Source organism: Bifidobacterium boum (assembly GCF_000741535.1).
Lineage (GTDB): Bacteria > Actinomycetota > Actinomycetes > Actinomycetales > Bifidobacteriaceae > Bifidobacterium > Bifidobacterium boum.
Genome location: NZ_JGYQ01000016.1, coordinates 288,358 through 495,453, shown reverse-complemented (window position 1 = coordinate 495,453; position 207,096 = coordinate 288,358). Strand labels below are relative to the sequence as shown.

The window sequence follows — 207,096 nt, the reverse complement described above, 5'->3', positions numbered from 1 at the left end:
ACAGACGCTGCGGGATCAGCGGTTGACGAGCACGTGGACGCCCAAGTGTGGCTCAACTATGACGGGCATCCCGCCCGCTTGTATAAGGCGCAGTCGGTCAACAAGCCGGTGCGGTTGCCTCATGCGGGGTCGGTCGACTCCCCACAATTCACACCATCGGATTTCGGCTGGAACGGCTGGCAGGAAGGCAACTACTGGTTCGACATCGTTGTTCCCCAACAAGGGAGTATGGCTGCCGGCGTGAACACCGAAGATCGGCAGGCGTCCGAAAGTTTCCGTGTCGGTTCCCGTGCGCCGGGTGCGCCGACAAAACATGTGGACGATGGGGTGAGTGCCGACGGCATGGTCAATCGCACGCGGATCGTCACAGGCACCGGGCGTGGCGGTTGGAAACTGAACATCACCGACACCATCACGGCGAACGGAGTGCCATACCAGATTGACGACTATCGGATCAGTGATTTGACTGACGGTACGGACCATACCGGCGAGTTCACCATCACGTGGGATAAGGACGCGCATACGGTCAGCGCGAGCCGGAAAGACAACCAAAGCATGCTTCCGCTTGACCACGCGTTCGAATTCTCCTTCGCCGTCACCGTCAACACGCCGGGGCACAACATCGTCAATGATGTGGCAGCCGTCCAATGGAACGAAGAACCCGAGCAGACCACGCAACCACAGCAGTTCCCCACATGGAAACCGCAACCGGACACCGTGTGGATGCTGCGCGGTGATGACGGCGGCTGGGATGCTGTCATCGACCCTGACCACAGCAATGCTGTCGGGGCTGCCGGACGTTCGCTGCTGGACGGTGACATGGTAGCCGCGGCGACCAACGCGGTGCTTCCCGCCCATCTCATCGAAGCGCCACAACGGTTGGAGCTGACCGTCGGCTGGTCGCAGGCGGATTACCTGTTCGACCCTTCAGCAGCGTCAGAAATCCGCGTGTATGCCGCCGACACCCCACAAGAACGTACTTCCGGAGTGTTTGACATTGCCCGCCGCGGCAAAGACGTGACCGGCGAATTCACCATCCGGGTCAACGATGGCACGGCGACCGCCGTGGCATCACAAGCCTACCGGCAGTCAGTGAAAGGACTGGGCACGCACCGCCAGCTCACCCTGGTCGTTCCCGGTCGCATCAACCTGGCCAATGGCGGGGGCGCAGTTCAAACACGCAAAGATTACCAAGCCAAAGACGGGCAGGCGGTGGAACTGTGCTCCAGCACGCAAGGCAAATCATTCATCGCTCAAGGCACGCATACGGTCAACGACCATACCGTGGAAGCGAACCGTCCACCGTTATGCGCGATTGTGCCGCCAGCCGCCAAACGTGTACTCGCCCACTCCTCGCAGACAGGAGCCCGCACACCGATCAACCAGGCCAAAGTGATGCCGGGGCAGCGTGTCACCTACGAGCTGACGGCGGATATTACGGCACGAACCGGTTTGGGGTATCGCCTTGACAGCGTGACCGTCACTGACGAATACGACCGGTATTTCGAACCGGACGAATACAGCATCCTTGTCCGCGACCGCCGCTCCGACACGGTATTCGGACGTCAGCATTACACCGTGCACTGGAATCGCGAACAACATCGTTTCCACATCGTATTCAACCGTTCGGCAATCAACCAGGCGTGGAACGACACGCGAACCTTGCCGAATCTCTTGGTGGAGTTCACCGGCACGGTGGCGGACAATGCCCCGGCGAAGCGCCTCATAGGCAATCAATGGACGCTCGGACTGAACAACAGTATGACCCCGTCGAACCGGGTTGTCATCGAGCCGCCGAGTATCGTACCGGAGAAAACCGTCACCCAAGCCGACGCAGGTATCGCCATCGACGGACGGACCGCATTGCTGGGCGACACCATCTACTACCGTGTCACGCTCGACGCATCCGCGTTGCAGTCCAGCGCCTACACGGTCCAACGGCTCGGAATCATCGACGACTATGACGAACGCTACCTTGCGCTTGACCTTGACCGGGTCGCTGTGACCGACGAACGCGGCAACGACCGTACCGGCGCCTTCAACATCCAAGACCGGGACGGCGTGCTGTACGCGTTCTTCGCCACTGTAGATACCACCGACCCGGCCACCGGACGCGTCATCGCCGCACGACAGCCGGATGACCTGAAAGCCTACGCATCCGCCTCACTCGACCCCCACACCGACCCGGCTATCGACCAGCATGTTCTGGGGCAGCGTTATGAACTCGTGCTACCGATGACCGTCATCGCGGTCGAAGACGGCGTCCACGTGCAGAACACCGCCACCCAGGTCACCGGAACCACGCGTACAAACACCCGGACGGTGGTCAACCCGCTCAAACCGGTGAACCCGGCGAAAGACGTGACTATCGCCATGCACGGGGACAGCGCCAACGGCACCGACATCCCGTTGCACACCACCTTCCTGTACCGCCTCGATTCCTCAGACCTGCCCGCCAATCGTGCCTACGATGTCGACTCGTGGAACATCGACGACGACTATGACGAGTTGCACGACGTATACCTCGGCCAGTGGGCTCTCGCCGCCCGCCATGACATGAGCATCGACGGCAAGCCTGTGCAAGCGGGGGAGCTTATCGAACGCCATACCAACATCGATTTGGTCTCCAACGACCGGAATGATGACGATGCCGGGAGCGGCCTCGACTCCTCATTGCTCACCGTTGAAGATGCCGGCGGACGGCTGCATATCGAGTTGACCGAACGGGGCAAACACGTGCTCGGCGGTCGCAATCAGGCCGGCGCGTGGACGCTGTTCATCCAAATGCAGCGTATTCTGCCCGCAGAGCGCATCACCAACGGGTTCGCGGAAACTCTCAACGGCATCACCCGCGAATCCAACGAGGTGTGGACACGCACCGCACTCGAACGAGGCGCAATCGAACTGGTGAAATTCGACGAGACATCAGGAGAGCGTGACGGTGACCGGGATACCATGGAGCGTGCGCTCGCCATCACCCAAGACAAGACGAGGCTCGTGTTCCGCATCCGCAATATCGGCGACATGCCGGTAACCGGATTGCGTTTGCATGACACCGTCACTGTCGGTGACGCCACGGTGGACGCCTGGCAATATCCAGAACACTGGGATGAGCTTGTCCTCAAGCCGGGTGAATCCGTCGATGTCACTGCGATGCTGTCAGCAGTCACGGGCCGTCACACCGACAGGGCGACAGTAACCGCGTCGACGGTGGTGACATGCCCGCTTGTCGACGACAATCCCTTCGACAACCAGCCGGCGGTCAGACAAGACGGCGTATGCCGTGGCGAAACAGTCAACGCCGCTGATACGTGGCACGGCTACCGGCCAACATTGGCGCAAACCGGCAGCCCGATCATCGCATTGCTGACCGCCACGGGCATGCTGGTGGCCGCGGCTGCGGTGATCCGGATGTCGGGCGCTACCCGTCGCCGACAGCAGTAGTCGCAATCCTCATCATGGCGTGCCGCGACAAGACGGGACGACACGCTTGCCTGTCTGCGGCATGTCATGGTGTGGGATATCCGCATACCGGCCGGGCTTGCGACGCTACACTGGTCGCCAACGGTCGTTGTACGGGAGTCCAGACTCTTACGGCGGCTTTACCAGAGCCGGGCGTGCATCCTGTGGAAGAAAGAGACACGTGCCCGGCGGTGTCCAACAGTCCAGGGAAGGCATTCCAATGAGCGAATTGGTCAAAGTCACATCAGAACACGCGCCTGCCGCATTGGGTGCGTACAGTCAAGCCGTCAAAGCCAACGGCTTCGTGTTCGCATCCGGCCAGCTGGGTCTTGACCCGGCCACCGGCAAGCTGGCGGGGGACACCGCTGGCGAGCAGGCGGCACAAGCGTTGAAGAACATCGCCCATGTGCTTGAGGCGGCGGGGACTGATACCGCGCATGTGGTGCGTGCCACCATCTACATGAAGCACGTTGAGGACTTCCACGAAATCGATGCCGCCTATGCCGAGGTGTTCGACGGCGATATCAAGCCGGCTCGCGTCGCATTCGGCGGCAACGATCTGCCGGCGGGCGCGCTGGTGGAGATTGACGCCATCGCGGCACTCTGACACGCCGACATCGTACGGCATCACGGTGGTTGTCCCCGCAATTCGCGCCGGGACGCTACGGTGGTGCCGTACGTTCATACGAGATGACACACGGCGGGCATGAGTTCGCCGTGGCTGTCAGCCGCATACGCCAGAACACCGGAATACAGGAGCATCGGACACCATCGTGGCTACTGATTTTGAACCCTCATCGCACGCCGCCGTCAGCGAGAGTGCAACCAATCCTACGGTGAACCCGGATACGAACGGGTTGCAAAGCCCCGACACCCAGCTTGAACGGAATATGGAATCACGTCATCTGACGATGATTTCACTGGGCGGTGTCATCGGCACCGGCCTGTTCCTCAGCTCCGGCTACACCATTCATCAGGCGGGGCCACTCGGTGCCATCCTCGCCTATCTCATCGGTTCGGTTCTTGTCTACTGCGTGATGCTTTCGCTCGGGGAGCTATCGGTCGCCATGCCGTATGCCGGCAGCTTCCACTTGTATGCGCGCCGGTTCATTGGACCGGGCACCGCGTTCACCATCGCCATCCTGTACTGGTTGAACTGGGCGGTGGCGCTTGCCTCTGAATTCACCGCGGCCGGCCTGCTCATGCAACGGTGGTTCCCGCATTCACCCGCATGGGTGTGGAGCGCGCTGTTCATCGCCGTCGTATTCACGCTGAACATCCTGTCCGTCAGATTGTACGGTGAGTCGGAGTTCTGGTTCGCCAGCATCAAGGTGGTCGCCATTATCGCGTTCATTGCGATCGGTTTGCTCGCCATATTCGGCATCATCCCCATCAGGGGGTATACCCACGCGCCGTTGTTCTCAAACTACTATTGTTCCGGCTGGTTCCCCAACGGGATTATGCCGGTATTCTCCACGCTTCTGACCGTCGTGTTCGCTTTCTCCGGCACGGAAGTCGTCGGCGTGGCCGCAGGGGAGACCAAAAACCCGGATCGGGCGATTCCGAAAGCGGTACACACCACGGTGTTGCGTCTGGCGATTTTCTTCATCGGCTCGATCGCCGTCATGGCCGCGCTGATCCCTTGGAAACAGTCCGGCGTGGACGCCAGCCCGTTCGTGCTTGTGTTCCAGAGCATCGGCATGCCGTTCGCCGGGGACGTGATGAACTTCGTCGTACTGACCGCCGTACTGTCCGCGGCGAACTCCGGATTGTACGTCTGCTCGCGCATGGTGTGGTCGCTGGCCAAAGAGCATATGATTCCGTCGATCCTGGCGAAAACCAATTTCCACGGTGTCCCCGTATTCGCCGTACTGGTCAGTCTTGCAGGCGGTCTGCTCGCCCTGCTGTCCAGCGTGGTCGCCGCCTCGACAGTGTACTTGGCGCTGGTCGCGATTTCCGGCTTGGCGACACTGGTAGTGTGGATGTCAGTGGCGATATGTCATATCCTCTTCCGGCGTGAACTCAAACGTTCCGGCAGGTCCGTCGACTCGCTTGCCTATCATGCGCCCGGCTATCCGGCGGTTCCGATCATCGCGATCATCATGTGCCTGTTCGCGTTGGTCCTGGTGGTCGCCGACCCGGCGCAACGCTCCACGCTGCTGTACATGATCCCCTTCGTCGCCTTGTGCTACGGCGTGTATTACCTGCGTGAACGGCTGAAACACAACAGACGGCACGATGAGGGCACGCCCGTCACCGTTTGAGCTTGTCTGCCTGTTATGGCGGCGACAACGCCGGCACTTGGCCAATACCCTCGCTAGACTTTGAAGAATGAATCCAGAAGCGCTCAGTGAACTGATTTCCCGTATTGCCCATGATCTGGTCGCCGCCGGCGAGGCTGGCACCCTGACCGAGGATCTCATCCCGCCGGTCGAAAAATTCGCGGTCATGCGTCCCAAGGACCGCAGCCACGGCGACTGGGCATCGAACGCTGCCATGCAACTGGCCAAGAAGGCCGGCATGAAGCCGCGTGATTTGGCGGAACTGTTTGCCGCACGCCTGCAATCCGCCGACGGGGTCGCCGCCGTCGAGGTCGCCGGCCCCGGCTTCATCAATATCACGCTTGATTCCGCGTCCGCCGCGGCGGTCGTGGACGCCGTACTCGAACAAGGTGCGCAGTTCGGTCGTAACAACCACCTGTCCGGACAGACCCTCAACCTCGAATTCGTGTCCGCAAACCCCACCGGCCCAATCCATATCGGCGGCACCCGCTGGGCGGCGGTCGGCGACTCTATGGCCCGCGTGCTCGAAGCCAACGGTGCCAAAGTCGTGCGCGAATACTATTTCAATGACCACGGCGAGCAGATCAACCGTTTCGCCAAATCCTTGGTCGCCGCAGCCCACGGTGAACAAACCCCTGCTGACGGCTACAAGGGCGCGTACATCGATGAAATCGCGCAGCGTGTCATCGACGAAGCGAAAGCCGACGGCATCGATATCCTCGCCCTGCCGCGAGTCGACGGCGGCAAGAACGCTGATGGTGAGCCCCTCGGCGAAGGCGACTCCGAACAACGCGAAGAGTTCCGCAAGCGAGCGGTCCCGATGATGTTCGCTGAAATCCAGGAATCCATGAAGAATTTCCGCGTACATTTCGACGTGTGGTTCCATGAGAACAGCCTGTACCAGGACGGTGAAGTCGAGCGCGCCATCGCCAAGCTGCGTGAGCAAGGCGACATTTTCGAAAAAGACGGCGCCACTTGGTTCGCATCCACGAAGCATGGCGACGACAAGGACCGTGTCATCATCAAATCCGATGGCAATTACGCGTATTTCGCCGCCGATATCGCCTATTACTACAACAAGCGTCACCGCGCAACCGACCCGGCTGACGTGGCCATTTACATGCTGGGCGCCGACCATCACGGCTATATCGGCCGCATGATGGCCATGTGCGCCGCTTTCGGCGACAAGCCGGGCGTCAATATGCAGATTCTCATCGGTCAGCTGGTCAACGTGATGAAGGACGGCAAAGCCGTACGCATGTCCAAGCGCGCCGGCAACGTCGTCACCATCGACGATTTGGTCGACGCGATCGGTGTGGACGCCTCCCGCTACTCGCTCGCCCGCACCGACTACAACACGAGCGTGGATATCGACCTCAACCTTCTGGCCTCCCACAGCAACGACAACCCGGTGTACTACGTGCAGTACGCGCACGCCCGCAGCTGCAACGTGGACCGCAATGCGGCCGAGGCGCAGATCGACCCGACTGTCGCCGACCTTGCCCTGCTGGACACTGAAGCCGACGGCGAAGTGCTCGCCGCGCTCGCCCAATGGCCTGCCGCGCTCGCCCAAGCCGGCGACCTGCGCGCCCCGCACCGCATCGCCCACTACCTCGAGGATCTCGCTGCCGCCTACCACAAGTGGTACAACGTCGAACGCGTCGTACCGATGCCGCTGACCGACCTCGAAGAACGCAAGCCCGAAGCCGAACGTGAAGCGCTGCGTATCGCCAAGAACCCCGAACCGGCACGCGCCGCCGCACGCTTGAAGCTCAACGACGCCGTCCGAACCGTCATTGCCGCTGGCCTCGACCTGCTCGGCGTCAGCGCACCGGAGAAGATGTGAAATGAACGAAACCAGCACACCAAACGCCGCCAACACCCCGTTGAGCCAGGTATGGCCGGCCGGCTGCTCGATTGACAGCACCGGCGCCTTGACCTTCCACGGCCGCAGCGCGCAATCCCTGCTCGACGAATTCGGCTCCCCGCTGTACGTGATGGACACCGACGACATCGACACCCGTGCACGTCATTTCCTGCATGCTGCAGCCACCGCATTCTCCAATTCCACCACGCACGTGAGCTTCGCCGCGAAAGCGTTCATGTCCAAGGAAGTACTGCGCCTGGTCACCAAAGCCGGCATGCTGGTCGACACCTGCACCATGGGGGAAATGCGGATCGCCCTCGCTGCAGGTGTTCCCGGACGCCGCCTCGTACTGCACGGCAACAACAAGTCAGATGAGGAAATCGAGCTCGCCATCCGCGAAGGCTTCGCGAAAATCGTGGTCGATTCCCCGGACGAACCGGCGCGCATCGCCCGCATCGCCCACCGTCTGGGCAAAACCGCACGCGTCATGCTACGCGTGACCACCGGCATTCACGCCGGCGGCCACGAATACATTTCCACCTCCCACGAGGACCAGAAATTCGGCATGGCGCTCCTGCCAGCAGGAACCGACCCGTCCACGCTCAGCGTGCTCGACGATCTGATCGCACAGGAAAGCAAGCCTTCGCAAACCCCCGAACCCGCTGCACGCCGTCAAGACACGCATACCGTGGGACACAACGGCCAGCGTGACCTGCAATACGATATGCGCTCGCCCTACGACCTTGACGCATCCGGCATCAGCAAACAGGACGCCGCGCTCGCTGACGCGATGGATCTGGTCGCCCGCGGCCCGGCGCTCGCCGTACTCAAGGAGCTGTACCGGTATCCCGGCGATCTGGAACTCGTCGGCATCCATTCGCATATCGGCTCGCAGATCCACGACGCGAACGCGTTCATCGAAGCGGCCAAACGCATGATGCTGTTGCGCAAGACCTTCTATGCGACCGACGCCTACACGCTGCCGGAAGTTGACTTGGGCGGCGGCTACTCGGTCGCGTACACCGAGGATGAAGACTCGATGGACATCGATGTGGAGCTGGGGCGTCTAGCTTCAGCGGTCACCACAATCAACCGTGCGCTCGGCATGCCAATGCCGGTGATTTCCTTCGAACCGGGCCGCTGGATTGTCGCACCCACCTGCGTGACCCTGTACCGGGTCGGCGCCATCAAGCATGTCGGCCTGCCGGACGGCACCACCGCGAAGGACGGTTCGCCGATCAGCGAGCGCACCTACGTGTCGGTGGACGGCGGTATGAGCGATAACATCCGTCCGGCGTTGTATGACGCGGATTACACGGCACGGCTGGCGAATCGTCAGGGGAGCGCCGACACCATGCTGTCGCGTGTGGTCGGTATCCACTGCGAGTCCGGCGATATTCTCGTGCATGAATGCCGGTTGCCGGCTGATCTTCAGCGTGGTGATATTCTCGCGGTCCCGGTGACGGGCGCGTATGGCCGTACGATGGCCAGCAATTACAACCAGGCGTTGTTCCCTGCGGTGGTTGCGGTCAGTTCGTCCGGGGCGCATGTGATGCTTCGTCGTCAGACTATCGATGATTTGCTCGGCTACGATTTGGGCTGACATTGGATCGTCATCGGGAGTGTATGAGGGCCGTATCGACCGTGGAGGTCGGTGCGGCCCTCGTCGCAATTGCGGTTCGTGAACGGTATCCGGCTGCGGTGTGAGCGACGGGTCGCATGGCACGCATATTCCGCAAAACGTCAGCTTGTCCCGGTACCATGGGCAAGGATGATGACGACGCATCGCGGCCCCGCCGGCATCTGGTGCAGTAGCTGCGAGCTCACGGGAAGGATCCACTGTGGTACAAGACAATCAAGCCCCCATTCGCATTGCGTTGCTTGGTGCGGGAACCGTCGGCTCGCAGACCGCGCGTCTGCTGGTCGAACAGCATGACGAGCTGGTTCACCGCATTGGCCGCGACTATAAGATCGTCGGCATCGCCACACTTGATCCGGTCAGCGATCCGTGGATCGACCAGTCTCTGCTCACCCGCGACACCGCGGAACTGTGCACTCGTGCGGATATCGTCATCGAGCTGATTGGTGGTATTGAGCCGGCGCGCACCTTCGTACTCAAGGCCATCGAATCTGGCGCCTCGGTCGTCACCGCCAATAAGGCGCTGCTCGCCAAGCATGGCCCGGAAATCTACAAGGTCGCCCAAGAGCATGGCGTCGATATCTTCTTCGAGGCTGCGGTCGGCGGCGCCATCCCGATCGTGCGCCCGCTGCGTGAATCTTTCGCCGGCGACAAGATCAACAGCATGCTGGGTATCGTCAACGGTACGACGAATTACATTCTTGACGAGATGACCACGAAGGGCTTGGACTTTGATATTGCGCTGCGTGAGGCCCAGGAGAAGGGCTACGCGGAGGCGGATCCGACCGGTGATATCGAAGGCTATGACGCGGCGAATAAGGCTGCCATTATGGCGACGCTCGCCTTCCACACCCAGGTTGGTATTGACGACGTGTCTGTTGAAGGCATCACCAAGATCACCGCGGCTGATATCGCTTCGGCAGCGGCCGAACACAAGGTCATCAAGCTGCTTGCGGTGGTTGATCATACTGATGCCGGCGTGTCTGCACGCGTCTATCCGGCGCTGATTGATGAGAATCATCCGCTCGCCTCCGTGCATGGCAGCTTCAACGCCGTGTTCATCAAGGCGAAGGAAGCCGACGACATCATGCTGTACGGCCGTGGTGCGGGCGGCGCTCCGACCGCTTCCGCGGTGGTCGGCGACGTGGTGATGGCCGCACGTAATATCGTGTCCGGCACCACCGCAACCGGTATCCAGACGTACAACACACTGCCGCTCGCTCCTGCGGACGCGTCGAAGGCCGCGTTCGCCGTGCGCTTCCTGATCCACGACAAGCCGGGTGTACTCGCCTCGATCGCTGAGGAATTCGCGAATCATGGCATTTCCATCAACGGCGTGAACCAGGATCTTCAGCCCACCCAGCATGATCCGGGCTATTCGGGTGAGCTTCAGCAGTTGCGTATCGTCACCCACTTGTGTGATGAAGTCACATTGCGCAAGACCGTGGACGCCGTGTGCAAGCTGGAATGCGTTTCCGGCGAACCGTCCATCCTGCGCGTGCTCGACTGAGTCCGCTGTTGTTGTCAACATACAGAACCAGTGCCGGCTGACCGTGTGATGCCACGTCAGCCGGCATTCACTACCTAACGCAATACGTCGCACCATCGACGTCACACAATCGTCGGGCGGCAGCAGTCATGCCGCCCGTGGAAGGACCGCAATGAACCCCGTAGCCAAGTCTGTCCATGTGAAAGTGCCCGCGACCAGCGCGAATCTGGGCTCCGGGTTTGACACCATCGGTCTGGCGCTCGACTATTACGATGAGCTGACTTTCACGCTGAGTGGTGACCCGGACAATCACAGTGTCACCGTGCTGATCGACGGCGAAGGTGAGGATACGCTGCCGCGTGACGAAACCAATCTGGTGGTCTCCACATTCCGTAAAGCCTGCAACACGTTCGGGCTTGACCGTCTCGGGTTCACACTTGAGGCGCACAATCGTATCCCGCAGGCGCGTGGTATGGGATCGTCCGCTGAGGCGATCGTCGCCGGCATTTCCGCCGCCGCGGCGTTCGCACATGACGGTGAACTCAACCGTGACGCGATTTTTGAACTGGCGGCAACCATTGAGGGCCACCCGGACAACGTCGCTCCAGCGGTGTACGGCGGCTTGACGGTATCGTGGGATTATCAGACGCCGGAAGGTGTCGGATCGACCCGCGTATCTGGCGGTGAACCGCTGTCCGGCGGATTCCACACCGTGAACTATCCGGTCAGCGAGCGCATCCACGCCTCCGTGTTCGTGCCGGATTATGAGCTGTCCACGGAAAAAGCGCGCCAAGCGTTGCCGGCATCGGTGCCGTATCATGATGCGATTTTCAACGTGTCCCGTGTCGGTTTGTTGCCTGGCGCGATGAACCCGGGCGTGCTACATGGCGGACTTGACGCGAACGCCGTTCTGTTCTGTGCCACCCAGGATCGGCTGCATCAGCCGTATCGCAAAGATTTGATGACCCCATCGTGGGAGCTTATCGAGACGCTGCGCGAATGCGGGTATGCGGCGGCGGTGTCCGGTGCTGGCCCGTGCGTACTGGTGTTGCATGACGGTGACGCCCGGGAAGACATCGAGCGCGCTGCCGCTGAGCAGTTGGCGTCCGGGCATTGGCGCGTCCTGCATCTGACGGTCAACACCACCGGCGTGGCCGTGGAGCGAGGCTGAACCACTGTGTTGAGGGTCGCCTGCGGTGGTTTCCAAGCCGCGGTGTTCCTGTATGCCAATCCGGAAGGTTGAAGCTATGACGATATCGATGATTCTGGCATCCCAGTCCAGACCGCGGCGTGATGTGCTGTATGCCGCCGGAATTTGCCCAACCATCAAAGTTTCGCATGTTGACGAGCCTGCCGCGCTCGAACAGGCCGCACAACAGGCTGGCGTCCCGGTCGAACGGCTTGATGTCGGCCATCGGGTCGCCATTCTCGCCCATGCGAAAGCGAACGCGGTCTATGAAGCGTATCGAGCGGTCGCTGACACGTCGAAAGCGGCGAGGGGCGAGCGGGTGATCGCGTACCCGCTTGAATCCGAACAGGTGCGTGCGCAACGTCGTGCGGATGAAGAACTCTCCGCTAACGCTGCGGCAGCCCCTGCCGCATCCGGCTCATCTGACGTGGGCGCGGGTCAACCGGCTTCGGTGGTCTCAAGCGCCATCACCCGCGATTTCTCCGGTGTCACTCCGCCTACCCGCGTCGAACCGATCGGCAAGCCGGTGAAGGGCAACTAGGGGTTGAACGGTTCCGGTCCCGGCCCGTTGATCGTCGGCTGCGACTCGATGTTCCTGTTCGATGGTGAATGCTATGGCAAACCGCATGATGAAGCCACGGCACGGGAACGCCTTCGCCGTATGCGTGGGCGCAGCGGGGAGCTGTGGACCGGCCACTGCATCATCGATTTCGCCACTGGGCGTGCCATCCAGGATGCCAGCCGTGCGATCGTGTATTTCGGTGAGTACACCGATGAGGACATCGACCGGTATATCGCCACCGGCGAGCCGCTGGAAGTCGCCGGATCGTTCACGCTGGAGGGTTTCGGCGGCGCGTTCATCGACCGGATCGACGGCGACCCGCATGGCGTCATCGGTATCAGTCTGCCGTTATTGCGCCGGCTGGTCAGCAAACTCGGTATGCGCTGGACTGACCTGTGGAATGTGGAACCGCACGCCCCGAATCCTGAGGAGCAGGATAAGCATCCGGACAGCGTGCTCCCGCCGCTTGAGAACGTGCACCAACCGGGTGACGGCTGGGTGTCTTGCGCGTGCGGACGCCGGCATTGGGGTACGCACGGAGCGGCCGGCATTCTGCTGGCTCGCAGGAACGCCGACGGTGAAGTCACGCATGTGGCCATGCAGCATCGCGCCCAGTGGAGTGCGGAAGGCGGCACGTGGGGTATTCCGGGTGGCGCTATCGCCGATAATGAAACCCCGATTGAAGGGGCATTGCGCGAGAGCTTCGAGGAAGCCAACATCACCCCGCAGGATATCGAGGTGGTCGGCTCCTACCGTGAGGATCACGGCCCGTGGGCGTACACCACGGTGTTCGCGTTCGAAAAGCCCGGCCATGAGGTGCGTTTGCGGGCGAACGACGATGAGAGCATGGAAATCGCATGGGTGCCGGTCGGTGAGGTGCCGAACCGTAAGCTCCTGACTGCCATGCGCACCGACTGGCAGCGTTTCGCCGATCGTCTGCACGGGCTCGCCGCCGCCAACCGCGCCCGCTGAGCTCGTACCCTCCCCGCCCCTGCTTCTACCGACGCTGAGACATCCCTGAGCGTCGGCAGACGGTTTGGTTTTCTGTTTCTGCCGATGCTGACGGTGCTCTCAGCGTCGGCAGAAGGTTGAGACTGTGCCGGTGCCGACGGTGGTTCATCAACTGGTTACGGAAATGCGGGTCGTAGCGTAGACGGTTTGTGAGAATGGACGATCAGCTTCGCGCGGGACGGAAACTCGGGCGGATCAGGACAGCAGCGCGGCGACGATGGCGATGAATATCGGACTGGTCAGCGTGCTCAGCAGAATGCCGTCGCGCGCGAAGGTGAGACCCACATTGTAGCGGGCCGCATAGTTGTACACGTTCTGACCGGTCGGCAACGCGGCAAGCACCACGCACGCGTACAGGGTCGCGCCGCGGAAGCCCATTACGTAGTACGACAGCAGGAACGCGATCACCGGCATGATGACGTTCTTGAGCACGGCGACGGTGACGGTCGCCGGCACGTCGCTCTTGTTCTGCATCGGCTTGGTGCCGTGCAACGACATGCCGAAGGCCATGAGGATCATCGGCACCGCGGACTGCCCGATCATGTTGATCGGGTCGAAAATGAAGTCGGGGATGATGAAATACCCGGTTTTCGCGGTGATCGCTGAAACGATGATGCCGCCGAGCGATCCGATGAGCAGCGGCTGGTGCAACGGCTGCGACAGGATACGCTTCATGGATACTTCGCCCTTGGTGGTCACATCCAGCACGGTCAACGCCACGGGCGTGAAAATCGCCTGCTGCATGACCAGAATCGGAGCGACAAGCGCCGGATTGCCGAGAATATACGTGGCGATCGGCAGGCCGATATTGTTCGAATTGAGATACAGCGAGTTGAGCGCTCCGATGGTCGCGTCCGCGGCTTTCATGTGGAAGACCAGCCGGTTGAGGATCAGGAACACCAGCCCGACAAGCATGGCGGAGAAGAACGCGACGATAATCGACGAGTGGAAAATCGCGAAAATCTTCTCTTTGGACAGAATCGCGAACATGAGGCAAGGGCTGGAAATAAAGAAGCTGAACCTGTTGAGCACCATTTGCGCGCTCGACCCGCCGATCTGCATGCGGGCGGCCACATACCCGACTGCGATGACGATGCCGATCACGCAGAATCCTTCCATGGCGCTCAGTAAACCTGGCATTCCCACCTCTCCTCGTCTTGGTGCCGTTGCGGCTTCACCGCTCGAATGTGAACACGTGTGTGAAATCACAGCAGGCTGTGTCGGCCGCTTGCTGCGACGTGTGCCCATGCGTTTGGCATGGTATGCGCTGTCGGCGACGATATGACGGCCGGCGTTGTACTCACCAGTATCGTGCGTGAGCGCACGGGGCGTGTCCGCGGTCTCGCATCACGGTCAGCCGCATGACAAGCGGCGATACGGGTCGGGCTGACGAAAGGGCCTGTGTGAAAGAACCTGAGATATGGCGTGCCGGCATCCACGATATCTGCGATGATGGAACGCAACAGGCGGACAGCACCGGCCGCAGCGTGGATTGCGGCGTCCCGTCAACGATTGTGGAGGATGATATGGCAGTGACGGCACAACACCAGCAGCATGATAATGAACGGATGCGTGAGGATGTCGAACGCATCTTCACCGATATCATGAACCAGTATTCCGTCAGCGACGATGAAGGCCCGCTGACCGACCAGGTGGAAACCTACCTGAATCAGCTGCCTCATCTGACGGTCCGTCGGCACGGTGACACGGTTGTCGCTTCGACTGATTTGGGTCGTGAACGCCGGGTGATTCTCGCCGGGCATTTGGACACGGTTCCGGTTATCGACAATTTTCCGCCGCGCTGGCTTGAGCCGGGCGACCCGCTGATCCGGGAGGATATCGCGGCGGCGTATCCGGGGGAGCGGGTGATGTGGGGCCGTGGCGCCACTGATATGAAAGCGTCCGACGCGGTGCTGTTGTATTTGGCGGCGAATGTGACGAATCCGAAATACGACTTGACGTACGTGTTCTACGACCATGAGGAGGTGACCGCCGACAAGAACGGTTTGCGCAAAGTCGTGGAAAGCCATCCTGACTGGATTCGAGGCGATTTCGCGGTGATCGGCGAACCGACCGACTGTGGTATCGAAGGCGGGTGCAATGGGACGATCCGTTTCGACGTGATCACCCATGGTGTGGCCGCGCACTCCGCCCGCGCATGGATGGGATCGAACGCCATCCACAAGGCGGCTCCGATCCTCAATGCGCTCAACGCATACAAGCCGCAGGACGTGACCGTGGACGGGCTGGTGTACCGTGAGGGCGTGAACGCCACCCTGATTTCCGGCGGCAAAGGCACGAATGTGATTCCCGACGAATGCCGGGTCCATGTCAACTATCGTTTCGCCCCCGACAAAACCATCGCCCAGGCGAAGGCCTTGATGATGGGTGAAGATGCGGGCGCGCAACTCGGTAACGGCGAGCATGAGGCGACCGGCGGTATGTTCGCCGGGTTCGGCATTGAAATGAAAGATGAGTCGCCGAGCGCACGTCCGGGGATGGACGCGCCGCTTGCGGTGTCCCTTGCCGCGCTGGTCAAGGATCGCACGGGGCGCGACCCGCAGGCGAAACTCGGCTGGACGGATGTCGCACGGTTCGCTCAGCTCGGTATCCCCGCCGTCAACCTTGGTGCGGGCAGTCCGCTGCTCGCCCATAAGCATGATGAGCAGGTCGCGGCAAGTGAGCTGACGCGCATGGCGTCCATCCTGCTGGATTGGCTGGCATAATCGCCGCTGGCGGCCGCAATGGCGCCTGTTGGTGCCGCTGTGTGCGCACACGGGTTTTTTGTGTCATACTTGAGGGTGGCGGTTCTGCAGCAACCGTCAAGCGTTCGACGGCGTCGATCCCCTCGCACGTTCGGCTATGGTGGCCGCGGCGAGGCTGGTGTCCGCAGTCGCGCAGCGAGACTTTTGTATGCATTGTCCCCGTATAGGCGCGAATGGTGCGCGGCCGCGGTGAGAGCGCGGTGTGACCACTGTGCGGGACTGGAAAAAGGCGATATGGCTGCGGCATGTCGCAAGGAGCATTGTGCCCAGAACAGAAGAACAGGGTGCCGCGAACGATTCTGGTGAATCGCGCGAATCCCAGCAGCAGAATACGATCAATCTCGCTCCTGCAGACGCTACGACGCCTGCGTCTGAGACGGTTCCGGTCCGTCGGCGCCGTGGCGGTCGTCGCGTGGTCCGCGGCGCGGGTGCGGCGGGGGCTGACCTCGCGCTGAAGGTCGAAGAGCATCCCAAGCCGTTGTTTGAGGCGCCGGTCTTGCAGCCGGCACCCGTACTTGAACCGGTCGGCAAGCCTGATACCGTGAGCGCAACCGTTGATGCGAGCGGCACGCAAGAATCCGCTGCGCCGCAGCGTACCCGTCGTCGCGCTTCGCGCACGGAGACATCCTCAACCGGTACGACGCGGACACGCCGTCGTTCTCGTATCGCCGTATCCGACGAGCCGGCTGAGCCGGTCGCGGCAAGTGGCGCGCACCCTCGCAATCATGGCGTCGGCGACGCGGAAACCCCTGAAGAACGCGTCCAGGATGCGCTGGATTTGCTGTCCCACGAGCATGGGGACATGTCCGGGGACAACCATACGCGCCATCGCGCCAAGCCGATGACCTCGCTGCTGTTCCAAGAGCCGGTGCTGCCCACCCGCTCCGCGAAGGAACCCGAGCCTGAAGATGAACCGTCCGACACGGATGCCAACCATGGCGAGCGCCGCGATGACCGTGCCGGCGAGCGTGAGCCGCGTCGTTCCCGTCGTTCCCGTTCCCGTCGTTCCCGTTCCCGCGGCGAAGATGATGCCGAACGCTACGACGAACGCTACGACCGCAATGCCGGACGTTCCGATGATGCGCAGGAGCATGACAGCGAGACTGCGGAATCTGCCGGCCGTGAGCGTGATGAGCCGCGCCGCGGCCGCCGGTCCCGTCGTTTGAACGCACAGGAGCGTCGTGCCGCCGCCGAGGTCGAACAGATTGAAGAGGACCTTGAATACGATGACATCGCCTACACGCCGATCGCTGAGGTGATGTCCGGTAATCGTGCCGCTGACAGTGCATCCGTCGATGATGATGAATCTTCGGAAGAGACCACTCGTACGCGTCGCCGTCGCCGTCGTGCCGCACACGAGGAGGCGGATGACGACGACGAGCAGATTCTCGAAGTGCGTCGTCGTCACCGCGATGAGGATGATGATACGACCGTCACCCGTCGCCGTCGTCGCCGTCGTTCCGGTAAAGGCGTGGAGGAAACCGAGGAGCCGGTACGTCGTTCCCGCAAACAGCAGTACATCGACGAAATCACCGATGTCGAGGGGTCCACGCGTCTTGAAGCCAAGAAGCAGCGTCGTCGTGACAATCGTCGTGAGCGTAGCCGTCAGAACCAGATCATGGAGCAGGATTTCCTTGCTCGCCGTGAACATGTCGAACGGCTGATGGTGGTGCGAGAACGCGGCCACCATACGCAGATTTCCGTGATTGAGGACAACGTGCTGGTCGAGCATTACGTGTCTGATATCCAGGAGGTCGCGACCGTCGGCAATATCTATCTTGGCCGCGTGCAGAACGTGCTGCCGAGTATGGAGGCGGCGTTCGTGAATATCGGCCAGCCGCGCAACGGCGTCCTGTACGCCGGCGAGGTCAACTGGGATACCACGAGGCTCGAAGGCCAGCCGCGTCGTATCGAGTTGGCGTTCAAGTCAGGCGATCCGGTGCTCGTGCAGGTCACCAAGGATCCGATCGGCCATAAGGGTGCCCGTCTGACCTCTCAGGTCACGCTCGCCGGCCGGTTCCTCGTCCTCGTGCCGTCCGGCGGCATGACTGGCGTCAGCCGCAAGCTGCCTGACCGTGAGCGCGCACGCCTGAAGTCCATCGTTTCGAAGATCGCCCCAAAGGATATGGGCGTGATTATCCGTACCGCCGCCGAAGGCGCATCCGAGGAGGCGATTGAGAAGGATCTCGAGGCGTTGCGCCGCCAGTGGGACAAGATCTGTGAAAAGCGCGACCTGTACTTGCATGGCAAACGGCCGAAACTGCTGCAGGGCGAGCCGGATGTCGCCATCCGCGTGGTGCGTGACATCTTCAACGACGACTTCTCCCAGATGATTGTCGAAGGCGACCGCGTGTACGAGCGGATCGAGGAATATCTCGACACCATGGCACCGGACCTGCGCGACAAGCTCGTCAAGTGGGATCCCGAGGAGCATGGCGGTAAGGACGTGTTCGACAAGTGGCAGATCGACTCCCAGCTGCGCAAGGGCATGGAACGCCAGGTCTACTTGCCGTCCGGCGGTTCGATCGTCATCGACCGCACTGAGGCGATGACCACGATCGACGTGAATACCGGCCGGTTCATCGGTAAAGGCAAGAGCCTTGAAGAGACGGTCACCCGGTGCAATCTGGAGGCGTCCGAGGAAATCGCCCGCCAGCTGCGACTGCGTGATATCGGTGGCATGATCATGATCGATTACGTCGATATGGTGATGCCGGCGAACCGTGACCTGGTGCTGCGCCGTCTGGTTGAATGCTTGGCGCGTGACCGCACGAAGCATCAGGTGGCCGAAGTCACGTCGCTGGGTTTGGTGCAGATGACCCGCAAGCGTATCGGCCAGGGGCTTGTCGAAGCGTTCTCCGAGGAATGCCCCACCTGCAAGGGCCGTGGCTTCATCATCCATGATGAGCCCACGGTGTCCGCCGATTACGATGACCCGTATGCGATGAAGGGCGGCGACCCGTTCGTCAAAACCAACAAGCATGGGCATGGTACGCCGGAAGTGCAGGCGCCGAAGGGGTCGAGCCCGGCGGTCAAAGCCAAACTCGCGCAGATCGCCGCCGCGGCGGTTGCCGCGAATAATGCTGAAAGCGTTGAAGACGCCGCACATGATGAGGATGCGCATGAGCGACTTGGCTCTGATGCGGAGCATGCAGCAGGCCGATCTGTCGACGCTGACGAAGCGCGCTGAATACCGCTCCGGACACCGCGAATGCCGGTGTCCGGAGCGGACACGCGCGGGTCCGCCGACTTGACGGATGTACGCGGGTCGGTGTAATTTCGATAGTTGGTGTCTGGCCGGAGGCTCGAACGTGCTGGGCAGTAAGCTTTCCACAACATAAGGAACGGAATATGTACGCGATTGTGAAGGCCGGTGGCCATCAGGAAAAGGTCGAGGTCGGTGACGTCATCCTGGTCAACCGTCTCGATGCGAAGCAGGGCGATACCGTGGAGTTCCCGGTCGCGCTCGTAGTCGACGGCTCCAAGGTCACCCTTGCCGCCAAGGATCTTGCCAAGGTCTCCGTGAAGGGCGAAGTCGTGAACGACGAGGCCAAGGGCCCGAAGATCAACATCATGAAGTACAAGAACAAGACTGGTGTGACCCGTCGTAAGGGCCATCGTCAGAAGCTCAGCCTCGTCAAGATCACTGAGATCGCCTGAGCGTTCTTGAGGACCGAAAGGAATTAGATCATGGCACATAAGAAGGGTGCTTCCAGCTCACGTAACGGGCGCGATTCGCAGCCCCAATACCTCGGTGTGAAGAAGTTCGGCGGCGAGTCCGTGCTCGCCGGCAACATCCTGGTCCGCCAGCGCGGCACCAAGTTCCATCCCGGCCAGAACGTCGGCATGGGCAAGGATCACACCCTGTTCGCGCTCAAGGACGGCAACGTGAAGTTCGGTGTCCGTCGTGACCGCAAGGTTGTTGATATCGTCACCGCCTGACGATGTCTTGAGAAAGCCGCGCCCGTTGTCGGACGCGGCTTTTTTATTGCCCGGCTCAGCTTCGGGCGTATTGCCCGCCTGCCGCCTGAGGTTATCGTCCGATGGCGGTATCCTTGACTATCCCATGAATTTCCCGTCCGTCTTATGCGTTCATCGGCGGTCGGACGACGTAAGGTGACACTATGACAGATTTTGTTGATCGGGTGACCGTCCATGTCAAGGGCGGTGACGGGGGCAATGGCTCCGCCGGTATCCGACGCGAGAAGTACAAGCCGCTTGCCGGTCCGAACGGCGGTAACGGCGGTGACGGCGGTTCCGTGGTGTTTGTGGCTGACGTCAACGCGAACAGCCTGCTGGACTACCGGTTCATTCCGCATCGTACAGCCGGCAACGGCACGATGGGTTTGGGCGATACCAAAGACGGTTCCAAAGGTCAGGATCTGATTCTGCCCGTGCCGGTGGGCACAATGATTTTCACCGCCAAGGGAGCCAAAGGCCAATCCAAGCGTCCCGGCGAGCTGCTGGCTGATCTGCGTCACGCCGGTGACCGGTATGTCGCCGCTTCAGGCGGTGCCGGTGGTCTCGGCAATGCCGCGTTGGCGAACCGTACACGCCGTGCTCCCGGGTTCGCGCTGCTCGGCGAACCGGGTGAGGAGCGCGACGTCGTGCTTGAACTCAAGTCCATCGCCGATGTCGCGTTGGTGGGCTTCCCATCGGCGGGCAAATCCAGCCTGGTCGCGGCGATGAGCGCCGCGAAACCGAAGATCGCGGATTACCCGTTCACCACGCTCGTACCGAATCTCGGCGTGGTGATGGCCGGCGACTACCGGTACACCATCGCCGACGTGCCGGGACTGATTCCGGGCGCGTCCCAAGGCAAGGGTCTGGGTCTTGAATTCCTGCGCCATATTGAACGCACGGAAATCATCGTGCATGTGATCGACTGCGCTACGTTGGAACCGGATCGCGACCCGGTGTCCGATTATCATGCGCTTGAACATGAGCTCGCGCAATACGCGGACAAGCTTGAGCTTCCGGTCGGTGCGATCCCGATTCCTGAACGTCCGCGCATCATCGTGCTCAACAAGGTTGATGTGCCGGAAGCCAAGGAGCTTGCGGAATTCGTGCGCCCGGAGTTCGAACGGATGGGGCTTCGCGTGTTCGAAGTGTCCACCGCCTCGCATGCCGGGCTCAAGGAACTCGGGTATGCGCTCGGCGAGGAAGTCGCCCGTATGCGTAAGGAGGTCGCCCGCCGCGAGCAGGAGCAGCAGGAGGAGCGCGTCGTCATCAAGCCGCTCGAGCGTAAAGGCCGCAGGCGTATCCCGGCTGCCGCCGAACCTGATTTCAAGGTCGAGCGCGAAACGAACCGCAACGGTGACGTGTGGTATACGGTCACCGGAACCAAGCCGGAACGTTGGGTTATGCAAACGAACTTCGACAATGATGAGGCTGTCGGCTATTTGGCTGACCGTCTGGCCAAACTGGGTGTCGAGGATGAGCTTCGCCGTCAGGGTGCGCATGCCGGTGACGAGGTGCGCATCGGTAGGGGAGAGCGGGCAGTCGCCTTCGATTGGGATCCGACCATTGCGGCTGGCGCGGAGATGCTGGACGGCTCCCAGTTGGGTTCGCGCGGCAAGGATCTGCGTCTTGAGGCGAACGACCCGCGTGCCCAGCGTCGTACGAACGCTGAACGTCGTCGTGAATACCATGAGATGATGGACGCTCGCGCAGCCGTGCGTGAAGCCATGATGGCGGAACGCAAAGCAGGCCACTGGGCTGATCCGAGTGTGGACGACGACCGTCACGATCGCCAGAGCCTGTTCGGCCGCGGCGATGCTCCCCAAGGCGAGGGAGACGACGAGGCGGGTCGGCAGAACGGTCAGGAAGCAGGCGAGTGATGACGCAGCCCACGCACGAGAAGGTCAGGCGGGCCATTGCGCAAGCGCAGACGGTGGTGGTCAAAGTCGGTTCAAGTTCGTTGACCATGCCGTCCGGGCATCTTGACCCGGCCAAGCTTGATGCGCTGGTATCGGCGTTGGCGTGTGCCCGTGTACAGGGCGCCCGCATCGTTCTCGTGTCGTCGGGCGCTATCGCCGCCGGATTCGGGCCGCTCGGCTTCGAACAGCGTCCGTCGGATATCGCTACGCAGCAGGCGTGCGCTTCAGTCGGCCAAGGCTTGCTGATGGCCCGCTATGAGGTGTCGTTCAGCCGTTTCGGCATCCGGGTGGGGCAGATTCTCATCACCGCCGAGGATACGATTCGTGTGACGCAATACCATAACGCGCAACGCACGTTGGATCGTCTGCTCGACCTGGGGGTGGTGCCGATCGTCAATGAGAACGACGCGCTAGCCAATAACGAGATCCGTTTCGGAGACAATGACCGCCTGTCCGCACTCGTGGCGAATATCGTGCGTGCGGACGCGCTCGTCCTGCTCACCGATGTGGATGCGCTGTATACCGCGCCTCCCAGCCATCCGGATTCCAAGAAAATCGTGTTCGTTCCTGATGTTGAGCGTGCCTTGGATGAGGTGAAAGTCGCTGATAGCACGTCCGGTGTGGGCACCGGCGGCATGATCACCAAACTCGAAGCCGCGCATATGGCCGCGGTGTCCGGCATTCCGACCGTCTTGACCTGCGCGTCGAATGCCGGCCCCGCCCTGATGGGCGATCCGGTGGGTACCGCTTTCGCCCCGGTCAAACGCCGCGGCTCGTCGCGTCGCCTGTGGATCAAGTTCGCATCCCATCCGCGTGGCGTGCTGGTTGCGGATGCGGGGGCGGCCAAGGCGATTCGCGCCGGACAGGCCAGCCTGCTCAGCGCCGGCGTGGTTGAGGTGCGCGGCGAATTTTCCGCCGGCGACCCCGTATGGGTGGATGACGAATCCGGCAAGCATATCGCCAAAGGCCTGTCTGGATATGATTCCGAGGAAATCCCACGAATGCTCGGCCGCAACACTGTACAATTGCGCCGATTCTTTGGCGATGATTACGCGCATCCGCTCGTGCATCGGGATAATCTCGTCCTGCTGTGACTGCGTGTCGCAGCCGTGAAGCTTTTCGCCCGTGGCGATTACAGTAGAACCCATGACTATGGCTGACTGGCAGAAGCTGAGCGACCGCGTCAACAATGTCGCCCCAAGCGCAACCCTCGCTGTCGATTCGAAGGCGAAGGCGATGAAAGCGCAGGGCGTCGACATCGTGGCATACGGCGCTGGCGAGCCGAATTTTCCCACTCCCGACTACATCGTTGACGCCGCCGCGGCCGCATGCCGCGACCCGAAGAACCACCGGTACACTCCGACGGCAGGTTTGCCTGAACTGCGTGAGGCGATCGCCAAGAAGACGCTGCGTGACTCCGGCTATGAGGTTGCCCCTGACCAAGTCGTGGTCACCAATGGAGGCAAGCAGTCCGTGTACGAGGTCTTCCAGCTGCTGCTCAACCCTGGCGATGAGGTGATTATCCCCGCGCCGTACTGGACCAGCTACCCGGAAGTGGTCAAACTCGCCGGAGGCAAGCCTGTCCCGGTGTTTTCGGGCGCCGACCGGGGCTTCGAACCGGATATCGACCAGATTGAAGCCGCACGCACGGAGCACACGAAAGCCATTATTCTCACGTCGCCGTCCAACCCGACCGGCGCCGTCTGGAGCCGTGAAACCATCAAGGCGATCGGCGAGTGGGCTGTGGAACACCACGTGTGGGTTGTTTCCGACGAGATTTACGAGCATCTCAACTATGACGGCGTGAAAACCGCGTATGTCGGTGCCGAAGTGCCTGAAGTGCGCAATCAACTGCTGGTGCTCAACGGCGTGGCCAAAACGTATGCGATGACCGGCTGGCGTGTCGGCTGGACGATTGCGCCTGCCGAGGTCGCCAAAGCCCAGATCAAGCTGCAAAGCCATATGACGTCCAATGTGGCGAACGTGTCCCAGCGTGCGGCGCTTGCCGCTGTCGCGGGTGACCTGTCCGCCGTGGCGGCGATGCGTGAAGCGTTCGATAAGCGTCGTCAGGCCATCGTCACGGCGCTCAACGAAATTCCGGGTGTGCACTGTCCGATGCCGACCGGCGCGTTCTACGCGTTCGCGAATATCGAGGAGCTGCTGGGCAAGCCGTTGGGTGCCAATGGGTCCATCGCCCATACGTCGCAGGAATTCGCCGCGCTGCTGCTTGACGAAGGCCATGTGGCTGCGGTGCCCGGCGAAGCGTTCGGCGCTCCCGGATATCTGCGTTTCTCCTACGCGCTTTCGGATGAGGATCTCGCCAAAGGGATGCGGTATTTCAAGGAGTGGATCGGCTGATTCAGTCAGCTGAACCGGGTTGTGGTGCCCGGCCGTGGCGTGGGCTGCGGCCGGGCACCGGTCGTTCGCCCCGGTGTGTCGCGCGTTCCGGATGCGCCGATAGGCGTCGAATCCGTGTGGTGTGCGGGCTGCGCGACACACTGGTTTGCCGCGATATAACGCGTGTTGCGCGACCCGATTGGACGAAATCGACGATACCCGCTAAGATGGCCTCTTGGCGGTTTTGCTCAGTCCCGTCGTTTCGATAGAATGAGCAGAGTTCACCTAGGGATGTGGCGCAATTGGTAGCGCAACGGTCTCCAAAACCGTAGGTTGTGGGTTCGAGTCCCGCCGTCCCTGCCAGTTTTTTTGAATGTTCAATAGCCGAGCGAAGGATGGAAATGGCCAAGGCACGAAACGACAAGCCGCGCAAGCCCAATATTTTCATGCGGATTGGCTTGTACATCAAGCAGACATTCAATGAGCTTCGCAAGGTCGTAACCCCTACGGGCAAGGAACTGCTTTCCTGGTCGTTCGCGGTGTTCGTGTTCGTGCTGATCCTGATGGCGCTGGTCACCGCGATGGACTTCGGCTTGGGCAAGCTTGTGCTGCTCATTTTCGGCTGATCCATTGATACGAAGATTAAGTGAGCCACGAAGGTTAAGTAAGCATGGATGATGAAGTAAATCTCGAGAATCTGGATTCGTTGCCAGATGTGGTTTCCGATGAGGATGCCGCTAACGGTGACATTCCTGTCGCACAGCAGGTTCCTGCACCTCAGGCGGATCATCAGGCTGATGAGGCTGAAAAGACGGCCGCCGCTCCCGCGGACGAAGCACTGCAAGGGAACAGCCCGGCTGAAGCGGATGGGGCTGTCGAGACTGATACTGAGGCTCCTACTGAAGATGCCGGTACGAAAGCTGTCGAGGAATTCTCCAAGAGTCTGCGCACTTTGGACGGCAAATGGTATGTCCTGCACACGTATTCAGGCTATGAGAAGCGTGTGAAGACGAATATCGAGTCCCGCGTGCAGAGCTTCGGTCTTGAAGACCAGATCTTCCAGGTGGAAGTGCCGATGGAAGAGGTTGAAAAGCATACGGAAAAGGGCAAGAAGGTCATCACCCGCGTCCGTGTGCCGGGCTATGTGCTGATTCGCATGTGGCCGGACGAGAATGCCCGTCGTATCGTGCGCGAAACCGAGGGTGTAACCGGCTTTGTCGGCCCGACCAAGGAGCCGGCTCCGCTGTCCCGTCAGGAAGTCGTGCAGATGATGGCTCCGATGATCGCTTCCGAAGCGCTCAAGGCAGCCGGTGACAAGCCTGCCGCGGCCAAGAAGCGCAAGCTCGAAGTCTCCTACGCCATCGGTGATCAGGTTACGGTTACGGACGGCCCGTTCGCGACCATGCCGGCCGTGGTGTCCGACATTGAGCCGACCACGCAGAAGCTCACCGTGCTCGTATCCATCTTCGGTCGCGATACGCCGGTCGAGCTTGGTTTCGGCCAGGTTGAGAAGATCAGCTGATTATCGTATACGTGCAAGCGATGGCGGCGATGCCTTATGGTGTCGCCGCCATCGTCGTATTACGGCAACCATCGCCGTTCCGTGTCCGCTGATGCTGGCGTGGCGTCGTTGACGATGTCGAGGCGAGTGAGCATAATAGTGCTGTTTGTGTCTGGAGGGGAGACCCGCTAGCACAGCACAGCAATACCAGTTGCGGGAGGAGACCGCGCCTCGCGTGCGGCGACCGTACATACCGCTTCACAGAAAGAAGAACCAGACAATGGCTCCTAAGAAGAAAGTCACAGCGCTGATCAAGCTTCAGATCCAGGCTGGCAAGGCGAACCCCGCCCCGCCGCTGGGTCCGGCTCTGGGCTCGCATGGCGTCAACATCATGGACTTCTGCAAGGCCTACAACGCGGCCACGCAGGACAAGATGGGCCAGGTCGTCCCTGTCGAGATCACCGTTTACGAAGATCGTTCCTTCACCTTCATCCTCAAGACCCCGCCGGCCGCAGCCCTGCTGAAGAAGGCTGCCGGTATCGACAAGGGCACCGATAACCCGCTGACCCACAAGGTTGGTTCGGTCACCAAGGCACAGGTCCGCGAAATCGCTGAGATCAAGATGCCTGATCTGTCCGCTCGCGACGTCGAGGCCGGCATGAAGATCATCGCAGGTACCGCCCGTTCCATGGGCATCACGGTCACCGACTGAGAGGAGAAGGACAGATGGCTAAGAAGCACTCCAAGAAGTACCGCGAAGCGGCCGAGAAGGTCGATCGCAACAACCTGTACACCGCTCCTGAGGCGATCGCTCTGCTCAAGAGCATGCCGAAGCGTGGTTTCGATGAGACCATCGAAGCCGTGTACCGTCTTAACGTGGACCCGCGCAAGGCCGACCAGCTGGTGCGTGGCGTCGTCAACCTGCCGAACGGCACTGGTAAGACCGCCAAGGTACTCGTGTTCGCCCGTGGCCCGAAGGCCACCGAGGCCACCGAGGCCGGCGCTGACATCGTCGGCGATGACGATCTCGTGCAGAAGGTGCAGGACGGCTTCCTCGATTTCGATGCCGTCGTGGCCACCCCGGACATGATGGGCAAGGTCGGCCGCCTCGGCCGTATCCTCGGCCCGCGTGGCCTCATGCCGAACCCGAAGACCGGCACCGTGACCATGGACGTCACCAAGGCCGTCAAGGATATCAAGGGCGGCAAGATCGAGTTCCGTGTGGACAAGCACGGCAACCTGTCCTTCCTCATCGGCAAGATGTCCTTCGACGAGAAGGCTCTTGACGAGAACTTCAAGGCAGTGGCCGACGAGATCAAGCGTCTCAAGCCGTCCACCGTGAAGGGCCGCTACATCACCAAGGCGACCATCACCTCCACGATGGGCCCCGGCATCCCGCTGGATACTGCGGCGCTCGCCTGATTTCTGGTTCCGTCCGTTAATTCGAGCCTAGGGCGGAACGAGAACGCACAAGCCCCATGGGCACCATATACCGGTGTCCATGGGGCTTTCCCTTTTACTCCGCGTCTTGGAGTATGGGGTATTGGCGGTCGGCCATACGTGCCCGTGGCAGAATCGCGGGGGCTGGTCGTTGCCTGCAGTGCTGTTCCATCCTGTCTGTGCCGTTTCGTTCTGTATGCTGCGACATGCGCAGCAGGGCGTACCGTGCCGGAACTCGGTGGAACGGTGCGGTATCCGGCATCTGGTGTATGCCCGGGCATACACCAGACGGACGTTCTGGCACGCGGAGGGACGAAAACCGTCCATTCCGCATGTGGTGTATGCCACGGCATGCACAATCCGGTGCATCCGTCACCGCGATGTCTGTCGGACCGCACTGCTGCGGGAGAACTCCGCGAATTCCATGATTCGTGGCTGTTCTCCCGCGTTCTGCGGGGGAGATCGCTGCAATTCCGTGCCCCTGCGGATAATCTCCCAACGGAAACGTTGGAATTCCGCGGTTGTTGAATTCGCCCCCGGAAACCGATATCGGGAGAACACCGCTGGATTCGTGTATCCACGCTAAAACTCCCATGGCAATGCGGGAGTTTTCTCGCCGATAGCCGGTTTGTGGGAATTTGCCCGGGAGTTCATCGGGACGCAGGCCCCTACGGCATCAAGTCCCTCGGCGCCCAAGGCTGCCCCGTGCTGCGTGGTACTATGCCCCCGTCATCACACCTACCGCTCACCGTTGTCACGCCACATGCCCGCGTCACGCAGACGCCCCAACGTGATCGCGGTTGACAGGATGTACGCTTCACGCGTGTCGGTCGCGTCCCAGCCGCAGATTTCCGTGGCGCGTTTGAGTCGGTAGCGCACAGTGTTGGGATGCACGCTCAAGGCTCGCGCGGTCGCGTCAAGCGAAGCGCCGGAATCAAGGAAAATACTGACGGTGAGCAGGGTGGGGTCATCCGGATTGTCACCTTTCAGAGCCTCATAAATCGATCCGATCAGCTCATCGCGCGCATCCTCATCACCCATTAGCGCCCGCTCCGGCAGCAGATCCTCAGTGCGCATCGGCTGCGGTACGTCCCGCGTGCATGCACGCATGGCGAACAGCGCATTGATGACGGCCTGGATGGCGTGTGATGCGCCGGATGCGTTCTGCCGCGTAGGGCCAAGACAAATGGGTTCAGCCGGGTCAAAACAAGTTTTCGCAATACCGGCAACCTGGTCGGGACTTGTCTCGTCGTCCACTCGTACAAGGGCAATAAGATGCCCGTCATGCTCGCCGATAAGGCAATCCTGTGGCGTGCCGTCCTGACGGGCGGGAAGCGACGTACGGATGGATGCCGCACATACGGACACGTCATGCTGCGCGGGTGTGCCGGCGATACTGCAGCATATGAAACTGCCCGGCCAGCCGAGCAGATGCATCAGGGACACGATCCGCTCGTCGTCGATACCTTCAGCCAGACAGGCGAATACGATGGATTCGAGCAGTGTCCGCGCGTCAGTAGGGCCGGGGGACAGCGTGTGTGGCGAATCCTTGTGAGCGTCGGCCGTATCGGCCACGGTATTGGATGCAGACCGGCCTGCCGCTGCGGTATGGGCGCGGTCAAGCACGTCATCGCCGAGCATAGCGGCGAGCCGTACCATAAGCAGGTCGAGCAGATCCTTGCGTTCGCCGCCCGAACCGGCATGTACGGAAGATGAGACCATGGGGTCCAGCCTAGTTCCGTGCCTTCACCGTGTCACGGGCAGGTTCACCGCCAGTGGTGGCGTGTCTGGACTCCTGCTCGACAGCGGTGCCGCCGACGCGGCGTGATTCACGCCAGTAGGTCAGCAGCAGGAAGCAGAACACGAAGGTGACCGGCAGCATATGGCGTTCGAAATTATTGGCCGGCGAGGTGACCATCACGCCCATGAGCAGCAGCAGCGGCATATGCCAGGCGAGCGTGCGCCACCGCCGGCGCAGGACTTCAGCCGCGCCGATAAGCAAGGTGACAATGACATAGAAATTGCCGTGCGTAACCCATCCGAGTACGGGGATGTTGCTCCAATCGCGGGCGAATTTTGCGATGTCATGCCGCCATTGCTGCTGCCATTTCCCGATCCACGCGGTATTGTCCACATAGTCGCTGGTCACGTAATAGTCCATGGACACGTAAGGCAGGTCCGCAACGTCGAAATACCCGAAACATTCGGCAAGGAACGCGTCCAACGCGATGACGGGATTGGCTCGTACAATCTGCCACCATGCGCTGTTGAAATCAGCCATATCCTCTTTGGTGACCGACCTCCACTTGTAACTGACTTTTTTGGATTGGATACCTGAGGATTTCACCGGGTCGGCGTCCTGCTGGAAGTAGGATTCCCCCATTTGGTCGAGATTGAAAATCGGGGCGAGTTTGGCCGCCGCGTCCTTGGGGATGCCGGTCGGATTGAGTTTGGCGACACGCGCGATCTGCTGCAATTGGATGCCGCGGCTCTCAATCGGATCACCGTTGATGACGCTGCCGGAAGCGACTAGCATCATCAGTCCGCCATGCATAATCACGGCTGGCAGCAGCAGGATGGCGATATAGGTTTTCCACCGTTTGCGATCGGCGACAAGCATGATGATGGTCTGCGCGAGCAGAATATACCACGCGTATTTCGCGCTGATCAGCATAACGCAGGCGCTGACGATACCGGCGATGAACGTGTTGCGCGGCAGCCGCCGGGGTTTCCCATCCTGCGTGGCGCGGGTCATATGCAGCTGGTAGACGATGCCGAACCACCAGACGAACGCGAACGCGAACAATGGTGATTTGGTCAGGCTGATGGTGGCGAACACCGGAATCGGGCACACCAGGAAGAACAGGATGGTCAGTACGCGGGGCCATACGCCGGCACGCGTGGCGGCATGTGGATAGTCTTGCGCAGTGCTGTCAGGCTCGCTTGGTGGTATGTCAGCCTTGGTATCATCCGCAATCCACGGCAGGTTGAAGAAACGATGCATGGTCGCCGCACAGCAGAATACGGCGAACAGGAACTGGAGTGCGGACAGCAGCACATAGCCGGCGTCATTCGAACCGGTGAAATAGCGTGACGCGGCGGCGACCGCCCCATAGACCACGGTGAGTACGAGATTATGCTGGTCGGTCAGATACGTCGGGTTTTGCGGCCACAGGTAGTGCGCGGTCGGGTAGATATCCATCGGGACGAAAGCGAAGAACCCAGTGTACGGCTGTTGCAAGCCGGTCCACTGGTTCCACGCCCAACTGAATTCGCGGGTCTGCGAGCGGATATCCGCGCCGAACGCGGACAACAGGGTGGTCGGCACCCATAGCCATCCGATGAACAGGATCAGCGCCAAACCAAGCCAACTGCTCGTGCATCGCATGATGATGCGCGGGGCGGCTATACGTATAGTACGCCAACCACGTGCGACGATTGTGGCGACACGGGTTGATGCGAAACGGTGCCAGCCGCGCGCCATCGCCCGCAGCAGGGTGCCTAGACGTTGGAACCGGCGGCGTGAGCCGAGAGTACGGAGCGCAGTTGCGATACGGCGCAATGGGGTGTGTATTGCCGGCGGCAGTGGCGGCAACCCGCCTCCCACGCGGACCAAGGCCAGCAGAATCAGTGTGTAGATGCCTGCGGCGACGAGGAAAAACAGGGTGTTGGTGCCCTTCCAGTCGGCGATACCGCCGCCGAACCAGTAGCATGGGCCGACTGCTGTGCAAAAACTCAACCACAGCACGGCGAGTACGGCGAGCGCCAATCGGGCGATATGCCCGACGCGTTCCAGGTGTCGATGCTGGGCGCCGCGGGATGAGCGAGATGAATGGGTACGGCTGTTGCCGTGCGCGATGCTGGGCGAAACCGACTGGTCGGGCTGCGCGTGCGGCGTGGTCTGGTTTGTCGTGGTTCGCGTGGCTTCAGTCATGCTTGAGCATTGTAGTCTGATGCAAGGAGTCGTCCGGAGTGGTTCGACGGTGGGGGAGGACTTGGCTGGGGCTGGGGCTGGGTGCTGTTGTGTGAGGATTGGTTCACAAACCGGCATCGCGGATACCGGTTCGCGGTTCCAGCCGTCTGTCGTGTGGACCATCCGGCGCGTACATCCGCGGTTTCGATCGTATCGGCGTTAGGCTGGGAGTCATGGAGTTTGATAAACAGGGGACGATTCCACGCATGCCGCGGACCGAGCAGGAGTCTGACCGGCTGATCGCATTGGCCGAGGTGGATTCGACGAACACGCTTGCCGGCGAGATGCTCGCCGATGGGCGGATCGGGGGCGACCCGGCGGATGACGGGAAGATCACGGTGATTGCGGCGGACTACCAGACCGGCGGGCACGGACGGCTTGGGCGTGCGTGGGTGAACCGGCCGGGAGAGTCGTTCACGGTGTCGTTCGTCACGGTGATGCCTCGGCAGGTGGTCGCTGACGAGACCGTCAACGGATGGCTGCCGACATTGGCGGGATTGGCCTCCTTGGACGCAATCAGAAGTACCGTCCGCGCTTGCGGTGCCAGTCCGCGTCGGCAGGATTGCTCGCTGGCCATCAAATGGCCGAATGACATCTTCTGCCATGGTTTGAAGCTTGGCGGGATTCTCGTCCAGCTGGTGCCGCTTGACACGCAGCGTGTGGGCGTGATCATCGGCATCGGTATCAATCTTGCGTTGCGCGCGGAAAGCCTGCCGACCCCGCAATCCACCTCGCTGCAACTGCATGTCGATCCGTTGCCGGACGCGCAGGTGGTGCGCGATATGCTCGCGGCGGACCTGACAGCCGGCCTGCGAAATCGGATCGCACAGTTTGTTCAGGACAGCCACGGGTATGCCGGCCAGTTGCTTGACGAGACCGAGCGGTTGAGTTGGACGCTCGGCCGGCGTGTCCAAGCGCGATTGGTTGGCGGCGACGCGCTTGAGGGGCGTGCCGTGCGCATCAATCCTGACGCTTCGCTTGCCATCGTGGATGATGACGGTGCCAAACATACGGTCACGACCGGTGACGTCGGCGTGCTCGCCTGAGCGCGTCCGACGCGTTCATTGACGGATTCGCGGATACTGCGGAACATGCAGAAGGCCGCCGCCCACAATCATGGGACGGCGGCCTTCCGCTATCGACTGGTGCGACTAGTGCGTACGGTCGTTATTTGGCGTTATTCGACGTTCGTCGTCGTTACTTCGCATCACGGGCGATGTATGAGGACAGCCCGCTGACGGCTGCGGAGGCGACAACTGCCTTGAGCAGGTCACCGCCGGCGAAGCCGAGCGAGGCGAGCGCCACAGCGCTCAGGGGAACATGCGTGAGCATCGCCTGGATGCTTACACCGAAGGCGTACACGACAACCACGCAGCCGACCAGCGAGGCGCCGAAATACCTCACGGCGGTCAGCCAGTAGGCGCGTGCACCCGTGCTGCGTGCCTTGCCCTTGAGCAGGGACGTGACGATGGCACCCGGCAGGAAGCCGAACAGGAAGCCGGCACTCGGGCCGACCAGCGCCAGCGTGGACATGCCGCCAGAGAACACAGGCAGGCCGGCGGCTCCGGCGAGCAGATACAACACGACCGCGCCGCCGGCTTCGCGCCAATCAAGACTCAAGGCGGCGAGCATGAGCACGAAGGTCTGCAAGGTGATGGCGACCGGCGTGCCGGGAATCGGAATGCGCCCGGCGGCTGCTGCAGCCCACAGGAGCAGTGCGAACAGCAGGGACACGCCTGCTGATTGCAGCAGGCGGCGTGCGGTGGTCGAAGTCGTGACGGAAACCGTGGCTGATGGTGTGGTAGGTGATGACATGGAAGCCCTTTCTTTCCAATGCGCCCTGACTGGGCGTGCAGGGCATCATTGTATGGGCGCGGTTGTGCGTCTCCATGTCGTCCAAGTATCGCCTCGGTTGCGTTACAGACGCAACAATGGCGGAATACCGCCGAAAATCGCAAGCCAACTTACGGTGACGTTTGTGGAGGGTTACAAAAAGATCGCGGATTCTTTGTCGTCCATGCCCCCGTCCCGCTCAAGCTTCGCGTCATAGCTTGGAAAGCATGGTCAATACTGTCAGCAAACTTCTGGTGGCGAACCGCGGCGAAATCGCGCTGCGCGTCGTGCGCACCGCCCGGGAAATGGGCATTCGCACGGTCGCTGTGTACGCCGAACAGGATCGTGACGAACAATACGTCCAGATGGCGGATGAGGCGTATCTGCTGCCCGGCGACACCTACCGTGACACGTATCTCAACGAGGATCTGCTGATCGGCATCCTGCACAGGAGCGGTGCCGACGCGGTGCACCCCGGCTACGGGTTCCTCTCTGAAGTCCCGTCATTCGCAACCAAGGTGCGTGAGACCGGAGCCGTCTGGGTCGGTCCCGATCCGAAAGCCCTGGTTGATCTGGGTGACAAGATCACGGCCCGCCGGGTTGCCGCCCGCGCGAAAGTCCCGCCGGTCCCCGGTATTTCCGAACCGGTGCGTGACATGCGTGAGCTGCTTGATTTCGCGCAGACGCACGGCTATCCGATTATGATGAAGCGCACGGATGGCGGTGGCGGCCGCGGCATCACCATCGTGCACAACGATGACGAGCTGCGCAGCTTCTATTTGAGTCATGACGCGCTCCAAGGCGGTGATTTGGACGAGTATTTTGTCGAACGGTTCATCGACAAGGCGCGTCATGTGGAAACCCAGTGCGGGCGGGACAGCCACGGCGATTTCGTCGTGTATTCGACGCGTGACTGCTCGGTGCAGCGCCGGAACCAGAAACTCGTCGAAGAAGCTCCCGCCCCCTTCCTGCCCCCGAAAGCGCTTGAAGCGTTGGAACGCTACTCTCGCGGCCTGTTCGAGGCGGTGGATTACGTTGGGCTTGGCACTTGCGAGTTCATGCTCACCGAGCAAGGCAAAGTGTATTTCCTGGAAGTCAACCCGCGGTTGCAGGTCGAGCATACGGTCAGTGAGCAGGTATGCGGATTGGATTTGGTGCGCGAACAGCTGACCATCGCTGCAGGCGGGCATCTGACCCACCCGGAGAGCATCCGCGGACATAGCTTCGAGCTGCGCATCACCTGTGAGGACCCTGCGACGAACCTGACACCGAGTTCAGGCACGCTCACCGGATTGCAATGGCCGGCCGGTCCGGGAATCCGCGTGGATTCCGGAGTCAAGGCGGGGGACACGATCTCGCCGAAATTCGATTCCCTGATGGGCAAGCTCGTCGTCACCGCGCAGAATCGCGCGACTGCGGTCGCCCGCGTGCGACGGGCGCTCGGCGAGCTGCGTATTGAAGGCGTGCCGTCGCCGGTGAGCCTGTTCGAGCAGATCTTCGACGATCCTGAGTTCACTGCCGAACAGCATCCGTTCAGCGTATCCACCAAATGGCTGGAGCGCAAGTATCTCAACCGTGAGCCGGCGGCCGCCGGTGCCGGTCAGCCCGCTTCACTCGCCGGCGCTTCCAGCGAAAAGCCTGCCGCCAGCGATTCCTTCTTCATCGAAGTCAATGACAAGCGGGTCAAACTCACTGTCCCCCAGACGATTGTCGATGGGCTGACGGGTGCCGCCCGCGTGCGGTCCGCGCGGCGTGCCACCCAGCCGTTGCGCGGTCAAGGCTTGCACGATATCGGCAAGCCGAAGGTGGATGACGGGGCGAAAAGCGGCATCATCTCCTCGCCGATGCAGGCGATCGTCACCCGCGTCAACGTGGCGGAAGACCAGAGCGTCACCAAGGGCGACCTGTTGGTCGTGCTTGAATCCATGAAGATGGAGAACTACGTGTACGCGCCGGTCAACGGCACGGTCAAGAAAATCTGCGTCGGTCCCGCGGACGGTGTTGACGGCGGGCAGACGCTTGTCGAGCTTGATATCCACGCCGCCGAAGGCGCACAAGCGGCATCCGCGGCATCGGCGGGCGAAGGCCAGGGCACGGAAGGAGACCGGCAATGACCAGTACCATCAGCGCACCGCAATCATCAGTGCAGCCGGCGAACACCACGGCGCAAGACGCGACCCAGCCGATCCGCCCGGCGGTGGGACGGGCCGCCGAACTTGCGCGCACCGCCGAAGAGCATGCTCGCGAACGCCAGCATGCGAAAGGCAAAGGCACGGCTCGCGAGCGCCTCGACCTGCTGTTCGACGCGGACAGCTTCCAGGAAATCGGCCGGTTTGTCGGCGGCGACATCAACAAGGGGGTGGCGGGTTCGGCCGTTATCACCGGGTTCGGCAAAGTGTATGGCCGCACGGTCGCCGTGTACGCGCAGGATTTTTCCGTGCGCGGCGGCACACTCGGCGTGGCCGAGGGCGAGAAGATCTGCCATCTCATGGATATGGCGATCAGCCTCAAAGTGCCGATTGTCGCGCTCATCGACTCTGGTGGCGCGCGCATCCAGGAGGGTGTTGCGGCGCTGAGCCAGTATGGTCGGATCTTCAAGAAAACCTGCGAGGCAAGCGGTTTCGTCCCGCAGATCTCGATCATTCTCGGCCCGTGCGCAGGCGGCGCCGTGTATTGCCCGGCGCTGACCGATCTGATCATCATGACGCGCGAGAACTCCGACATGTTCGTCACCGGTCCGAACGTGGTCAAAGCATCCACCGGTGAGATGATCAGTATGGCGGATTTGGGCGGCGGCTACGTGCATAACGTGGTTTCCGGCGTTGCCCACTATCTTGGTGAGGATGAGGCGGATGCGATCGACTACGCGCGCACCGTGCTCGCGTACCTGCCGTCGAACTGCCAGTCGGAGCCTCCCGTGTTCGCCTACGCGTCCACCCACGCCGACCAGGCGGCCGCCGCACGTATCGCTTCCATCGTGCCGGATAACGACCGTCAACCGTATGACATGCTTGATGTCATCCACTGTATCGTCGACTATGGCGAGTTCGTGCAGGTGCAGGAACTGTACGCGAAATCCGCGGTGGTCGGTTTCGCCTGCATTGAAGGCCATCCGGTCGGTATCGTCGCCAACCAGCCGAATGTGCTCGCCGGCATCCTCGATGTCGAGTCCTCCGAGAAGGTCGCGCGTTTCGTGCGGTTGTGCGACGCGTTCAACTTGCCGGTCGTTACGCTTGTGGACACGCCGGGATACAAACCGGGCAGCGACCAGGAGCATGCGGGTATCATCCGCCGCGGCGCGAAAGTGATTTACGCGTACGCGAATGCACAAGTGCCGATGGTGACGGTGATCCTGCGCAAGGCCTTCGGCGGCGCATACATCGTCATGGGTTCCAAGGCGATCGGCGCGGATGTGAACCTCGCCTGGCCGTCCAGCCAGATTGCGGTGCTCGGTGCCCAGGGCGCGGTCAACATCATCCACCGCAAGGACCTACAGAAAGCCAAGGAACGCGGGCAGGACGTGGAGGCGCTGCGCGCCAAGTACGTCGCCGACTATCAGACCACGACCGTCAACGCGAATCTTGCGATGGAAACCGGGCAGATCGACGCGATGATCGACCCCGAGCAGACCAGGGACGCGATCGCCGGGGTCCTGCGCACTTTCGCCGGCAAGCGTCGCTTCCGGCCGGTGGAGAAGCATCACGGCAATCAGCCGATGTAAGCGCTTCCAACCGTCAAGCTCATCAATCAGCAACACACGAATCGAACGGAAACCCGTAAAGGAATAACAATGACCAGTACGAAACCATTCCTGTCCAGACTTGTCGACGAACCGCATGCCGTGGTGTTCGGCGGGCAGTCCACACCGTGGACGATGGCGCTCGCCGACGCGATGGGCGACCCGACTCTCGCCGCGGACCTGCGCACCCAAGTCCTTGCCGCAGACCGTCTGCTCACCCCCGTGGCCGCCGATCTGCTCGCCGTGACCGGAAAACCAATCGACGTGTTCGGATTCAAACCGTCCGGTGCTTCGCTCGGTGTCGCCGCCGACGCGTCGGTGAGCGTCGAAGGCATTGCGCTTACCCAACTTGCAGCCATTATGGACGCCGTGCATCTGGGATACAATCCCGTTTCGCAACCGATGGCGCTGCTCGGCCACTCGCAGGGTGTTATCGGTGTGCATATGGCGCGTGAATTGCAGCATGCCGGTTCGCTCGAAGCCGCCCAAGAGCCGATTGATGAGATTCTCGCCATCGCACGCCTCATCGGTGTCGCCGGCACGCGCCAGGCCCGTTTGCTAGGCCTGCATGCCAAACTGGAAGGCGCCACCCCGATGCTGTCGGTCAAGGGGGCGAACCGCAAACAGACTGAAACGCTGATTGCGCGTATCCCGGCCACCCGCGGGCCGATCTCCATCGCCGTGGAGAACGCCCCCGACCATCAGGTCCTGTCCGGATACCCGGAGGATCTGGCGCTGTTCGCGCTCGCCGCAGGCAAGGAGCATCGCAAGCAGGCGCGTCTGCGCGAGCAGAAGGTACGCGGTGGTTCTGTGTTCGATCCGACGCTCGAATACCTTGACGTGACGCTGCCGTTCCATTCCCCGCTTATGGCTGAGGCCGTCGACCAGACGGTCGCGTGGGCGCAGGCGTGCGGCTTCGATGGGTTGCGTGCCCGTGAGCTTGCCGAAGAGGTGCTGATCAATCATGTGGATTGGACTGCCCGTGTACGCAAACTGCTTGCGTCCACCGACCCGTCCGCATTGTGGATCATCGATATGGGGCCGGGTACGACCGCCGGCAAACTGGTCGCCGCACTCGCCCAAGGCAGCGGTGCCGGCGTGGTCGAGGCGGCCAGCTCCGCCGATCGGGCGGCGCTGTCTACACTGACCGGCGAGCCTGAACGTCTGCAGAACTGGAATGTGTATCGTCCGCGTGTCATCCACACGCCAGCCGGCGACCGCATCGCCACGAAATTCAGCGAGCTGACCGGCAAGCCGCCGATTCTGCTGGCCGGCATGACCCCGACCACCGTGGACCCGCAGATTGTCGCAGCCGCGGCGAACGCCGGATACTGGGCCGAACTCGCCGGTGGCGGTCAGGTGACCGCCGAGGTGCTTAACCAGCATCTGTCCGAGCTGGAAGATGAGCTCGAAGAAGGCCGCACGGTCGAATTCAACGCGATGTTCATGGACCGCTACCTGTGGAACCTCCAGTTCGGCACGCAGCGCCTGGTGCCGAAGAAGCGTGCCTCCGGCGCTCCGATCGACGGCGTGGTCGTGTCCGCGGGCATCCCGGAATTCGACGAAGCCAAGCAGCTCATCGCATCCCTGCGGGCGGACGGCCTTCCGTATGTGGCGTTCAAGCCTGGCACCGTCGATCAGATCCGCCAGGTGGTGCGCATCGCGAAGGCGGTCGCCCCGGTCACCATCATCGCCGAAGTCGAAGGCGGTTCCGCCGGCGGTCACCATTCCTGGGAGTCGCTGGATGATTTGCTGCTCGACACGTACGCTGACGTGCGCGGCTGCGAGAACCTCGTGCTGGTCGCCGGCGGCGGCATCGGTACGCCTGAACGCGCTGCGGATTACATTTCCGGCGAATGGTCCCGCGCTTACGGCGAGCCGGACATGCCGGTGGATGGTGTGCTCGTCGGCACTGCCGTCATGACCGCCAAGGAGGCGCACACCAGCCCGCAGGTCAAGCGTATGCTCGTCGAAACCCCCGGCATCACACTCGAACAGGGCGGCGACGATCCGTTCGCCCCGCGTGGCGAACGCTGGGTGCCGTCCGGCAAGGTGGTCGGCGGTGTCAGCTCCGGCTTGAGCCATTTGCATGCGGATATCTACGAGCTGGAGAACGCGTCAGCCCGTTGCGGCCGTCTGCTGGTCGAGATGATGAAGCACCCCGAGCAGATTGAGCCTCGCCGCGCCGAAATCATCGACGCGCTTGACAAGACCGCGAAACCGTATTTCGGCGACGTTGCTTCGATGACCTACCGCCAGTGGGCGCAGCGGTTCGCTGATCTGTCCTTCCCCTGGGCCGACCCGACCTATGCAGACCGCTACCTGCACCTGCTGCAGCGCATCGAGGCCCGCGTTCGTGACCAGGAATCCGGCGAGTTCACGCCGTTGTTCGCCGTGCGCGCCGATGTGGAATCCGACCCGCAGCAGGCGCTGAACCGGCTGGGGGAGCGCTACCCGCAGATTAACACGCTTGAAGTCGAGCCGACCGATGCCGCATGGTTCATCACTTTGGTCAACGAATACCCCAAGCCGATGCCGTTCGTCCCAGTGATCGACAACGACCTGCTGCGTTGGTGGGGACGCGACCAATTGTGGCAGTCCGAAGATCCGCGCTACAGTGCGGACGCCGTGCGCATCATCCCCGGCCCGATCTCGGTGGCCGGCATCACGACCATCGACGAGCCGGTCGCCGATATTCTCGGACGTTTCGAACACGCCGCGCTGGAACGCACGCAAGCCTTGGCGGCGCAGTCGGACGAGCCGGCTGTCAACGCCCTCGGCACGCTCGCCGGAGCAGGTGACGTGCAGGCGTACGTGCGCAGCTGCCCGAACATTTCTTGGATCGGCCACGTGACCGGCAATCCCGCATATGGAACGGCTGCGGATGACGCAAACTACCGTATCGACGAAGTCGGCACGGACGGTGACAACACGCTGCTGGATCTGGACATCCACCTCGACACCTTCTGGGACAAGGATCCCGACGGCGGGCTCGGCAAGCACGCGGTGCGCGACATCGTGATTCCACTGATCGTGAGCGACGCGGATCGCGGTCGTCTGCCGGTCGTGGACCGCGAGCGTCTGCCCGAACATGTGTACGCGATGCTGGCCGCGGTCGCCGGTATCGGCAACACCGCAATCACTGGGGACCGGCTTACCGCAATGCCCGAAGTCACGCCGGCAGACGATACCGAGCGCTACCCCTTCGGCCAAGCGCACACCCAGTACACGCTATCCGCGAATCTTGGCGTCGACCATGAGGCTGCGACCGCCGGGATTATGCCGGGGGATCTTAACGCTTCGCGTATCGCCCCCGACGCGCTGGTAGGCCCGGCATGGCCGGCGATCTACGCGGCGCTCGGCTCGGTGAGCGTCAACGGCTACCCGGTCATCGAAGGCCTGCTCAATGCGGTCCATCTTGACCATCTCATCGAACTGCAAGTGCCCGAACGTGAGTTGCTGCGTCACACTGGCGAGCAGATCAGCCTGACCAGCTGGGCGGACCCGTACGCCGAATCCGCCTCCGGGCGCGTGGTTACCATCCATGTGACGCACACCGCCGCCGACGGCACGGTACTTGCCCATGAGACCGAACGCTTCGCCATCCGCGGCCGCGCCTACAGCGACGAGCTGCCTGTCGAAGCGCCTGATTATGGCGAATATCTCACCTACCGGGATCATCCGTCTCATACCCCGAATGAGGATGACGCGAAGGACCAGGCCGGCGAGTCCACCGAAGCGACCCCGCGCCGCCTGCTGCGTCGCGTCACCGTCCGAGCCCCGCATGAAATGACCGCATTCGCACGGACTTCAGGCGATTTCAACCCGATTCACACCTCCGTGCGCGGCGCTGCCATCAGCGGCCTGGACGCTCCGCTCGTGCACGGCATGTGGCTGTCCGCCACCGCCCAGCATGTGGTGCAGGCGAGCGATGACAAGGGCATGCATTACGAAATCGCCGGCTGGACCTACAACATGTACGGCATGGTCCAGTTGGACGACCAAGTGGAGATCACCGTCGAACGTGTCGGCCATATCCGTCATGGCGGGCTGCTGCTCGAAGTCACCTGCCGCATCGACGGCCAGCTAGTTTCGCGCGGCACCGCCGCCACCCGCCCGCTCGTGTCCGCCTTCGCCTACCCGGGCCAGGGCATCCAAAAGCAGGGCATGGCTCTGGATGAGCGTGCGAAATCACCGGCCGCCCGCGAAGTGTGGGAACGCGCCGACGCGCTGACCCGAAGCAAACTCGGCTTCTCAATCCTTGCTGTTGTGCGTGACAACCCCAAGGAACTGACCGCCAACGGCGTCACTTACCGGCACCCCGACGGGCTGCTCAACCTCACCCAGTTCACCCAGGTCGCGCTCGCCACGGTCGCATTCGCACAGACCGCACGTCTGCGCGAAGCCGGTTGCGATTTGTGGCCGTCCTACTTTGCCGGCCATTCGCTCGGCGAGTACAACGCGCTGAGTTCCTTCGCGGGCATCATCCCGTTGGAAACCGTGCTCGAACTCGTGTTCCACCGTGGTTCCACGATGCACCATCTCATCGAGCGCGACGAACAGGGACGCTCCAACTATCGCATGGGCGCGCTGCGGCCGAACCAGTTCGGCGTCGGCGATGACGGCGTCGAAGAGTACGTCGAAAGCATCGCCAAGCAGTCCGGCGAATTCCTGCAAATCGTCAACTACAACCTTGCAGGCCAGCAGTACGCAATCGCTGGCACAATCGCCGGGCTCAAGGCACTGAAGGCGGATGCCGCCCGCCGCGTGGCGGAATACGGCGGCAAGCCGGCCTTCATGCTCGTTCCCGGTATCGATGTGCCGTTCCACTCGAGGCTGTTGCGCAAGGGCGTGCCCGAATTCCGCGACAAGCTTGACGCACTCCTGCCGCAGTACATCGACTACCAGCGTCTGGTCGGACGGTACATTCCGAACCTTGTGGCCGTGCCGTTCGAAATGACACGCGATTTCGCGCGCAAGATCCTCGACGTCGTGCCGTCCGAACGCATCAAGGCCGCGCTCGACGACCCGCAGGTGTGGGATTCTTACGCCGCCGACGAGCAGAAACTCGGCCGCCTGCTGCTGACCGAACTGCTGTCTTGGCAGTTCGCCAGCCCGGTGCGATGGATCGAAACGCAGGACCTCATGTTCCGCGCGACCGCACACGACGGGCTTGGCGTGGAGGAATATGTCGAGGTCGGTCTGGGCAACGCCCCGACGCTCGCGAACCTCGGTACGAAGACCTTGCGTCTGCCGCAGTACACCGGCCGTCATGTGACCGTGTACAACGTGGGGCGCGACGAGGGCCGGATGTACATGACCGATACCGATCCGCTCGTTGAGGTTGAGGACGAGGAGGATAGCGCCGCCGCGTCCGCCGCACCCGCTGCTGCTCCTGCGGCTCCCACCGTCGCGGCGACGCAGACCACACCGGCTGCTGCCTCTGCGGCCCCTGCTCCTGCTGCCCCCGCAGCCGCATCCGGCGAACGGCCGGCGGATATCCCATTCCATGCCTCCGACGCCATCGCAGCGCTGCTCGCCTACGCGGGCAAAATCCGCCCCGACCAGATCGGCGACAACGACACGACCGACACGCTCACCAACGGCGTCTCCTCCAGGCGCAACCAGCTGCTCATGGATATCAGCTCCGAACTCGGCGTGGCCAGCGTCGATGGCGCCGCCGAAGCTCCGGTTTCCGCACTGAACAAGCTGGTCGACAAGGTCGCCCCGAATTACAAGCCCTTCGGCCAGGTGCTTGCGGACATCGTACGCGACCGCATCCGCCACCTGTTCGGTGCAGCCGGCATCAAGCAGGCCCAGGTCGAACAGCGGGTGACCAATACGTGGCAGCTCGGCGAAGGCTGGGCGTCCCACGTGCTCGTCGCTCTCGTGCTCGGCACGCGTGATGGGGCGTCCTCGCGCGGCGGGGATCTGGCGACTCTCGGTACCGAAGACGCACAGAATCAGGCTGCTGCCAACGCGCTGATTGATACGGCGGTCCAGCAGGTGGCCGCAAGCCGCAACATCACGGTCGCGCTGCCGTCCGCTTCCGGCGTCGCCTCGGGTGCGGTGGTCGATTCCGCCGCGCTTGACGCCTTCGCCCAGCAGGTCACCGGTTCCACCGGCGTACTCGCCTCCACCGCACGCTACGTGCTTGACCGGCTCGGCTTGAACACCCCGGCCGCCCAGCCGGAAGACAACGAGGACGCGGCGGTGGTCCAAGCCGTCGCCGCCGAACTCGGCTCCGACTGGCCCAAGCAGGTCGAACCGCGCTTCGACGCCCGTAAGGCCATCGAATTCGACGACCGTTGGGCAACCGCCCGCGAGGACCTCGCCCGCCTGTACTACAACGACGACCGGTCGGTCGCGGAGCGGGACTTCACCGGCGCCGGCGACGCGGTATGCAAGCAAGCCAAGTGGTTCGCAGACAAGGCCGAACGCGAGGACAACCGCGATCTCGCCGCGATATACGACACCATCGCCACCCAAGCGCTCGCCGACCCGAAGACCGACCCTGCGGCATCCCGCTTCGCCGGAGATATCGCCGTCGTCACCGGTGTCGCCCCGCGTTCCATCGCAGCCCAAGTCGTGTGCGGCCTGCTCGCCGGAGGCGCGACTGTCGTCGCCACCTCGCATAGCTTCAAACCGTCCGTCAAACAGTGGGCGAAGCAGGCATACCGTACGTATGCCGCCGCGGGAGCCCGCCTGTGGCTCGTCCCCGCGAACCTGTCCAGCTACCGTGATGTCGATGCGCTGGTCGATTGGGTCGGCCATGAGCAGAAGAAGACATCCGGCGCTACGACCACGGTGATCAAACCGGCGTATGAGCCCACCCTGTTCTTCCCGTTCGCCGCCCCTCCGGTTCATGGCACCATGGCCGATTCCGGCGAACTGTTCGAATCGCAGGCGCGCCTCATGCTGTGGGGCGTGGAACGCGCGATCACCGGTTTCGCGGTCATCGGCTCGGACACCGACGTGCAGCACCGGCTTCACGTGATTCTGCCCGGTTCGCCGAATCGCGGCATTTTCGGCGGCGACGGCGCCTACGGCGAAGTCAAGAGCGCGTTCGACGCGATCGTCAACCGCGCCCACGCCGAACGCGTGTGGTCCGGCCGCGTCACCTTCGCCCATCCGAAGATCGGCTGGGTGCGTGGAACCGGTTTGATGGGCGGCAACGACCCGCTTGTCGAAGTGGTCGAACGCCACGGTTTGAAGACCTATTCGACCGCGCAGATCGCCGTCAAGCTCCTCGAACTGTCCACGAAGGAAGCCCGCGAACAAGCCAAGATCGCACCGCTGGATGTGGATCTGACCGGAGGCTTGGGCGGCGAGCCCATCGATATCAGCGCTTTGCGCCGTGAGGCCATGGAAGATGCGGCACGCGCCGAATCGCAAGCCTCCGACAACAGCCGGAACGCGGCAACCACCGCCACGGCGATCATCAAGGCCCTGCCGACGCCGCGCGTACCCCGCCAGCCTGACATCAATCTCGACGACTGGAGCAATGTCACCGCGCGTCCTGAAGACGAAATCGTCATCGTTTCCGTCGGCGAACTTGGCCCGTGGGGTTCCGGTCGCACCCGTGCCCAGGCGGAGCTCGGCATCCACCCCGACGGCAGCGTTGACTTGTCCGCGGGCGCTGTGCTCGAACTCGCGTGGAATATGGGCTTGCTCACTTGGCAAGACAGTCCGAAAGCCGGCTGGTATGACACCGACGGCAATCTGGTTCCCGAAGAGGATATCGCTGAACGGTACCATGACGAGGTCGTGGCGCGCAGCGGTGTCCGACCGTTCGAAGACGGCATGGGCTCCGACTACCTTCGTGACGGCGAGCGAGGCGGCAATGACGAGGAAGAGGCTGAAATCTTCCTCGACCATGATGTCGAATTCTCCGTACCCACCGAGGATATGGCCCGTGAATACGTCAAGCTTGACGAAGCGCACACCAGCATCCGCGAAGATACTGAAGCAGGCGAATGGGTGGTCACCCGCCATGCCGGCTCGATGATTCGCGTGCCGCGTCGCGCAACCATGACCCGAACGGTCGGCGGCCAGTTCCCCAAGGGCTTCGACCCGCTCAAGTGGGGCATCCCCGCTTCGATGGTCGGTGCGGTGGACCCGATCGCCCTGTGGAACATCGTCACCGCGGTGGACGCCTACCTGTCCGCAGGCTTCACGCCAACGGAGATCCTGCAGGCCGTACACCCCTCCATGGTCGCGGACACGCAAGGCACCGGTTTCGGCGGTATGCAGTCGATGCGCAAGCTGTACCTCGATCGCTTCCTCAACCATGAGATTCCGACCGACATCCTCCAGGAGGCGTTGCCGAATGTGGTCGCCGCCCATGTGATGCAGTCGTACATCGGCGGGTACGGCAATATCATTCAGCCGGTCTCTGCCTGCGCGACCGCTGCGGTCTCCGTTGAGGAAGGCGCCGACAAAATCGCGCTCGGCAAGGCTGATTTTGTGGTCGCCGGCGCCATCGACGACATCGGTGTTGAATCCGTCATCGGTTTCGGCAACATGAACGCCACCGCGAACGCCCAAGAGATGTACGCCAAGGGTATTGACTCGCGCTTCTTCTCCCGCGCGAATGACCGTCGTCGCGGCGGTTTTGTCGAATCGCAGGGCGGCGGCACGATTCTGCTGACCCGCGGCGATATCGCGCTCAAGCTCGGCCTGCCGGTCGCCGGTGTTGTCGGATTCATCCACTCCTACGCTGATGGTGCGCACACCTCGATCCCCGCTCCGGGGCTGGGTGCGCTCGCCGCCGGCATGGGCGGCCGTGATTCCAAGCTGGTGCATGATTTGGCGCGGCTTGGTGTCACCCCGGACGATATCGCCGTGGTTTCCAAGCACGACACGTCCACGAACGCGAACGATCCGAATGAGTCCGAGCTGCACAACACGCTTGCGCACGCCATCGGCCGTACCGAAGGCAACCCGCTGCTCGTCATCTCCCAGAAGAGCCTGACGGGCCATGCGAAGGGCGGCGCCTGCGTGTTCCAGATCAACGGCCTGACCCAGCTGTTCCGCACGGGCATCGTCCCGGCGAACGCTGCGCTCGACTGCGTCGATCCGAAGCTCAAGCGTGACGATTTCATGGTCTGGCCGACCATCCCCATCAAGGTCGGCCCGGTCAAGGCGGGATTGGCGACATCCCTCGGTTTCGGCCATGTCGGCGGTTTCGTGGCGATTGTCAGCCCCGGCGCCTTCGAAGCCGCGGTCGCTCACACCGCAGGCGATGAAGCGCTCCAGGCGTGGCGCAAGCGCGCGAACAGCCGTCTGGCTGCAGGCCATCGTCGTCTGGAAGAAGGCATGATGGGCCATGCCGCGCTCTACGAGCCAATCGACGAGCGCCACTTCCGCAAGGACGGCCACGGCTACGACGCGCATGAGGTCGAGAAGGCGATGTTGCTCGATCCGAACGCCCGCCTTGGCGCTGACGGCTACTATGCAGCCTGATCGTCTAAGATGCTGAGCCGGCAGGAATCCGGCACATGATGCTGCGTCTGCCGACGCTGAGAAGCTTCTCAGCGTCGGCAGACGCAGCATGCGTGTATGTAATGGTCAATCTCGACTGAGATGATGACATGAATGGCTGTTTTGCATCCGGCAGATGGCGACGGGAAAGGAAACGCGTTGAGCGACCAGATTGATGATTCAGGCATGGCCTCCGGCGACCAGCCGGAACACACCGAACAGTCCGGCCCACCGGCCTCGATACCGCAACCCACGCCAGTCAACACGAACGGCGCGCACGCCGTCCAAGCCTCGCACTATCAGCGGGTTGCGCAGCAGGGGTACGCTTCGCCTCAACCACTGGTTCAGCCAGCTCAGCCAATCCAGCCGCAAGGATATTCGTTCCAACCATCGGCCAAGCCAAGCTACCAGCCTTACCGGCAGATTCCGCCGTACCGGCCGTATCACACCTATCCGCAGCCTGTGCTCCCACCTCGACAGGCCCCAAGCGGTAGCGCAAACGCTGCGATGCGAGGTGTTCCTTATCCGTATCCTCCGGTTCCGCTGATACCGCAGGTCCCGGTGTATCCGTCGGCGCCATACCAAACCGGAACGTACTTGCCGCAAGCTATGCCGCAATCCCGGCGGCCCGCATGGAAGCCTCAGCGCGTACTCACCTACGCCCAGCAGGTGCGTCGTGCGGTTGGCCGCGAGGCGCGGCTTGTGCTGTTCTATTGCGTCGTGATGACGGCGGTCGCGCTGGTCGCCCAGATGACCATCGCCACGGTAATGATCCTTCAGGGCACTCCGGAATCGGCGATTGACGGTGATGCCTTCATCAATCGGATATCCGGTGCCGTCAGCCTGATCGCCCTGGTCGGATGCGCGATCTACCTGGCCCTCATGCGTTCGCGCGACCCGTTATGGCACGGGTTGCCGCGCGAACTGTGGCTGGAGCTCGCTGGCCGTGGGCAGCGCGCGCATCGCACGATGACCCCTGTTGTCTTCCTTATTTCCATCATGCTGATTTTGGGGGCCTCCGACGTCTACTCGTTTGTTCTTGAGCCGGCGCTTGACTGGCTGTCCGGACTGTTCGGGGCGAAACCTGACACGGCGATGGACAGCATCGACGCGTCGATGGGCACGCTCGCCATGGTCCTGTATGCCGGGTTCTTCGGCCCGATTATGGAGGAGCTGCTGTTCCGCGGCTTGGTGATGCCGGCGCTCGCCCGCTACGGCAAAGTGTTTTCGATCGTCACGAGCGCAGTGCTGTTCGGCTTTTTCCACACGGATTTGCTGCAAGGCGCATACGCGATTCTCGTCGGTCTGGTGTTGGGCTATATCGCTACTGAATATGGGCTGGTGTGGTCGATCGCGCTGCATATCACCAATAATTTCGTGTTTTCCGACCTGTTGTCCCGCCTCTTGGCGGTGATGCCGCAAACCGCGCAGAATGTTGTCGGCTTCGGGCTGTATATCCTTGTCGGAATCGGCTCCCTGCTGTATCTCATCCTGCGGCGTGGCAAGATCCGCGAATACATGCAGACCAACCGCAGCCTCAAGGGCACGCTCGCCGCATGCTGGAGCTCACCGTGGTTTCTCGTGTTTCTGGGATTGTCGTTCGTGTTCGCATGCGTCAACGGGTTTACGACGGCATGATGCAGGCTCGGGGCGGCGCAGTGACAGGGGTGGAATCGGGTGATTTGGACGGTATCGTGGGGCTCGGCCATGATGTCGTGGCATTGGATGCTTTCGCCGAGCAGCTTGAGGAGCCCGGCGGGGGCATGCGCCGCCTGTTCTCGCCGCGTGAGTTGCGGCAAAGCGCGCTGCGTGGCCGGCTGAAAGCCGATGGTGAGGGCGTGCATCTTGCCGCACGGTGGGCCGGCAAGGAAGCGGTGATCAAAGCGTGGTGCGAGGCGCTGGGGGAGTGCGCCCCGCTTCCGTACACCGTGGACACCATCCCGTGGGCGGGTATCGAGATTCTTGATGATGCGCGTGGCGTGCCGCATGTCGTTCTTGCGGATGCGGTCGCTCGAGCGTTGGAAGATTCCCTGGATCAAGCCACTGATGGGTCTGCCGGGCGGGGGCGCGCTGCCGGACGGGGAAGCGCACGGTATCGTTGGCATATTTCGTTGAGCCATGATGGGCCGGTCGCTTCAGCGGTTGCCGTATTGATCACCGACCGGGTGTAAGACATTCAGCCGTGCCCGGCTTGGGGCAGCGCCGATGCCGGCGCACTCGATGCGTGGAATCGAGGTGATCGCGGGCAGTCCGGAGCGTCGCATCGTCAGAATCGAACCGGTTTGATATACTGGAGTCACTTCGGGCCTGAACGTGCAGGCCTGCCGGATGAGACATAGGAGTTTCACATGGAAGCCACATATCGCGATCCCGTATTCGCCGAACGGCTCGCCCCGCGCCGCGCAGAACTTGAACAACTCTTCCACTCGTTGTACGGGGATTCCCCTGAATTCGACCATTTCGAACAGGTCATGGCCCAAGCGCACGCCGACCGGCCAGCCGACCTCAAACGCCTCGACGCTGCCCGTGAACACGATCCGCAATGGTACCGTCGCGGCGACATGTTCGGCATGACCATGTACACCGACCTGTTCGCCGGCAAACTCACCGATCTCGCCAAGCATATCGACTATCTCAAAGAACAGCACCTGACCTACCTGCATCTCATGCCGCTGCTGACCATGCCCCACCCGGACAACGACGGCGGCTACGCCATCGAGGATTTCGACACCGTCGACCCATCCATCGGCACCAATCAGGACCTCGCCGACCTCACCGCGAAACTGCGCGAAGCCGGCATCAGCCTGTGCCTTGATTTCGTCATGAACCACACCGCGTCCACCCATCGCTGGGCGAAAGCCGCGCAGGCCGGCGACCCCGAATACCAGGACTACTACTTCTGCTATGATGACCGCACCATCCCCGACCAGTATGATGCCGTCGTCCCGCAGGTCTTCCCGACCGCCGCCCCCGGCAACTTCACGTGGAACGAGCAGATGGGCAAATGGGTCATGACCCAGTTTTACCCGTTCCAATGGGACCTCAACTATCGCAATCCCAAGGTCTTCGTCGCCATGATGTCCAGCCTGCTGCATCTGGCCAACCTCGGCGTCGAAGTCTTCCGCATCGACGCCGTGCCGTACATCTGGAAGCAGCTGGGCACCAACTGCCGCAACCTGCCGCAAGTCCACACCATCGTGCGCATGATGCGCATCATGTCCGAAATCGTCTGCCCCGCCGTCGTGTTCAAAGGCGAGGTCGTCATGGCCCCCAAGGAGCTCGCCGCCTACTTCGGCACTCCCGAAAAGCCCGAATGCCACATGCTGTACAACGTGTCCGTCATGGTCAACTTGTGGAGCGCGCTCGCCAACGGCGACACCCGGCTGCTCAAAACCCAGATCGACAAGCTCGATGCCCTGCCCGACAACTGCTGGTTCGTCAACTACCTACGCTGCCATGACGATATCGGCTGGGGCCTGGACGAGGACGTGGAACGCCAGTTGGGCATCGACCCGCTCAAGCACAAGGAATTCCTTTACCACTTCTACGAGGGCATGGTGCCCGGCAGCTGGTCGATGGGCGAGCTGTACAACTACGATCCGGCGTCCGGTGACGCGCGCAGCTGCGGCACCACGGCGAGTCTGTGCGGTATTGAGCGTGCGCTGATCACGCATGACCGGCCGCTGTATGAGCGCTCGATCCAGCGTGACCTGCTCATGCACCACGCGATGGGCTTCCTTCGCGGGTTCCCTATGCTCAACTGCGGTGATGAGATCGGCCAGCTCAACGGCTGGGGTTACAAGGAAGATCCCGATCGTGTCGCCGACAGCCGCAATCTGCACCGCAGCAAGTTCAACTGGAAGAACGCCGCGAACCGCGATGTTCCGGGAACGCTGCCCAATCGGCTGTGGGAAGGCATGGCGGATGTGCGGGCGATGCGCTCGGATCCGTGTTTCGCGCCTGACGCCTGGGTGACCACGTGGGATGCGCATGATGACGGTATTCTCGCGATGGTCCGGCAGTCAGGCGGGCGCACCCTGCTCGGCGTGTTCAATTTCGCGAACCGTGACGCCACGGCGACGCTTGATAGCATCGAAGGCGTGAGTCTGCCGCGTACGGTGGCGCTCAAGCCGTACGAGTGGAAGATCGAGGCCTGCTGACGCGTATGGTGTCGGCTTCGGCGTACCGTCGCGTGCGGGCGAATGCGTTGCGCGACGGCACGCCCGCCCTCGGTGTCCCCATGGGCGCTGACACGGTTGCGGCATCGTCACGGTGTCGTGTATACTAGCTCAAGTTGCGTTGTCTGCTTGCCGATGGCTTGCAGATGCTGCGATGCGCGGATGTAGCTCAATGGTAGAGCCTCAGTCTTCCAAACTGATTACGCGGGTTCGATTCCCGTCATCCGCTCCACTGGCCCTGGAATCCCGGGGCTTTTTCGTTCTCTGCGTCGCCGCCCTCAACCTGCTGACGCTAAGCAGGCTGGTGGCGTCGCCGGTTTGTGTGGCTTCCTGATCCGGCATTCCGGCACCTGCCTCGGTGTAGTCGGGGAGGGCAGGTCTTAATATCTCGCGTTCGGATGTCGATTCGACGAGTTGTCCAGAAAAAAGTCGGAAAAACTCGCGTCTGGCACCTGATTTCGTGAGAAAATGAGATCCAGCAAGGTGGTCGAAGCGATGACCCATCTTGAAAATCTAGCAATATCAACGGTTTTGAGGTGACGGCAGTCTCGTGCGTCACGCGGGAAATCTGAAAGAATCGGGAAGGGGCACGGCTGGCGAGAGATATTCGGACTGTTTTCTCAATATCTCGCCCACGCACGCCGATTCGCGCAGATGTCGAGATTTGGTCTGTCCTGATTGACTGACGATGGACGGGTTACACGGATCGATGCCCGGCCCGGATTCGTGCGCATCGATCCGGCATACGGCATACTAGAGTGCGGCATACTAGAGTGGAGGGCAAACCGAGCATGTGGCCGTGGCGTCGCATGTCCGAGACAAGCGAGGCGATGCATGGCACAGACTGGTACACGGCACGACACCGATACGACCGGGACGGCGGCCGACACCGCCGGCGAGTCCAACATCGCCACTGAAATCGTGCAGGGCAAAATCGAGCGTGTGGACGTCTCCAAGCATCCTGAACCCACCATCCCCGACAGCGACCTGTCGCTCGCGGATATCGAGCGCAGCCGCTCGCACCCGGTGCAGTGGGCGGTGTTTGCCGTCCTGCTGCTGTTTGCCGTCATCGTGCCGTATGGTATCGGCCGCGATATCGCGGTTCGTGACACCCAGCGTCTGATCGCTGTTACCGGCAGATTATCCGTGCAGGGCGTCATGTTCATTTCATGGCTGGTGACGGTGTTGGCACTCACCGGTCTTGGCATGCTTATTGTTGATACCCGCCGCTGGTTGTGGCGACTGGTGTTCGTCGTTGGTGTCGTCGCCGAGCAGCTTGTGGCCGGCTTATGCTTGCTGCGCTTCAATTTCTGGTATTCGACGTATGTGGTGTTCGGCCCGGCGGCGCCGCTGGCGAACGCGGCGAATTTGGGCATTATGGCGGCGGGTGCCGCAGTGGCGGTGTATGCGGTGGTGTTTGTCGGTCTGCTGATTGTGGTGCGTAAGGATTCGCCGCTCAATGTGCTGACCCGCAGCTGGGCGTCGTTCACTTTGTTTTTTGTCATTGAAGTGGCGGCGTTGTGTATCGTCATGTTCGGTGGTTTGCTTCAAGCGGTCTGAGCGCTGATGGCGCTGTGACAGTGTTTGGCGTGGCGCCTGCCTGTTTTTCCACGTCTCGGGTTATACTTGTGATTTGGCGTGTTTCGCCCGCGGATAGAGAGCGCTCCGGCATTGGGCCGGCGGCACCGCGCAACGAGATCCAAGGAGGAAGCCGTGGCACTTACGGCTCAGGACAAGCAGGAAATCATCAGCAAGTACGCGACGCACGAAGGCGACACCGGTTCCCCGGAGGTCCAGGTTGCACTGCTGACCAAGCGTATCGCGGATCTGACCGAGCACCTCAAGACCCACAAGCATGATCACCATTCGCGTCGTGGTCTGCTGCTTATGGTCGGTGATCGTCGTCGTCTGCTTGATTACCTCAAGCGCGAAGACATCAACCGTTACCGTTCATTGATTGAGCGTCTCGGCCTGCGTCGATAGAAGACTTCCGCCCGCGTCATCGTACGCGGGCGCTTGCATATCTTGATCCCGAAGGGATTTGCGCTCAGCCTCGCGGTGGCCGGCGGCATGGCTGCACTGCCATCGCGGGTTGAGGCGCGCAGAGGCGCCTGGAAGTGGCGGAAGGCTCGCATGGGATGCGAAGCCGCGGACGAAAAGTCAACGAATAAGTGAATAATGGGACTGACGTTCTGACACGAGGAAAACGAGGGAAACGCGGCCAGGTTTGCCGCGTGATACGCACGGCCTGCGTCAGGTCAGCATTGGTTTAGGTAGATAGAAAAACAAACAAAAGGAGGAACCCTTGGAGGGTCCCGAAATCAAGGCCGTAGAGGCTGTTATCGATAATGGTTCATTTGGCAAGCGCACGTTGCGTTTCGAGACGGGTCGTCTCGCCCAGCAGGCGGATGGTGCTGTAGCCGCCTATCTTGATGATGATTCGATGGTGCTGTCCACCACCACGGCCGGTTCCAGCCCGAAGGAGAACTACGACTTCTTCCCGCTGACCGTTGATGTGGAAGAGAAGATGTATGCCGCGGGCAAGATCCCGGGCTCGTTCTTCCGCCGTGAGGGCCGTCCGAGCTCCGAGGCGATTCTCGCCTGCCGTATCATCGACCGCCCGCTGCGCCCGCTGTTCCCGCACACGCTGCGCAACGAGGTGCAGGTCGTGGAGACCGTACTCGCCGTCAACCCTGACGACGCCTACGATGTGCTCGCGCTGAACGCTGCGTCCGCGTCCACCATGATTTCCGGCCTGCCATTTGAAGGCCCGGTTTCCGGCGTGCGTCTGGCCCTGATCGACGGCCAGTGGGTCGCCTTCCCGCGTTGGAGCGAACGTGAGCGCGCGGTCTTCGAGATCGTCGTCGCCGGCCGCGTGGTCGAGAACGGTGATGTCGCGATCGCTATGATCGAGGCCGGTGCCGGCAAGAACGCTTGGCATCTCATCTATGATGAGGGTCAGACCAAGCCGGATGAAGAAGTCGTCGCCGGCGGTCTTGAGGCGGCCAAGCCGTTCATCAAGACGATTTGCGAAGCACAGAACGAGCTCAAGGCCAAGGCTCCGAAGCCGGCCAAGGAGTTCCAGCTGTTCCCGGAGTACACCGAAGACCTGTACAACCGCATTGATGAAATCTCCCACGCCGAGCTTGATGAAGCCTTGTCCATCGCGGAAAAGCTGCCTCGTCAGGAGCGTATCCACGAAATCAAGGAGCAGGTGCGCGAGCAGCTGGCCAACGAGTTCACCGACATGGATGACGCCGAGAAGGAGAAGGAGCTCGGCAACGCGTTCAAGGAGCTGCAGCGCCAGATTGTACGCCGCCGCATCCTGACGCAGGATTATCGCATCGACGGCCGCGGCCTGCGCGATATCCGCACCCTGTCCGCCGAGGTGGACATTGTGCCGCGCGTACATGGTTCCGCCCTCTTCCAGCGCGGCGAAACCCAGATTCTGGGCGTCACCACGCTCGGCATGCTCAAGATGGAGCAGCAGATTGACGCGTTGAGCGGCCCGCAGTTCAAGCGTTACATGCACAATTATGAGATGCCGCCGTATTCGACCGGTGAGACCGGCCGTGTCGGCTCCCCGAAGCGCCGCGAAATCGGCCATGGTGCCCTCGCCGAGAAGGCGCTTGTGCCGGTGCTGCCGAGCCGCGAAGAGTTCCCCTACGCCATCCGTCAGGTCTCCGAGGCCATTGGTTCCAACGGTTCGACGTCCATGGGTTCCGTGTGCGCCTCCACCCTGTCGCTGCTGTCCGCCGGCGTGCCGCTGAAGGCCCCGGTCGCGGGCATCGCGATGGGTTTGGTCTCCGGCGATGTCGACGGCCAGCACATTTACAAGACGCTGACTGATATTCTGGGTGCCGAGGACGCGTTCGGCGATATGGACTTCAAGGTGGCTGGTACCTCCGAGTTCATCACCGCGTTGCAGCTGGATACCAAGCTCGACGGTATCCCGGCTGACGTGCTCGCCGCTGCGCTGCAGCAGGCGAAGGAAGCCCGCGCCACGATTCTCGACCTGATCAACGAGTGCATCGACGGCCCGGCCGAGATGAGCCCGTTCGCTCCGCGTATCATCACCACCAAGGTGCCGGTCGAGAAGATCGGTGAGGTGATCGGCCCGAAGGGCAAGATGATCAACCAGATCCAGGAGGAAACCGGCGCCGAAATCACTATCGAGGACGACGGCACCGTCTACATCTCCTCCGAGGGTGGCGAGGCTGCCGAGAAGGCGAAGGGCATCATCGATTCCATCGCCAACCCGCATGTCCCCGAACCGGGCGAAGTGTACAACGGCAAGGTCGTCAAGACCACCAGCTTCGGTGCGTTCGTGAACCTGACCCCGGGCACCGACGGCCTGCTGCACATCTCCCAGGTGCGTAACCTCGCCAACGGCGAGCGTATCGACGCCGTCGAGGACGTGCTCAAGGAAGGCGACACCGTTGAGGTCGTCGTACAGGGCGTGGATGATCGCGGCAAGATCTCTCTGGCCATCCCGGGCTTTGAAGATCAGGAGTCTTCGGCCCCGCGTTCCGCCGGCCGTGGCCGTGACGAGCGTCGCGGTGGCGGGCGTGGCCGTCGTGACGACGGTGACGATCGCGGGTATCGCGGTGGCCGTCGTTCCCGTGACGATCGCGATGAGCGTGACGATGAGTATGATGATCGTCCGCGTCGTGGCCGTCGTGCTGAGCGTGACGATCGTGACGACCGGTATGATGACGACCGCCGTCCGTCCCGCCGCAGCCGTGACGACCGCTATGACGATGATGACCGTCCGGCTCGCCGTAGCCGTGATGAGCGTGATGATGAGTATGATGATCGTCCGCGTCGTGGTCGTCGTGCTGAGCGTTCCGACCGTGAGGATCGTGGCGGCCGCGGCTATCGTGGTAGCCGTCGTGATGACCGTAACCCGCGCTATGCGGCGGACGATCACTATGACGAGTATCGCGCCGACCGCGAGGAGCGTCATGAGCGTCCGCGCCGCCGTGTGCGCCGCGACTTCGATCCGTTCGAGGAGGACTGATCGCCTGTCGGACGTGTCACCGGTAGCAGGGTGACCGTCCGGCTGGATTGAAGCTGATCGGGCCGTCGGGAGTGTTCCCGGCGGCCCTGTTGCATATCTGCCCGCGTTGTCGCCGCAAGTGCGCGGAAAGCTTACATACTGCGGTTTTCATGATGGTACAAGCCTTCTGAGATACTGGACATGCGGGACAGTCCTGCCGGGATCATGACGATTCTCGGGATTTCAAAGGAGAGAACGATGGTGTGGATCATCATTGCCGTCATCGTGCTGCTGATCATTGTGTGGATGATTAGCGCCTACAACAATCTGGTCACCCTGCGCAACCGGGTCAAGAACGGCTGGGCGCAGATTGATGTCCAGCTCAAGCAGCGTGCCGATCTGGTGCCGAATCTGGTGGAAACTGTCAAAGGGTATGCCACCCACGAGTCCCAAGTGTTCACGCAGGTCACTGAGGCCCGTGCGAAAGCCGTGGCCGTGGCTTCCGACAAGCAGGCGAGCACGGCGGACCGTATCGCCGCGGAAAACAATCTGACGCGCGCCCTGTTCAACTTGCAGGCGACCGCCGAAGCGTATCCGCAGCTTCAGGCGAACCAGAACTTCATGGATTTGCAGCGCCAGTTGCAGGAACTTGAACAGAAGATCGCGTATGCACGCCAGTTCTACAACGATGTCGTGCTCAAGTTCAACAACGCGATCGAGACTTTCCCGAGCAATATCGTGGCCGGCCTGTTCCACTTCGAGCAGGCGGAATACTTCCAGGTGGATGATGCCTCGAGGCAGGCTCCGCAAGTGAAGTTCTGAGCTGGTACTGTCCGTGCTGTTCGTCGTAGGGGAGTGAACCGTGAAGCATCAGACTGCCATATGGGTAAAGGCGATTATCGCAGGGATCGCCGCGACTTTGGTGTGCGCGTTCGCCATCGTCATGTTCTCGCCGCACGGCGACTCCCCGGATTTGTCGTATCGCAGCGCGGACTACCGGGTCAAGGTGCTGGCCAACGGTGATTTGAAGATCACCGAGCATATCGACGTCAAACTCAACGATCGTGGCAAGCCGTGGCGTCAGCTGTATCAGCGCTACAAGCTCGACCTGTCCCAACTCACCGCCATCACTGACATCAGCGTACGGAACACGACCAGCGGCGTCACATACACCCAGACCGATCCGGTTATTCCTGGCTCAGACACCAACGGCATGTGGGATTCCACGTACGCGAACCACTGGTATATCGCGCGTGTCTATGGTGATGATCTGGAATCCTATGATGCGTCCGAGACGCCGTCATGGGGTACGGTCGAGCTCGGCTGGAATATTCCGGCCATCAGTGAAGCCGACAGCCTTGGTTTCGACATCTCCATGACCTTCCAAGGGGTCAGCACCGCCTATGATGACGTGGCCGCGTTCCAGTGGGAGCCGGTCGGCACCACCAACCAGGTGCCGATTGGCAAACTCACCGGCACGGTCACCTTCCCCAAGGGGGTCACCGCGAAGAACTCGTGGGCGTGGCTGCACTATGAAGGCACGTCAACCACATCACGTGACGCTGACGGCTCGCTCAAGTTCACCGCATACAACGTGAAATCCGGCGATTATCTCGATCTGGTGTCCATGTTCGACGTGTCGAAAACCTCAGGCGTCGCACGCCATGAGACCGGCGAGTATAAAGACATCCTCATGGCGCATGAGAACAAGCTGGAACAAGCGTGGAAGGAAAGCCAACGCGTCAAAGCAAGAACGCTGGTGGCCGAAGTGACGATTGCCATCGCCTTGGTCGCGTGGCTGATCATCTCCACGGTGTTCAGCAGACGCAAGGCCGCCTGCCCCAAGGATGTCGTCTATCGGCATGACCCGCCGGATATGAGCCCGAATAACGCCGCGCAACTCAACGGCGTACTTGACGACGCGGACGAGCAGACAAACGCGCGCGCCCTGTCCGCAACCATGCTGTCTCTGGCGTCGAAACACGCGATCCGTATTCTGCCAGGCAGCAGTGAAGCGTACAACGGCGTCAACATCGCCAACGCTGATCCTCACGCGCTGTCCGCTGCGATTGCCGCATCCCCGGTTGTGCAAGGTATGGCGTCCGGTACGAGTGACGACGTGACCATCGTCATCGAACCGGCAAGCGACCTGCCTGGCACGCGTGCACAGATGAACCTGTGCGATTCTGAGGATGCACTGCTTGATTTCCTGCAAACCGTGGGGCACCATCTCAACAGCCGGGTGTTCGACATGAGCCGGCTGCGTGAATCCATCGGCGATTGGAAGTCTGGTGCACGCAAACAGGAGTCGATGATTGACCGGTTCGACGGCGAATTCGCTGCGCTCGGCGCCACGACGTCCAACGGGCGCGGCACGATTGCCGCCGCCGTGTGCTCGGTGCTGTACGGGCTGGCGTGCATGGCGCTGTTCACCGACAATCTGGCCATGCAGCTCGCGTTGATCCTGCCAGTGGCGTTCTGCATGATTGTATGCCTGAATCTGAAGCGCAGTGTCGGATTGAGCGACACCGGCAGGGCGCTCGCGGTGCAAGTGGAAGGCTTGAAGCAGTATCTCAACGATTTCAGCGATTTCAAGGATCGCGGCGTATTGGATTTGGTCCTGTGGGACCGGTATCTCGTGTATGCCGCGGCGTTTGGCATGTCCGAACAGGTGATGCGTCAGCTGGTGAAGGTCGTTCCTGAATTGTCTGACCCGGCGTGGCTTGATGACAACGCTTCCGATTCGCTGTTGTACTGGATGTACCGTCCGATGTACTGGAATACGGGCTTTGGCTCGACGAGTGCGGGGGCGTTGGGTGGTGCGGCTGCCGGAGCATCGTTCATCCCGTCGTCGTTCGCGGATTTGGGCACACAACTGGACGCTGGCTTCGCGCAAGTCCAGGATGCGGTGGAAACGGTATTGCATCCTGTGGATTCGTCCGGCGGCGGCCTGTCGGGCGGCAGCTTCTCCGGTGGCGGCGGCTTCGGCGGCGGAGGCGGCGGAGCCGGCGGCGGGAGCTTCGGCGGCCGGTAATCCGCTGATGGGGCGTTTATCGGTAACGTGCGCGTGTTCGTGGAGTGAAATCCACGTCCGCCCGTAGGCTTGAGCTGACCGCGTCGGACCGGCGTCGATGAATCGTCGCCGAGGCCGGTCCGATTGTTGAAAGGTTGTCTGGCAAGCCGCCTGCCATGAGGGTATGCGGTGTCCGTGAAGGAGGATTCATGACGTTGTATCGCGACCTGGGACCGTTCCATACCACTGCCATCGGGCATGGCGAGATGCCGTTGACCATTGAGAACAACCGCGGGCATGCAGTCGGCATCAAGACGCTGCACGCTTCCTTGGATGCCGGCTGCCGCCATATCGACACCGCATGGGCATATTACACGCCCGGCGAGGAGGAGCAGACCGGCGAGAAGCTGGTGCGCGAGGCACTTGACACGTGGAATGGCCCGCGTGACGAAGTGCTGGTCGCTACCAAGGTGGGGTTGCGTCGCGCGTGGGATGGCGACAAGCCTATTTGGCCGCGTGACGGCAAGCCGGAGCATCTCATCGAATACGGCAAGCAGTCGGCGCAGGCACTCGGCGTGGATGCGATCGACCTGCTGTATCTGCACCGCCACGACCCTGAAGTCCCGTACGAGGAGTCCTGCGAAGGCATCAAGGCGTTGCTCGACCAGGGTGTGGCCAAGTGGGCGGGCGTGTCGAATGTCACCATCGAACAGTTGGATATCGCCCGCCGCGTGTTGGGAGACAAGCTGGTCGCCGTGCAAAACCAGTATTCCCCGATTCACTTGGAAACGCAGGACACGCTTGAGTACTGCGCGAAGCTCGGTCTCGCCTTCGTGTGCTGGAGTCCGCTCGGCGGGTATCGTCACCCGTATGACGAGCATCTGTTCGACCCGTTCCGTAAGGTCGCCGCGAAGCATGGGGTCAGCTACCAGCGGGTGGTGCTCGCATGGGAGCTTGCCAAGGGCGACCACATGTTCGTGATTCCGGGGGCGCATCGACCCGAAACCATCCTTGACTCGCTCAAGGCCGATGAGCTCGAGCTCAGCCCTGAAGAACTCGCTTATCTCGGCTGAGCCGGTTTCCTTCCACCTGCCGTCTTTCACAAACTGGTTACGCTGAGAGGCTTCTCAGCGTAACCAGTTTGAGTATGAGCACGCTCAAGCACGTGTCATCGCGGCGGGATTGTTATGCTATGCGGTGATGAATGAACAGATGACGACCATACAGACCGATTCGATCGCAATCGCAGACACAGCAACCTCCCGCCATACCCGCCGACGCCCCGAAGTGCTGGCGCCGGCCGGCAACCTGCGTAGCCTGAAAACCGCGGTCGATTTCGGTGCGGACGCCGTATACTGCGGCGGCAAGGCTTTCGGCATGCGTTCGGCGCCGAAGAATTTCACGCTCGAGGATTTCGAGGAGGGTGCGCGGTACGCTCACAAGCATGGCGCTCGCGTGTACGTGACCTGCAATATTCTGCCGCATAACGATGAGGTCGCGGCCATGCGCGAATACATTGGCCAGCTCGCTGAGGTCGGGGTTGACGCGCTGATCGTCACCGATATCGGCATCATGATGGATGCCCGCCGTATCGCCCCGAAACTCGAATTGCACGTGTCCACGCAGGCCGGCGTCACCAATTACGGCGCCGCGAACGCGCTGTACGAGTTGGGCGCAAAGCGTGTGGTGCTCGCCCGTGAACTTGACTTGGATGCGGTCCGTGACATCCGCGCGAACACGCCGGATGATCTCGATATCGAATGCTTCGTGCACGGTTCGATGTGCATGGCTTTCTCCGGGCGTTGCCTCCTGTCGAATTATCTGACCGGGCGCAGCGGCAACCACGGGGATTGCGCACAGCCCTGCCGCTGGAAATACCATGTGGTCGAGGAGAAGCGTCCAGGACGGTTCTTCCCGGTTGAAGAGAACGGCGAGGGGACGTTCCTGTTCAATTCGCAGGATATGAACATGCTCGGCCATCTTGACGACCTCATCGACGCGGGGGCTACCAGCCTGAAAATCGAGGGTCGTGCGAAAAGCGCGTACTATGTGGCCGCAGTCACGAACGCCTACAAGACGGCAGTAGATGCGTATATGGTCCAACGCGGGTTCGAGGACGGGCAAGGCCACACGTTGCGGCCGTTCGCCGACCGGGTCCGCCGCACGCCGGCAGGCCAGCCCGCGTTGCTGGGCGACGCCGCGCGCCTGCCCGGTGACGCGCCGCATGTTGTACTGCCACAGTGGGTGTTGGACGAGCCGTACAAGGTCTCGCACCGCGAATACAGCACGGGCTTCTACTACCCGGAGCATCAGGTCGGGCAGAATACGGATCGCGGCGGGTATTTCCGTGATTGGATCGTCGTGGGCGAAGTGATTTCGTATGACGCTACAACACGACGGGTCACGCTGATGAGCCGCAACAAAATCGAGGCGGGGCAGGAAGTCGAGTTCCTGATGCCTGGTCGCGAACCGTTGCGCATGACCGTGCCGGCGGGCGGGTTCCTTGACGCGGACGGCCATTGGGTCGAATCGGTGAACAACCCCGCCCACGTGTTCTCCATGCCGTGCCCCGAACCGGTCACCGTGAACGCCGCAATCCGTTCCCGCGCCCGAAACCGCACGCTGAAAGCCGAATAGCCGAGGCTGGCGGGCCGGCTCGGTTTCAGGCGGGGCAGGAAACGTGGCGTATGCCGGATTGTGTATACCGCGGCATACATCGCACGCTTCACGGGTGGTATTTTCCATCCCTCCACGCTGAACCGTCCGGTTGCGTATGCCATGACATACGTAAGTCGTCGCATGCCATGACACCATGCCGCTTGACACCGAGGCTCGACGGGTCGCGTATGTTCCGACATGCGAAACTTGACAGAACCGGATAGAACCGGGCAGAATCGGGCAAAGCGTCTCGGCCCGGCAGAGAATCGGCGGTACCGGCAGATGGCGGTTGCACGGCATGCCGCTAGGATAGGCCGTATGAACGAACCTGCGAACATCGTGGACAGTAACGCCATCTCGCCGATCGACGAATCCGGCAATCCGATTCCCGTCACCATTCCCGTCATCCTTGCGCCCGGTATTACCGTGACGTACACGACCCGGTTGGGCGGGGTCAGCCAAGGCGATTACGCGGCGTGCAATCTGGGCGGCAAATCCGGAGACGACCCCGAGCGTGTGCTGGCCAACCGGATGGCGTTGCGTGCGGCGGTCGGGGCGGACCTATCGCTGATCAGCCAGGTGCATTCCGGGGATGCGGTGGATGTCGATGGTTCCTTCACCATCAACACGCCCTTCGGATTCGATGTATCCGGCACTGTGCGTGATAACGGTGCGGCATCCGGGGGTGCCGGTGCGAATGAGGGCATGCGCGTGGTCGCCGCCGATGGTCAGGTGACCTCGCGTCCCGGCATCGCACTCGGTATTTTTGCGGCGGATTGTCTGCCTGTCCTTATGGCTGACCCGGTTTCCGGCATTATCGCGGGCGCGCATTGCGGCCGGCGCGGATTGGAGCGCGACATCATCGCCCACACCATCGATCTCATGTGTGCCAAGGGGGCCGAACGCTCCCGTATTGTCGCCACGCTCGGCCCGTGCATCTGCGGCGACTGCTATGAGGTGGGCGGCGATATCGCCGACGCGTTCGATGCGCAATTCCCCGGCACCTACACGCTCACTCGCTTTGGCGGGCCAGGCATCGATATCGCCGCCGCTGCCCGTCAATGCCTGGACAAGGCTGGTGTCAGCGCCGACCGCATCATCGATTCGCGTCCCCGCGTCGCCGCCGCAACGCAATATCTTGCGCAGGATCAGGAGTTACGCGACTTGTGCCGCATTGACAACGAGGGCGATCCGGAGCTTGATGAGCGGGTCGGTGCCATCAAGCACAGCTTGTGCACGGTGGAGAACCCGCTGTGGTATTCGCATCGTCGCGCCACGCTCGCCAAGAAATCCCATGAGGGCCGCATGCTCGCCCTGATCTCGCGTCAGGCCTGACCGTCTGGTGTCCAAACCAGCCTGATCGGGCACCGAAATCCATCGTATGGAAAGGATACCGACTATACAGAAGAGCCGGCTCAAACACAATGGCGGCAAGAACCGCATGATTCCAACGTTCTGTTCCGTCCGTCCCCGTCTTCTGACCGTCTGATTCTTCGGTATCCTTTCCACACGGTGCGTTTCACCCGCCGATATCTTCGCCGTGGAGCTCCGCGCACCCTTGCCCGCGCACCTCTGCGCCCCCGCCCGCCACTGCGTAAAAATCCGCCGATTCGGTGCAGAAACCCGCCCGCATCATGACATCCGGGCATGGTTGCGTTTACGGTGGGGCGTATGTGTGAAGAGAGCCAAGAATCCCGGTACGCTCAGGAGCCTGTCCAGCAGACTCAAGCCCCCGTTGCCCAGCCTGAACCCCATGCCGCCCGTCCTGCCCCGGTCCCCGTGGTTGCGGTCGTGCTTGCCGCGGGTTTCGGCACCCGTTTCGATGTGCGTAACCCCAAGCAGCTGGTCGCCGTCGCCAACAAGCCGGTGGTGTGCTGGAGTATTGAGGCGTTCGAATACAATCCTCGGATTACGGATATCATCGTGGTGACGAACCCGCAGGTGCGTGGCGAGGTTGAGCGTCTTGTAGATGAGGCCGGGTATGAGAAGGTTCGCACCATTATTGACGGTGGTGCCGAGCGTGTGGACAGTACGGAAAGCGCGTTGCAGATGCTCGCCGATTTCGGTATCCCGCAGGATGCGAAAGTGCTGATTCACGATTCGGTGCGTCCGTTCGTCGAGCGTTCCTCCATTGACGGTTGCATTGACGCGTTGGATGAGTTTGATGCGGCCACGGTGGCGATCCCCTCTACGGACACGATTGTGGTCACTGAGGATTTGGGCGACCGCAAGGTGGTGCACGCGGTTCCTGACCGCGGCAATATGTTCCGCGCCCAAACCCCGCAGGCGTTCCGTTTTGCGACGATTCGTCACGCCTATGAGCTGGCGTCGCAGGATCCTGATTTCCATCCGACCGATGACACGCGCGTGGTTGTGGATTATCTGCCGGATACGCGGGTTGCGATTGTCGCCGGCAGTGAGAGCAATATGAAGATCACGACACATGATGATCTGGATATGATCAAGCGGTTCGCGTTTGAGGCTACGCGTCAGCGTGCGGCTGATCGTGTCCACGGCATGACGTCCGCACCCTCGGAGGTGCCTGACACGTCCGAATCGGGATTGGACTGAGCATCACTGCGGTGCGCCGTAGTGTGCGGCTAGACTGGATGGTATGAAGCAGATCAACGTGGTCATGTCCGGGTTCGCACCCTACGAGGGGATTGATATCAACCCGTGTCTTGAGGTGTTGCGTGCGTTGGAACGTGATGGGATTGACGCGCTGTCCGAGCATGACGAGAGCTTCGCCGATGTGCAGGTGCAGATTCACACGGTGATGCTGCCGGTGAGCTTCGCCAAAGCGTGGCCGATGCTGTTGGAAACCATCGACCGCACGCACCCGGATATCGTGATTGCCACTGGTCTCAAACGTGCGGCACGTGGCATGCAGTTGGAGCGTTGCGCTACGAATCTGATGGATGCGGCGAAGCCTGATGCCGATAATCGTCGTCCGCGGCGTATGCCGATTGATCCGCAGGGGCCGGCGGCCTATTGGACGCGTCTGCCGTTGCGCTCGATTTTGAAAGCGTTCGCCGGGCATGGGATTGCTGCGACGTTGAGTTCGGATGCCGGCACGTATGTGTGTAATTCGTTGTTCTATAACCTGCTGAATTGGGCGGTGACCAGGGATCATGTCATCGGCGGGTTTTTGAATTTTCCGACGGTCAATGAGCAACCGCACCCTCAGCATGGGCTTCCGCTCGCCCAACAGATTGCGGCGGCGCGTGATGTTGTTCATGAGACGGTTCGGTATTATCTTCAGCCGTCCTCGGGGGAGATGCTGCTCGGCTGAGTGGTGCCGTGGCACTGCCGTTGACCCCGCCGGAGCGCTTCCGAAACGGCTGGTGGAACGGGTGATTCGGCAACTGCCCGACACAACTGTGAGAATTGGGTGACAGCTCCGTGTGCCGTCCATTTTTTGCGATAAAGTTCAATCGGTTGTGTGTTGCGGCGCGTGCGCGCCGTGGGCGAAAGGAAAAGACATGGTGGATCGGTTCCCGATTGTGTTGCGCGGGTACGACAAAGAGAAAGTCGATGAGGCTATCGAAGCGTCGCAGGAGTCGCTGAAGCGTCTTCGCGAGCAGGTCAAGTCGAGCGATGACACGATTTTGCAGCTGCAAGCCCAGTTGCAGGAAGAAAAGAACAACGTCAAGAAGGCGTCGAGGGGTAATTCGTTCGCATCGCTTGGCGCAAACGCCCAGCAGATGCTCGCTTCCGCCGAGCAGACCAGCCAGGAGCTGCTGAACCGTGCCAAGCAGGATGCCGCGGCGACTCGCGCGTCCGCCCAGGCTCAGGCTGAAACCCTGCTGAATAACGCGAAACTTGATGCCAAGCACATCACGGAGGAAGCGAAGGCGAAGGCGAAGGCCACGTTGGATAAAGCGAATTCCGACGCGACCACCATCACCACGAATGCGAAAGAGGAAGCCGCCCAATTGCGTGCCGAAACCGCGAAGGCGGTCACTGAGCAGCGTGACACGGTCAAGCTTGAGCTGACGAACGCTCGTGAAGAGCATAAGAAGCGTATGGCTTCCGATTTGGCCAAGCAGAACCGTGAGATTTCCGACATGAAGGCCGACGCCACGCAGAAGATCGCCGAGCAGCGTAAAGCTGCGAACGAGGAGATCACGCATTTGAAGAGCGAGGCGAACGACCAGATTGAGAAGGCGCTCGCCGAAGCGAATAAGAAGCTTGCCGATGTGCGTGAGCAGGCGTCCCGCACGATGACTGAGGCGCAGCGCAAGGCCGGTGAAATCACGGATGCCGCCAAGGCGAAGGCGCAGGAGATTTCCGATCAGGCTGAGGTGCATCGCACGCAGACGATGAGCCAGGTTGATGCGGAGGCTGAGCAGATTCGCGCGGATATCGCCGCCCAGCAGGATGATGCGACCAAGAAGGTCAATGAGCTGCTGGATAATCTTGAGGAGCGTCGTACTGCCGCCAAGCAGGAGGCGAGTGAGCTGATTGGCAAGGCCAAGAAGACTCGCGAGGAAGCTGACGCGTACGCTGATCAGAAGCGGAAGGAAGCTGATGAGCAGGCTGCGCAGATTCTGAAGAAGGCTACTGAGGACGCTGAGAAGCAGATTGAGGAGCGTCGTCAGGCGGCGAAGAGCGAGCTGGATGGCTTGCAGAAGCATATTGCTGAGCTTCAGCAGCGTGAATCCAATATCACGCAGCGTGTGACCGAGTTGCGTTCGATGTTTGCCAACGCGTTCTCCGGATTCAATTTCGGTGGTACGCCGCAGGCTGAAAACGCTGACGTGTCGGTGACCGACGTGGTGGCTGATGATGAGAATGCGCAGCAGGCGGCTCAAGGCCAGCAGCTGTCCGGGAACACGCAACAGGCGCAGTTGCCGGCTTCCGCGGGCGATGCCGAGGATGGCAAGGCAAACAACTGATTGCTGAACCTGATATGATGCCTTCGGAAGATCCGTTGGCATCGCCGATTGCGGCGCGTAGATGACGGGCCGCAAGACGCGACACTTGGGGAGGGGCGTCGGGATTCCGGCGCTCCTCCCGTCGTATGTGCGGCACCGCCGTGGCGCGTATAGCCGCCGCGGGGCGCACGACGCACCAGGTCACGCCAGGATTAGCGACAGCCTGTATGGCAGGCGACTACGAGATAAAGGATTGGTATGGAACAGATCACACCGTTGAGCGGTGAAGCGTTGGATAATCTGCGTCATGAATTCGATGCGAGCGCGCAGAATCGTCTCGCGATGAACGCGGTCACTGCGGCCGGCATTCAGGATGTCGCACGCAACTATGATCGTGCGCGTCGTCTGCAGCGCCGTTTTTCCACGACCGTTGACAATGGGACGGTCACGCATCAGGATCGTTCGGGCCGCTGCTGGCTGTTCAGCTCGCTGAATGTCGCTCGCTTCATCGCCAAGAAGAATCTGGGGCTCAAGGAGTTTGAGTTCTCTCAGAATTACGCCATGTATTACGACAAGCTTGAGCGTGTCAATTACTTCTTGAAGGATGTGGCGGCGCTGGTACGTGCCGGCGAACCATCGGATTCCCGTCTTATGCAGCATCTGTTGAACGATGTGATGGGCGATGGCGGCCAGTGGACCATGGCGATGAACGTGTACAAGAAGTATGGCGCTGTTCCTAAGGATCTGTTCCCGGAGACCGCGTCTTCAAAGAACACGGGCGAGATGAACACGCAGCTGCGCGCGCTCCTGCATACCGCGGTCGCGCATATGTACGCGAATAAGGCGCAGATTGATGAGATTATCGCGCAAACGACGGCTGCTGGCCATCGTATGCTGACGATTCATCTTGGCGAGCCGCCGGAGAGCTTCGATTGGGAGTGGACCGACGAGGACGGCAACTTCCATCGTGATGGTGAGATCACGCCGGTTGATTTCTGGAAGAAGTACGTGGATGCCGGCTTGGAGGATTACGTGTGTCTGGTGGACGATCCTCGTGTCGAGCACCCGAAGGGCCGCAAGATCGGTATCGAGCATCTGGGTAATGTGGCCGGCGGCGACCCAACTGAGTATCTCAACGTGCCGAACGAGTTCATGAAGGATTGCGTGCGTCGGATTCTGACCGAGCAGGGCATTCCGGTGTGGTTTGGCGCGGACTGCCATCCGATGATGGACCGCGAGTCGGGTGCTTGGGCGACTGACTTGTTCGAGTATGGCCGCGTGTACAACGTGGATTTCGATATGAATAAGCAAGATCGCGTGCGGTTCGCTGATTCCGCGATGAATCATGCGATGGCGTTTGTCGGCGTGGATGTTGCCGATGATGGCACGACGACCCGTCGTTGGCGTGTCGAGAACTCGTGGGGCGACAAGATCGCCGATAAGGGCTATTTCACGATGAGCGACGACTGGTTCACTGAGTACGTGTACGAGGTGGCCGTGCCGCGTACGATGCTGCCGGCTGAATATCAGGCCGCGTTGGACGAGCCCGCCATCATGCTTCCCGCGTGGGATCCGATGGGCGCCCTCGCCGACTGACCCGCCCAACCCGTCTACGCACACCGCCCCAGCGCCTCCAGTTTGTGTGTTTTCCCAAACTGTCTACGCTGGGGCGTCTGTCAACCTCTGCTTCTACCGACGCTGAGTGGCCTGTGAGTGTCGGTAGAAGGTTGTGGTTCTGTTTCTGCCGACGCTGACGGGCCTCTCAGCGTCGGCAGAAGGTGGGGAGTACCGCGAAATGGGGTCGTTGCGTTTCCAGCATGCAATCACGGTGCCGGTTAGCTCCGCGCCTTGCGATAGGGTGAATAGTCCATGTCCCAAATGTCGAAAGGAGAGATGATGGCTGGTCTTCGTGGTCCTGATAGTGCTGAGGATGAGCGCCGATTCGGCGATGCCGCCGTACTCCCCGAGACTGTGGATGTCAATATTCGTCAGCTTGACCCGATTCCCGCCCCGCGCGCGTTTTTGCGCGAGCTGCCGCTGACTGACGATGCGCGCGACCTCGTGTTGCGTTCGCGTCAGGAAATCCGCGATATCATGCATGGCCGTGACGACCGGCTGCTCGTACTCGTCGGCCCCTGTTCGATTCACGACCCCAAAGCCGCGCATGAGTATGCGACCAAACTCGCCGCCGTCAACCGCGAACTGAACGATCGTCTGCTGATTGTCATGCGCGTGTATTTTGAAAAGCCGCGCACAACAATCGGTTGGAAGGGCCTGATTAACGATCCTGATTTGGATGGCCAGTTCAATATCCGTAAGGGTATGTGGCTGGCGCGTAAGGTGTTGACCGACGTGCTGAGCCTTGGCCTGCCTGCGGCTACCGAATGGCTTGACCCGATTACCCCGCAGTATTTGTGTGATTTGATCAGCTGGGGTGCGATCGGCGCTCGCAATACGGAAAGCCAAGTGCATCGCGAGCTGGCGAGCGGTCTGTCCATGCCGATCGGCTTCAAGAATTCCACGGACGGTTCCATCAAGGCTGCCGCGGATTCCTGTTATACCGCGGGCTTTGAGCATCATTTCCTGTCGATTAATCTTGACGGCCGTGTGATTTCGGCTGAAACGAAGGGCAATCCGGACTGCCATGTGGTGTTGCGCGGCTCGAGCCACGGTCCGAATTATGATCCGCAGTCGGTTGCCGCGGCGCTTGAAGCGCTGAAAGCTTCGAAGGCGACTGGTGTCAGCGAGGCCGGCGTGGTCATTGATGCCGCTCACGGTAATTGCGGCAAGGACGAGGTCCGTGAAGCCGAGGTGATTGAGAATATCGCCGGGCGTATCGCGCAAAGTGAGCCGGGTATTTTCGGCGTCATGATGGAAAGCTTCCTTAAGGGCGGCCATCAGAAGCCGGCGCCGCTCGACCAGCTGGTATACGGCCAGTCCGTCACGGATGCTTGCGTGCCGTGGGATCGTACTGAACAGTTGCTGTATATGCTTGCTGACGCGGTTACTGCGCGTCGTGCTGTGAACCGGTAGAGGTTATACGGGCCGGTCGATGCCCGGCGTCGGGTGCCGTCTTGCCCGCCTTGCGCCCGATGGCGTTATGCTTGAGTCAGTATGGACGAAAGGGCATGATGAACGAGCAGAAGAAGGATGCGGCGCTGCCGGCGGCATCAGGGCGGTTGCCGGAACAGTCAGCAAACCGGCGTCAGGCGTCGCAACAAGCGGCGTACCCGTTGCATATCGGCCAGCAGCCGTTGAATTCGCCTGAAGATCTTCGCGCGATCCATGAGGCGATCAGCGAGGGCAAGAATCCGTTGGAGGCGACGGATGTGCCACGCTGGGAGGACCAGGTCGGCGTCAACCGTATCATCAACCGGCGGGTGCTTGAGCTTGAACCGCTGCCCACACCGGCGCAAGTGTTGTCGTCGTTGCCATTGTCACAGCAGGCGGAGAATCTGGTCGCCTATTCGCGCGACGAAATCCGCGCGTGCCTGTATGGGCAGGACGACCGTCTGCTGGTTATTGTCGGCCCGTGTTCGGTGCATGACCCGAAAGCGGCGCTTGATTACGCGCACCGTCTGTCCAAACTGAAAGATGAGCTTGATGATCATCTGCTGATCGTCATGCGCGTGTATTTCGAGAAGCCGCGCACCACGGTCGGCTGGAAGGGCCTGATTAACGATCCTGATATCGACGGCAGCCATCAGATTCGCAAAGGTCTGCTGCTCGCCCGTCGCGTGCTGCTCAGCGTGCTGGATACCGGGCTCGCCGCCGCAACTGAGTTTTTGGAGCCCACGTCTCCGCAGTATATTTCCGACGCGATCAGCTGGGGTGCGATCGGCGCGCGCAATACGGAGAGCCAGATTCACCGGCAGCTGGCGAGCGGCCTGTCCATGCCGGTCGGCTTCAAAAACGCCACGGACGGATCCGTCAAGGCCGCGGTGAACGGGTGTTACGCGGCCGCCCAGCAGCATACGTTCTTCGGCATCGACCATTTGGGCCGTGCGAGCGCCGTGGAAACGCTCGGCAACCCCGACTGCCATGTGGTGTTGCGCGGTTCAAGCCATGGGCCGAATTATGATGCGCAATCCGTCGCACAAGCGATGACGGATATCCGTGCGATGCTTCCCTCTGATTCCGCGGCCGCCCACGGGCTGATCATCGACTGTTCTCACGGCAATTCCGGCAAGGATGAGCATCGCCAAGCGCAGGTCGTACGCAATATCGCTTCGCGGATCGCCCAAGGTGAGCGGGGTATCACCGGCGTGATGATGGAAAGCTTCCTTGAGGGCGGCAACCAAAAGCCCGCCCCGCTTGACCGGCTGGTGTACGGCCAGTCCATCACCGACCGTTGCCTGTCATGGCCTGACACGGAGCAGCTGCTACGCGAACTGGCGGACGCCGTCTCACAACGCCGCTGGAACGAGTAACCCCGGCGTTTTCGCATCCCTGCCAGCATCCCCGCCGGCACTCCGGCCGCGCCGTCGGCCACAATGACGAATCGAACACCCATACGCAACACAAAGGAGCAATATGACTGCAACTATCGCCATCATCGGCGCATTGGACGAGGAAGTCGCGCTGATCGCGGCTTCATTGGACCATGTGGAGCATCGCCGCGAAGCAAGCCTTGATGTCGCGCACGGCACATTGACCACGAACGCGGGCGAGCAGGTTGAGGTCGCCGCAACGGTCGGCGGCATGGGCTTGGTCAACGCGGCCGCTACCACGCAGTATCTGGTGGACACCTACCATCCGCAGGCGGTGATCTTCTCCGGCATCGCCGGCAATCTCAACCGCGACCTGCATATCAACGATGTTGTGCTCGGCGGCACGCTGCGCTATCTGGATACGGATATGCGTCTGGTCGGCCAGTGGAAGCCGAAAACCGAGGAATTCCATTCCGACGCCCACCTGTTGGACGTCGCTTCGGCGGCGCTTGACGCGGCCGGAATCAAGCATATGGTCGGCACGATTGCTTCCGGCAACTATTTCGTTGATTCGCCTGAGAAAGTCAAGCAGGTACGCGAGGATACCGGTGCTGACGCGGTCGAAATGGAGGGTGCCGCGGTCGCGCATGTCGCCGCCCGCAACGATGTCCCCGCCCTGGTTATCCGCGCGTTGAGCGACAACGCCGACACCGACTACGAGGTGTTCAAGGAGTTCGACATCTCTGAATACGCAGATACCGCCGCCCGTCTCGCCATCGATATCGTGCGCCGGCTGTAACCGTTGCGTGCGGTTCACGCCGACCGGCATGTCGCGGGAGCGTCCCCTCGAAGGTTAACAACAAGCGAACTTCAATCAAACTCGGGTACGCCAAGACGTCCGCGAGGTTACGCTTGATGCGGAGCCGCCGCGGATTGCGGCACAGGGAGGAACGATGGACGCACATCAGTGGACGATTACCGTGATCGTCGTGGTTGTTGCGATGCTGGTACTGGCGCTCGCCGTCCTGCTTGGGTACCGTTGGGGACGCCGCACGGGTGCCGGGAAGCATGGGGACGCCGGCAACGGCAATGCTCTCGCAGCACGTTCCGCTGTACCTCGTGCGAACGGTGACCATGCCGGTTCCCGTGACGGCTTGCGTGGGGTGTCGAGCGTGTTCGGCGAGGGCACGGTTCGTGCGGCTGAAGAACAGTTCATCAACGTAATGCCTGACATGCTTGTCATTGTGGATGACGGCGGTCGCATTCGATATGTCAGCCCGGCCGCCCGTAATCTCGCGCTTGTCGGCGATACCGGCTTTATCAATGACGATCTCGCGCAGGTTGCCGCCATGGTTGCGGCTGACGGGCAGACGCGTGACCGGGAAATCACAGTAGATAGCCATGAGCGCCAGAGTGGGGACCATCCGGGACGTGGCGTCAAAGCGGGCACGGTGAATCCGGCGCGGCAGCGTCATCTGCTCATCCATGTCGGTGCGATTGATGGGCATCGTGTGGCCGTGTTCATCCGTGATATCAGTGAACGCCGCCGCTTCGAGATGATGCGTCGTGATTTTGTGACGAACGTGTCGCATGAGTTGAAAACCCCCGCCGGAGCTATTGCTTTGCTTGCGGAAACGATCACGGATGCCGCGGACGACCCGGATGCGGTGCGCTATTTTTCGGGCCGGATTTCCAAAGAATCCGAGCGTCTGACCAATCTGGTGCAACGGCTTATCGAATTGCAGCGTGCGGAAAGCACGTCGGGGGTCGCGTCAGCGCAGCAGGTGGACGCGTTGGATGTGGTCAAAGATGCCGCCCAGCAGAACGCCGTGCAGGCGGAACACAAGCATATTGATATCCGGGTGACGCATTCGGGCGGGCCTGCTGTGGTGCGTGTGGATCGTCGCGCGCTCACCACGGCGGTGAAGAACCTGATTGAGAACGCAATCCACTATTCGCCTTCGGATACGACGGTAACAGCCGATGTTGCGCGGCATGACGCCGAAGGCACGGTGACGATTCGCGTCATCGATCAGGGGATCGGCATTCCTGAACAGTCGTTGGACCGCATTTTTGAACGGTTCTACCGTGTCGACCCGGCTCGCTCGCGTGATACCGGCGGCACGGGTCTTGGCTTGGCGATCACCAAGCATTGTGTCGAGGAGTGCGGGGGCACGATTTCAGCATGGTCGCATGAGGGGAGCGGATCGACGTTCACCATTGAGCTTCCATTGGACGGTGATGCCGACGAAGCTGATGCGAGTGATGGTGCGGGTGCGAGTGCCGGTGATGCCGTCGATGCGGGTGCCGCCGGCGCTGCGCTCGCGGACGATCATGCGCAGCCGCTTGAGCGGGCGAATAAGGCTGAACAGCTTGGAACAGTGGAACAGACAGGAGCAGAAACAGCAGTATGACACGCATTCTGATTGTCGAGGATGAGGAATCCTACCGTGAACCGTTGGTGTATCAGCTGACGCGTGAGGGCTACGATGTCGAGGCCGCGGAAACCGGTGAGGAAGGTTTGGAACTGTTTACGCGCGGCGGTGCCGACCTGGTGCTGCTTGACGTGATGCTTCCCGGCATCGATGGCATCGCGTTGTGCCGGCGTATTCGTGAGCAAAGCCGCGTGCCGATTATCATGTTGACCGCGAAAAGCGCGGAAATCGACAAGGTTGTTGGACTGGAAATAGGTGCGGACGACTATGTGACCAAGCCGTATTCGTTCCGCGAGCTGTTGGCACGTATTCGTGCGGTGTTGCGCCGCAACCAGTCGGCGGCGCAGACGCCGGGCGCCCAGGATGATGATGTTGCGCTGGTGTGCGGTGATATCACCATGCATGTGGGCGAGCATCAGGTCACGGTGCGCGGGCAGGATGTGTTCTTCCCGCTCAAGGAGTTCGAGCTGCTGGAGTATCTCATGCAGAACAAGGGTCGTGTCATGACCCGCCATCAGCTGATCGACCGTATTTGGGGCTCGAACTATGTCGGTGACACCAAGACCTTGGATGTGCATGTCAAGCGTGTGCGCGCCAAAATCGAACCCGACCCCTCCCACCCCCAATACCTGACCACCGTCCGAGGTCTGGGCTACAAAATCGACACCCCCACCACCAAATAACCCTCCCTCTCCGCTTCTGCCGACACTGAGTGGTCGGTGAGTGTCGGCAGAGGGTTTTGCCGACGCTGGGGCGCCTGTGAGCGTCGGTAGAAGGTGGGGGAGAGGAGTGCTTGTCTCCGCTGGCCGCTCTGTGAAGCTTCCTGCGATATCGACAAGAGTTCATCTTCCGTTCACCTGATTTGGCCCGTAGCCCCCACAATCTCCCATAGGCTTGAAGTGTCATGAATGGAAAGGTGCCATGTTTATGATGCGGGGCGGCAGCCCCGAGGCACAAGGCGGATTTCCGCCCGATGTGATTTCAGAGGGATTTGAAGACATGCGTAAGAATTTGCTTGTACGTTCCATCGCCGCTGTTTCCGGTGTCGCCATGCTTGCGGCACTTGGCGCCTGCGGAAACAACGAGCCCGCATCCGGCAGCTCCAACGCCGCCGGAAAGTCTGCATCTTCCGCCGAGAAGATTTCCGGCGAATTCCAGGGTGCCGGCGCTTCCTCACAGCAGTCCGCTGTTGAGGCGTGGATCGCCAGCTACCAAGCGCAGAATCCGGATGCGAAGATTTCCTACAATCCGAGCGGTTCCGGCGCCGGCGTGAGCACCTTCCTCACCGGTGCGACCGCGTGGGCCGGTTCCGACGCGTCGCTGAGCGATGATGAGGTCCAGCAGTCCTCCAAGGTGTGCGCTTCCGGCACAGCATTCGATGTTCCGGTGTACATTTCTCCGATTGCTATCGTATTCAACCTGAAGGGTGTTTCCGGCAAGGATAAGCACCTGAACCTCGACGGCGAGACCATCGCCAAGATTTTCGACGGCAAGATCACCAAGTGGAATGATGACGCGATCAAGCAGCAGAACCCGAAGGTTGATCTGCCTGACACTGCGATCACGGTGGTCCACCGTTCCGACAAGTCCGGCACTACCAAGAACTTCCTGAGCTATGTCAAGGATGTCGCCCCGGACAACTGGAGCTACGATTTGAGCGAGAACTGGCCGAATGAGGTTGGTCAGGGCGCCAAGGGCACGGATGGCGTGATCAACACTGTCAGCCAAGCTGATGGCACCATCGGGTACGCTGACGCTTCGAAGGCCGGCGATCTGGGCACCGTGGCCGTGAAGGTCGGCGAGAAGTACGTCCCGTATTCGGCTGAAGCCGCCGCCAAGGTCGTGGACGCTTCCCCGCTCGACGACACCGCCAAGGGCGACAACCGCGTGGTGGTCAAGCTTGATCACGCGACTAAGGCTGATGGCGCCTACCCTGTGGTTCTCGTCTCCTACGATGTCGTCTGCCCCACGTACAAGGACGCCAACACCGCGAAGTTCGTGAAGTCCTGGCTCACCTACGTGATTAGCGAGGATGGCCAGCAGGTTGCCGCCGATAACGCAGGCTCCGCTCCGATGAGCGACACGCTGCGTGCTAAGGTCACCAAGTCGATTGACGCGATCGAAACGAAGTGACTTCCAGGCAGCCTGTCAAGTGCGGCCGTTCGAGTAGGTTTCGTCCGGTTCGGACAGTCGCACGCCTGACAGACGGTAGTATCGAACGTGGAATGATGTAACGGTTTCAGGCTGCGTCCCGGCTGGTTAAGCGGGAGCGGCCTGAATCCGGTTCCACCATGTACCCGGTTTCGGGTGTCAGCCCGTAAGGAGAACCAGTGAGTTCCGAGAAATCCACCCTCGACCAACCGGTCGGCGGCAAGTCAGCGGACAAGATATTCAAGTGGATCGCGTTCGCATGCGGCGCGTTGATCCTTGTTGTTTTGGCTGCGGTCTTTCTCTTTCTTTTCTTCCGCGCCTGGCCGCTGATCGGCGGCGACCAGAACGCCAATAGGGCGACGATTGAGTCGTTCACCGGCGGTAAGGCGCATAATTTCTGGCAGTATGTCGGCCCGCTCGCGTTCGGTACGGTACTGGTTGCGGCGCTCGCCTTGCTGATCGCATTCTTCGTATCCGTCGGCATTGCGTTGTTCATTTCGCAGTACGCGCCGAAGGGTTTGGCGACCGCGTTGAGCATGATTGTCGACTTGCTGGCCGCTATCCCGTCGGTGATTTACGGCTTGTGGGGCGGTATTGTGCTAGTGCCTGCCATCTACCCGTTCTGGAATTGGGTAGCGAAGTATCTTGGCTGGATTCCGCTGTTTAAGGGTCCGGCCGCGAATCCTGCACGTACGGTCGCTACGGTTGCCGTGGTGTTGGCGGTCATGATTTTGCCGATTATCACGTCTATGGCGCGTGACGTTTACTTGCAGACTCCGCGCCTGCAACAGGAGGCGGCGCTCGCGTTGGGCGCTACGAAGTGGGAGATGATCAAGCTTGCAGTGTTGCCGTTCGGCAAGTCGGGCGTGGTGTCTGCTTCAATGCTTGGTTTGGGTCGTGCGCTGGGCGAGACGATGGCGGTGCTGATGATTTTGTCGCCTGGCTTGCACTACTCGTTCAAGATTTTGCAGGCGTCGCAGAATCAGACGATTGCCGCGAATATTGCCGCCCAGTATCCGGAGGCGAATTCGTTGGGCGTGTCCACGCTGATAGCAACCGGTCTGGTGCTGTTCCTGATCACGTTTATCGTCAATTTCATCGCCCGTAAGATCACGCAGAAAGTGAGTGCATGATGTCTGCTTCGCAAGAGTATGCGCAGGCTGCCGGCGAGTCGCTGATGAAGGACGCTCCGGTCATTGATTTTGACAAGTTCCAGCCGACTCGTTCGATGATTGCCCGCCGTAAGCGTAAGGATGTGGCGATGGGCGCGCTGATTTCGGTCGCGTTCATTGTGGCGTTGATTCCGCTGTTTTCCGTGTTGTGGACGACGATCGCCAATGGTGTGAAGCGTCTGAACTTGAATTTCCTGTCGTACAACATGTCTGGCGTGATTGGCGGTCAGCCGACCGCGTCCGGCGGGTATGGCGGTATTCAGCATGCGATTATCGGCACGCTGGAGATTACGTTTGGTGCGCTGGTGATTTCTGTGCCGATCGGCATCATGTGCTCGGTGTTTCTTATCGAGTATTCGCGTGGCGGTAAGTTCGCGAAGGCGATCGGCCTGCTCGTTGATGTGATGAGCGGCGTTCCGTCGATTGTCGCCGGCCTGTTCGCGTTTTCCATGTTCACGATTCTGGTTGGTCCTGGCACGTTCAACGGTTTTGAGGGTTCGGTCGCCTTGTCGCTGCTCATGATTCCGACGGTCGTCAAGTCCAGTGAGGAGATGCTTAAGATCGTGCCGAACGATTTGCGTGAGGCTTCGTACGCGCTTGGCGTGACCAAGCAGCGGACGATTACGAAGATCGTGTTGCGTACCGCTTTGCCGGGTATTGTGTCGGGCGTGATTCTAGCGATTGCGCGCGTGGTTGGTGAGACGGCTCCGCTGCTGATGACGGCGGGCTATATTTCCACGACGAACGTGAACCTGTTCAGCGGCCAGATGACTACGCTGCCGGTGTATGTGTATCAGGAGTACAGCAAGCTGAAGGTCGCGTGCCCTGCGCATGCGAGTGCCGCATGTGTTACTGATATTCCGATGCAGCGTGCGTGGGCTGCGGCTCTGGTGCTCATCGTGATTGTGCTGATTTTGAATCTTATCGGTCGTTTGGTCGCCCGCGTGTTCGCGGTGAAGGCTGAGCGCTGACATGCGCATCCGCATGTGCGTTTTCAGTAATTTCCGAACTATTGAAGGAAAACAATGGGACAACGTATTGATGTCAAGAATCTGAACATCTATTACGGCGATTTTTTGGCTGTTGAAGATGTGAACATCAACATTGAGCCGAATAAGGTGACGGCATTTATTGGTCCGTCCGGCTGTGGCAAGTCGACGGTGTTGCGCACGCTTGACCGTATGCATGAGATCATTCCGGGCGCTCATGTCAAGGGTGAGGTGCTGTTGGAGGGTCGCAACCTGTATGACAAGGATGTTGATCCGGTGGCTGTCCGCCGTGATGTGGGTATGGTGTTCCAGCGTCCGAACCCGTTCCCGACGATGTCGATTCGTGAGAATGTGCTGGCTGGCGTGAAGCTCAACAATAAGCATTTGAATAAGTCGGATGCTGATGATCTGGTTGAGTGGGCGTTGCGTGGCGCGAACCTGTGGAATGAGGTGAAGGATCGTCTGGATAATCCGGGTATCGGCTTGTCTGGCGGTCAGCAGCAGCGTTTGTGCATTGCGCGTGCTGTGGCTGTGCATCCGCAGGTGCTGCTCATGGATGAGCCGTGCTCAGCGCTCGACCCGATTTCGACGCTCGCCGTGGAGGATCTGATCAACGAGCTGAAGCATGATTACACGATTGTGATTGTGACCCATAACATGCAGCAGGCGGCCCGTATCGCTGATTACACGGCATTCTTCAACTTGAAGGCCGTAGGTCAGCCCGGTCATCTCGAGTATTTCGCCGACACGACCACGATGTTCAACAACCCCCAAAACGAAGAAGCCGAACGGTATGTATCGGGACGTTTCGGCTGATTTATCAGCCGAAACGTAGCGGCAGCCCGGTGGGCTGTCGCAAGCCGGCTTCAGCCGGTCAGAAAGTGTGGCCCCGCGCGTGCAGTGCGGGGCTCAATAATTGCACGTGAGGCTGATTCATCAGCCAAATCGTAGCGGCAGCCCGGTGGAATCTTCATAACTCGTTGTTCACATGCATCAGCTTGAGTTGTTGAGACTTTTTCCTCAATAACTCCTTTCATGCTCAACAACTGGAGAATTATTGGGATTCCACGGCGATTGCCTGTTCAAGCAAACCGCATCATTCCGCCATATTTCATCGATTGGTGGCCGCCGTTTGCCCTTCCGCCTCTCGATTTCTCCGCGGCGGGGCATAAAATCGAGAGTTGTTGAGACTTTTTTCTCAACTTCTCTTAATCTTGAACTTCGATGGGAAGATATGGAGATGCTCCTATTCGCGTGTTCTTGTCAGGCCGGCATCATCATGATGCCATAGGTGATGAACGGTGCATTACCATGGCCGTGCTACCGGTGTGAATCGCGTTGGCGTGCCTCTCAGCTCCAGTGCTCTCGCAACTGAGAAGGCGAAGTTTGCTCGTGCTTCATCTGTGGCAAGGGCGGTGGCGTCGATGACGAATACTTTCCAATCATTGTTTTGGAGAAGATTGCGTTTTTGATGATCATTCATCCATTGTGCACGTTGGGTCCGGTGATGATCTCCGTCATATTCGATAGCTATTTTCGCGGTTCGCCATGCCAAGTCCACGGTCACGGGTGCGCCGGATGTGAAATGCAGGTCTCTGATGGTGATATTGCATTCAGGTTCGGGTAGGCCGTGCCGTGTCAGGGCCAGCCTGGTTCTTGTTTCTTGCGGCGAGAGGGCGGTTCCTGTGATATGCCGGTATGCTTTCTGGCATTGGCTTTTTCCACGGTATCGTTCTGGGCGTTTGATGAATTCCCCGAGTGCTATACGTACTACAGATTGTGTGCTAGTGAGGTCGGGTGCCATGCTGTGCTGCGCGTGCTGTAACCGCCCGGCGAGTTCTTCACTTAATCGGACGGTGATGTTCGATCCTCTGACATGTATAGGGGTTCCGGGATCCGGGATTCCTACGGTGATGGCGTCTGCAAGTAATTGGATGATGGCATCTCCCATGATGATGAGCTGTTCGAATGTGCTTGTGGCGGCCATTTGCGCCCATGCGTGAAACAGGTCAAACGCGTAAAGCTTGGGCAGAATGGGGACGAGTGATTCCGCGCTGCCGATGATCCATTGGTGTGGGGTGATTCCTGCTTTCCATAGTTTGGCCATGCCTGGTACGTCGACGGTTTGAATCGCGGATTTGTTGCGGCATTGTGCTGGTGTGGGGATGTATTGGAGGATGAGGGCGGTGTGGTATCCGACGATGAGTGGTTTGTCTGTCCGCTGGGTGGCTTGTTCGCATGATTGTTTGATGATGGCGTGGCGTGCATGCAACTGGCTATGTAGGGTGGGGGTGTCGTGCTGTGTATTGGTGTTTTGCATGATGCGTCCTTTCTGTACTGTTGTTTGCGCTACGTTAGGTGATGTGGAATCCGCGAAGCCACGGTGCCCGCTTGATGTGGTCGGAAGATGCCTTGTCGTCTTCATGACTTCTCCGCGTGATATGGTGAACGCGTCTGCGGCTTCGGCGCATGGCGCGGCTCATTCATGACGCCTGTCTGCCCGTCCGCGCGCAAACTCAAGTATCCGACCGATTGATTCAAACAGTAGAGAGAAGAGAGCAGAACTTATGGAGAAGTTCTTCCATCTCAAGGAGAACGGCACCACGGTATCCACTGAGATTACCGCTGGTTTGACCACGTTCTTCGCGATGTCGTATATTATCGTCGTCAACCCGCAGATTTTGCATCAGACGGGTATGCCGTGGGGCGGCGTGTTCCTTGCCACGATTATCGCGGCGATTATCGGCACGCTGGTGATGGGCCTGTTCGCGAATGTCCCGTACGCGCAGGCTGCGGGCATGGGCTTGAATGCGTTCTTCACGTATACGGTGTGCTTTGGCTTGAAGTTCACGTGGCAGGAGACCTTGTGCATGGTGTTCCTGTGCGGCTTGATTAACATCATCATCACGGTCACCAAGATTCGTAAGATGATCATCCAGGCGATTCCTGAGGTCCTTCAGCATGCGATCGGCGGCGGCATCGGCTTGTTTGTGGCGTATGTGGGCATGCTTAATGTCGGATTCATCACGTTCACCCCGAAGGACACGAAGGCCGCCGGCAAGGGGCTTGCCACTGCTGCCACTCCGGGCCTTGCGACGCTGAATAACCCGACGCTGTGGCTGTTCCTGATTGGTTTGCTGCTGGCCATTGTGTTCACGGTGACGAAGGTGAAGGCCGGCTTGCTGCTGACGATTATCATCACTGCGATTATCGGCATTCCGATGGGTCTGACGACGATGTCGAATTCCGTGTCGATCGGTGAGACCTTCTCTCAGCTGCCGACCACGTTCGGCGCGATTTTCAGTGCGAAAGGCTTCCCCTCCCTGTTTTCCGACCCGGCGCGTATTCCACTGGTGCTGGTGACGATTTTCGCGTTCTCTATGTCTGATACCTTCGACACGCTGGGCACGTTCATCGGTACGGGACGCCGCAGCGGCATCTTCTCCGACGAGGATGAGAAGGCTCTGGAGAACGGTTCTGGCTTCAGCTCGAAGATGGATCGTGCGCTGTTCGCCGATTCCATCGCCACGTCGATCGGCGCGATTTTCGGCACTTCGAACACGACGACGTACGTGGAGTCCGCGGCGGGTATTGGTGCCGGCGGTCGCACGGGGTTGACTTCCGTCGTGGTGGCGATCTGCTTCGCCCTGTCCGCATTCCTGTCTCCGGTGATTTCCGCTGTCCCGTCCGCTGCGACGGCTGGCGTGCTGGTGATTGTCGGTTGCATGATGGCGGCAAGCCTGAAGGAAATCGCGTGGGATAACATCGAGGATGCGATTCCGGCGCTGTTCGCCGCCGTGTTCATGGCGTTCTCCTATTCGATTTCGTATGGTATCGCCGGCGGTTTCATCACGTACTGCATCGTGAAGACCTGCAAGGGTAAGGCCAAGGAGGTTCATCCGGTGATCTGGGTGGTCTCTGCGCTGTTCATCCTTGATTTCGTCTGCATGGCGGTGCTCTGACCGTAGAGCGGTGAATTGCCGGCGGGTGTCTGCCGGGGTGTTGCGGGGCTGTCGCGTTGCGGCGGCCCCGCTCGCTATGCCGCGGGGATGGTGTACCGTGGGGAGGATTCGCTGTGGGAGATACGACGGGAATCTGGGTGGTGCCGGCGTGTCGTTTTTTCTGAACGCTGTAACGGTGTGGTAAGGCTGCCAGATGATTGAGACCAAGCGTTCGACGAAAATCATTTGGCGGGGCTTCACTCAAGGAGGTGGAGCGGGTATCCGGCAGGCGAATGAGGAGGGTGACACATGGTGAAGCCTTGGAAGGCGAGGACCCCGAAGCACAGTGGTGGCGGGGCGGCCAGGGCTTCCGCTTCGGCGTGGTAGGCTTCGGCTCCCAGTTCCGCCCTGCCGAAACGGATAGTGAAGGAAACCCTACCAGCGTGCTGGCTGTGCGCGGTTTGGACAAATCGGGCATTTTCCAGTTGATGACCGACAAAGGCATTGATGTTGCGGCCTGGGGACCGGGCAGGACAAGAACTACGGCGGTGGCTGGGTTGGTTACCCTAGCGATAGTCGAGAATTCCATTACAAGGCGACGGTACCGTCTAATTCATCAGTTTCCCGTGAATGGGGCAAATCTAAGGACCCCAAATACACCTCTTTGGCACTGGTGTCAAAAGGTACTCGATTTTGAAAACAGGTGGGACACGCTCGATGGCGAGGGCCAGAACCCTTCCACCTCCTTCAAGATCAACGGTGTCCAATACGCTAACTTCGGCACCGATACCCTGACACAATCATTAGAACTCGCCGGCTTCAAGGCCAATGGCACCTACACCACGGGCAGTGCGCCGGTCCTGGACGAGGAGGGCCTGACACGGTCAAGTATGATTACTTCAAGCATGAGGTCTACAACACCCAGACCGTTGACAGCTACAAGTTCAAATTCACCAGCGGTGTGAACGAGAAGCTCATCACCCTGACCGGCGATGGCGAATCGTCCCTGCAGATCTTCAACGTCAAGGCCTCGGATCTGTCGAACGGCACATACTCCGGTGTCGATTTCTGGTTCCGCAACATCCCCGACACCGCATCCGTGGTGGTGAACGTGGTCAACGATGACGGCACCCCAACAAGCACGAACACCGTGGACTTCCACAACGGCTGGCGCATATGGTGGGGTGGCGACGCGAGCTCCAATATCACTGATTCCGACGTGACGGAAATCGGCGGGTACTACTCCTACACCAAGTCGGGCAACGATAACGAGCCTAGCATATATGCCAAGCGTGCCCAGCAGGTGCTCTGGAACTTCCCGTACACTACGCAGCTGACCATCCGCGGCGGCCAAGGCTCCGGCACCCAGACGGTGAAATCAAAGGACGGTGTCATCAAGACCACCAATCAGATGACCACGAGCGACGACCCTGCGGCGGCGTGGATCGGCAGTATTTACGTGCCCAACGGCGGCTTCCAGTCGCATGTGTCCACCAACGGCCGCGTGTATGTGGGCGGGGACTTCGAGGTAGATAACCCCACGCCGGTGAAATACACCGACGGCAGCCTGTTCACCAATTTCGAAGGCGGCAACTCCGCGTCCGTCATCGATATGGACCAGGAACGCCATAACCTGCCGTGGAACGCGTACTACACGCAGGACAGCTCCGCCATAGGCTGGGGCAAAGTCGACAACTCGACTAACGAAACGCTCTCGGGAGCCTCGTGGAGTGTATACGGCTCACTCGAGGACGCGAAGAGAGGCACCAGCGCCATCATCTCGGTGACTGACAACGGCAGTAACGATTGGTCCACCGAGGAAGGCAAGGTCGTTGTCAAAGGGCTCAAGCCGAACGCGAACTATTTCATCAGAGAGACGAACGCGCCGGAAGTACCGGCCCAACACCAACATCTATACCGTTCAGACCCTGCAGAAAGGCGATGCCAACGTTAATTTCCTGACGTCGTTGGTGTACGACAAGACGGTAAACAAGTCACCACTTCCGATGACCAGATGATGCACTCCTTCACAGCCGCTGACGGCCGTACCGCTTACGCGATCGGCGACAAGAAGAAGGGCGGCAGCGTCAGCTGGACGAAATACGCCAGCGGTGACGATTCGAAGACCGGACTCGCCGGATCAAGCTGGACCCTCACGAAAACCGATGCCAGTACAGCCACCAGTTGGACAGTGAACGACAACACCACTGCCGCCACCGGCATTACCCTGACCCAGGGCGACACCACGGTCAACGCCGTCAATGTCAATTCGTTGACGGTGACAAGCGACGGTTCCACCGTGGCCAAAGCCTCAGGCGACGCTGACAAGACGGTGGGCGCCGAGGCGGACGTCAAAATGTTCGTCAACAAGACGCAACTGTTCCAAGCGACTGTCGACCCGAACACCGTGGCAACCAGCTGGTCCGCGTTGGATCCCGACATCGTCTCGGTGAGCGGCTCTGGCCTGGTGACAGCCAAGAAAACCGGAAGCACCACGGTGGTCGCCACCGCGGGCAACAAGTCGGTCCGGCTCCATGTCACCGTCATCGACGTCGACAGCTCCAAGATGGTGGTCTACTTCCATCACACGGAGTCCGGCTGGACGGGTGACGTCTACCTCAAGTACCAGAAGAATGACGGCACGTGGCTGGCTGTCGGCAACTATGTCAAGATGAAGCAGGCCTCCTGCAGCGGCGATTACGTGTACGCCATCATCGACAAGGCGACTTCCGGCAAGCAATTCCTGTTCTCGAACAACAATACGAATGACAGCACGGCGAACTGGTACAAGGCCACCGGCAACGCGAACTTCTCGTTCACCGGCGGCTCCGCCATTACCGTGGGCGTCGGCAAGGCGACGGATGGCGCCCCGGACGGGACCAGCTGCCCGACCGAAGTGACTTCGGACCTGGTCGATTCCCAGACCACTACGGCCGCGGCGAAGACCTCGGGGACCGTTATCAATGCGACAGGCAAAACCTTGTCAACCGGCACCGGCACGTCGCATGCCTCGGATGCCGTCGTGAGAACCACGATGGACAGTGCCAAGCCGTCCCCGCGCCTGGCCGCTGACACCGGCACGTTGGAAGACACGGACAGCGGCGTCGGCAAGTTCACCGTGAAGGATCTGGACGACGGCACGTACACGCTGAAAGAGGCGACCGCGCCTAAAGGGTATACGCTCAACACCATGTCGTACGGCTTTACGGTCAAAGACGGCAAGGTGACTTGGGCGGATGGTGTCGCAAGTCTTGTTGCCGACGGTGTGCTTCAGGTACCCGACACCCCGACCGTGGTGACGTGGTACAAGGTCGACGGCAGCAACGCGAACGATCCCAGCCATTCAGACAAGCTTGCCGGCTCACAATGGCAGGTCGCCGATGCGGCGGGTGACGTGTTCTGCCTCGCGGACAACAACGCGCAGATCGATGCCTCGCGCTGCGTCGGTAACGCGACCACATACCAGGATGCGGATGGCACGGATGGCGTCATCAGCGTCATCGTCGCGCTGGTCGCCCTGTTCGCGGTCCGCGCCCGGCGCCCGTGTAGCGCCCCCGTGCCATACCCCCTGCGGCCCCGGGATACGGAACCCTCCGCATCCCCGGCCGCAGGGCTCCACGCATTCTCCAGACCGGAACCATATTGCGCAACCCTCTTGTTTGAACCGGCTACGCTGACGGGCCTGAATGTAGTTGGTCGAATATCTTCCCGAACCGGCGGCATAGACGTGCTTTCCTCCATAGGCGGACAACAGCGTCGCTTTATTAGACAACGCCCGGCGTGTTGATGCTTCATACCCCCCCCCTATGCCCATATGATGGGAAATACCTGACGGCGATGCCGATGATGGCAGCGGGGCAGGTGCAATATTGTCCGATTGCGCGACGATGAACGTTCGGACGGGCACAACGGTGTTTGTTGGGCTGTGCGGAAGAGATGAATAACGAAGGAGCTATCATGAAGGCTTCATGGAAGAAGTTCCTCGCGGGTGTGGCCGCTGCGGCCATGACCGTAGGAGGATTCGCATTGGGTGCGGGTACGGCGATGGCGGCCATCGGCGGAGGAAGCTCCGACGACAATCCCCTCAAGTCAACGACCACCGATACCACAGCCAGGATCGCCGTACGCGATGATTTCTACGAGAGCCACGCCGACCGGTACAAGGCGTACTTGGTCGCGGCGTACGACATGGACAACGTGAAACCCGCGGCAGCGAATACCAGCTATCTCGATATCGAGACACTCAAATACACGCAGGGCGACCTTCCCGATGCCACGCTCAAGACGGCGCTCACGGCCGCCGGTGTGGACAGCTCGACCCTGACCGACACCGACGCGATCTACTCCGCGCTCAAAGCCGTGGCCACCCAATCCCCGGACGCGCCATACGGCTACACCGACACCACGAACCCGGGCAAGGGCGTGGCGACCGAGCGCAAGTTCGCGGACGCGCTCGGCTCGGCGCTTGACGCGATGAGCTCCGCGGACCTGGGCAAACTCAAGTCCACGAAGATTACGCCGGTCGGGCAAGACACGTTGATGGACACCGGCACGCTGAAAGACGATAACAGCACCGCGGTCCCGAAGACGGGCCTGTACCTCGTGTGGGACACCATGAAGGACACCACGGACAACATGGAGACGTCCACACGCTCCGTGCCGATGCTCGTCTCCTCAACCCTGTACAAGGCGCCGAACACCGTATACCCGGGCCTGTGGCTCTCCGACGGCAATCACACCAATGTCAGCGGCATCATCGACGTCAAGAACACGTTTGGCGACGTGCTCAAGCAGGTGGTGGAGAAAGACGGTACCACACCGAACCTGAACCCTTCATATTCGATTGGCGATATCGTGACCTTCCAGCTGCAGACCGCTATCCCGAATTACGCCGGCTACACGAAGAACACCGATACGACGGCGGCGGACGCGCGCAAGCTGCTCGTCACCGACACCTTCGAAAAGAACGCCCACACCAAGATCCCGTTCAGCGATCCGAAGGTCACCAGCGTCAAGCTGTACCGGGCGAATAATGTCACGGGCGTCTACGAGGAGCTGAAGAACGGTGCATTGACGCCAGATACCGATTACACGGCGGCGCCCACTACGGTCAGCGACACCGATAAGACGGTCAACGGCATGACAATCGACTTGGCCAAGCTGGTCAACGGCGACGGCACCACTGCAGCGGGAGCCACATGGCAGACGAACGACTCCGTGGTAATCACCCTGACCGCCACCTTGAACAAGGACGCGTTCGTCACGAATACGGCCGGCGCCGAAACCACGGGCATCGACCCGAACGGCAACGCGAACAGTGTGAAGGTCGACTTCTCCGACCATACCGCCACCGGGCATCATGAGGTGCTTGGCCCGACGGTGAACGTGTACTCGTTCAAGTTCAGCCTCGTCAAGCAGTACCGCAAGGACAACACGCCACTGCGGAACGCTCAGTTCACGGTCAAGAGGTCCTCCGACGGCAAGTATTTGACGCTGTCGGACGGCGCGTGGGGCACCGTCGACAACGAGCCGACCGCGGATACCGCCTATCCCACTAAAGCCTCGCCTGATGAGAAAACGCTCAACACACTCAACGGGAGGGGTGTCTTCCTGACCAACGACAAAGGCAAAATCGACTTCAACGGCCTGGAGGAAGGCACGTACACGGTCCACGAGATCAAGGCGCCGCAGGAGTACTTCCAGAACGCACTGCCGTCGTTCGACATCACCATCGACCCCACATACACGAAGGATGACAGCAACGGGAGCCAGACCATGTTCGACGCGAGCCCAGATGTCGTATCCGGCGATCACATCCTCACGACGCTGGAATACAAGTACGGGAAGAGCAATGGCTTGGTGACTGCGGCTGATGGTCCGGTGACTGTGACCAAGAACACCTCGAGCGTGACCGTCGACAACGTGAAGTCCATCACCGAGCTGCCGAAGACCGGTGCCGCGGGCATCGCGTTCTTCACCGTGATCGGCGTGGCGGTTGTCGCGCTGGCGGGCGTGTTCGCGGTCCATGCCCGCAAGGCCTCCCGTCTGGCCTGAACGCGTATGACGTGGTAGCGGCGCGCCCGGCGCCCGTGTAGCGCCCCCCGTGCCATACCCCCTTGGAGCCCTGCAGCCCCGGATATGGAACCCCGCATCCGGAAGCCGCAAGGCTCCACGCATTTCCTCTCCCGTCTGCCTCTACCGACGCTGACACCCTTCTCACCGTCGGTAGAGGGTGGCGGGTTGTTCGTCTGATGTCGCTCGCCGTCATCATACGGTAAGGTTGTAGCGGAAGGAGCGGCAATGCGACACAACCAACACCGCGGGCACACCACGGATCAGCAGGACGCCAGCAACGTCAGCCGCCCAGACACACCATCCACCCCTGGCGACACGCAAACCGAGGCCGCGCCATCCGGCACGGCATCATCCGGCGCCACGGCATTCGTCCCCAACCCGGGCACCATGCCCGAACTGTTCGCACCCGACCACGCCGAACGCATGCGCAGGGCCCGCTCGGCACGCCTGCAGGCGCGCATATTCACCGCCATCGCCATCATCTGCGCCATCGTCGGCGTCTCCATCATCGGTTACCCGTATCTGTTGCAATTCATCGACCACCAGCATCAGGCCCAGCTCGCCGCGCAAGTCGACAAGAACGTGAGCGGATGGCCATACCCGCAAGCCAAGGAAGCGCTTGCCGCGGCTCGCGCTTACAACAGAAAGCTCGCCGCCGAAGGCCAGCCGACCATCGGCGAGGCGCAGGATCCGTTCACCACCGACTCCGGCCGCTCCACCACCAACGACGACAACGATTCGATGTCAGCGCAGGACGCCACGTACATGAGCCTGCTCAATGCGTCCAACGACGGCATCATGGGCTCGATCGTCATCCCGAAAATCTCCGTGAACCTGCCCATCTACCATGGCACGAGCGCGAACTCCCTGAACCGCGGGTCCGGTCACCTGTACGGTACGTCGCTGCCGGTCGGCGGCAAGAACACCCATGCCGTGCTCACCGGACATCGTGGCATGGTCAACGCGCTGATGTTCACCCGTATCGACGAGCTCAACAAGGGCGACGACTTCTACGTCAAGGTTATGGGGAAGACGCTCGCTTACCAGGTGGACTCGATCACCGTGATCCTGCCGACCGAAGGCGACCGGTATCTGCGCATCAGACCCGGCGAGGATCGCGTGACGCTCATGACGTGTACCCCGTACGGTGTCAACACGCATCGTCTGCTGGTGTCGGGCCACCGCGTGCGCATGCCCGTACCCGCCCCCTACCCGCAGGACGCCCGTGGCGACTCCCGCCTGCTCGGCGTCATCATCACCGCCGCCGCTCTCGCCATCACCCTCATCGGCTGGACGGTGCTGCACCGCAACAACCGCTGGATGCCCATCCAACACACCACCAACCGCCACGGCTACTGACCCGACACGCCGGCGTCCCGCTAGTCCGCATCATCGCATACACTAACCATCCGTAAACCACAGACCGTTGGTGTGGCCGTAAGGTCACCGAAATTGGCATGCCAAGCCAGCGCAGGTTGAGAAAGCCGCTTCGGCGGCATGTGTGCTCTGCCTGCGTGCAGAGCTTTTTTATTGCGTTCATAACCGCATAGGCTCGGTTCGGCGGGACGATTTCGGCAGTCAACGGTTGACTTAGGAAGGAACGCCATGAAGAGGCCCGAAAAGGAAGCGGTGATTGCCGAGCTTACGGACAAGTTCCGTAATGCGGACGCAATTTACCTGACCGAGTACCGCGGGCTTACCGTTCCGCAGATTTCTGATTTGCGTGAAAAGCTAGGCCGCGATACTTCCTACGCTGTGGCTAAGAACACGCTGGCTCGCATTGCTGCAAAGGAAGCCGGTATCGAGGGGCTCGATGAGCTGCTCGCCGGCCCGACCGCCATCACCTTCGTGAATGGCGACGCCATTGCCGGTGCGAAGATTCTGCGTGACTTCGCCAAGAAGAACAAGGCTCTCATCGTCAAGGGCGGTTTCTACGACGGAACCGTGTACGACGCCGAGGGCACAAAGCAGCTGGCAGACCTCAAGTCTCGTCCGGAACTGCTTTCCGAGATGGCCGGCGCAATCAAGGGCACCATGTCCAAGGCTGCGTACCTGTTCACCGCACTGCCGACCAAGGCCGTGCGTACTATCGACGCTCTGCGCGAGAAGCAGGAAAAGGCTGCCTGATTTCGCGCGGGCTCGCCCGTTACGATATCGGTATCTCAACAACAATAGAACATGTAGGCCGCGGGACACCAACCCAAAACCAACCCGCTGCCATGATTGAAAGGAAGCCATTATGGCTAAGCTCAGCAATGAAGAGCTCCTGGATGCGTTCAAGGAAATGACCCTCGTCGAGCTTTCTGAGTTCGTGAAGGCCTTCGAGGATGAGTTCGACGTCAAGGCTGCCGCTCCGGCCGCCGCTGTCGTCGCTGCCGCTCCGGCCGCTGGCGATTCCGCTGAGGAAGAGAAGACCGAGTTCGACGTCGTCCTGACCTCCGCTGGCGACAAGAAGATCCAGGTCATCAAGGCTGTCAAGGCCATCACCAACCTCGGCCTGGCTGACGCCAAGAAGCTCGTGGACGAGGCTCCGAAGCCGGTTCTCGAGAAGGCCAAGAAGGAAGACGCCGAGAAGGCCAAGAAGCAGCTCGAAGAGGCTGGCGCCACCGTCGAGCTCAAGTAATGACTGCGGCTTGAGCCGCATCATTGAGCTTGAGTGTTTCAGCGTAACGACCCCGTATCGTCCCCCGTGGGCGGTCGGGGTCGTTTGTTTTCTCACCAGTCATCCCGCCACATCATTGAACGACCATCATTCTGCTTCTGCCGACGCTGGCGGCGGCTGGCCTCGCCGACGCGTTGCGTGTTCGCCTATTGCGTGGGACTTGTCAATACATGCGGGGAATTGAGCGAAAATAGTGGAGGCATGGCACAATGGCAGATAGTGTGCACATGCGCGTATAAGGCGAAAGGAAGGCCGCAAGGTGACGGAGCAGCGATCCGGGCAGCAGTGGATCATCAAGGTCAATGGCGCCGAGCAGATGGATATCAAGCCGGGAGAAAGCCTGGAAATCGGGCGCAAACCCCTTCGCCCGCTCGCCGATGATGGTCATCGTCGTTTTGAAATCGTTGATGAAGGGCGCTCCATGTCGAAGCGCCACGCCCTGCTTACCGTACACGATGACGGCACGGCCGACATTCGCGACCTCAATTCCACGAACGGCTCATATATGATTCGCGAGAACGGCGAGTTGACGCGTCTGCAAGCTGAAGTCGATTTCCAGCTCCCGTATTCGCCGATTCGTCTGCAATTCGGCGACGTACCCGTTGATTTCATTCGCGTTGAAGCGCAGGAGCATACCGAACCGGAAGTGACCGACCTGTTCGCGTATGCGCGTGATGGTGCCAAGCAGGAGCCTGATCCGGCTGACATGTCCGTTGACGATATTCTGAACTTGCGTGCGGGCGAGCCGACGGCAATGTTCAGCTCGCAGAATGTGGCTGATCGTCTTCGCCAACTGCGTGATGCGTCCTTGCAGGTACCGCGGCTCGCGGGAACGGAACCGGCGGTGGACGAGCCGCAGCCGGCCGGTGAGGGATCCCAGCCTGATCAGCAAGCCCAGCCGTCAGATACGCATACTCGTACTCCGGCGGAACCGCAGGATACTGTCCCTGTAACCCAGCATACGACTACGCAGCCGGCGAGCGCTCAGCCTACGCAGCCGGCGACACCGATGCAGCCGGTCGTTCAGCAAGCCGCGTCAGCCCAGCATACCCAGACTGTCGGGCCTACCCAACCAACTGCGACTGTTGAACCCGCCGTTGAGATGCGGCCGCAACCGTTTGCTGCGGCTGTGCTGCCTGATGCCGTGGTGACGGCAACCCAGCAGCGTCAATTCGCCCAAGAGCATCCGATCCAGGAGCTTCCACTGGTTGTCCAGCCGGGAACGCCGGTTGAGACCGGTCCGCGTGACTTGTTCGCCGATGCCGAAGAGCACAGCAAGGAGCTGGAACAGTTGCGTGAGCAGCAGCTCAAGCGTGAGCAGGAGGCCGAGCTCCAGCGTCAGGAGCGCGCCCAGCGTGAGGAAACCGAGCGTCAGGAGCAGTTGCACGCTAGGAATGCCCAGCCGGTCCAGTCGGCTGCGGACGCTCAGCCTGTCCAGCCCGAGCAGTCTGTCCAACCGGCACACCCCGTGCAGCCAACCCAGCCCGCACAGGCTGCTGAACCGGCTCAATCACCGCAACCCGTGCTGCCGGTGCAGCACCCTGCACCATCCGCTGATTCCGAACCATCCGATGCGTCGGCAGAGCCCGTCACCCCCGTCAAGCCGAGCGAACCCGCACACCGCGACGATTCCGTCGTGTCGGTTCATGACTTGTTCAGTGCCATGCCGCAATCCGGCCGCACTGCCCAGCCGGCCCAGCCGGCGCAGCCTGCCCCACAATCCAATCCCGCCATCGTTCAGCCTGATCAGTTGCCCAATGGCCAGGATTACAGCCGCTTCGCCCGCCCGGTGAGCTCCGATCCGGCCACGGCGGCACAGACGGCAGCCGCCGGCTCAACCCCCTCCGTTCAGGCCTCGGACGCCCAGCAATCCCTGCAATCCCAGCAATCCGCCCAACCCCAGCAGACCCCGTTCAAGCCGGTGTTCGAACCCGGCTCGGTGTTCGACCGTGTTTCCCGCGGCGATTTCGACCATAAAGAACCACAGATCGAAGTCGGCGGTTTCACTGCGGCGCAAGCGAAAACCACCACCGACTACACTGATCAGTTCCAGATTGCGCGGCACGCCCAACTGTTGCCGTTCCTTGCGATGAACCCCACGCTGTACGATGACCTGTACGCGTGGCTCGCCGCACAGGGGAATGCTGATGTCGATGCGGCGCTCGCGCACAATCAGGGCTATCAGGAATACCGCAAAGCGGTAGGAAAGTGAGTCGAGGATGAGCGAATTCACCCAATCCGATCAGGCGCTGCGCCAGATGCGGCGTTGGCGGGACGACTATCGTAATTCGCTGGCACCGTCTCCGCTTGAAGATATCAGCCAGTTGTCCGCCCAACTTGACTTGACCCATGCCCACCCGTCGGGTATCGCCCAGCTGTTCGCCAGCGGCAAAGCGCCGCTCGATTCCCTGTTCCGCGACACCGGCATGTTGCGTGCCGCCGGGCGTCGCCTGGAACGCGTGTACGAGGATCAGACCGCGAAAAGCCGGATCAGCGGCGTCGCGGAACTGTCCATGGTTGTCGGCGTAGCCACGTGGTCCGGCAAATCCGTGCCTGTCCTGCTGTACCCGGTGGACGTGACCCGTAAGCCGGGCGGCGGTGAAACCGACGCCACGATCAAATTCACCGGACGTGGCAGACTCAACCCCGCGTTTGTGACCGAATTGCATGATCAGGGCGTCAATCTTGATGAAGACGAACTGTTTGACGGTTCGAACTACGACAATGGCACGCCGGAAACATCCGCCGTGTTCGCGGCGATCGAGAAGCAGGCGCGACGGGCGTTCGCCGACTTCGATATTGACCGGTACATCATCGTCGGCTGTTTCATGGATCCGAGCGCGCAGATTCTGCTGGAAAGCCAGCGGATTATCGACGCGTTGCGTAAGGGGCCGACCGGTAATACCATGCTTGATGCGCTTGCCGGCGACGCCCAGGCGATTCACGATATCGAATCCGACAAGATTCCCGAATACAGTCCCTTCGATGGCGACCCGCATGCCGAATACGAGGTTGGCGATGTGGACAACACGGTGCGATATGCCGCGAATGTTGTCGCCGCAGGGCATTCCATCGTTTTGGATAGTGAAGTCGGCAATGGCAGTGCGGCGCAGGCCGCGGCCATCGCCTCGCGTTGCATCATGAACGGTCGTTCGGTGCTGTATGTGCCATGCGTGGCCGAGCAGAAGCGCCGGTTCACCAAAATCATGGGCAGTAATGTCATTGGTGATCTGGTGCTTGATATTGCCGATGAGCAGGGCAATCTTGCGATTGACAAGCAGCTGATCGCCGCGGTCGGCTATCGGGCGGGCAATGCGTCAAGCCGCTTCGACCAGCTGTCTGACGAGCTGGTCGGCGTGCGTTCACGCCTGACCCGCTATCTGGGCGACCTGCACGGGGTGAATGAGCGTTGGGGCGTGTCCGCGTACCAGACCATCCAGAATCTCGCCAGTATCGCGACCTTGCCGACCCATCCCGCCACCCACGTGCGATTGAGCGACACCGCGGCCCGCACGTTGAACGGGCATATGGATGAGTGGGCGAACAAGCTGCGTGCCGCAGGCGAGCTTGGCGAATACACCGTCGGCCCGGATGATACCGCGTGGTATCAGGCGTCGCTGACCACTGAGGAGCAGGCTGTCAACGCGTACCAGCGTGTGGTTGATTTGATGCAGAAGCTGCTGCCTGCAACCCGCGAGCAGGTTGCGACCACCGTGCAGACTTGCGGGTTCCCGATCCCCACCACCGCTCAGGAGTGGGGTCGGCAGGTCACCGTGCTCAAGAATCTGCGTCGCGTGCTTGACGTGTTCCAGCCGGAGATTTTCGAACGCGATATCGATTCGATGATTGAGGCCAGCAAGTCGAAGCAGCAACGCAAGTCGGAAGGCTCTGATCTGGGGTTCTGGGAACGTCGCCGGCTGGTCAAGGAAGCCAAGAGCCTGCTTCGCGTGGGCGCGCAGGTCGAGAATCTGCATGATGCGCTGGTTGTGGTCGCCAAGCAGTCCGAGCAGTGGCATCTGTTCGTGCCTCACGGCGGATGGCCTGTCCTGCCGCCGAAACTGGACACGATTCTCGAAACACAGGACGCCCTGATGCGTAATATCACGTCCTTGGACGCTGTGCTTGCCACGACACCCAAGGGCGGCAATCTTGAATCCCTTGATTTCAACACGCTGGAAGAGCGTCTCAAAGCCTTGTATAACGACCATATGGCGTTGGACACGCTGCCTGGACGCTGCCTGCTTGAGCAGGAGTTCAGGTCAGTCGGTTTGGATGAGCTGGTTGATGATCTGCGTGCCCGCCGCGTGCCGGTTGAAGCGGTGGAGGGTGAACTCCAGCTGTCGTGGTGGACGACCGTATTCGAGGATATCGTCAAACAGTCTGCGATCATCTCGAACCAGGATGGTTCCGCCTTGCAAACGGCTGCGGACCGGTTCGGCCAGGTCGATACCGAGCATGTGCGTTCAATCGGCCCGATGATTCATCAAGAGTCGCTGCGCAAACTGTGCGACTTGCTGTTTTCCAAGACACAGGAAGCGAATCAGCTGCATACGGTGCTCGCCGGCGGCCCGAACACGCCGTTGGGACGTGTATTGCGTGACCATCCGCAAATCATGGCTTTGGCCAAGCCGGTACTTATGGCGACCCCGTCCACGCTCGCCGCGCTGACTGACCCCACGCCGTTGGCGGATGTGGCGATTATCGACGCTGCCGCCCACATGCCGGCCATTGAACTGCTGTCCATCATCTGCCGCGCCCGGCAGGTCGTCATCATCGCGCATGATGCGACTGTGACCTCGCCGAGTGTGAAAACGCTGATCGGCTTGCTGCCGCATGTCGAGGCCCGACCGCGGTTGACCCGCCGCTCGCCGCGCTTGTCCGCGTTCCTCCAGGAAGCAGGTTACGGGCCGGTTCGCCGAGCCGTCCCGACTGAGGGGATGCAAGGCATGGTGCGTCTGCATCGGATCGAGGCGACCGGCGTGCCGGTCATTTCCTCAGGGCTGGTGGAAAGCAGCCAGCAGGAAATCGAAACCGTGACCAAACTGATTTGCAATCGGGCGAAATCCTTCACTGTGGTCCCCGTATCCTACGTGCTCACCGTGGTCACGATGACTGAAGTGTTCCGTACCCGCTTGGGCGCCGAACTCAAGTCGCTCGCCTCCAAAGATAAGACCATGGGGCGTTTCCTGCGCCATGTGCGGCTTATCAGCCTTGATGAGGTCGCCGGTGCGCAAGCGACGGACGTCATCGTTTCCATGTGTTACGCGAAAACCACGCACGGGCGTCTGATCCAGCAGTTCGGTCCGCTGGAAGGCGACGGCGGCAAGGGGATGCTGCTTGACGCGTTGGCGCTCGCCGACCGTAATCTTGATATTGTCGCCTCCTTCGGTCCTGAAGATATGGATGATGAGCGGTTGCACCAGTCCGGTCCGCGTCTGCTCAAGCAGTTGCTGTCGTGGGCTTCGACGCTTGACGCGACGGCTGTCCGTCCGACACCGGTTCAGGTTGCTGACAATGTGCTGTTCAATGATCTCGCTCAGCGTGTCAAGGCGCGCGGGCTGGAGGTCGCAGTGGATTACGGGTTCAGCGACGGTGTGCGTATTCCGCTGGTGGTCGGCGCGAAGGGCAAGCCGTTTGCGCTTGCCGTGCTTACGGATGACGCGCAGTTCATGGGTATGCAGTCCACGCGTGAACGTCACCGTCTGCTCCCGCAGGAGCTTGCCCGGCTTGGCTGGTCGGCGATGACGGTGTGGAGTGTCGCCGCGTTCGTGAACCCCGATAAGGAAGTGGACCGTATGGTCGCCCGTATCGGCACGTTGTATAGGGAGGCGTGATGGCGCCCGCGTATGATCCGCATCGGCGTACCCCGCGTCGCCACCACCGGGTGACGTTGCAGGGTACGGAGCGTTTTGATGCGGATGGTGTCAAACTTGAACCGTCCGACACCTTGACCGCTGAACAGCGTGCCGCCGATGACGATCAGCGGATTCTGGGCGAACTGCCGCCTCATTGGGCGGTGTTCAGCGAGCGCGGGCACTGACGTGTCGTGCTGATGCGCTGCGCCGACCCGCTGGCTTGCCGTTTGGCGGCGCTGTGTCTTACCGTCGCGTGGCGATGACCGGTAGGCTGTCGGGCAGGCTCATGATGGTGAGTGCTTCTTCGGGGCGCATGGCGATGGATGCGCTGTCTGCGGTGGTGCCGTCTGCACGTTGGCTGAAGGCGATGAGTGTCGCTTGCGTGGCGATGGTACATTGACGGCTCGGTGTTGTTGGCGCGGTATCTTGCGGATGCTGCCCGTCCGGCGTTTCGGATGATTCCGGCGTTTCCGGCGTTTCCGACGCGTCGGACGTATCGGGCATGATGCTGGCGCACGCCTGTCCGATTATCAGGTCGATTTCGTCGCCGGCGTCGACGCCTTCCGGCTTGCTTGCCAGTCGCGTTTCGATGACGGTGGTGCCTTCCGGGGCGACGGGCGTTCCGCGGATGTGCGACGGCAGGACCAGTGTGCCGGCCGGCATGTCCACGAGGGCGATGCGGGATTCGATGTGTTTGGGTTCGGTTGGCGCGTTGGCGAATGACGTGTGCGCCGGCACGGTGATGACGGTCACGTCGTTGGCGGTCAGCCGTTGCCCGCGTGTGATATCGCCGGTGGTGCTCAACATGGGTTGGGTGGCGACGGTGGCGGTGACGCATTGCAGGATGCTGAACACGGCGATGGCGATGAGTAGGGTGCGTGCCACGCGTCGCATGATTGCTATACGGCGGCGTTGCGCCAAACCAAGATGTGGGCGGTGCGACGGTGAGGATGATTCGTGTTGTCTCATGCGCCCATCATGGCTGGTGGTGTCTGTCGGCGCCACCTGTGTGGATGATTGTGGTCAGAAGATGACAACGCCCCCGTGCCTTGAGACTCCGGGGGCGTGAATCACGGATGCTGGTTACTTCGAGCTGCCGCGATCCGTACGGTAGAAGCCGCTGCCTTTGAATTCGATGGAGGGGGCGGCGTAGACCTTGTGCACCTGCTCTTGGCCGCACTGCGGGCATACGGTGATCGGCTCGTCGCTGAATGACTGCTGCTCGGTGAAATCATAGCCACAGTTCTTGCAACGGTAATGATAGGTTGGCACGATGGTCCCTCCACGAAATCGACAGGTCGGTGTGTTACGTAATCTGTTCACATCCTAGTCGAATCGGTGACAGCGATGATGTTCTCGGTCCGCGAACCGGAATCATGCGCCCAGCGGGCGAATCATGCGTAGCCCTGCCGGGGTGAGGACACCGTGAACAGGTACGTCATGGCCGACGTGGGGGACGGGCGTATCCGTCAACTCCCACGGCCAGCATACGCCGACGATGCATGCTGACGGTGAGGCGTGCGTGAGGGCGCGATCATACCATCCGGCGCCGCGGCCGAGCCTGATTCCGTGCGTATCGATGGCGAAAGCGGGCACCAGGATGAGCGCCGCCTCGTTGAGCGCTTCTGCCGCCAAGACTCGGGTGCCGGGCTCTCGCGGCCGCAAACCGCCTGTCCCGCTGCGGGGCATATCGTGTAGCGACGCAAGACCATCCAGCTCACTCCATGCCGGAGCGTCATCCGCTCCCGGTCCCAGTCGCGGCACCAGGACGCGCATACCGGCGTCAAGCAGGTCGGCCAACACGTCATCCATCGGCGGTTCGGTCCCCATGGACGCGTACGCGGCCACCGTGGCATGTCCGGGCAACGTGCGGCACAGGAGCCCGGCATACCGGCCCAGCGTGTGCTGCGCCTGCGTGAATTCTGTGGCGGTGACGGTCTTGCGTCGTGCCAGCGCGACATGTCGGGCGGCACGTTTGGCAGCAGCGATTGCCGCGTTGCCGCCACCCATGGCCGGCTCAACGGAAGCGGGGGAAGCGTCGGTGATGCTCATGCCCCCCACTGATACCACGACCGTCGGAAGGCGCGGCTGTGCATGATACGTTTTCGGACACGCGCCGGATTGTCGCAACCGTCCGCACAACCCGTGGCACAATGAAAACGATGTCAGTGTTTCAATCATTGCGCGGCATAATCCATGGTCGGCGGCCGCGCGAATTCATCATGCCTCAGGTGTTGCACGCCCCCGAAGGCACGCTGCCGCTCACGCTGCGACCATGTACGCTTGACGACGAGGACGAATTGCAATCCCTGCGCTGGCGCAACCGTGACTGGCTCAAACCATGGCAGTCCGATGATCCGCTCGGCGGCCCCGGACTGTCATTCAACGAGTGGATTCACGCCCAACGCGAGTACGAGCGTGACGGCACCGCGGCGCTGTTCCTCATCATCGATGGCACGCGCATCGTCGGACAGGTCTCGCTCGGCGCCATCGCCTACGGTGCGATACGCACCGGGCTGGTCGGCTATTGGGTGGACCGCGAGATGGCCGGTCATGGTATCGCCCCACTCGCCGTGGCCGTGCTCGCCGACTGGGCGTTCGACGCTGCGGACGGACCGAAACTGCATCGCATCGAAATCGCGATTCTTCCGCAGAACCGGCGTTCACGGCGCGTGCCGCAGAAACTCGGTGCGGTTGATGAGGGTTTGCGTCGCCGTTACATGTATGTCAACGGGCAATGGCGAGACCACGAATCCTACGCGCTATTCGCCGAAGACCGTCCGCAAGGCGGCTTGGCGCAAGCGCTCGCCGACGGGAGCCTGCCTGCCGCATGACGCATTGCCGATATGCCGTTAGCGAACGCGACACGCCCATAAGCTCAGCAAGCTGTTTTTCAGATAGGTCTTCTATTCTTATACATTATGGATTACGAGGACATCAGTACGATTGTCGTACTTGCCGTACTGGTGGTCTTCATCATTGGATGGCTGCCCACGAGGACAGCCGACAGCATGAAGCGGGTGATCAGACGCCGTCAGGACCGGTTTTCCCCATCGCTGCATCTGATTGATGAGCACAGCGGGACCAGGTTTTCCGATGAGCATCCGCCGGTGACGAAAGGGGCTGTGATGCCAGCACAGGCACAGGTTCGAGTATCCCACGAGCATATCGCCGAGGTACGTCGCTTGCGCCGTGCGTCGATTCGTCATCGTCGTATCGTTGTCGCGGTACTCGCGCTTGCCGCCGTCATCGTCGCGGTTGCGGCGTACCTGCTGCATTTCCCGATGGCGTACGCACTGATTCCGTTCGCACTGATGCTGCTGACACTGGCCTTAGGTGTGCGGGCAAGCCGTCACGCCCGCCAGTGGGAGCACAAAGTGGCCCAGGCGCTGCGGCAGGAACGTCAGACGCACGCCGTTATGGCACGCAAGCAAGCTGCCGTGCCCGGCAAGCCAGCCACGGCGGATGCCGCGTCTTCGCAGGCCGAGGCCCCGGCTGGTGCCGACACCGTGGAAACCGGCATTATGGAACAGCGTGAAATCCATCAGGCGGTCGAACAGACCTTGGCGGAACGTGATCGGGCGCTCGCCCGCAAGGCGGCGCAAGCGCAGCAGCGGCAGCAGACGCAAGCGGTGCAGGACGCCCAGTCGGTCGATGCGCAAGTGGTTGACGTGCAGGAAGCGCGACACGAGTATGAAGCGGTTGAGTCGCCAGAAGCGTCGCGGGAATCTCAGACGACGGCACATGACGGCCATCGTGCGCCGAACACCCCGGCCGCTGATATGCAGTCTGACCAGCCTGCTGAGTCCGCCCCGGCCGCTCCTGCCGAACCCAAGGATGTGACCGTGGAGCTCAGCCGCGTCAGCCCAGCGACAACACTTGACGTGTTTGACATGGCCGCTGAACACCATCAGGATCTCATCTCCTTCTCGTGGGGTGCGCCGCGTAACCATGCCGATGAGCCGGCAACGACGGCGGCGCCCGAGAGCTTGGAGATCAAGTCGACCAAGCAGGTCGCCAAAGCCGTGCCGGTGGATGCCAAGGACGTCGACGCCGGTGAGACTGCCAAGAAGTCCGGCAACGGTGGCCAATCCACTGGTCACGCCCAAGCGCATGATGCGCCGATGAACAATGCCGATACCTTCCACCGTGCCGAAGAGCATGCCCGGGTGGATGTGCCTGAAGCGACTTCGGATTCGCTCGGACAGAACCTGCGTGCCGCGCTGAAGCGTCGCGTATCGTGACCGGTAAACGCCGGTTTTCCGCGGTTTTCACTCTCAGCGTTAGCACTCGAGTTGGCAGAGTGCTAACAACGCGCTACGATGAGAGATAGCGCAAAGGGACGGCGCCGATAGTGATCGTCAGCCTCTTGAAAGCGATGTCCTGGCGCGGGAAGTATCGATTTCTCTTAGAAAGAGGAGGTCCACAGTGTCGATCTCACTCACACCGTTGGAAGACAAGATCATTGTCAAGCAGGCGGAAGCCGAAACCAAGACCGCTTCGGGCCTGTACATCCCGGACAACGCCAAGGAGAAGCCGCAGCAGGGTGAAGTGCTGGCTGTCGGCCCCGGTCGTCGCGACGACAAGGGTGAGCGCATCCCGATGGACGTCAAGGTTGGTGACAAGGTGCTGTACTCCAAGTACGGCGGCACCGAAGTGCACTATCAGGGCGAGGATTATCTGATCGTCTCCGCCCGTGACGTGCTCGCGATCCTGAACTGACGTTCTGTCATCGTTAAGCCCCGGCTGTTCAGCCGGGGCTTTTGTTGTTCCGAAGGTGTTGTGTGACGTTTCACAGCGATACCATGGTGGGTATCGTGCATTCCGGTATGCGATGTACAAGGTGGGGAGAGCGTCATGGTCACAGTGATGGACCCGAAGCAGGCGCAGGATGCGGCGCATCAGGTGGTTGATGCGTTGGCGAGTACGCTCGCTTGCCCTCGACAGGTGGTTGAAGCGACGGTGCTGACGCTCGTGGCCGGCGGCCATGTGCTGCTGGAGGACGTGCCTGGAGTGGGGAAAACCACGCTCGCACGTGGGCTTGCGACGGCTGTCGGCGGCTCGGTGCGGCGCATCCAGTTCACGCCTGACCTGCTGCCGGGGGATTTACTGGGCATGAACGTGTATTCGCGTGCGACGGAATCGTTCGTGTTTCATCCCGGCCCGATTTTCGCGAATGTCGTTATCGCTGACGAAATCAACCGTGCGGACCCGAAAGTGCAGTCCGCCCTGCTTGAGGCGATGGGGGAGGGGCAGGTCAGTGTGGACGGGCAGACCCATCATCTTGACCAGCCGTTCATGGTCATCGCCACGCAGAATCCGATTGAGCTTGAAGGCACGTATCCGCTGCCTGAAGCGCAGCTTGACCGGTTCATGACCTGTATGCGGTTCGGTTACCCGCAAGCGCAAACCGAGGAGCGGATGGTGATGTCCGATCACGCGTTTCGCCCGTTGCAAGGCTTGCGCCGGGTTGCGGATATCGAACGCATTCAAGCGATACGCGAATTGTGTGCGCGTGTGCGGCTTTCGCAGCCGGTCGCGCACTACTTGGTGGCGCTCACGTCGGGGACACGGCATACGGACGGCGTGTCGTACGGTGTGTCGCCGCGTGGCAGCTTGCAACTTGCGGCTATGTCCCGTGCAAAAGCCTTGTATGAGAACCGTGATTTCGTGCTTCCTGACGATGTGCGTTGGGCCGCCCCGCTGGTGTTGCCTCATCGACTGGTGTTGGAGGATGCCGGTTATGGCTCATCCGCCACCGATCGTGCCCGTGATGTGGTTGAAACGCTGATCGCACGCACCCCGGTGCCGCATGCCGGTGACAGGTAATACGATGACGGGCATTCGGCGGGCTGCAACCGCGGTCAGGGAGCGTCGCAAGGGTGAAAACCGTCCGATTGCGTCGCAGGCTGCGCTCCGCCGGGCCGGCGTACCGTGGTCGCTTCGCCGCGGCATGATTCGTCCCACGATTGCCGGTTGGCTGACAATGCTTACGGCCTTGATGCTGTGGCTGGCGGCGTTCACGTTCGATGCGCGGGTGTTGGTTGCGGCGGCGATCGCATGGACGGGCGTGTGGCTGTTGTCCGCTTGTGCCGCCGGACTGCAGTATATGCTATGGCCGGCTGGTACGGCTGCGTCGCAGGGTTTGGTTTCAATGCACGGTTCTTCCCGTAACCGTTGGCAACGGGTGTTGGCCACGGTGGCGGGTCCGCGTGATGTCGCGACATCCGCGGCGTATATCCGCCTCAATCCGGACCGGTATGCGGGTACGGCCCCGACCGGCCGAGGATGGTATCGGCGGGTCACCATCGTATCCTCATGGCATGAGCCGTTTGGTTTGTTCGCGGTCCGTTCAATCACCCGGGACGCGTCCGAACTGGTTGTGGTTCTGGAACCCGGACCGGTTGCCGTGACCCGCGGCGACACTGCCTCCGGGGCTTGTGGCGGCGGACGGTCGGCTTTCGGCTTCGCAGGGTTGCGCGCATACGAGCCGGGTGATCCAGTGCGTCATATCGCGTGGAAGCGCAGCGCCAGCGCCGGGCATCTCGTTGTCAAACGGGTGCCGCGTAGTACGGTCCACGCGGTGCTGCTGGTATGCGATATGGCTTCCTGCACGGAAGATAGGCAAGCTGACGCCATCGCCTACGAGGCGATGAGCCGGTACGTTCTGCTCGCCGCCGGACTGGAACATGCCGGCGGCAAACTCGTCATCACCGACGGTCATGCAGTGGCCACAGGGTCAAGCCAAGCATTGCGGCTGATCGCATCCATACGCCAGCAAGATGATGGTGGCATGACACGCGACGATCCAGCACGCGGCGAAGACGCCGCCGCCACGGTATGCCACGCGGCCGCCGCCCAACACATGCCCGTCAGTGTAGTGGTAATCACGGCACAACCCACGGCAAACAAGCTGATTGCGCGACTGCACGTCGCCGGACAGACGGATGTGCGCGTGGTCGGCGTATCCGCGAACCAGGATTACCGGCTGCAACGGCACGACCTCGATGACAGTGCGGAACATAAGCCAGAACCCCACGTACGCCACATCACCATCGGGAACCAACGACACGGCAACCGGCGTCGTCACCACCACGACAGCACGCGTACTTCCATACAGTCGTCACCACTCACCGCCGTCACCGGTCTCGTTGTGCGTGCCGCGACCGTCATGATCGCCCTTGAACTGGCCGTCCAATGGCTGACGCTGCTCGTCCACAGCGAGCGCATGTGGTGGCCGCAGGTCGCACGCGTCGCGGTTGCCGTACTCGCCGTTGTCTCGTGCATCCCGGCCCCGAACCGTTGCACGCGCCGACGTTTGGCCGCAACGGTACGCGGCATCGCGTTCACGGTCGTCACCGTGATTGGCGGCATCATCATCACGGGATTGCGGTTGCGTGACACCATGGGATTCCTGCCGTGGTATCCCGTCATTGACCAGACCGCAGCCGGCGGGCGGTATGAAACCGTTCGCATTCCGGTCGTCCAAGCGTGGCGGCAGTTCGGCGACACCGTGGTTTCAGGCGTGCGGCAGATGCTCGTCCAACTGCCGCCGCTGTCCCTGACCCCGGCCTCCGACGCCGCCATGATCGCCGCTATCGCCGTATTCCTGCTGGTCATGCGCATGATCCTGTGCATACCCGCGCTCCCATGGATTGGACTGATACCAATCATCGTGGGCGCGACCGCCTACGCGACCATTCTGCACGACGTCCCGTGGGCTGGCGTGCTCGTCATGGCCGGCATCCTGGCGCTCGACTGCTGGGCCGTTCATCCGCGTGCGGCAAGCGTCGCCACGCCCGCTCTCGCTTCCATCCTCACCGTGGCACTGGTTGCCGGGTGCACTGCGCCCGGCTTGCGTCTCGCCCAATCCGTGCACCTGAGGTTCGAAACGGGCGGCACATTCAGCTCTGCAACCATCAACCCGATGATCGATCTCAAACGCTCCTTGGCCTCAGGCTCATCAGCGACAGCATTGACCTACCAGTCCAACCGGGCACGCTACCTGCGTATGGCGACCCTCGACGACTTCAGCGCCGGCACGTGGAGCTTCGGCGCGTCGCTCTCCGACAGTGCGAACCTGTACGGCCGTGACACGAAATCGGCGACACCGGCATCCAAGAAGGTGTCCCAAGCCGCCGGACAGCTCATGGGCCTGTCAGGCGGCGATTGCGAAGCCGCAGAACCGCTCGCCACCTACCTGGCCTACGATGGCGGCACACTGGACGCCCACCTGTCCAGCGACAACTGGCTAGGCAAACACGTCGCCAACACCGCCATCACCGTCGACCGGCTCTCCACGCGCCTCCTGCCCGCCGCCGGCCTGCCGTTGGAATACTCCGGCATGAGCGGCGACTGGCATATCGACGCATCATGCAGCATTTACTCGCGTACCGAAACCACCAAACAAGGCGACACATACACCACCTCCGGCATCTACCTTGACCCCATCACCTCGCCGCTCGGATTCCAATCCATAGAAACCATCAGCCGCTCGGTATCCGATTTGCGTGATGCCAGCCACCTCACCGTGCCGGACGCGGCAACCGCGAACGCGGCACGTGCCGAACTGGTCTCCTCGGGCGCCGCACAACGCAGCGGAAACTGGCTGCTCATCCCCATCATTTCAACCGACGGCATCCTCACCGCCGCCCACTCGGGCTCATTGCCCGGCGCGCTCGCCTACGCATGGTCCGCATACGGGGGCTACACCGACGGCACCGCCACGCCGGGCACAGCCTTCACATACACGATAAGCACGTCATTTGCCAACGCCATCGGATACAACCCCGACAAGGACACCATGGCGCTCGCCTCCTCCTCGGATTGGTCCACCCAAATCCTGGTCATGCCGGCGACCGTGGGCGCGGTCGACGCATCGGACGCGCAAGCGGTCCAACAGGCGCTCGCCACAGCGGGGATCGCGGTATCCGCTGTGACCTCCGTCGTGTTGGACGGCAGTCTTGTCGATGGAACCGACCCGTTTACGCGGGTTGATGCGCTTGATCGGGCGGTTCTCGCCCGATACCGTGCCCTGCCGTCGAAACTGCCGGGCAGCGTCAACGCCGTTGTCGCCCAAGCGAAAGCGGCAGGCGTGCCGTCCGCGGGGTCGTCGTTTACCCGCCAGGAGCAGGCGCTGCAATACTTGGTCCGGTATTTCTCGTCGAACGGGTTCACCTATTCGCTGGATGTTCCAGGTTCCGCCGACGGTGATGACAGCGATCTTGCGATGGTCGGCGCTTTCCTCACGCGCAAAAGCGGCTACTGTGCGCATTACGCGAGCGCATTCGCCGTGCTCGCCCGAGCGCTCGGCGTCCCCACCCGCATGGTGCTGGGCTACAGCACCAGCGGCGTGGTTGACGAAAACGGGTCGTACCATGTCAGCGCGAAGCAGCTGCACGCGTGGGATGAAGCATACATGTCGGGGGTCGGCTGGGTGCCGTTCGACGTGACGCCGGCGGCAAACCGACAATCCGCGGATGCCCCGCAGGGCCTCGCCGCCGCAACGCCACAGTCAAACCCGTCCGCTTCGTCAGCGCCTTCGGCATCCTCGTCGGCGTCTTCGTCGTCTTCCACGCCCCGACGGGGTGCATCCGGTGCGTCGGACACGCCCGCCGGTTCGCCCGCTTGGACGGAACGTTCCGGCGTGTCGCGGGCGTGCAAGTGGCTGGCCGCCATGATGACGGTCACCGCCATCGGCGTGGTCGCATGCTTGCCGATGGGTGTCCGCGCAGGGCGTCGCCGCCGCCGATGGCGTGCGCTTGAGCGTGCGGCTGAAGACGGTAACGGCTCAGACGGCGCGGATATGAGGCGTGCCGCCTGGCTTGGCGCATGGCATGAGTTGCAGGACACCGCGTGGGATGATGGTGCCCGCTGGCCGGATACCGCCACAGACCGGGATATCGCCGCGATCGTCAATCGCGCACTGGCATGCGATATCGCCGTGCATGTCGCCGATCAGGCGTCGACAGCGGTCTTCGGAGCGGCTGACGTGCCGGCGCCCACGCCGCAGGATGCCGCAGCGGTTCATGCCGCCACAGCCGGGCATCGCCATATCCTGCCGTGGTCGCTGTTTCGCAGGCGATGATTCGGCCGCTTGTCCGCATGGTGACCGTTCAACCGGTTCGTAACACGGTTGATGGCGCTACCGCGTATAGGATTGAGTCATGGCATACCTACATCGTGCAATCATCGATACCATTCCCAGCTACAAGCAAGGCAAGCCCGCCCCGAAGACGCCGGGCCTGACCGCGTACAAGATCTCCAGCAACGAGAACCCGTTCGAGCCGCTGCCGAGTGTCAAACAGGCGATTGTCGACAAAGCCGTGGGCCGTATGAACCGGTATCCGGATATGCGTGGAACGACGGTTGTGGAGCGTTTGGCCGACCAGTTCGGCGTCAAACCAGAGAATGTCGTTTTGGGCTGCGGATCCACCGAGGTCATCACCCAGCTGGTCAATCTGGTCGCCGGTCCCGGCGATGAGGTCATCTACCCGTGGCGCAGCTTCGAAGCGTACCCGATCATCGTGGCGAACGCGGGCGCAACCAGCGTGAAAGTGCCGAACCGTCCTGACGGCAGCCACGACATCGACGCGATGATCGCCGCCATCAACGAGCACACGCGTCTGGTCATCGTCAACAACCCAAACAACCCGACATCTACGTCACTGTCTGATGCGGACGCGCGTAAGCTCATGGCCGCCGTGCCTGACGATGTTCTTGTGCTGTTCGATGAGGCGTACATCCAGTTCAACACGGCTGCTGACACGAATGTCGCCATGGATTTGTTCCGTGAATACCCGAATATCGTGGTCGCCCAAACCTTCTCCAAAGCGTATGGCTTGGCGGGCTTGCGCATCGGTTACGGCATCGCCCCGGCGGATGTGATCGACGGCATGCGCAAGGTCGCCATCCCGTTCGGTGTCACCGAAATCGCGCAAACCGCGGCGCTCGCCTCGATGGATGCGTATGACGAGCTTGACAAGCGTGTCAAGGCGCTGATCGACGAACGTACGCGCGTGGTCGCCGCGCTGCGCGAACAGGGCTGGCAGTTCCCTGAACCGTACGCGAACTTCTTCTGGCTGCCGATCGGTGAGCGGACCGATGAGGCGGCGGAACATTTTGTGAAGGCCGCACTGTCGGTGCGCGTGTTCAGCGGCGAGGGCATCCGCATTTCCATCGGGGAGCAGGAAGCCAACGACCGGGTGATCAGCGTGTGCGCCGAACTCAAGGCGCTCGGCATCTGAGCTGACCGGCGTATGCCGTGACCGCGTTTCCGACACGCGCGCGGTCACGGCGTGTCGCTTGGAATTTCGCGGGTTTGCGGCGAAATTATCGGCAGTGCGACACGCCTGATTTGCATTTGTCGCGCAAAAATGCCATGATAGCCAAGTTGCCGGTTGCGGCTAGGTCGCTTGCGGCAAGGGCTGGTTTCCCAAGCGGTCAAAGGGACCTGACTGTAAATCAGGCGCTTCGTGCTTCAATGGTTCGAATCCATTACCAGCCACGCCTCGATAGCTCAGTGGTAGAGCACTTCCTTGGTAAGGAAGAGGTCGTGAGTCCAATTCTCACTCGAGGCTCTCATGGCGGGGTAGCTCAGCTGGCTAGAGCGTACGACTCATAATCGTAAGGTCAAGAGTTCGAGTCTCTTCCTCGCTACAAAGGCCGGCGACACCGCCGGTACGTAATCGATCACAGAGGTGAACCAACATGGCAAGCAAGAGCGCCGACATCCGTCCGGGTATCACGCTGGCATGCACGGAGTGCAAGGAGCGTAACTACATCACGACCAAGAATCGTCGTAACACTCCTGACCGCCTGGAGCTGAAGAAGTTCTGCCCGCGTTGCGGCAAGCAGACGGTTCACCGCGAAACCCGCTGAATCTGTTCGAACGTTTCCACGTTCACCGGAAAGCCTGACTTCGGTCAGGCTTTTTTGTTATCCGGCAAGCCTGTGGCCGGACTACGCCTCGGCAAGCCTGCGGCTAGTATGGCGGTATGACTACAGCGCACAGCAGTACCACGTTCGCCGACCTGACCACCATCGGTGTCGGCGGGCCGATCCGCACATTCCTTACCCCCCATACGCGTGACGAGGTGATCGCCGCGGTACGTGAAGCCGATGATGCCGGCGTGCCGTTGAGCGTGATCGGTGGCGGCTCGAATCTTCTGGTCAGCGATGACCCGTTTGACGGTGTTGTCGTGCGTGACGCCCGCCAGGAAATCCGGTTCGGTGACGCCCAAGCCGACGGTACAGTATCCGTGAGCGCGGATGCCGGTTGCAATTGGGATGATTTCGTCGCCGTCACCGTATCCCACGGATTGGAAGGCGTTGAAGGCTTGTCCGGCATTCCCGGCACGGTCGGAGCGTCTGTCGTGCAGAATATCGGCGCATACGGTCAGGAGGTCGCTTCCAGCGTCACACAGGTCGACGCGTGGGACCGCCAGCATACGCGCATCGTCACGTTGGACGCGGAACACCTGGATTTCGGCTACCGCACTTCCGCGTTGAAAACCAGCATGTATGACGCTCCGGCACGCCCCTCCAGCCGTTTCTTCCCGACACCGCGGTTCGTGGTCCTGTCGGTCACGTTCCGTCTACGCAACAGCGACGAAGGCACGGTCGGCTACGGTCAGCTCGCCAAAGCGCTTGGCGTTGAGGTCGGCGACCGTATGGCCGTCACCGCGATCCGTGACGCGGTACTCACCGTGCGTGCCGCCAAAGGCATGCTGGAGGATGCGCATCGTTACCGTATCCCCGCCATGACCGGCGCCAAACGTGACGATACCATCGCCGCGGCGTTGCACGCCCAGCGTGAGGCGACCGGCACGGACAGCCCGGATTTCAACCGGCATAGCTGCGGCAGCTTCTTCACCAACCCGATTCTTGATGCGGCGCAAGCGGCCGCACTGCCTGATGATGCGCCACGATTCCCGGCGACACTGCCGTCCGGTGAGCCGGGAACCAAAACTTCTGCGGCATGGCTGATCGACCACGCCGGCTTCCACAAGGGCTACGCGATTGCCGATAACGCTCCGGCGAGTCTGTCCACACTGCACACGCTCGCCCTGACCAATCGCGGCTCCGCCCGGGCCGAGGATATCGCCGTGCTCGCCCGCACGGTCCGTGACGGTGTCGAACACGCGTACGGTATCCGTTTGATTCCTGAACCGGTGATTGTCGGGCTTGAACTGTAACACCATCAGCGATCGCGGCACATCAGCCGTATCACGGTTGGTGTACGCGCATCCATCTGTATCGGACACCAGGCACACGCCGGTTCGGACACGTATCCGGACACGGCGCATGAACATTCATGAGAGGATTTGACTACCGTATGCATCTTTTCCGAACCAAATCAGTCGAGCAGACGCTCGCCGAAACCGGGGACAGCGAACGCAAACTGGTTCGCACGCTAGGCGTGTGGGACTTGGCGATGATGGGCGTCGCCGTGGCTGTCGGCGCGGGTATTTTCTCCGTGGGCGCCCAGGCGATCGCCTACCATGCCGGTCCGGCGGCGATTGTGAGCTTCCTGATCGCGGGTATCGTGTGCGGTGCCGCGGTCATGTGCTACGCGGAATTCGCGTCGATGATCCCGGTCGCAGGGTCGGCGTACACGTTCACATACACGACGATGGGGGAGCTGGTCGCTTGGGTGATCGGCTGGGATCTGATTCTCGAAATGCTCATGGCCGGCTCAGTCATCGCAAAATATTGGGGCGTGTATCTCAACGATTTCCTGCATCTGATCGGCTGGAACACCACCACGCAAGTGCATGTCGGCAGCCTGTCGGTTGACGTGGCGCCGCTGATGATTGTGGGGCTGTTCACGGTGCTGCTGGTATTCGGCACCAGACTGTCCACGCGTGTCGATAGCGCGTTGACGGTCCTGAAAATCGGTATCGTCCTTTTTGTTGTCATCGTAGGGTTCTTCTATATCAAGGCGAGTAATTTCACGCCGTTCATCCCGCCGGAACAGCCGGCGTCAAGCGTGCGTGGGGCTTCGGCGAGCGGGGCGATGATGCAACCGTTGTGGCAGTGGATGACTGGCATGCAACCGACCGTCTACGGTGTGCCGGGTATCCTATCCGGTGCGGCGCTCGTGTTTTTCGCGTTCCTCGGCTTCGACGTGGTGGCGACAGCCTCTGAGGAGACGAAAGATCCGGGGCGCAATGTTCCGCTCGGTATCGGTTTGGGGATGACGATGGTTACGGTCCTGTACATGCTGGTCGCCATCGTCACGACCGGCATGGTGTCGTACAAGCAGCTTGCGAAAGTGGACAGCCCGTCCTTGGCGACCGGTTTCGAACTGGCCGGAGCCACGTGGGCGGCGAAAATCATCTCCCTTGGTATCGTCATCGGCTTGACCACCGTGGTGATGGTGCTGCTGCTCGGGTTGACGCGCGTGATTTTCGCCATGAGCCGTGACGGCCTGCTGCCTCGCAGCCTGTCGAAGGTTGGCAAGCATGGTACGCCGGCACGCCTGCAGATCATGGTAGGCGTGGTGGTCGCGTTGGTGGCTTGCCTCCTGAACGTTGATATTCTCGCGGATATGGTCAATATCGGTACATTGTCCGCGTTCACGCTGGTGGCGCTCGGCATCCCGATCATGCGGCGTAAGCGCCCCGATCTGCCGCGCGCGTTCCGCATGCCGGGCAACCCGTGGGTGCCGATACTCATCGCGCTCGCGAACTTCTGGCTGATGCTCAACCTCAGCGTGCTCACTTGGTTGCGATTCCTGGTCTGGCTGATTGTCGGTTTCCTGATATACTTCGGATACTCGTACCGGCATTCGCTGCTCGGCACCGGCGGTTTGACCGATCACGCGTCGCAAGCAGGAAAGCCGGCCGAACCTGCCACGTCCCCGACCGTGGGTAGTGTGGAACGCGAATGAGGAGGTAGCCATGGCCTATGTTATTGCCCAGCCGTGCGTTGACGTCAAAGACAAAGCCTGCGTCGACGAATGCCCGGTGGATTGCATCTACGAAGGTTCACGTTCGCTGTACATCAACCCGAATGAATGTGTGGATTGCGGCGCCTGCGAACCGGTATGCCCGACTGAAGCCATCTTCTACGAGGATGATCTTCCTGACGAGTGGGCTTGGTATAAGGATGCCGCGGTAAGCTTCTTCGACGAGGTCGGCGATTTGGGTGGCGCTTCCGCTGCCGGCCCGATCGGCAAGGATCCTGACCAGGTGGCTGCCCTGCCCCCGCAGAATCAGGAGTCCTGAGCTTCACGTTCAGGCGTGTTGGACGGCTGCCGCACGTGTCGTGTGACGGCCGTCCTCGCATATCCGCCCCGCCAAAGACGCGGAGGCCCCGCGTCAGCGGGAAGCATCAACCAGCACAGTAGCGTACAGGAGTGTAAGACATGGGATTCGCGGCATTCGATAACACGTACGACTGGTCGAAACTCGCCACTTACCGGCGTGTGGCCGCCGCCACGCCGAACGGGCAGATCGACCTGTCTGTCGGCTCGCCGGTCGACCCGGTTCCGCAATCAGTGCAACGCGCCCTGACTGCCGCCGCCAACGAGCGTAACGCGTTCGGATACCCTAAAACCATCGGCACTGACGACCTGCGTAGCGCCATCGCCCACTGGATGCGCGTATGTCGCGGCGTTGATATGGACGCTATCGGTGCTGGCGTGGTCCCTACCGTCGGTTCCAAGGAGGCTGTCGCCCTCATGGCGTCCCTGCTTGGGTTCGGGCCGGGGGATGTCATCATCCAACCCAAAGTGTCTTACCCGACGTACGAAATCGGCACGCAGATCGCCGGCGCAACCGTACGCAAAGTCGATGATGTCGCCGATACCGACTCATGGCGGGATATTCCAGGGGTCAAAGCCATCTGGATCAACTCCCCGTCAAACCCGACCGGAGCCGTATTATCCGCCGACCAGCTTGCCGGTATCGTCGCCGCCGCCCGCGAAATCGGCGCGATGGTCCTGTCTGATGAATGCTACGCGATGATGGATTGGCGTACCGCCACCGCCCATGAGGATTCCAACGAAGCCCGGGGCGCGAACTCATTCTCCCTATCGTCCACCCCATCCGCATTATCGCCTGCCGTGTGCGCAGGGTCCGCCGACGGTATCCTCATGCTGTACTCACTGAGCAAACAGTCGAATATGGCCGGCTACCGTACTGCTTTCATCGCCGGTGACGCCGCGGTCATCGCCCGCATGTCCACGTACCGTAAGCAACTCGGCTTGATCATCCCCGGTCCGGTCCAAGCGGCCATGGCGGCCGGATTGCGTGATGTCGAATCCGTACACACCCAATGGAAACGCTACCATTACCGGCTTGACAGCCTGGTCACCGCGCTGCGTGACTACGGGTATGACGCACATATGCCGCAGGGGGGACTATACGTGTGGGTCAAAGCGATCAACGGTGACTGCTGGCAGGATATGGCCGCGCTCGCCGAACTGGGTATTGTGCCCAGTCCGGGCGAATTCTATGGTGCCGCGGATTCCTTGCGATTCTCGTCCACCGCGGACGATGAGACCATTGAACTGGCGTGCTCGGCGTTGCGCCGCGCAGGACGCCGGTAGGGGGCATGCAGGTGGGCCGATACGGTTGCGGGTGTGAACGGTGTCGGCGGCTACATGGTGTCCGGAGCGGTACGCGAGTTGGATACGTCGCGATGCCGCGTACCGGATTCGCCGTTGACGCCGAGGCTGACGGCGTTCACCCCGTACCGTTGGCGTACGGCATCCATCGCCTGCTCGGCATCTCGCAGACGGGTGGATTTGGATTCGCCGCTGGTGGAGTCATGCTCCTGAAGCATATCCTCCAATGTCGGCTGGATCACCGCTTGGTGTACGGCGACCAGACCGCTGGCGCTGATGCCGGCGAGTCGTATTTCTTTCGGCAGCGCTACGGTTTCCGGCGTGTCCGGGGCGAGGCCGAGCGTCGTGTTGAGCAGTTCCACCGCTTGAGGGTACAGGGCGCTGGCCGTATCAACCGGTTGGTCCATGGTTTTGGTGCGTGTCGTATACGACAGATCCGCGTAGCGCAGTTTCACGGTCAGGGTGCGGGCCATCAGTTCGCGTTTGCGCAGTGATCGGGCGACCTCATCGCAGCAGCGTCGCAGTAGGCTGCGCACTTGGTGGGCATCGTAGGTGTCCTCATCGAATGTGCTTTCCGAGCCGATGGATTTTTCGGGGGTGTGCGGCGTGACTTCGCGATCATCCAACCCCCATGCCGCCATATGCAGGATGTGTGCGGTGATGGCGGAGCCGCAAGCTTGGGCGAGTGCGGTTTCGCTGGTGGTCGCAAGATCGGCGACCGTGTTGATCCCCCACGCGTTGAGTTTGCGCTCCAATGAGGGTCCGATGCCGGGAATGCCGCGTAGCGGCATCATCTGTACGAATTGTGCTTGACGTTCGACCGGGATGAGCAGCATGCCGTCGGGTTTGGCGTTCGTGGATGCCATTTTCGCAACCAGTTTGTTCGAAGCGATGCCAACGGAGCAGGTGATGTGGTAGCGTTGGATGACTTGCTGCCTGATCCATGCGCCGATACGGCTCGGTGCGCCCCACTGTCGGAGCGCGGCGGATACGTCCATGTAGCCTTCGTCCACGGACACTTGTTCGAACCGGTCGGTGATGCGGCTGAATACGTCTTCGAAAATACGCCGGGACATCATCCGGTAGTAGCGCATGTCAACGGGCAAGAACACGCCGTTGGGGCACAGCTGCCGGGCGCGTGCGGTCGCCATGGCGGAGTTGACGCCGTATGCGCGAGCCTCGTAGCTTGCCGCGGATACTACGGATCGTGTGCCGGTGCCGATAATAACTGGTTTGCCTTTGAGTTGCGGATTGCGTGCGACTTCCAACGATGCGTAGAAGGCGTCCATGTCGATATGCAGCACCGTGCAACCGGTTTCGTCATGCCCCCAGTCTCGTTTGGCGGCTTGAAGTCGTGGTGCGGTGCTCATGCATCCATCCTATGCCGTGGCAGGCTGCCAAGCGGTCGTACCGATGTTGGGCGTGGCGCGATGTGCGTTCGTCTGCGAAAGGTGCTATGGTATGGTGATGTTGCGCGCAACGGTACGCATGGAGTCATGCCTGAGTGGCCGATAGGGGCACCCTGCTAAGGTGTTAGTCGCGTTTCGCGGCTCGAGGGTTCGAATCCCTCTGACTCCGCCCACGGGCTTCCGGACAATCCCGGAAGCCCTTTTTTCATGCCTGAGCAACGGGCGTATAGGGAAAACAAAGGCTGTGGACTGCGTTGTCGGCTATCCGGTGTGCCCTGTGCGGATGTGGAATCCTGTCTCGACGGCGGGGCCGCCCCTGTTGTATTACTGGATGCCGTTGTCGTAGTCGTTCCCGGTTTCGGGTTCGTCCTGTATGGCTGTCGCATCCGTTCCGTGTTCCCCTCCGGTGTCCGGTATGAGCATGTGCGGGTCGGGGGATCCGCTCTTCATGCAGCAGGCACATTCGGCGGCCCTTCTCATGTGTTCCTTGAACCCGTCCAGTCACGCCGCGCGTCTGGGATCATCTCGCCGGGCGGTGGACCCCATGCCGCAGACCCCGTGTTCCCATCGCCGGCTGCCGGCCGCGGCTCGTCCGTTCTTCTTCATCGCCGCGCCGCAGACGGGGCGCCGGCGTGCTTTTCCTAATCTCGTCCTCATGTGATATATGCAACGACGGCGGGCGCACGACATCCCCGATAGGCGGGGATTGGCAAGCCGACGATTAATCACCCCACGACACACATACCCCCCGCAGGGGACTCTGCCGCATCATGACCACCATGCTTTTTCCTATACGGCCTGATTGATAAACAAGAAGCAGGAATTTGTCGAGAACCGGATTGCATTCAGTATGGGACAGCGCGTCACACAAGCGGTACGACATCGTACCGCGATGAGCTTGACTTCGGCGTCTCCGCAACGTTTGGCGGAGTCGGAGGTACGCCTTTGTCCGCCGCCTCCGTGATTCCCATAATACCGCCATTTTGCCGGGTTTTTTCCTGATGTGCCCGCCGGCCGAGGACGTCAAACGTTTGCAATCCATGGCGTCGAAACGCGATTTTTCCGCGCGATTATTCCGGTTTTGCGTTACCATCGTTAATCAATGACAAAATGTCCGCATTTCGCGCCCCGACGGCGTGTCGCGCCAGCTTGACGGTGCGCTATGGTGGAGATGCTATGGCTGAATCATCCACACTGCTCAATACCGCGGACCACCCCGCAGAGGATTCGCTGGTTGACAGGAAATCCGAGTTCATCGGAGACGCCTGTCACGCGGATACGTTGGCGGAAGCGTTGGCGTTTGTGGATACCATCCGTGAACGTCACCCGAAAGCACGGCATGTCGCGTACGCCGCGATTTGCGGGGGACAGGGGCAAATGACCGAGCGGATGAGCGATGACGGTGAGCCGTCCGGCACTGCTGGCAAACCGATTCTTGATGTGTTGCGCGCGAACGGGCTGACCGATTGCGTGGTGACGGTCACCCGGTATTTCGGAGGTATTCTGCTTGGCTCGGGCGGTCTGACCCGCGCCTATTCCTCAGCGGCCTCGCTGGCGATCAAAGCGGCTGAGCTGGCGCGTATCGTGCCGTGTGTCAGATTCCGCTTGACTGTGCAATACCCGCAACTGGACAAGCTCAGCCATCTGATCGTCCAATCCGGCGGCTCCCAATCGAACGAACAGTACACTGATGTCGTCACGCTGGACGCTCTGATTGCGCAAGAGCAGGAGGACTCGTTCGTCTCGCGTGTCGTCGAAGCGTTCAGGGGTTCGGTGCATGCCGAGAAGATCGGCGTGGAACACCAGGCGATACAGTGAACGTATGAGTGACACGGCAACAGCGCAGCACAACGAGGAACCGACCATGGCTGACGGGCAGCAGACACAGCCGCAGGATATGCCATCGCAGGTCGCTTCACAGGAAGCACCGGAGGAATCCGGCCAGTCCGGCGATTCCGCCGATTCCGGGGAATCCAACGCGTCAAGCACGGCGACTTTCGAGCCGCTGACCGTCACCTATGAGCGGCTGCGACACACTGACGATGTCGCCGAACTCCATGAGTTCGCGCGTCGGCCGTTACCCGACCGTGCGCAACAGGCGGCGTTTTCCCGTGCCACCGCACTGCTTGAAGCCGTTGCCGGCAATCAACATACGCCGCTTGACGATCGCGTGTTTCTCGCCTCCGACATGCCCTTCCCGAATATCCTGGTCAAGCTGTCGGAAGATCCCGAGCCGCAAGTGCGTCAGGCGGTCGCCGCAAATCAGGATGACAAGAACTGGCTGGTCGGCAGGCTTACCAAGGATCCCGATCCACGCGTGCGTGACGCGGCATTGCGTAACCCTCGCACCTCATGGAAGATGCGTTTGGAGGGCGCGCAGAATCCTGAACTGGATTCCGACACGCTTGATTTCCTGTCCACGCTTGGCGTGTCGTGCGAACCGAATGCGCCTACGGTTCTGGCACAGATGGTCCGCCGTGCTGTGGCCCTGAATCCGCATGTTTCCGCCGAGACGTTGCAACGGTTGGGCGCTGATCCGGCGCCGGCTGTGGCTGCCGCGGCGCGGCGCTCGCCGGCCGCATCGCAGGAAAACAGCTGACCGATAGGCGGAAAATACGAGAATATGGCGTTCAGTGGTCGATTTCAGGGCTTACACTTGGACGTATGACAGAGAAGACCGAAAACGATGAGCGCCTTGCTCGTCCTCTGATCCGTCTCGCCAAGCTCGTCGGCATCGGCACCAGTTATGTCGGCCAGAGCAACGACTACCACGAGATCGAGGATGACGTCCTCGTGGCGGTGCTCGCGGCCCTTGGCGTGGACGCTTCAAATGATGAAGCCATCGAACGCTCGATTCATACGATTCTTGACGAACGGCATGCTCGTCTGGTTGCTCCGACCGTGTTGCATACGGTCGGCAAGGAAGATTCCGTGCTGGTGAATACCGGTATTTTGGAGATTCCGAGCGCAACCATCACCTTGGAGAACGGCGAGCCGTATAAGGGCGAGATTGTCGCCGGTGCCGGCGATGGTTCGCAGGCGTATTCGCTTGACGGCAAGTTTGTTGCGACCGCATCGCTGACGTTGCCGAAGGATCTGCCGATCGGCTACCACACCTTGCATGTCCAGGTGGGCGATCGCAAGCAGGACGCTACACTGATCAGTGCTCCCGAGAAGATCGATCTGATCGACCCGATGAAGCATGGCCAGCTGTGGGGCTGGATGGCTCAGCTGTATTCGATTCGTTCGCAGGGCTCTTGGGGCGTCGGCGATTTCGAGGATTTGAAGACGCTGCTGGTCGAAGCCAAGCGCAAGACCGGCGCTGATTTCATGCTAATCAACCCGGTGCATGGCAGTGAGCCGGTCGCTCCACTCACGCCGTCGCCGTATCTGCCGATCAGCCGTCGTTTCGTGAACTTCACGTATATCCGTCCGGAAGCCATCGCAGAGTATCAGCTGCTTGATGATGCCGCACGCAAGCAGGTCGAGGAGCTGCACGCCCAGGTTGAGCCGCTCAACGGCGACGCTCAGCTGATTGACCGTGACACGATGTGGCGGATGAAGATGCGTGCCCTGTGGCTCGTGTTCAAGGCGGGACGCCCGGCAGGCCGTCAGGCGCAGTTTGACGTGTTCAAGAAGCAGCAGGGTGCTGAGCTTGAATCGTATGCCACGTGGTGCCTGTGCTATGACAAGTGGGGCAAGCCTGAGGACACTCCGGATAACTGGGAACGCAAGTACACCAAGCAGTCGCCGGAAGTCGCCGCGTTGCGCAACCAGTTCCCGGATACGCTTGAGTTCTATCGTTGGCTTGAATGGATTGCCGGCGAGCAGCTGGAAGCCGCACAGCAGGCCGCCAAGGATGCGGGCATGAAGATCGGTCTGATGGCTGATATGGCTGTCGGCGTTCACCCAGCGGGTTCTGACGTGTGGTGGAATCCGGAGCGTTTCGCCAAGGGCGCCACGGTTGGTGCCCCGCCGGATTACTTCAACCAGCAGGGCCAGGACTGGAGCCAGCCGCCGCTGAACCCGATTCAGCTGGAGAATACCGGCTACCAGGTGTATCGCGAGATGGTGCACGGCATGTTTGCTCGTGCCGGTGCCGTCCGTATCGATCATATTCTCGGCCTGTTCCGCCTGTGGTGGATTCCGGAAGGCAAGGGCGCCAAGCATGGCGCTTATGTCTACTACGATTCGGAAATCATGCTCGGTATTCTCGCGATTGAAGCGGCTCGCGCCGAAGGCGTGGTCGTCGGCGAGGATCTCGGCGTGGTGCCGGACTTCGTCACCAAGTCCCTTGGCCGTCATGGCGTGCTCGGGTGCGCTGTTGAATGGTTCGAGCAGATGGAAGGCAAGTTCAAGGCTCCGAAGACGTGGCGCGAGTACGCGTTGGCTTCGGTCAATACGCATGATATGCCGCCGTCATACGGCTATCTTGAGTATGAGCAGGTGAAGATCCGTGAACGTCTCGGCCTGCTGGACAGCCCGGTTGAGGAGTTCCAGGCTTCGGCGACCAAGGAGCACAACGCGATGCTGAGGATGCTCGTGGACAACGGCTATCTGGACGCCGATCTGCTCAAGGATGAGAAGTCCAATGAGCAGCAGATCGTCGAGGCGCTGTATCGCGGCCTCAAGGATGCGCCGAGCAAGCTGATTGCGGCGTCGATTACCGACGCGGTCGGCGAGAAGCGCGCGCAGAATCAGCCGGGCACGAATAACGAGTACCCGAATTGGCGTATTCCGCTGGCTGATTATGACGGTAATGTTGTTCCGCTGGAGCAGCTGTTCGATAACGAGCGTCTTCAGTCGTTGACCAAGATTATGAACGCCTGAATCCGCTCAACGGTATATCTCTGATGATGGCCTGTCGGCTTGGTGCCGGCAGGCCATCATCGTTTCCGGATTGATGCCGTGTCGTGTTGCGTTTGGATAGGGGTGCCGATATACTTATCGACTGTTGTGTTCCCAAGGGGTCCTTCAAAGCGCTTTCCCACTCGCCATCGAGGACTTTCAGGGAGCCCACGATAAGAAAACCGGACTGTTCCGCGCTTGCGGACGGTTTGGTTTGGAACACAATATGAGAAAAGGTATAACTGTGAAGACTTTCACACCGAAGCCAGATGATCTGACTCATGAGTGGTACGTCGTCGACGCCACCGACGTGGTGCTTGGCCGTCTCGCGACGCAGGTTGCTACCCTGCTGCGCGGCAAGAACAAGCCGACGTACGCGCCGCACGCCGATTCCGGTAACCATGTCATCGTGATCAACGCCTCGAAGATCGCGCTGACCGGCAACAAACTGGGCAAGGAACTGTATTCGCACTCCGGTCGTCCTGGCGGCCTGCGTCGCGACAAGTACGCCGACCTGCTCGAGCGCAAGCCGGAGCGCATTATCACCGCTGCTGTCCGTGGCATGCTGCCGAAGAACCGTCTTGCGAAGGTGCAGCTTAACCGTCTGCACGTCTTCGCTGGCGAAGAGCATCCGCACACCCCGCAGAAGCCGCAGGTCTTCGAGATCACGCAGGTTTCTCAGCAGGCCAAGTGAACCGAAGGGAGATAAAGAAACATGGCTGAAAACACCAACGACTCCGCGGTTCTCGAGACCGAAGAGGAGCTCACCTCATACACCACCGAAACCAACGCTGGCGCTGGCACCGGTACGTCCCAGATCGCTCCCTGCTACGGCACTGGCCGTCGCAAGGAGGCTGTCGCCCGTGTCCGTTTGGTTCCGGGCACTGGCAAGTGGACCATCAACGGTCGTCCTCTCGAGGAGTATTTCCCGTCGAAGCTGCTGCAGCGTGAGGTGAATTCCCCGATCGTGCTGCTCAAGCTTGAGGGCAAGTTCGACGCTATCGTCCTCGTGGACGGTGGCGGCACCACTGGTCAGGCTGGCGCAATCCGCCTCGGTGTTGCCCGCGCGCTCAACGCTGTTGACCGCGATGCGAACCGTATCGCGCTGAAGAGGGCTGGCTTCCTGACTCGCGACTCCCGTGTCGTCGAGCGCAAGAAGGCTGGTCTGCACAAGGCTCGTCGCGCTCCGCAGTTCTCCAAGCGTTAAGTTCGCTTGTCCTGCGCGTTGGCGCGTCGCACATGCCGGTATCCTTCGGGATGCCGGCATGTGCCGTTTTGGGGCGGGCGTGCGTCCTTCTGTCGCCCCGATCGAGCGGGGTGAAACGGCAACGGAGCCGAATGGAAGGACGCGTCTGCTACATGGCTTCGGCAGTGGTGCCGACTTGGCGCATCAGCGTGATGCTGTATTCCGGAACCGTCCACATGTTGTGTTCGCTCGCGGCAATGGTGCCACCGGTCTTCGCGTCATCGGGCGCCGATTGGCGTTCCGGTTTGGTGTGTTGCGCCGCGACGGCGATGTCATCTGTTGTGGGGGAAGCGGTTTGGGATGAGGGAGTCATGGCCGAGGTGGACATGTATGTCGCCCGTTGCGCTTGGGTGATGACGTCGCTGAGCGCATGGCGGGCTGGCTTTGTGGCCATCCAGTTCACGTCGGGGGCGTGGCTGGCCATATGCACGGTGTCACCGGGCGCCGGTTCGATTCCCTCGGCCTGTGATGAGCTCCAGGCTATCTGCCATGGACTGTCAGGCGGCAGGTGGAAGCGGGTGTCGCCCTGATCGCCGTTGACTACAATCAACAGATCCGCCGATTGTTGCGATGTCAAACGCATGATGAAACTGCGTGATTGGCGGTTGGACCAATCGTGTTCCACCGGTGTCGTGCCGTCCGGCAGGAACCATTGCACGCGGCTGGACTGTTTGAACAGGCCGATTTGGCTGAGGCGGCTGTAGAAGTCTTCTGTGTGGAACAAGGTAAGCGACTTGCGGATGGAGATGAGCTGTGACACGGATTCGAACAGGTGGATTTGCCGGTTCTCCGCTTGGGTGTCTATCCAATCCCACTGCAACCATGTGGTGTCGTTGTCTTGGCAGTACGCGTTGTTGTTGCCGCCCTGGCTGTTGCCGAATTCGTCGCCCGCTTGCAGCATGGGCGTGCCGAGCGATAGGAGCAACGTGCCGAGCATGTTGAGTATGGCGCGTTCCCGGTTGCGTCGGATGATTGGATCGTCGCTCGGCCCTTCGTGCCCGAAGTTGACCGAATAGTTGACGTTTGACCCGTCGTTGTTGCCTTCGCCGTTGTCTTCGTTGTGCTTGCGGGCGTATGTGGTCAGGTCTGCCGTGGTGAAGCCGTCATGGCAGGAGATGAAGTTGATGGATGATGGTGCTCCTCGGCCTGGTTCGGTGGCGAACAGGTCTGCTGAGCCGCACAGGCGGGTCGCCATTTCCTGCATGCCGGTTTCCCCGTTACCGGGCCGTTCGACCGGGTCGGTCAGCCAGAATTGGCGGACGGCGTTGCGGAACGCATCGTTCCATTCGCCGAACGGCATGCCGAATTGTCCGGTGCGCCAGCCTTGATATCCCACGTCCCAGGGTTCCATGATGAGTTTGAGGTTGCCGAGCAGCATGTCGCTGCGCAGGGCGTACAGGAACGGGTGGTGTTTGGTGAAATCACCGTCGAGGCGGGCGAGCGATGCCGCCAGGTCGAAGCGGAATCCGTCGACGCCGATTCGTTTGGCCCAGTATCGCAGGCTGTCGATGGCGAAGGTGATGACGTGGGTGTTGGTGAAGTCGAGGGTGTTGCCGCAGCCGGTGGTGTCTTCGAGCCGTCCAGGATTGTTGTGCTGATGCCGGTAGTAGGACAGTTCGTCCAGTCCGCGCCAGCATACCGTCGGGCCGTCGATTCCGCCTTCGCATGTGTGGTTGTAGACCACGTCCATGATGACTTCGAATCCGGCTTCGTGAAGGGCGCGGACCATATCGATGACTTCCTGGCGGACTGCTCGGGGGCCGGAGCGTTGTGCGGCTTCGGTGGCGTAGGACGGTTCGGGGGAGAAGTATCCGAGTGTCGAATATCCCCAATAGTTGTGTCGTCCGCGTTGTTGGAGGAACAACTCGTCTTGTTTTGCTTGGATGGGCAGCAGCTCGATGGAGGTGACGCCGAGGGTTTGCAGGTAGGACAGGGTGGCGGGGTGGGCGAGTCCTGCGTAGGTGCCTCGTAGTTCCTGAGGCAGCCATGGGGCGTTCGCGGTGAAGCCTTTGACGTGGAGCTCGTAGATGACGGTTTTGCTCCATGGCACGTGGGGGTGCGACGGCTCGCCTTCATGTTTGTTGGTGTCCCGATCGTCGATGGCGACGGATACCGGCATGCTGCCGAGTGAGTCCAACGTGCTCATTTCGCCGTCCGGCTGGCCGTGGACGATGCCGTTATCGATGTCGCACGCGTAGGAGAATGCGGCGGGGTCGAGTTTCATATTGCCGTCGATGCCCTTGCCGTAAGGGTCGAGCAGGATTTTGTATGGGTTGAATCGCACGTCGTGCGTGGGGTTCCATGGGCCGTCCACCCGGTAGGCGTATCGCATGCCGTCCCAGGCTTTGGGCAGGTGCACGTACCACAGCCCGTAGTTTGGCCCGCTCATGGCGAATAGGGTTTCGCGCACGTACAGGGATTCGATGATACGTGAGCAGACGGGGAACAGTCGTACTTCTTGGGTCCATGGGACCGGTGAGCCTTTGAACAGGCGGACGGCTTCGTTGTAGAACGCTGACGGCCGGTCGATGGGTTCGTAGACGCATAGCCAGATGTGATCGGCTGTTTCGGATCGTACGACGGCGTCCGCCCCTCCATCGTCGGTGAAGTAGAGACCTGGCCGGGTGGCGTAACGGTGTAGTGGCGGATTCTTCATGGTGCCATTGTACGGTTTGCTGACGTTGTTTGCGTGAACATTATCTGTAGATGGTCACATGGTACTGTATGTGCCTAATTCTCGAGAAAAACTCACAGAATGAAACAATAAGCGTTCAAATGCACACACAAGATGCTCGGCGATTCTCATGAAACGCTCAACACCACGCAAGCGGGACAACGTACCGGATATCCGCTACATTGTGATGCAGGTCACAAATACACAGTGACAAGCCGCCGACCGGCGGCGACCCCTTTTGCATAACAGGCTCGAGGAGGACCAATTGGCAGAAGCAAAGAAAACAGAGGCAACCAAGCCAAGCCCCGAAGAGAAGCTGATCGCGGCTCAGGCCGAGGTCGATGAGCTGGTCAAGAAGGCCCAGGTCGCCCTGAAGGAGTTCGAGAAGCTCGATCAGGAGCAGGTCGATCATATCGTCGCGAAGGCATCGGTCGCCGCGCTGAACAAGCATCTGCAGCTGGCAAAGATGGCTGTGGACGAGACCGGCCGTGGTCTTGTCGAAGACAAGGCGACCAAGAACATTTTCGCCTGCGAGCATGTGACCCATTACCTGGCGGGGCAGAAGACCGTCGGTATCATCCGTTCTGACGACGTTCTCGGCATTGACGAAATCGCCGAGCCGGTCGGCGTGGTCGCCGGTGTAACCCCGGTCACCAACCCGACCTCAACCGCGATTTTCAAGTCCCTGATCGCGCTCAAGACCCGTTGCCCGATTGTGTTCGGTTTCCACCCGTTCGCCCAGAAGTGCTCGGTTGCAGCCGCCAAGATCGTGCGCGATGCCGCCATTGCCGCAGGCGCCCCTGAGAACTGTATTCAGTGGATCGAGCATCCGTCCATCGAAGCGACTGGTGCGCTCATGCGCCACGATGGCGTCGCCACGATTCTCGCCACTGGCGGCCCCGGCATGGTCAAGGCCGCATACACCTCCGGCAAGCCGGCCCTCGGCGTGGGCCCGGGCAATGCCCCGGCATACGTCGACACGGATGTCGATATCGAGCGTGCAGCCAACGACCTCATCCTTTCCAAGCATTTCGATTACGGCATGATCTGCGCCACCGAGCAGGCCATCATCGCCCACAAGGACATCTACGATCCGCTGGTCAAGGAGCTCAAGCGTCGCAAGGCCTACTTCGTGAACGCCGACGAGAAGGCCAAGCTCGAACAGTACATGTTCGGCTGCACCGCCTACTCGGGCGGCTCCCCGAAGCTTAACTCCATCGTGCCGGGCAAGTCCCCGCAGTACATCGCGCATGAGGCGGGCTTCGAAGTCCCCGCCGACGTGACCATCCTCGCCGCCGAATGCAAGGAAGTCGGCGAGATGGAGCCGCTCACCCTCGAAAAGCTCTGCCCGGTGCAGGCCGTACTCAAGGCCGACAACAAAGAGCAGGCCTTCGAGATGTGCGAGCAGATGCTCAAGCATGGCGCCGGCCACACCGCCGCCATCCATACCAACAACCAGGATCTGGCCCGTGAATTCGGCCTGCGCATGCATGCCTGCCGCATCATCTGGAACTCCCCGAGCTCCCTCGGCGGCATCGGCGATATCTACAATTCCATCGCCCCGTCCCTGACACTGGGCTGCGGCTCCTACGGCGGCAACTCGGTTTCCGGCAACGTCCAGGCCGTCAACCTCATCAACATCAAGCGCATCGCACGGAGGAACAACAACATGCAGTGGTTCAAGGTGCCGCCGAAGACCTATTTCGAGCCGAACGCCATCCGGTATCTGCGCGATATGTACAACCTCAACCGCGCGGTCATCGTATGCGACAAGGTCATGGAGCAGCTCGGCGTGGTCGACAAGATCATCGACCAGCTGCGCGCCCGCCAGAACCGTGTCACCTTCCGCATCATCGATTACGTCGAGCCGGAACCGTCGGTCGAGACCGTCGAGCGTGGCGCTTCCATGATGCGTGACGAGTTCAAGCCTGACACCATCATCGCCGTCGGCGGCGGCTCCGCAATGGACGCCGCGAAGGTCATGTGGCTCATGTACGAGCACCCGGAAATCGCTTTCTCTGATGTGCGCGAGAAGTTCTTCGATATCCGCAAGCGTGCGTTCAAGATCCCGCCGCTCGGCGAGAAGGCCAAGCTCGTGTGCATCCCGACCTCTTCCGGCACCGGTTCGGAAGTCACCCCGTACGCCGTCATCACCGACCACAAGACCGGCTACAAGTACCCGATCACCGATTACGCGCTGACCCCGTCAGTGGCCATCGTCGACCCGGTGCTCGCCCGCACCCAGCCGCGTCGTCTGGCCTGCGATTCCGGCATGGACGCACTGACCCACGCCATAGAGGCATACGTGTCCGTATACTCCAACGATTTCACCGACGCGATGGCGCTGCATGCCATCAAGATCATCTGGGACAATCTGTCCGAGTCCGTCAACGGTGAAGCCGGCCTGGAGAAGACCGCCGCGCAGGAGCATATGCACAACGCCGCTACCATGGCCGGCATGGCCTTCGGCTCCGGCTTCCTCGGCATGTGCCACAGCATGGCGCACACCATCGGCGCGTTGTGCCACGTGGTCCACGGCCACACGAACGCCATCCTGCTGCCGTATGTCATCCGCTACAACGGCCAGGTTCCGTCCGAACCGACCAGCTGGCCGAAGTACAACAAGTACGTGGCCCCGCAGCGCTATCAGGAGATCGCCCGCCTCATCGGCGTCGATCCGGGCAAGACCCCGGAAGAGGGCGTGGAGAACCTCGCCCGCGCCATCGAGGATTACCGCGACAACAAGCTCGGTATGGACGCCAGCTTCAAGGCCTGCGGCGTTGACGAGGACACTTACTGGTCGCTGATCGATCGCATCGGTATGCGCGCCTATGAAGACCAGTGCACGCCGGCGAACCCGCGTATCCCGCTGATCGAGGACATGGAGGACATCGCCATCGCCGCGTACTACGGTGTCTCCCAGGCCGAAGGCCACAAGCTGCGCGTCGAGCGTCTCGGCGTCGCCGCCACGGAGGAGGCTTCCGAGCGCGTGAAGTGACGCTTCCCGACCCCGCTTGCGGGTGGGGTCGGAACTGCGCACTTTGACCGTGCCTGATTTGTGCCGCCACATCGTAAGGTGTGGCGGCACATTGTATGTTGCGCCACCATCGATTTCCTGTGCTGAATAGTGGGATGTGCAGCGGTGTGGCGAGCAGCAGCGTCGATATCGGCATGTTACGATACCTCGGTATGACGTCTCAACAGTCCCGGCCCCAATCCTCTCATCGTGCAAAACGCGGCAATTACGCCCCCAGTCTCGCGAGAAAAGAGGCGATTTCGGCGGCGGTGCTCGACATCGTCGACGCATCGGGGTATGACGCGGTGACCATCGGACAGGTATCGAAAGCCACGGGCATTCCGCAATCCAGCGTGCTGTATCATTTCCCGACCAGAGATCATCTGCTGGTCGGGGCGATGGAATCCGCGACGCAGGCCATCGCTGCGGATGAGCTGGACAAGCATGGCTTGCCGGCTGATCCCATCATATGGGCGCGTGATATGTTCCGCGCCGTACTGGGCAATCGCAACAGGCTGCTGCTTGAAGTGTATTTGCGCGGTCTTGCGAGCCAGCCGGATAATCCGGCGCACGGGTATCTGCTTCGCCGCGGCAGGGAAGCTGTTGATTGGTGGACGCAGCTGTGCAAACAGTTGCAAGATGCCCACCAGATGCATGCCGGCCTTGACCCGCATACGACCGCGGTCCAGATTGTCTCGCTCATATCCGGGCTGATGGAAGTCAGCGCATATTCTGACGGCTCCAACGACGAACGGATTTGCGATGACCTGGTCACTGGCATCAGATGTCTGACCTGCCGTGGGTGGCAGGAGTTCCTCGCCTACGCCAATAATCCGGCGTCGGGCAGATAGCCGTATGGTTCGCAGTCAGTTCAGCAGCCGATACGAGAACGCGTGAATCTGCTTGAACACCGTTTCGCTTTCCGGAATCCACGACATGCACACGCTGTACACGTGGCCCAACGGTGCACCGGGGTGGGTTTTCGTGTCGTGCAGCTCGAAATCGACATGCCGCCGCGACAGGCACGTGGCCAACGCGAGGCTTTCCGATTCGATGAAATCGTCGCTGCTGGTGACCAGATACATCGGCGGAACGGTCGTATTGCGCACAATGGCATCGCTGAACCGATACGATGGGTCGATATGGGCAAGCCGTTTGAAGAACTGTGGTCCGATCGCGGCTACCACGTTGCCGGGAGCCGCTGATATGGCGCGGGTTTCACCCTGATCGTCAGGCGTGTACGGTGACAGGTCGAACAGGCCGGAAACAGTGGCGAGACCGGTGATATGCAATCCTGACGGCGTTACGCCATAGGCGTTCGCCATCGCCGAATCGCTTTGGATCGCCGTCTGGTAGAAGGCAAGGGCGCCGCCTGCGGAATCCCCGGTGAGAAACACGTGATCGAGATCAATGGGATATGCCCGGCCATGTTCGCCGATCCAAGCGAGCGCCGCGGCGATGTCGTGCAGCTGTCCGATGAAATCCGCTTGCGGTGCGGGCCGATAGTTCAAGGAGAACACCGCGAAACCGTGTCGGGCGAGCGTCATATTGAAATTGCGGTTGAGCTCTTTATACCCGTACACGAACGCGCCGCCATGAATATCGATATAGACCGGATATCCCGTGCCTGCCCGGATCACGGCATCGTGAGGCAGATACAAGTCAAGCAGGTGGCCGCGTACCCCGTCGTCAAGATAGGGGATGTCGGTGATGCTGTCGACGTCGTCAGGCGTGGTCCAGTATGCTGAACGAGGCATGTCGCTGCGTGCGAACGCGAGACGGGTATCTCTGATGATGCGTACGGCGTTGGCGTCGTACCCGCAGTTGTCAAGATCGCCTTCGAATTCCGACCAATTCGCCGAGCGTGGATTGCCGAAATCAAGTTGTGGGGTTGCTCCGAGCGCGGGTTCATAGCGTACGTGTGCCATATATGCCTCGATTCTCCAGCGTCATCGTCTGGCGGCTTCCTAACCGTGATTCCCAGTGTAGTCCGTGTGGCGGCACGTCGGCGGTTCGGTTTTCGCCGCGCCGGTTCGCGTTCGACTCTGCTTTGCCCTATACTCGACAAGGCTTCATGCCGTGGATTGGATTGATGCAGCGCACACGCTCGAGGACAACCTTCCGACAGCGCGACACGCCGCGGAAATCTTATACATGGCACGTGGTTAAATAATCAAGTTGCCTGTTTTGGGCTCGCAAATTGGAATCAAAAAAGCGAGCGCGGCGTCGACGGCTCCGAGTGGGTCGTTGTCTGGCTGCGCACTGATGTGGTTACGACCGGGGTGGTATGCCTTGGGTCGGGCTCGCCGGTGCCCTGCGACAGGTTGGTAAACAGTAAACGAATCGCTAGAAAGGGCGGACGGCAATGGCGGGACAGAAAATCCGCATCAGGCTTAAGTCCTATGACCATGAGGTCATCGACCAATCGGCGAAGAAAATCGTCGAGACGGTGACGAACGCGGGTGCCACTGTGGTGGGCCCGGTTCCTCTGCCGACCGAGAAGAACGTGTTCTGTGTTATTCGTTCTCCTCACAAGTACAAGGATTCTCGCGAGCATTTCGAGATGCGTACTCATAAGCGTCTCATCGACATCGTGGACCCGACCCCGAAGGCCGTGGACTCCCTGATGCATATTGATCTGCCTGCGGATGTCAACATCGAGATCAAGCTGTAAGGGAGGAGGGAACCGCTATGTCACAGAATAAGAATCGCACTGCGCTGCTCGGCCGCAAGCTCGGCATGTCGCAGGTCTGGGATGAGAACGGCTTCTTCGTTCCCGTCACCTTGGTCGACGTGTCCACGAACGTGGTCACCGCAGTCAAGACCGAGGAAACCGACGGCTACAAGGCTGTCCAGCTCGGTTACGGCCAGATCGATCCGACGAAGGTGACCAAGCCGCTCGCTGGTCATTTCGCCAAGGCTGGTGTCACCCCGCGCCGCCACCTCGCAGAGGTGCGCACGGACAACGCCGAGGAGTACAAGCCCGGTCAGGAACTGACCGCTGAGGTCTTCTCCGAAGGCACGCTGGTGGACGTCACCGGCACCACCAAGGGCAAGGGCTTCGCTGGCACCATCAAGCGTTGGGGCTTCAAGTCCTATCGCCGTACCCACGGCTCTCACAAGAACGAGCGTCGCCCCGGTTCAGTCGGTGCATGCGCAACTCCGAGCCGTATTCTCAAGGGCAAGCGCATGGCCGGTCGTATGGGTCATGAGACCAACACCGTGCTGAGCCTTACCGTCGTCTCCTCGGATGTCGAGAACGGCATCCTCGCCATCAAGGGCGCCATTCCGGGGCCTAAGGGCGGTATCGTTCTCGTCCGTTCGGCAGTGAAGGGAGCCTGAAACCATGGCAAACGTTACTCTGAACGTCACTGACGTCAAGGGACAGGCCGCTGGCACCGTTGAGGCGCCGGCTGAGATCTTCGGCATTTCCGCTGAAGACGTCCATGCCCACATCCCGCTGATCCACCAGGTGGTCATCGCGCAGCTCGCCGCGGCCCGTCAGGGCACCCATGCGGTGAAGAACCGCGCGAAGGTCTCCGGCGGCGGCAAGAAGCCGTGGAAGCAGAAGGGCACCGGCCGTGCTCGCCAGGGCTCCATCCGCGCTCCGCAGTGGTATCACGGCGGCGTCGTCCACGGACCGGTTCCGCGTGACTACAGCCAGCGCACCCCGAAGAAGATGAAGGCCGCAGCTCTGCGTTACATCCTCTCCGATCGTGCCAACGCCGGTCACATCGGTGTCATCGATTTCGGTGGTATCGAGACCCCGTCCACGAAGACCGCTGTTACCGCACTGAACGCCGTGAGCTCCAACCAGTTCACCACCGTGGTGTTCTCTCGCGACAACATCAATGAGTGGCTGTCGGTGCGTAACATCCCGACCGTGCACCCGATCTTCGCAGATCAGCTCAACACGTACGATGTGGTCACCGCTCAGTATGTCGTCTTCTCGAAGGAAGGCTTCGACGCCTTCGTTGCAGCGAAGACGAAGTCGGCCACGAAGGAGGCCTGATCCACATGGTCGCAATTCACAAGCCAGCACACGACATCATCCTCAAGCCTGTTGTCTCTGAGAAGAGCTACGCCGAGTCCGATCGCGGCCGCTACACCTTCGTTGTGGCGCCGAGCGCGAACAAGGTGCAGATCAAGCAGGCCATCGAAGAGATCTTCAATGTCAAGGTGACGAATGTCAACACCCTCAACCGCGCGGGCAAGCGTAAGCGCACCCGCACCGGTTTCGGTCAGCGCGTCAATCAGAAGCGCGCGATCGTGACCGTGGCCGAGGGCCAGACGATCGACATCTTCGGTAACTGAAGGCTAGCCGAGAAAGTCAAAGGAAGAACTACATTATGGCTATCCGCGTTTATAAGCCGACGACTGCAGGCCGTCGCAACGCGTCCGTGTCGGACTTCTCCGATCTCACGCGCAACACGCCTGAAAAGTCGCTGGTTCGCAAGCTCACCAAGACCGGCGGTCGTAACTCTTATGGCCGCATGACCTCCCGTCACCGCGGCGGCGGCCACAAGCGTCAGTACCGTCTCATCGACTTCAAGCGTTGGGACAAGGATGGCGTGCCGGCAAAGGTCGCTCACATCGAGTATGACCCGAACCGTTCCGCCCGTATCGCACTGCTGCACTATGCCGACGGTGAGAAGCGTTACATCATCGCTCCGGAAGGTGTCAAGCAGGGCGACATCATTGAGACCGGCGAACAGGCCGATATCAAGCCCGGCAACAACCTGCCGCTGCGCAACATCCCGACCGGTACCATCGTGCACGCCATCGAGCTTCGCCCGCTGGGCGGTGCCAAGATCGCGCGTTCCGCTGGCGCCGCTGTCCAGCTCGTCGCCAAGGACGGCGCTTACGCCCAGCTGCGTATGCCGTCTGGCGAAATCCGCAACGTCGACGCCCGCTGCCGTGCGACCGTCGGTGAGGTCGGCAATGCCGATCACGCCAACATCCAGCTCGGTAAGGCCGGTCGTGCTCGTTGGATGGGCAAGCGCCCGATTACCCGTGGTGAATCCATGAACCCGGTCGACCACCCGCACGGCGGTCGTACTCGCGGCGGTAAGCCGCCAGTGTCTCCGTGGGGCAAGGGCGAAGTTCGTACTCGCCGTCCGAAGAAGGCTTCGAACAAGATGATTGTTCGTCGTCGTCCGAATGGCAAGAACCGCAAGTAAGGGAGTGTCGAGTAGATGACTCGTAGCATCAAGAAGGGCCCATTCGTCGACGCCCACTTGCAGAAGAAAGTCGACGAGCAGAACGAGAAGGGCACGCACAACGTCATCAAGACGTGGTCGCGCCGTTCGATGATCACCCCGGACTTCATCGGTCACACCTTCGCCGTCCATGACGGTCGCAAGCATGTGCCGGTGTTCGTTACCGAGGCAATGGTTGGCCACAAGCTCGGCGAGTTCGCCCCGACCAAGACCTTCAAGGGTCATGTGAAGGACGACAAGAAGGCACGCCGCTAAAGAGGAGACAAGACACATGGAAGCTAAAGCAATCGCTCGTCACGTCCGCGTGACGCCGCGCAAGGCTCGCCGCATGGTCGACCTCATCCGAGGCAAGCGTGCGACCGACGCCATCACCATTCTCAAGTTCGCTCCTCAGTCTGCCGCACTTCCGGTGCGTAAGACTCTGGAGAGCGCTATCGCCAACGCCCGCGTGAAGGCCGATAAGGCCGGCGAGCCGTTCCGCGAGAACGACCTGTTCATCAAGGAGACCTATGTGGACGAAGGCGTGACGCTCAAGCGTTTCCGCGCTCGTGCCCAGGGCCGTGCCGCTCGTATCAACAAGCGCACCAGCCACATCACGGTCGTTGTCGCTAGCAAGGAAGGAGCCCGCTAAAGATGGGTCAGAAGATCAATCCCTTTGGCTATCGCCTGGGCATCACTGAGAACCATCGTTCAAAGTGGTTCTCCGATTCCAACAAGGTTGGCGAGCGTTACCGCGACTTCGTGCTTGAGGACGACAAGATCCGCAAGACGCTGAGCAAGGACCTCGAGCGTGCAGGCGTGTCCCGCATCGTTATCGAGCGTACCCGTGACCGTGTGCGTGTGGATATCCACACCGCTCGCCCGGGCATCGTGATCGGCCGTCGCGGCGCTGAAGCCGAGCGCGTTCGTGCCAAGCTTGAGAAGCTCACCGGCAAGCAGGTCCAGCTCAACATCTTCGAAGTGAAGAATGCCGCCCTGGACGCCCAGCTCGTCGCTCAGAGCATCGCCGAGCAGCTGACCAACCGCGTCACCTTCCGTCGTGCCATGCGTAAGGCAGAGCAGGACGCGATGCGTGCCGGCGCCAAGGGTATCCGCATCAAGCTCTCCGGCCGCCTTGGCGGTGCGGAAATGAGCCGTTCCGAGTTCTATCGTGAGGGTCGCGTTCCGCTGCAGACTCTCCGTGCCCTCATCGATTACGGCTTCTTCGAAGCTCGTACCACCTACGGCCGTATCGGCGTGAAGGTGTGGATCTACAAGGGCGATATGACCGAGACTCAGTTCGAAGAGCAGCAGGCTCAGCAGAACAACAGCCGTCCTGGCCGTCGTGGCGATCGCCGCGGCCGTCGTGGTGGCCAGCGCTCCGCCGCCCAGTCCAAGCCCGCTACCGAAGCCGCTCAGGCGGCCCCGGCTGCAGCTGAAGCTGAGGCTCCTGCCGCAACGGAAACGAAGGAGTGAGCTGGAATGCTTATCCCAAAGAGAGTTAAATATCGCAAGCAGCATCGTCCTGATCGCCATGGCATGTCCAAGGGCGGCAACGAGATCGCTTTCGGCGATTACGGTATCCAGGCACTGGCTCCGGCCTATGTGACGAACCGTCAAATTGAAGCCGCGCGTATCGCCATGACCCGCTACATCAAGCGTGGTGGCCGCGTGTGGATCACCATCTTCCCGGATCGTCCGCTGACCAAGCACCCGCTTGGCGCCCGAATGGGTTCCGGTAAGGGCGCTCCTGAGTTCTGGATCGCCGATATCCATCCCGGTCGCGTCATGTTCGAGATCGGTGGTGTTTCGGAGGACGTCGCTCACGAGGCTCTGCGCCGCGCCATCGACAAACTCCCCATGAAGTGCCGTATTATCGCGCGTGAAGGCGGTGACATCTGATGCCAGTCGGAACTGCAGACTATTCCATCAAGAATCTCAACGAGAAGACCAATGCGGAGATTGAGGGCTTCCTCAAGAAGTCCAAGGAAGAGCTGTTCAACCTGCGCTTCCAGCACGCAACCGGTCAGCTCGAAAACACCGCACGCCTCAAGGCTGTCAAGCGTGACATTGCCAGGATGTACACTGTCCTGCGTGAACGCGAGCTGGGCATCACCAAGGAGCCCGAAGCTGCGGATACGAAAGCTGAGGAGAAGTAAGCATGGCTGAAAAGCAAGAGCGCAACTTCCGCAAGGTTCGTCGCGGTTATGTCGTGTCCGAAGCCATGGACAAGACGATTACCGTCGAGCTCGAGCAGCGTTCGACCCACCCCCTGTACGGCAAGGTCGTGCGCTCCACCCGTAAGGTCAAGGCCCATGATGAACACAACGAAGCCCATGTTGGCGACCTCGTGAGTATTATGGAGACTCGGCCTCTGAGCAAGACCAAGCGTTGGCGTCTCGATAGCATTATCGAGCGCGCCAAGTAACAAGTTCGGCAAGGCTCCGCGATCACCCGCAAGGGTGCTCGGGGAGAACCAGCTCGGCTAAGGAGAATCAATGATTCAGCAGGAAACGCGGCTTCATGTCGCCGACAACACGGGTGCCAAGGAAATCTTGGCCATCCGAGTGCTCGGCGGATCGAAGCGACGCTATGCCGGCATCGGCGACATCATCGTCGCCACCGTCAAGGACGCCATTCCTGGCGGGTCGGTCAAGAAGGGCGACGTGGTCAAGGCCGTTGTCGTCCGCACCGTCAAGGAGCACCGTCGCGCTGACGGCTCCTACATCAAGTTCGACGAGAACGCCGCTGTGCTCCTCGGCTCCGGCCGTGAGCCCAAGGGCACTCGTATCTTCGGACCGGTCGGTCGTGAACTGCGAGACAAGCACTTCATGAAGATCGTGTCCCTCGCTCCGGAGGTGATCTGAGTGGTAGCCAAGATCAAGACCGGCGACCAGGTCAAGGTCATCCGTGGCAAGGACCGCGGCAAGGAAGGTAAGGTCGTGCGTGTACTGCCTAACGATCGTCTGATCGTCGAAGGCGTGCAGATTGTCAAGAAGCACGTCCGCGCCACCCAGCAGGGCCAGCAGGCAGGCATCGTGGCCACCGAGGCGCCGATTCATCGCTCTAACGTGATGGTGATCGACCCGGAGACCAAGCAGCCGACCCGCGTTGGTGTGATCGTAAAGCAGGAGGCCCGTGACGGCAAGGTGAAGACCGTGCGCGTGCGTGTCGCCAAGAAGTCCGGAAAGGAGCTGGCATGACCGATACCACTGTCGAAGCGCCGGCAACTCCGCGCTTGAAGCAGAAGTACCTCGACCAGATTGTGCCCGAGCTCGAGAAGGAATTCGCATATTCCAACCCGATGCAGGTTGCTCGTCTGCAGAAGGTCGTCGTCTCCATGGGCGTTGGCGCCGCGGCTCGCGACTCCAAGCTCATCGAAGGCGCTGTGAAGGACCTGACGGCCATCACCGGCCAGAAGCCGAAGATCACTCATGCGAAGAAGTCCGTCGCGCAGTTCCATCTGCGTGAAGGCCAGGCCATCGGCGCGTATGTCACGCTGCGTGGCGACCGCATGTGGGAGTTCCTCGACCGCCTTCTGACGACTGCGCTGCCGCGCATCCGCGATTTCCGCGGCATCAACGGCGACCAGTTCGACGGCCAGGGCAACTACAACTTCGGTCTCACCGAGCAGTCCATGTTCCATGAGATCGATCCGGATTCCATCGACCACGTCCGTGGCATGGATATCACCGTGGTGACAAGCACCAAGGACGACAAGGAAGCCCGCGTGCTGCTCAAGCACCTCGGTTTCCCCTTCAAGGAGAACTGAAATGGCAAAAACCGCTCTGAAGAACAAGGCGGCCGCCAAGCCGAAGTTCAAGGTGCGCGCCTACACGCGTTGCCAGGTTTGTGGTCGTCCCCACTCCGTGTACCGCAAGTTCGGCCTGTGCCGCATCTGCCTTCGTGAGAAGGCTCACCGTGGCGAGCTGCCCGGAGTTACGAAGTCCAGTTGGTAAACATCGACGCTGAAGGTCCGCGGCCCGACCGGGTGCTTACAGGCACCCGGGAGGGCGGCGGAAACCACGGCGAGAAAGGGCGTTAGCCCACATGACAATGACAGATCCGATCGCAGACATGCTTACGCGTCTGCGTAATGCGAGCGCGGCAAAGCACGAGACCGTGGATATGCCGTACTCCAAGTTCAAGGCGAACATCGCTGAGATCCTCAAGCGCGAAGGCTACATCGCCGATTTCACGGCGAAGGAAGCCAAGGTCGGCCAGACCCTCGAAATCACGCTGAAGTATGGACCTCACGGCGAGCGTTCCATCCAGGGCATCAAGCGTATTTCGAAGCCGGGCATGCGTCGCTACGCGAAGTCCGACTCCCTGCCGATGCCGCTCGGTGGCCTCGGTGTCGCCATCATCTCGACGAGCTCGGGATTGCTGACCCAGAAGGAATGCCTCGACCGGGGCATCGGCGGCGAAATCGTCGCTTACGTTTGGTGAGAAAGGAGAGCTGAAACATGGCATCACATATTGGTAAGCTCCCCGTCACCATTCCGGCTGGCGTGGAAGTGAAGATCGAAGGTCAGAACTTCTCTGCGAAGGGCCCGAAGGGCTCTGACTCCTTCGTCATTCCTGAAGGCATCACCGGCAAAGTCGAAGGCAATGAGATCGTGCTGGTCCCGGCTGATGACCTGCGTCCGACCCGTGCAAAGCACGGTCTGGCTCGCGCCATCATCGCTTCGATGGTCAAGGGCGTGCACGAGGGCTACACCAAGACCCTCGACATCGTCGGCACCGGTTACCGTGCGCAGCTCAAGGGCAAGAGCATCGAGTTCTCCCTCGGCTACTCGCACACCATCACCGTCGACCCGCCGGAAGGCATCGAGTTCGAACTGCCGAACGCCAACCAGGTGATCGTCAAGGGCACCGACAAGCAGGCCGTTGGCCAGGCTGCCGCGAACATCCGCAAGCTTCGTGCACCGGAACCCTACAAGGGCAAGGGCATCAAGTACAGCGACGAGCACATCCTGCGCAAGGCTGGAAAGGCTGGTAAGTGATATGAGCGTCAAGATTTTCGGCAAGGGCAAGAAGGTCTCCCGTCTTCGTCGTCACGCCCGCCTGCGCAAGCGCATTTCCGGTACCCCGGAGCGTCCGCGCCTGGTGGTCACCCGTTCCAACCGCCACATGGTTGCCCAGATCGTGGACGACACCAAGGGCATCACCCTGGTGAGCGCTTCCACCATCACCCACGATTTCGATGGGTTCAAGGGCACCAAGACCGAAGCGGCCAAGAAGGTCGGTGAGCTTGTCGCCCAGCGCGCCAAGGACGCCGGTATCACTCAGGTCGTCTTCGACCGCGGTGGTTACAAGTACCATGGTCGCGTCGCAGCTGTCGCTGAAGGCGCCCGCGAGGGAGGTCTGGCACTGTGAGCGATAACGAGAAGGAAACCCAAGTGGCTGAAGAAACTCAGAACACTCAGGCTGCTGCAGAGAACAACGACGAGCGCAAGTCCCGTCGTGGCCAGCGTGGTGAAGGCCGTCGCGGCGAGCGTCGCAACCGTCGTGAAGAGAATCACGGCGACGAGCTCCTCGATCGCGTGGTCACCATCAACCGTGTCTCCAAGACCCACAAGGGCGGTCGTACGTTCAGCTTCGCCGCTCTCGTGGTTGTCGGCGACGGCAACGGCACCGTCGGTGTCGGCTATGGCAAGTCCCGCGAAGTCCCGGCCGCTATCGCCAAGGGCCAGCTGGATGCCAAGAAGCACATGTTCACTGTTCCGCGCGTCAAGGGCACCATCACCCACCCGGTGATCGGCCATGATGCTGCCGGCACCGTGCTGCTTCGCCCCGCCGCCCCTGGTACCGGTGTTATTGCCGGTGGCGCTGTCCGCGCCGTCATGGAGTGCGCTGGCATTTCCGACATCCTCACCAAGTCCATGGGCTCCGCAACCGCGGTGAACGTGGTCCGTGCTACCGTCGCTGCCCTCAAGCAGCTCGAAGAGCCGGAAGAGATCGCCGCCCGTCGTGGCCTGACCTTGGAAGAGGTCGCCCCGGACGCACTGCTCCGTGCTCGCGCCGAAGGCATCGCCGAAGCCCGCAAGGCTCGTGAAGAAGCCCAGGCGAAGGCCGCCGCTGATAACAAGGATGGTGAGTGATGGCTAACCTCAAGATCACCCTGATCCACGGTGTGGTGAACACCACCCCCCGCCAGCGTGCCACCGTGCAGACCCTCGGCCTGCATAAGATCGGCCAGAGCGTTGTGCGTGAGGACACTCCCGCCAACCTTGGCTTGGTCAACGCTGTGCGCCACCTGGTCACCGTCGAGGAGGCTGACTGATTATGGCAAACGAAGAACCACAGATCCTGCAAATGCATGATCTGCACCCGGCTCCGGGCGCCAAGAAGAACCGTATCCGCGTCGGCCGCGGTGAAGGTTCCAAGGGCAAGACCGCTGGTCGTGGTGCCAAGGGTACGAAGAAGCGCTATCAGGTGCGTCCTGGCTTCGAAGGCGGACAGCTCCCGCTGTACATGCGCCTGCCGAAGCTGCGCGGCTTCAAGAGCCCGTTCAAGCAGGAATACCAGGTCGTCAACATCGCTGCGCTCAACGAGCTGTTCCCCAAGGGCGGCGAGATCAGCGTGGAAGATCTGGTCAAGAAGGGTGCCGTCCGTAGCGGCTACCCGGTCAAGATCCTTGGCGATGGCGACACCCAGCTGGCGTTCACCATCAAGGGCGTGAAGGCTTCTGCCTCCGCCAAGGCCAAGATCGAGGCCGCAGGCGGTTCCATCTCCGAGTGAGCTCGGTGAGGACAACCTGAATATCTTGTGACCCTCTCCCTCAAGCAGGGGGAGGGTCACATATTTTTTCGCAGTGTCGCCTATCGGCCGGATACGGCGTCGCGCATGGGAGCGCGTCAGGTAGACGGCATAAGCTACACTGTTACTCTTAGAGTGTGTAATTTGCATGGTTGCGTGGTTTCCTCGCGCATGACACAAGGGAAGGAACCCCAGGTGAGGACGTTAATCCAGGCCTTCAAGACCAAGGAGTTGAGGAACAAAATCCTCTTCGTGCTTGGTATGATCATCATCTACCGTATCGGTTCGTTCATCCCAACGCCGGGTGTGGACGTCAAGGTCGTTCAGCAGTGCGTCGGCAAGATGAGCACGGTTTCGGAGAACTTCATCGGCCTGGTCAACCTCTTCTCGGGTGGCGCCATGCTGCAGTTGTCTATCTTCGCACTGGGCGTTATGCCGTACATCACGGCTTCCATCGTCATCCAGCTGCTGCGCGTGGTCATTCCCCGCTTCGAAGCGTTGCATAAGGAAGGCCAGTCCGGCGAAGCGAAACTGACCCAGTACACTCGTTACCTCACCATCGGCCTGGCTGTGCTGCAGTCCACCACCATTTTGGTGACCGCCCGCTCCGGCGCGCTGTTCAACTACCAGTGCTCGCAGGTTATCCCGAACGATTCCGTGTGGAATCTCGTGGTCATGGTGCTGATCATGACCGGCGGCACCGGCTTCATCATGTGGATGGCCGAGCTCATCACCGATAAGGGCATCGGTCAGGGCATGTCTATCCTGATCTTCATGTCCATTTGCTCCGGCTTCCTGCCGCAGCTGTGGGAGATCGGCTGGGGCACCAACGGCAAAGACGGCAACTGGACGAAGTTCGGCATTGTAGTCGGCGTCCTGCTCGTCATCATGATCTTCGTCGTGTATGTGGAGCTGGCTCAGCGTCGGATCCCCGTCCAGTACACGCGTCGAATGATCGGCCGCAAGATGTACGGCGGTTCCTCCACCTACCTGCCGTTGAAGATCAACATGAGCGGTGTCATCCCGCCCATCTTCGCATCCTCCATCTTGTCCATCCCGACGCTGATCGCGCAGTTCGGCAACAGCAACCAAAGCTGGGTCAAGTGGATTAACACCAATCTGGGCAGCACCACAACCGTGTGGTACATCGTGCTGTACGCCATCCAGATCGTGTTCTTCACCTTCTTCTACACGTCTATCACCTTCGACCCGGATGAGGTCGCGGATAACATGAAAGACTACGGCGGTTTCATTCCGGGCGTGCGTGCCGGCAGCGCAACCAGCCGGTACCTGTCCTATGTGATGAACAGGCTGAACACAGTCGGTGCGATTTACCTGCTGTTTGTCGCCCTGATTCCTACCGTCCTCATCATGGCCATGCAGCTCAATAACCGTCTGCCCTTTGGCGGCACCACGATTCTGATCATCGCTGGTGTCGGCCTCGACACTCTCCGCCAGGCGAAGGCGCAGACCGAACAGTTCCAGTACACTGGCTTCCTGTTCGAAAACACTGCGCACGTCGAAGGCAAGTGACGTTTTCGGGTGGCAGCCAATACGGATTGGCCGCCACCCGACGCGTATCATCCGACCTATCACCATCACCATCATCGGCTTGCCGCAAGGCGGCCATCGAAGAAAGGAACACTATGCGTCTGCTGATCATGGGACCGCAGGGCGTTGGCAAGGGAACCCAGGCCGCGCTGCTGAGCAAGCACTATGACATTCCCGCGATTTCCACCGGGGATATTTTCCGCTACAACCTGAAGAACCAGACCGAGCTCGGCAAGCAGGCACAAGCCTATATCGACAAGGGTGAACTGGTGCCCGATGAGCTGACCAACTCGATCGTCAAAGACCGCCTCGCGAAGGACGATACCAAGAACGGTTGGATTCTTGACGGCTATCCCCGCAATGCCGCTCAGGTCGAAGCGCTCGACAAGATGCTCGAAGAGCTCGGCACCCCACTCGACTACGCGGTGGCACTCGATGCCGCGCAGGATATCCTTCTGGAGCGTATGAAGAAGCGCGCCGCCGAAGAGGGCCGTTCCGACGATACGCCTGAAGCCATCGCCAAGCGGCTGGAAACCTATGCGAAGGAAACCGCCCCGCTGCTCGATATCTATCGCAGCCGCGGCAAACTGGTCAGCGTCAACGGTGTCGGCGAGATTGAAACCATCAATAAGGAGATCATCGCCAAGCTTGGCTGAGACCAAACGTTCTCACCATCAGCATCATCAGCGGATATTCCAACACGCCGAGTGTCGGAATATCCGCTGTTCCTGTATTATTGCAATTTGGTGTGTCTTCGGACACCCATAGTAATTCGTCTGAGGAATGGAACGAGGCTCATGGCTAAAGACGGTGTGATTGAAGTCGAAGGCAAGGTGGTGGAAGCACTGCCGAACGCGATGTTTCGCGTGGAACTTGAGAACAAGCACATCGTGCTGGCGACGATTTCGGGAAAGATGCGTAAGAACTACATTCGTATTCTTCCGCAGGACCGTGTCGTGCTGGAGATGAGCCCCTACGATCTCAACCGCGGACGTATTACGTACCGTTACAAGTAAGGTACAAGCAAAGGAAAACCATGAAGGTCAGCCCTAGTGTGAAGAGGATCTGCGAAAACTGCCGCGTGATCCGTCGTCACGGCCGCGTCATGGTGATCTGCACGAACCCGCGCCACAAGCAGCGTCAGGGCTGAAAGCAGATTTCCAGCGGCACAATCAACAGGCACTGAATCACAGCGCAAGCTGAACCCCGGGGACGCAGGCCCGGGCCGGGACAACCGGACGATTCGGTGTAAGACCTGCGCGAAGTGAAGGAATCGCAATGGCACGTCTTGCCGGAGTCGACATCCCAAATGAGAAGCGCATCGAGATCGCGCTCACCTACATCTTTGGTGTAGGCCGCACTCGTGCGAAGGAAACGCTTGCCGCGACCGGAATCAATCCGGATACCCGCGTCAAGGATCTTACGGATGAGCAGCTGATTATGCTGCGCGACTATCTTGAAGCCAACTACAAGATCGAAGGCGATCTGCGTCGTGAAATCGATGCGGACATCCGTCGTAAGATCCAGATCAACTGCTACCAAGGCCAGCGTCACCGTAGGGGACTTCCTGTGCGCGGTCAGCGCACCAAGACCAACGCCCGCACCCGCAAGGGCCCGAAGCGTACGGTCGCCGGAAAGAAGAAGGCCACCAAGTAAGGTGGCGGGACCCGGGCCACGAGTCGGACTAACTCATCGTCCGGGCATTCAAGTTCGTTACTAGGAAACGAGGGTCAATGGCAGCTAACAAGCAAGCCGCGCGCAAGCCGCGTCGCCGGGACCGCAAGTCGGTGCCGGTCGGGCAGGCGCACATCAAGTCCACTTTCAATAACACCATTATTTCGATCACCGATCCGTCCGGGGCTGTTGTGTCCTGGGCTTCCGGTGGCGATGTCGGCTTCAAGGGCTCCCGTAAGTCCACGCCGTACGCCGCTGGTATGGCTGCCGAGTCCGCCGCCCGCAAGGCGATGGAGCACGGCGTCAAGAAGGTCGACGTGTTCGTCAAGGGCCCGGGTTCCGGCCGTGAAACCGCTATCCGCTCCCTGCAGTCCGCCGGACTCGAGGTCGGTTCCATCACCGACGTCACCCCACAAGCGCATAACGGCGTTCGTCCTCCGAAGCGTCGTCGCGTCTGAGCACTTTTACAATCCACCCATCCAACCCGCTTATGGCCGGTGAGTGCACCACCGATCAGAAGCTGAAAGGATAACCACAGTGCTTATCGCACAGCGTCCGACACTTACCGAGGAATCTCTCAATCCACAGCGCTCGCGCTTCGTCATCGAGCCGCTCGAGCCAGGCTTCGGCTATACGCTCGGCAACTCCCTGCGCCGTACGCTGCTCAGCTCTATCCCGGGTGCCGCGGTGACTTCGGTCCGCATTTCCGGCGCGCTGCATGAGTTCACCACTCTGCCTGGCGTCGTCGAAGATGTCACCGAGATCCTGCTCAACATCAAGGGCATCGTGCTGACCAGCGAATATGACGAGCCCGTGGTCATGTATCTGCGCAAAAGCGGTAAGGGCGAGGCGACGGCGGGAGACATCACGCCGCCGGCCGGCGTCACCATCGCTAATCCGGATCTGCACATCGCCACTCTCGAAGACGATGGCGAACTCGAGATCGAGTTCACTGTCGAACGCGGCCGTGGCTATGTGCCCGCTCAGATGAACAAGCAGGAGAATGATGAAATCGGCCGTATCCCGGTTGACTCTATCTACTCCCCGGTCCTCAAGGTGAGCTACAAGGTCGAGGCAACGCGCGTTGAACAGCGCACCGACTTCGACAAGCTTATTCTGGACGTGGAGACCAAGCCCGCCATCAGTCCCCGTGACGCGGTGGCGTCAGCTGGCTCGACGCTGGTTGAGCTTTTCGGCTTGTGCCGTGAACTCAATACTCAGGCTGAGGGCGTCGAGGTTGGCCCGGCACCGGTTGCCGAGGAAACCAACCCGGAGATGTCCATCCCGATCGAGGATCTCAACCTTACGCAGCGCAGCTACAACTGCTTGAAGCGTGAGGGCATCCACACCATCGGCGAGCTGGTGTCCCACACTGAGCAGGATCTGCTCGACATCCGCAATTTCGGTATGAAGTCCATTGACGAGGTCAAGGAGAAGCTGGAAGGCCTCGGCCTGTCGCTGAAGCCGTCCCCGCTCGGTGGCTTTGATACCAATAACCTCGAAGGCGGTACGTTCTTCTCGCCGGAAGACGAGTGAACCCCCACTTCGACCAACCGCCCTTGGCTGGATGCTCGGGCATTTGCCCACCTGGCCGGGGACAATAAGGAGTAAACATGCCAACACCGAAGAAAGGCCCGCGTCTGGCGTCAAGCCCGGCACATGAGCGCCTGATGCTCGCGAACATGGCGACCAGCCTGTTCCGCAACGGCAGCATCAAGACCACCCTGCCGAAGGCCAAGCGTCTGCGCCCGCTGGCTGAGCGTCTGATCACCTTCGCCAAGCGTGGTGATCTGCACTCCCGCCGTCGCGTGATGCGCGTCATCCGCGACAAGTCCATCGTGCACAAGCTCTTCACCGAGATCGCTGAGCAGATGGAACAGCGTGAGGGCGGCTACACCCGTATCGTCAAGATCGCTCCGCGTCGTGGCGATTCCGCTCCTCAGGCCATTATCGAGCTCGTCACCGAGCCGGTCGCCAAGAAGGCCGTCGTGAAGGAAGCCGAAGCCGCCGCGAAGACCGCAGCGAAGGAAGACGGCGAAGCTGTCGCCGCTGCCGCTGACGCTGCTATCGCCGATGGTGCCGCCAAGGATGCCGTCGACCAGGCCGTCGCCGCGAACGAGGCTGGTAACGACATGGCTGCTGCCGATGCCGCTGCCGTCGATCTCGACAAGACCGCAGATGCGGCCGATGCCGAGGCCGCCGAGCAGGCTGAGGAAGCCGATGTTGCCGACGAGGCCAAGAAGGCTGCTGACGAAGCCAAGTGAGTCGTGTAGTCTGCATGGCGTGTGACGTCTGCAGGCTGACAAACTAACTGAACGGGGTCGAATCCACATGGGTTCGGCCCCGTTTCGTATTGTCCGAGCGCGCGCGTCGCGCGGCATTCGGTGGTGCACATCATGGTGCGTGCCGCTGGGGATTGGATTTCCCATGTTGCCGCTGATGGCGCGTGCAGCGACCGGTACCCGTGTTTTGTGTGAGCCAATCCTCACACAACGGGCATCAAGCCTGCCGTGCGAGCTGGTTCAGGCTTGTACACCACCCACGATGTGAGCGGATGGTCACACGCCGTGGACCGCACAGGGAAGTGCGGCCTCGTCGCCAATCCGAGGATTGTCACGCTGCATACACGGCCAAACACGTCAACAGGTGGGCACGCCGTCGGTATGGGCGATTACGGGGTGGATGGCGCCTCCTGCGCATACCGCGATACGCAGAAGGCACCCGTTGCGTTCGACTACTGACCGAGGCACAGTCCATGCCAGCCATACGCCTTGTCGAATGCGTCGGCCATGTCGACAATCGGTAGCGTTGATACGCACAATCGAGAGGAACGCGCGCTGCTGGCAATCCTCGGTCGTATACTTGAGGCAATGAGACTGAGAATCGACCTGTCCTATGATGGTGGCGCCTTCCATGGTTGGGCGCGACAGCCCGGATTGCGCACGGTCCAAGGCGTGCTGGAAGACACGCTGGCGATGTTGCTGAGATTGCCTGCAGGTGACACACCGCGCGTGACGGTCGCAGGCCGCACGGATACCGGTGTTCACGCGCTCGGACAAGTATGCCATGTTGATATCGCCCAGGAGATTCTCGATTCCTGTATCGGCCATATGAACGTCAACGGGGTGCAGGCTTTGCACCGCCGTCTGATGCATGTGCTGCCCGACGATATCGCCATCCAATCGGTGAGTATCGCCCCGGAAGGTTTCGACGCCCGTTTTTCAGCGCTTGATCGCACGTACGTGTATCGGATCAGCGATGCCGGACGTCCTGTCGACCCACGTATGCGAGGATTTGTCCTCGCTGTGTCTGACACGCTTGACTGTGATCTGATGAATCAGGCCGCCGCCATGACTATCGGATTGCATGATTTCGGTTCCTTTGCTACGCCGAATCCGGGCGGGACGACGATTCGCGAAGTCAAACGCGCACACTGGGATCGTATCGGCGTGAGCGCGTTGGCGCCTTCAACGAGTGATGATGCGGGGTGGATGGTGCCGACCGTCGAGTCGGGACTGGTTTGTTTCACGATTGTCGCGGATGCTTTCGCCCACAATATGGTGCGCTCGCTGGTGAACGCATGCGTCCAAGTGGGGCGGGGAAGGAAAACCCTCGACTGGTTCAACCATAAGATGGACGAGCCGATCCGTGAGGGGTCTACGGGACCGATTGCCGCATGCGGGTTGACGCTCGAACACGTCGAATACCCGCAAGACGACCAGCTTGCCGTGCGGGCCGCAGCGATCAGGGCGAAACGGACCCTAGAGTAGTCCCTCGGCACCCGCGATTACGACACGCGGCATGCCATGAGACGAAAATGTCCTATAATAATGAGGTTGCTTGTTCTCTGCGCGAAGCGTAGGGGATGCGATTGGATGAGTGTCCGAGCGGTCGAAGGAGCACGCCTCGAAAGCGTGTGAGGGCGAACCCCTCCGCGAGTTCGAATCTCGCCTCATCCGCAGTACCCCGTGGGTCCCACCCGCGGGGTTTCTTGTTATCAAGCCGAAAACCGTTGTGATTATTGGGGTTTGCGAACGCAGTCCAGGCAATTGGCAGTGTTCCGGCTGATGTGAGCAACAGATGCATTGGGTCCTGTAACAGGGTATTTCGCGGGGTATTCAACAGGGTAAATACCAGGATACAGCGGTATTTGGGGCGGTATGGGAGATTATGGCAGCATCGTCTGATGGATGGTGTTCTCCCACTTGCCGCGCGGGAGTTTGTTGGGATTCCGTGTCATAGCAGATAATCTCCCGGCGGGAACGTTGGAATTCCGCGGCTGTTGAACATCGGTCTTGAATCCGTGTATGGGAGAACACCGCCGTTTCCGCATATGCCCGATGAGCTCCCGCTACAATGTGGGAGTTTGCGTGCCATACGGCGTATCGGTGAAGAACTCCCGCAAGGGCCTCCGCTGATGACATACCAGTCTGATTCGGCTCGATCGGTTCGACCGGTTCAGTCAGCCGGCCGGTATCATAGCGCCGTACCATCACCGACGTCGCTGCAGCCGCACCATTACTGTTTGCTGGTGCTTGCGAATACTGCGAAGTCGCCGCTCGGATATCCGTTGGCGAACGCCTGGTAGCAGTGTCCGGTAACCAGTCGAATCACTGTGAGCATCTGCTGTGTGCGTGTTGCGGCATCACCAGTGGTGGGAGCTTGGCCTGCTGCAGAGAGCGCGGCGAGTTCTTCGAGTGTGCAGTCCATTTCGACGATGGCGGCGCTCGCTGCGGTGAGTCCGGTGTTGTGATCGGTTGCCGTTGACGGATTGGCGATCAGCGCCGACACGTCATACTCTTTCTGCCGCAAATCACCGTTGTTGCCTGCTAAGGTCATGAGCTGCGATCCGGCGGCATGATGATTGTCGCTCAACGTGAGTGTGGCGCCTGGAGCGTTTTTCGCGGCAAGCAGTTGCATGGCTGATCCGGCTCGGTCTTCGGCCAAGGCGAGATGACGCAGGGTGGTGTTGTCAAGCGGCAGTGAGGTGACACCGTCGAGTCGTTGCCGTCGTAGTGCGTTGCCGTCAGTGGTGCTGGCTGTGTAGGTTGTAGATAGTGAGGCGGCGATATTTTGCGCGTTCCATTGGGCTTGTGCGCTGCGGATGATGCCTTCGGACAGTCGTTGCGGGCAGATGGCGGCTACGGTTTGCCATGCTTGCGCCGATGATGACGCGGCAAGATACCGTTCGAGCAATGGGGCGGTACGGGCGCGTTCGTCGCCGGCGGTGGCGGAACGGTACGCGATTTCGCATTCGCTGACTTGATGTTCTGATTCGGCGCGCCCGGCGATGCGCGGTGATGTACAGGCGCCGATGGTGGGGAGCATCATTGCTGCGACGACACAGGCAGCCAAGATACGGATGGCGGTGCGCGCGTGGCGAAGAGAAGTGATGCGTGTCTGCATAATCCATTAAAATAGTACGTAACTGTGACCAATTGGGCAAAGCGCTCGGTATAGATAACTTCACATAGGAGGTCTTGCAGGATGGAACTGGACCTGGCAGGTATTCACCAGCTGGCAGCTGGTCAGGGAATTGACGCCGAGACGCTGGATGATGCACTTTCCGAAGCATTGCGGCTGGCATATCTCAAAACACCCCACGCGGCGAAGCATGTCCGTGTGGAGCTTGATGAGCGTGCAGGCACGTTCACGATTTGGGCTCAAGATGAGATTCCAGTCGAACCGACTGAGGACAACCCGCATCCGGCGCCGCAACTGGGGGAGGAGTACGACGACACTCCGCGCGATTTCGGCCGTTTGGCCGCGGCAACTGCGCGACAGGTCATCAGCCAGCTGTTCCGTAAGGCTGAAGATGACCGAGTACTCGGCGCTTTTGCCGGGCAGAAAGGCAAACTGATCACCGGTGTGGTGCAGCAGGATGCCAAAGATCCCACGAACGTGCATATTGCGGTCGGCGATGTCGAAGCGTTGCTGCCTCGCCGTGAACAGGTGCCCGGCGAGCGCTACCGTCATGGTGAGCGTCTGCGTGTGTACGTTGTCAACGTGTCCCGCGGCTTGCGCGGCCCGGAGATCATCGTCTCCCGCTCTCACCCGGAGCTTGTCCGCCGCCTGTTTGAGCGTGAGGTGCCGGAACTGGTTTCTGGTGCGGTGTCCATCATGGCTATCGCCCGTGAGGCGGGTGCACGTACGAAGATTGCGGTCAAGGCGAATACTGAAGGTGTCAACCCCAAGGGTGCGCTGATCGGCCCTGCCGGCTCGCGTGTGCGCGCGGTGATGGAGAATCTCGGCAACGAGAAAATCGATATCGTCGACTGGTCCGCCGATCCGGCGAAGTTCGTCGCTGCTGCGCTTTCGCCTGCGGTTGCCACGGACGTGCAGGTCATCAGCGAGAAAAACAAGACCGCTATCGCGTTCATCCATGACGACCAGCTGTCGCTCGCCATCGGCAAGGAAGGCCAGAATGCCCGTCTCGCCGCGAAGCTGACCGGTTGGAAGATCGGTATTGAATCCGCCGAACAGCATAAGGCGAAGATGGCCGCGGAACGTGACGCATCGTCCGGCGAAGCCGAGTAGACACGAGTCGCGCCGCAATCCAGCGTCTCAGGTATGCTGGGTTGCGGCAATCCGGGCCCGGGTGTATTGCATCCGAGCTGTGACACGGAGACGAGGTAACAGATCATGGTCGCACGATGAGACAAGGTAAGCTCGCCATCATCGAAGTGTGACTGCGCATATGCGCGCAGTCACGGAATAGGAGAAAACTGAGTGGCAAAACAGCGCGTATATGAACTGGCCAAGGAACTTGGCGTTGACAGCAAAACCGTCCTTGAGAAGCTCAAGGACATGGGGGAGTTCGTCAAGTCCGCATCCTCTACGGTGGAGGCGCCGGTCGTTCGCCGTTTGAAAGCATCCTTCCCGAAAGCGGATGCGCAGAATAAGCCGAGTGAGAAGAAGCAGGGCGCAGCCAAGGCGGCTCCACGTCCGGGACAGCATACTGAGCATTCCCAGGAATCGCAGGCTAAGCATGCCGAACATCGGACTTCCGTGAAGCCCGGCCCCGCTCATATGCAGGTGCCGAAGCCGGGGGCTCCGCATCCGGGACCTCATGCCGCACAGCGCTCCCAGCAGGGTGGCAGGCCGGATCGTCCGCAGCGTCGTGATGACCGTCGCGATGGTCGCAACGCGCGTTCCGAGCGTGGCGAGCAGCCGCGTCCGGGGCAGCATACCAACACCCGTCGCAGCAATGCGCCGCGTCCGGGGGCGGGCAATACCCCGCACGCTCCGCGTAATGCGCAGGGCGCCCCGCAGCAAGGCCGTACCGGCGCACCGCATGCGGCAACGCCGGGGCCTCGTCCGGGCAATAATCCGTTCAGCCGCAAGCAGGGTATGCACGTGCCCACGCCGGGCGATATTCCTCGTCCGCATCCTATGGCTCGTCCGACTGTCGAAGGCGGTCGTGGTGGTCGTGGTCGTGGCGGTCGTAACGGGTTCGGCAATGGTCGTGCCGGGGCGAAGCCGGGGCAGTGGGGACAGCATCGTCCCGGCCAGAACGGTGGCAATCGTTCAGCTGGCGCCGGTAATCATTTCGGCGGCGGCTTCCAGAACGGTGGCGGCAATGCCGGTCCGTCGCGTCCAGGTGGTCGCGGTCGTGGCGGCGCCGCGGGTGCGTTCGGCCGTCAGGGCGGCAAGTCCTCGAAGGCTCGTAAGAACCGTCTCGCGAAGCGTCATGAATATCAGGAGATGAAAGCCCCGGTTATTGCCGGTGTGCGCATCCCCGCAGGCAATGGTCAGACGGTGCGCCTACGTCAGGGTGCTTCCCTCGCCGACCTTGCTGAGAAGATCAATGTGAATCCGGCAGCTTTGGTGACCGTGCTGTTCCATCTCGGCGAGATGGCCACGGCGACCCAGTCGCTCGATGAGGCGACCTTCCAGATTCTCGGTGAGGAAATCGGCTGGAACATCAAGATCGTTTCTGCTGAGGAGGAAGACAAGGAGCTGCTCCAGCAGTTCGACATTGATCTTGATAGCGAAGAGCTGCAGGATGATGAGAACCTCAAGCCGCGTCCGCCGGTGGTCACGGTTATGGGCCACGTCGATCACGGTAAGACCCGACTGCTTGACACCATCCGTAAAACCAACGTGGTGGCTCGTGAGGCCGGCGGTATCACGCAGCGCATCGGCGCATACCAGGTGACGGTCAAGCTTGACGGCGAATCACGCAAGATCACCTTCCTTGATACTCCTGGTCACGAGGCCTTCACCGCTATGCGCGCCCGTGGTGCGGAACTCACCGATATCGCGATCCTTGTGGTCGCGGCGGATGATGGCGTCATGCCCCAGACCGTTGAAGCCATCAACCATGCGCAGGCGGCGCATGTCCCGATCGTCGTTGCGGTCAACAAGATCGATAAGCCAGGCGCCAACCCGGAACGTGTGCGCGGCCAGCTCACCGAATTCGGCCTCGTGCCGGAAGAGTACGGCGGCAACACCATGTTCGTCGACATCTCCGCCAAGCAAGGCACGAATGTCGACAAGCTGCTCGAAGCAGTGTTGCTCACCGCCGACGCTGAACTCGACTTGCGCGCCAACCCGGATATGGACGCTCGAGGCGCCACCGTCGAAGCCCGACTGGACAAGGGCCGTGGCGCAGTGGCGACTGTACTCGTGCAGTCCGGCACGCTTCACGTCGGCGACGCGATCGTGGCCGGTACGTCGTACGGTCGCGTGCGTGCCATGCTCGACGAGAACGGCAACCATATGAAGGCCGCCGGCCCGTCCACGCCTGTCCAGGTGCTCGGTCTGACCTCCGTGCCGACCGCAGGCGACCTGTTCCTGGTCGCCCCTGATGATCGCGCCGCCCGCCAGATCGCCGAGAAGCGTCAGGCCACCGAGCGTGCCGCCCAGCTGGCGAAGCGCCGCAAGGTGGTTTCGCTCGAAAGCCTCAAGGAGCAGTTCGCCAAGTCCGAAGTGGATATGCTCAATATCGTCATCAAGGGCGATTCCTCCGGTTCTGTCGAAGCGCTCGAGGATTCGCTCATGAAGATCGACGTGTCCGAGGAAGTCGGCATCCAGGTCATCCACCGCGGCGTCGGCGCCATCACGCAGAACGATGTCAACCTGGCAAGCGTCGACAAGGCCGTCATCATCGGCTTCAACGTGCGTCCGAACCGTCAGGTCGCCGATCTGGCGGAACGCGAAGGCGTGGAGATCAAGTACTACTCGATCATCTACAAGGCCATCGAAGATGTCGAAGCCTCCTTGAAGGGCATGCTCAAGCCCGAATACGAGGAGGTCGTCACCTCGCACTCCGAAATCCGCGAAATCTTCCGCTCCTCCAAGTTCGGCAACATCGCCGGCGTCATGGTTCAGGACGGCGAAGTCAAGCGGGGCACCAAGTGCCGCATCCTGCGCAACGGGGTCGCCACGGTCAACGATCTGGAGATTTCTTCGCTGCGCCGCTTCAAGGACGACGTCCAGTCGGTCAAGGAAGGCTACGAGGCAGGTATCAACCTCGGCACCTTCAACGACATCGAGATCGGCGACATCATCGAGACCTTCGAGATGCGTGAGATCGAACGCAAGTAGTCGCATCAGGCGGCCCATGCCGCCCGCGGCAATCCGGTAACCCGGTCGCAACAGGCCAGTGCACTCCCAACGGCGCACTGGCCTGTTGCACAAACGGACTGCACGCCTACCGGCTGCGCAATCCGAGCAGAGTCCGAACCACAGCCTGTTACGCTTTCAGCCAGCGGATGCCACATCCCGGCAGGGCTGTGGGAATATCGAATCAGCAAGCGTATAGGGCGCCATCGGCAATAAGGGCCGGCGCCAATCCAGGAAAGGAACACCATTGGCAGGGACGAATCCACGGGCGGCGCGCATCGCGGCGCTTATCCAGCGTGTGGTCGCTTCGGCGTTGGAACGCCAGCTTCACGACGAGCGGCTCCACAGCGTGACCATTACTGATGTACGGGTCACCAATGATTTGCAAATCGCCACCATCTACTGGACCCAGCTCGGTCATGACGGCAAAGAGCAGGGTGAACGCAAACGTGCCCAACAAGCGTTGAATCAGGCGAAAGGCCGCCTGCGCACACTGGTGGGACACAAGGCCGGTTTGCGGTTGACGCCGGAACTCAAATTCAAATTCGACGAGGTGCCGGGAGAAGCGACCGAAATCGAGGATATTCTCGTCACCGCTCGCCGCCGTGACGAAGAGCTCGCGAAAACCCGCGAAAACGCCAAGTACGCCGGCGAAGCGGACCCGTATAAGCATCCCGAAGAACGTGAAAACCGTTGGGCTGACGACGACGAGTATGACGAGTATGACGATGACGATACTGACGATACTGCCGATGATGATGCCGACGATACCGCCGATCCCGGCGCCGATACGGTGACAGGCGGGCAGAATGCCTGACGGTCTCGTCGTCATCGACAAGCCGCAAGGCGTCACCAGTCATGATGTTGTCGCCGCGGTTCGTTCCGTGCTCCACGTGAAACGCGTCGGCCACGCCGGTACTCTCGATCCGATGGCTACCGGCGTGCTCGTCGTCGGTTTCGGACACGCCACACGGCTGCTCAACTACATCGTCGACCATCATAAAACCTACGAGGCGACCATCAGGCTCGGACAACGCACTACGACCGAGGATGCCGAAGGCGAAATCGTCGTGTGGCCGGCAGGGGAGCGCGAACACGTGCGCGCACAGGTCGCAGCGCTCTCCCGGGAAGCAATCGAACAGACGATCAGCGCCCACCTGCTGGGTGAGATCAGCCAGATTCCCAGCGCGTATTCCGCGGTGAAAATCAACGGCAAACACGCGTATGACCTTGCCCGCGAAGGCAGGGATGTGGTTCTCGAGCCTCGCCAGGTGACCATCGACAGCTTCGACGTGCTTGCCGTCCATGAACCGGATGCAGCGCAGGGCACACGGGATGTCGATGTACGTGTCACCTGCTCGGCGGGAACGTATATTCGTGCGCTCGCCCGCGATCTTGGCAACATGCTCGGGGTCGGGGGATACCTCACCCGGTTGCGGCGCACCCGCGTCGGCGCGTTCAGCGTCGAAGGGCCGCATGTCCTGACCGCACGCAGCGAGGAATACAGTTTCACCACACGCGACGGACGGCATGAAACCCGTATGAAAGCCCGGCTCGGTGTCACCAAAGAACAGTTGCTGGATGCGTCCCTGACGATGGGGCAAGCGGCACGCATGACCATGCCGGCCGTGGATATCACGGACGGTCAGGCGCGGGATTTGCGCTACGGTCGCAGTATCGACGTGACCGTGCCTGACGCCACCGCGGCCATCGCCCATCCGGCCGGCCGGGAAGAAGACGTGGTCGCCATTATCATCCCCGACACCAAGACGCCGTCACAATCCCACCCGACAGTAGTATTTCCGGCACTATTCCCAGACGCCTGAACTTTTGCTAGAGTGGACGCAGCATAACGAAGAAATCCAAGAATTTCGGGACAATCACAAGAGGAACAGCATGAACATCACCAACCTGGTTCCCGACAGCAGCGGCCTGGTCACTTGGCCGACCTTAAGCGTCAACCGCAAATCCGTCGTCACGGTCGGATCATTCGACGGCATGCACAACGGGCATCGTGCGGTGATCGGAAGAACCGTCGAACTCGCCAACGACAACGACGCCTTCTCCGTCGTCATCCTGTTCACCCCCCGGCCGGGCGTCATCCACCAGTACGCGAAAACCCATCATGGTGAACAAGCGCCAGCGGATATCACCGATCCCGAACAGCTCATGGGCATCGACCAGCGTTTGCGCGTCATGGCTGAACTCGGCGTAGACCACGTGCTGCTCGTACAGTACACGCTCGCGTTCGCCGCGAAATCCTTCCGTTTCTTCCTCGGTCAGCTGGTCGGCAAGCTCGGCATGCGAACCCTGGTGTTGGGACAGGACGCGCACATGGGAGCAGGGCGAACCGGCGATGTGAAAGCAATCGAAAATCTTGCGCTCGCCACCGGCGTGTTCGAACTGGATATCGTCGACGATCGCGGACCCGGCTACACGCGTATCCCGCAGGATATCTCGTATGCCGCCCCGCAGGAGCCGGGTGAGCCGAAAGACCCGACCGACGGCATGACCAAAGCCCAGCTACGCGCATGGAGCAAAAGCCATCAAGCCAAGCAGGCGCGAGTATGGAGTTCGTCGAACGTCCGCTACCTGCTGTCCCAAGGACGCATCAAGGATGCGAACGCCATCCTCGGTGCGCCGCACGGCATCGAAGGCACCATCATCCACGGTGAGCAGCGTGGCCGCAACATCGGCTTCCCGACAGCGAACCTTGACACAGCCATCGACGGATACCTGCCGGTGGACGGCGTGTACGCCGGCTGGCTGGTCGACCTTGGCGAACCGGACAACGATACCGCGAACGCCGCAAACGCTACGAACGCCATCACAGAAGTAGGCGGCATCACGCCGGCTGCGAGCATCCCGCAGCCGTTGGATCTCACTTCGGTTCGCTCTCGCCTCGCCCCCCACTCGCCGTACCGCTGGCCGGCGGCCATCTCCATCGGCACCAAGCCGACGTTTGAAACCGGACACGGCGAACCGGAGCGTGTCGTCGAAGCCTACGCGGTGACCGACGATTGGCTTGACTTGTATGGGCATCGCGTCCGCGTCGAATTCACCGGATTCCTGCGCCCGCAAATCAAATTCGATTCCGTGGACGCTCTGAAAGCCGAACTCGCCGTCAACGCGAAACAAGCCGAAGAAGCCGCACAAGACGCGCAATAAGCATGGATAAACCCGGGTGCAAACCGTTCTGCGGGACATACACCCGGATCGCCCTTCCACGCGCAGATTCATCGACTGTTGCGAAGTCCCAGCGCATCCAACGCGTCGCGCAACGACGTCACCTCAACCAAGTCAATACCTTTGGGAGCGGAACCGGCGTGCCGCTTACCGGAACGGGTCGCCGGCACAACGGCACGCGTGAACCCGAGCCGTGCGGCCTCAGCCAGCCGGTGAGCCAGCTGGGGAACAGGACGCACTTGACCGGTCAGTGAAATCTCCCCGATCGCACAGGTCGTGCGTGCGATCGGCGTACCGGTCGCAGCGCTCGCCAACGCCGCCACAATCGCCAGATCACATGCCGGCTCCTTGGCGGATGCCCCCGCAATCGTCGAAACATACACATCGTTGGCAAGCAGATTCACCTTGCCGTGACGGTACAGAACGGCGGTCAGCATCGCCAGGCGGTTCCCGTCCACACCATTAACCGCACGACGCGGCGTCGGCAGCACGGATTTGGTGACAAGCGCCTGCAACTCGATCGGCAGGCTACGATGCCCATCTAACGTGAATGTCACGCATGTACCATCCACCGTTTCCTGTGAAGCGGACAGGAACAAGCCGGACGGGTCGGCGACCTCCTCGATGCCTTCGCCGCTCATGTCAAAGCATCCGACCTCATCGGTCGGACCGAACCGGTTCTTCACCGCGTGCAGCATGCGCAGCGCGGTCTGCGTATCGCCTTCGAACTGGCAGACCACGTCGACCAGATGCTCCAATGTGCGCGGCCCTGCAATAGAACCGTCCTTGGTGACATGACCGACCAGAACAATAGGGATATCAAGGTTTTTTGCGGTATCAATGAGTGCACTCGCGACTTCACGCACCTGCGTGGATCCGCCCGAGATGCCATCGACATCCTGAGAAACGATGGTTTGCGCGGAATCGACGATGGCAAGTCGCGGATGTTCCTGCGCGATCAGACCGAGTACCGTGGCCAGATCAGTGGTTGAAGCGAGCAGGAGGTTGTTCTGCACCGCGTCGATGCGGGATGCACGCATCCGCACCTGCGCTTGAGATTCCTCGCCAGACAAGTACAGTACGGTGCCGTCCGGGTTGGCGCGCGCCACATTCCCCGCGGTTTCCAACAGGAGCGTGGACTTGCCGATACCCGGCTCGCCGGCGACCAGTACCACGGATCCGGGGACGATGCCGCCGCCCAATACGCGGTCGAATTCGCCGAAACCCGTGGGGATACGGGTGACGCTTTCCATGCCGACCTCGCTGATCGGTTTGACCGTGCCCTCGCCCACCACGGTTTGCGCTTGCGTGCGTGAAGTCCGTCCCGGCGCTGCAGTACGCGATTTGGCGGCGGGCCGCGCCTCATGGAACTCTTCGACCGTCCCCCACTGGCCGCATTCAGGGCAGCGGCCGTACCATTTGGGCCCGTTCCAACCGCATTCGGTGCACACAAACTGCGTCGTAGTCTTTGCCATAGTGCCGAAGCTAGCGAACTTTCACGACATTGCGCCACCCGCAAGGCATCGGGCGTGCGTCATGCCGCTGTGCGAGAATGAACCCTATGGCGAACACTGAACAATCCTCATCCCATGGCAAGCTCACTGCAGTGATCGCAGTGGCGGCGGTGGTCATCGTGCTGGCACTGCTGTCAGCATTCATCTGGCCAGGCTGGGCGCTCAACAAGGCGACAACGCCGGCGGACACGCCGACAACCAGTTCCACGGCGAGCGGCACCAAAAAATCTGCCGCACCGAAAACGCCATCAACCCCAACGATTTCAGCGAAAGCACTGCCCGCTGACGCGACGAGTCTGCTGAAAGCCATGCCGGACAGCGTGGTTAATTATGCGCGTACCGACGCCAACCCGAGCGCGAACTGGACATCCGCGTCGCCGTTGGAAGAATACACGATGACGTATTCCACCGGGGATGACACGAAGAATATCGCGTTGATCACCGCGCAATGGTCCAGTGCGGATGATGCGAAGAAACAATATACGGCGCTGACCGCATCGCTCAGCGGTGACGAGATCGCATCCGGCAATGTGAAAGTCGGCGGCAAGAACACCGGTAGCTATGTGATCCGCAAGGATGCGTCCGACAGCAAGAAAGCGGTCGCTGTCTGGATCAACGATACCGCGGTGTTCCAAGCGAACGGTCCGAGTGACGCGGTGACGACTTTCTGCCAAAAATTCCCGCTGTAACAGGATCCGGCAGTATTTTCACGCGCGCCAACGGAATGTCGTTATCCAAAGTCGCCGAATACGTGTAGTATTAGGCGAGTTGCAAACTTTCGGTAATAAGAATGGAGGCTTCAGATGGGTTCTGTCATCAAGAAGCGCCGCAAGCGGATGAGCAAGAAGAAGCACCGCAAACTGCTGCGTAAGACTCGTCACCAGCGCAAGTAGTCTTGCCCGGTGAAGCCTCGCGCATATTTGCGAGTAGCTCACAGCTCAGGCCCCTCTTCGGAGGGGCTTTTTCATTGCTGCCGGAGCGGCTGCCTTGAACTGGTGACATCCGGACGCGGCTTTGGCGTAACCGGTTGGCAAGAGGACGCATAGGCATGTTGTATATGTCCGGACATGCGGGGCCCGCGAAAACGCTGTGGAAGAAGGTAGTGTCCGATGGTATCCGTCAGGTTGCGAATGTCCGGGCATACGCAACCTGATTTGGTGACCGCACGCCGAGAAAGAAAACCGCGAACGGGCGGGATTACCATCCGTTCGCGGTTCGGCTATTCACGGTATTACTGCGCAGAAAACCGTGCGCACGGGATGTCAGAGCACCGCGTCCATAGCCTGCTTCAAGTCGGCGATGATATCGTCGGCGCTTTCAAGACCGCAGCTCAGACGCACGAGGTCGATGCCGACACCCGCCTCCTTGAGCTGCTCCTCGGTGAGCTGACGGTGCGTCGTGCCTGCCGGGTACAGGATGCAGGAGCGCGAGTCCGCCACATGGGTGGCGATGGACACGAGCTTCAAATGGTCGAGCAGCGCCGAGACTTTCTCACGGCCGCCGGGCACACCGAAGGCGATGACACCACACGTGCCGTTCGGCATGTATTTCTTCGCGAGCTCGTAGTATGTGTCGGTTTCGAGGCCCGGATGGTTCACCCAGGAGATACGTGGATCGGATTCAAGGAACTTCGCGACCTTGTAGCCGTTCTCGCAGTGGCGCTGCATGCGCAATCCCAAATCCTCGAGATTCTGGCCGAGAATCCACGCGTTGAACGGCGAGGGGATGGAGCCGAAGTCGCGCATGAGCTGCGCCACGCATTTGGTGATGAACGCGCCGCCGTTGCCGAACTCCTTGGCGTAGGTCACGCCGTGATACGAATCGTCGGGCGTGGTCAGGCCCGGGAACTTGTCGGCGTGGGCCATCCAGTCGAAATTGCCGGAATCCACGATGGCACCGCCCACGCACGAGCCGTGGCCGTCCATGTACTTGGTGGTCGAATGCGTCACGATATCAACGCCGTACTTGAAGGGGCGGCAGTTGACAGGCGTGGGGAAGGTGTTGTCGACGATCAACGGCACACCATGGTTGTGTGCGGCTGCGGCGAACTTGTCGAAGTCCAGCACCATCAGCGAGGGGTTGGCGATGGATTCGCCGAACACGGCCTTCGTATTGGGCTGGAACGCGGCTTCGAGCTCTTCGGGCGTGCAATCCGGGTGTACGAAGGTGCAGTCGATGCCCATGCGGCGCATGGTCACATTGATGAGGTTGTAGGTGCCGCCGTAGATGGCGTTCGAGGCGACGATATGGTCGCCGGCGGAGCAGATGTTGAACAGGGCGAAGAAGTTCGCCGCCTGGCCGGAGCTCGTGAGGATGGCCGCGGTGCCGCCTTCGAGTTCGCAGATTTTCTTGGCTACGACATCGTTCGTCGGGTTGGACAGGCGGGTGTAGAAGTAGCCGGACTCCGACAGGTCGAATAGGCGAGACATCTGCTCGCTGCTCGTGTATTTGAAGGTGGTGGATTGGACGATCGGGGGCGTACGAGGCTCGCCGTTCTTCGGCTGCCAGCCGCCCTGCACACAGATGGTGTCGATGGATTGGGATTCGTCCGTCATATCGGTCATGGGGTTTGCCTTTCTATAAGAGGGGATCGGGTTGGATGTGCGTCAACGCACCCTATTCAGTTTATCCCCAGCTTATCCGCCGACTCTCTTATGTGTGGCGGTGCCCGAGTGGCTGTTATGATAACGGCCTTATGTGTGGCGGATTCGTACCACACATAAGGCCGGGCTGTCGTGGCGATTCCACGAATCGCCGCAACGGGTCAGGGTTACTTGTTCGGGTTGATCAGGGTGCGGGGGCCGGCCGGATCGCCAACGATGACCTGGTCGACCATGTTGAGGAACAGACCATGCTCCACCACGCCCACGGTGTGGATGAGGTCCTCTGCCAGCTCCTGCGGGTGGTCGATGCGCCCCAGGTGCAGGTCTACGACGTAATCGTTCTCGTCGGTGAGCACCGGCTTGCCTGCAGCGTCGAGGCGCAGCGTCGGCTTGTAGCCCTTCGCCTCGAATTTGCGGATCACCTGGCCGTTGCCGAAGGGGATAACCTCGACCGGCAGCGGGAACTTGCCGATGGTGTCGACGACCTTGGACTGGTCGACAATCCACACGACCTTGTTGGAGTTGATCGCCACGATCTTCTCCCACAGGAGAGCCGCGCCGCCGCCCTTGATGCCGTTGAAGTTCTTGTCGACTTCGTCGGCGCCATCAATGGTGATGTCGATGTGATCGACATCGTCGATGTTCACGATCTTGATACCGTAGCCTTCAGCCTGCTCCTGCGTGCGGCGGGAGGTGGTGACGCCGGTGAACTTGAGGCCTTCCTCCTGCACGCGGCGGCCGAGCTCGTCCACGAGGAAACGCACGGTCGAACCGGTGCCGAGACCGGCGATCATGCCGTCCTGGATGAGCTTCGCGGCCTCGATGCCGGCAGCCTTCTTCAATGCGTCTTGCTGTGCCTTGTCCATAATGCTCCTTTGAGCTCGCTGTATGACAGACGCCGTGACGTTCCGATACGGGTTGGCCCGGATGGCCGTCACGATGTCGCTTCGCCTCGCATAATGCGCCGAAGCCTGCTTCTATAGTATCGATGCGGCGGTATTTCGCGGTGTCGATATCGGTCGGAGCGCATGCACCAGACAACTTGTAACGATGGGGGGCACGATATGGCGCGCGTGTTGTTCTACAGCATCACAGTGCATGTGTTTCCGACATGTGACGAATGACGAATTCCATCGTGTCTGCGTGCGCCCATTGCTGATGTTCTCCCCATACTGAAGTTGTACCACGAATATCGTGGCGAAATCGACGATATGCTTCGCGCTAGAAACGGTATCGGCGCGGCTGAATTCATCGGACCGAAACGAAAGTCACCGTCGGGAAACGATTCCTGCATTTCGTCGATACCCGTGCCTCTTACGGTACATGACTATCAACTTCACCTCGGAAAGGATCACAGCATTGAAGTCATTATTCCTGTTATCGACCACGGTTTCCGGGCGCACCCAAGATGCACACGGATTCCCGCCCCGGCGTCTGCGCCCGCAAGTGCCGGCAGTGCGACCGGGGTACCTGCCGCCGGTGAGCGATGAACGAAAAGAAAGGCGATACCATGTCAGCATACTTTAACTGGTCGTTGGTGGGGAAAGATTTCCCTCGTCTTGTCGCGGTTCTTCCCGTGACCCTGATGATCGTCCTTATCGCAACAATCATCGGACTGCTGCTCGGCAGCCTGATTGCCTTCCTCAGAATCGAACGGATTCCCGTCCTCAGCCAAATTGCCGCCGTATTCGTTTCGTTCGTCCGCGGCACCCCGATTCTCGTCCAGCTCTACATTGTGTATTACGGTGTTCCGATTCTTCTGCAATCCACCTTGCACATCGATATTTCCGGTTGGAACAAAGTGATGTTCGTCTACATCGCTTACGGACTGAATACCGCAGCCTTCCAGTCAGAGACAATCAGGGCGTCCATTCAAAGCATTCCGCGAACCCAAACTGACGCGTGCATTGCCTGCGGCCTGACCAAGCGACAAACCTATATGAAGGTCATTTTCCCGCAGATGATCCGTGTGGCCATGCCATCCTTCGGAACGACCACCATCGCCTTGCTGCAGGACACCTCCTTGGCGTTCACCATCGGCGTTGTCGATGTGGTAGGCAGGGCCAGGGCTTTGGGCGCCGCCACCTTCCACACCATGGAAGCCTACGCTGGAGCGGCTGTCATCTTCGTCGCGCTCAGTTTCATCTTGGAACGTGTCTTCGCGGCTATCGAACGCAACATGAGCTTCACCGCCCATACCCCGCATATCGCACTGCGCTTGAAGATGCCGAGCCTGCTGCTGCCTCGACGGGCAAATACTGCAACACCTACGACACCGGCAGCCGGGCTGCAAATCGTCGCGCAGAACGCGGCCACCGTAGCCGGCGCCTGAGCGGCTTCACGCGCACCATTTCACACATGCCACAATGCGGCATGCCATATCCTGGCGCAAGCCATGCCTTCATGCGCGCAGCTGTATGCACAACTGCAGGCCAGACGCAGGATTCCCGCAAATCCCATCATTGCCATTGCAACCATCATCAAATGAAGAGAAAGAGATCATCATGTTCGGTTCCAAGAAAATCGCCACCATCGGCGCAGTACTGCTCACATCCGTATTCGCTCTCGGGTCGCTTGCCGCATGCGGTGGATCGGCCAGTGCAACGAACGGCTCAGGGGTTCAGGAGATAAAAATCGCCACCGGCAACGACGGTAAACCGTTCTGCTACATGAACGAGGCCGGCGATTTGGACGGCTACGATGTCGCCGTCATCAAAGCCGTCGGCGACAAACTTTCGAAATATTACAAGTTCACATTCGAAACCAGTGATTTCCCGACGACCCTGTCGAATCTGTCCAGCGGGAAAGCGCAAATCGCCGCCTACGAGTACGAAATCAACGCCGAACGCAAAGCCAAATTCGTCTACGGTACGGTCGGCATGACCAAGTGGGACACCCTCATCGTCTCCGACCCGAAGAACGGCAAAGTGTATCAGACCTTCGACGAGCTCAAGGGCAAGAAGGTCTACGTGACTACTGCTACCAACCAGGCGGCGATGGCTGAAGCCTACCTAAAGAAGAACCCGAATGCGTTCACCCTGGTCTACGGCACATACACCAACGAACAAATCGTCCAGGGCCTGACCTCCGGCGCGTATGATGCCACGCTCGCCCCGCAGTACTCGCTCGATTTGTGGAACGATTCCTTCAAGAAAGGCCTGGAGGGCAGCAAGAAGGCCGTCAATAAATCAAGCTCCTATATTCTGTTCAACAAGTCCGCGGACAAGACGCTCATGAAGCGGGTGAACACCGCGATGAAACAGCTCAAGGACGACGGCACGTTTGAGAAGCTGTCGCAACAGTACTACGGCGCTGATTATGTGCCTGAGGATTAAGCGAGGCGAGTTTCCATGGACTTCAACTTCCAAGCGATGATCCAAGCGATAATCTCTTCGGTGCGATATCTCGGCACCACGCTTGAGATTTCGTTCGTGGCTCTCGTCATCGGCATCGTACTCGGCTTGGCTATTGCGCTGCTGCGCTACTACAACGTGGTCGTGCTATCACCGGTATTCCAAGTCCTAACCACTGTGTTCAAAGGTGTGCCGGTTGTACTGATCTTCCTGGCGTTGTACCTGTTCTTCTCCACCGGATTCGATCCGATGGCCAAGTCAATGGGCTGGTCGATCAGATTCAAGCAGATCAACCCGATTTGGATCGCCATCATCTGCCTGGGCCTGATGGCCGTGGTCAACGGCACGGAAATCTTCCGCGGCGCATTCTCCTCGGTACGAAAGGGACAGCTGGATGCCGCGCAATCCATCGGCATGACACGCATGCAAACCATCCGCAGGGTGCTGTTGCCACAAGCGGTTCCGGTCGCGGTTCCGGTATTCGGCAACCTGCTGATCAACCTCATCAAAGCTTCCGCCCTGTGCTCGATGGTCGGTGTCGTCGATATTTTCTCCGCAGCGACGATCTCCGGGCAGCAAAGCTACACCTTCTTGGAGGCGTATGTCGGCGTTGCCTTGATCTACTGGGCGGTGGTCGCTCTGATCGAACAAGCGTCCCGCCTGCTTGAACGCGGTCTGACCGTCCATATGAGGAGGGCTGTAGCATGATGAAAATCCGTGGAATCCGTAAGGCATTCGGCAAACAGCACGTGCTCAACGGCGTGGATATGGATGTCGATGACGGCGAAGTCGTAGTGATTCTCGGCTCCTCCGGATCAGGCAAAACCACGTTCCTCAGGTGCCTGAACTTCCTCGAAAAAGCCGACGCAGGGCACATCGACCTCGATGACAGCCATATCGACGTGAAAAGCTCCTCAAAGAAGGATGTCCTCGATTACCAACGCAAAACCGCAATGGTATTCCAAAACTACGCGCTGTTCAACAACAAGACTGCACTGGAGAACATCGCGATGCCGATGATCGCCACAGGCAAAGCCGACAAGGCCCAAGCTGACCGGCGCGCCGAAGAACTCATCGACAAGGTCGGCTTGTCAGAGCGCAAGGATTTCTATCCCAGCCAGCTCTCCGGCGGCCAGCAGCAGCGTATCGGCATCGCCAGGGCGCTTGCGCTTGATCCGAAAGTCACCCTGTTCGATGAGCCGACATCGGCGCTCGACCCGGAACTGGTCGGACAGGTACTTGGTCTGCTTCGCGACATCGCGAACGCCGGAGCCACCATGATCCTGGTCACCCATGAGATGAAATTCGCCTACGAAATCGCCGATAAGGTGGTTTTCATGGACAAGGGTGTCGTGCTTGAACAAGGCACACCACAGGACATCTTCGAACACCCCAAGCATCAGCGGACACGGGAATTCCTGTCCCGCTTCACCAGCCAGCTGGAGAACGCATAAGCATCAATGGAACATACAACGGTGGGCGCATAGCGCAGCCGCAAATCTGAGTAAAGGATTACAGACATGAGCACGACGACATTCACATTCGCATCCCGTATGGCACATCTGACGGGTTCCCCGTTGCGTGAGAACGCCAAACGGGCCATGACCGCCAAGGACACCATCTCGTTCGCGTACGGATATCCGGCAACCGAAGCATTCCCGATGGATACGTTGAGGAAAATCTCGAACAAGCTGTACACCGAATACGACCCCAATGTGTTCCTCCAGTACGCGCCTTCGGAAGGCTACGCGGTCCTGCGTCGCCTCATCAAGGAACGCCTTGCGAACAATGCGGATATTAGAAGCGACGACGACGTGCTCATCGTCTCCGGCTCCACCCAAGGCATGGATCTGGTCGTCAAAGTGCTGTGCGATCCGGGAGACGTGGTGCTGTGCGAAGACCAGACTTTCTCGGGTGCGGTCAAAGCCGTCCAAAGCTATGGCGCCGTGCCGATGCCCGTGCCGATGGATTTGGATGCGCAGTCAGTCGACCTTGACGCACTCGAACATATGCTCAGCACAACGCCGAACGTCAAAATGATGTATCTGATCCCCACTTTCCAAAACCCACTCGGCACATCGATGCCGTTGGAAAAGCGCAAAGCGGTCTATGAGCTCGCCCGCAAGTATGACATCGTCATTTTCGAGGACGACCCGTACGGCGAGTTGCTGTACTTCGGCGATCCGATCGCGAAAATGAAGTCCTTCGACACCGACGGCCGGGTCATTTACTCCGGTTCGTTCTCCAAAGTGCTCGCCCCGAGCACCCGCCTGGGGTTCCTCATGGCAAACGACGAGCTGATGCGCAAACTCGTCCTCGCCAAGCAGGTTGCCGACTCCCACTCCAACTACTACTGGCAGGTCATGCTCGCCGAATTCATGCTGCACTATGACTTCGAAGGGCATGTGGAATACCTCAAGCGCCTCTACCGTGAACGTGTCAAAGCAATGATGGCGGCACTCGACAGGATTCCCCAGACCATGTTGCGCTACATCCGTCCGACTGGTGGCTACTTCATCGGTTGCCGCATGGCGGACGATATCGATCCAGACACGTTCTACGACATCATCGCCGATCGCCATGTTGCGGTCATCCCCGGTGATGTGATGAGCGTCACCGGTCACGGCTACGAACGCGACTTCCGTCTGAACTTCACCCGGCCTTCGATCGAAGAGATCGATCGCGGCATCGGCATCATCGGTGAAGCTTTGGAACAGGCGAGAATCACAGAACCAAGTGATATCGAAAACTCCTGTCGTAGCGGGCGCGAACCCGTGTTGGCAGGCGCTCGCTGAAGAGGAAGGTGACGAACATGCGACTGATCTATTTCGGAGCGAATCCTTTGGCGTACCCGGCGATTCGCACATGGTCCCAGCGCAACGATGTCGAAGTGACCTGCGTGCATGAAGGGTTGAACGCTGACAATATCGGCATGGTGGAGGGCCACGACGGCATCTGCCTGTACTTGAGCGACGTGATGCGTTCGGACGAGAACATCTACCGCACGCTTCACGAGTACGGCATCCGCCAGCTGTCGATCACGGCGACCGGCGTGGACGGGCTGAACCGGCAGTATGCGCAGCAATACGGCTTCCATGTGACGAACGTTCCCGGCTACAGTCCTACCTCTGTTGGGCATTTCGCGTTGATGTCGGTGCTGATGGGATTGCGGTGCATCGCCGCAGTCGAGAAGGACGCGCTGGACAGCCGGACCATGATCGGGCGCGAACTGTCCGACGTGACGGTGGGCGTGCTCGGCACCGGCCGCATCGGCAGTGTGGTCGCCGACGGCGTGATGGCGCTTGGCGGGCACGTCATCGCTTGCAGCGCCCGGACAAACCCATTGCTTGAAGGTCGTGTGCGCTATGTCGATTTCGACCGGTTGCTCGAGCAATCCGATGTGATTTCCATTCACGTACCACTGACCGAGGAGACGTATCACCAGTTTGACTTCGGTGCGTTCTCGCGGATGAAGGAGGGATCGTGCCTGGTCAACACTGCTCGTGGGGCGATCGTCGATACGGAAGCGTTGCTCGCGGCGTTGGACGCCGGACGGGTCGGTGGCGCGGTGCTCGACTGCGTCGAACACGAGGAGCAGTACATGGCGACCGGGTGGAAGAACAATCCGCTGGTGCAACGGCTCACCCGATATCCCAACGTGATGGTCACCCCGCATGTGGCGTATTACACGCAGCGTGCGGTCGACGAAATCGCGTGGGCAGCGTTGGACAATGCGAAGAATGTCATTGAGACTGGCCGCTCGGTTGACATGGTTCTGTAGGACGTAACGCGCTGGAGCCGATAGAGGGCACAAGCGCAGCAGCAAGGAAAGGAACGATCATGATTGAAGCGCAGATTGTCGGTTTGAAAAAGCGGTACGGCGACAACGAGATCCTCAAAGGGGTTTCGTTGAATGTGGAACGCGGTGAGGTGGTGTGCATCATCGGCCCGAGCGGCTCAGGCAAAACCACATTCCTCAGATGTCTCAACCTGTTGGAGGAGCCCGACGAAGGCCAGTATGCGCTCGGTGACACGGTACGATGCGATTTCAGCCACATCGGCAATCACGAGCGGCGCGATATCACGCGTCGGACTGCCATGGTGTTTCAGTCCTATGAGCTGTTTGCGAACATGACTGTGCTGGAGAACGTCATGGAAGGATTGGTGACACCGCGCAACGTGCCGAAAAACCAAGCCAAGGCGATTGCGCTGGAGATGCTCAAGAAAGTGGGCATGCTGGAAAAGGCTGACATGTATCCGGTGCAGCTGTCCGGCGGCCAGCAGCAGAGAGTCGCCATCGCCCGCGCCATGGCAATCAAACCTGATCTGCTGCTGTTTGACGAGCCGACGTCGGCGCTTGACCCGGAATTGGTCGGTGATGTGCTGACGGTGATGCGCCAGGTCGCGGACGAGGGACAGACCATGATCGTGGTCACGCATGAGATGCAATTCGCCCGCGAAGTCGCCGATCAGGTGGTGTTCATGTCGGGCGGTGTCGTGGTCGAAAGCGGCTCGCCACAGGAGATATTCGACCATCCCAAGGAGGAACGCACGCGTGAATTCCTCAGCAATTTTGCGATATCGCCTCTTGCTGATCAGACGGTGAAAGAGCGTAGAGAGCCGGTGCTCGTCTGAGAGCTGATTCTGCCGGCGGCGGGTTGCGTCGTCGGCAGTGGTATGGGTAATCGGGGGTGACGGAGAAGCGGGGAAGGAGCGGAACTGTTGACAATACGGTCGGTGGCGCGGACTGCGTCGGGAAATATCGCTGAAGAACTTGCGCAACAGGGACGGCGAACGGCTGTCGTGCCGCGCACAGGAAGCGGACAGGATGTCGGTGAACAGCGCATCTGGAGCAAGGATTTCATCCTTGTGATGGTGATTACGACGTTCGCATCCACGGCTATCACTACGCAGATGGGCACGCTGCCGCTGTATGTCGCCTCTCTCGGCGGTTCTACAGCGGTATCCGGTGCGATTGTGGGTGTTCTGGGTATTTCAGCGCTGATATTCCGTTTCCCTACTGGCGTGTTGTTGGATACGTATGGCCGCCGTGCGCTGTTGATTATCGGCTTGGCGATTCTGCTGATTGATTTCTCGCTGCTGAACGTGTTCCGAACCTTACTTATGTTGTTCTGTCTGCGATTGTTGCAAGGCATCGGCAACGGAATCCAGACTACGTCGACATCGACATTGGCGGCGGATCTGATTCCGCCTGGGCGTTTGCAAACAGGGCTCGGGTATTTCAGTCTCGCCCAGGTGGTTCCCAGTGCGATCGGTCCGCTGATCGGGTTGAGCGTGGTTGAGCATTTCGGGTACCGGATGCTGTTTGCAGTCGGGGTCGTGCTTACTGCGGCCGCCCTCGCATTGAGTCTGCTGCTCACCGATCGGGGAGTGCCGGGGCGGAATGCGACGGCGACACCTGAGCGGGGTGAGCGAACCCGAAGCGGTGACTCTTTGGCACTGTTGATGCGTCCGAGTATCCTCCTGCCGAGTGCGGTGATGTTCGTGGTGTTTTGCGCTGCGGCCGGTGTGACGGCGTTTGTTGCGCAATTTGCGGTGGAAGCGGGCATCGCCGACGTCGGTGTCTATTTCGTGGTCGCTTCCGCGTCCACGGTGATTGTGCGACTGTTCGTTTCACCTCTGCTCATACGGTTCAGGCAACCGGCTGTGGTGTTGGCGAGCCTGACCATGGTGTGCGCCACATTCTTCTTGGTGGCAAACGCTCCGAATCTTGGCGTGCTGCTGCTTGCGGCGGCATTGTATGGTGCCGGTCAAGCCAATTTACAGCCGATGATGAATACGCTGGTCCTTGATGGCATCGAGCCTGGTCAACGCGGACGCGTAACGGCATTCTTCTCGGCTTCCGCGGATGTCGCATATGGTGGTGGCGCGCTGTTGTGGGGGATTGTCGCAGGCTGGTGCGGATTCCGCTCGATGTATGTGATTTGTGGGGTGTGCGCGTTGCTCGGATTCGTCTTCTACCTGTGGCTGCTGATCGGCAGGTCACACGAGCGGTCGGGTGGCCGGTCGAGCGAACGCCGGAGTTCTGGTGTACAGCCAGCCGAGTGAATGTCATGAGTCGTATCGGGTGATGGGTCGCAATGCCAGGTTCCGATAACACAGGTCGTGCCGCGCGGTGAATCCTTGGGTTTCCCAGAACGCGTTGCCGGCGGCGTTCCGAGAGAAGACCACGAGCTCGACTTTTGCGATATCCTCCCGCTTCATGGCCTCGCATACATGGGAAACCAGCTGGGATGCAATACCCCGATGTCGCGCGGACGGACTGACAGCCGTGTGGTAAATGTAGCCTCGTCGTCCGTCATGACCGGAGAGAATGGCGCCGAGAATGCCGCCATCATCGGATTGCGCGACAAAGCACGTGGTCGGGTTCCGTTCAAGGAACCGAGCGATACCTTCCGGCGTATCGTCGACATCGTTGAGTCCCATGCCGGTGCACGATTGCCACAATGCCAGCAGCTGGGGAAAGTCGTCGGCTCGCATCAGGCGTATGCTGACCGGGGCGCTGTCGCAGGAGTGTGCGTCTGTGGAGTGCGCGTCGGAGTCCGTTGATACTCGTTGTGATGTCATGCGGAAACCATATCAGCCTCATGTGAACCGGTTGTGTGCGGGTTGCGTCCAATAATCGCTCCAGCAGAGTCTTGAACGACATGTCCGATGACTACATGATTATCAGGAACACCAGTTCGCGGCACAGACCAAAGCGCTGAGTATTGCCGCGGCAATGATGCCAATGACCCCTTCGAGAGCTGACATGCCCACGATTCCTTGAAGAGTCGCGCATTCGTTCTCAGCATCCTATCTTGTTCGAGATGTTCTCGCGCGGCAGTATCAGCCGTCTGGATAAGGAACAGGATTGTGAGCGATGCGCCGCCGCCGATGAGCAGCAATGTTCCGGACCTGCCTTCGTCGCGGTAGTCGATGAAGTAGCCGATGAACCTTTGCTTGGTATAGGGCTGGATGATTTGCTTGCCGTGGCTCTGCCTTGGAGTTGGACGGATTTCCACACGAGTGCGCACACGGTGACCAATGCCGACGCGGCGAACGTGGAGATGCACAGCGTCCGGTATGAGGAGGCGTGGCGTGTACGGAACTGTCGGGGACCACGCTGCGTTGCGATGACAAGGTGCGCCTTTCTCACCGAGCGTTTTCGGGATGTCGGGGCGGTGCCTCAATTCTGGCTCGGCTTACAGTGCGACTATGACTTGATGACCTTTGATACTTCGCAGCTCGGTCCGATCGTCCCGCTGACTGCCGGCCGCCCGCTTACCCAAGCATGAACCGGGCGCCGTTGAGCTCGATGGAGCCATCGCCTTGCACGTATCCGTCAATCTCCACCAAGCCGTGGATGCGGCGGGGTTCGCCGCTGAATGTCGGGCTGCTGGATGGTGGCGGGGAGAAACGCAGCGTGCCGGAGAGCGTCAGGCCTGGGACCACGTGCGGGCGATTGCCGCCGGATGGTGTGGGAGCGGTCGGGGAGGCCGGGGCAGTGGACGGAGCGGTTGTCTGGGTGGCAGCACCTGTCGCCGCTTGGTCGATGCCGGGGGATGCCGCTGTTTCGCCGTCGCTCGAACCGGCAGCCTCGGCGGTGGCGGATGAGACATCGGCAACGGTATCGGATGCAGGTGCGGACGCAATGCCGTGGGCGGTGTCGCCCTTGCCGGCAGCAGTGGTCGCCGTATTCGCAGACCCTGTGGTGGCCTGATAATCGGGCAAATCATCAGGTACGCCTTCCGGCTCGGCCAGTCGTTGTGCCAGTGAATCGGCGCGCCTGCCGCCGGAAGAAGTCCGCGAATCCGGCTTGCTGTCGCTCGCACCGGGTACGCCGCCGGTGTCTTCGGCACGTCCCAAGTGGTATTCTGCGGCGGAGATCCTGCCTTCCATGAGCATATGCGCGTCTTCGGGCACGGTGGTGCCTTTCGCGTATTCGGAGGCGAGCAGCGACTGCCAGCCCTCAAGCGGCAGATACCCAGGCTTGACGCCGCCGCGGCAGTCGCCGGCATACCCGTGGGCGAGGTGGTCGACTTTTTCGTTGCCAGGATTATTGTTGTGCCCTTTGACCCACACGAATTTCACCGGGCCGGGGCGTTGCGAAATCTCGTGATCAATCGCCTTGATGAGTTCACGGTTTTTCACCGGCTGGCCTTTGGAGTTCTTCCACCCGTTTTTCTTCCATCCGCGTACCCAAGCCGTGGAGCAGTTGATGGCGTACTGCGAGTCGGATTCGATGGTCAGCGGTTCCGCTCCAGGGTGGGCGCGCAAAGCTTCCAGTACCGCACACAGTTCGCCGATCTGGTTGGTGCCGTTCGAAGCACCGCCCGCATCGCAATCGCCTTCATGCTCGTGGCCGGGGGTTCCGCCAGCATGTGGCGTATGGTCCGCCCATGCCCACCCCATCGGGCCGTTCGGGTTGCCCAGCGCTGATCCATCCGTCGAAACCGTGATCGTCATGCCTCCACCTTACGGACAGGTGGGGATACGCTGCAGCGGTCGCAGAAACGCTCAATCGGCGCGGTTCGTCCTGCACACAAGGGGGATGCGGCTGTCTGGCCATTCGGGCGTGTCGCCATTTGACTTGAAGTGAACTTGAACCTTTAGAGTGAAAGCATCACGACGCGGATACGGAATCGTTCCGGGCGGCGCGTGTTTTGCCGGGCAACGCTAGCGGCGGCAAACTGCGCGGTCCGCGCCACGACACAAGGAGTGCAACCATCATGAAATCGACCATCTACTACGGCCCGCGCGATGTGCGCGTCGAACATCGTCCCATTCCCGCCATCAAAGAGCCCGGCGACCTGATTATCCGTGTCGTCCGCACGTGCGTATGCGGGTCCGACCTATGGCCCTACCGCAGTCAGGACGTGAACTCCGCCGGTACCCCAATCGGGCATGAGTCCATCGGCGTCGTCACTGAGGTCGGCGCTGACGTGACCGCCGCCAAACCCGGCGATTTCGTCATCGTACCGTTCCCCATCAGCTGCGGTGAATGCGCGGCGTGCAAGGCCGGCTTCGAATCCAGCTGCTTGAACGGCGGCTATTTCGGCGGAGCCGAAGGTGAAGGCTGCCAAAGCGAATATCTGCATGTGCCGCACGCCAATGGCACGGTTGTCAACGTATCTGAGGCGCTCGCCGCAGGCGATATCCCCGGCGCGCCGGCGAGCCCGAAGGATTTCTCTGATGAGATGCTCGCCGACCTGCTGACCCTGTCCGATGTGATGGGCACCGGCTACCACGCGGCTGTTAGCGCCGAAGTCAAGCCGGGTGACACCGCCGTCGTATTCGGCGATGGCGCGGTCGGCCTGTGCGGCGTGCTGTCCGCCAAGCTGCTGGGCGCTACCCGGATTATCGCCATGAGCCGCCATGAAGATCGTGCCGCGATCGCCCGCGAATTCGGCGCCACCGACATCGTGCCCGAGCGTGATGACGCGGCGGTCGCGCGCGTCATGGAACTCACCGGCTCCGGTGCCGATGCCGTGCTCGAATGCGTCGGATCCGCCCAATCGTTCAACACCGCGCTGCGCGTCGGACGCCCGGGTTCCGTCATCGGCCGCGTGGGTCTGCCCCACGGCGTGCAGATCCCGGCAGAGGTGACGTTCTACCGCAATATCGGTATCAAAGGCGGTCCGGCCCCCGTGCGCACCTACGCCCGCCAGCGCCTGCTGCGAGAAGTGCTCGCCGGCAACATCCATCCGGGACGCGTCTTCACCAAGACATACACCTTGGATGAGGTTCCGCAAGCCTACGCCGACATGGATGCACGCCGCGTCATTAAGGCGTTGGTGAAGGTGTCCGAAGTCGAAGGCTGACGGTCGACAACGAGCGCGATGGGTGGCATGATGCGTGAGCTTGATGTATCAGTTCGCATCCGCATCGGAGCCACGCCGGAACCGCATCTGAGCCGACATTGACATTGCAGCCACGTCGGACTCCCGCATTGTCTCTGCCGCCTAGGATCACAATCTTGGGCGGCAGGTGCGCGCCGGTGTTCTGCAATAGTGTTGCGATGGTGCGATATTGGGTTGTGGGGTTGTGCTGCGTCGGTAGGATGTCTTCAGAATGTCAGGATTTCAAAGATTTTCGACAAGACAATCGGGCGCGGAAAGGAGTCGCTGATGGCGACATACACCATCGGCCAAATGGCAAAGAAGCTTGGGGTAGCCACTTCGACACTGCGGTATTACGACAGTGAAGGATTGCTGCCGTTCGTCGGGCGCACCGGCGGCGGGGCGCGCGTGTTCCGCGATGAGGACATGCCGATGATCAACATCATCGGATGCCTGAAGGCAGGCGGCATGCCGATCAAGAACATCAAACAGTATGTCGACTTATGCGACCAAGGTGATGTGACCATCGAGCAGCGGCTCGATATGATTCGCGACCAGCGTGACGCGGTTGTTGCCAAGATGCGTGAATTGCAGGACAATCTTGACGCGCTCGACTACAAGCTGTGGTACTACCAGACAGCCGACCGGCTGGGATCGTGCGAGCAAGTTGATGCGCTGCCTGATGAGGAGCTGAGCCCCAAGATGCGCGCGGTGCGGCATCGGTTGAATCACTGAACTCGCCGGGTGTCGCGCAGTGTGGTGCGCGGCGTCCACTTGGTGCCGATCCTGGTCTGCGCATGACGGAGCGGCCACATGGGGGGGCGCATCGCGCGAGTAGAGCATCGTATCATCTCCCATGGTTTGTGGGAGATGATACGTAAATCCGCCATTCTGCAGAAAAATCCCGGATTGCCGCGGGACTTTATCGCAGATGCGCCGATCCGTCACTGTTCTCCCAAACCCTGTCTTGGGACCGATTTTCAAGAATCGCGGGATTCCAACGTTCTCGTTGGGAGATTATCCGCACGAACGCATGATTCCCGCAAACTCCCACACCTCGCGCGGGAGATCAGCACCCGATAAGCCGATTCGCGCTAAACTCCCATCCGCCGACGACAGTATTGATGGGAAACATTGGACGGCTATAACCACGAGGCGTGGGAACCGCATCCGTTTGATCTCTGTCAGACGGTCGCGGAAAGACGAGGAGCGATATTATGACCACTGCGAGTAAACAGCAATCGCTTACTACGGAACAGTTGGAAGAGCGATTCGATAGTGGCGAGGAAGTGCTCGGATACTTCGATTTGGACCATCCCATTGTGGAACAGCATCCCGTCGTCCAGAAGCGTATCACCTTGACCATGCCTGATTGGATTGTCGAAGGGCTGGATGAAGAAGCCGAAGAACTGGCAATCAGTCGTAATGCAGTAGTGAATACCTGGCTTGCTGAACGGATTCGTGCGGCGCATGGGCACAGTCAATCTGCGATGCGGGCGTGACGGATTCCAACGCGAGCTGCACGGCTCTAGTCGAGAAGGGGCTTTCCGTCCGTAACAAGCCATTAAAATCAGCAGGCCAAGCCGTTACTCTAGCGTAACCGTACGCCTGTGATTCCAATCCACATTTCTGCCACAATGCCGGTATCGGGCGCTCAAACAGCGTATTAGCTGATATCTCCAGAGGAGACGGGCGCCATGGGCCGCATCCCAGACATGATGCGACCGGCGAACGTATCGCAGAAACGGAGGCATGGTCGAGATGGCACAGGCGATTGTCAGTCTGATGGATGCGCCGGCAAAAACGGCGAGTCTCAACGCGTTCAGTGCACTGAAAAAGGGCAGCCCAGCACCCTTCTGGCTTTTCCAGGGCGTATGTGGGGCTTGGGGCATCGACCATTCGCGTGCCCGTCTCGATCTGATCACAGTATCGGAAAACGCGACATTCGTACTCGATATTGACGGCAAGCATGAGGGCGTTGTGCGTGTCTCCCAACCTGGATATGTGGGCGGCCCCGAGGCAGTGGCGTCTGAGATCGCTTGGCTGAATGCACTGCATGAGATTGACGGTGTGCATCTTATCAACCCGGTTCCGACGACCCGCGGCACGTTCGTCACGCGTATCCATGATGCCAACGGTGTGGGTTGGACTGTCATCTCAACGAAATTCGTAGAAGGCACAGTTCTCGAGGATTTGGATAATCCCGCGCCGTACTATGAGACAATCGGCAGCTGGGCAGCCCTGTTTCACGAGCAGTCCCGGCAGTGGGAGCCGCCGTTCGGCTTCAAACGATTCAGCTGGGATTTATCGAATATGGTCGGCCCATCCCCGAGATGGGGACGTTGGGAGAACGCCGACCTGACCGATACTGAACGCGCATTGTGCGACAAAGCGCTGTGGAAAGCCATGGATGTGGTCGTCAAAGTCCCACGTACCAAGCAGACATGGGGGCTGATTCATGCGGATTTGCGGCCATCGAACATCATCAAAGGTGCTGACGGAAAATTGACGGTCATCGATTTCGATGATGCGGGATACAGCTGGTATCTCTATGATTATGCCTCTTCGCTGAGTTTCATCGAGCATGAGTCGTACGCGCCGCAACTGGCAAAGGCATGGGTCCGAGGCTACCAAAAAGTCGCCGGCGATTTCAACGAGGAACAGCTTGCCGTCATGTCCGCGCTGTCCATGATTCGACGTCTGCAAATGCTCGGATGGACCACTAACCATCGTGCCGACGCGTTACCAGACGGCATGGCCGAACAGGAAGCTCCTGGTTCGGTGATGTGCGCGAAACGATATCTCGACGACCCGATGTGGTTGCTCGAGTGACTTTGAGGGAGCGGATGTCGGTTGCCACTCCCAATCAGCATCAACAAGAAATGTGGAATCGAAGGAAAGGATAGAAATCATGACAGCAGTAGAAGCCGGTGAAAAACCCGGCGATCACAGAACCGGTATTGGCTCGGTAACCTACGTGAAGACCGAGAAAGATTACTTCGCGAAGCGTCAGCTGAAGCGTACCGCTGGTGCATTCGGCCTGTGGGCCATTGGCATCGCGGCAGTCGTTTCAGGTGATTTCTCTGGATGGAATGGCGGCATTGCTCAGGCGGGGTGGGGCGGCATGTTTATTGCCGCAATCATCGTGTACGTTATGTACCAATGTATGCTCAACTCCATTAGCGAAATGGCGTCTGCAATGCCCCATACTGGCGGAGCATATTCCTTCGCGCGTGCAGCCATGGGGCCTTGGGGAGGATTTTTCACCGGACTCGCAGAGACTGTTGAATATGTTATGACAGCTGCAACAATCGTCTACTTCTCATCTGCATATGCTGATGCGATTATGGAAAACTTGACTGGATTCTCCTTTGATAATCGCGGACTGCAATGGATATGGTGGCTGATTATCTACATTGCATTCGTCATCGTGAACTGGATGGGAGCGGAGACGTCATTCCGATTTGCTGAAGTAATGTCTATTGCAGCGCTTGCCATCGTGCTGATTTTCGGTGTCGGTGCTTTGGCCACTGGGAAAGCTGACTTCAGCTCGCTGCTGAACATCAAACCCACAGATGGGAATTCACTGTTCCTTCCATATGGCGCCGGAGCGATATTCTATGCGATGCCGTTTGCGATGTGGCTGTTCTTGGGTATTGAACAGTTGCCTTTGGCGGCAGAAGAAGTCCGCGACCCCGAACATAACATTCCGAAGGCATCGCGTTGGTGCATTTTCACTTTGGGGATTTCCGCGCTGATTATCGTGTTCCTCAATCCAGCTGTCGTAGGCTCTAAGGCGCTCGCTGGCTCGGATGAGCCGTTGCTTGACGGCTATCGCGCGATTCTGCCGGGCAACATTGCGGCGGTGTTGTCGGCATTTGCCCTGATTGGACTTCTCGCTTCAGTTCAAGGGATTATGTTCGCATACGGACGGAACCTCTATTCGTTGTCGCGAGCAGGATATTACCCTGCATTCCTCAGTCTTACCGGTAAGAAGAAGACTCCTTATTGGGGATTGATAGTGGGCGCGATCATCGGTTTCGCGGCATTGTTCATCATCGCGTATGGCGGCTCCGGAGCAGGCTCGGTTGTGCTGAATATCGCGGTGTGGGGAGCTGTTCTCGCGTATCTGCTGCAGATGGTGTCCTTTGTCTTGCTTCGCAAGAAGCTCCCTGACATTAAGCGCCCATTCGTCAGCCCATATGGTATTCCAGGCGCGGCCATCGCGGGACTCTTGGCATTCTCGATTTTTATCGCCGTATTGCTGAATCCGGATTACCGGCTTGCTGTGTACACCATGGTTGCGATTTATATCATTGCCACAGTGTTCTTCGCGGTATATGGGCGCAAGCATCTTGTGCTGTCGCCTGAAGAAGAGTTCGCAGCTTCGGGAGGCAAGGTGGTGTATCGTACTGACGACTGATGCGATTGTGAATTTGACTGAGTAATGAATCATGGGTTCCGCGTATGCATCGCGGAACCCTTAACATGACGAAAGAAGAACACCATGGCAACCCGTTCGACAATCATGGACACCAATAGTTTCCGCCCGGAGATGGCGGCCGCACTGGATCCGGAGACGCGCAAACTCACTGAGGAACGCGAGGTATTGGGCCCCGCATACCGGCTCTTCTACCGCAATCCGGTACATCTGGTCAAGGGTCGCGGCTCCCATCTGTGGGATGCCGACGGCGTGGAGTATCTGGATGTCTACAACAACGTCGCGTCTGTGGGACATTGCCATCCGCGGGTCGTCGAGGCGATTACGCGCCAGGCATCCTTGCTGAACACGCACACCCGCTATCTGCATGAGAACATCCTCAATTATGCGCAGGATATCCTGTCCACCATGCCTGGCCCGATTGACCGGATTATGTTCCAATGCACCGGTTCGGAAGCGAACGATCTCGCTGTTCGCGTCGCCCAAGCGTATACCGGCGGAGAGGGCGTCATCGTCACGCATGAGGCGTATCACGGCAATTCGGCGTTGACGTCGAAACTCTCCCCCGCCCTCGGCACCGCCCAAACGCTCGGACTGAAGATGCGCATGGTCCCCACCCCCGATACCTATCGCCTTGAGATCGACGGCAAACCAGCTGAGTCGTGCAGCGCGGAAACCTTCGGCGCTTGGATGGCCGCGGAAGTACGCAAGGCAGTGGCGGATATGGAACGCCATGGCGTGAAATTCGCTGCGTTCCTCGCTGATTCGATTTTCTCCTCCGACGGCGTGTACCCGGACCCGGTCGGGTATCTCCAGCCGGTGATCGACACGGTACATGAGCTCGGCGGCGTGTGGATTGCCGATGAGGTCCAGCCCGGTTTCACCAGAACCGGTGATGCCTTCTGGGGCTTCGAACGTCAAGGCATCGTGCCTGATCTGGTGACTTCCGGCAAGCCGATGGCCAACGGTCTGCCAACTTCGCTCATGGCGGCGCGCCATGAAGTGCTTGAGCCCTTCGCCGGCTCGATCCCATACTTCAACACCTTCGGCGGCAACCCGGTGTGCATGGCTGCAGCGCAGGCGACGCTTGATGTGATGCGCGACGAGGATACGATGGGTAACGCAAAACGGGTCGGCGCGCTGTTCAAGACGGCCGTCGCTTCACTTCAGGCTGCGCATCCATGCATCGGCGATGTGCGTGGAGCGGGCTTGTATATCGGCTGTGAAATCGTCAAGCCCGGCACAACAGACCCCGATCAGCAGGCAGCGCTGGACATCTTGGAAACATTACGCGACAATCATGTGCTTACATCGGTGTGCGGACGGTACGGCAACATCCTGAAACTGCGCCCGCCGCTGGTGTTCAGCGAGGATGACGTGGACTGGTTCATGGATGCGTTCACCAAGACCCTGACAACGCTCAAGCTGTAACAGGAAGATAATCTTCGGATACGCACGGTATACCCCACGCATCCGAACGCGGGCGCTGACGTGTCTTACCCCGCGAAATCCAACAACGATGCCCGGATCTGCAACCACTCACAGGTCTGGGCATCGTCTGCATACAGGTTGCATGCAAGAAACGGGAAATGATCTTTTTACATTCGACTGGTAAGGAGGAAACCATGCGGACGGCATAAGAAGACGGGTGACAGAAAATGACGGTGAGTAGACATATCGGCGATGACGAGGATTGGAAGACGGATGAGATACGGAGAATCCATGCGCTCATTCGCAATGGTGATTTCCAAGTAGGAGAGCGGCTCGGATCTGAACGTGAATTGGCTAAGCAGCTTGGAGTGTCGCGCGCAACACTTCGAAATTCCTTGGCAGTGATGGAACAGCATCATGAAATCAAGCGGTTGATTGGCCGTAACGGAGGCGTCTATGTTTCTGATGGCAGATTTGAACGGAACATCAATACCGAAGAGTCATTGCCTGCCATCGTTCGAAGGCAAGGCGGTATTCTGTCTTCCAGCGTTGTGTCTGCTGCGATTGCGGCGGCATCGCCGTCAGACATGAGAATGTTGAAATTGCCGCATGAATCTACAATATTCAACGTAGTCAGATTGCGCAGAGTCGATGAGCGACCATTGTCATTGGAAATTAGTCATTTGCCGACAGCCTTGTTTCCGCAATTTTTATCAAAGGATTTGACGGAACCTTTCTATAGTATCTTTGACCGATATTATGAAGTGCGTCCAGGCTCGGTCGAAGAAGTGCTTGAGCCAATACTGTCTGATGAGCTTGAATCGGAGCTTCTTGAAATCAGCGTTGGAACGCCGCTGATGAAAATCAAGCGAATCGCAATATCAGAGCAGGGAGTTCCGTTTGAGCGCGCGATAGATGTATATATCGCATCACGAATGCGATTTACTATGCATCACTCCGGTTATGTGCGTCTTTCTGCTGCTACTGCTGAGGGTTCAAAGGCGCGGTCTGTGTCTGTCGATTGATCCGCAGCATTGTTTGTTATGGGTATCGGGCATGTCAAGCCTTTTCAATATCTCGTTCGTGAGGCGCAAATGACAAGATATTGAGACTTTTCTGAATATCTCGTGCGATGCGGCGATCTGGCGAGATGCCGACAAACGCATTCGATTTCTCTCCAATCCGTCATCCGCCGCGTGATGTTGAGATTCGGAGGGGCGGAAGGCCGACCGGCTTGCGGCGTTGCAGCAGGAGGTGGATGAATCTTCGCGCGTGTGGATGGCTTGTCCCGGAGCAGTCGATTGTGGCCATCAAACTGTTTGCCGGGAGCGGTTTCGTCACGCAGACGTGTCGCTTAGCGCGCTTTGTCGGCTGCGTATGTCCGGACATGCAGAACGGGGCAGATTGTCACCGTAGACGCGAACACCAACCAGCGTTCGGGACTCGGTGTATCTCGTGGCATGCGCAAACCGTCGAAACCACGACAGAGACGGCGAAATGTTGCGGCATCAAACGTTGTTGTGTATGTCCGGGCATACACAACTAGGCGAATCATCTGCGTTGCGGTGGTGCATGTCTGTTGTCGCGTATTCTCTGTGCCGCGGCATGGGCAACTTGATGGTTCACTTGATGGTTCTATATTCGTGGGGTGGCGGATTGTCTGTCCACCATTGTTCGGTGTGTGCTGCGACATGCGCGGTCATCATCCTCGTTGCCGGTTGATGTGGCGTCTGCCGTGATTGGCGACATTCCGAACATCATGGTGTTGCATATCTACGTTCTAGGCTGGTTGATTCATCGCGTATGCCTGATTTGTGAGCGGATCCTCACACAGAGGGGTATGGGTGGTGTTGAATCGGTGATTTGGTGTTGTTGGTCGCGCGTTGTGTGAGCGGATTCTCACACAATCGGTATTGGAGCGGAGCGTTTGAGTGATTTTGGTCGTGCAATGGTGTTCTGTGTGAGCGAATCCTCACACACGATCGTCTTCTCGGCGCCTCATCGACCATTCTGGTTTGTGGTTCCCGTCATTGTGTGAGCGGATCCTCGCACGGAGGGGTGTCTGAGGTCGCTGTCATGGCTGATTCGTCGCTAGACTGCCTGCTGTGTGAGTCTATCCTCGCATCATCGGTATCGGGTTGACTGATGCGTATGGTTCCGACTACCCAATGGCGTTCCGTGTTGGCGGATCCTCACCTCAAAATCCGTGCTCCTGCCGCCACCATTCTGCCACACGCTGGCAACATTGCAACCGCGTTCGCACCGCGGACTTGCAAACGTACCGTCTCAGACCGGCGGCACTCGCAAACACACCTAACCGACAGCACTTGCCTCCGCAAAGAGATGTCCTCCACACACAACGAAAGACCCCGCCGCGGAGCACATTCCGCAACGGGGTCTTTCAGTTTTTCAACCTGTCATCCTTTCGGCTTGTCAGGCTGTTCAGGCTGCCACGATGAGCGTGGCATTGCCATCATGACAATCACTCAGCGAGTGCCTTGTCGACGACTTCGGTCGCTTCTTCGAGCACCTTGTCGAGGGTTTCGGGGGAGTCGAAGGATTCGGCGTACACCTTGTAGATGTTTTCGGTGCCGGACGGGCGGGCGGCGAACCAGTTGTTCTTGGTCGTCACCTTGAGACCGCCGATCGGCGCGTCGTTGCCCGGAGCCTTGGTGAGCTTCGCGGTGATCTCCTCGCCGCCCAGGGTGGTGGCGGTCACGTCGTCGCCGGTGAGCTTGGCGAACTTCTGCTTCTGCTCAAGGGTGGTCGGCGTGTCGATGCGCTTGTACCAGCTCTCGCCGAAGCGTGCGACCTGGTCCTTGTGCAGTTCGGCCGGGTTCTTGCCCATCTTGCCGGTGATTTCCGCGGCGAGCAGGTCGGGAATCAGGCCGTCCTTATCGGTGGTCCACACACGGCCGTCCTTGCGCAGGAAGCTCATGCCGGAGCTCTCTTCGCCGCCGAATGCGACTTCGCCGGTGAACAGCGGGTCAACGAACCACTTGAAGCCGACCGGCACTTCGACGAGCTTGGCGCCGATGGAGGCTGCCACGCGGTCGATGAGCGAGGAGGACACGAGGGTCTTGCCGATGCCGGTGCCTTCTGGCCAATCCGGGCGGTTCGGCTGACCATTCTTGTCCTTGCCGAACAGGTATTCGACGACGACGGCGATGTAGTGGTTCGGGTTCATGACGCCCCAGTTCGGGCAGACGATGCCGTGACGGTCGGCGTCCGGGTCGGTGCCGCCGACGAGATCGTACTTGTCCCAAGCACCGTTGTTGAGGGAGTCGACAAGACCCTTCATCGCGTACGGGGAGGACGGATCCATACGGATCTTGCCGTCGTGGTCGATGGTCATGAAACGCCAGGTCGGGTCGACCTGCGGGCGCACGACTTCGATGGAGGTGCCGTACACTTCGTTGACCAGCGGCCAGTAGTTGACGGATGCGCCGCCGAGCGGATCGATGCCGAGGCGCACGCCGGAGGACTTGATGACATCGAAGTCGATGACGTTGCCCAGATCCTCAACGTAGTGCTTGCGGAAGTCGAAGCGTTCGACGAGATCGGACTTGACGGCCTGTTCGAACGGGACGCGCTTGACGTTCTTGAAGTCGGGCAGCAGTTCGTTGGCGCGCTTGGCGATCGCGTTGGTCGTTTCGGCGGGGGCCGGGCCGCCGGTCGGCGGATCGTACTTGAAGCCGCCGTCGGTGGGCGGGTTGTGCGACGGGGTGACGACAATGCCGTCGGCGAGGTCGTCACCGGAGAAGCGCTGCGTGCCGTCGGCTGCGCGGTTGTGCGTCAGGATTGCCTGGGATACGACCGGCGTCGGGGTGAAGTCGTCGCGCGAATCGATGCGCACGCGCACGCCGTTGGCGACCAGCACCTCGATGGCGGTCTTCCATGCGGGCAGGGACAGGGCGTGGGTGTCGCGACCGAGATACAGCGGGCCGGTGATGCCTGCGGCCTTGCGGTGCTCGGCGATGGCCTGCGTGATGGCGACGATGTGGGCCTCGTTGAACGAGGTCTTCAGGGAGGAGCCGCGGTGGCCGGACGTGCCGAAGCTCACACGCTGCTCGGGGACGTTGACGTCGGGGACGATGTCATAGTACTTGCCGATGACTTCGTCGACGTCGATCAGATCAGCTGGGGTGGCGGGAAGACCCGCGTTTTTTGCTACCATACGTTCAATTGTGCCACGTCGTTTGGATGTTCGCCTGAGGGTGTCCCGACATATGGCAACGATCGCTGAAGTGTTGCGGACGCGAGGGAAATGAAACGTTTGCATCGGCGGAATCATGCGAATCGTAAATAATGCTATCGTTTGCACAGAGTGCGGTGGCCGTGACCATGACTGCGGCTACGGGGAGGCATGAGGCCCCGCCAGCCCCTCGTACAGGGTCGTCCGACCTGCCGAGGCGCTTCACCGTATGGCGTCACGCCGGAGCCACGCGCGTGCAGGCAGACGGATTTCCTTGGTATTTCACGCTCCCAGCCGGATTATGAGGCGGACACCACGGCATACTTGCATGATGCGACGTGTGGCGGTATAGTGAAGTCGATTCGTTTATTGCAGGGTTGCAAGTCAAATAAGACGCAAGACCTGAGACACGGTGGAACTGTCATAGCTGCCGCCATGTCTCGGGTCTTTTTGTTGTTGTCGCCTTGTGAATTCGAAGTGGAAGAACAGTTCAAGGAAGGAAAGACGATGGCTGAATCAACTGCCTCGCAGATCATCGACGCTATCGGTGGTCCTGGCAATATCAAGAGCCTGACGCATTGCGCCACCCGTCTGCGGTTCGAGCTTGTCGACGCGGGCAAGGTGGACAAGGATCGCCTCGACCATATGAAAGGCGTGCTTGGCGCCGTTCCGCAGAGCGGTAACCGGTATCAGGTCGTTATCGGTGGCGGCGTCGCCTCGATGTACGACAAGATCATGCAGCTGCCGCAAATGGCGAATGTCGGCACGGTTGACGGCGGCGAAGTCAACAATGACGGCTCCAAGAAACTGTCCAACGCTGAAGTCAAGGCTCAGGAGCGTTCCAAGGTCAAAGGCAAGCATGCGTGGGTGGACAATTTCTTCGAGTTCCTGTCTGACACGTTCCGCCCGATCATCAACGTGCTGCTCGGCGCGTCGCTGATTATCGCGATCCTCAACGTGCTTATCGCCTGCCATGTCATCACCAATGACACGGAAAGCCCGACCCTGCTGCTGTGCAAGGCCGCGTACGAGGGCGTGTTCTACTTCCTGCCGATCATGATCGCCTACAACGGCGCGAAGAAGCTCAAGGTCGACGGCTGGGTCGGCGCCACCATCATGGCGGCCCTCATGACCCCGCAGTTCATGGCATTGTCCGATCCGGCAAAATGGTCCGGCATCTTCGGTGACAAGAAGGGTCTTGCAGCAGCTAAGGGCGCGTTGAGCTGCGTGACCAACTCCACGCTGGGCACCCAGTCGTGCACCACCAAGGTGTTCGGTCTGCCGTTGCAGCTCAACGATTATTCCGGTTCCGTGTTCGTGCCGCTGTTCATGGTCGCTGTGCTGGCGCTCGTGTACAAGGCGCTTGAACGGATTATTCCGGACAGCGTGCAGATGGTGTTTGTGCCGTTCCTGTCCATGGTCATCATGATCCCGATCACCGCGTTCCTGCTCGGTCCGCTGGGTGTGTGGGTCGGCAACGGCCTCGGTATCGGCCTGGCTTGGCTCAACAACAACGCGCCGTTCATCTTCGCGATCCTCATTCCTATGCTCTATCCGTTCCTGGTGCCGCTCGGTCTGCACTGGCCACTCAACGCCCTCATGCTGGTCAACATCAACACGTTGGGCTACGACTTCATCCAAGGCCCGATGGGCGTGTGGAACTTCGCCTGCTTCGGCGCGACCGCCGGTGTGCTGGTCATCGCGATGCGCGAGAAGAATGTCGATATGCGTCAGACCGCGTTCGGCGCCCTCATGGCCGGCCTGCTTGGCGGTGTGTCCGAGCCGAGCCTGTACGGCATCCACCTGCGCTACAAGCTGGTGTACAAGCGTATGCTGATCGGCTGCTTCGCCGGTGGCGTGGTCATCGCGATCCTCGGCTGGATCTTCCCGTCCACCTTGGCCAACGGCCAGGTCGTGCACGGCGTGACCACCACAGCCTTCGCCTTCACCTCGCTGCTGACCATCCCGGTATTCAGCCAGATGTGGGTCTATGCGATTGCCATCGCCGTGGCGTTCTTCCTGTCCATGTTCCTGATCATCACGCTCGACTACCGTACCCCGGAGCAGAAGGCCGCCGACCATGCGCTCGAAGCCGAACAGGCGATGGATGCGGTCGAAGCTCCGTCGGCTCCTGCCGCCGCTGACGGTGCCGCCACCGCGACTGCGACCGCTACTGCGACCAAGACGGACACGGTTGCCGCTCCGGTTTCCGGTCATGTCATTTCGCTTGACGAGGCCGGCGACCCGGTGTTCGCTTCCCGTGCGCTTGGCGAAGGCGTCGGTATCCAGCCGGCCGATTCCGTGGTTGTCGCCCCGGTTTCCGGCGTGCTGTCCACCGTCGCGGAAACCGGTCACGCGTTCGGTATCAAAACCGATGACGATGTGGAGATCCTTGTCCATGTCGGTATCGACACGGTCAAGATGAACGGCGAAGGGTTCACCACCGCCGTCACCACAGGCCAACGAGTCAATGCCGGCGACAAGCTGGTGACCGTGGACTTTGATAAAGTCAAGGCTGCAGGCTTCAACACCGTCACCCTGATGACGGTACTGAATACCGCGGCGCTTGGCGGCGTGACCCCGAAGACGGGTATCGACGTCAAGGCGGGGGACACCGTCCTGGAGATCTCCCACTGACGTCGTGGGCTGATCGGAAGGAACGTCGTGGATATACTCCGCGTTTTCAACAACAATGTCGTGCTTGCGCGCGACGGCGACCAGGAGGTCATTCTCACCGGCCGGGGTCTTGGATTCAAAGCCAAGCCCGGCCAGCGGGTCGATGACACCAAGGTCGTGCGGAAATTCGTTCCTTCCGATGGCCGCGATCCGGATCATGTGGCCGAATTGCTTGCGGATATTCCTCCGGAGACGATTCGGCTGGTCACTGACGCCATGACGCGTGTGGGGCTCGGGCAGCAAGCCGAGGAAACGCCTACGCTCGTCATGGCGCTTGCCGACCATGTGGTCGGTGCTTTGCGTCGCGCCAAGCGCGGCGTGTCCGTAGAGTACCCGCTTGATGCGGAAGTCCGTTCCTTGTACGCCAGGGAGTATGTCCAGGGGGAGGCGCTGGTTTCGGCGCTCAACGACAGCCTGCATGATGCATTGCCCCGCAGCGAGGCGGTGGCGTTCGCGTTGCATTTGGTCAATGCGGGTTTTTCGAATGGGGATTTGTCGTATACGTACACCATGACGGGCGTTATTCAGCAGATGCTCGCCATCATCGAGAAGACCTATAATATTTCGCTCGGCTGGCATAATGTCAGCGTCGGCCGGTTCATCACGCATTTGCGGTATCTGTTTGTGCGTATTTATCAAGGCCGTCAACTGGACAGTGAGCCGGAGCCGATTGTCGAGGCGATCCGCCAATCCTACCCGGATGAGGTGCGGTGCGCGAAGAAGATTGTCGAAGTCGTGGAACTGCGTTTGGGCTCGAGCTTGACGCCTGCGGAAATCGCGTATCTCGCGTTGCATGTCGCCCGTGTTGTTGCTGATGTCAACGGCCGGCCGTCAGCCGACGCGTCGCAATACTGACCGGCAGCGACGCCGCTGTCGACCGTGTTGCTCATTGCTGTTCCGGCAGACCGGTCACGTGCGGACGGTGGGCGTAACCGGTCTGCCGGAACATCGCTTAGGCTCGTGCCGATGCCACGGACGGGGTCGATGCCGCAACTGGAACGGCGGCATCCGGTTCCGGTTTGGCCGGATTGCCTTCCGGCGCTCGCACGGTCAGCGACTGATGGTCAACCGTAATGAGAATATGCCGGGTTTCACCGAGCGTGTCGCCATCCACTTCCGCGAGCGCCGGCTTCTCCAGTTTGATTTCCGCGCTGACACCTTGCATCTGTTCGATGGTCGAATTGGTGGACAGCGGGCTTTGCTGCGCTTTCTTGGTGATGGTCTGGTGCACGACATCGTTGAACAGGTTCGCCCATCCGAGCAGCCCGCCGGACGTGTCGATGATTTCGAAGTCGAGCAGGCCATCGTCGTATGATGCGCTGGGCATGAGCGAGAACATGGGAATTTCGCCGCAATTGCCGGCCAGGAACGTGCGGAAGACGAGATTGTCCACCTGGTGGGTGTTGCCGTGTGCGTCGGTGACGGTGATGGTGGCCTTGTATTTCGGGGCGAACAGGTTTTTCGCCCCGCTGACGAAGTAGGCGAGCCAGCTGATGTTTTTCTTGAGTTCCGGATCGGTTTCCTCGATCATCTGCGCGTCGAATCCGACGCCGCCGATGATCATGAACGCGTGCGGATGGTCCTCTTCAGGTCTGTCAAGCAGGGACAGACGCCCGACGTCGACTTTCCGCGAGCCGTGGGATGTGGCGATGGCGAGCGCCGCCTCGAAGTCGTCTACAGGAATGTTGAGATTGCGGGCGAACAGGTTGCCGGTGCCGATGGGGAGGATACCCATCGCGTGCCCGCTGCCTGACATGGCGCTTGCGACGGTGCGTACCGTACCGTCGCCGCCGACGGCGATGACGACATCGGCGCCGTGGTCCAAGGCTTCCAGCGCGCACATTCGGCCATCCTTGTCAAGCTGGGTGTCGATGAATTCGACCTGGTTGATGCCTCTGGTTTCGCAGAATGATGCGATCTGCCGTTTGCGCTCGTCAGCTTGCGGTTTGGACGGGTTGACGATGAACGCGTAATGCACTTGATCATCTTCACGTTGTCCGACGGCCCTGGCGATTTGATTGTGACGCAGGCGGCGCGCGAGAAGGACGATAGCGGCAATCACGGCCGCAACAACAACGATGATAGCGATAACAATGATCGCCGTAGGCACCTTGGACGACTGCATACTCCCTATTCTTACTGTTTTCGACGAAACGTCTATGGGCAAGTCGCGGGAATTTGACCGTCCCTCCACGAATCGACAGCACAACCACGCTTTGTGCGTGTCCGGATTGTCGGGCATCAGGTGTCGGCTTGCCGCATTAGTCTTGAACTATGCTTGATATTCAATTCATCCGTGAACACTCGGACATTGTGAAGGAATCCCAGCGCAAGCGCGGGGAATCCGTGGAACTCGTGGACGAGGTGCTCCGCTCTGACGAAACCCGTCGCGAATCGCTCAAAGCGTTCGAAGCCGCACGTGCCGAACAGAAGGACATGGGCAAGAAGATCGCCACCGCCGCCCCTGAAGACAAGGCGAAGATCATCGCCCAGACCAAGGAGCTGTCCAACAAGGTCGCCGAATACAAGGACACCGCTGACAAGGCGGCTGCCGACTATACGACCGCGATGTGGAAGCTCAGCAACATCGTCGAGCCGGAAGCCCCGGAAGGCGGCGAAGACGACTACGTGGTCGTCAAGAAGGTCGGCACCATCCGTGATTTCGCCGCGGAAGGTTTCGAACCGAAGAACCATCTTGAGCTCGGTGAAGGCGTTGCCGGCATCGACATGAAGCGTGGCGTCAAGGTCTCCGGCTCCCGCTTCTACTTCCTGCGTGGCGCAGTCGCCCGCCTGCAGATCGCCATGCTCACCATGGCTGTCGACCAGGCTGAGGAACACGGCTTCACGCTCGCCATCACCCCGACGCTGGTGCGCCCCGAAGTCATGGCCGGAACCGGATTCCTCAACTCCCATGCGGACGAGATCTACCGTCTGCGCGAGCCTGATGACCAGTATCTGGTCGGCACGTCCGAGGTTGCGCTCGCCGGCATGCATGAGAACGAGATTCTCAACCTTGACAACGGCCCGCTGCGCTACTGCGGTTGGTCCAGCTGCTACCGCCGTGAGGCTGGCGCCGCCGGCAAGGACACGATGGGTATCATCCGCGTCCACCAGTTCGACAAGGTCGAGATGTTCGTCTACTGCAAGCAGGAGAACTCCCGCGCCGAGCATCAGCACCTGTTGCAGATGGAGCAGGAGATGCTGGGCAAGGTCGAAGTGCCGTACCGCATCATCGACACCGCCGCCGGCGATTTGGGCGCTTCCGCCGCCCGCAAGTTCGATTGCGAGGCCTGGGTGCCGACGCAGAACCGCTACCGCGAGCTCACGTCCACTTCGAACTGCACCGAATACCAGGCTCGTCGTCTCAACATCCGTGAGCGCACCGAGGACGGTTCCACCCGCGCGGTGTCCACGCTCAACGGCACGCTCGCCACGACCCGCTGGCTGGTTGCGATCCTCGAGAACCATCAGCAGGCTGACGGCTCCATCGAGATTCCGAAGGCCATGCGCCCGTACATGGGCGGCAAGGAAGTCATCGAGCCGCGCAAGTGGGAGGCCTGAGCCTTTCCATCACCTTACGTTTGCACGCTGGCAGCGATGAGCCGATGCGGGGGCACACCTCGTGGTAGACTTATCGATTGTGCGTGCAAACGCATGGACAGGTGTCCGAGCGGTCTATGGAGACGGTCTTGAAAACCGTTGTGGTGCAAGCCACCGCGAGTTCGAATCTCGCCCTGTCCGCAATACCCCGTGGAGTCCACTCCACGGGGTTTCTTGTTATCAAGCCGAAAACGGCGGTATTCCAACGGTTTCACAGTGTTTCCCATCATCGGTGCTAAATGCGTTTAATGGCATGTAGGTACGTTGAACGGCGTATATTAGGGGACATGTAAGGGGACGCGGCGGGCATGGTCGCCGCCGACTGCCGTCACTGCGCTCACCATCGATGGGCCCGCTGCGCGACTCCACGGTCGTGATTTCCGATGCCGATACTCATGGTGTGGAAGGGCAACTGAGGATTGTATGCAACCTTACGGATCGCTCTCGCCAAGGCAATGACGGCATTCCGCGAATTGCGCATTGCAGCTCGGTGCCGTTTCCGGCGTGCGGCCCCGGTTTCCTTTCCATACCGTGCAGCTCACCCACGCACATCGCGTCCATGGAGCGGCGACCGGTGCGCTCCCCGCTTCCCGCCCGGCAAATCCGCGAAGACGGGACGAAACATCCTGACACACGACCCCGGTTCGACATCAGCATGCGCGACAATATGAAGCATGAACGAGCACATCCAAGACGCCGCTACAATCGCGGGCATCACAAACGAAACCGAATACACACCCGGCGAGACCGTTATCGCCGCTCAAGGCGGCCCGATTACCGACGTGATTTTCGATTACTGCGATGTCCTGCTTGATTGGCGCCCGTGGCGTGCGCTCGAGGGGCTGTATCCGCAGGGCGTGATTGACATGTTCTTTGACCCAGCCGACGAGTGGGGTTTTGATTTCATTGACCGTCTGCTGGATTCCGGCGTGCCGGCACGTGAGGTGCTTGCCGCGTACGGGCGGCATCATGGCCCGGCGGTCACGTGGGTGATGCGCATGTGGCTTGAGCATGAGGAGCGTGCAATTTTCGGCGTGCTTGACGGTATGGATCAACTGGTCGGTGACTTGCAAGAAGCCGGCGTACGGGTATGGGGGTTGACGAATTTCACAACTGAAGCGGTTGATATCGCCCATGCCAGGTTCCCGGTATTCAGCCGATTGCAAGACACCATCGTCTCGTCGCAGGAGCGTCTGCTCAAGCCTGATCCCGCCCTCTATCTTCGCGCGATTGACCGGTTCGCTGTCGCACCGCAATCCACGGTGTTCTTTGATGACAATCCACGCAATACGCGTGGGGCGAGAATCACCGGCCTGCGCGGTGTGACGTTCCGTTCCGCCGCCCAAGCGCGTGCGGTGCTTGGCTTGTCGTGACGGTACGCCGCCTACACGATCCGTCGGTCGGCCGCCCAACGCGTCAGCTCGGTCCGGTTGGACAGTTGGAGTTTGCGTAGCACCGCGCTGACGTGGGTTTCCACGGTTTTCACCGAGATGAACAGTTCGGCGGCGACTTCCTTGTACGTGTATCCGCGGGCGATCAGCCGCATGACTTCCTGCTCGCGGGCGGACAGCCTGTCGAGCTCGTCGTCGTGGATTTCGCCTTCCGGTGCGATACCGCCGTTTTGGAAGGCGGACAGTACGAATCCGGCGAGCTTGGGGGAGAATACGGCGTACCCTTCATGTACTTGTTTGATGGAGCTGATCAGGTCGTCTCCGGTAATGGTTTTGGTCACGTATCCGCGAGCGCCGGCCCGGATCACTGAGCCGACGTCTTGTGGGGAGTCGGAGACGCTTAATGCCAGGAATACCGAGGCGGGGGAGAGCGGGTGCGAGCGGGTGAGGATTTCCGTGCCGCCACCTCCGGCGCCGCCGGGGACGTGTACGTCCAGCAGGACGACATCCGGTTTGGTGGCTTCGATCATGGTGACCGCCCCGTCTACATCGCCGGCCTGGCCGACGATATCGAAGGTCGGTTGCAGGGTGGCGATGACACCTGCCCGGAACATTTCATGGTCGTCGACGACGGCGATGCGAATGTCGTGTGTGTCCGTCGTGGTGGTGTTGCCGCTGGTGCTCATTGCTCCTCGGTTCCTGTTCCTGATGGTTCGTGTTGGCTGTTTCCCGCGTTGTCCATGATATGCGTGCGCGTGCCGGCGGAATTCGCCGTGCCGCCGATGGGCATGTGCATGCGTACTTCGGTGCCCCAATGCGGCCGGGACACAATTTGCACCGTTCCGCCGCGCCGTTTGATACGCCCGATGATGGATTCGCGGATGCCGAGTCGTCCTTCGGGTATGGCGTTCACATCGAAACCGTTGCCGTGGTCGCGCACATAGACGTCAACCGTGTGCGTTCCGGCTTCACAGTACACGGAAATCGGCTCTCCACCGTGCGTGACCGCGTTGACCAACGCCTGACGGGTGGCGTTCAGCAGCGCATCGGTCTGGGTGCATGGCTGCGCGTCGCCGACGGTCACCACCTCGATCGCTTTGCCTGACTCGTCTTCGACTTCGGCGGCGATGTCTGTGATGCCGGTGCTTACGGATTTGTCGGGCGGCGTGCGTTCCTGATACAACCAGTTGCGCAGTTCGCGTTCCTGCTGTCGGGCGAGCGTGAACACGGTTTGTGGCTCGGTGTTGTGCAATTGGATGAGTGCAAGCGTTTGCAATACGCCGTCATGCAGGTGCGCGGTCATGTCCGCGCGTTCCTCTTCGCGTTCTTTGAGTGCGCGTTCGGTGCTGAGGGAGCGTGTCAGTGACATGATCCATGGGATGACGGCGAGTGCGGCGGCGATGAGCATGATGATGCCGGCGAGCATGATGGTGCTGCGTGGATGCGGGGCGTCGGGTTGCAGGAGGATCGCCACGCAGTATGCGGCGACGAGGATGGCAAGACCCAGGATGGTGGTCGGCCATTGGCTGCTCTGCTCGTTGAATCGTAGCCATGCGATGAGCACGCCGCTGACAGTCATCATGGCTGGCAGGATCATGGTGGTTTCTCCCGTACGCAGCATGATGATGCTGATGATGAGCATGATGATGCCCGCCAAAGCGATGATGGCGGGTTTGGGTGCGCGCCGGATGACGTCCATCAGGCTTTCGCTGGATGGTTCCATATCGGGGTTGTCGGCGTTGGTTGCGCTTGGTGTGTGAAGGCTTGGCGATGCCGCTGCGTTGTGCGGTGTTGCCGTGCCGGCATCGGTGCCTTGTCTGGACGCTGCCGGCTGGATGGCGCCGGTTTGCCCGGTTGTGTCGCCGGCGTGCGGGGCGGCGGGTTGCCTGTAGGAAGCCGGGGGCGTCGTCGTCTGCGCGGGATAGGGGGCGTTGCCTTTCGCCAGGGGGATTTGATTGACGGGGCGCAGTCGTTGCGCTTCGAGCACGGGATCGCCGACCGGTATGGTCAGCCATAGGAAGATGTAGGCGATGATGCCGGCGCCGAAAATGAACGAGGTGATGATGAACACGAGCCGCACCAGCCATACGGATACGCCCAGATGCAGGCTGATGCCACGGCAGACCCCGCAGAGCATCCTGCCGTATGTCGGTCTGAACAATGGCAGTTTCGCGGGGGTGAGCGGCGCAGCGACACCATACGGCCGGGTGCCTGTCGGCCGGGCTGTGGGCGGCAGTTGCGGCCCGTTCGATGCAGATGTCATGCTTCCATTGTGCGCCCCTGAAGATGGGTGATGGGGGTTCATAGCCTGTTTTCAGGGATAAATCGGGTGTTTCCCCGATACGTTCAGCGGTGGAGGATTGCTGTAATGGAAGCATGAGCAATACAGTTGATCAATCAGACAAGCCGACGCCCGGCCAGCCGTCCGGCGGTGATGCCGCGAATCGGTCGGCGCAGCAGCCCACCGATGGGCGTGCCAACGGTGCGGGGCAAGACTATCGCCAACATCAGTATGACAATACGGCCAATGGTCAGCCGGGATGGTATTCGTCCGGGCCGGCCGAGCCGCGCAACCGGCATCAGCGTGACGGGCGTGATGTGTTTTTCGGTTGGATCAGGCGCAGTGATCTGGTTCGTACCGATGACCGGTATATCGGCGGCGTGTGCGCCGGTATCGCCCACCGGCTGGGTTGGAGTCCTGCGCTGGTCCGTGCCATCGCGATTGTGCTCGCGTTCTGCGGAGGATTCGGCATATACGCGTACGTGTTCGCATGGCTGCTGATGCCGGACAGCGCCGACGGGCATATCATCGCCGAAGATGTTCTGCACGGCGGCGACGGCTGGCAGTGGGTGTTCGCCCCGATCGTCATGCTCTGTGTCGCCAGTGTGGCGATGTCTTGGCTGATGAGTGAGCGTTGGCGGTGGGATATCACCGCCATGGTGATGCTGTTCGCGTTCGCGTTGGTATTGGTGATGTTCAACGCGACGTCGTATCGTGGCCGGCGGCAACGTCCGGTGGCGGCCCCCATGCCGACGCCGGGTGCCCCCATGCCGGGCAATCCTGTCCGCCCGCAGCCGGTTTCCCGACCGGCGCAGCCGTCACCATACCCGCAATACAACGGGTACGGTGAGATGCCTTCCTCCCGTTCGGTAGCGCCCGCCCAACCCCGTGTGGTGCATGCGAGACGCAAACCTGCTGGACCGCTGATCGTTCTCGCTTCGTTCGGTCTGGTGTTGCTGTCCGCGGCGCTCATGGTGTTCTGGTATATGAACCGCAATCATGGTGAGCCTCAGCTGGTGAGCATGGTCGCTTCGGCGACCGGCTGGATCGGATGCGTGTGCGTTGCACTCGGCGCGCTGCTGGTCATTCTTGGTATCCATGGGCGCAGGACAGGCGGCTTGCATCCGCTGGTGTGGCTGTCCGCGTTCATCGCGATGGTCATGATGTTCACCGCGGGAGCGACCGGTTACTGCCTGGCTGATATCAACCGGCAAGCGGAACACTATGAGAGGGTTGATGTCAATGGCTCGATGACGTTGAGCGCGGACAAGGCGACACTCAAACAGCTGACCGATGGCGTCTACTTTGTCGGCGACAGCTATTCTGGCGACAAGGTGACCATCGATTTGAGCGACTACGGCAAACGGTATGGCACACACAAGATGACTGATATTGAGCATCAGTACCTGTCGTACTGTCCGACCGGCACGTATCGGATGGTCGCGAGCAACGTGCAAGTGCAGATGAAACTGCCGAAGTATTGCACGTACGCGTTTGAGACGATGGGAGGATTCCAGCGCTACAGCGTCGGCGGGGAATACCTGCTGTACGATTCGACGTTCGCCCAGGTGGGCGCCGATGCCGGCGCGTACTTCGGCTACGATGCGTCGCTGAATCAGGAAGGCCATGTCGCCAATCCGCCCGCAAAGACAAAAGATTCCGGCAAAGCGAAAGGCAATAGCGCTGATGACGACGCGGACATGGATGACGATGACGAGGATTCCGACGATTTCGATGACTTTGATGATTCACCCACCGATATCGTGACCGGTCCGGAACTGCGTATCAAAGCGTCAACCATCCAGGCGAAAGTCAGCGTGGCATACGGCGGCAACGGTAAGGGATACGTCCGCATCTACGATGACACCACCAAGAAAGAGGCCACGAAATGAGTGAAGTCAACAATTCGGATCAGGACAAGGTCGAAACCGTAGCCATGCAACAGGTTGACGCGGCTGAACGGCCGGCGAACACGGCGGTGATGCCACAGGCGACGCTGCGGGAACCCGCCGAGGCGACTGCTGACACGATGATGATGCCACGGAACGCGGATACGGAAGTCATCCCACAGGCCGCTTCACAACAGGATGCGCAAGCGCCGGGAGATACGACGGTCATGCCGCAGGCGGCTTCAGCTGCGGCACCGGATGCGGCTTCGTCGGACGCGCAGACTCCATCCGTCCGTCCCGCCGTCCCGCGGACTGATATTCCGCTTGATGAACTGGCACGCCAACGGCAGGCCGCCGGCGAGGAACCACGACAGGCGCATCCGCTTGGCGACAACACCGTGCCCATGTATACGGGTGCTCAGGCCGGTCCGGTCGCGGCGGCGTCTTCGGCGCCGGCGGTGATTCACACGCCGGCACCCAGCGGTGTCTCCACCGGTACGGTGGTGCTTGGCGCACTGCTGGTCGTACTTGGTGTGGCGGCGATCATCATGGCGGGAATGGTGCCGAACTGGCCGTTTGGCGCGGTTGACCCGTGGGTTGTCGCAGCGGTGAGTATCGGTGTGGTCGGTGTGGCATTGGTCGTCATCGCCATCGTCTGGGCTATCGTCAACGCTACCGCCAGCGCCCGCCGCGACCGCGACAAGTCAGCGGACGCCACTCATTGAGTTACCTTGCTGTGCTGTTGCGAGCGTAGACAGTCGGCTATTTCAACCACCGTCTGTCTACGCTCCCGTCATTCCCGGCACCGCTCTCTGCCCCTGCCGATGCTGACCCTATACTCAGCGTCGGTAGAGGGTTGTGATTCTGCGTCTGCTGACGCTGACATGCCGCTGAGCGTCGGCAGAAGCTGGGAGAGGGCCTATCTCAGACCCCAGAACATGAACACGATGATGGACAGCACCAACGCGGCGATGGCGAGCACGGCGACGATGATATGACCGGTACCGGTTGCGATGGACGGTTCGTTGGGGTACCGGCGGATATGATGCACCACCATCGTAACCAGGACGAACAGCAGTAGCAGACAGACTGCAGCACCGATTTGCAGGATGGTCCAGCCTGGTCGCAGTACGCCGGCACGATTGGACAATGACAACGCCGCTTTCCCGAGCGTGGCCAAATACCAGCCCAATCCGCCGGCAGTCAGCAAGGGGAGCGTGACACAGGCGGTAAGTATCGCGGCGATACGACGCCCGAACCGTGGTGCGTCGGCGGATGACCGGTTTTCGGTCGGTATCGCATCCGTCGGCGCGTTGATCGCTGCCCCATCGGATGCATGCACGGGCGCTTGCATCCGCCTTCCACGCAGCCGTCCGCTAACCCACAGTACAATCGCCCCGACCACGGCGGCGAGGATGCACAGGATTTGCGCTGCCATCAAGGCCAACGCCTGCGCTACAGAGCCGATGAGACCGGACCGCGTGCCGCGAGGGGCTGTGAACCGTTGATGCGGTTGGCTTCCCGCAATCAGTGGCGTCGTCCAGTCTGCAGTGCTGGCGCCCGAGGCGACCGCATTCGTCCAATTTTCGAGATCATGCGTGTAATGCCGTTCCAACGGCAGGCCTGGCAGTGACAGGGACGAGCCGGTACGCATCTGATGGTTGGTCGGATAGTAGCGTACCGTCACGTTCGTGTTCCCGTTGCGTTTGGCCGCGTCAGCCAGCGTGCGTGCCCCCTGCTCGATCGGCATGGCCGGGTCAATCGTCCCGTAATTGATGAGCAGCGGCATGGTGAGCGCCGAGTAATATCGTGCGGCCGGGAAATCCGCGTATTTCAATCCGATCAGCGAAAAATCAAGGCTGATCAGCGTCGGCAGTTCGTCAACGACGCTTTGCGGTGCGCCCGCGATCGTTGCATACGAGGTCGCCGCCATCGCCATTTGGTCGCGTCCGGGCACCACGGGTGGGGAAGTGAGGATCATGAACGCGATACGCGGCTGCTGTTTGGCCATCACGCTTGCAATCCACGTGCCTTCGGATTCCGCGTACACACCGACCTGCGACGGGTTGACATGCTTCTGTCCGGCCAGCATCCGCCATGAGGTCAGATAGTCCCGGGCCATCACCTGATAGTCGCGGCTCGTCCACGAATAGTTGTCGAGTCGCTTATCCGGTACCAAGGTGACGATGCCGGCGGACGCCATCGCCGGAGCGATGTCGCCATACACTTCAGACGCTTTGCCGGTGCCGGCGCCATGCACGAACAGGCATGCCGGACGCTTGCCGGGGGCGCCGACCGGTTCGCGCAGGATCGCGTTCACGCTGACCGTATCAGTGAGTGCGATCTTCAGTTTCGTGGTTTTGACCTTGTATGTGCCCTCTTGCGCAGTGGACAGGCCTTTCGCCGCGATCGCGGTATCGGGTGAGCTGACGTTCACATGATTCGTATACGGTTGCACCCGCCAATCTGCGCCGATATGGGAACCCAGAGCAGCCAGGATGATGAGTATGATGAGTGCCACGCTTTCGACGGTCCTGATTCGGCGCCGCTGACTGTTCTGCTCGCCCGTAGCCTCCGTCGTAGCGGTACTGTCATGTTTCGCCTGTGTATGAATGCCCATAGTCAGCCTTGTATCTCGCTTGTATCTCGTGGTGTGTGCCGGTGTCATGCCGCCGCCGTTGCCTGTCGGTCCGGTATCCGCACGCGCTGTGATTCTACGCTTGCGTGCGTTGTGCTGCCTGCGCTTCGTCAAGCCCCGCATATCCGGCCAGACGCACGGTGTTGCGTACGGTCTGCTCGGTCAGGTTGCCTCCCTGCGCCGCAATCGCGTCCACCAACCGCTCATACTCGACGAACGTGGCGTCCGAATACGTGCCCAATTCGCCGCGCAGATACGTTTCGAACGAAGTCTGCTCCGGCGTGTCCTGTGCAGTGGTGAGAACGCGCATCGCCCCGCCGAGCGCCGGCCAGCGTTCAGCGAACACCCGCGCCCACGCGACCTGTCGGGCGATCACCCGCTCCTGCCGGGCGATCCTATCCTCAGACAGGCGGGGAATATACGGTTCGATGCGCTCGCGGTAGATATCCGGGGCTGTGGAAGCCATCATCCGTGCGTATTTTTCAGTCACCAGATTGCGCCCGGTACGGTCCGCCTGCCGCAGATCGTTCTCGTAGCTCGCCAATAGCGCCGGGGTCCAGGTCAGGAACTGGCTTAATCGCATCTCATGGAACATCGGCCAATTGCCTTGGCATGCCGCACGCCCGCCTTCATTATCCGTGTGCTGGAACTGATCCCATTCCAGACGGATCACTGTTTCAAGCAGCGGATCGTCGGTGCGAACCGGAACCATCGGCAACTCCTGGGGCATGAAACCTTCTTTCCTTGACGACGCGGAACATCTGCCATGATAGGCACGCCAGTCCTGCCGTATGCAGGCTGATTCGCCGCCAGCGCTACTGCGAATCCCACGCCGGTGCGGTAAGCCTGCCGCGTCGGCGTGATATGCGTGGTGTACAGCGGGAGGCTCTACAGACTATGCAGGCAGGCGGCATCGTCGGCGATATGCGCTTCGACGTACGGCCGTTGCCATTCCAGGAACCGTTCGTCGCTGTCGGTCAGGCCTTCACGCTTGAGTTCGGCGACAATATCCGCACATATGGCATCGATCAACGCGTCCATAGCCGTGGCGGCGTCATGCGCCTGCCCGCTTTCGCCGTAACAAGCGACGCCGGCAAGCCGCAGCACCTGCTCCACCTTGCCGCACACGCCGGCGAGCCGCGTCCCCATACGGGCGCTCAGACGACGCAACGCGGCAAAACGCCACTTGTAATACGGCGCATACCCGGCGGACGCCGGCGTATTGATCAAAAACACCAGTGATGACACGGCATCTGCGAACATGCTGACCGACATCCATGCCGCACTGCTGTCACCGCGACGCAACATCCGCGGCAGATTGTATTGTCCCGCTTGGCTGATCATGCCCAGGCGCCGTGAAATCAACGACAACCGCACGTCGTCAGGCATCAGCTTGAAGCCTTGCCGCGTCTTGGAAAACGCCCCTAACGGGTCGGCGAACACCTGGCCGTTGGTTGCCGCAGCGAGTGTCGCCTCATCCAACATGAGCCACTCGTGCGGCCGGTCAGCCGCGGGAGCCTGCCGATATCCGGTCAGGGATTCGAAGAAATCACCGATCCGGAACACACCGACCCGCCTGCCGTCGCCCTGCGTGCGCGGCGTGGATTGGCGCGGCCCGAACCCGAGGAATCGTGTCGGCAACGCATCATAATCGGCTTGCAAACGTTCGCCGATCTGCGCGTAATCCTCGTCCGTGAGCCACAGACAGAATCCCGGACCGAAATCATGGTCGTGTGACAGGTTGTCGTCGAACCCATAGCATTCGGAACCGTGCCCGACCAATCCGGCGGCGATACGCCCCTGATAGTGCGGGTATCGTTCGGCAATCATAGGTTTGCCGTATTCAAGCCACATGCGTTTGGCCAGCGCCAGCCCGGTGATGTCGGGGCTCAAATCATCGCCGACGGCCGATGCGTCAGAGAACGCAGTGGTTGTTGCGGTATCCGTGATATCGCTCGACGTGCCGGACTGCTTCGCCTGTTGCGCCATCGCGTCTTCGGCCGCTTGCAGATTGTCGCTGGTGGTCCGGTAATAGTCGGTGTCGGTGCCGTAACATTCGGCGATCACATCGAGTGCTTTGCGGTACAGCATGACCGCATCCGCGAACGCTCCTCGCGTGAACTGCACTTGCGCGGCCCCCGCCAACGCCGACGCGTAATGCGCGCTATGCGTCAAATTGCCGTGGCGATAGACACTGAGCGCGTGCTGGGCATGTTCATGGGCTTGGTCAAGCAGCCCGGCTGAAGTCTGCGCTTGTCCTGCGTCGCCGCCGGCGGCTTCGCGATTGCGGGCTTCATGCCACAGATCCAGTTCGACAAGCGCAAGATTGACATCGGTGGATGCGATATCGGGATCAGTGTGCGGGTCGGCTCCCGAATCGTTGAGGATGGCCATCGCCTGCGTGAGTTCGTCATGCGCTTTGTCCGGGTGGCCGGTTTCGCTGTACAGCATGGACAGATTGTTGTGCAAGGCAGCCAAACGCCGGTCATGCGGGCCGTACGTGGCGGCCGCGCTGTCGAGGGCTTGACGGTACAGGTCCGCGGCCTGGTCGTAATGGTGTGCGGCACGCATCGCAGTGGCGGCGTTGATCAGCGTCGTCGTCCACGCTTCACTGCCGGTCAGTCCCATGCGCAAGCCGAGCTCCAGCGCCCGCTGCACAATCCACTGGTTTTCTTCGTGCCGGCCTTGGGAACGGTAGAATCCCATGGTTTCGTTGAGCACGGTGAGCAGTCCGGCGTCATCGCCGGCGTTTTCGGCATCGGTCATGGCCTGCTGCAGGTAGGCGTCCGCGTCTTGGCCGGCCCGATGAGCCGTGTAGATGGCATCGAGTCCGGTGAGGAATGCGTCCGCATCGAACCGGCTGGCATGATTGCCGGTATCGTCGGCATCGCCGGTGTCATCCGTATCTTCGGCTGCCGAAGCAGCGGGTTGGCTATTGCCGAACAAGGCCATCGGATTGTTGGCCGCCATCAGCGCATCCATGAGCGTGTCTTCGGTACAAGCGCGGTTGTCGGCATCGCCGGGCATGGAAGTGGCGTCACGTCCTGGGGTCGGATTGTTGCGGTTCGTCATGGTCCTGCTTCTCCAATTCCTGATTGAGCCATCGCAGGTATGTTCTCACTGATTTCTGCAGCGTGTTGTCATCGGGCTTGGGGTCTGCCGCTCCCGATGCGACCAGAGCGGATATCGCTTCTCGCTCGGTGTCATACCGTTCTACCTCAATGCCATGGCTGCGCATGATGGTCACCAGCTTATCAGGTATGGCGTTCAGACTGCTGTTCAGCGCATCCGTGTCCACAATACCGGGGTTGAGTGGGATTCCGGCCGACTGTACGGTCGTGCCGATGAAGCCCCGTCCCTTGCTGTCCGGCGCCGCGTGCCGGCCGGCTGTGTGTGCGGTGGTGTCGGCGCGTTTCCACAGCATGCGATCGACTGACGCCAGCTCGCCCTTCGCCAGGCCGAGTGCGACCGCGTACGCGAGGTTCCAGCCGTACAGTTGCGCGTCCCGCGTGGTGCCGCGTTCGCTCAGGTCGCTGTAATCCTTGAGATACTTGCCCAGCCCGAGCACATGATGGTACAAACGCATCATCGGCAGATCGATGCGCTTGGTGGGGATGTCCGCCTCGATGAGCAGATATCAAGTCAGCACCATACCCACCGGACGGATGGGGGACAGCGGCAGGGCGATGATGCAATACACCACCAGGAAGATACGGAGCAGGTCAAGCCGGCGTTTTCCATCAGAACCGGTATTTCGGATATCCTGCAAATTTCGCGTGTTGATGACAAGGACAGCCACAATGACGGCCACATACACGAGTGTCATGAGATTCGCGATCGGCACCAGAATATTCAGCCAAGTGAAACCTTCATAGCGGATGAGGATCTGCGTCAGCGAAGCACAATCAAGCGGATTGAGGAACATCCCGCCTGTGGTGAATATGCTGAATGCACCGGAAATGAACGCGCAGCCGATCAGCATGAACGCTCTTGGCGCTCCCAACGACCGCATGATGCCTCCGGATTGTCTGCTGATCTCTGATTCGACACGGGACAGCGCCCGGTAGCCGTCGGCGGAAAGATGGTCGGTCAATTCGGCAACACTCGGATTGATGTGTGTTCCAGGAACGCCAGGCATTCCCGCAGCATCGGGATGCTCGCGGTAAAAATCATGAAATGCGACGACGAGAAAGTCCAGAAGTTGGTGTTCCGCCCTTGTCAACGGCTGCGTGGGAGTGTTCTGCAGAAACACATGGCCATGCTGGTCAACGCCGATGCCGCCCTTGTCAATCAGTGAGGCGATACCCGAACCGATGAAGGTTCGTTTGCCGAACGCCCACGCGGCGACCATGGGTTCGATTTCCGGCCGGTCGCGCCAATACAGCACTTTCGACGGATGCCGTCCGCGCATGCCGACCGCCCGGCATACTGGGACGGCGATAAGGATATTGATGATGCCGATGAAAAAGAACAGGTAATCAATGGCATTGACATTGACTTCGGGTGTGTCGGATGAGTAGATTTTCTGGAAGCTCCGCCCGCGGAACAGCATGAGCATGCCGAAGTAGTACGCGAGGTACAGAATATACGCGCCGGCCAGAGCGAGCACGATGGCCAGCAGGATCCGCCCGAAACACAACCAGTCAAACCGCTTGTGGTAGTTGGGGCTAGTGTAGTTGTCATCCGGCATGTTCTCCCAGTAGCGGGCTGCGGCGCGGCCGTTGCGCGGTGGAAGGGGGTACGGCGGCGTGGGCGTGGATATTCGTGGGCTGTTCCGGTCGTCGTATTCCATGGCGTATGTGCTCCTTCGTCGCAAGCGGTTTGTGCTGCACAGCTTTGCAACCGAAAGCAGTGGAACATCCGTGCCGGTCTGCTGCGATGTCGCTGGCAACGTTTGCATCCGTTACCATTATCGTAGCGCCTGAAGGCATCCGGCGGGCTGATGGATATCGTGGCGGAGGCCGGCAACGGACATGATTCTTTATATGTTTACCGGCCATCCATCTTGCTGGAGGTGTTGTACTGGCTCGTCCGGTGATTCCCGGAACTCGATGGAGGCGTCGTCGTTATCAAGGAATCGGGGGGAAAGCCTGGGCACGGAGCAATCAATCAGGATGGGGATTCGGTGCTGCGCAGGTCGGTGTTCGGGCGGACTGCCGCCGCTGACATGGGAGAAATCGCACAAACCGACCATCGACAGACAAATCCCCGGGTTTTCGCGGGAGTTTATCGCGGAACCAGGGGATTCGGCGGTAACCTCCCGGATCCGGCTTCAGGAGTGATATTTAAGAACCGTGGATTTTCAACGTTCTCGTTGGGAGATTATCCATGAGGACGCCGGATGCCCATAACCTCCCGCATCCCATGCGGGAGAACAGACATCAGCTGTCCAATCCGTCGAGTTCTCCCAAGACGATCCTGTCCGGTGAATTGGTTTCGCGTTGGAAAAAGAAAACCGGATTACTCAGTGAGTAATCCGGTATTGCAAGTCGGGCTGGCGGGATTTGAACCCGCGGCCTCTTCGTCCCGAACGAAGCGCGCTACCAAGCTGCGCTACAGCCCGTTTTGGCAACGTCCGCTATCATACAGCAATTGCAGAACAATGCCAAATCGGTGTGTCGTCATTGTTCTGTGTCATTCATCGACGGCAGGATGTTCGTCCGAGATGGGATTGTTTCCGGGGAACGGACGAAACTCAGCCATGTCCGGCTGCCAATTGGACGGCATGAACTCGACGGATTCGTAGTCATAGGTATCTGTTGTGCTTCCTCCGGGCTGGTACTCGCATGTGACAAGGAAGACAGTGTCCCCCTGGCCGTTGAGATGACATGGATACCATACACCGGTCCGTATCGCCGTCATCCAGTTGCGGATGCGGTCGGCGAAAGTTTTCGGATATTCGGGACTGACCCAAGACTGGTTGCAATCGGTGATTCTGACTCCATAGGTCATGGTGTCTATGGCGTCGGGATCACCGCAATCGAAAATCGCACAGTAGCGGAAGCCCTCGGCTGTGTACAACGAAATATCGAATGGGGCTACGACGCCGCGCGCGCCATGATTGTATGTCAGGTCGCCGGTCGGATTGTGTGACTGGCATTCGCAGCATTCGTCCCATTCCTGCGGATCGGGTTCATGATCGAAGCTTTCGCACACGATTTCGCGATCTTCCTTGTGAGTTGCGAGCGTCTCGCTCAAAGATTGGAAAAAGCCCGGCATCGCAGAGCGTGGTTCGCCTCCGTTGTGCCATTGCCAGAAAGCTTTCGCATCTTGGGTCAGACGAATCTGGTACTGCTCCTCCAGATCAGCGATTTCCCGGTCGCTGATAGGAGGGGCGAGCCGTGCGGCTGTGTCGATACCGATGTGCTGGAGAAGCAATTCGTACTCGTTCAACAGATTCTGTACTTCTTGGTATGCCATGTCATCGCGCTCCGTGGTTGTCCCCGCCTGATGTTGTATCTTCGTGCACGTCGGCGTCGATGTACACGACTTACAGGTTATTGTAGTCGCATGCATGGTGTTGTGACGGATTTGGATGCTGCCGCGTGTATTGGCACTTCGATACACTGGGGTGCATGACGAATCCTGAACAATCCGCTGAAGATACTGCGGAACAGCATACCCAGCAACCTGAAGACGCGCCGGTCATGACGACCGTCGAACATGCCGAGCTTCTGCTGGAGCAGGACAAGAAGATCCGCTCCAATATTGATGAAGGCAAGAGCCTTGACGAGGCGATCGATCCGAGCAACAAGGAATTCGGCCCGCTTGCACACCCCGAGCAGGTGCAGATGCGTGTCGCCAAGCGCGCGCTCATGCTCAAAGAGGGCGTCCAGCCGTACCCGGTCCATGTTGATGTGACCGCCACCATCGGCCAGGTGCGCGCCAAGTATGACGGCAAGCTCAACGCCGGTGACGAGACGCAAGACGTGGTCGGTGTCGCCGGGCGTGTGCTCTTCCTGCGCAACGGCGGCGGCCTGTGCTTCGTCAAGCTCGCTCAGGGCGACGGCACCGCCATCCAGGGCATGATCTCCAAGAAGGAGATCGGTGCGGATTCCTTGAAGCAGTTCAAACAGATGGTCGATCTAGGCGACCACCTGTTCCTCAAGGGTCGTGTCATCGCGTCGAAGACGGGTGAGCTGTCCGTCTTCGCCAGCGAATGGCGTATCGCGGCGAAGGCCCTGCAGCCGTTGCCCGCCCTGCATAAGGAGCTGAGCGACGACACGCGTACCCGCAAGCCGTATATCGGCATGATCGCCGACGAGCGCATCCGCGATATGGTGCGCAAGCGTTCCGCCGTGGTTTCTTCGCTGCGCCACACCTTCGAAGGCCATGACTTCCTCGAGGTCGAAACGCCGATGCTGCAAACCGTGCATGGTGGCGCCGCGGCGCGACCGTTCACCACGCATATGAACGCCTTCGACATTGACCTGTATCTGCGCATCGCCCCGGAACTGTTCCTCAAGCGGTGCCTCGTGGGTGGCATCGACCGCGTGTTCGAAATCAACCGCGATTTCCGCAACGAAGGCGTCGACGCCACGCATGCCCCCGAGTTCACCATGCTCGAGGCCTATCAGGCGTACGGCAATTATGACACGATTGCCGCGCTGGTCAAGGAGCTCATCGTCAAGTCCGCGCTTGACGCCTTCGGCAGCACGAAGGTCACGCTGCTCAACGGCGAGGAATACGATTTCGGTGGCGAATGGAAGACCATCAGCATGTACGATTCGCTCTCCGAAGCGCTCGGCGAGGAAATCATCCCGAACGGCGGTCCGGACAACCCCGGCACGTCGGTCGAGCATCTGGGGAAGATCGCCGACAAGCTGGGTGTGGAACGCGACGACGTGGAAAACCACGGCAAACTGGTCGAGCACCTGTGGGAGCACTTCTACGAGGACAAGCTCTACGAGCCGACCTTCGTGCGCGACTTCCCGGTGGAAACCAGCCCGCTGGTCAAATCCCACCGTTCAAAGCCCGGCGTGGTGGAGAAGTGGGATCTGTACGTGCGCGGCTTCGAACTGGCGACCGGCTATTCCGAGCTTAACGACCCCGTGGTCCAGCGTGAACGCTTCGTCGCCCAGGCCAAGGACGCGCTCGCCGGCGATGTCGAAGCTATGGATATTGATGAGGACTTCCTCGAGGCACTCGGCGTGGGTATGCCGCCGGCCGGTGGCACGGGCATGGGTATCGACCGTCTGCTCATCGCGCTGACCGGCGCGACCATCCGTGAGACGATCACCTTCCCGCTGACCAAGCCGCTGAACCTTCAGTAGGCCGCCCGGGCTTCCGGGTTTTGCAAGCATTGGTGCCGGTTTCGGGTTTCCTGCCGGCACCAATGCTGGTTATTGTTCCCCTTCGCACGCTCTCGGGGGAATGCTGCTTCGGATGCGTTCACCGTTGAAGCATCGCGATGAAATCGTCAATATCATACGTATCAGTATCTATCTTGTTCCTTGATTGGATTCTTGGGGCATGCATGCGGCATGGCGCCAAGCTGCCATGCAACCGACGCAGATCGTCTGTCGCGCCGTTGTGTGAACAAATCCTCACACAACGGCGTCCGCGGGTATCATACGGCCGGGTTTGGGGTGCCGGACGGGTCATTGTGTGAGCCAATCCTCACAAGCATCCGTATAGCTGGCCAATCATCATCCGCAGGTCTTCCATCCGCCCCCGGTATGTGAGCCAATCCTCACATAACGCAGGTCCGATCTTGATCAACAGGCTCCCTGCGGTCTGGCACACCCGCGAAAGCATTGGAGGCTCGTGAAACCCTTGATTTCGTCACAGTGGGGGAGTAAGGAGGAAGATATGGGAAGAACAATGACATACGCGGATTGGATTCATGGCGCTCGGCCGAAAACCTTGCCGCTGGCTGTGGCTCCGGTCATCACCGGTGCCGCCGTTGCTGGCGTGTCCGGCACCCCATACACCCTACGGTTCCTTGTATTGACGCTGCTGTGCATGGGTGTGGCATTGTTCTTGCAAATCGCAGCGAATTTCGCGAATGATTACTCCGATGGCATCCGTGGAACCGACGAACACCGGGACGCCGCGGATACGATGAACAACGGGCAGACCGCTGCGAATACGCCCACGCATGCTCCCGCGCGTCTGGTCGCTTCAGGTGTCGCCCCACATGCGGTGTTGCAAGCCGCCGGCGTCAACGCGGCGCTCGCCAGTTTGTCCGGCCTTGCCGTGTGCGCGTTGACCGGTTACTGGTGGTTTCTTGCCGTAGGTGTGGCTTCGCTCTTGGCTGGCTGGTTCTACGTGGGTGGACAGCACCCGTACGGCTACCATTATTTGGGCGAAGTGTTCGTTTTCGTGTTTTTCGGGCTGGTAGCCACATGCGGTACGACAATCGCGTTGTCGGGCTGTGCCACGATTGGGGCTCTGTGCGCGGGAAGCGCGAACGGCTTGGTCGCGGTCGTGGTGTTGTGTGTCAATAATCTGCGTGATATTGAATCTGATGCGAAGTATGGCAAGCATACGTGGATGACTGCGCTGGGACGCACATGGGGGACTGTGCTGGCGGATGTGTTGCTGGTGTGTGCGTCGGTGTTGACGATTGGCATGGTTGTCGCGTGGCGTGCTGCGAGTACGGGAGTCATCGCGGTCTGCGTGTTGATGGGCGCGGTTCAGGTTGCGGCGTGTGACGCGTTGACGCGTGCCGATTATCGTCGTGCCCTGCCGTTGTGTACGCTCGGTTCGCTGTCAGTGTCCGCGGTCTTTGCGGCGATGGCTGTGCTTGCATGAACCATGGTGGAGCGTACGCCGCAGCGTTCTGGATGATGCGTTGTCCGCGATGTCGGCTGATGGCTCGATTTTGGGAGGCCGGGGCGCTAAACTACACAGTATGACCTACAAACTGGTACTGCTCCGTCATGGACAGAGCGCATGGAATAAAACGAATCAGTTCACCGGCTGGGTGGACGTCCCGCTGACCGAGCAGGGCGTTGAGGAAGCCAAGCGTGGTGGCCAGCTGCTCAAGGAGAAGAACGTCCTTCCGGACATCGTGTTCACCTCCCTGCTGCGTCGCGCCATCAACACCGCGAATTACGCGCTTGATGAGGCTGACCGCCTGTGGATTCCTGTCCAGCGTAGCTGGCGCTTGAACGAGCGTCACTATGGTGCGTTGCAGGGCAAGAACAAGAAGGCCATCCGCGAGGAGTACGGCGACGAGAAGTTCATGCTGTGGCGCCGCTCCTACGCCACGCCGCCGCCAGACATCGACCCGGATGACCAGTATGCGCAGAATCATGATCCGCGCTACACCGGCGATCCGGTGCCGGAAGCCGAGTGCCTGGCTGATGTCGTCAAGCGTGTCGAGCCGTACTTCAAGTCCGCTATTGAGCCTGAGCTCAAGGCTGGCAAGACCGTGCTCATCGCCGCTCATGGCAACTCGCTGCGTGCTATCGTGAAGATGCTTGACGGCCTGTCGGAGGAAGAGATCGCCAAGGTCAACATCCCGACCGCCATCCCGCTGCTGTACGAGCTGGACGAGAACTTCAAGCCGATTAAGCCGCGTGGCGAGTATCTCGATCCTGAGGCCGCCGCCGCCGGTGCCGCCGCTGTCGCCAACCAAGGCAAGTGAGCTGCAAGGCTGTACCACCTGAGACGTGATAACGTAAGCGCCCTCCCCGCCGATCAAGTGGCGGGGAGGGCGCTTACGTATGCGGGTGTTTATGGGAGAACCGGCAAACACCCGTCCGTCTGCTGTCACAAGTCAGCTACCGGCGTGTCTTCGTCGCGGCCGGGATCCTTGCTCGGGTCGAAACCAGAGACGATGTATACGACGCGGCGTGCGGCGGAAACCGCATGGTCGCCGAGACGTTCGAGGAAACGTCCGATGAGTACCACGTCAATGAGCTGCTGCCGGGTGCCGGTCCACGTGTCGCCGAGCGCGATGTCGAAGGTCTTGTGGTGCAGCTGGTCGAGCTTGTCGTCGTCAATGATGACGGTTTCCGCGATTTTCGTATCACGGTCGGCGAGCATTTCCACCAGACGGTCAGCGGTTACGCGCAGGAATGCGACCATCTGGGCGAATATTTCGCGGGTCTCCTCAGGCAGGGCGTGCTGCGGGTATTCCCGTCGTGCGGTTTCCGCGATATGGCGGGCCAGATCGCCCATACGTTCGAAGGTTGCCGCCAGACGCAGTGTGGAGACCACTACGCGCAAGTCGGTTGCCACGGGGTTCTGCTTGGCGAGCAGGTGGACGCACTGGTCGATTACGCTTGACTCCAGCGCATCGATTTCGATATCGCCGTCGATTACCGCCTGTGCCTTGTCGATATCCGCATTCAACAGTGCATCGCCGGCGCCGTTAATCGCCTTGCGGACGTCTTGTGCCATACGATCAAGGTCGTCTGCGACGGCTTTCATCTCCTCATTGAAAATAACGCGCATTGCTCTGCCTTTCTGGGATTGCTCCGTCCTGCTGGAGAAGTTCTGGCGCACTGCTTCCTGTGCATTGCGGATGCGGTGCGGTCACTACTGTCCCTAGTCTATTAGCGACACGCCCGCTACGCCACCATGGTGACGGCGGATTGCTCAGCGTTTGTGCAAAATTCACCATGGTGTTCATCATGGTTCATGTTTGGGCGCGGCGAACCGGCGTTGGCATGGGCAAACTGTGGGACAATGGCGGCATGG

The 207,096-nt window shown here is 60.5% G+C and carries 167 protein-coding genes, 9 tRNA genes and 2 pseudogenes (1 of these 178 only partly in view); 148 read left to right on the top strand and 30 right to left on the bottom strand.

Annotated features, from left to right (window positions below):
- The 8 genes and pseudogenes from BBOU_RS07930 to BBOU_RS07895 all read left to right on the top strand — a co-directional run.
- Window positions 1-3,444 (top strand): adhesin isopeptide-forming adherence domain-containing protein (locus BBOU_RS07930; protein WP_035142645.1); only part of this gene is annotated, 3,444 nt, incomplete at its 5' end.
- Window positions 3,445-3,682: 238 nt separating this feature from the next.
- Window positions 3,683-4,069, top strand: coding sequence for a RidA family protein (locus BBOU_RS07925; RefSeq protein WP_026503177.1), 387 nt, complete (start codon window positions 3,683-3,685; stop codon window positions 4,067-4,069).
- Between the two features lie 283 nt (window positions 4,070-4,352).
- Window positions 4,353-5,726, top strand: coding sequence for an amino acid permease (locus BBOU_RS07920; protein ID WP_051616842.1), 1,374 nt, complete (start codon window positions 4,353-4,355; stop codon window positions 5,724-5,726).
- Between the two features lie 67 nt (window positions 5,727-5,793).
- Complete coding sequence (gene argS, locus BBOU_RS07915; protein WP_026503176.1) at window positions 5,794-7,590, top strand: arginine--tRNA ligase; 1,797 nt, start codon at window positions 5,794-5,796, stop codon at window positions 7,588-7,590.
- A 1-nt stretch (window position 7,591) separates the two neighbouring features.
- Entirely contained in the window at window positions 7,592-9,214 is a 1,623-nt protein-coding gene (locus BBOU_RS07910) for a diaminopimelate decarboxylase family protein (RefSeq protein WP_051616832.1), read from the top strand.
- Window positions 9,215-9,452: 238 nt separating this feature from the next.
- A complete protein-coding gene (locus BBOU_RS07905; RefSeq protein WP_026503174.1) occupies window positions 9,453-10,760 on the top strand; it encodes a homoserine dehydrogenase in 1,308 nt (435 codons plus the stop codon).
- Between the two features lie 151 nt (window positions 10,761-10,911).
- Window positions 10,912-11,910, top strand: a complete 999-nt coding sequence (gene thrB / locus BBOU_RS07900) for a homoserine kinase (protein WP_026503173.1) — start codon at window positions 10,912-10,914, stop codon at window positions 11,908-11,910.
- A 76-nt stretch (window positions 11,911-11,986) separates the two neighbouring features.
- Window positions 11,987-13,462 (top strand): annotated as a pseudogene (locus tag BBOU_RS07895) (Maf family protein).
- Window positions 13,463-13,696: 234 nt separating this feature from the next.
- Here the strand turns inward: BBOU_RS07895 and BBOU_RS07890 are convergent.
- Window positions 13,697-14,641, bottom strand: coding sequence for an AEC family transporter (locus BBOU_RS07890; protein WP_026503171.1), 945 nt, complete (start codon window positions 14,639-14,641; stop codon window positions 13,697-13,699).
- Between the two features lie 428 nt (window positions 14,642-15,069).
- Here BBOU_RS07890 and dapE point away from each other — a divergent pair, with 428 nt between their 5' ends.
- From dapE to rplA, 12 genes and pseudogenes are all read left to right on the top strand, one after another.
- A complete protein-coding gene (gene dapE, locus BBOU_RS07885) occupies window positions 15,070-16,227 on the top strand; it encodes a succinyl-diaminopimelate desuccinylase (protein WP_051616841.1) in 1,158 nt (385 codons plus the stop codon).
- Window positions 16,228-16,528: 301 nt separating this feature from the next.
- Window positions 16,529-19,456 carry an Rne/Rng family ribonuclease gene (locus tag BBOU_RS07880; protein WP_026503169.1) on the top strand — a complete coding sequence of 976 codons (2,928 nt, stop codon included), beginning with the start codon at window positions 16,529-16,531 and terminating at the stop codon, window positions 19,454-19,456.
- Between the two features lie 161 nt (window positions 19,457-19,617).
- Entirely contained in the window at window positions 19,618-19,926 is a 309-nt protein-coding gene (gene rplU / locus BBOU_RS07875; protein ID WP_015451052.1) for a 50S ribosomal protein L21, read from the top strand.
- Between the two features lie 30 nt (window positions 19,927-19,956).
- On the top strand, window positions 19,957-20,208 hold the full coding sequence (gene rpmA, locus BBOU_RS07870; protein ID WP_026503168.1) for a 50S ribosomal protein L27: 252 nt from the start codon (window positions 19,957-19,959) through the stop codon (window positions 20,206-20,208).
- Window positions 20,209-20,390: 182 nt separating this feature from the next.
- The gene (obgE, locus tag BBOU_RS07865) at window positions 20,391-22,106 is read left to right on the top strand and encodes a GTPase ObgE (RefSeq protein ID WP_026503167.1); all 1,716 of its coding nucleotides are present in this window, start codon (window positions 20,391-20,393) and stop codon (window positions 22,104-22,106) included.
- Window positions 22,106-23,239 carry a glutamate 5-kinase gene (gene proB, locus BBOU_RS07860; protein ID WP_026503166.1) on the top strand — a complete coding sequence of 378 codons (1,134 nt, stop codon included), beginning with the start codon at window positions 22,106-22,108 and terminating at the stop codon, window positions 23,237-23,239. Before obgE ends, proB begins: the two co-directional genes overlap by 1 nt.
- A gap of 58 nt (window positions 23,240-23,297) precedes the next feature.
- On the top strand, window positions 23,298-24,503 hold the full coding sequence (locus tag BBOU_RS07855; protein WP_026503165.1) for a pyridoxal phosphate-dependent aminotransferase: 1,206 nt from the start codon (window positions 23,298-23,300) through the stop codon (window positions 24,501-24,503).
- Between the two features lie 266 nt (window positions 24,504-24,769).
- Window positions 24,770-24,845: transfer RNA gene (locus BBOU_RS07850), tRNA-Trp, on the top strand.
- 38 nt (window positions 24,846-24,883) lie between these two features.
- Window positions 24,884-25,108 carry a preprotein translocase subunit SecE gene (gene secE, locus BBOU_RS07845; RefSeq protein WP_026503164.1) on the top strand — a complete coding sequence of 75 codons (225 nt, stop codon included), beginning with the start codon at window positions 24,884-24,886 and terminating at the stop codon, window positions 25,106-25,108.
- A 272-nt stretch (window positions 25,109-25,380) separates the two neighbouring features.
- Window positions 25,381-26,004, top strand: a pseudogene (nusG, locus tag BBOU_RS07840) (transcription termination/antitermination protein NusG); the annotation flags it as partial.
- Window positions 26,005-26,263: 259 nt separating this feature from the next.
- Window positions 26,264-26,695 (top strand): 50S ribosomal protein L11, encoded by a 432-nt coding sequence (rplK, locus tag BBOU_RS07835; protein ID WP_026503162.1) that lies wholly within the window; start codon window positions 26,264-26,266, stop codon window positions 26,693-26,695.
- 14 nt (window positions 26,696-26,709) lie between these two features.
- Window positions 26,710-27,405: a 50S ribosomal protein L1 gene (gene rplA / locus BBOU_RS07830; RefSeq protein WP_026503161.1), complete on the top strand. Its 696-nt coding sequence runs from the start codon at window positions 26,710-26,712 to the stop codon at window positions 27,403-27,405.
- Window positions 27,406-28,161: 756 nt separating this feature from the next.
- On the opposite strand, the gene BBOU_RS07825 is transcribed toward rplA, so the two are convergent.
- Window positions 28,162-29,145, bottom strand: coding sequence for a PucR family transcriptional regulator (locus BBOU_RS07825; protein ID WP_051616831.1), 984 nt, complete (start codon window positions 29,143-29,145; stop codon window positions 28,162-28,164).
- Window positions 29,146-29,155: 10 nt separating this feature from the next.
- Window positions 29,156-31,357, bottom strand: coding sequence for a DUF6020 family protein (locus BBOU_RS07820; protein ID WP_238552155.1), 2,202 nt, complete (start codon window positions 31,355-31,357; stop codon window positions 29,156-29,158).
- A gap of 212 nt (window positions 31,358-31,569) precedes the next feature.
- Between BBOU_RS07820 and BBOU_RS07815 the strand changes: the two genes are divergently transcribed.
- Window positions 31,570-32,442 (top strand): biotin--[acetyl-CoA-carboxylase] ligase, encoded by an 873-nt coding sequence (locus BBOU_RS07815; protein ID WP_026503159.1) that lies wholly within the window; start codon window positions 31,570-31,572, stop codon window positions 32,440-32,442.
- Window positions 32,443-32,593: 151 nt separating this feature from the next.
- On the opposite strand, the gene BBOU_RS07810 is transcribed toward BBOU_RS07815, so the two are convergent.
- Window positions 32,594-33,211 carry a biotin transporter BioY gene (locus BBOU_RS07810; RefSeq protein ID WP_026503158.1) on the bottom strand — a complete coding sequence of 206 codons (618 nt, stop codon included), beginning with the start codon at window positions 33,209-33,211 and terminating at the stop codon, window positions 32,594-32,596.
- A gap of 245 nt (window positions 33,212-33,456) precedes the next feature.
- On the opposite strand from BBOU_RS07810, the gene BBOU_RS07805 reads away from it, so the two are divergent.
- From BBOU_RS07805 to pstB, 28 genes are all read left to right on the top strand, one after another.
- Window positions 33,457-35,343 (top strand): acetyl/propionyl/methylcrotonyl-CoA carboxylase subunit alpha, encoded by a 1,887-nt coding sequence (locus tag BBOU_RS07805; RefSeq protein WP_026503157.1) that lies wholly within the window; start codon window positions 33,457-33,459, stop codon window positions 35,341-35,343.
- Window positions 35,340-36,950, top strand: coding sequence for an acyl-CoA carboxylase subunit beta (locus BBOU_RS07800; RefSeq protein ID WP_026503156.1), 1,611 nt, complete (start codon window positions 35,340-35,342; stop codon window positions 36,948-36,950). The genes BBOU_RS07805 and BBOU_RS07800 overlap by 4 nt, the downstream gene beginning before the upstream one ends.
- 69 nt (window positions 36,951-37,019) lie before the next feature.
- Window positions 37,020-46,433: a type I polyketide synthase gene (locus BBOU_RS07795; RefSeq protein ID WP_035142644.1), complete on the top strand. Its 9,414-nt coding sequence runs from the start codon at window positions 37,020-37,022 to the stop codon at window positions 46,431-46,433.
- A 132-nt stretch (window positions 46,434-46,565) separates the two neighbouring features.
- Complete coding sequence (locus tag BBOU_RS07790) at window positions 46,566-48,089, top strand: CPBP family intramembrane glutamic endopeptidase (protein WP_035142524.1); 1,524 nt, start codon at window positions 46,566-46,568, stop codon at window positions 48,087-48,089.
- Entirely contained in the window at window positions 48,089-48,622 is a 534-nt protein-coding gene (locus BBOU_RS07785; RefSeq protein ID WP_051616829.1) for a holo-ACP synthase, read from the top strand. Before BBOU_RS07790 ends, BBOU_RS07785 begins: the two co-directional genes overlap by 1 nt.
- A gap of 177 nt (window positions 48,623-48,799) precedes the next feature.
- Window positions 48,800-50,611: an amylosucrase gene (locus tag BBOU_RS07780; RefSeq protein WP_026503152.1), complete on the top strand. Its 1,812-nt coding sequence runs from the start codon at window positions 48,800-48,802 to the stop codon at window positions 50,609-50,611.
- A 176-nt stretch (window positions 50,612-50,787) separates the two neighbouring features.
- Window positions 50,788-50,861, top strand: a tRNA-Gly gene (locus BBOU_RS07775).
- A 602-nt stretch (window positions 50,862-51,463) separates the two neighbouring features.
- Complete coding sequence (locus BBOU_RS07770; protein WP_051616828.1) at window positions 51,464-52,189, top strand: hypothetical protein; 726 nt, start codon at window positions 51,464-51,466, stop codon at window positions 52,187-52,189.
- Between the two features lie 153 nt (window positions 52,190-52,342).
- A complete protein-coding gene (gene rpsO / locus BBOU_RS07765) occupies window positions 52,343-52,612 on the top strand; it encodes a 30S ribosomal protein S15 (RefSeq protein WP_026503150.1) in 270 nt (89 codons plus the stop codon).
- A gap of 322 nt (window positions 52,613-52,934) precedes the next feature.
- Complete coding sequence (locus BBOU_RS07760; RefSeq protein WP_026503149.1) at window positions 52,935-55,649, top strand: polyribonucleotide nucleotidyltransferase; 2,715 nt, start codon at window positions 52,935-52,937, stop codon at window positions 55,647-55,649.
- 237 nt (window positions 55,650-55,886) lie between these two features.
- A complete protein-coding gene (locus tag BBOU_RS07755) occupies window positions 55,887-56,450 on the top strand; it encodes a LemA family protein (protein ID WP_026503148.1) in 564 nt (187 codons plus the stop codon).
- Window positions 56,451-56,490: 40 nt separating this feature from the next.
- Window positions 56,491-58,662 carry a DUF2207 domain-containing protein gene (locus BBOU_RS07750; protein WP_052157540.1) on the top strand — a complete coding sequence of 724 codons (2,172 nt, stop codon included), beginning with the start codon at window positions 56,491-56,493 and terminating at the stop codon, window positions 58,660-58,662.
- 188 nt (window positions 58,663-58,850) lie between these two features.
- Window positions 58,851-59,714: an aldo/keto reductase gene (locus tag BBOU_RS07745; protein WP_026503146.1), complete on the top strand. Its 864-nt coding sequence runs from the start codon at window positions 58,851-58,853 to the stop codon at window positions 59,712-59,714.
- Between the two features lie 139 nt (window positions 59,715-59,853).
- Window positions 59,854-61,278, top strand: coding sequence for a peptidase U32 family protein (locus tag BBOU_RS07740; RefSeq protein ID WP_051616826.1), 1,425 nt, complete (start codon window positions 59,854-59,856; stop codon window positions 61,276-61,278).
- A gap of 339 nt (window positions 61,279-61,617) precedes the next feature.
- A complete protein-coding gene (locus BBOU_RS07735) occupies window positions 61,618-62,634 on the top strand; it encodes a purine nucleoside phosphorylase YfiH/LACC1 family protein (protein WP_026502446.1) in 1,017 nt (338 codons plus the stop codon).
- A 336-nt stretch (window positions 62,635-62,970) separates the two neighbouring features.
- Window positions 62,971-63,870, top strand: a complete 900-nt coding sequence (locus BBOU_RS07730; protein WP_081815449.1) for an IspD/TarI family cytidylyltransferase — start codon at window positions 62,971-62,973, stop codon at window positions 63,868-63,870.
- A 43-nt stretch (window positions 63,871-63,913) separates the two neighbouring features.
- Window positions 63,914-64,591, top strand: coding sequence for a pyroglutamyl-peptidase I (locus tag BBOU_RS07725; RefSeq protein ID WP_026502445.1), 678 nt, complete (start codon window positions 63,914-63,916; stop codon window positions 64,589-64,591).
- A gap of 190 nt (window positions 64,592-64,781) precedes the next feature.
- Window positions 64,782-66,197: a hypothetical protein gene (locus tag BBOU_RS07720; protein WP_026502444.1), complete on the top strand. Its 1,416-nt coding sequence runs from the start codon at window positions 64,782-64,784 to the stop codon at window positions 66,195-66,197.
- Window positions 66,198-66,434: 237 nt separating this feature from the next.
- Window positions 66,435-67,772, top strand: coding sequence for a C1 family peptidase (locus BBOU_RS07715; RefSeq protein ID WP_026502443.1), 1,338 nt, complete (start codon window positions 66,435-66,437; stop codon window positions 67,770-67,772).
- Window positions 67,773-68,072: 300 nt separating this feature from the next.
- Window positions 68,073-69,209, top strand: a complete 1,137-nt coding sequence (locus BBOU_RS07710) for a 3-deoxy-7-phosphoheptulonate synthase (RefSeq protein ID WP_026502442.1) — start codon at window positions 68,073-68,075, stop codon at window positions 69,207-69,209.
- A gap of 95 nt (window positions 69,210-69,304) precedes the next feature.
- Window positions 69,305-70,606, top strand: coding sequence for a 3-deoxy-7-phosphoheptulonate synthase (locus tag BBOU_RS07705; protein WP_238552152.1), 1,302 nt, complete (start codon window positions 69,305-69,307; stop codon window positions 70,604-70,606).
- Between the two features lie 103 nt (window positions 70,607-70,709).
- Window positions 70,710-71,405: a 5'-methylthioadenosine/S-adenosylhomocysteine nucleosidase gene (gene mtnN, locus BBOU_RS07700; RefSeq protein WP_026502440.1), complete on the top strand. Its 696-nt coding sequence runs from the start codon at window positions 70,710-70,712 to the stop codon at window positions 71,403-71,405.
- A 154-nt stretch (window positions 71,406-71,559) separates the two neighbouring features.
- The gene (locus BBOU_RS07695) at window positions 71,560-73,020 is read left to right on the top strand and encodes a sensor histidine kinase (protein WP_051616602.1); all 1,461 of its coding nucleotides are present in this window, start codon (window positions 71,560-71,562) and stop codon (window positions 73,018-73,020) included.
- Window positions 73,017-73,724: a response regulator transcription factor gene (locus BBOU_RS07690; protein WP_026502439.1), complete on the top strand. Its 708-nt coding sequence runs from the start codon at window positions 73,017-73,019 to the stop codon at window positions 73,722-73,724. The genes BBOU_RS07695 and BBOU_RS07690 overlap by 4 nt, the downstream gene beginning before the upstream one ends.
- 316 nt (window positions 73,725-74,040) lie before the next feature.
- Entirely contained in the window at window positions 74,041-75,174 is a 1,134-nt protein-coding gene (gene pstS / locus BBOU_RS07685; RefSeq protein WP_026502438.1) for a phosphate ABC transporter substrate-binding protein PstS, read from the top strand.
- Window positions 75,175-75,371: 197 nt separating this feature from the next.
- Entirely contained in the window at window positions 75,372-76,325 is a 954-nt protein-coding gene (gene pstC, locus BBOU_RS07680) for a phosphate ABC transporter permease subunit PstC (protein WP_026502437.1), read from the top strand.
- Window positions 76,322-77,335, top strand: a complete 1,014-nt coding sequence (pstA, locus tag BBOU_RS07675) for a phosphate ABC transporter permease PstA (RefSeq protein ID WP_026502436.1) — start codon at window positions 76,322-76,324, stop codon at window positions 77,333-77,335. Before pstC ends, pstA begins: the two co-directional genes overlap by 4 nt.
- Window positions 77,336-77,389: 54 nt before the next feature.
- A complete protein-coding gene (gene pstB, locus BBOU_RS07670; RefSeq protein ID WP_026502435.1) occupies window positions 77,390-78,169 on the top strand; it encodes a phosphate ABC transporter ATP-binding protein PstB in 780 nt (259 codons plus the stop codon).
- A gap of 490 nt (window positions 78,170-78,659) precedes the next feature.
- Here the strand turns inward: pstB and BBOU_RS07665 are convergent, their stop codons facing one another.
- Complete coding sequence (locus BBOU_RS07665) at window positions 78,660-79,673, bottom strand: putative endonuclease domain-containing protein (protein WP_026502434.1); 1,014 nt, start codon at window positions 79,671-79,673, stop codon at window positions 78,660-78,662.
- A 247-nt stretch (window positions 79,674-79,920) separates the two neighbouring features.
- On the opposite strand from BBOU_RS07665, the gene BBOU_RS07660 reads away from it, so the two are divergent.
- From BBOU_RS07660 to BBOU_RS07610, 11 genes are all read left to right on the top strand, one after another.
- Entirely contained in the window at window positions 79,921-81,315 is a 1,395-nt protein-coding gene (locus tag BBOU_RS07660; protein ID WP_026502433.1) for an NCS2 family permease, read from the top strand.
- Between the two features lie 299 nt (window positions 81,316-81,614).
- Window positions 81,615-82,259: a hypothetical protein gene (locus BBOU_RS09315; RefSeq protein ID WP_161788236.1), complete on the top strand. Its 645-nt coding sequence runs from the start codon at window positions 81,615-81,617 to the stop codon at window positions 82,257-82,259.
- The gene (locus BBOU_RS07650) at window positions 82,256-83,248 is read left to right on the top strand and encodes a choice-of-anchor A family protein (protein ID WP_026502431.1); all 993 of its coding nucleotides are present in this window, start codon (window positions 82,256-82,258) and stop codon (window positions 83,246-83,248) included. Before BBOU_RS09315 ends, BBOU_RS07650 begins: the two co-directional genes overlap by 4 nt.
- 60 nt (window positions 83,249-83,308) lie before the next feature.
- Window positions 83,309-85,081 (top strand): SpaA isopeptide-forming pilin-related protein, encoded by a 1,773-nt coding sequence (locus BBOU_RS07645; protein WP_026502430.1) that lies wholly within the window; start codon window positions 83,309-83,311, stop codon window positions 85,079-85,081.
- Between the two features lie 170 nt (window positions 85,082-85,251).
- Complete coding sequence (locus BBOU_RS07640; protein WP_026502429.1) at window positions 85,252-87,348, top strand: SpaA isopeptide-forming pilin-related protein; 2,097 nt, start codon at window positions 85,252-85,254, stop codon at window positions 87,346-87,348.
- Window positions 87,349-87,594: 246 nt separating this feature from the next.
- Window positions 87,595-88,728: a class C sortase gene (locus BBOU_RS07635; protein ID WP_051616601.1), complete on the top strand. Its 1,134-nt coding sequence runs from the start codon at window positions 87,595-87,597 to the stop codon at window positions 88,726-88,728.
- A 246-nt stretch (window positions 88,729-88,974) separates the two neighbouring features.
- On the top strand, window positions 88,975-89,496 hold the full coding sequence (gene rplJ, locus BBOU_RS07630) for a 50S ribosomal protein L10 (RefSeq protein ID WP_026502428.1): 522 nt from the start codon (window positions 88,975-88,977) through the stop codon (window positions 89,494-89,496).
- A 112-nt stretch (window positions 89,497-89,608) separates the two neighbouring features.
- The gene (rplL, locus tag BBOU_RS07625) at window positions 89,609-89,992 is read left to right on the top strand and encodes a 50S ribosomal protein L7/L12 (RefSeq protein ID WP_015451001.1); all 384 of its coding nucleotides are present in this window, start codon (window positions 89,609-89,611) and stop codon (window positions 89,990-89,992) included.
- Window positions 89,993-90,290: 298 nt separating this feature from the next.
- Window positions 90,291-92,243 (top strand): variant leucine-rich repeat-containing protein, encoded by a 1,953-nt coding sequence (locus BBOU_RS09465; protein ID WP_051616600.1) that lies wholly within the window; start codon window positions 90,291-90,293, stop codon window positions 92,241-92,243.
- A 7-nt stretch (window positions 92,244-92,250) separates the two neighbouring features.
- On the top strand, window positions 92,251-95,865 hold the full coding sequence (locus BBOU_RS07615) for a PDDEXK-like endonuclease domain-containing protein (RefSeq protein WP_026502427.1): 3,615 nt from the start codon (window positions 92,251-92,253) through the stop codon (window positions 95,863-95,865).
- On the top strand, window positions 95,865-96,071 hold the full coding sequence (locus tag BBOU_RS07610; RefSeq protein ID WP_033490122.1) for a hypothetical protein: 207 nt from the start codon (window positions 95,865-95,867) through the stop codon (window positions 96,069-96,071). Before BBOU_RS07615 ends, BBOU_RS07610 begins: the two co-directional genes overlap by 1 nt.
- Window positions 96,072-96,129: 58 nt before the next feature.
- On the opposite strand, the gene BBOU_RS07605 is transcribed toward BBOU_RS07610, so the two are convergent.
- From BBOU_RS07605 to BBOU_RS07595, 3 genes are all read right to left on the bottom strand, one after another.
- Entirely contained in the window at window positions 96,130-96,855 is a 726-nt protein-coding gene (locus tag BBOU_RS07605; protein WP_081815446.1) for an SAF domain-containing protein, read from the bottom strand.
- Window positions 96,856-96,969: 114 nt separating this feature from the next.
- Complete coding sequence (locus tag BBOU_RS07600) at window positions 96,970-97,158, bottom strand: FmdB family zinc ribbon protein (protein ID WP_026502424.1); 189 nt, start codon at window positions 97,156-97,158, stop codon at window positions 96,970-96,972.
- Between the two features lie 102 nt (window positions 97,159-97,260).
- Window positions 97,261-97,938: a 5-formyltetrahydrofolate cyclo-ligase gene (locus BBOU_RS07595; RefSeq protein WP_026502423.1), complete on the bottom strand. Its 678-nt coding sequence runs from the start codon at window positions 97,936-97,938 to the stop codon at window positions 97,261-97,263.
- Window positions 97,939-98,048: 110 nt separating this feature from the next.
- Here BBOU_RS07595 and BBOU_RS07590 point away from each other — a divergent pair, with 110 nt between their 5' ends.
- From BBOU_RS07590 to dapC, 14 genes are all read left to right on the top strand, one after another.
- Window positions 98,049-98,720, top strand: a complete 672-nt coding sequence (locus tag BBOU_RS07590) for a GNAT family N-acetyltransferase (protein ID WP_026502422.1) — start codon at window positions 98,049-98,051, stop codon at window positions 98,718-98,720.
- 87 nt (window positions 98,721-98,807) lie between these two features.
- Window positions 98,808-100,130, top strand: coding sequence for a hypothetical protein (locus BBOU_RS07585; RefSeq protein ID WP_026502421.1), 1,323 nt, complete (start codon window positions 98,808-98,810; stop codon window positions 100,128-100,130).
- Window positions 100,131-100,314: 184 nt separating this feature from the next.
- Window positions 100,315-100,608, top strand: a complete 294-nt coding sequence (groES, locus tag BBOU_RS07580; protein ID WP_026502420.1) for a co-chaperone GroES — start codon at window positions 100,315-100,317, stop codon at window positions 100,606-100,608.
- A gap of 135 nt (window positions 100,609-100,743) precedes the next feature.
- Entirely contained in the window at window positions 100,744-101,715 is a 972-nt protein-coding gene (locus BBOU_RS07575; protein WP_026502419.1) for an AAA family ATPase, read from the top strand.
- 4 nt (window positions 101,716-101,719) lie between these two features.
- Window positions 101,720-105,973, top strand: coding sequence for a transglutaminase domain-containing protein (locus BBOU_RS07570; protein ID WP_026502418.1), 4,254 nt, complete (start codon window positions 101,720-101,722; stop codon window positions 105,971-105,973).
- A 79-nt stretch (window positions 105,974-106,052) separates the two neighbouring features.
- On the top strand, window positions 106,053-107,132 hold the full coding sequence (locus BBOU_RS07565) for a histidinol-phosphate transaminase (RefSeq protein WP_026502417.1): 1,080 nt from the start codon (window positions 106,053-106,055) through the stop codon (window positions 107,130-107,132).
- A 178-nt stretch (window positions 107,133-107,310) separates the two neighbouring features.
- Window positions 107,311-107,392 (top strand) — tRNA-Tyr (locus BBOU_RS07560).
- A 1-nt stretch (window position 107,393) separates the two neighbouring features.
- Window positions 107,394-107,465, top strand: a tRNA-Thr gene (locus BBOU_RS07555).
- A 5-nt stretch (window positions 107,466-107,470) separates the two neighbouring features.
- Window positions 107,471-107,544, top strand: a tRNA-Met gene (locus BBOU_RS07550).
- A 51-nt stretch (window positions 107,545-107,595) separates the two neighbouring features.
- Window positions 107,596-107,766: a 50S ribosomal protein L33 gene (gene rpmG / locus BBOU_RS07545; RefSeq protein WP_003814458.1), complete on the top strand. Its 171-nt coding sequence runs from the start codon at window positions 107,596-107,598 to the stop codon at window positions 107,764-107,766.
- A gap of 116 nt (window positions 107,767-107,882) precedes the next feature.
- Window positions 107,883-109,082, top strand: coding sequence for a UDP-N-acetylmuramate dehydrogenase (locus BBOU_RS07540; protein WP_026502416.1), 1,200 nt, complete (start codon window positions 107,883-107,885; stop codon window positions 109,080-109,082).
- A 140-nt stretch (window positions 109,083-109,222) separates the two neighbouring features.
- On the top strand, window positions 109,223-110,779 hold the full coding sequence (locus BBOU_RS07535; RefSeq protein WP_044279678.1) for an amino acid permease: 1,557 nt from the start codon (window positions 109,223-109,225) through the stop codon (window positions 110,777-110,779).
- Window positions 110,780-110,789: 10 nt separating this feature from the next.
- Window positions 110,790-111,116: a ferredoxin gene (gene fdxA, locus BBOU_RS07530; protein ID WP_026502415.1), complete on the top strand. Its 327-nt coding sequence runs from the start codon at window positions 110,790-110,792 to the stop codon at window positions 111,114-111,116.
- Between the two features lie 140 nt (window positions 111,117-111,256).
- Entirely contained in the window at window positions 111,257-112,441 is a 1,185-nt protein-coding gene (gene dapC, locus BBOU_RS07525; protein WP_026502414.1) for a succinyldiaminopimelate transaminase, read from the top strand.
- Between the two features lie 50 nt (window positions 112,442-112,491).
- Here dapC and dinB read toward each other — a convergent pair whose 3' ends face one another.
- Window positions 112,492-113,829, bottom strand: coding sequence for a DNA polymerase IV (gene dinB / locus BBOU_RS07520; protein WP_026502413.1), 1,338 nt, complete (start codon window positions 113,827-113,829; stop codon window positions 112,492-112,494).
- 120 nt (window positions 113,830-113,949) lie between these two features.
- Between dinB and BBOU_RS07515 the strand changes: the two genes are divergently transcribed.
- Window positions 113,950-114,037, top strand: a tRNA-Ser gene (locus BBOU_RS07515).
- A gap of 155 nt (window positions 114,038-114,192) precedes the next feature.
- Here the strand turns inward: BBOU_RS07515 and BBOU_RS09515 are convergent.
- Window positions 114,193-114,318, bottom strand: a complete 126-nt coding sequence (locus BBOU_RS09515) for a hypothetical protein (protein WP_274518416.1) — start codon at window positions 114,316-114,318, stop codon at window positions 114,193-114,195.
- Window positions 114,319-115,044: 726 nt separating this feature from the next.
- On the opposite strand from BBOU_RS09515, the gene BBOU_RS07510 reads away from it, so the two are divergent.
- From BBOU_RS07510 to rpsI, 5 genes are all read left to right on the top strand, one after another.
- A complete protein-coding gene (locus BBOU_RS07510) occupies window positions 115,045-115,686 on the top strand; it encodes an IMPACT family protein (protein WP_033490126.1) in 642 nt (213 codons plus the stop codon).
- Window positions 115,687-115,690: 4 nt separating this feature from the next.
- Complete coding sequence (locus BBOU_RS07505; protein WP_420885349.1) at window positions 115,691-116,467, top strand: AbrB family transcriptional regulator; 777 nt, start codon at window positions 115,691-115,693, stop codon at window positions 116,465-116,467.
- A gap of 65 nt (window positions 116,468-116,532) precedes the next feature.
- Window positions 116,533-118,698 carry a 4-alpha-glucanotransferase gene (gene malQ, locus BBOU_RS07500; RefSeq protein WP_026502410.1) on the top strand — a complete coding sequence of 722 codons (2,166 nt, stop codon included), beginning with the start codon at window positions 116,533-116,535 and terminating at the stop codon, window positions 118,696-118,698.
- 262 nt (window positions 118,699-118,960) lie between these two features.
- Window positions 118,961-119,410, top strand: a complete 450-nt coding sequence (gene rplM, locus BBOU_RS07495) for a 50S ribosomal protein L13 (RefSeq protein WP_026502409.1) — start codon at window positions 118,961-118,963, stop codon at window positions 119,408-119,410.
- Window positions 119,411-119,431: 21 nt separating this feature from the next.
- The gene (gene rpsI / locus BBOU_RS07490) at window positions 119,432-119,923 is read left to right on the top strand and encodes a 30S ribosomal protein S9 (RefSeq protein ID WP_026502408.1); all 492 of its coding nucleotides are present in this window, start codon (window positions 119,432-119,434) and stop codon (window positions 119,921-119,923) included.
- Window positions 119,924-120,071: 148 nt separating this feature from the next.
- Here rpsI and glgX read toward each other — a convergent pair whose 3' ends face one another.
- Window positions 120,072-122,618: a glycogen debranching protein GlgX gene (glgX, locus tag BBOU_RS07485; protein WP_026502407.1), complete on the bottom strand. Its 2,547-nt coding sequence runs from the start codon at window positions 122,616-122,618 to the stop codon at window positions 120,072-120,074.
- Between the two features lie 283 nt (window positions 122,619-122,901).
- On the opposite strand from glgX, the gene adhE reads away from it, so the two are divergent.
- Window positions 122,902-125,634, top strand: coding sequence for a bifunctional acetaldehyde-CoA/alcohol dehydrogenase (gene adhE, locus BBOU_RS07480; protein WP_026502406.1), 2,733 nt, complete (start codon window positions 122,902-122,904; stop codon window positions 125,632-125,634).
- A 191-nt stretch (window positions 125,635-125,825) separates the two neighbouring features.
- Window positions 125,826-126,503 carry a TetR/AcrR family transcriptional regulator gene (locus BBOU_RS07475; protein ID WP_161788237.1) on the top strand — a complete coding sequence of 226 codons (678 nt, stop codon included), beginning with the start codon at window positions 125,826-125,828 and terminating at the stop codon, window positions 126,501-126,503.
- 15 nt (window positions 126,504-126,518) lie between these two features.
- Here the strand turns inward: BBOU_RS07475 and BBOU_RS07470 are convergent, their stop codons facing one another.
- Window positions 126,519-127,580, bottom strand: a complete 1,062-nt coding sequence (locus tag BBOU_RS07470) for an alpha/beta hydrolase (RefSeq protein WP_081815442.1) — start codon at window positions 127,578-127,580, stop codon at window positions 126,519-126,521.
- 437 nt (window positions 127,581-128,017) lie between these two features.
- Here BBOU_RS07470 and rpsJ point away from each other — a divergent pair, with 437 nt between their 5' ends.
- The 31 genes from rpsJ to BBOU_RS07315 all read left to right on the top strand — a co-directional run bounded on the left by rpsJ (window position 128,018) and on the right by BBOU_RS07315 (window position 144,796).
- Entirely contained in the window at window positions 128,018-128,326 is a 309-nt protein-coding gene (gene rpsJ / locus BBOU_RS07465; protein ID WP_003827292.1) for a 30S ribosomal protein S10, read from the top strand.
- A 17-nt stretch (window positions 128,327-128,343) separates the two neighbouring features.
- Complete coding sequence (rplC, locus tag BBOU_RS07460; protein ID WP_026502404.1) at window positions 128,344-128,994, top strand: 50S ribosomal protein L3; 651 nt, start codon at window positions 128,344-128,346, stop codon at window positions 128,992-128,994.
- A 4-nt stretch (window positions 128,995-128,998) separates the two neighbouring features.
- Window positions 128,999-129,664: a 50S ribosomal protein L4 gene (rplD, locus tag BBOU_RS07455; protein ID WP_026502403.1), complete on the top strand. Its 666-nt coding sequence runs from the start codon at window positions 128,999-129,001 to the stop codon at window positions 129,662-129,664.
- A 5-nt stretch (window positions 129,665-129,669) separates the two neighbouring features.
- Window positions 129,670-129,966, top strand: coding sequence for a 50S ribosomal protein L23 (rplW, locus tag BBOU_RS07450; protein WP_026502402.1), 297 nt, complete (start codon window positions 129,670-129,672; stop codon window positions 129,964-129,966).
- 35 nt (window positions 129,967-130,001) lie between these two features.
- Window positions 130,002-130,832 carry a 50S ribosomal protein L2 gene (gene rplB, locus BBOU_RS07445; RefSeq protein WP_026502401.1) on the top strand — a complete coding sequence of 277 codons (831 nt, stop codon included), beginning with the start codon at window positions 130,002-130,004 and terminating at the stop codon, window positions 130,830-130,832.
- Window positions 130,833-130,847: 15 nt separating this feature from the next.
- Window positions 130,848-131,126 (top strand): 30S ribosomal protein S19, encoded by a 279-nt coding sequence (gene rpsS, locus BBOU_RS07440; protein WP_015450968.1) that lies wholly within the window; start codon window positions 130,848-130,850, stop codon window positions 131,124-131,126.
- 16 nt (window positions 131,127-131,142) lie between these two features.
- A complete protein-coding gene (gene rplV / locus BBOU_RS07435; protein WP_015450967.1) occupies window positions 131,143-131,502 on the top strand; it encodes a 50S ribosomal protein L22 in 360 nt (119 codons plus the stop codon).
- Between the two features lie 2 nt (window positions 131,503-131,504).
- Entirely contained in the window at window positions 131,505-132,326 is an 822-nt protein-coding gene (gene rpsC, locus BBOU_RS07430; protein ID WP_026502400.1) for a 30S ribosomal protein S3, read from the top strand.
- A 6-nt stretch (window positions 132,327-132,332) separates the two neighbouring features.
- On the top strand, window positions 132,333-132,752 hold the full coding sequence (rplP, locus tag BBOU_RS07425) for a 50S ribosomal protein L16 (protein WP_015450965.1): 420 nt from the start codon (window positions 132,333-132,335) through the stop codon (window positions 132,750-132,752).
- Window positions 132,752-133,009 (top strand): 50S ribosomal protein L29, encoded by a 258-nt coding sequence (gene rpmC, locus BBOU_RS07420; RefSeq protein WP_026502399.1) that lies wholly within the window; start codon window positions 132,752-132,754, stop codon window positions 133,007-133,009. Before rplP ends, rpmC begins: the two co-directional genes overlap by 1 nt.
- Window positions 133,010-133,011: 2 nt before the next feature.
- Window positions 133,012-133,278 carry a 30S ribosomal protein S17 gene (gene rpsQ / locus BBOU_RS07415; protein ID WP_015450963.1) on the top strand — a complete coding sequence of 89 codons (267 nt, stop codon included), beginning with the start codon at window positions 133,012-133,014 and terminating at the stop codon, window positions 133,276-133,278.
- Between the two features lie 70 nt (window positions 133,279-133,348).
- Window positions 133,349-133,717 (top strand): 50S ribosomal protein L14, encoded by a 369-nt coding sequence (gene rplN / locus BBOU_RS07410; protein ID WP_026502398.1) that lies wholly within the window; start codon window positions 133,349-133,351, stop codon window positions 133,715-133,717.
- On the top strand, window positions 133,718-134,053 hold the full coding sequence (rplX, locus tag BBOU_RS07405; protein ID WP_026502397.1) for a 50S ribosomal protein L24: 336 nt from the start codon (window positions 133,718-133,720) through the stop codon (window positions 134,051-134,053).
- A complete protein-coding gene (rplE, locus tag BBOU_RS07400) occupies window positions 134,050-134,622 on the top strand; it encodes a 50S ribosomal protein L5 (RefSeq protein WP_026502396.1) in 573 nt (190 codons plus the stop codon). Before rplX ends, rplE begins: the two co-directional genes overlap by 4 nt.
- Window position 134,623: 1 nt before the next feature.
- Complete coding sequence (locus BBOU_RS07395; protein WP_003808046.1) at window positions 134,624-134,809, top strand: type Z 30S ribosomal protein S14; 186 nt, start codon at window positions 134,624-134,626, stop codon at window positions 134,807-134,809.
- 91 nt (window positions 134,810-134,900) lie between these two features.
- Window positions 134,901-135,299, top strand: coding sequence for a 30S ribosomal protein S8 (gene rpsH / locus BBOU_RS07390; protein ID WP_026502395.1), 399 nt, complete (start codon window positions 134,901-134,903; stop codon window positions 135,297-135,299).
- 17 nt (window positions 135,300-135,316) lie between these two features.
- Entirely contained in the window at window positions 135,317-135,856 is a 540-nt protein-coding gene (gene rplF, locus BBOU_RS07385) for a 50S ribosomal protein L6 (protein ID WP_026502394.1), read from the top strand.
- Between the two features lies 1 nt (window position 135,857).
- Window positions 135,858-136,229: a 50S ribosomal protein L18 gene (gene rplR, locus BBOU_RS07380; protein WP_026502393.1), complete on the top strand. Its 372-nt coding sequence runs from the start codon at window positions 135,858-135,860 to the stop codon at window positions 136,227-136,229.
- Window positions 136,226-136,954 (top strand): 30S ribosomal protein S5, encoded by a 729-nt coding sequence (gene rpsE / locus BBOU_RS07375; protein WP_035142339.1) that lies wholly within the window; start codon window positions 136,226-136,228, stop codon window positions 136,952-136,954. The genes rplR and rpsE overlap by 4 nt, the downstream gene beginning before the upstream one ends.
- The gene (gene rpmD, locus BBOU_RS07370; protein WP_026502391.1) at window positions 136,954-137,136 is read left to right on the top strand and encodes a 50S ribosomal protein L30; all 183 of its coding nucleotides are present in this window, start codon (window positions 136,954-136,956) and stop codon (window positions 137,134-137,136) included. Before rpsE ends, rpmD begins: the two co-directional genes overlap by 1 nt.
- Before the next feature lie 2 nt (window positions 137,137-137,138).
- Window positions 137,139-137,594: a 50S ribosomal protein L15 gene (gene rplO / locus BBOU_RS07365; RefSeq protein WP_026502390.1), complete on the top strand. Its 456-nt coding sequence runs from the start codon at window positions 137,139-137,141 to the stop codon at window positions 137,592-137,594.
- A gap of 213 nt (window positions 137,595-137,807) precedes the next feature.
- Entirely contained in the window at window positions 137,808-139,145 is a 1,338-nt protein-coding gene (gene secY, locus BBOU_RS07360) for a preprotein translocase subunit SecY (RefSeq protein ID WP_026502389.1), read from the top strand.
- 113 nt (window positions 139,146-139,258) lie between these two features.
- On the top strand, window positions 139,259-139,819 hold the full coding sequence (locus BBOU_RS07355; protein WP_026502388.1) for an adenylate kinase: 561 nt from the start codon (window positions 139,259-139,261) through the stop codon (window positions 139,817-139,819).
- A gap of 141 nt (window positions 139,820-139,960) precedes the next feature.
- Window positions 139,961-140,179 (top strand): translation initiation factor IF-1, encoded by a 219-nt coding sequence (infA, locus tag BBOU_RS07350; protein ID WP_015450951.1) that lies wholly within the window; start codon window positions 139,961-139,963, stop codon window positions 140,177-140,179.
- Between the two features lie 20 nt (window positions 140,180-140,199).
- Window positions 140,200-140,313: a 50S ribosomal protein L36 gene (gene rpmJ / locus BBOU_RS07345; protein ID WP_003814578.1), complete on the top strand. Its 114-nt coding sequence runs from the start codon at window positions 140,200-140,202 to the stop codon at window positions 140,311-140,313.
- Between the two features lie 128 nt (window positions 140,314-140,441).
- Window positions 140,442-140,819: a 30S ribosomal protein S13 gene (gene rpsM, locus BBOU_RS07340; RefSeq protein ID WP_026502387.1), complete on the top strand. Its 378-nt coding sequence runs from the start codon at window positions 140,442-140,444 to the stop codon at window positions 140,817-140,819.
- Between the two features lie 77 nt (window positions 140,820-140,896).
- Complete coding sequence (gene rpsK, locus BBOU_RS07335) at window positions 140,897-141,295, top strand: 30S ribosomal protein S11 (protein WP_015450949.1); 399 nt, start codon at window positions 140,897-140,899, stop codon at window positions 141,293-141,295.
- A gap of 79 nt (window positions 141,296-141,374) precedes the next feature.
- Window positions 141,375-142,373 carry a DNA-directed RNA polymerase subunit alpha gene (locus tag BBOU_RS07330; protein ID WP_026502386.1) on the top strand — a complete coding sequence of 333 codons (999 nt, stop codon included), beginning with the start codon at window positions 141,375-141,377 and terminating at the stop codon, window positions 142,371-142,373.
- A gap of 77 nt (window positions 142,374-142,450) precedes the next feature.
- The gene (rplQ, locus tag BBOU_RS07325; RefSeq protein ID WP_026502385.1) at window positions 142,451-143,101 is read left to right on the top strand and encodes a 50S ribosomal protein L17; all 651 of its coding nucleotides are present in this window, start codon (window positions 142,451-142,453) and stop codon (window positions 143,099-143,101) included.
- Between the two features lie 606 nt (window positions 143,102-143,707).
- Complete coding sequence (gene truA, locus BBOU_RS07320; protein ID WP_026502384.1) at window positions 143,708-144,607, top strand: tRNA pseudouridine(38-40) synthase TruA; 900 nt, start codon at window positions 143,708-143,710, stop codon at window positions 144,605-144,607.
- Window positions 144,608-144,710: 103 nt separating this feature from the next.
- Window positions 144,711-144,796: transfer RNA gene (locus BBOU_RS07315), tRNA-Ser, on the top strand.
- A gap of 559 nt (window positions 144,797-145,355) precedes the next feature.
- Here the strand turns inward: BBOU_RS07315 and BBOU_RS07310 are convergent.
- Entirely contained in the window at window positions 145,356-146,243 is an 888-nt protein-coding gene (locus BBOU_RS07310) for a hypothetical protein (protein ID WP_026502383.1), read from the bottom strand.
- A gap of 81 nt (window positions 146,244-146,324) precedes the next feature.
- Here BBOU_RS07310 and nusA point away from each other — a divergent pair, with 81 nt between their 5' ends.
- From nusA to BBOU_RS07285, 5 genes are all read left to right on the top strand, one after another.
- On the top strand, window positions 146,325-147,374 hold the full coding sequence (gene nusA / locus BBOU_RS07305; protein WP_026502382.1) for a transcription termination factor NusA: 1,050 nt from the start codon (window positions 146,325-146,327) through the stop codon (window positions 147,372-147,374).
- Between the two features lie 192 nt (window positions 147,375-147,566).
- A complete protein-coding gene (infB, locus tag BBOU_RS07300) occupies window positions 147,567-150,386 on the top strand; it encodes a translation initiation factor IF-2 (protein ID WP_026502381.1) in 2,820 nt (939 codons plus the stop codon).
- 265 nt (window positions 150,387-150,651) lie between these two features.
- Window positions 150,652-151,221 carry a 30S ribosome-binding factor RbfA gene (gene rbfA, locus BBOU_RS07295; protein WP_026502380.1) on the top strand — a complete coding sequence of 190 codons (570 nt, stop codon included), beginning with the start codon at window positions 150,652-150,654 and terminating at the stop codon, window positions 151,219-151,221.
- The gene (gene truB / locus BBOU_RS07290; protein ID WP_026502379.1) at window positions 151,214-152,230 is read left to right on the top strand and encodes a tRNA pseudouridine(55) synthase TruB; all 1,017 of its coding nucleotides are present in this window, start codon (window positions 151,214-151,216) and stop codon (window positions 152,228-152,230) included. Before rbfA ends, truB begins: the two co-directional genes overlap by 8 nt.
- 70 nt (window positions 152,231-152,300) lie before the next feature.
- Window positions 152,301-153,572: a riboflavin kinase gene (locus BBOU_RS07285; RefSeq protein WP_026502378.1), complete on the top strand. Its 1,272-nt coding sequence runs from the start codon at window positions 152,301-152,303 to the stop codon at window positions 153,570-153,572.
- 68 nt (window positions 153,573-153,640) lie between these two features.
- Here BBOU_RS07285 and radA read toward each other — a convergent pair whose 3' ends face one another.
- Window positions 153,641-155,065: a DNA repair protein RadA gene (radA, locus tag BBOU_RS07280; RefSeq protein ID WP_026502377.1), complete on the bottom strand. Its 1,425-nt coding sequence runs from the start codon at window positions 155,063-155,065 to the stop codon at window positions 153,641-153,643.
- Between the two features lie 86 nt (window positions 155,066-155,151).
- Here radA and BBOU_RS07275 point away from each other — a divergent pair, with 86 nt between their 5' ends.
- Both BBOU_RS07275 and BBOU_RS09130 read left to right on the top strand, forming a co-directional pair.
- Window positions 155,152-155,793: a hypothetical protein gene (locus BBOU_RS07275; RefSeq protein WP_026502376.1), complete on the top strand. Its 642-nt coding sequence runs from the start codon at window positions 155,152-155,154 to the stop codon at window positions 155,791-155,793.
- 114 nt (window positions 155,794-155,907) lie between these two features.
- A complete protein-coding gene (locus BBOU_RS09130; protein WP_004268639.1) occupies window positions 155,908-155,997 on the top strand; it encodes a 30S ribosomal protein bS22 in 90 nt (29 codons plus the stop codon).
- A 369-nt stretch (window positions 155,998-156,366) separates the two neighbouring features.
- Here the strand turns inward: BBOU_RS09130 and BBOU_RS07270 are convergent, their stop codons facing one another.
- Window positions 156,367-157,668: an O-acetylhomoserine aminocarboxypropyltransferase/cysteine synthase family protein gene (locus BBOU_RS07270; RefSeq protein WP_026502375.1), complete on the bottom strand. Its 1,302-nt coding sequence runs from the start codon at window positions 157,666-157,668 to the stop codon at window positions 156,367-156,369.
- A 206-nt stretch (window positions 157,669-157,874) separates the two neighbouring features.
- Window positions 157,875-158,573, bottom strand: a complete 699-nt coding sequence (gene rpiA / locus BBOU_RS07265) for a ribose-5-phosphate isomerase RpiA (protein WP_026502374.1) — start codon at window positions 158,571-158,573, stop codon at window positions 157,875-157,877.
- 644 nt (window positions 158,574-159,217) lie between these two features.
- Between rpiA and BBOU_RS07260 the strand changes: the two genes are divergently transcribed.
- The 8 genes from BBOU_RS07260 to BBOU_RS07225 all read left to right on the top strand — a co-directional run bounded on the left by BBOU_RS07260 (window position 159,218) and on the right by BBOU_RS07225 (window position 167,129).
- The gene (locus BBOU_RS07260; protein ID WP_081815456.1) at window positions 159,218-160,039 is read left to right on the top strand and encodes an amino acid ABC transporter permease; all 822 of its coding nucleotides are present in this window, start codon (window positions 159,218-159,220) and stop codon (window positions 160,037-160,039) included.
- Window positions 160,040-160,211: 172 nt separating this feature from the next.
- Window positions 160,212-161,042, top strand: a complete 831-nt coding sequence (locus tag BBOU_RS07255) for a transporter substrate-binding domain-containing protein (protein ID WP_033490131.1) — start codon at window positions 160,212-160,214, stop codon at window positions 161,040-161,042.
- 15 nt (window positions 161,043-161,057) lie between these two features.
- Entirely contained in the window at window positions 161,058-161,768 is a 711-nt protein-coding gene (locus BBOU_RS07250; protein ID WP_026502372.1) for an amino acid ABC transporter permease, read from the top strand.
- A complete protein-coding gene (locus tag BBOU_RS07245; RefSeq protein WP_026502371.1) occupies window positions 161,765-162,514 on the top strand; it encodes an amino acid ABC transporter ATP-binding protein in 750 nt (249 codons plus the stop codon). Before BBOU_RS07250 ends, BBOU_RS07245 begins: the two co-directional genes overlap by 4 nt.
- 66 nt (window positions 162,515-162,580) lie before the next feature.
- Window positions 162,581-163,855 (top strand): aminotransferase-like domain-containing protein, encoded by a 1,275-nt coding sequence (locus BBOU_RS07240; protein WP_051616599.1) that lies wholly within the window; start codon window positions 162,581-162,583, stop codon window positions 163,853-163,855.
- Window positions 163,856-163,872: 17 nt separating this feature from the next.
- Complete coding sequence (locus tag BBOU_RS07235; RefSeq protein ID WP_026502370.1) at window positions 163,873-164,841, top strand: NAD(P)-dependent oxidoreductase; 969 nt, start codon at window positions 163,873-163,875, stop codon at window positions 164,839-164,841.
- A gap of 59 nt (window positions 164,842-164,900) precedes the next feature.
- A complete protein-coding gene (locus BBOU_RS07230) occupies window positions 164,901-165,695 on the top strand; it encodes an amino acid ABC transporter ATP-binding protein (protein ID WP_026502369.1) in 795 nt (264 codons plus the stop codon).
- A gap of 102 nt (window positions 165,696-165,797) precedes the next feature.
- On the top strand, window positions 165,798-167,129 hold the full coding sequence (locus BBOU_RS07225) for an MFS transporter (RefSeq protein WP_202961016.1): 1,332 nt from the start codon (window positions 165,798-165,800) through the stop codon (window positions 167,127-167,129).
- Window positions 167,130-167,132: 3 nt separating this feature from the next.
- Here the strand turns inward: BBOU_RS07225 and BBOU_RS07220 are convergent, their stop codons facing one another.
- Complete coding sequence (locus BBOU_RS07220) at window positions 167,133-167,561, bottom strand: GNAT family N-acetyltransferase (protein WP_026502368.1); 429 nt, start codon at window positions 167,559-167,561, stop codon at window positions 167,133-167,135.
- Between the two features lie 320 nt (window positions 167,562-167,881).
- Here BBOU_RS07220 and BBOU_RS07215 point away from each other — a divergent pair, with 320 nt between their 5' ends.
- Complete coding sequence (locus tag BBOU_RS07215; RefSeq protein ID WP_035142494.1) at window positions 167,882-168,358, top strand: hypothetical protein; 477 nt, start codon at window positions 167,882-167,884, stop codon at window positions 168,356-168,358.
- On the opposite strand, the gene BBOU_RS07210 is transcribed toward BBOU_RS07215, so the two are convergent.
- On the bottom strand, window positions 168,345-169,529 hold the full coding sequence (locus BBOU_RS07210) for a ribonuclease H family protein (protein WP_026502367.1): 1,185 nt from the start codon (window positions 169,527-169,529) through the stop codon (window positions 168,345-168,347). The two genes, BBOU_RS07215 and BBOU_RS07210, sit on opposite strands and share 14 nt — an antisense overlap.
- Before the next feature lie 263 nt (window positions 169,530-169,792).
- On the opposite strand from BBOU_RS07210, the gene BBOU_RS07205 reads away from it, so the two are divergent.
- The 8 genes from BBOU_RS07205 (at window position 169,793) to BBOU_RS07175 (ending at window position 177,799) form a co-directional block, all read left to right on the top strand.
- Window positions 169,793-170,884: a zinc-dependent alcohol dehydrogenase family protein gene (locus tag BBOU_RS07205; RefSeq protein ID WP_026502366.1), complete on the top strand. Its 1,092-nt coding sequence runs from the start codon at window positions 169,793-169,795 to the stop codon at window positions 170,882-170,884.
- Between the two features lie 306 nt (window positions 170,885-171,190).
- Entirely contained in the window at window positions 171,191-171,637 is a 447-nt protein-coding gene (locus tag BBOU_RS07200; RefSeq protein ID WP_026502365.1) for a MerR family transcriptional regulator, read from the top strand.
- A 352-nt stretch (window positions 171,638-171,989) separates the two neighbouring features.
- A complete protein-coding gene (locus BBOU_RS09535) occupies window positions 171,990-172,136 on the top strand; it encodes a BrnT family toxin (RefSeq protein ID WP_161788239.1) in 147 nt (48 codons plus the stop codon).
- On the top strand, window positions 172,120-172,404 hold the full coding sequence (brnA, locus tag BBOU_RS07195; protein WP_026502364.1) for a type II toxin-antitoxin system BrnA family antitoxin: 285 nt from the start codon (window positions 172,120-172,122) through the stop codon (window positions 172,402-172,404). The genes BBOU_RS09535 and brnA overlap by 17 nt, the downstream gene beginning before the upstream one ends.
- 250 nt (window positions 172,405-172,654) lie before the next feature.
- Complete coding sequence (locus BBOU_RS07190; RefSeq protein WP_238552147.1) at window positions 172,655-173,734, top strand: phosphotransferase enzyme family protein; 1,080 nt, start codon at window positions 172,655-172,657, stop codon at window positions 173,732-173,734.
- A 79-nt stretch (window positions 173,735-173,813) separates the two neighbouring features.
- Complete coding sequence (locus tag BBOU_RS07185) at window positions 173,814-175,325, top strand: amino acid permease (RefSeq protein WP_051616598.1); 1,512 nt, start codon at window positions 173,814-173,816, stop codon at window positions 175,323-175,325.
- 84 nt (window positions 175,326-175,409) lie between these two features.
- Window positions 175,410-176,774 (top strand): aspartate aminotransferase family protein, encoded by a 1,365-nt coding sequence (locus BBOU_RS07180; RefSeq protein ID WP_026502361.1) that lies wholly within the window; start codon window positions 175,410-175,412, stop codon window positions 176,772-176,774.
- A 233-nt stretch (window positions 176,775-177,007) separates the two neighbouring features.
- Window positions 177,008-177,799, top strand: a complete 792-nt coding sequence (locus tag BBOU_RS07175) for a GntR family transcriptional regulator (RefSeq protein ID WP_238552144.1) — start codon at window positions 177,008-177,010, stop codon at window positions 177,797-177,799.
- A gap of 1,457 nt (window positions 177,800-179,256) precedes the next feature.
- On the opposite strand, the gene pgm is transcribed toward BBOU_RS07175, so the two are convergent.
- Window positions 179,257-180,906 (bottom strand): phosphoglucomutase (alpha-D-glucose-1,6-bisphosphate-dependent), encoded by a 1,650-nt coding sequence (gene pgm / locus BBOU_RS07170; protein WP_428829163.1) that lies wholly within the window; start codon window positions 180,904-180,906, stop codon window positions 179,257-179,259.
- 570 nt (window positions 180,907-181,476) lie between these two features.
- Between pgm and BBOU_RS07165 the strand changes: the two genes are divergently transcribed.
- Both BBOU_RS07165 and BBOU_RS07160 read left to right on the top strand, forming a co-directional pair.
- Window positions 181,477-183,606 (top strand): glucose PTS transporter subunit IIA, encoded by a 2,130-nt coding sequence (locus BBOU_RS07165; protein WP_026502358.1) that lies wholly within the window; start codon window positions 181,477-181,479, stop codon window positions 183,604-183,606.
- Between the two features lie 27 nt (window positions 183,607-183,633).
- Window positions 183,634-184,500 (top strand): PRD domain-containing protein, encoded by an 867-nt coding sequence (locus BBOU_RS07160; protein ID WP_026502357.1) that lies wholly within the window; start codon window positions 183,634-183,636, stop codon window positions 184,498-184,500.
- 97 nt (window positions 184,501-184,597) lie between these two features.
- On the opposite strand, the gene BBOU_RS07155 is transcribed toward BBOU_RS07160, so the two are convergent.
- Complete coding sequence (locus tag BBOU_RS07155) at window positions 184,598-185,770, bottom strand: diacylglycerol/lipid kinase family protein (protein ID WP_081815440.1); 1,173 nt, start codon at window positions 185,768-185,770, stop codon at window positions 184,598-184,600.
- 149 nt (window positions 185,771-185,919) lie between these two features.
- Between BBOU_RS07155 and serS the strand changes: the two genes are divergently transcribed.
- From serS to BBOU_RS07140, 3 genes are all read left to right on the top strand, one after another.
- Window positions 185,920-187,206, top strand: a complete 1,287-nt coding sequence (gene serS / locus BBOU_RS07150) for a serine--tRNA ligase (protein ID WP_026502356.1) — start codon at window positions 185,920-185,922, stop codon at window positions 187,204-187,206.
- Window positions 187,207-187,301: 95 nt separating this feature from the next.
- Window positions 187,302-187,386 (top strand) — tRNA-Ser (locus tag BBOU_RS07145).
- A 533-nt stretch (window positions 187,387-187,919) separates the two neighbouring features.
- Entirely contained in the window at window positions 187,920-188,618 is a 699-nt protein-coding gene (locus BBOU_RS07140; protein ID WP_051616596.1) for an HAD family hydrolase, read from the top strand.
- Window positions 188,619-188,629: 11 nt separating this feature from the next.
- Here the strand turns inward: BBOU_RS07140 and BBOU_RS07135 are convergent, their stop codons facing one another.
- The gene (locus BBOU_RS07135) at window positions 188,630-189,322 is read right to left on the bottom strand and encodes a LuxR C-terminal-related transcriptional regulator (protein ID WP_044279623.1); all 693 of its coding nucleotides are present in this window, start codon (window positions 189,320-189,322) and stop codon (window positions 188,630-188,632) included.
- Window positions 189,319-190,899 (bottom strand): ATP-binding protein, encoded by a 1,581-nt coding sequence (locus tag BBOU_RS07130; RefSeq protein WP_152595591.1) that lies wholly within the window; start codon window positions 190,897-190,899, stop codon window positions 189,319-189,321. The genes BBOU_RS07135 and BBOU_RS07130 overlap by 4 nt, the downstream gene beginning before the upstream one ends.
- A 113-nt stretch (window positions 190,900-191,012) precedes the next feature.
- On the opposite strand from BBOU_RS07130, the gene BBOU_RS07125 reads away from it, so the two are divergent.
- Window positions 191,013-192,809, top strand: coding sequence for a PspC domain-containing protein (locus tag BBOU_RS07125; protein ID WP_026502353.1), 1,797 nt, complete (start codon window positions 191,013-191,015; stop codon window positions 192,807-192,809).
- Complete coding sequence (locus BBOU_RS07120) at window positions 192,806-193,531, top strand: hypothetical protein (RefSeq protein ID WP_026502352.1); 726 nt, start codon at window positions 192,806-192,808, stop codon at window positions 193,529-193,531. The genes BBOU_RS07125 and BBOU_RS07120 overlap by 4 nt, the downstream gene beginning before the upstream one ends.
- A 194-nt stretch (window positions 193,532-193,725) precedes the next feature.
- On the opposite strand, the gene BBOU_RS07115 is transcribed toward BBOU_RS07120, so the two are convergent.
- From BBOU_RS07115 to BBOU_RS07085, 7 genes are all read right to left on the bottom strand, one after another.
- Window positions 193,726-195,426 (bottom strand): alpha/beta hydrolase family protein, encoded by a 1,701-nt coding sequence (locus tag BBOU_RS07115; RefSeq protein ID WP_051616595.1) that lies wholly within the window; start codon window positions 195,424-195,426, stop codon window positions 193,726-193,728.
- Window positions 195,427-195,520: 94 nt separating this feature from the next.
- Window positions 195,521-196,156: a DUF4125 family protein gene (locus tag BBOU_RS07110; protein WP_026502350.1), complete on the bottom strand. Its 636-nt coding sequence runs from the start codon at window positions 196,154-196,156 to the stop codon at window positions 195,521-195,523.
- A 176-nt stretch (window positions 196,157-196,332) separates the two neighbouring features.
- On the bottom strand, window positions 196,333-198,396 hold the full coding sequence (locus tag BBOU_RS07105) for a DUF4037 domain-containing protein (RefSeq protein WP_026502349.1): 2,064 nt from the start codon (window positions 198,394-198,396) through the stop codon (window positions 196,333-196,335).
- Window positions 198,397-198,481: 85 nt separating this feature from the next.
- Entirely contained in the window at window positions 198,482-199,033 is a 552-nt protein-coding gene (locus BBOU_RS07100) for a hypothetical protein (protein ID WP_026502348.1), read from the bottom strand.
- Between the two features lie 48 nt (window positions 199,034-199,081).
- Entirely contained in the window at window positions 199,082-200,236 is a 1,155-nt protein-coding gene (locus tag BBOU_RS07095; protein WP_026502347.1) for a DUF2207 domain-containing protein, read from the bottom strand.
- Window positions 200,237-200,933: 697 nt separating this feature from the next.
- Window positions 200,934-201,007: transfer RNA gene (locus tag BBOU_RS07090), tRNA-Pro, on the bottom strand.
- A gap of 71 nt (window positions 201,008-201,078) precedes the next feature.
- Entirely contained in the window at window positions 201,079-201,864 is a 786-nt protein-coding gene (locus BBOU_RS07085; RefSeq protein WP_026502346.1) for an SMI1/KNR4 family protein, read from the bottom strand.
- A gap of 227 nt (window positions 201,865-202,091) precedes the next feature.
- On the opposite strand from BBOU_RS07085, the gene lysS reads away from it, so the two are divergent.
- From lysS to BBOU_RS07070, 3 genes are all read left to right on the top strand, one after another.
- On the top strand, window positions 202,092-203,717 hold the full coding sequence (gene lysS, locus BBOU_RS07080; protein ID WP_152595597.1) for a lysine--tRNA ligase: 1,626 nt from the start codon (window positions 202,092-202,094) through the stop codon (window positions 203,715-203,717).
- A gap of 538 nt (window positions 203,718-204,255) precedes the next feature.
- Window positions 204,256-205,200 (top strand): 1,4-dihydroxy-2-naphthoate octaprenyltransferase, encoded by a 945-nt coding sequence (gene menA, locus BBOU_RS07075; protein WP_238552137.1) that lies wholly within the window; start codon window positions 204,256-204,258, stop codon window positions 205,198-205,200.
- Window positions 205,201-205,300: 100 nt separating this feature from the next.
- Window positions 205,301-206,038 carry a phosphoglyceromutase gene (locus BBOU_RS07070; RefSeq protein ID WP_026502343.1) on the top strand — a complete coding sequence of 246 codons (738 nt, stop codon included), beginning with the start codon at window positions 205,301-205,303 and terminating at the stop codon, window positions 206,036-206,038.
- 125 nt (window positions 206,039-206,163) lie between these two features.
- On the opposite strand, the gene phoU is transcribed toward BBOU_RS07070, so the two are convergent.
- The gene (gene phoU / locus BBOU_RS07065) at window positions 206,164-206,850 is read right to left on the bottom strand and encodes a phosphate signaling complex protein PhoU (RefSeq protein ID WP_026502342.1); all 687 of its coding nucleotides are present in this window, start codon (window positions 206,848-206,850) and stop codon (window positions 206,164-206,166) included.
- A gap of 179 nt (window positions 206,851-207,029) precedes the next feature.
- On the opposite strand from phoU, the gene BBOU_RS07060 reads away from it, so the two are divergent.
- Window positions 207,030-207,096: the start of a sensor histidine kinase gene (locus BBOU_RS07060; protein WP_238552134.1), read on the top strand. The gene runs 1,286 nt beyond the window's last position; 67 of the gene's 1,353 nt are visible here — the first part of the coding sequence; it begins with the start codon at window positions 207,030-207,032; its stop codon lies beyond the right edge, outside the window.

Excerpts from the sequence above, each read along its gene's own strand:
- BBOU_RS07925 (WP_026503177.1), top strand. The coding sequence starts at position 3,683 with ATGAGCGAATTGGTCAAAGTCACATCAGAACACGCGCCTGCCGCATTG.
- BBOU_RS07920 (WP_051616842.1), top strand. The coding sequence starts at position 4,353 with ATGGAATCACGTCATCTGACGATGATTTCACTGGGCGGTGTCATCGGC.
- argS (WP_026503176.1), top strand. The coding sequence starts at position 5,794 with ATGAATCCAGAAGCGCTCAGTGAACTGATTTCCCGTATTGCCCATGAT.
- BBOU_RS07910 (WP_051616832.1), top strand. The coding sequence starts at position 7,592 with ATGAACGAAACCAGCACACCAAACGCCGCCAACACCCCGTTGAGCCAG.
- thrB (WP_026503173.1), top strand. The coding sequence starts at position 10,912 with ATGAACCCCGTAGCCAAGTCTGTCCATGTGAAAGTGCCCGCGACCAGC.
- BBOU_RS07890 (WP_026503171.1), bottom strand. The coding sequence starts at position 14,641 with ATGCCAGGTTTACTGAGCGCCATGGAAGGATTCTGCGTGATCGGCATC.
- dapE (WP_051616841.1), top strand. The coding sequence starts at position 15,070 with ATGCGTGAGGATGTCGAACGCATCTTCACCGATATCATGAACCAGTAT.
- rplU (WP_015451052.1), top strand. The coding sequence starts at position 19,618 with ATGTACGCGATTGTGAAGGCCGGTGGCCATCAGGAAAAGGTCGAGGTC.
- rpmA (WP_026503168.1), top strand. The coding sequence starts at position 19,957 with ATGGCACATAAGAAGGGTGCTTCCAGCTCACGTAACGGGCGCGATTCG.
- obgE (WP_026503167.1), top strand. The coding sequence starts at position 20,391 with ATGACAGATTTTGTTGATCGGGTGACCGTCCATGTCAAGGGCGGTGAC.
- proB (WP_026503166.1), top strand. The coding sequence starts at position 22,106 with ATGACGCAGCCCACGCACGAGAAGGTCAGGCGGGCCATTGCGCAAGCG.
- BBOU_RS07855 (WP_026503165.1), top strand. The coding sequence starts at position 23,298 with ATGGCTGACTGGCAGAAGCTGAGCGACCGCGTCAACAATGTCGCCCCA.
- secE (WP_026503164.1), top strand. The coding sequence starts at position 24,884 with ATGGCCAAGGCACGAAACGACAAGCCGCGCAAGCCCAATATTTTCATG.
- rplK (WP_026503162.1), top strand. The coding sequence starts at position 26,264 with ATGGCTCCTAAGAAGAAAGTCACAGCGCTGATCAAGCTTCAGATCCAG.
- rplA (WP_026503161.1), top strand. The coding sequence starts at position 26,710 with ATGGCTAAGAAGCACTCCAAGAAGTACCGCGAAGCGGCCGAGAAGGTC.
- BBOU_RS07825 (WP_051616831.1), bottom strand. The coding sequence starts at position 29,145 with ATGGTCTCATCTTCCGTACATGCCGGTTCGGGCGGCGAACGCAAGGAT.
- BBOU_RS07820 (WP_238552155.1), bottom strand. The coding sequence starts at position 31,357 with ATGACTGAAGCCACGCGAACCACGACAAACCAGACCACGCCGCACGCG.
- BBOU_RS07815 (WP_026503159.1), top strand. The coding sequence starts at position 31,570 with ATGGAGTTTGATAAACAGGGGACGATTCCACGCATGCCGCGGACCGAG.
- BBOU_RS07810 (WP_026503158.1), bottom strand. The coding sequence starts at position 33,211 with ATGTCATCACCTACCACACCATCAGCCACGGTTTCCGTCACGACTTCG.
- BBOU_RS07805 (WP_026503157.1), top strand. The coding sequence starts at position 33,457 with ATGGTCAATACTGTCAGCAAACTTCTGGTGGCGAACCGCGGCGAAATC.
- BBOU_RS07800 (WP_026503156.1), top strand. The coding sequence starts at position 35,340 with ATGACCAGTACCATCAGCGCACCGCAATCATCAGTGCAGCCGGCGAAC.
- BBOU_RS07795 (WP_035142644.1), top strand. The coding sequence starts at position 37,020 with ATGACCAGTACGAAACCATTCCTGTCCAGACTTGTCGACGAACCGCAT.
- BBOU_RS07790 (WP_035142524.1), top strand. The coding sequence starts at position 46,566 with ATGGCTGTTTTGCATCCGGCAGATGGCGACGGGAAAGGAAACGCGTTG.
- BBOU_RS07785 (WP_051616829.1), top strand. The coding sequence starts at position 48,089 with ATGCAGGCTCGGGGCGGCGCAGTGACAGGGGTGGAATCGGGTGATTTG.
- BBOU_RS07780 (WP_026503152.1), top strand. The coding sequence starts at position 48,800 with ATGGAAGCCACATATCGCGATCCCGTATTCGCCGAACGGCTCGCCCCG.
- BBOU_RS07770 (WP_051616828.1), top strand. The coding sequence starts at position 51,464 with ATGGCACAGACTGGTACACGGCACGACACCGATACGACCGGGACGGCG.
- BBOU_RS07755 (WP_026503148.1), top strand. The coding sequence starts at position 55,887 with ATGGTGTGGATCATCATTGCCGTCATCGTGCTGCTGATCATTGTGTGG.
- BBOU_RS07745 (WP_026503146.1), top strand. The coding sequence starts at position 58,851 with ATGACGTTGTATCGCGACCTGGGACCGTTCCATACCACTGCCATCGGG.
- BBOU_RS07740 (WP_051616826.1), top strand. The coding sequence starts at position 59,854 with ATGACGACCATACAGACCGATTCGATCGCAATCGCAGACACAGCAACC.
- BBOU_RS07735 (WP_026502446.1), top strand. The coding sequence starts at position 61,618 with ATGAACGAACCTGCGAACATCGTGGACAGTAACGCCATCTCGCCGATC.
- BBOU_RS07730 (WP_081815449.1), top strand. The coding sequence starts at position 62,971 with ATGTGTGAAGAGAGCCAAGAATCCCGGTACGCTCAGGAGCCTGTCCAG.
- BBOU_RS07725 (WP_026502445.1), top strand. The coding sequence starts at position 63,914 with ATGAAGCAGATCAACGTGGTCATGTCCGGGTTCGCACCCTACGAGGGG.
- BBOU_RS07720 (WP_026502444.1), top strand. The coding sequence starts at position 64,782 with ATGGTGGATCGGTTCCCGATTGTGTTGCGCGGGTACGACAAAGAGAAA.
- BBOU_RS07715 (WP_026502443.1), top strand. The coding sequence starts at position 66,435 with ATGGAACAGATCACACCGTTGAGCGGTGAAGCGTTGGATAATCTGCGT.
- BBOU_RS07710 (WP_026502442.1), top strand. The coding sequence starts at position 68,073 with ATGGCTGGTCTTCGTGGTCCTGATAGTGCTGAGGATGAGCGCCGATTC.
- BBOU_RS07705 (WP_238552152.1), top strand. The coding sequence starts at position 69,305 with ATGATGAACGAGCAGAAGAAGGATGCGGCGCTGCCGGCGGCATCAGGG.
- mtnN (WP_026502440.1), top strand. The coding sequence starts at position 70,710 with ATGACTGCAACTATCGCCATCATCGGCGCATTGGACGAGGAAGTCGCG.
- BBOU_RS07695 (WP_051616602.1), top strand. The coding sequence starts at position 71,560 with ATGGACGCACATCAGTGGACGATTACCGTGATCGTCGTGGTTGTTGCG.
- BBOU_RS07690 (WP_026502439.1), top strand. The coding sequence starts at position 73,017 with ATGACACGCATTCTGATTGTCGAGGATGAGGAATCCTACCGTGAACCG.
- pstS (WP_026502438.1), top strand. The coding sequence starts at position 74,041 with ATGCGTAAGAATTTGCTTGTACGTTCCATCGCCGCTGTTTCCGGTGTC.
- pstA (WP_026502436.1), top strand. The coding sequence starts at position 76,322 with ATGATGTCTGCTTCGCAAGAGTATGCGCAGGCTGCCGGCGAGTCGCTG.
- pstB (WP_026502435.1), top strand. The coding sequence starts at position 77,390 with ATGGGACAACGTATTGATGTCAAGAATCTGAACATCTATTACGGCGAT.
- BBOU_RS07665 (WP_026502434.1), bottom strand. The coding sequence starts at position 79,673 with ATGCAAAACACCAATACACAGCACGACACCCCCACCCTACATAGCCAG.
- BBOU_RS07660 (WP_026502433.1), top strand. The coding sequence starts at position 79,921 with ATGGAGAAGTTCTTCCATCTCAAGGAGAACGGCACCACGGTATCCACT.
- BBOU_RS07645 (WP_026502430.1), top strand. The coding sequence starts at position 83,309 with ATGATGCACTCCTTCACAGCCGCTGACGGCCGTACCGCTTACGCGATC.
- BBOU_RS07640 (WP_026502429.1), top strand. The coding sequence starts at position 85,252 with ATGAAGGCTTCATGGAAGAAGTTCCTCGCGGGTGTGGCCGCTGCGGCC.
- BBOU_RS07635 (WP_051616601.1), top strand. The coding sequence starts at position 87,595 with ATGCGACACAACCAACACCGCGGGCACACCACGGATCAGCAGGACGCC.
- rplJ (WP_026502428.1), top strand. The coding sequence starts at position 88,975 with ATGAAGAGGCCCGAAAAGGAAGCGGTGATTGCCGAGCTTACGGACAAG.
- rplL (WP_015451001.1), top strand. The coding sequence starts at position 89,609 with ATGGCTAAGCTCAGCAATGAAGAGCTCCTGGATGCGTTCAAGGAAATG.
- BBOU_RS07615 (WP_026502427.1), top strand. The coding sequence starts at position 92,251 with ATGAGCGAATTCACCCAATCCGATCAGGCGCTGCGCCAGATGCGGCGT.
- BBOU_RS07610 (WP_033490122.1), top strand. The coding sequence starts at position 95,865 with ATGGCGCCCGCGTATGATCCGCATCGGCGTACCCCGCGTCGCCACCAC.
- BBOU_RS07605 (WP_081815446.1), bottom strand. The coding sequence starts at position 96,855 with ATGAGACAACACGAATCATCCTCACCGTCGCACCGCCCACATCTTGGT.
- BBOU_RS07595 (WP_026502423.1), bottom strand. The coding sequence starts at position 97,938 with ATGAGCATCACCGACGCTTCCCCCGCTTCCGTTGAGCCGGCCATGGGT.
- BBOU_RS07590 (WP_026502422.1), top strand. The coding sequence starts at position 98,049 with ATGTCAGTGTTTCAATCATTGCGCGGCATAATCCATGGTCGGCGGCCG.
- BBOU_RS07585 (WP_026502421.1), top strand. The coding sequence starts at position 98,808 with ATGGATTACGAGGACATCAGTACGATTGTCGTACTTGCCGTACTGGTG.
- BBOU_RS07575 (WP_026502419.1), top strand. The coding sequence starts at position 100,744 with ATGGTCACAGTGATGGACCCGAAGCAGGCGCAGGATGCGGCGCATCAG.
- BBOU_RS07570 (WP_026502418.1), top strand. The coding sequence starts at position 101,720 with ATGACGGGCATTCGGCGGGCTGCAACCGCGGTCAGGGAGCGTCGCAAG.
- BBOU_RS07565 (WP_026502417.1), top strand. The coding sequence starts at position 106,053 with ATGGCATACCTACATCGTGCAATCATCGATACCATTCCCAGCTACAAG.
- rpmG (WP_003814458.1), top strand. The coding sequence starts at position 107,596 with ATGGCAAGCAAGAGCGCCGACATCCGTCCGGGTATCACGCTGGCATGC.
- BBOU_RS07540 (WP_026502416.1), top strand. The coding sequence starts at position 107,883 with ATGACTACAGCGCACAGCAGTACCACGTTCGCCGACCTGACCACCATC.
- BBOU_RS07535 (WP_044279678.1), top strand. The coding sequence starts at position 109,223 with ATGCATCTTTTCCGAACCAAATCAGTCGAGCAGACGCTCGCCGAAACC.
- fdxA (WP_026502415.1), top strand. The coding sequence starts at position 110,790 with ATGGCCTATGTTATTGCCCAGCCGTGCGTTGACGTCAAAGACAAAGCC.
- dapC (WP_026502414.1), top strand. The coding sequence starts at position 111,257 with ATGGGATTCGCGGCATTCGATAACACGTACGACTGGTCGAAACTCGCC.
- dinB (WP_026502413.1), bottom strand. The coding sequence starts at position 113,829 with ATGAGCACCGCACCACGACTTCAAGCCGCCAAACGAGACTGGGGGCAT.
- BBOU_RS09515 (WP_274518416.1), bottom strand. The coding sequence starts at position 114,318 with ATGAAGAGCGGATCCCCCGACCCGCACATGCTCATACCGGACACCGGA.
- BBOU_RS07510 (WP_033490126.1), top strand. The coding sequence starts at position 115,045 with ATGGCTGAATCATCCACACTGCTCAATACCGCGGACCACCCCGCAGAG.
- BBOU_RS07505 (WP_420885349.1), top strand. The coding sequence starts at position 115,691 with ATGAGTGACACGGCAACAGCGCAGCACAACGAGGAACCGACCATGGCT.
- malQ (WP_026502410.1), top strand. The coding sequence starts at position 116,533 with ATGACAGAGAAGACCGAAAACGATGAGCGCCTTGCTCGTCCTCTGATC.
- rpsI (WP_026502408.1), top strand. The coding sequence starts at position 119,432 with ATGGCTGAAAACACCAACGACTCCGCGGTTCTCGAGACCGAAGAGGAG.
- glgX (WP_026502407.1), bottom strand. The coding sequence starts at position 122,618 with ATGAAGAATCCGCCACTACACCGTTACGCCACCCGGCCAGGTCTCTAC.
- BBOU_RS07475 (WP_161788237.1), top strand. The coding sequence starts at position 125,826 with ATGACGTCTCAACAGTCCCGGCCCCAATCCTCTCATCGTGCAAAACGC.
- BBOU_RS07470 (WP_081815442.1), bottom strand. The coding sequence starts at position 127,580 with ATGGCACACGTACGCTATGAACCCGCGCTCGGAGCAACCCCACAACTT.
- rpsJ (WP_003827292.1), top strand. The coding sequence starts at position 128,018 with ATGGCGGGACAGAAAATCCGCATCAGGCTTAAGTCCTATGACCATGAG.
- rplC (WP_026502404.1), top strand. The coding sequence starts at position 128,344 with ATGTCACAGAATAAGAATCGCACTGCGCTGCTCGGCCGCAAGCTCGGC.
- rplD (WP_026502403.1), top strand. The coding sequence starts at position 128,999 with ATGGCAAACGTTACTCTGAACGTCACTGACGTCAAGGGACAGGCCGCT.
- rplW (WP_026502402.1), top strand. The coding sequence starts at position 129,670 with ATGGTCGCAATTCACAAGCCAGCACACGACATCATCCTCAAGCCTGTT.
- rplB (WP_026502401.1), top strand. The coding sequence starts at position 130,002 with ATGGCTATCCGCGTTTATAAGCCGACGACTGCAGGCCGTCGCAACGCG.
- rpsS (WP_015450968.1), top strand. The coding sequence starts at position 130,848 with ATGACTCGTAGCATCAAGAAGGGCCCATTCGTCGACGCCCACTTGCAG.
- rplV (WP_015450967.1), top strand. The coding sequence starts at position 131,143 with ATGGAAGCTAAAGCAATCGCTCGTCACGTCCGCGTGACGCCGCGCAAG.
- rpsC (WP_026502400.1), top strand. The coding sequence starts at position 131,505 with ATGGGTCAGAAGATCAATCCCTTTGGCTATCGCCTGGGCATCACTGAG.
- rplP (WP_015450965.1), top strand. The coding sequence starts at position 132,333 with ATGCTTATCCCAAAGAGAGTTAAATATCGCAAGCAGCATCGTCCTGAT.
- rpmC (WP_026502399.1), top strand. The coding sequence starts at position 132,752 with ATGCCAGTCGGAACTGCAGACTATTCCATCAAGAATCTCAACGAGAAG.
- rpsQ (WP_015450963.1), top strand. The coding sequence starts at position 133,012 with ATGGCTGAAAAGCAAGAGCGCAACTTCCGCAAGGTTCGTCGCGGTTAT.
- rplN (WP_026502398.1), top strand. The coding sequence starts at position 133,349 with ATGATTCAGCAGGAAACGCGGCTTCATGTCGCCGACAACACGGGTGCC.
- rplE (WP_026502396.1), top strand. The coding sequence starts at position 134,050 with ATGACCGATACCACTGTCGAAGCGCCGGCAACTCCGCGCTTGAAGCAG.
- BBOU_RS07395 (WP_003808046.1), top strand. The coding sequence starts at position 134,624 with ATGGCAAAAACCGCTCTGAAGAACAAGGCGGCCGCCAAGCCGAAGTTC.
- rpsH (WP_026502395.1), top strand. The coding sequence starts at position 134,901 with ATGACAATGACAGATCCGATCGCAGACATGCTTACGCGTCTGCGTAAT.
- rplF (WP_026502394.1), top strand. The coding sequence starts at position 135,317 with ATGGCATCACATATTGGTAAGCTCCCCGTCACCATTCCGGCTGGCGTG.
- rplR (WP_026502393.1), top strand. The coding sequence starts at position 135,858 with ATGAGCGTCAAGATTTTCGGCAAGGGCAAGAAGGTCTCCCGTCTTCGT.
- rpmD (WP_026502391.1), top strand. The coding sequence starts at position 136,954 with ATGGCTAACCTCAAGATCACCCTGATCCACGGTGTGGTGAACACCACC.
- rplO (WP_026502390.1), top strand. The coding sequence starts at position 137,139 with ATGGCAAACGAAGAACCACAGATCCTGCAAATGCATGATCTGCACCCG.
- BBOU_RS07355 (WP_026502388.1), top strand. The coding sequence starts at position 139,259 with ATGCGTCTGCTGATCATGGGACCGCAGGGCGTTGGCAAGGGAACCCAG.
- infA (WP_015450951.1), top strand. The coding sequence starts at position 139,961 with ATGGCTAAAGACGGTGTGATTGAAGTCGAAGGCAAGGTGGTGGAAGCA.
- rpmJ (WP_003814578.1), top strand. The coding sequence starts at position 140,200 with ATGAAGGTCAGCCCTAGTGTGAAGAGGATCTGCGAAAACTGCCGCGTG.
- rpsM (WP_026502387.1), top strand. The coding sequence starts at position 140,442 with ATGGCACGTCTTGCCGGAGTCGACATCCCAAATGAGAAGCGCATCGAG.
- rpsK (WP_015450949.1), top strand. The coding sequence starts at position 140,897 with ATGGCAGCTAACAAGCAAGCCGCGCGCAAGCCGCGTCGCCGGGACCGC.
- rplQ (WP_026502385.1), top strand. The coding sequence starts at position 142,451 with ATGCCAACACCGAAGAAAGGCCCGCGTCTGGCGTCAAGCCCGGCACAT.
- truA (WP_026502384.1), top strand. The coding sequence starts at position 143,708 with ATGAGACTGAGAATCGACCTGTCCTATGATGGTGGCGCCTTCCATGGT.
- BBOU_RS07310 (WP_026502383.1), bottom strand. The coding sequence starts at position 146,243 with ATGCAGACACGCATCACTTCTCTTCGCCACGCGCGCACCGCCATCCGT.
- nusA (WP_026502382.1), top strand. The coding sequence starts at position 146,325 with ATGGAACTGGACCTGGCAGGTATTCACCAGCTGGCAGCTGGTCAGGGA.
- truB (WP_026502379.1), top strand. The coding sequence starts at position 151,214 with ATGCCTGACGGTCTCGTCGTCATCGACAAGCCGCAAGGCGTCACCAGT.
- BBOU_RS07285 (WP_026502378.1), top strand. The coding sequence starts at position 152,301 with ATGAACATCACCAACCTGGTTCCCGACAGCAGCGGCCTGGTCACTTGG.
- radA (WP_026502377.1), bottom strand. The coding sequence starts at position 155,065 with ATGGCAAAGACTACGACGCAGTTTGTGTGCACCGAATGCGGTTGGAAC.
- BBOU_RS07275 (WP_026502376.1), top strand. The coding sequence starts at position 155,152 with ATGGCGAACACTGAACAATCCTCATCCCATGGCAAGCTCACTGCAGTG.
- BBOU_RS09130 (WP_004268639.1), top strand. The coding sequence starts at position 155,908 with ATGGGTTCTGTCATCAAGAAGCGCCGCAAGCGGATGAGCAAGAAGAAG.
- BBOU_RS07270 (WP_026502375.1), bottom strand. The coding sequence starts at position 157,668 with ATGACCGATATGACGGACGAATCCCAATCCATCGACACCATCTGTGTG.
- rpiA (WP_026502374.1), bottom strand. The coding sequence starts at position 158,573 with ATGGACAAGGCACAGCAAGACGCATTGAAGAAGGCTGCCGGCATCGAG.
- BBOU_RS07260 (WP_081815456.1), top strand. The coding sequence starts at position 159,218 with ATGTCAGCATACTTTAACTGGTCGTTGGTGGGGAAAGATTTCCCTCGT.
- BBOU_RS07255 (WP_033490131.1), top strand. The coding sequence starts at position 160,212 with ATGTTCGGTTCCAAGAAAATCGCCACCATCGGCGCAGTACTGCTCACA.
- BBOU_RS07250 (WP_026502372.1), top strand. The coding sequence starts at position 161,058 with ATGGACTTCAACTTCCAAGCGATGATCCAAGCGATAATCTCTTCGGTG.
- BBOU_RS07245 (WP_026502371.1), top strand. The coding sequence starts at position 161,765 with ATGATGAAAATCCGTGGAATCCGTAAGGCATTCGGCAAACAGCACGTG.
- BBOU_RS07240 (WP_051616599.1), top strand. The coding sequence starts at position 162,581 with ATGAGCACGACGACATTCACATTCGCATCCCGTATGGCACATCTGACG.
- BBOU_RS07235 (WP_026502370.1), top strand. The coding sequence starts at position 163,873 with ATGCGACTGATCTATTTCGGAGCGAATCCTTTGGCGTACCCGGCGATT.
- BBOU_RS07230 (WP_026502369.1), top strand. The coding sequence starts at position 164,901 with ATGATTGAAGCGCAGATTGTCGGTTTGAAAAAGCGGTACGGCGACAAC.
- BBOU_RS07220 (WP_026502368.1), bottom strand. The coding sequence starts at position 167,561 with ATGCGAGCCGACGACTTTCCCCAGCTGCTGGCATTGTGGCAATCGTGC.
- BBOU_RS07210 (WP_026502367.1), bottom strand. The coding sequence starts at position 169,529 with ATGACGATCACGGTTTCGACGGATGGATCAGCGCTGGGCAACCCGAAC.
- BBOU_RS07205 (WP_026502366.1), top strand. The coding sequence starts at position 169,793 with ATGAAATCGACCATCTACTACGGCCCGCGCGATGTGCGCGTCGAACAT.
- BBOU_RS07200 (WP_026502365.1), top strand. The coding sequence starts at position 171,191 with ATGGCGACATACACCATCGGCCAAATGGCAAAGAAGCTTGGGGTAGCC.
- brnA (WP_026502364.1), top strand. The coding sequence starts at position 172,120 with ATGACCACTGCGAGTAAACAGCAATCGCTTACTACGGAACAGTTGGAA.
- BBOU_RS07190 (WP_238552147.1), top strand. The coding sequence starts at position 172,655 with ATGGTCGAGATGGCACAGGCGATTGTCAGTCTGATGGATGCGCCGGCA.
- BBOU_RS07185 (WP_051616598.1), top strand. The coding sequence starts at position 173,814 with ATGACAGCAGTAGAAGCCGGTGAAAAACCCGGCGATCACAGAACCGGT.
- BBOU_RS07180 (WP_026502361.1), top strand. The coding sequence starts at position 175,410 with ATGGCAACCCGTTCGACAATCATGGACACCAATAGTTTCCGCCCGGAG.
- BBOU_RS07165 (WP_026502358.1), top strand. The coding sequence starts at position 181,477 with ATGGCTGAATCAACTGCCTCGCAGATCATCGACGCTATCGGTGGTCCT.
- BBOU_RS07155 (WP_081815440.1), bottom strand. The coding sequence starts at position 185,770 with ATGCAGTCGTCCAAGGTGCCTACGGCGATCATTGTTATCGCTATCATC.
- serS (WP_026502356.1), top strand. The coding sequence starts at position 185,920 with ATGCTTGATATTCAATTCATCCGTGAACACTCGGACATTGTGAAGGAA.
- BBOU_RS07140 (WP_051616596.1), top strand. The coding sequence starts at position 187,920 with ATGAACGAGCACATCCAAGACGCCGCTACAATCGCGGGCATCACAAAC.
- BBOU_RS07135 (WP_044279623.1), bottom strand. The coding sequence starts at position 189,322 with ATGAGCACCAGCGGCAACACCACCACGACGGACACACACGACATTCGC.
- BBOU_RS07130 (WP_152595591.1), bottom strand. The coding sequence starts at position 190,899 with ATGACATCTGCATCGAACGGGCCGCAACTGCCGCCCACAGCCCGGCCG.
- BBOU_RS07125 (WP_026502353.1), top strand. The coding sequence starts at position 191,013 with ATGAGCAATACAGTTGATCAATCAGACAAGCCGACGCCCGGCCAGCCG.
- BBOU_RS07120 (WP_026502352.1), top strand. The coding sequence starts at position 192,806 with ATGAGTGAAGTCAACAATTCGGATCAGGACAAGGTCGAAACCGTAGCC.
- BBOU_RS07115 (WP_051616595.1), bottom strand. The coding sequence starts at position 195,426 with ATGGGCATTCATACACAGGCGAAACATGACAGTACCGCTACGACGGAG.
- BBOU_RS07110 (WP_026502350.1), bottom strand. The coding sequence starts at position 196,156 with ATGGTTCCGGTTCGCACCGACGATCCGCTGCTTGAAACAGTGATCCGT.
- BBOU_RS07105 (WP_026502349.1), bottom strand. The coding sequence starts at position 198,396 with ATGGCCTTGTTCGGCAATAGCCAACCCGCTGCTTCGGCAGCCGAAGAT.
- BBOU_RS07100 (WP_026502348.1), bottom strand. The coding sequence starts at position 199,033 with ATGATGCGTTTGTACCATCATGTGCTCGGGCTGGGCAAGTATCTCAAG.
- BBOU_RS07095 (WP_026502347.1), bottom strand. The coding sequence starts at position 200,236 with ATGGAATACGACGACCGGAACAGCCCACGAATATCCACGCCCACGCCG.
- BBOU_RS07085 (WP_026502346.1), bottom strand. The coding sequence starts at position 201,864 with ATGGCATACCAAGAAGTACAGAATCTGTTGAACGAGTACGAATTGCTT.
- lysS (WP_152595597.1), top strand. The coding sequence starts at position 202,092 with ATGACGACCGTCGAACATGCCGAGCTTCTGCTGGAGCAGGACAAGAAG.
- menA (WP_238552137.1), top strand. The coding sequence starts at position 204,256 with ATGGGAAGAACAATGACATACGCGGATTGGATTCATGGCGCTCGGCCG.
- BBOU_RS07070 (WP_026502343.1), top strand. The coding sequence starts at position 205,301 with ATGACCTACAAACTGGTACTGCTCCGTCATGGACAGAGCGCATGGAAT.
- phoU (WP_026502342.1), bottom strand. The coding sequence starts at position 206,850 with ATGCGCGTTATTTTCAATGAGGAGATGAAAGCCGTCGCAGACGACCTT.